This window comes from Psychrobacillus sp. FSL K6-1464 (genome assembly GCF_038003145.1).
Taxonomy (GTDB): Bacteria; Bacillota; Bacilli; order Bacillales_A; family Planococcaceae; genus Psychrobacillus; species Psychrobacillus psychrotolerans.
Map to the genome: position 1 here is coordinate 403,701 of NZ_JBBOOP010000001.1, position 230,686 is coordinate 634,386.

At 37.3% G+C, this 230,686-nt stretch carries 222 protein-coding genes, 1 other RNA gene, 2 pseudogenes, 2 riboswitches and 1 other annotated feature (2 of these 228 only partly in view); of the genes and pseudogenes, 140 read left to right on the top strand and 85 right to left on the bottom strand.

Translation table 11 applies throughout. The features are described 5' to 3' along the window. Positions 1-1,692: the 3' portion of a two-component system response regulator gene (locus MKX39_RS02020; protein ID WP_340768079.1), read on the top strand. The gene continues 447 nt to the left of window position 1, outside the view; the window shows 1,692 of its 2,139 coding nt (coding positions 448-2,139); its start codon lies off the left edge, out of view; the stop codon is at positions 1,690-1,692. An 81-nt stretch (positions 1,693-1,773) separates the two neighbouring features. On the opposite strand, the gene MKX39_RS02025 is transcribed toward MKX39_RS02020, so the two are convergent. Then, positions 1,774-2,571 (bottom strand): S1C family serine protease, encoded by a 798-nt coding sequence (locus MKX39_RS02025; protein WP_340768081.1) that lies wholly within the window; start codon positions 2,569-2,571, stop codon positions 1,774-1,776. 83 nt (positions 2,572-2,654) lie between these two features. On the opposite strand from MKX39_RS02025, the gene ssrS reads away from it, so the two are divergent. The 5 genes from ssrS to MKX39_RS02050 all read left to right on the top strand — a co-directional run bounded on the left by ssrS (position 2,655) and on the right by MKX39_RS02050 (position 6,625). Further along, a non-coding RNA gene (gene ssrS / locus MKX39_RS02030) (6S RNA) lies at positions 2,655-2,849 on the top strand. A 621-nt stretch (positions 2,850-3,470) separates the two neighbouring features. Next, the gene (locus MKX39_RS02035; protein WP_340768083.1) at positions 3,471-4,076 is read left to right on the top strand and encodes an NADPH-dependent FMN reductase; all 606 of its coding nucleotides are present in this window, start codon (positions 3,471-3,473) and stop codon (positions 4,074-4,076) included. 161 nt (positions 4,077-4,237) lie between these two features. Continuing rightward, positions 4,238-4,843, top strand: coding sequence for a flavin reductase family protein (locus tag MKX39_RS02040; protein WP_340768084.1), 606 nt, complete (start codon positions 4,238-4,240; stop codon positions 4,841-4,843). 180 nt (positions 4,844-5,023) lie between these two features. Continuing rightward, entirely contained in the window at positions 5,024-5,425 is a 402-nt protein-coding gene (locus tag MKX39_RS02045) for a MarR family transcriptional regulator (protein WP_340768085.1), read from the top strand. 9 nt (positions 5,426-5,434) lie between these two features. Next, positions 5,435-6,625 carry an MFS transporter gene (locus MKX39_RS02050; protein ID WP_340768087.1) on the top strand — a complete coding sequence of 397 codons (1,191 nt, stop codon included), beginning with the start codon at positions 5,435-5,437 and terminating at the stop codon, positions 6,623-6,625. A 77-nt stretch (positions 6,626-6,702) separates the two neighbouring features. Here the strand turns inward: MKX39_RS02050 and MKX39_RS02055 are convergent, their stop codons facing one another. Further along, on the bottom strand, positions 6,703-7,089 hold the full coding sequence (locus MKX39_RS02055) for an SLAP domain-containing protein (RefSeq protein ID WP_340768089.1): 387 nt from the start codon (positions 7,087-7,089) through the stop codon (positions 6,703-6,705). A 699-nt stretch (positions 7,090-7,788) separates the two neighbouring features. Here MKX39_RS02055 and MKX39_RS02060 point away from each other — a divergent pair. After that, on the top strand, positions 7,789-12,234 hold the full coding sequence (locus MKX39_RS02060; protein WP_340768090.1) for a S8 family serine peptidase: 4,446 nt from the start codon (positions 7,789-7,791) through the stop codon (positions 12,232-12,234). 128 nt (positions 12,235-12,362) lie between these two features. Beyond that, a complete protein-coding gene (locus MKX39_RS02065) occupies positions 12,363-13,826 on the top strand; it encodes a hypothetical protein (protein ID WP_340768092.1) in 1,464 nt (487 codons plus the stop codon). 87 nt (positions 13,827-13,913) lie between these two features. On the opposite strand, the gene MKX39_RS02070 is transcribed toward MKX39_RS02065, so the two are convergent. The 5 genes from MKX39_RS02070 to exaC all read right to left on the bottom strand — a co-directional run bounded on the left by MKX39_RS02070 (position 13,914) and on the right by exaC (position 18,272). Next, positions 13,914-14,648: a glucose 1-dehydrogenase gene (locus MKX39_RS02070; RefSeq protein ID WP_093536144.1), complete on the bottom strand. Its 735-nt coding sequence runs from the start codon at positions 14,646-14,648 to the stop codon at positions 13,914-13,916. A gap of 111 nt (positions 14,649-14,759) precedes the next feature. Next, positions 14,760-15,389 carry a TetR/AcrR family transcriptional regulator gene (locus tag MKX39_RS02075; protein WP_340768093.1) on the bottom strand — a complete coding sequence of 210 codons (630 nt, stop codon included), beginning with the start codon at positions 15,387-15,389 and terminating at the stop codon, positions 14,760-14,762. A 296-nt stretch (positions 15,390-15,685) separates the two neighbouring features. Next, complete coding sequence (locus MKX39_RS02080) at positions 15,686-16,132, bottom strand: staygreen family protein (protein ID WP_340768094.1); 447 nt, start codon at positions 16,130-16,132, stop codon at positions 15,686-15,688. Positions 16,133-16,417: 285 nt separating this feature from the next. Beyond that, a complete protein-coding gene (locus MKX39_RS02085; RefSeq protein WP_340768095.1) occupies positions 16,418-16,750 on the bottom strand; it encodes a DUF779 domain-containing protein in 333 nt (110 codons plus the stop codon). Between the two features lies 1 nt (position 16,751). Then, a complete protein-coding gene (gene exaC / locus MKX39_RS02090; RefSeq protein WP_093536136.1) occupies positions 16,752-18,272 on the bottom strand; it encodes an acetaldehyde dehydrogenase ExaC in 1,521 nt (506 codons plus the stop codon). A 421-nt stretch (positions 18,273-18,693) separates the two neighbouring features. Here exaC and MKX39_RS02095 point away from each other — a divergent pair, with 421 nt between their 5' ends. Beyond that, on the top strand, positions 18,694-18,927 hold the full coding sequence (locus MKX39_RS02095) for a hypothetical protein (protein ID WP_340768097.1): 234 nt from the start codon (positions 18,694-18,696) through the stop codon (positions 18,925-18,927). A 91-nt stretch (positions 18,928-19,018) separates the two neighbouring features. Here MKX39_RS02095 and qoxD read toward each other — a convergent pair whose 3' ends face one another. The 6 genes from qoxD to MKX39_RS02125 all read right to left on the bottom strand — a co-directional run bounded on the left by qoxD (position 19,019) and on the right by MKX39_RS02125 (position 23,971). Further along, positions 19,019-19,300 (bottom strand): cytochrome aa3 quinol oxidase subunit IV, encoded by a 282-nt coding sequence (gene qoxD, locus MKX39_RS02100; RefSeq protein ID WP_093536132.1) that lies wholly within the window; start codon positions 19,298-19,300, stop codon positions 19,019-19,021. 1 nt (position 19,301) lies between these two features. Further along, the gene (qoxC, locus tag MKX39_RS02105) at positions 19,302-19,898 is read right to left on the bottom strand and encodes a cytochrome aa3 quinol oxidase subunit III (protein ID WP_093536130.1); all 597 of its coding nucleotides are present in this window, start codon (positions 19,896-19,898) and stop codon (positions 19,302-19,304) included. Next, the gene (gene qoxB, locus MKX39_RS02110; protein ID WP_093536128.1) at positions 19,895-21,844 is read right to left on the bottom strand and encodes a cytochrome aa3 quinol oxidase subunit I; all 1,950 of its coding nucleotides are present in this window, start codon (positions 21,842-21,844) and stop codon (positions 19,895-19,897) included. The genes qoxC and qoxB overlap by 4 nt, the downstream gene beginning before the upstream one ends. A 46-nt stretch (positions 21,845-21,890) precedes the next feature. Next, positions 21,891-22,811: a cytochrome aa3 quinol oxidase subunit II gene (qoxA, locus tag MKX39_RS02115; RefSeq protein WP_340768099.1), complete on the bottom strand. Its 921-nt coding sequence runs from the start codon at positions 22,809-22,811 to the stop codon at positions 21,891-21,893. Between the two features lie 257 nt (positions 22,812-23,068). Further along, positions 23,069-23,374: a YunC family protein gene (locus MKX39_RS02120; RefSeq protein ID WP_340768100.1), complete on the bottom strand. Its 306-nt coding sequence runs from the start codon at positions 23,372-23,374 to the stop codon at positions 23,069-23,071. A 375-nt stretch (positions 23,375-23,749) separates the two neighbouring features. Further along, positions 23,750-23,971, bottom strand: coding sequence for a small, acid-soluble spore protein tlp (locus MKX39_RS02125; protein WP_340768101.1), 222 nt, complete (start codon positions 23,969-23,971; stop codon positions 23,750-23,752). Positions 23,972-24,117: 146 nt separating this feature from the next. On the opposite strand from MKX39_RS02125, the gene MKX39_RS02130 reads away from it, so the two are divergent. The 5 genes from MKX39_RS02130 (at position 24,118) to MKX39_RS02150 (ending at position 28,861) form a co-directional block, all read left to right on the top strand. Next, the gene (locus MKX39_RS02130) at positions 24,118-24,375 is read left to right on the top strand and encodes a hypothetical protein (RefSeq protein ID WP_093536120.1); all 258 of its coding nucleotides are present in this window, start codon (positions 24,118-24,120) and stop codon (positions 24,373-24,375) included. A 176-nt stretch (positions 24,376-24,551) separates the two neighbouring features. Further along, positions 24,552-25,514: an MBL fold metallo-hydrolase gene (locus tag MKX39_RS02135; RefSeq protein ID WP_340768103.1), complete on the top strand. Its 963-nt coding sequence runs from the start codon at positions 24,552-24,554 to the stop codon at positions 25,512-25,514. A gap of 61 nt (positions 25,515-25,575) precedes the next feature. Beyond that, complete coding sequence (locus MKX39_RS02140; RefSeq protein WP_340768104.1) at positions 25,576-27,615, top strand: Na+/H+ antiporter; 2,040 nt, start codon at positions 25,576-25,578, stop codon at positions 27,613-27,615. A 145-nt stretch (positions 27,616-27,760) separates the two neighbouring features. Further along, entirely contained in the window at positions 27,761-28,555 is a 795-nt protein-coding gene (locus tag MKX39_RS02145) for a VLRF1 family aeRF1-type release factor (protein ID WP_093536114.1), read from the top strand. A 99-nt stretch (positions 28,556-28,654) separates the two neighbouring features. Continuing rightward, positions 28,655-28,861 carry an alpha/beta-type small acid-soluble spore protein gene (locus MKX39_RS02150; RefSeq protein ID WP_093536112.1) on the top strand — a complete coding sequence of 69 codons (207 nt, stop codon included), beginning with the start codon at positions 28,655-28,657 and terminating at the stop codon, positions 28,859-28,861. 93 nt (positions 28,862-28,954) lie between these two features. Here the strand turns inward: MKX39_RS02150 and MKX39_RS02155 are convergent, their stop codons facing one another. From MKX39_RS02155 to hutU, 5 genes are all read right to left on the bottom strand, one after another. Beyond that, positions 28,955-29,089, bottom strand: a complete 135-nt coding sequence (locus MKX39_RS02155) for a sporulation histidine kinase inhibitor Sda (protein ID WP_093536110.1) — start codon at positions 29,087-29,089, stop codon at positions 28,955-28,957. A gap of 736 nt (positions 29,090-29,825) precedes the next feature. Then, positions 29,826-29,999: a hypothetical protein gene (locus MKX39_RS02160; protein ID WP_175496213.1), complete on the bottom strand. Its 174-nt coding sequence runs from the start codon at positions 29,997-29,999 to the stop codon at positions 29,826-29,828. Positions 30,000-30,120: 121 nt separating this feature from the next. Then, positions 30,121-31,629: a histidine ammonia-lyase gene (gene hutH / locus MKX39_RS02165; protein WP_340768105.1), complete on the bottom strand. Its 1,509-nt coding sequence runs from the start codon at positions 31,627-31,629 to the stop codon at positions 30,121-30,123. 39 nt (positions 31,630-31,668) lie between these two features. Continuing rightward, positions 31,669-32,928, bottom strand: coding sequence for an imidazolonepropionase (gene hutI / locus MKX39_RS02170; protein ID WP_340768106.1), 1,260 nt, complete (start codon positions 32,926-32,928; stop codon positions 31,669-31,671). Positions 32,929-32,933: 5 nt separating this feature from the next. After that, positions 32,934-34,601 (bottom strand): urocanate hydratase, encoded by a 1,668-nt coding sequence (hutU, locus tag MKX39_RS02175; RefSeq protein ID WP_093536104.1) that lies wholly within the window; start codon positions 34,599-34,601, stop codon positions 32,934-32,936. A 196-nt stretch (positions 34,602-34,797) separates the two neighbouring features. Between hutU and MKX39_RS02180 the strand changes: the two genes are divergently transcribed. The 4 genes from MKX39_RS02180 (at position 34,798) to MKX39_RS02195 (ending at position 41,164) form a co-directional block, all read left to right on the top strand. Further along, complete coding sequence (locus tag MKX39_RS02180) at positions 34,798-35,682, top strand: DUF4349 domain-containing protein (protein ID WP_340768109.1); 885 nt, start codon at positions 34,798-34,800, stop codon at positions 35,680-35,682. Positions 35,683-35,840: 158 nt separating this feature from the next. Beyond that, entirely contained in the window at positions 35,841-37,736 is a 1,896-nt protein-coding gene (locus MKX39_RS02185) for a PrkA family serine protein kinase (protein ID WP_093536100.1), read from the top strand. An 876-nt stretch (positions 37,737-38,612) separates the two neighbouring features. Further along, positions 38,613-39,770, top strand: a complete 1,158-nt coding sequence (gene yhbH, locus MKX39_RS02190) for a sporulation protein YhbH (protein WP_340761337.1) — start codon at positions 38,613-38,615, stop codon at positions 39,768-39,770. After that, positions 39,770-41,164, top strand: a complete 1,395-nt coding sequence (locus MKX39_RS02195; protein ID WP_340761338.1) for a SpoVR family protein — start codon at positions 39,770-39,772, stop codon at positions 41,162-41,164. Before yhbH ends, MKX39_RS02195 begins: the two co-directional genes overlap by 1 nt. A gap of 304 nt (positions 41,165-41,468) precedes the next feature. On the opposite strand, the gene MKX39_RS02200 is transcribed toward MKX39_RS02195, so the two are convergent. Further along, positions 41,469-41,840, bottom strand: coding sequence for a winged helix-turn-helix transcriptional regulator (locus tag MKX39_RS02200; RefSeq protein ID WP_340761339.1), 372 nt, complete (start codon positions 41,838-41,840; stop codon positions 41,469-41,471). A gap of 183 nt (positions 41,841-42,023) precedes the next feature. Here MKX39_RS02200 and MKX39_RS02205 point away from each other — a divergent pair, with 183 nt between their 5' ends. Next, positions 42,024-43,208, top strand: coding sequence for an MFS transporter (locus MKX39_RS02205; protein ID WP_340761340.1), 1,185 nt, complete (start codon positions 42,024-42,026; stop codon positions 43,206-43,208). A 25-nt stretch (positions 43,209-43,233) separates the two neighbouring features. Continuing rightward, positions 43,234-44,073, top strand: a complete 840-nt coding sequence (locus MKX39_RS02210; RefSeq protein ID WP_340761341.1) for an aldo/keto reductase — start codon at positions 43,234-43,236, stop codon at positions 44,071-44,073. Between the two features lie 149 nt (positions 44,074-44,222). Here the strand turns inward: MKX39_RS02210 and MKX39_RS02215 are convergent, their stop codons facing one another. Then, on the bottom strand, positions 44,223-44,339 hold the full coding sequence (locus MKX39_RS02215) for a YjcZ family sporulation protein (RefSeq protein ID WP_093536088.1): 117 nt from the start codon (positions 44,337-44,339) through the stop codon (positions 44,223-44,225). Positions 44,340-44,508: 169 nt separating this feature from the next. Further along, entirely contained in the window at positions 44,509-45,387 is an 879-nt protein-coding gene (locus MKX39_RS02220) for an SDR family oxidoreductase (RefSeq protein WP_093536086.1), read from the bottom strand. 159 nt (positions 45,388-45,546) lie between these two features. Here MKX39_RS02220 and MKX39_RS02225 point away from each other — a divergent pair, with 159 nt between their 5' ends. The 5 genes from MKX39_RS02225 to MKX39_RS02245 all read left to right on the top strand — a co-directional run bounded on the left by MKX39_RS02225 (position 45,547) and on the right by MKX39_RS02245 (position 49,170). Continuing rightward, entirely contained in the window at positions 45,547-46,296 is a 750-nt protein-coding gene (locus MKX39_RS02225) for a gamma-glutamyl-gamma-aminobutyrate hydrolase family protein (protein WP_340761342.1), read from the top strand. Between the two features lie 29 nt (positions 46,297-46,325). Continuing rightward, positions 46,326-47,414: a threonine aldolase family protein gene (locus tag MKX39_RS02230; RefSeq protein WP_340761343.1), complete on the top strand. Its 1,089-nt coding sequence runs from the start codon at positions 46,326-46,328 to the stop codon at positions 47,412-47,414. 52 nt (positions 47,415-47,466) lie between these two features. Then, positions 47,467-47,637, top strand: coding sequence for a hypothetical protein (locus tag MKX39_RS02235; RefSeq protein ID WP_340761344.1), 171 nt, complete (start codon positions 47,467-47,469; stop codon positions 47,635-47,637). 162 nt (positions 47,638-47,799) lie between these two features. Further along, positions 47,800-48,672, top strand: coding sequence for a patatin-like phospholipase family protein (locus MKX39_RS02240; RefSeq protein WP_340761345.1), 873 nt, complete (start codon positions 47,800-47,802; stop codon positions 48,670-48,672). Positions 48,673-48,750: 78 nt separating this feature from the next. Next, on the top strand, positions 48,751-49,170 hold the full coding sequence (locus tag MKX39_RS02245) for a pyridoxamine 5'-phosphate oxidase family protein (RefSeq protein WP_340761346.1): 420 nt from the start codon (positions 48,751-48,753) through the stop codon (positions 49,168-49,170). Between the two features lie 95 nt (positions 49,171-49,265). On the opposite strand, the gene MKX39_RS02250 is transcribed toward MKX39_RS02245, so the two are convergent. Beyond that, positions 49,266-50,081: an EcsC family protein gene (locus tag MKX39_RS02250; RefSeq protein ID WP_340761347.1), complete on the bottom strand. Its 816-nt coding sequence runs from the start codon at positions 50,079-50,081 to the stop codon at positions 49,266-49,268. A gap of 257 nt (positions 50,082-50,338) precedes the next feature. On the opposite strand from MKX39_RS02250, the gene MKX39_RS02255 reads away from it, so the two are divergent. From MKX39_RS02255 to ptsP, 6 genes are all read left to right on the top strand, one after another. Next, on the top strand, positions 50,339-51,763 hold the full coding sequence (locus MKX39_RS02255) for a PTS mannitol transporter subunit IICB (RefSeq protein ID WP_340761348.1): 1,425 nt from the start codon (positions 50,339-50,341) through the stop codon (positions 51,761-51,763). 137 nt (positions 51,764-51,900) lie between these two features. Next, complete coding sequence (locus MKX39_RS02260; RefSeq protein ID WP_340768111.1) at positions 51,901-54,003, top strand: BglG family transcription antiterminator; 2,103 nt, start codon at positions 51,901-51,903, stop codon at positions 54,001-54,003. A 15-nt stretch (positions 54,004-54,018) separates the two neighbouring features. Continuing rightward, positions 54,019-54,456, top strand: a complete 438-nt coding sequence (locus MKX39_RS02265; protein WP_340761350.1) for a PTS sugar transporter subunit IIA — start codon at positions 54,019-54,021, stop codon at positions 54,454-54,456. Position 54,457: 1 nt separating this feature from the next. Next, positions 54,458-55,624: a mannitol-1-phosphate 5-dehydrogenase gene (locus MKX39_RS02270; protein WP_340768114.1), complete on the top strand. Its 1,167-nt coding sequence runs from the start codon at positions 54,458-54,460 to the stop codon at positions 55,622-55,624. A gap of 24 nt (positions 55,625-55,648) precedes the next feature. Beyond that, positions 55,649-55,912: a phosphocarrier protein HPr gene (locus MKX39_RS02275; protein ID WP_093536068.1), complete on the top strand. Its 264-nt coding sequence runs from the start codon at positions 55,649-55,651 to the stop codon at positions 55,910-55,912. 2 nt (positions 55,913-55,914) lie between these two features. Continuing rightward, the gene (gene ptsP, locus MKX39_RS02280; RefSeq protein ID WP_340761353.1) at positions 55,915-57,633 is read left to right on the top strand and encodes a phosphoenolpyruvate--protein phosphotransferase; all 1,719 of its coding nucleotides are present in this window, start codon (positions 55,915-55,917) and stop codon (positions 57,631-57,633) included. Between the two features lie 55 nt (positions 57,634-57,688). Here the strand turns inward: ptsP and MKX39_RS02285 are convergent, their stop codons facing one another. Next, positions 57,689-57,844 (bottom strand): YfhD family protein, encoded by a 156-nt coding sequence (locus tag MKX39_RS02285; protein ID WP_139219902.1) that lies wholly within the window; start codon positions 57,842-57,844, stop codon positions 57,689-57,691. Between the two features lie 207 nt (positions 57,845-58,051). After that, the gene (locus MKX39_RS02290) at positions 58,052-58,483 is read right to left on the bottom strand and encodes a hypothetical protein (RefSeq protein ID WP_093536064.1); all 432 of its coding nucleotides are present in this window, start codon (positions 58,481-58,483) and stop codon (positions 58,052-58,054) included. Between the two features lie 210 nt (positions 58,484-58,693). Here MKX39_RS02290 and MKX39_RS02295 point away from each other — a divergent pair, with 210 nt between their 5' ends. Together MKX39_RS02295 and MKX39_RS02300 are read left to right on the top strand one after the other, a co-directional pair. Then, positions 58,694-59,680, top strand: coding sequence for an SEC-C domain-containing protein (locus MKX39_RS02295; protein ID WP_340761355.1), 987 nt, complete (start codon positions 58,694-58,696; stop codon positions 59,678-59,680). A 185-nt stretch (positions 59,681-59,865) separates the two neighbouring features. After that, positions 59,866-61,950, top strand: coding sequence for a methyl-accepting chemotaxis protein (locus tag MKX39_RS02300; RefSeq protein WP_340768117.1), 2,085 nt, complete (start codon positions 59,866-59,868; stop codon positions 61,948-61,950). Between the two features lie 180 nt (positions 61,951-62,130). On the opposite strand, the gene MKX39_RS02305 is transcribed toward MKX39_RS02300, so the two are convergent. Then, positions 62,131-62,325, bottom strand: a complete 195-nt coding sequence (locus MKX39_RS02305; RefSeq protein WP_340768119.1) for a hypothetical protein — start codon at positions 62,323-62,325, stop codon at positions 62,131-62,133. Between the two features lie 137 nt (positions 62,326-62,462). Between MKX39_RS02305 and MKX39_RS02310 the strand changes: the two genes are divergently transcribed. From MKX39_RS02310 to MKX39_RS02335, 6 genes are all read left to right on the top strand, one after another. Beyond that, positions 62,463-62,690 (top strand): hypothetical protein, encoded by a 228-nt coding sequence (locus tag MKX39_RS02310; RefSeq protein WP_340768120.1) that lies wholly within the window; start codon positions 62,463-62,465, stop codon positions 62,688-62,690. 86 nt (positions 62,691-62,776) lie between these two features. Further along, complete coding sequence (locus tag MKX39_RS02315; RefSeq protein ID WP_340761357.1) at positions 62,777-63,214, top strand: YusW family protein; 438 nt, start codon at positions 62,777-62,779, stop codon at positions 63,212-63,214. A gap of 817 nt (positions 63,215-64,031) precedes the next feature. Then, on the top strand, positions 64,032-64,877 hold the full coding sequence (locus tag MKX39_RS02320; protein ID WP_340768121.1) for a general stress protein: 846 nt from the start codon (positions 64,032-64,034) through the stop codon (positions 64,875-64,877). 99 nt (positions 64,878-64,976) lie between these two features. Continuing rightward, a complete protein-coding gene (locus tag MKX39_RS02325; RefSeq protein ID WP_340768122.1) occupies positions 64,977-65,894 on the top strand; it encodes an exonuclease domain-containing protein in 918 nt (305 codons plus the stop codon). A 71-nt stretch (positions 65,895-65,965) separates the two neighbouring features. Further along, on the top strand, positions 65,966-66,814 hold the full coding sequence (locus MKX39_RS02330) for an MBL fold metallo-hydrolase (protein WP_340768123.1): 849 nt from the start codon (positions 65,966-65,968) through the stop codon (positions 66,812-66,814). 102 nt (positions 66,815-66,916) lie between these two features. After that, complete coding sequence (locus MKX39_RS02335; RefSeq protein WP_340768124.1) at positions 66,917-67,762, top strand: DUF1028 domain-containing protein; 846 nt, start codon at positions 66,917-66,919, stop codon at positions 67,760-67,762. 100 nt (positions 67,763-67,862) lie between these two features. On the opposite strand, the gene MKX39_RS02340 is transcribed toward MKX39_RS02335, so the two are convergent. From MKX39_RS02340 to MKX39_RS02370, 7 genes are all read right to left on the bottom strand, one after another. After that, the gene (locus MKX39_RS02340; protein WP_340768125.1) at positions 67,863-71,582 is read right to left on the bottom strand and encodes a DUF6359 domain-containing protein; all 3,720 of its coding nucleotides are present in this window, start codon (positions 71,580-71,582) and stop codon (positions 67,863-67,865) included. A gap of 365 nt (positions 71,583-71,947) precedes the next feature. Next, the gene (locus MKX39_RS02345) at positions 71,948-72,862 is read right to left on the bottom strand and encodes a hydroxymethylglutaryl-CoA lyase (RefSeq protein WP_340768126.1); all 915 of its coding nucleotides are present in this window, start codon (positions 72,860-72,862) and stop codon (positions 71,948-71,950) included. A gap of 18 nt (positions 72,863-72,880) precedes the next feature. Beyond that, positions 72,881-74,236 (bottom strand): tripartite tricarboxylate transporter permease, encoded by a 1,356-nt coding sequence (locus tag MKX39_RS02350; protein ID WP_340761365.1) that lies wholly within the window; start codon positions 74,234-74,236, stop codon positions 72,881-72,883. After that, entirely contained in the window at positions 74,233-74,679 is a 447-nt protein-coding gene (locus MKX39_RS02355; protein WP_340768127.1) for a hypothetical protein, read from the bottom strand. The genes MKX39_RS02350 and MKX39_RS02355 overlap by 4 nt, the downstream gene beginning before the upstream one ends. Position 74,680: 1 nt before the next feature. After that, positions 74,681-75,949 carry a hydroxymethylglutaryl-CoA reductase, degradative gene (locus MKX39_RS02360; protein WP_340768128.1) on the bottom strand — a complete coding sequence of 423 codons (1,269 nt, stop codon included), beginning with the start codon at positions 75,947-75,949 and terminating at the stop codon, positions 74,681-74,683. 199 nt (positions 75,950-76,148) lie between these two features. Then, on the bottom strand, positions 76,149-76,712 hold the full coding sequence (locus MKX39_RS02365; protein ID WP_093536035.1) for a helix-turn-helix domain-containing protein: 564 nt from the start codon (positions 76,710-76,712) through the stop codon (positions 76,149-76,151). A 251-nt stretch (positions 76,713-76,963) separates the two neighbouring features. After that, complete coding sequence (locus tag MKX39_RS02370) at positions 76,964-77,464, bottom strand: TspO/MBR family protein (RefSeq protein WP_340761368.1); 501 nt, start codon at positions 77,462-77,464, stop codon at positions 76,964-76,966. A gap of 134 nt (positions 77,465-77,598) precedes the next feature. Here MKX39_RS02370 and MKX39_RS02375 point away from each other — a divergent pair, with 134 nt between their 5' ends. Then, the gene (locus MKX39_RS02375) at positions 77,599-78,987 is read left to right on the top strand and encodes a bifunctional metallophosphatase/5'-nucleotidase (protein ID WP_340768129.1); all 1,389 of its coding nucleotides are present in this window, start codon (positions 77,599-77,601) and stop codon (positions 78,985-78,987) included. Positions 78,988-79,016: 29 nt separating this feature from the next. Continuing rightward, positions 79,017-80,042: a DmpA family aminopeptidase gene (locus MKX39_RS02380; RefSeq protein ID WP_340771310.1), complete on the top strand. Its 1,026-nt coding sequence runs from the start codon at positions 79,017-79,019 to the stop codon at positions 80,040-80,042. Positions 80,043-80,219: 177 nt separating this feature from the next. On the opposite strand, the gene MKX39_RS02385 is transcribed toward MKX39_RS02380, so the two are convergent. Then, positions 80,220-82,358: a type IA DNA topoisomerase gene (locus MKX39_RS02385; RefSeq protein ID WP_340768130.1), complete on the bottom strand. Its 2,139-nt coding sequence runs from the start codon at positions 82,356-82,358 to the stop codon at positions 80,220-80,222. A 233-nt stretch (positions 82,359-82,591) separates the two neighbouring features. Here MKX39_RS02385 and MKX39_RS02390 point away from each other — a divergent pair, with 233 nt between their 5' ends. Genes MKX39_RS02390 through MKX39_RS02405 form a run of 4 tightly spaced genes read left to right on the top strand, consistent with a single transcriptional unit; the run spans position 82,592 to position 85,333 of the window. Then, positions 82,592-83,362, top strand: a complete 771-nt coding sequence (locus tag MKX39_RS02390; protein ID WP_340768131.1) for an isocitrate lyase/PEP mutase family protein — start codon at positions 82,592-82,594, stop codon at positions 83,360-83,362. A gap of 21 nt (positions 83,363-83,383) precedes the next feature. Then, positions 83,384-83,956 (top strand): bifunctional transcriptional activator/DNA repair enzyme AdaA, encoded by a 573-nt coding sequence (locus MKX39_RS02395; protein WP_340768132.1) that lies wholly within the window; start codon positions 83,384-83,386, stop codon positions 83,954-83,956. Further along, a complete protein-coding gene (locus MKX39_RS02400) occupies positions 83,956-84,864 on the top strand; it encodes a DNA-3-methyladenine glycosylase family protein (protein ID WP_340768134.1) in 909 nt (302 codons plus the stop codon). The genes MKX39_RS02395 and MKX39_RS02400 overlap by 1 nt, the downstream gene beginning before the upstream one ends. After that, entirely contained in the window at positions 84,857-85,333 is a 477-nt protein-coding gene (locus tag MKX39_RS02405) for a methylated-DNA--[protein]-cysteine S-methyltransferase (RefSeq protein ID WP_340768135.1), read from the top strand. Before MKX39_RS02400 ends, MKX39_RS02405 begins: the two co-directional genes overlap by 8 nt. Positions 85,334-85,582: 249 nt before the next feature. Here MKX39_RS02405 and MKX39_RS02410 read toward each other — a convergent pair whose 3' ends face one another. Next, on the bottom strand, positions 85,583-85,903 hold the full coding sequence (locus tag MKX39_RS02410) for a general stress protein (RefSeq protein WP_093536009.1): 321 nt from the start codon (positions 85,901-85,903) through the stop codon (positions 85,583-85,585). A gap of 154 nt (positions 85,904-86,057) precedes the next feature. Here MKX39_RS02410 and MKX39_RS02415 point away from each other — a divergent pair, with 154 nt between their 5' ends. Together MKX39_RS02415 and MKX39_RS02420 are read left to right on the top strand one after the other, a co-directional pair. After that, complete coding sequence (locus MKX39_RS02415) at positions 86,058-86,555, top strand: flavin reductase family protein (RefSeq protein ID WP_340761375.1); 498 nt, start codon at positions 86,058-86,060, stop codon at positions 86,553-86,555. A gap of 452 nt (positions 86,556-87,007) precedes the next feature. Then, positions 87,008-87,256: a hypothetical protein gene (locus tag MKX39_RS02420; protein ID WP_093536005.1), complete on the top strand. Its 249-nt coding sequence runs from the start codon at positions 87,008-87,010 to the stop codon at positions 87,254-87,256. 208 nt (positions 87,257-87,464) lie between these two features. On the opposite strand, the gene MKX39_RS02425 is transcribed toward MKX39_RS02420, so the two are convergent. The 3 genes from MKX39_RS02425 to MKX39_RS02435 all read right to left on the bottom strand — a co-directional run bounded on the left by MKX39_RS02425 (position 87,465) and on the right by MKX39_RS02435 (position 90,241). Next, on the bottom strand, positions 87,465-88,196 hold the full coding sequence (locus MKX39_RS02425) for a metallophosphoesterase family protein (protein WP_340768136.1): 732 nt from the start codon (positions 88,194-88,196) through the stop codon (positions 87,465-87,467). Positions 88,197-88,213: 17 nt separating this feature from the next. After that, positions 88,214-88,903 (bottom strand): TVP38/TMEM64 family protein, encoded by a 690-nt coding sequence (locus MKX39_RS02430; protein ID WP_340768138.1) that lies wholly within the window; start codon positions 88,901-88,903, stop codon positions 88,214-88,216. A 135-nt stretch (positions 88,904-89,038) separates the two neighbouring features. After that, the gene (locus MKX39_RS02435) at positions 89,039-90,241 is read right to left on the bottom strand and encodes an MFS transporter (protein ID WP_340768139.1); all 1,203 of its coding nucleotides are present in this window, start codon (positions 90,239-90,241) and stop codon (positions 89,039-89,041) included. Positions 90,242-90,303: 62 nt separating this feature from the next. Further along, positions 90,304-90,564 (bottom strand) — a binding site (T-box leader). 122 nt (positions 90,565-90,686) lie between these two features. Here MKX39_RS02435 and MKX39_RS02440 point away from each other — a divergent pair. Beyond that, positions 90,687-91,934: an erythromycin esterase family protein gene (locus tag MKX39_RS02440; protein WP_340771312.1), complete on the top strand. Its 1,248-nt coding sequence runs from the start codon at positions 90,687-90,689 to the stop codon at positions 91,932-91,934. Positions 91,935-91,984: 50 nt separating this feature from the next. Here MKX39_RS02440 and MKX39_RS02445 read toward each other — a convergent pair whose 3' ends face one another. After that, positions 91,985-92,650, bottom strand: a complete 666-nt coding sequence (locus MKX39_RS02445) for a DUF1129 family protein (RefSeq protein ID WP_175496211.1) — start codon at positions 92,648-92,650, stop codon at positions 91,985-91,987. Continuing rightward, positions 92,637-92,981, bottom strand: a complete 345-nt coding sequence (locus MKX39_RS02450) for a PadR family transcriptional regulator (protein WP_340768141.1) — start codon at positions 92,979-92,981, stop codon at positions 92,637-92,639. Before MKX39_RS02450 ends, MKX39_RS02445 begins: the two co-directional genes overlap by 14 nt. Positions 92,982-93,196: 215 nt before the next feature. On the opposite strand from MKX39_RS02450, the gene dacB reads away from it, so the two are divergent. After that, positions 93,197-94,678 (top strand): D-alanyl-D-alanine carboxypeptidase/D-alanyl-D-alanine endopeptidase, encoded by a 1,482-nt coding sequence (gene dacB / locus MKX39_RS02455; RefSeq protein ID WP_340768142.1) that lies wholly within the window; start codon positions 93,197-93,199, stop codon positions 94,676-94,678. A gap of 145 nt (positions 94,679-94,823) precedes the next feature. Here dacB and MKX39_RS02460 read toward each other — a convergent pair whose 3' ends face one another. Next, positions 94,824-95,597 carry an SDR family NAD(P)-dependent oxidoreductase gene (locus MKX39_RS02460; RefSeq protein WP_340768143.1) on the bottom strand — a complete coding sequence of 258 codons (774 nt, stop codon included), beginning with the start codon at positions 95,595-95,597 and terminating at the stop codon, positions 94,824-94,826. Positions 95,598-95,800: 203 nt separating this feature from the next. Here MKX39_RS02460 and MKX39_RS02465 point away from each other — a divergent pair, with 203 nt between their 5' ends. Beyond that, positions 95,801-96,379, top strand: coding sequence for a TetR/AcrR family transcriptional regulator (locus MKX39_RS02465; RefSeq protein ID WP_340768145.1), 579 nt, complete (start codon positions 95,801-95,803; stop codon positions 96,377-96,379). A gap of 104 nt (positions 96,380-96,483) precedes the next feature. Beyond that, entirely contained in the window at positions 96,484-98,574 is a 2,091-nt protein-coding gene (locus MKX39_RS02470) for an MMPL family transporter (protein ID WP_445678015.1), read from the top strand. Positions 98,575-98,626: 52 nt separating this feature from the next. On the opposite strand, the gene MKX39_RS02475 is transcribed toward MKX39_RS02470, so the two are convergent. From MKX39_RS02475 to MKX39_RS02490, 3 genes are all read right to left on the bottom strand, one after another. Next, entirely contained in the window at positions 98,627-99,196 is a 570-nt protein-coding gene (locus MKX39_RS02475; protein ID WP_093535987.1) for a manganese catalase family protein, read from the bottom strand. 15 nt (positions 99,197-99,211) lie between these two features. Then, entirely contained in the window at positions 99,212-99,478 is a 267-nt protein-coding gene (locus MKX39_RS02480; RefSeq protein ID WP_340768146.1) for a spore coat protein CotJB, read from the bottom strand. Between the two features lie 338 nt (positions 99,479-99,816). Then, positions 99,817-100,725 (bottom strand): AEC family transporter, encoded by a 909-nt coding sequence (locus MKX39_RS02490; protein ID WP_340768147.1) that lies wholly within the window; start codon positions 100,723-100,725, stop codon positions 99,817-99,819. A gap of 172 nt (positions 100,726-100,897) precedes the next feature. Here MKX39_RS02490 and MKX39_RS02495 point away from each other — a divergent pair, with 172 nt between their 5' ends. From MKX39_RS02495 to MKX39_RS02510, 4 genes are all read left to right on the top strand, one after another. Beyond that, positions 100,898-101,464: an NADPH-dependent FMN reductase gene (locus tag MKX39_RS02495; protein ID WP_340768148.1), complete on the top strand. Its 567-nt coding sequence runs from the start codon at positions 100,898-100,900 to the stop codon at positions 101,462-101,464. 108 nt (positions 101,465-101,572) lie between these two features. Continuing rightward, a complete protein-coding gene (locus MKX39_RS02500; protein ID WP_340768149.1) occupies positions 101,573-102,343 on the top strand; it encodes a 3-hydroxyacyl-CoA dehydrogenase in 771 nt (256 codons plus the stop codon). Between the two features lie 515 nt (positions 102,344-102,858). Then, a complete protein-coding gene (locus MKX39_RS02505; protein ID WP_340768150.1) occupies positions 102,859-104,010 on the top strand; it encodes a thiolase family protein in 1,152 nt (383 codons plus the stop codon). An 11-nt stretch (positions 104,011-104,021) separates the two neighbouring features. Beyond that, positions 104,022-105,170 (top strand): acyl-CoA dehydrogenase family protein, encoded by a 1,149-nt coding sequence (locus MKX39_RS02510; protein WP_340768151.1) that lies wholly within the window; start codon positions 104,022-104,024, stop codon positions 105,168-105,170. A gap of 87 nt (positions 105,171-105,257) precedes the next feature. Here the strand turns inward: MKX39_RS02510 and MKX39_RS02515 are convergent, their stop codons facing one another. The 5 genes from MKX39_RS02515 to MKX39_RS02535 form a co-directional block, all read right to left on the bottom strand. Then, positions 105,258-105,563, bottom strand: coding sequence for a hypothetical protein (locus MKX39_RS02515; RefSeq protein ID WP_340768152.1), 306 nt, complete (start codon positions 105,561-105,563; stop codon positions 105,258-105,260). Positions 105,564-105,825: 262 nt separating this feature from the next. Then, positions 105,826-106,932 (bottom strand): 5-methyltetrahydropteroyltriglutamate--homocysteine S-methyltransferase, encoded by a 1,107-nt coding sequence (locus MKX39_RS02520; RefSeq protein WP_340768154.1) that lies wholly within the window; start codon positions 106,930-106,932, stop codon positions 105,826-105,828. A 1-nt stretch (position 106,933) separates the two neighbouring features. Further along, entirely contained in the window at positions 106,934-108,121 is a 1,188-nt protein-coding gene (gene metC / locus MKX39_RS02525; protein WP_093535961.1) for a cystathionine beta-lyase, read from the bottom strand. After that, positions 108,118-109,236: a methionine biosynthesis PLP-dependent protein gene (locus MKX39_RS02530; protein WP_340768157.1), complete on the bottom strand. Its 1,119-nt coding sequence runs from the start codon at positions 109,234-109,236 to the stop codon at positions 108,118-108,120. The genes metC and MKX39_RS02530 overlap by 4 nt, the downstream gene beginning before the upstream one ends. Before the next feature lie 84 nt (positions 109,237-109,320). Beyond that, a riboswitch (SAM riboswitch) is annotated at positions 109,321-109,428 on the bottom strand. Positions 109,429-109,511: 83 nt separating this feature from the next. Continuing rightward, a complete protein-coding gene (locus tag MKX39_RS02535; protein ID WP_093535957.1) occupies positions 109,512-109,712 on the bottom strand; it encodes a hypothetical protein in 201 nt (66 codons plus the stop codon). 206 nt (positions 109,713-109,918) lie between these two features. Between MKX39_RS02535 and MKX39_RS02540 the strand changes: the two genes are divergently transcribed. Then, complete coding sequence (locus tag MKX39_RS02540) at positions 109,919-110,479, top strand: TetR/AcrR family transcriptional regulator (RefSeq protein WP_093535955.1); 561 nt, start codon at positions 109,919-109,921, stop codon at positions 110,477-110,479. Between the two features lie 292 nt (positions 110,480-110,771). Next, positions 110,772-111,287: a DUF2798 domain-containing protein gene (locus MKX39_RS02545; RefSeq protein WP_340768158.1), complete on the top strand. Its 516-nt coding sequence runs from the start codon at positions 110,772-110,774 to the stop codon at positions 111,285-111,287. A 203-nt stretch (positions 111,288-111,490) separates the two neighbouring features. On the opposite strand, the pseudogene MKX39_RS02550 reads toward MKX39_RS02545, so the two are convergent. Both MKX39_RS02550 and MKX39_RS02555 read right to left on the bottom strand, forming a co-directional pair. Then, positions 111,491-111,601: pseudogene (locus MKX39_RS02550) on the bottom strand (universal stress protein); the annotation flags it as partial. A 31-nt stretch (positions 111,602-111,632) separates the two neighbouring features. Continuing rightward, positions 111,633-112,439 carry a TIGR00266 family protein gene (locus MKX39_RS02555; RefSeq protein WP_093535949.1) on the bottom strand — a complete coding sequence of 269 codons (807 nt, stop codon included), beginning with the start codon at positions 112,437-112,439 and terminating at the stop codon, positions 111,633-111,635. A 160-nt stretch (positions 112,440-112,599) separates the two neighbouring features. Here MKX39_RS02555 and MKX39_RS02560 point away from each other — a divergent pair, with 160 nt between their 5' ends. From MKX39_RS02560 to MKX39_RS02580, 5 genes are all read left to right on the top strand, one after another. Continuing rightward, positions 112,600-114,078, top strand: a complete 1,479-nt coding sequence (locus MKX39_RS02560; protein WP_340761398.1) for an aldehyde dehydrogenase family protein — start codon at positions 112,600-112,602, stop codon at positions 114,076-114,078. Positions 114,079-114,093: 15 nt separating this feature from the next. Then, a complete protein-coding gene (locus MKX39_RS02565; protein ID WP_340768159.1) occupies positions 114,094-115,251 on the top strand; it encodes a saccharopine dehydrogenase family protein in 1,158 nt (385 codons plus the stop codon). 2 nt (positions 115,252-115,253) lie between these two features. Further along, positions 115,254-116,447 (top strand): acyl-CoA dehydrogenase family protein, encoded by a 1,194-nt coding sequence (locus MKX39_RS02570; protein WP_340768160.1) that lies wholly within the window; start codon positions 115,254-115,256, stop codon positions 116,445-116,447. Positions 116,448-116,796: 349 nt separating this feature from the next. Next, a complete protein-coding gene (locus tag MKX39_RS02575) occupies positions 116,797-117,564 on the top strand; it encodes a threonine/serine exporter family protein (RefSeq protein ID WP_093535941.1) in 768 nt (255 codons plus the stop codon). Positions 117,565-117,576: 12 nt separating this feature from the next. Then, positions 117,577-118,026, top strand: coding sequence for a threonine/serine exporter family protein (locus tag MKX39_RS02580; RefSeq protein WP_340768161.1), 450 nt, complete (start codon positions 117,577-117,579; stop codon positions 118,024-118,026). 202 nt (positions 118,027-118,228) lie between these two features. Here MKX39_RS02580 and MKX39_RS02585 read toward each other — a convergent pair whose 3' ends face one another. Next, positions 118,229-120,241 (bottom strand): EAL domain-containing protein, encoded by a 2,013-nt coding sequence (locus MKX39_RS02585; protein WP_340768162.1) that lies wholly within the window; start codon positions 120,239-120,241, stop codon positions 118,229-118,231. Positions 120,242-120,372: 131 nt separating this feature from the next. On the opposite strand from MKX39_RS02585, the gene MKX39_RS02590 reads away from it, so the two are divergent. The 4 genes from MKX39_RS02590 (at position 120,373) to MKX39_RS02605 (ending at position 125,837) form a co-directional block, all read left to right on the top strand. Beyond that, positions 120,373-121,299 carry a DMT family transporter gene (locus tag MKX39_RS02590; protein WP_340768164.1) on the top strand — a complete coding sequence of 309 codons (927 nt, stop codon included), beginning with the start codon at positions 120,373-120,375 and terminating at the stop codon, positions 121,297-121,299. Between the two features lie 108 nt (positions 121,300-121,407). Next, the gene (locus MKX39_RS02595) at positions 121,408-123,144 is read left to right on the top strand and encodes an ABC transporter ATP-binding protein (RefSeq protein WP_340768166.1); all 1,737 of its coding nucleotides are present in this window, start codon (positions 121,408-121,410) and stop codon (positions 123,142-123,144) included. Beyond that, a complete protein-coding gene (locus MKX39_RS02600; RefSeq protein WP_340771316.1) occupies positions 123,128-124,948 on the top strand; it encodes an ABC transporter ATP-binding protein in 1,821 nt (606 codons plus the stop codon). Before MKX39_RS02595 ends, MKX39_RS02600 begins: the two co-directional genes overlap by 17 nt. A gap of 10 nt (positions 124,949-124,958) precedes the next feature. Then, positions 124,959-125,837 (top strand): GNAT family N-acetyltransferase, encoded by an 879-nt coding sequence (locus MKX39_RS02605; protein WP_340768167.1) that lies wholly within the window; start codon positions 124,959-124,961, stop codon positions 125,835-125,837. Between the two features lie 142 nt (positions 125,838-125,979). On the opposite strand, the gene MKX39_RS02610 is transcribed toward MKX39_RS02605, so the two are convergent. Next, positions 125,980-126,378: a VOC family protein gene (locus tag MKX39_RS02610; protein WP_340768168.1), complete on the bottom strand. Its 399-nt coding sequence runs from the start codon at positions 126,376-126,378 to the stop codon at positions 125,980-125,982. A gap of 203 nt (positions 126,379-126,581) precedes the next feature. Here MKX39_RS02610 and MKX39_RS02615 point away from each other — a divergent pair, with 203 nt between their 5' ends. The 3 genes from MKX39_RS02615 (at position 126,582) to MKX39_RS02625 (ending at position 128,648) form a co-directional block, all read left to right on the top strand. Next, a complete protein-coding gene (locus tag MKX39_RS02615; RefSeq protein WP_340768170.1) occupies positions 126,582-127,004 on the top strand; it encodes an NUDIX hydrolase in 423 nt (140 codons plus the stop codon). Positions 127,005-127,136: 132 nt separating this feature from the next. Next, positions 127,137-127,850 carry an AAA family ATPase gene (locus MKX39_RS02620; protein ID WP_093535925.1) on the top strand — a complete coding sequence of 238 codons (714 nt, stop codon included), beginning with the start codon at positions 127,137-127,139 and terminating at the stop codon, positions 127,848-127,850. Positions 127,851-127,928: 78 nt separating this feature from the next. Then, complete coding sequence (locus tag MKX39_RS02625) at positions 127,929-128,648, top strand: glycerophosphodiester phosphodiesterase (protein WP_340768171.1); 720 nt, start codon at positions 127,929-127,931, stop codon at positions 128,646-128,648. A gap of 198 nt (positions 128,649-128,846) precedes the next feature. Here the strand turns inward: MKX39_RS02625 and MKX39_RS02630 are convergent, their stop codons facing one another. Genes MKX39_RS02630 through MKX39_RS02645 form a run of 4 tightly spaced genes read right to left on the bottom strand, consistent with a single transcriptional unit; the run spans position 128,847 to position 132,624 of the window. Then, entirely contained in the window at positions 128,847-129,854 is a 1,008-nt protein-coding gene (locus tag MKX39_RS02630) for a FecCD family ABC transporter permease (RefSeq protein ID WP_340768172.1), read from the bottom strand. After that, a complete protein-coding gene (locus MKX39_RS02635; RefSeq protein WP_340768173.1) occupies positions 129,851-130,852 on the bottom strand; it encodes a FecCD family ABC transporter permease in 1,002 nt (333 codons plus the stop codon). Before MKX39_RS02635 ends, MKX39_RS02630 begins: the two co-directional genes overlap by 4 nt. Before the next feature lie 55 nt (positions 130,853-130,907). Further along, complete coding sequence (locus MKX39_RS02640) at positions 130,908-131,828, bottom strand: iron-hydroxamate ABC transporter substrate-binding protein (RefSeq protein ID WP_340768174.1); 921 nt, start codon at positions 131,826-131,828, stop codon at positions 130,908-130,910. Positions 131,829-131,832: 4 nt separating this feature from the next. Then, complete coding sequence (locus MKX39_RS02645) at positions 131,833-132,624, bottom strand: ABC transporter ATP-binding protein (protein WP_340768175.1); 792 nt, start codon at positions 132,622-132,624, stop codon at positions 131,833-131,835. A 126-nt stretch (positions 132,625-132,750) separates the two neighbouring features. Between MKX39_RS02645 and MKX39_RS02650 the strand changes: the two genes are divergently transcribed. Continuing rightward, positions 132,751-133,791: an NAD(P)/FAD-dependent oxidoreductase gene (locus MKX39_RS02650; protein WP_093535915.1), complete on the top strand. Its 1,041-nt coding sequence runs from the start codon at positions 132,751-132,753 to the stop codon at positions 133,789-133,791. Between the two features lie 201 nt (positions 133,792-133,992). On the opposite strand, the gene MKX39_RS02655 is transcribed toward MKX39_RS02650, so the two are convergent. After that, on the bottom strand, positions 133,993-135,015 hold the full coding sequence (locus tag MKX39_RS02655) for a DUF2804 domain-containing protein (protein WP_340768177.1): 1,023 nt from the start codon (positions 135,013-135,015) through the stop codon (positions 133,993-133,995). A 114-nt stretch (positions 135,016-135,129) separates the two neighbouring features. Between MKX39_RS02655 and MKX39_RS02660 the strand changes: the two genes are divergently transcribed. Continuing rightward, positions 135,130-135,618: an amidase domain-containing protein gene (locus tag MKX39_RS02660; RefSeq protein WP_340761412.1), complete on the top strand. Its 489-nt coding sequence runs from the start codon at positions 135,130-135,132 to the stop codon at positions 135,616-135,618. Positions 135,619-135,718: 100 nt separating this feature from the next. Here the strand turns inward: MKX39_RS02660 and MKX39_RS02665 are convergent, their stop codons facing one another. Beyond that, on the bottom strand, positions 135,719-136,567 hold the full coding sequence (locus tag MKX39_RS02665) for a DegV family protein (RefSeq protein WP_175496209.1): 849 nt from the start codon (positions 136,565-136,567) through the stop codon (positions 135,719-135,721). Between the two features lie 105 nt (positions 136,568-136,672). Continuing rightward, positions 136,673-137,245: a glycerol-3-phosphate acyltransferase gene (locus tag MKX39_RS02670; protein ID WP_340768178.1), complete on the bottom strand. Its 573-nt coding sequence runs from the start codon at positions 137,243-137,245 to the stop codon at positions 136,673-136,675. A gap of 50 nt (positions 137,246-137,295) precedes the next feature. Here MKX39_RS02670 and MKX39_RS02675 point away from each other — a divergent pair, with 50 nt between their 5' ends. Together MKX39_RS02675 and MKX39_RS02680 are read left to right on the top strand one after the other, a co-directional pair. After that, the gene (locus MKX39_RS02675; RefSeq protein ID WP_340768179.1) at positions 137,296-139,113 is read left to right on the top strand and encodes a sensor domain-containing diguanylate cyclase; all 1,818 of its coding nucleotides are present in this window, start codon (positions 137,296-137,298) and stop codon (positions 139,111-139,113) included. 61 nt (positions 139,114-139,174) lie between these two features. Next, positions 139,175-139,750, top strand: a complete 576-nt coding sequence (locus MKX39_RS02680; RefSeq protein ID WP_340761415.1) for a nitroreductase family protein — start codon at positions 139,175-139,177, stop codon at positions 139,748-139,750. Positions 139,751-139,851: 101 nt separating this feature from the next. Here MKX39_RS02680 and MKX39_RS02685 read toward each other — a convergent pair whose 3' ends face one another. Continuing rightward, on the bottom strand, positions 139,852-141,249 hold the full coding sequence (locus MKX39_RS02685) for a dipeptidase (RefSeq protein WP_340768180.1): 1,398 nt from the start codon (positions 141,247-141,249) through the stop codon (positions 139,852-139,854). 173 nt (positions 141,250-141,422) lie between these two features. Between MKX39_RS02685 and MKX39_RS02690 the strand changes: the two genes are divergently transcribed. From MKX39_RS02690 to MKX39_RS02700, 3 genes are all read left to right on the top strand, one after another. Further along, positions 141,423-142,694 carry a hemolysin family protein gene (locus MKX39_RS02690; RefSeq protein WP_340768181.1) on the top strand — a complete coding sequence of 424 codons (1,272 nt, stop codon included), beginning with the start codon at positions 141,423-141,425 and terminating at the stop codon, positions 142,692-142,694. A gap of 110 nt (positions 142,695-142,804) precedes the next feature. Continuing rightward, positions 142,805-143,263 carry a DIP1984 family protein gene (locus MKX39_RS02695; RefSeq protein WP_340768182.1) on the top strand — a complete coding sequence of 153 codons (459 nt, stop codon included), beginning with the start codon at positions 142,805-142,807 and terminating at the stop codon, positions 143,261-143,263. A gap of 484 nt (positions 143,264-143,747) precedes the next feature. Further along, a complete protein-coding gene (locus tag MKX39_RS02700) occupies positions 143,748-144,296 on the top strand; it encodes an RNA polymerase sigma factor (RefSeq protein WP_093535899.1) in 549 nt (182 codons plus the stop codon). Positions 144,297-144,475: 179 nt separating this feature from the next. Here MKX39_RS02700 and MKX39_RS22305 read toward each other — a convergent pair whose 3' ends face one another. From MKX39_RS22305 to MKX39_RS02725, 6 genes are all read right to left on the bottom strand, one after another. Then, complete coding sequence (locus tag MKX39_RS22305; protein ID WP_445678042.1) at positions 144,476-144,640, bottom strand: IS3 family transposase; 165 nt, start codon at positions 144,638-144,640, stop codon at positions 144,476-144,478. Then, positions 144,627-145,412, bottom strand: coding sequence for an IS3 family transposase (locus MKX39_RS02705; protein WP_340771318.1), 786 nt, complete (start codon positions 145,410-145,412; stop codon positions 144,627-144,629). The genes MKX39_RS22305 and MKX39_RS02705 overlap by 14 nt, the downstream gene beginning before the upstream one ends. Continuing rightward, positions 145,328-145,816, bottom strand: coding sequence for a hypothetical protein (locus tag MKX39_RS02710; RefSeq protein WP_340768183.1), 489 nt, complete (start codon positions 145,814-145,816; stop codon positions 145,328-145,330). Before MKX39_RS02710 ends, MKX39_RS02705 begins: the two co-directional genes overlap by 85 nt. A 516-nt stretch (positions 145,817-146,332) precedes the next feature. Beyond that, positions 146,333-147,898, bottom strand: a complete 1,566-nt coding sequence (locus MKX39_RS02715; RefSeq protein ID WP_093535897.1) for an ABC-F family ATP-binding cassette domain-containing protein — start codon at positions 147,896-147,898, stop codon at positions 146,333-146,335. 34 nt (positions 147,899-147,932) lie between these two features. After that, positions 147,933-148,121: an SE1832 family protein gene (locus MKX39_RS02720; protein WP_175496208.1), complete on the bottom strand. Its 189-nt coding sequence runs from the start codon at positions 148,119-148,121 to the stop codon at positions 147,933-147,935. A gap of 45 nt (positions 148,122-148,166) precedes the next feature. After that, positions 148,167-149,171: a hypothetical protein gene (locus MKX39_RS02725; RefSeq protein ID WP_340768185.1), complete on the bottom strand. Its 1,005-nt coding sequence runs from the start codon at positions 149,169-149,171 to the stop codon at positions 148,167-148,169. 79 nt (positions 149,172-149,250) lie between these two features. Between MKX39_RS02725 and MKX39_RS02730 the strand changes: the two genes are divergently transcribed. The 4 genes from MKX39_RS02730 (at position 149,251) to MKX39_RS02745 (ending at position 152,664) form a co-directional block, all read left to right on the top strand. Then, positions 149,251-150,009: an NAD(P)H-binding protein gene (locus tag MKX39_RS02730; RefSeq protein ID WP_340768186.1), complete on the top strand. Its 759-nt coding sequence runs from the start codon at positions 149,251-149,253 to the stop codon at positions 150,007-150,009. A gap of 141 nt (positions 150,010-150,150) precedes the next feature. Continuing rightward, positions 150,151-150,714: an NADPH-dependent FMN reductase gene (locus tag MKX39_RS02735; RefSeq protein ID WP_340768188.1), complete on the top strand. Its 564-nt coding sequence runs from the start codon at positions 150,151-150,153 to the stop codon at positions 150,712-150,714. Between the two features lie 134 nt (positions 150,715-150,848). Next, entirely contained in the window at positions 150,849-151,367 is a 519-nt protein-coding gene (locus MKX39_RS02740) for a sigma-70 family RNA polymerase sigma factor (protein ID WP_340768189.1), read from the top strand. Beyond that, a complete protein-coding gene (locus MKX39_RS02745) occupies positions 151,360-152,664 on the top strand; it encodes a DUF4179 domain-containing protein (RefSeq protein ID WP_340768190.1) in 1,305 nt (434 codons plus the stop codon). Before MKX39_RS02740 ends, MKX39_RS02745 begins: the two co-directional genes overlap by 8 nt. A 71-nt stretch (positions 152,665-152,735) precedes the next feature. On the opposite strand, the gene MKX39_RS02750 is transcribed toward MKX39_RS02745, so the two are convergent. Beyond that, on the bottom strand, positions 152,736-154,724 hold the full coding sequence (locus tag MKX39_RS02750; protein ID WP_340768191.1) for a bifunctional diguanylate cyclase/phosphodiesterase: 1,989 nt from the start codon (positions 154,722-154,724) through the stop codon (positions 152,736-152,738). Positions 154,725-154,925: 201 nt separating this feature from the next. Continuing rightward, entirely contained in the window at positions 154,926-157,115 is a 2,190-nt protein-coding gene (locus tag MKX39_RS02755; protein ID WP_340768192.1) for a DNA topoisomerase III, read from the bottom strand. A gap of 326 nt (positions 157,116-157,441) precedes the next feature. Between MKX39_RS02755 and MKX39_RS02760 the strand changes: the two genes are divergently transcribed. The 6 genes from MKX39_RS02760 to MKX39_RS02785 all read left to right on the top strand — a co-directional run bounded on the left by MKX39_RS02760 (position 157,442) and on the right by MKX39_RS02785 (position 163,228). Then, positions 157,442-158,113, top strand: a complete 672-nt coding sequence (locus MKX39_RS02760) for a hypothetical protein (protein ID WP_340768193.1) — start codon at positions 157,442-157,444, stop codon at positions 158,111-158,113. Positions 158,114-158,129: 16 nt separating this feature from the next. Next, positions 158,130-158,612, top strand: a complete 483-nt coding sequence (gene ybaK / locus MKX39_RS02765) for a Cys-tRNA(Pro) deacylase (protein ID WP_340761426.1) — start codon at positions 158,130-158,132, stop codon at positions 158,610-158,612. Positions 158,613-158,698: 86 nt separating this feature from the next. Then, positions 158,699-159,346 carry a YczE/YyaS/YitT family protein gene (locus MKX39_RS02770; RefSeq protein ID WP_340761427.1) on the top strand — a complete coding sequence of 216 codons (648 nt, stop codon included), beginning with the start codon at positions 158,699-158,701 and terminating at the stop codon, positions 159,344-159,346. Between the two features lie 78 nt (positions 159,347-159,424). Then, on the top strand, positions 159,425-160,486 hold the full coding sequence (locus MKX39_RS02775) for a hypothetical protein (RefSeq protein ID WP_340768195.1): 1,062 nt from the start codon (positions 159,425-159,427) through the stop codon (positions 160,484-160,486). A 143-nt stretch (positions 160,487-160,629) separates the two neighbouring features. Further along, on the top strand, positions 160,630-161,820 hold the full coding sequence (locus MKX39_RS02780) for a glycine C-acetyltransferase (protein WP_340768196.1): 1,191 nt from the start codon (positions 160,630-160,632) through the stop codon (positions 161,818-161,820). 448 nt (positions 161,821-162,268) lie between these two features. Further along, positions 162,269-163,228 (top strand): L-threonine 3-dehydrogenase, encoded by a 960-nt coding sequence (locus MKX39_RS02785; RefSeq protein ID WP_340768197.1) that lies wholly within the window; start codon positions 162,269-162,271, stop codon positions 163,226-163,228. Positions 163,229-163,498: 270 nt separating this feature from the next. Here the strand turns inward: MKX39_RS02785 and MKX39_RS02790 are convergent, their stop codons facing one another. The 5 genes from MKX39_RS02790 to MKX39_RS02810 form a co-directional block, all read right to left on the bottom strand. Beyond that, complete coding sequence (locus MKX39_RS02790; RefSeq protein ID WP_093535871.1) at positions 163,499-164,839, bottom strand: YjiH family protein; 1,341 nt, start codon at positions 164,837-164,839, stop codon at positions 163,499-163,501. A 107-nt stretch (positions 164,840-164,946) separates the two neighbouring features. Further along, a complete protein-coding gene (gene bshB2, locus MKX39_RS02795; RefSeq protein ID WP_093535869.1) occupies positions 164,947-165,633 on the bottom strand; it encodes a bacillithiol biosynthesis deacetylase BshB2 in 687 nt (228 codons plus the stop codon). Between the two features lie 13 nt (positions 165,634-165,646). Then, positions 165,647-165,997, bottom strand: a complete 351-nt coding sequence (locus MKX39_RS02800) for a YojF family protein (RefSeq protein WP_093535867.1) — start codon at positions 165,995-165,997, stop codon at positions 165,647-165,649. 126 nt (positions 165,998-166,123) lie between these two features. Then, entirely contained in the window at positions 166,124-166,957 is an 834-nt protein-coding gene (gene thiD / locus MKX39_RS02805) for a bifunctional hydroxymethylpyrimidine kinase/phosphomethylpyrimidine kinase (protein WP_340768199.1), read from the bottom strand. A gap of 69 nt (positions 166,958-167,026) precedes the next feature. Next, positions 167,027-167,284, bottom strand: coding sequence for a hypothetical protein (locus MKX39_RS02810; RefSeq protein WP_093535863.1), 258 nt, complete (start codon positions 167,282-167,284; stop codon positions 167,027-167,029). Positions 167,285-167,387: 103 nt separating this feature from the next. Here MKX39_RS02810 and MKX39_RS02815 point away from each other — a divergent pair, with 103 nt between their 5' ends. The 4 genes from MKX39_RS02815 to MKX39_RS02835 all read left to right on the top strand — a co-directional run bounded on the left by MKX39_RS02815 (position 167,388) and on the right by MKX39_RS02835 (position 169,663). Continuing rightward, entirely contained in the window at positions 167,388-168,137 is a 750-nt protein-coding gene (locus MKX39_RS02815; protein WP_340768200.1) for a DUF4230 domain-containing protein, read from the top strand. Between the two features lie 7 nt (positions 168,138-168,144). After that, on the top strand, positions 168,145-168,798 hold the full coding sequence (locus tag MKX39_RS02820; RefSeq protein ID WP_340761431.1) for a uracil-DNA glycosylase: 654 nt from the start codon (positions 168,145-168,147) through the stop codon (positions 168,796-168,798). A gap of 213 nt (positions 168,799-169,011) precedes the next feature. Next, entirely contained in the window at positions 169,012-169,263 is a 252-nt protein-coding gene (locus MKX39_RS02830; protein ID WP_093535855.1) for a YwdI family protein, read from the top strand. 19 nt (positions 169,264-169,282) lie between these two features. After that, positions 169,283-169,663: a DUF423 domain-containing protein gene (locus MKX39_RS02835; RefSeq protein ID WP_093535853.1), complete on the top strand. Its 381-nt coding sequence runs from the start codon at positions 169,283-169,285 to the stop codon at positions 169,661-169,663. A gap of 527 nt (positions 169,664-170,190) precedes the next feature. On the opposite strand, the gene MKX39_RS02840 is transcribed toward MKX39_RS02835, so the two are convergent. The 7 genes and pseudogenes from MKX39_RS02840 to hemQ form a co-directional block, all read right to left on the bottom strand. After that, complete coding sequence (locus MKX39_RS02840; RefSeq protein ID WP_340768202.1) at positions 170,191-171,588, bottom strand: amino acid permease; 1,398 nt, start codon at positions 171,586-171,588, stop codon at positions 170,191-170,193. Positions 171,589-171,899: 311 nt separating this feature from the next. Then, positions 171,900-172,037 carry a formate--tetrahydrofolate ligase gene (locus MKX39_RS02845; RefSeq protein WP_340768203.1) on the bottom strand — a complete coding sequence of 46 codons (138 nt, stop codon included), beginning with the start codon at positions 172,035-172,037 and terminating at the stop codon, positions 171,900-171,902. Continuing rightward, positions 172,030-172,320: pseudogene (locus tag MKX39_RS02850) on the bottom strand (formate--tetrahydrofolate ligase); the annotation flags it as partial. The gene MKX39_RS02845 and the pseudogene MKX39_RS02850, both read right to left, overlap by 8 nt. A gap of 108 nt (positions 172,321-172,428) precedes the next feature. Continuing rightward, entirely contained in the window at positions 172,429-172,578 is a 150-nt protein-coding gene (locus tag MKX39_RS02855; protein ID WP_340761436.1) for a hypothetical protein, read from the bottom strand. A 234-nt stretch (positions 172,579-172,812) separates the two neighbouring features. Then, positions 172,813-173,142, bottom strand: coding sequence for a spore coat protein GerQ (gene gerQ / locus MKX39_RS02860; RefSeq protein WP_093535851.1), 330 nt, complete (start codon positions 173,140-173,142; stop codon positions 172,813-172,815). 18 nt (positions 173,143-173,160) lie between these two features. After that, positions 173,161-173,580, bottom strand: coding sequence for a cell wall hydrolase (locus tag MKX39_RS02865; RefSeq protein WP_340768206.1), 420 nt, complete (start codon positions 173,578-173,580; stop codon positions 173,161-173,163). 110 nt (positions 173,581-173,690) lie between these two features. Continuing rightward, complete coding sequence (gene hemQ, locus MKX39_RS02870; RefSeq protein ID WP_093535847.1) at positions 173,691-174,440, bottom strand: hydrogen peroxide-dependent heme synthase; 750 nt, start codon at positions 174,438-174,440, stop codon at positions 173,691-173,693. A gap of 152 nt (positions 174,441-174,592) precedes the next feature. On the opposite strand from hemQ, the gene pta reads away from it, so the two are divergent. Together pta and MKX39_RS02880 are read left to right on the top strand one after the other, a co-directional pair. Beyond that, positions 174,593-175,537 (top strand): phosphate acetyltransferase, encoded by a 945-nt coding sequence (gene pta, locus MKX39_RS02875; RefSeq protein WP_340768208.1) that lies wholly within the window; start codon positions 174,593-174,595, stop codon positions 175,535-175,537. A gap of 20 nt (positions 175,538-175,557) precedes the next feature. Beyond that, positions 175,558-176,388 carry a lipoate--protein ligase family protein gene (locus tag MKX39_RS02880; RefSeq protein WP_340764365.1) on the top strand — a complete coding sequence of 277 codons (831 nt, stop codon included), beginning with the start codon at positions 175,558-175,560 and terminating at the stop codon, positions 176,386-176,388. A gap of 19 nt (positions 176,389-176,407) precedes the next feature. On the opposite strand, the gene MKX39_RS02885 is transcribed toward MKX39_RS02880, so the two are convergent. Further along, positions 176,408-177,031, bottom strand: coding sequence for an RsfA family transcriptional regulator (locus tag MKX39_RS02885; RefSeq protein ID WP_093535843.1), 624 nt, complete (start codon positions 177,029-177,031; stop codon positions 176,408-176,410). A gap of 255 nt (positions 177,032-177,286) precedes the next feature. Between MKX39_RS02885 and MKX39_RS02890 the strand changes: the two genes are divergently transcribed. The 3 genes from MKX39_RS02890 to MKX39_RS02900 all read left to right on the top strand — a co-directional run bounded on the left by MKX39_RS02890 (position 177,287) and on the right by MKX39_RS02900 (position 179,428). Next, on the top strand, positions 177,287-177,514 hold the full coding sequence (locus MKX39_RS02890; protein WP_093061364.1) for a DUF1450 domain-containing protein: 228 nt from the start codon (positions 177,287-177,289) through the stop codon (positions 177,512-177,514). A 76-nt stretch (positions 177,515-177,590) separates the two neighbouring features. Next, entirely contained in the window at positions 177,591-178,886 is a 1,296-nt protein-coding gene (locus MKX39_RS02895) for an HD domain-containing protein (RefSeq protein WP_093535841.1), read from the top strand. A 26-nt stretch (positions 178,887-178,912) separates the two neighbouring features. After that, positions 178,913-179,428, top strand: coding sequence for a YwgA family protein (locus MKX39_RS02900; protein ID WP_093535839.1), 516 nt, complete (start codon positions 178,913-178,915; stop codon positions 179,426-179,428). Positions 179,429-180,167: 739 nt separating this feature from the next. On the opposite strand, the gene MKX39_RS02905 is transcribed toward MKX39_RS02900, so the two are convergent. Next, positions 180,168-180,353 (bottom strand): 2-hydroxymuconate tautomerase, encoded by a 186-nt coding sequence (locus tag MKX39_RS02905; protein WP_093535837.1) that lies wholly within the window; start codon positions 180,351-180,353, stop codon positions 180,168-180,170. A gap of 66 nt (positions 180,354-180,419) precedes the next feature. Between MKX39_RS02905 and MKX39_RS02910 the strand changes: the two genes are divergently transcribed. Next, positions 180,420-180,941 (top strand): YwhD family protein, encoded by a 522-nt coding sequence (locus MKX39_RS02910; protein ID WP_340761441.1) that lies wholly within the window; start codon positions 180,420-180,422, stop codon positions 180,939-180,941. Between the two features lie 344 nt (positions 180,942-181,285). On the opposite strand, the gene MKX39_RS02915 is transcribed toward MKX39_RS02910, so the two are convergent. Continuing rightward, on the bottom strand, positions 181,286-183,352 hold the full coding sequence (locus tag MKX39_RS02915) for a transglycosylase domain-containing protein (protein WP_340768210.1): 2,067 nt from the start codon (positions 183,350-183,352) through the stop codon (positions 181,286-181,288). 167 nt (positions 183,353-183,519) lie between these two features. Here MKX39_RS02915 and speE point away from each other — a divergent pair, with 167 nt between their 5' ends. Further along, the gene (speE, locus tag MKX39_RS02920; RefSeq protein ID WP_340768211.1) at positions 183,520-184,353 is read left to right on the top strand and encodes a spermidine synthase; all 834 of its coding nucleotides are present in this window, start codon (positions 183,520-183,522) and stop codon (positions 184,351-184,353) included. Between the two features lie 4 nt (positions 184,354-184,357). Further along, positions 184,358-185,230, top strand: a complete 873-nt coding sequence (speB, locus tag MKX39_RS02925) for an agmatinase (RefSeq protein WP_340761443.1) — start codon at positions 184,358-184,360, stop codon at positions 185,228-185,230. Positions 185,231-185,375: 145 nt separating this feature from the next. Here the strand turns inward: speB and MKX39_RS02930 are convergent, their stop codons facing one another. Beyond that, entirely contained in the window at positions 185,376-186,464 is a 1,089-nt protein-coding gene (locus MKX39_RS02930) for a diguanylate cyclase (protein WP_340768212.1), read from the bottom strand. Between the two features lie 213 nt (positions 186,465-186,677). On the opposite strand from MKX39_RS02930, the gene MKX39_RS02935 reads away from it, so the two are divergent. The 24 genes from MKX39_RS02935 to MKX39_RS03050 all read left to right on the top strand — a co-directional run bounded on the left by MKX39_RS02935 (position 186,678) and on the right by MKX39_RS03050 (position 213,635). Further along, the gene (locus tag MKX39_RS02935; RefSeq protein WP_175496207.1) at positions 186,678-187,097 is read left to right on the top strand and encodes a DUF1934 domain-containing protein; all 420 of its coding nucleotides are present in this window, start codon (positions 186,678-186,680) and stop codon (positions 187,095-187,097) included. Further along, the gene (gene argS / locus MKX39_RS02940) at positions 187,098-188,765 is read left to right on the top strand and encodes an arginine--tRNA ligase (protein WP_093535823.1); all 1,668 of its coding nucleotides are present in this window, start codon (positions 187,098-187,100) and stop codon (positions 188,763-188,765) included. It abuts the gene before it with no gap. Between the two features lie 448 nt (positions 188,766-189,213). Further along, a riboswitch (cobalamin riboswitch) is annotated at positions 189,214-189,354 on the top strand. A 122-nt stretch (positions 189,355-189,476) separates the two neighbouring features. Then, a complete protein-coding gene (locus MKX39_RS02945; protein ID WP_340768213.1) occupies positions 189,477-190,430 on the top strand; it encodes an ABC transporter substrate-binding protein in 954 nt (317 codons plus the stop codon). A gap of 4 nt (positions 190,431-190,434) precedes the next feature. Then, positions 190,435-191,418 carry a FecCD family ABC transporter permease gene (locus MKX39_RS02950; RefSeq protein WP_419958817.1) on the top strand — a complete coding sequence of 328 codons (984 nt, stop codon included), beginning with the start codon at positions 190,435-190,437 and terminating at the stop codon, positions 191,416-191,418. 4 nt (positions 191,419-191,422) lie between these two features. Next, positions 191,423-192,895 (top strand): adenosylcobinamide amidohydrolase, encoded by a 1,473-nt coding sequence (locus MKX39_RS02955; protein ID WP_340761449.1) that lies wholly within the window; start codon positions 191,423-191,425, stop codon positions 192,893-192,895. Beyond that, a complete protein-coding gene (cbiB, locus tag MKX39_RS02960; RefSeq protein ID WP_340768215.1) occupies positions 192,895-193,854 on the top strand; it encodes an adenosylcobinamide-phosphate synthase CbiB in 960 nt (319 codons plus the stop codon). Before MKX39_RS02955 ends, cbiB begins: the two co-directional genes overlap by 1 nt. Then, positions 193,841-194,917, top strand: a complete 1,077-nt coding sequence (locus tag MKX39_RS02965; protein WP_340768216.1) for a pyridoxal phosphate-dependent aminotransferase — start codon at positions 193,841-193,843, stop codon at positions 194,915-194,917. The genes cbiB and MKX39_RS02965 overlap by 14 nt, the downstream gene beginning before the upstream one ends. After that, positions 194,890-195,420 (top strand): bifunctional adenosylcobinamide kinase/adenosylcobinamide-phosphate guanylyltransferase, encoded by a 531-nt coding sequence (locus tag MKX39_RS02970; protein ID WP_340768217.1) that lies wholly within the window; start codon positions 194,890-194,892, stop codon positions 195,418-195,420. Before MKX39_RS02965 ends, MKX39_RS02970 begins: the two co-directional genes overlap by 28 nt. 9 nt (positions 195,421-195,429) lie before the next feature. Further along, complete coding sequence (locus MKX39_RS02975) at positions 195,430-196,260, top strand: cobyric acid synthase (protein ID WP_340768219.1); 831 nt, start codon at positions 195,430-195,432, stop codon at positions 196,258-196,260. After that, positions 196,257-197,006, top strand: coding sequence for an adenosylcobinamide-GDP ribazoletransferase (gene cobS / locus MKX39_RS02980; RefSeq protein WP_340768220.1), 750 nt, complete (start codon positions 196,257-196,259; stop codon positions 197,004-197,006). Before MKX39_RS02975 ends, cobS begins: the two co-directional genes overlap by 4 nt. Next, entirely contained in the window at positions 196,976-197,575 is a 600-nt protein-coding gene (locus tag MKX39_RS02985) for a histidine phosphatase family protein (protein WP_340768221.1), read from the top strand. The genes cobS and MKX39_RS02985 overlap by 31 nt, the downstream gene beginning before the upstream one ends. Beyond that, entirely contained in the window at positions 197,527-197,928 is a 402-nt protein-coding gene (locus tag MKX39_RS02990) for a bifunctional adenosylcobinamide kinase/adenosylcobinamide-phosphate guanylyltransferase (protein WP_340768222.1), read from the top strand. Before MKX39_RS02985 ends, MKX39_RS02990 begins: the two co-directional genes overlap by 49 nt. Then, positions 197,912-198,502 (top strand): cob(I)yrinic acid a,c-diamide adenosyltransferase, encoded by a 591-nt coding sequence (locus MKX39_RS02995; RefSeq protein WP_340768223.1) that lies wholly within the window; start codon positions 197,912-197,914, stop codon positions 198,500-198,502. Before MKX39_RS02990 ends, MKX39_RS02995 begins: the two co-directional genes overlap by 17 nt. A 6-nt stretch (positions 198,503-198,508) precedes the next feature. Continuing rightward, positions 198,509-198,991: an ECF transporter S component gene (locus MKX39_RS03000; RefSeq protein WP_340768224.1), complete on the top strand. Its 483-nt coding sequence runs from the start codon at positions 198,509-198,511 to the stop codon at positions 198,989-198,991. Next, positions 198,984-199,646 carry a hypothetical protein gene (locus MKX39_RS03005; protein ID WP_340768225.1) on the top strand — a complete coding sequence of 221 codons (663 nt, stop codon included), beginning with the start codon at positions 198,984-198,986 and terminating at the stop codon, positions 199,644-199,646. The genes MKX39_RS03000 and MKX39_RS03005 overlap by 8 nt, the downstream gene beginning before the upstream one ends. 258 nt (positions 199,647-199,904) lie before the next feature. After that, positions 199,905-202,061 carry a (Fe-S)-binding protein gene (locus MKX39_RS03010; protein ID WP_340768226.1) on the top strand — a complete coding sequence of 719 codons (2,157 nt, stop codon included), beginning with the start codon at positions 199,905-199,907 and terminating at the stop codon, positions 202,059-202,061. Positions 202,062-202,441: 380 nt separating this feature from the next. Continuing rightward, positions 202,442-203,650, top strand: coding sequence for an acetyl-CoA C-acetyltransferase (locus tag MKX39_RS03015; RefSeq protein ID WP_093535791.1), 1,209 nt, complete (start codon positions 202,442-202,444; stop codon positions 203,648-203,650). Further along, positions 203,647-204,498 carry a 3-hydroxybutyryl-CoA dehydrogenase gene (locus tag MKX39_RS03020; RefSeq protein WP_340768227.1) on the top strand — a complete coding sequence of 284 codons (852 nt, stop codon included), beginning with the start codon at positions 203,647-203,649 and terminating at the stop codon, positions 204,496-204,498. The genes MKX39_RS03015 and MKX39_RS03020 overlap by 4 nt, the downstream gene beginning before the upstream one ends. A gap of 14 nt (positions 204,499-204,512) precedes the next feature. Continuing rightward, positions 204,513-205,649, top strand: coding sequence for an acyl-CoA dehydrogenase (locus MKX39_RS03025; protein WP_340768228.1), 1,137 nt, complete (start codon positions 204,513-204,515; stop codon positions 205,647-205,649). Between the two features lie 228 nt (positions 205,650-205,877). Next, positions 205,878-207,017: an acyl-CoA dehydrogenase gene (locus MKX39_RS03030; protein ID WP_340768229.1), complete on the top strand. Its 1,140-nt coding sequence runs from the start codon at positions 205,878-205,880 to the stop codon at positions 207,015-207,017. Between the two features lie 9 nt (positions 207,018-207,026). Further along, entirely contained in the window at positions 207,027-207,644 is a 618-nt protein-coding gene (locus tag MKX39_RS03035; RefSeq protein ID WP_340761464.1) for a TetR/AcrR family transcriptional regulator, read from the top strand. Between the two features lie 36 nt (positions 207,645-207,680). Then, on the top strand, positions 207,681-210,938 hold the full coding sequence (icmF, locus tag MKX39_RS03040) for a fused isobutyryl-CoA mutase/GTPase IcmF (RefSeq protein WP_340768230.1): 3,258 nt from the start codon (positions 207,681-207,683) through the stop codon (positions 210,936-210,938). A 338-nt stretch (positions 210,939-211,276) separates the two neighbouring features. Then, positions 211,277-211,819 (top strand): DNA-directed RNA polymerase subunit delta, encoded by a 543-nt coding sequence (rpoE, locus tag MKX39_RS03045; RefSeq protein ID WP_175496206.1) that lies wholly within the window; start codon positions 211,277-211,279, stop codon positions 211,817-211,819. 220 nt (positions 211,820-212,039) lie between these two features. Then, the gene (locus tag MKX39_RS03050) at positions 212,040-213,635 is read left to right on the top strand and encodes a CTP synthase (protein WP_340768231.1); all 1,596 of its coding nucleotides are present in this window, start codon (positions 212,040-212,042) and stop codon (positions 213,633-213,635) included. 508 nt (positions 213,636-214,143) lie between these two features. Here MKX39_RS03050 and MKX39_RS03055 read toward each other — a convergent pair. Next, the gene (locus tag MKX39_RS03055; RefSeq protein WP_340768232.1) at positions 214,144-214,659 is read right to left on the bottom strand and encodes a DUF2529 family protein; all 516 of its coding nucleotides are present in this window, start codon (positions 214,657-214,659) and stop codon (positions 214,144-214,146) included. Positions 214,660-214,826: 167 nt separating this feature from the next. Between MKX39_RS03055 and MKX39_RS03060 the strand changes: the two genes are divergently transcribed. The 18 genes from MKX39_RS03060 to glyA form a co-directional block, all read left to right on the top strand. After that, positions 214,827-215,183 carry a response regulator gene (locus tag MKX39_RS03060; RefSeq protein ID WP_340768233.1) on the top strand — a complete coding sequence of 119 codons (357 nt, stop codon included), beginning with the start codon at positions 214,827-214,829 and terminating at the stop codon, positions 215,181-215,183. 204 nt (positions 215,184-215,387) lie between these two features. Then, positions 215,388-216,245 carry a class II fructose-bisphosphate aldolase gene (locus MKX39_RS03065; RefSeq protein WP_093535773.1) on the top strand — a complete coding sequence of 286 codons (858 nt, stop codon included), beginning with the start codon at positions 215,388-215,390 and terminating at the stop codon, positions 216,243-216,245. Between the two features lie 83 nt (positions 216,246-216,328). After that, the gene (fsa, locus tag MKX39_RS03070; RefSeq protein ID WP_090565661.1) at positions 216,329-216,976 is read left to right on the top strand and encodes a fructose-6-phosphate aldolase; all 648 of its coding nucleotides are present in this window, start codon (positions 216,329-216,331) and stop codon (positions 216,974-216,976) included. 19 nt (positions 216,977-216,995) lie between these two features. Then, positions 216,996-218,273: a UDP-N-acetylglucosamine 1-carboxyvinyltransferase gene (locus tag MKX39_RS03075; protein WP_340761472.1), complete on the top strand. Its 1,278-nt coding sequence runs from the start codon at positions 216,996-216,998 to the stop codon at positions 218,271-218,273. Between the two features lie 249 nt (positions 218,274-218,522). Beyond that, positions 218,523-219,485 carry a class II fructose-bisphosphatase gene (gene glpX, locus MKX39_RS03080; protein ID WP_093535769.1) on the top strand — a complete coding sequence of 321 codons (963 nt, stop codon included), beginning with the start codon at positions 218,523-218,525 and terminating at the stop codon, positions 219,483-219,485. 471 nt (positions 219,486-219,956) lie between these two features. Further along, positions 219,957-221,240, top strand: a complete 1,284-nt coding sequence (rho, locus tag MKX39_RS03085; protein WP_093535767.1) for a transcription termination factor Rho — start codon at positions 219,957-219,959, stop codon at positions 221,238-221,240. 184 nt (positions 221,241-221,424) lie between these two features. Next, a complete protein-coding gene (gene rpmE / locus MKX39_RS03090) occupies positions 221,425-221,652 on the top strand; it encodes a 50S ribosomal protein L31 (RefSeq protein WP_093535765.1) in 228 nt (75 codons plus the stop codon). A gap of 127 nt (positions 221,653-221,779) precedes the next feature. Then, complete coding sequence (locus MKX39_RS03095) at positions 221,780-222,352, top strand: thymidine kinase (RefSeq protein WP_093535763.1); 573 nt, start codon at positions 221,780-221,782, stop codon at positions 222,350-222,352. 831 nt (positions 222,353-223,183) lie between these two features. Then, positions 223,184-224,263, top strand: coding sequence for a peptide chain release factor 1 (gene prfA, locus MKX39_RS03100; protein ID WP_093538727.1), 1,080 nt, complete (start codon positions 223,184-223,186; stop codon positions 224,261-224,263). After that, positions 224,256-225,113 (top strand): peptide chain release factor N(5)-glutamine methyltransferase, encoded by an 858-nt coding sequence (prmC, locus tag MKX39_RS03105; protein WP_340768235.1) that lies wholly within the window; start codon positions 224,256-224,258, stop codon positions 225,111-225,113. Before prfA ends, prmC begins: the two co-directional genes overlap by 8 nt. A 193-nt stretch (positions 225,114-225,306) precedes the next feature. Further along, positions 225,307-225,837 carry a stage II sporulation protein R gene (locus MKX39_RS03110; protein ID WP_340768236.1) on the top strand — a complete coding sequence of 177 codons (531 nt, stop codon included), beginning with the start codon at positions 225,307-225,309 and terminating at the stop codon, positions 225,835-225,837. Between the two features lie 68 nt (positions 225,838-225,905). Further along, on the top strand, positions 225,906-226,934 hold the full coding sequence (locus tag MKX39_RS03115) for an L-threonylcarbamoyladenylate synthase (RefSeq protein ID WP_340768237.1): 1,029 nt from the start codon (positions 225,906-225,908) through the stop codon (positions 226,932-226,934). A gap of 63 nt (positions 226,935-226,997) precedes the next feature. Further along, positions 226,998-227,501, top strand: coding sequence for a manganese efflux pump (locus MKX39_RS03120; protein ID WP_093538723.1), 504 nt, complete (start codon positions 226,998-227,000; stop codon positions 227,499-227,501). A gap of 59 nt (positions 227,502-227,560) precedes the next feature. Then, positions 227,561-228,007 (top strand): low molecular weight protein arginine phosphatase, encoded by a 447-nt coding sequence (locus MKX39_RS03125; RefSeq protein WP_093538722.1) that lies wholly within the window; start codon positions 227,561-227,563, stop codon positions 228,005-228,007. Beyond that, on the top strand, positions 228,004-229,308 hold the full coding sequence (locus MKX39_RS03130; RefSeq protein WP_093538721.1) for a methyl-accepting chemotaxis protein: 1,305 nt from the start codon (positions 228,004-228,006) through the stop codon (positions 229,306-229,308). The genes MKX39_RS03125 and MKX39_RS03130 overlap by 4 nt, the downstream gene beginning before the upstream one ends. Positions 229,309-229,532: 224 nt before the next feature. Beyond that, complete coding sequence (gene rpiB / locus MKX39_RS03135) at positions 229,533-229,973, top strand: ribose 5-phosphate isomerase B (RefSeq protein WP_093538720.1); 441 nt, start codon at positions 229,533-229,535, stop codon at positions 229,971-229,973. Between the two features lie 15 nt (positions 229,974-229,988). Next, positions 229,989-230,534 carry a TIGR01440 family protein gene (locus MKX39_RS03140; RefSeq protein WP_340768239.1) on the top strand — a complete coding sequence of 182 codons (546 nt, stop codon included), beginning with the start codon at positions 229,989-229,991 and terminating at the stop codon, positions 230,532-230,534. After that, positions 230,531-230,686, top strand: the 5' portion of a protein-coding gene (glyA, locus tag MKX39_RS03145; RefSeq protein ID WP_281249768.1) for a serine hydroxymethyltransferase. It continues 1,104 nt past the right edge of the window; only the first 156 of its 1,260 coding nucleotides appear in the window; it begins with the start codon at positions 230,531-230,533; its stop codon lies beyond the right edge, outside the window. Before MKX39_RS03140 ends, glyA begins: the two co-directional genes overlap by 4 nt.

Here is a 230,686-nt window from a genome sequence, read left to right on the forward strand (position 1 = left end):
GAAAAAGCCAATCAAGAGCTAACAGAAATTACGCTTAAGTTAAAGAGAGCGGAGGCTTTGACTGGGATTATCCGGAATACATCAATAGATGCGATGATTACATACAATGAATCATTCGAAATTATAACAGTCAATCCTGCTACCAAGCAAATGTTTGGTTACGATGAGGAATATCTGATTGGGAAAAAGATTATGCAAATTGTACCTGCAACAGTTTTGGCGATAGAATTGGGTCATGAGTTAGGAAAGAGATATGAAGTTACTGGCGTTCGGAATGACTCTAGTACTTTCCCAGCGGAGGTTCAACTAGGAAGCGCAGCTATTGATAATCATAATATATACGCATGTACTATACGCGATATTAGTGAACTCAAAAGTCAAATGACCGCTTTAGCTCATCAAGCTTTACATGACTCACTAACTTCTCTCCCTAACAGAAGTTTGTTATACGACCGATTGGAGCAGGGGATAATAGCAGCAAAAAATGAGCATAATAGTTTTGCTCTAATATTAATAGATTTAAATCACTTTAAAGTAATAAATGATACACTCGGTCACCACTTCGGGGATCTATTACTTCAGCAGGTTGGAAATAGACTTTCAGAAATTGTGAAGGTAACAGATACCGTAGCCCGGTTAGGTGGAGATGAGTTTGCACTATACTTACCGACCACAACAAAAGAGCAAACATTGGAAATAGCAAAACAAGTCTTGAATGTTATGGAACAACCTTTTGTACAAGATGATCATGTTTTGTCTATTAGCCTGAGTCAAGGAATAGTCTTTTATCCTGACCATGGGGATAATGTACAAACCCTAATGAAAAAAGCAGATATCTCCATGTATACAGCTAAGAGAAAGGAAAGTGGCTATTGTATCTTTTCATCGGAGTTAGATACACATACAATTGAAGAGCTCAGTTTAGTGGGAGATCTCAGAGAAGCAATAGATAATGATGGTTTAAAGCTTTACTATCAGCCACAAGTGGAAATGAAGTCCAAAAAAGTGACCGGTGTCGAAGTTTTGTTGAGATGGATACATCCTTCTTATGGTTTTATAGCTCCAGATCGGTTTATACCTATAGCCGAACAAAATGGACTGATGAAAAAGCTAACTGTTATGGTGCTTGAAAAGGCCTTGCAACAAAGCAAAAAATGGTTAGAAAAAGGAGTAGAATTACAGATTTCAGTAAATTTATCCGCATCCAATTTACAGGATATGCAACTTTCCGAAGATGTACAAATGTTACTGAATAAATACAATATGAATCCACAGACACTAACTTTAGAAATAACAGAAAGTTTTATTATGAGTAATCCAACTAGAGCAAGGGAAATATTACAAAGTTTGTCTTCAATGGGGATAAAGCTTTCCATAGATGATTTTGGGACAGGTTACTCTTCATTAGCTTACTTGAAAAACCTACCGGTCAATGAAATAAAGGTAGATAAGTCCTTCGTGATAGACATGCTTCAAAGCAACAGTGACGAAATAATTGTCCGCACAGTTATCAATCTGGCACATAATTTAGGACTTAAAGTAGTGGCGGAAGGTATCGAAAGTAAGGAAGTTTGGGATAACTTGCAAGCCATAAATTGTAATACCGCACAAGGCTACTACTTAAGCAAACCTGTTCCAGCCGAATCTTTTTATTCCTGGTATGTGAATCATAATGGAGTATTTGCTACATAAGACAGTATTATCGTATAAGATTGATATCCTATAAAAAGGTATAACAAAGTCGAATTCGTCTAACAGCTGAAGTCGACTTTGTTATTTTTGTACTTTATAATACTCCTCAATTGGTACAAATAGGCCTACTTTTCCATACTCATCATGATCTAGTGTAGCAAATACAACGCCGATTACTTTACCTTTGTCATCCAATACAGGACTACCACTATTTCCTCTATACACTGGGGCTTCCATCATCATTACAGGGACTTCCCAATCACTTAACTGATAAAAATCGATTAATGTTCCTTCATTCGCAATACCTGTAAATTTAAGTGGATTGCCGATAAAGGTAATAGGATCACCAAATGAGTAAGATGGTTTTTCTGCAAGCTCTAAATAAGGTAGGTCTTTTTCATCTACTTGTAGAATTGCGAGATCTATAGACGGATAGGTTTGTATAACATCTGCTTTAAAGCGTCCCGCTTCTGGAAATCCAACTATTACGCTTTTATTGTCATCGACTACATGATAATTGGTGAGAATCTGTCCTTCCTTTGAGATAGAGAATCCAGTTCCTTTGCTATCATCCGTTAAAACAACAACAACGGCTTCCTTATATCGTGCAATATCTTCCTGTGCTGATAATTTTGCGGAAGTTTTGATAAATTCAATGGCCGGAATGGAATAGATCTGAAAAATGATTGCAAATGTATTGACGAATAAGACGACAGCCATTGTCCAGAATATCCATTTTGGAAAAGGTCTGTTAGGTTTTGGTCTTGTTTTTTGTAACGCTTCTTTTTCTAATGCTTCTTTTTGTGCTTCTAGAACTAGAATCTGTAATTCTTCATCACTAATGTCTTCGAATTCTTTCTCTATTGATTCCTTGTCCACCTCATCACATCCTCTGTAGCTCTTTTTACATTATACCAAATCATTTCCATTGAAATTTAATCGAGAAGAGTATATTATATAAACATAAGCTGCATTGTACGTATGGATATTAAGTTTTAACCTTTAAGCTGTAATAGGGAGTTTTATATAGAGCTGGAATGACACGCCTTGTTCTCTTTTAGACAATAAGGACATGCAGGATAGTATCTGCGAACACCCACTTTGAGGAGTGGTGGTTTAAAACTTTCTAATGAATGTACGGCAAAGGCGGCTTACTTAAAAAGACTAATATAGCAATATTTATAGAGCATCCTTGCCAGGAATGGTAAGGGTGTTTTTTTGTGGATTTTAAAATGGGGTTGTTCTGGGGTTGAAAATTCAAATAAACCATCAAGTTAAGGGAAGAAGAAAAGCGGTTTTACGCAGGATTGGTAGATATGTGTCCAGTCGATATATGGACTTACTAAAATAACGCTAAAACACTCATTCGACAATCACGGAGGAGTGTTTTTTATAGAAGGATAGCAACTATAAGCATCTAAACCCACGCAAGTGTGCTTGAAAGCTCCTATCATAGCCAAAAGAAACCTTGCACAGAGCGGTACGTTTAGGTAGGTTGGGAAAATTTTAACAAACCTTAATGAGCAGTTCAAAACACTTCATTTGACAATAATTTTCGATTTATGATATTATTATCTCGAATTAAAGATTTATTAATTAGAGGTATAAAAGTCGAAATCAAATAGATTATCTTTTTCTTAATTATCTCTTCTTTTGATTATTTTAAGAAACTATAGGGAAAAGTAAAGCTATTACTTAGAAAAATATTCACTAAATATCTGGTGAATAAAAATGGTGGTAGTTTAGTAATACTTGCTACTAAGGTGGTGAAAAAATAATTGAGTTTTTTTAGTAAACTATTTGGAACGCAGGAACCACAACAAGAGGAGGAAAAAACAATGACAAAATTAAATATAGGTATCATTTTAGGGTCAACACGTGAGGGACGCGTTAGTCCACAAGTAGGGGCATGGGTAAAAGAATTAGCTGATAAACGTGGAGATGCAAACTATACAATTATTGATATTGCAGAATATAAACTACCACTTTTAGGTGAAGCAGGCGGCGATGCATCAGGTGCAGCAGCATGGTCAGAAATTATTGCAAAACAAGACGGATTCGTATTTATCGTTCAAGAATACAATCACTCAATCACAGGAGCACTTAAAAATGCTTTAGATTATTTACGTGAAGAGTGGAATAACAAAGCAGCAGGGATCGTATCTTATGGTTCAGTTGGGGGAGCTCGTGCAACTGAACATTTACGTGGCATTTTAAGTGAATTATTAGTAGCGCATGTACGTGTACATCCAGCATTATCATTATTTACAGATTTTGAAAATGGTACAGACTTCAAACCAGCTGCGGTACAAGCAGATTCAGTAAACCAAATGCTAGATCAAGTTATCCCTTGGACAACAGCATTAAATACAATTCGTAAATAATTATTGTAAAACGATAAATCATAAAATGTACATGTTCGCATGTACATTTTATAATTTACCAAATAAATTTTGTGCAAAACGATATCAAATAGATTGAAAGTTTTGCTCAGAACTTATTCCCATTAAGTGCTTGCAACCAGCTAATAGAGGAGTTGAAACTATTGATTTCGATTGATCCCAAACAAAATAGTGAGCGAGAGAATTATAAACTTTTAATAGGTTCTATTATTCCTAGGCCCATTGCTTTCGTTACTACACAATCTGGTGGTGGAATTGTTAATGGAGCACCATTTAGTTATTTCAATATTGTTTCGTCCAACCCGCCGATGGTGTCATTAGCTATCCAAAGACCAAGTGGTCGAGTAAAAGATACTGCTCGCAATATTTATGATAACCAACAATTTGTTGTCCATATTGTCGATGATGAGAATGTAGCGAAAATCAATGAAACAGCAGCTTCATTGCCTGCTTCAGAAAGTGAAATTGAATTAGCGAATCTAACTTTGGTAGCAAGCGATAATGTAACGGTACCGGGCATAATAGAAGCAAAGGTTCGAATGGAGTGCAGGCTAATACAAGCAATTCCTCTAGGTGGAGAAGAACCTAGTAGTGATTTATTCATAGGGGAAGTAGTTCAGTTTCATATTGATGAAGCAATATATGAAGATGGAAAGGTAGATCCCAAAAGTTTAAATGCTGTCAGTCGTCTAGCAGGAACTAACTATGCGACAATTGGTAAAATATTTTCTCTTGAAAGACCTAAATAGTGAATTTCATTATGTACTGTAATAACACTCTTGCCAATAATGGTGAGAGTGTTTTTTATATGAAACGATCAGCTGTTGAATGAATTATTAAATACTTTACAAATGCAGTAAAATGATATTTAATTAATTAGGCTAACTAACTAGTTTTATAATATGAAGGAGGATACTCATCTGAACTCGATGTTTGCTAAATTTAAAATACTGCAAAGACCCTATGCGAATGGTTTACAGCAAGTGTTAGGCCCATATCAAATGTCGGAAGCCCAATGGGGATTAATAAGATATATTTCTGAGGTTGGACCTGCGACAAATTCAGAAATCGCCCTCTACTGGAGTGTCGAGAAGCCATCTGTAACAGCGCTTGCTCAGAAACTTATTGACCAACATCTAATATATGTTGTTTACGGTACCGATAAACGAAAAAAAGTAATGCATTTAACAGAGGAAGGCATAATTAAATATCAGCAATTAAAGAAAGTAGTACATACTTTTCAAGCTTCCCTTTTAGTAGATATCACGGAGGAAGAGTGTGAGGTAGTGGAAAAGGTATTAGAAAAATTGCAGCAAAATTTTAGGAAGTAGTGGTAGTTTATGAACAAGGAAAAACTTTGGACAAAGGATTTTATAATCGTTTCAACTATAAATTTTTTAGCGACATTAGTATATTTTTTACTACTTGTAACAATTGCATCTTATGCAAAATCGGAATTTGAGGCATCCACCAGTACGGCAGGCTTAGTATCTAGTATTTTTATTATAGGTTCATTAATAGGGAGACTTGGTGCTGGACGTTTCATCGGAATAAAAGGACCGACTACTATATTGTGGGTAGGTCTATCTTTCTTTACTATTACTTCCTTATTTTACTTTTTAGCAAACAGTATCCCGCTACTATTAGTTAACCGTTTAGCACAAGGGGTTGCCGTTGGAATTATAGGTACAGCTACCGGTACCATTGTGGCTCATATATTGCCGAGAGCCCGTAAAGGAGAAGGAATTGGCTATTTTAGTCTAAGCGCTGTACTAGCTACTGCGATTGGTCCTTTTATAGGGATTCTACTATTGAAGATGGAAAATGGATTCACAATCATGTTCACGATGAACCTTGCTTTGTCTATCCTCTGTATATTATTTTTGGCAGCTGTGAAACTAAAATTAGCACCAATTAAACAACCAGAGAAAACAGAAGTTAAAAGCTCCATTTTATCTCAATTTATCGAACCGAAAGCAGTGCCTATTTCATTTGTGGCATTAATTATTGGGTTTAGTTATTCGGGCGTTATGACATTTTTGTCATTCTATGCAGAGTCCATAAATCTAGTTAGTGCCGCTAGTTATTTCTTTTTAGTGTATGCAATTGTTATTATTATTTCTCGTCCCTTTACAGGTAAACTAATGGATACTAAAGGTGCGAACATAATCGTATACCCATGTATTGTTCTATTTGCTATTGGCATGCTGTTGTTTAGCCAGGCTTCAGCAGGGTGGATGTTACTCCTTGCAGGCGCATTTATAGGTATTGGTTATGGTAACTTTAATTCTGTGGCGCAAACAATAGCGGTTAAAGTAACAGAGCCCCATCGTTTTGGTTTGGCTACTGCAACTTATTTTATTTTATTTGATATTGGTTTAGGGGTAGGACCATATATTTTAGGTTTTATCGTACCTAACACTGGATACCGTACAATCTTTGTAGCAATGGTTGCGGTGATTGTGATTTGTATTCCCGTTTACTATTTATTACACGGAAGAAAAGAAAGAGAATTGATGAAGATAGTATAAGTTTTTGTTACAAAAAGCATTAACTAGAAAACGCCTAACGTACAATTCGGTAGGCGTTTCGCTATTTTTTAATATACTCAATCGTTTAGTTTACATTCTAACTTTCCATTTCCATGGATTTTTTTCAGTAGTAAACTTTCAATAGGAAAGATAAATGTCCAAGGCATGCTGTTTCTTGGTTTAATAACTACCTGAGGAATAGTGAAAATATGTTCTGCAACAACTGTTTCGTTTTCCTGGTAGGTAAATTTTTGATGTCGAAAAGTATGTGGTGTATCTGTAAAGTTGTGAATAAGAACAGTGATCAATACCTCACCTTTATAATTCATGGCTTCCCAAATGGGTACCAATTGTATACTCTCTTCACCTTTTTTACTGCTAACTTGAAAAATGTCGGTTATCAGTTTTCTGTCATTGATAGCAATGGCCTTCTCCCATGATGCCTCAAATTGTAAACTTTGCAAATCAAAACTCCTCCATTTAATATCATCTTCCTTAACCATACCAATAAATTTAATAGAATAATATCTTTCATTTTGAGCTGAAATAACCTCATAGTAATTCGACAATTTGGCAACTTTAATTAGTGTTAAAACTTAAGGACTACTAGTTTATAGTGGTTTATGGGTAAATTGTACTTTCAAATTAAATATATTTAATAAAAAACGAAAAACACTGTAGATGTTGGTTTAAATGACGGTTATATAAAATAAATATGGTATTAAAGACCTGTTATTAAACAATGTTAGAAATGAGGGGACTTGCCCATTTTTTGCGACCGGGTACAATTGTTTATTTATTTAAAATGAAAAAAAAGTGGCGTAAAAAAACAAAAAGTTACCAAATCAATAGCCATATGGTTAAAAGTGGATTATAAAAGTGTTTTTTAGAATATTAAACTTGCAAAGTAATTACTATTAGCCTAGTGAAAAAATACTAAAAATAGTTTATTTTTATCATTTTGCAATATTCAGATTATTTATGTCAGAATTCGACATTATTTAAGTTTGTATTACTTTATTGTTGTATATACACCAAGAGAAATTTAGATTGTCACCATTGATTCTATTTACCAAAATTTATTGGGGAGGAGGAGAGGGTGTTTTTTTGTGGGCTTTTGTTAGTTCAGTTGGTAAAAAAATCTTAATAAAATTCAGGGAGGAATGAAGTTGAGGAAGAAAAAGAGTCAAACTAAAGTTCTTAGTGTTGTTGCTAGTGTACTAATGACGTTTTCGCTTGTTGCACCAAATGTAGTTAGTGCTGAAACGGCAAGCAAACTTCATCAATCGTTCAGGGATTCAAATTCCAATTCTATTTCTGCGAAGGACAAGCTAAACAGTCGATTACTTGAAAGTTTCAAAAGCGATGACAAAGTTACATTTCTAATAAAATTCAAGGAAAAATCAGATTCTTTACAAGTTGCTAGGGAAGCTAAGGAAAGAGCGGAAAAAGCAAATTTATCATCACATAATACCAAGCTTATTCAACGATCGGCAGTTGTATCAGAATTGAAGTCTACTTCCTTAGAATCTCAGCAAACTGTTACAGAATTTCTGGAGCAAGAAGTTGCTAAGGGAAATGCAAAGGATGTTGAGTCATACTATATAGTAAACGGAATGTCTGTTACAGCAACTCAGGAAATTGCTGAAAAATTGGCTACATTCCCAGAGGTAGAAAAAATCTTACCAAATGAAACTCGTCAGTTATTTACTACAAAAACAGAGAACGCAGTCGTTCCAAAGGCAGAAACGGCTAATATAGAGTGGAATGTAGAGCGTGTTAAAGCTCCAGAAGTTTGGGAGATGGGCATAGACGGAGCAGGAACTGTTGTAGCTAGTATTGATACAGGTGTGCAATGGGACCATCCTGCGTTGAAAGAAAAATATCGTGGCTTCAACAAGGCAAGTGGAGCAGTTTCTCATGACTTCAACTGGTTTGATGCAACAGCAGGTCGCGCTACTCCATATGATGACCAAGGGCATGGGACTCATGTTACAGGAACTATGGTTGGTAGTGAACCTAATGGTGCGAACCAAATTGGGGTAGCTCCAGGAGCAAAATATATCGCTGTTAAAGCATTTACTGCAAGTGGTGGATCAGATACTGATTTACTCGAAGCAGCGGAGTGGATTCTAGCTCCAACAGATGCAGCAGGCAATACACGAGTGGATATGGCTCCAGATGTAGTGAATAACTCATGGGGTGGCGGAGCAGGACTTGATGAATGGTACCGTGATGTCGTGATCAATTGGCGTGCAGCAGAAATTTTCCCGGAATTTTCTGCGGGTAATACTACTCTAACAAATCCTGGTGGAGCAGGTTCTGTAGCAGCACCTGCAAACTATCCAGAATCATTTGCAACAGGAGCGACTGATATTAATAATGCAGTAGCAAATTTCTCGTTACGTGGACCTTCTCCGTATGCAGAGATTAAACCAGATGTCTCTGCACCTGGTGTGAATATTCGTTCATCTGTACCAGGTGGGGTTTATGAAGGTGGATGGAATGGTACATCGATGGCAGGACCAGCAGTAGCCGGTGTAGCAGCTTTGCTTAGACAAGTGGATGCTGACATAACTGTGAATGAGATGGAAGAGATTCTGCTTAATACAGCAAACCCATTAACAGATTCTGTATATACAGCAGTTCCGAATCATGGATACGGATATGGATTAGTAGATGCATATGAAGCAGTAGGATCTATTATTACAGGTCTTGGAACATTAAAAGGACAGGTTTCAAAAGAAGGCGATGATACAGAGGGTCCAGTATTTGAACATACTGCTCCGGCTGAGACGTATGAGGGAATGGCTTTACCTCTAACAATATCAGTTACTGATAATATCAGTGTTTCATCAGTTAACTTAAACTATAAAGATGGAAGCGGCGCATGGCAATCAATTGAAGCGGGGCGCACATCTGGAGACTATACGGATGGTGAATACACTGTAGTAGTACCTGGAGAAGTTATAACAGGGGAAACATTTACGTACAAATGGACGATAAATGATTTCGGTAACAATGAGGTAGTTAGTGAAGAATATGGAATCCAAGTTAACCCTGGTATAACAGTTGGTTATTCCCAAGATTTTGAAGCTACACCTGTTGGTTGGACTTCTTTTGGGGAGAAGAATAGCTGGGAATGGGGTATTCCAACGGTAGGTCCTGATGGAGCTTCATCGGGAGAAAAAGTGTACGCTACTAACTTAGACGGAGCATACGAGAGTTCTATGAATGCTACACTTGTTATGCCTCCAGTAGATTTACCAGAAGGTAACTCATACCTACAATTCAAACAATGGCACGAGTTTGAACAATCTTCAGCAGGAAGAGCTTGGGATTATGGTCATGTGTTTATCTCTACAGATCAAGTTGAATGGACACAACTTTTAATGATCCAAGGTACATCTAATGGTTGGATCGACGCAGAGGTTGACTTGACAGACTATGCAGGTCAGCGAGTATACATTGGTTTTAACGCTTTCTCAGACGGAAGTGTTGTAAAAAATGGTTGGTATTTAGATGATGTTGTTTTACAGGATACTTCTCAAACAGGAAAAGTATCAAAAGGTGCAAATAAAGGTAATAACGGCAATAAAGCAGGTAATAGTGGAAATAAAGCAAACAAAGATAATAATAAAGAAACGGATAAAAAATCTTTGAAAGAAGCAATTGACCCTAAAACGATTAAACCTATAGTGCCTACTAAAATAGCACCACCAGTAGTAGAGACAATTGTTAATCCGACACTTCTACCATTAGGTGCTCAAGTAAGCGTCTTAGAATCTGGTCGCTCGGTTTATTCGAACCCGGCAGATGGTACGTATTCGCTTATGCATGGCGCAGGGACATTTACAGCTAAAGCAGAGTCTTACGGATTTGAATCTGAAGAAAAATCTGTAACGATCGAAGCAGATGGCACTTCAACTGCTAACTTTACTTTATCGGAAATTGAAGAAAATACGATAAGTGGCGTAATCACTGATCAATCGACGGGAGAGGGAATTGAAGGAGCAACGATTATCCTTGTAGAAGATGCAAACGTAACTCCAGTAGTAACAGATGCATCTGGTAATTACTCTCTAACTGCCTACGAAGGAGACTACACATTAAAGATAATTGCTCGTGGGTACCATAGCCAAGAAGTTTCAATTACAATTGGTCCTGATGCAACTACACAAAATGTGGCTCTAGAACCCTTCTACACATATCCTGGTGGAGAAATTGGATATGATGACGGAACAGCAGAAAATGCCCGCGCTTTCAATGCAGCAGGAAATGCTTGGGCTGTGAAGATGTCAATGCCTGAAGGGAAAGAGAACGGGATTGTGACAGATGGTGTTTTCCGATTCTGGGATACAGCATGGCCAAACCCAGGTGGAACGGCATTTGCAGTAGAAGTTTGGGATGCTACTGGGGTAGATGGTACACCAGGGAAAAAACTAGCAGGTCCTATAGATGCAACAGCACTTCGTAATGGTGAGTGGACTGTAGTAGATCTTACAGAACATAATATTACGGTAAATGGTGACTTCTTCATGGTGTACGTTCAAACTTTTGCAAATCCAAATACACCTGGTCTTGCAACAGACGAAAATGGAGTAAATGCAGGAAGAAGTTATCAAGGAGTATCTGGAGCATGGTCCCCTTCTCCAGCAGAAGAAGGGAATTATATGATTCGTGCCCGTGTTAGTTATGAAGTTGTTGGTCCAATTATTACATCACCAGAGACTGGTTTAGTAACAAATGAAACGCAGTTTACTGTACAAGGAACTGCTTCACCAACAACTACAATTGAGTTAACACAAAACGGAGAAGATGCAGGCTCAGTAATTGTTGACGAGGCTGGTAAATTCTCTATAGAAACGGAACTGACGGAAGGATCAAATGAATTTGTAGCAGTTTCAGTACTAGATGGTCGAGTAACTGGTCAATCTGAGCCTGCCACTGTTGTTCTTGATACACTAAAACCTGTATTGACTATCGATAGCCCGATTGACGGAGAAAAAACGAATCGTGAAACTGTAACAGTACAAGGTACTATTGCGGATGAGAACCTAGATTTCGTTCATGTTAACGGTCAAGCTGCGGCGGTTTCGAATGGAAAATACTCTAAACGGATTCTTCTAGATGAAGGTGTCAATGAAATTCTAGTAGAGGCTAGTGACAAAGCGGGGAATAGTGAAACGAAAAAAGTCACTGTTACAGCAGACTATAATGCCCCAGAAATTACAAATCTGAAGCCAGAAAATGATCTTTATTTGGCAACAGGTAGAAGCGTTAAAATTGAATTTGACAGCAGCCCAGGATTAAAACCTTCGTTTGTGATCCATATGCCATTAACTAATGTAGGACAAGTGACTAATGCAACTGAGCTACCTATGATGGAGCAAGGCAATGGACATTACGTTGGATATTGGACAGTGCCTGCGGATACTGTTGCGAATGGAGCAGTTGTCGAAGTGAAAGTGGTAGATGAATTCGCAAATGAAACAAGACAAAAAGCGACAGGTAAACTATTTGTCAATGTTCCTGCACCTGCGGGACAGTCCCAAGAAACTGAGACAGAAGTAAAGAAAGATGAACCGGTTCAAGATTCAAAAGAATAAATTTAGCAAAGGTGCCAAAGGGGAAAGTTCCTCTTTGGCATCTTTTTGCTTAGTAAAAGATACTTGTCTTTTCACTGATGGAAGGTTTTACTTTTCTTTTGCATATGATGGCTTAAAGGGGTGTAAAAGTGAAGGATTTTGTTAATGTGTTGTTAAATTTTCTACCACCCACCGCATCTATCCTTGAGTTGTCCGGACTGCCTAATAGTCCCGCGGTGTTGTTGGCTGATATCGATAATGACCAAATCAATGAATTAATTGGTGCCTATAAGTATAAAGATCAAAATTACTTAGTGATTTTAAAAAATGTGGATAACCAGTGGCTACCTTTAATACATATAAAAGGAAGTGGATATGGTATTTCAAGTTTAATGGCGGCACCGATTACAACTAATTGGGTGAATACACTTATTGTTGGCTGGCAAATAGGTAGCGAATGGTCCAAGTTAGATTTACTACAATGGATGGATGGAGGCATTATTCAATTGCCCACTTCGAATATAGCTTATAGTAAGTTAGAAGTAGAAGACATGCCTGGTCTATACGGTCCTGATGGTCAATATGAACTTGCGATATGGATACATGATACAGGCGAAGCCTACAAAGTAGATGTATATCGTTTTGAAGAAAACCAACTAGTTTTAGCTAAGGATGTATATCCATATTATTTTAAAAGGGTAGAAAGTTATTATGAAAGACTACTAAAATCTAATGATTTCTCCTACTATTGGTATTATTTAGCGGATGCTCAAAAGAAGTCAGGGGATTTCGAGCAGTTTATGATTTCTATTGATAAGGCTCTATCTTTCAGTGAGCCGTACCCTTCACTCGAGTCTTTGTTAAATATGAGGAAGCAAGTGTTAGAGCATATGCAAAATAGTAGGAATAATAATGATGAAATTATTGTGTATTTTAGAGGGGACTTAACTGGGAATGGATTTTTGGACACTGTTTACTTAACTGGAGAAAAAACGGAAGGAAGCCCCTTTTGGCAGAACATCACTTTGAACGTTTTGTATCAACATGAAAATACATTAGAAAGAATTTATTTAAATCAAAATGTTGGGTATAATCCCACCATTTTTCTTGGAGATTTTACTGGTGATCAAGTGGATGACATTTTAGTTGTTATTGATACTGGAGGAAGTGGAGGGACAATTTATGCATTTGTCTTTTCTTTTACGGATGGGAGTATGCAACAAGTATTTGACGTAGAAGATTTTAACGAAACCTCCAAGTTTCAAGTGCTTTATGAAAATTACTACAAAGTTAAAGTAATTAGCTCTAATCCCAAAAAGCAATACGTATTAGATTTAGCATATAAAGGAGAAGAATATTTATCGGAAATCTATGATGGAAATGGAATTTTAAAGGAACCAATTGAGGGGTGGGTTGACCCTGTTGGTGGATTGTACCCGATCGACTTTGCCAGGGACGGTACGTATGAACTGATGGCTTTTCAAGAAATTGCAGGAAGATACCATGCTGATGCAATTGGATATGTTCAAACAGTATTAAAATGGGATGGACAAAAATTTATAGTGGAGAGGCAGAATGTTGCCATCTTTGGAGAGAACTTGTCTATCAAATAGTGAAAGTTAATATAATAAAGGTCGATTTTCTAAGTTAATAGAAAATCGACCTTTACAAAATTTATATGAATTTTTCAGATGCTAATATTATTGTGCAGTTAATCCGCCGTCAATAATGAATTCTGACCCTGTTGAGTAGCTAGACTCATCAGAAGCTAAGAATAGTACCATGTTTGAAACTTCTTCTGGTTGCGCCACGCGTTTTAAAGGAATGTGTTTAGCAAATTCTTCTACAGCTGCTTTTGTATCTTCTTGAACAACCATAGGTGTAGCGATAACTCCTGGATGTACAGAGTTTACGCGGATTCCCATTGGGGCTAAGTTTATCGCAGCTGCTTTCGTCATACCACGAACTGCAAATTTTGTATCAGTGTAACCTACAGCACCGGCAACTAAACCATTCATTGAAGAAATGTTGATGATTGAACCTCCACCAGTTTTCATCATTGAAGTTGCTGCAGTTTTCATACCCAAGAATACTGAGACTTGGTTAATGTCTACGATACGACGATATTCCTCAACTGTAATATCAAGCATATTTTTTGCCATTGTAATACCAGCGTTGTTTACTAATACGTTTACTGGACCGAAAGCTTCTTCCGTTTTTGCAATAACTGTTGTCCAATCTTCTTCTGATGTTACATTATGTTTAATGAAAAGGGCATTTTCACCTAATTCGGTAGCAAGTGCATTTCCTTTTTCCTCATTTAAATCTGTTAAAACAACCTTTGCACCATGCTCAATGAATAATTTTGCATGTGCTGCACCCATGCCTTGTGCTGCTCCTGTAATAACTGCTACTTTACCTGATAAACGACTCATATAAAATGCCTCCTAAGATAGATTGATATAATGTGATAGTTGACTATCATGTTTTACACTTTCTAGTAAACAGTTTTTTTATGATAATGTCAATCAATCCGTCTGTTTTAGTTATGCCTCAATATAGCGTAAAAATACATCCTTCATCATTGCAAGCTGCTTGTCCGAAGAAAGCAATGACGAAAGACTGGTACCATGCTTCGTTAAGCTAGATTTAAACGAAAATAAGCTGAAATTTTGCACCATTGTCAAGATAAATACATCCAAATCCACGTCTGATCTTAATGAGCCATCTCGCTGCCCCTGTTCACCTAATGTGAATAAAATGCCGGCTAATCTGCCTCTTGCTGATAAGTACTCCGCGTATTGCTCTGGCGATTCCTCTGCAATTTTCTCATATAAATCATAGGACTCGAAAAATTTTGCTAAGCGCAATTGTGGATCGTTTGTCATTTCCATATAATAATCCAAAATTTGATCGATCTTTTCATATGCCGTCACAGTCTGCTCGATAATCTTTCCAATATCCGAGGCCATTTCATCTGTAATCGCATTCGTTGCCGCAATCATTAAATACTCTTTTTTGGGAAAATAGCGAAATAACGTCGCAATCCCTATATTAGCGGCTGTAGCCACATCTTGCATTTGTATTGTTTTTACACCGTGTTCCAAAAATAATTCCTTTGCAATCTGAATAATGTTTTGACGGCGTTGTTGTTTCTGTTGTTCTCGTTTACTCATATTCGTCACTCCACCTGTTCTTCATCCATTGATTGTAACATGTTTGATAGCTATCAACTTATATTCGTATCGTAGTATAGCATCAAGAAATTGCTGAAATGCAGTCGTTAATATTGGATTTTTTATAGCCTAAAACTTTGGATAATACTATATGAAGGAAGTTTGCTACATGGATCGGAATATATCATTTATGTATTCAATGGCAAACAGTATTACAAATAGGGGAAGTTTATATAAATGAATAAGAGAGGAGGTGCCAATAAAATTTGGTTATCTCCTCTTTTTATTTCAATTATTCATTTTGCAAAAGTACGCCAATTTTCTACCTTGTTTAAGGGAGGGTATATGGATTGGAAGTGAACTATTATGGAGGAATTATTTAACGTAGGATATGAATCGAAAAGCCACCTATCTCCATATCTGATTGCTTGAATGGCCAATGGTAATTCACGTCTGTATATGTCATTTCGTTTTGCTGCAACAGTCTGAGTAAATTGTCCATCTATATCCAAATCCACATATACATTATATACATAGGAACCTCCATGTTTAGTCCATTTACCAAGTACTTCATCTCTCATAAAGGTAATTTTATCGCGGGCAAATTTTAATCCAATTGTTAAAAAAAGGTCCGCAGTAATATCAGAATGTGTCAGTGTGTGCCTCCTAAGATTTATAGGTCCTGTAGAGGTAACTCCATCTCTGAACTCAACATAAAGTTTATCGGGGTTAAAAATACTCAAGCAACCACTTCCTAATACTTTTTTCTTGATATTATGATATTTCATCATCGTTTATACGTGGATATTTTTTTGTGTCATTGAACGTGGGGCATAATGAAGTTACTTGGCGGTAACAAAAGTAGCAGGAGTTACGAACTAAAGCATCATTAAGTGATGAACTTGTAGTAAAGACATGGACCTTTTAGAAACATTTAAAATACACTTATGCAATTTAGGTGAAATATATCCTTTCATAAGAAAAACACACCGCATGGCGGTGTGTTTTTTCTTAGAGATAGTACTCTCTTATTTATTTTCCATTATTTTAGAGCGAATAATGAAGGACATATCATTTGAGCTTTCTAGTGAAAACGAATTTCCCATACCATTTTGCACGTCAATGACAATTTGGAGATGTTGCCAGTAAGAAGAGTTTGAAGTATGCATAAAATATGGTACGTTCATAACTTCACCTATTTTTTCATCTCGGCTACCAAGATAAAAGTCACCCTCTGTCATACAGATTGGTGAAGTCCCATCACAGCAACCTTCTGAATGAACAAATATAAGTTTGCCATGTTGTTTCTGTAGTTGCGTAATTAAGTCTTGAGCTGCAGTTGTCGCAATGACTTTTTCCATTTTAGAAGAAGCCCATTGATCCTTTATTGTAGCCAACTAAAATACATTTTGTTTGTTGGTAATGAGATAGCATCATTAAGTGGTTTTCACGGCCGATACCGGATTGTTTGTAACCACCGAATGCAGCATGTGCAGGGTATTGGTGGTATGTGTTAGTCCAAACACGACCAGCTTGTACAGCGCGACCTGCACGATAAGCAGTTTCGCCACTACGTGACCATACACCAGCACCTAGGCCGTATACTGTATCATTTGCAATTTCCATTGCATCGTCAAAGTCTTTGAATGTTGTCACAGCTAGAACTGGACCAAATATTTCTTCTTGGAAGATACGCATTTTGTTATTACCTTTGAATACAGTCGGTGCTACATAGTAACCTTCTGCTTGATCGCCGTCTAATTTGTTTTGGTAACCGCCGATTAGTAATTCTGCGCCTTCTTGTTGACCAATTTCAATATAAGAAAGGATTTTATCCATTTGTTGTTTAGAAGCTTGTGCACCCATCATTGTTTCAGTGTCTAGTGGGTTACCAATTTTGATTGCTTTTACGCGTTCTAATACTTTTTCCATGAATTTTTCGTAGATGGATTCATGTATTAATGCACGTGAAGGAGCTGTACAAATTTCACCTGAGTTAAGAGCGAATAATACGAAGCCTTCAATTGCTTTGTCTAAGTACTCATCATCTGCATCCATTACGTCTTGGAAGAAGATATTTGGTGATTTACCACCAAGCTCTAACGTTACAGGAATGATATTTTCTGTTGCATATTGCATAATAGAGCGTCCTACAGCAGTTGAGCCAGTGAATGCAATTTTAGCAATACGTGGATTTGATGCAAGTGGTTTCCCAACTTCTAAACCTGTTCCTTGAACGATGTTGAATACACCTTTTGGTAAAAGATCTTGGATTAACTCGATTAATACACACATAGAAGCTGGTGTTTGTTCAGCAGGCTTCATTACGATACAGTTACCTGCAGCTAAAGCCGGTGCGATTTTCCATGCAGCCATAAGTAATGGGAAGTTCCAAGGAATAATTTGACCAACTACTCCTAGTGGTTCGCTGTAATGATATGCTACAGTATCGCCGTCGATTTCACTAATACCGCCTTCTTGTGCACGAATAACTCCTGCGAAATAACGGAAGTGATCAACTATTAAAGGAACGTCAGCATTTAATGTTTCACGTACAGCTTTACCATTGTCCCAAGTTTCAGCAACAGCAATTGTTTCAAGGTTTGCTTCAATACGATCTGCAATTTTATTTAAAATTTGTGAACGGTAAGAAACAGTAGTTTTACCCCAAGCATCTTTTGCAGCGTGTGCAGCATCTAGTGCTAGCTCAACATCTTCTGCAGTAGAGCGTGGTACTGATGTAAATACTTTGCCCGTTACTGGAGATATAACTTCAAGGTATTGTCCTTTAACTGGAGCAACCCATTCTCCACCAATGAAATTTTGATATTGTTCTTTAAAGTTTACTAAAGAACCTTCAGTATTTGGATTTGCATATATCATAATATAGTGCCTCCTAAGATGTGTTTTTGTCATGTAATTAACACGTAGTTAGCTAAAAGAAATTCACTACTATATTAGTATACTACTATATTTTTTTAAGAGCCTCTTTTTCAATTTTCGATAAATAGACACATTTAAATAATCTGAGTTAGCCATTTATATTAAAAGTGAATAACCGGTGAGCGTTCTTCTCGCCACACTGGTGAACGCCAGAAGTTTAGCTTTATGAGCCCGAGCGAGAGGTCTATCCGCTCGCAAGCAAGGTACATACGCCCATCCCTGGGTCCTATCCGTCCATAGCTTTTAATAAGAAGATTTAAAGTGAATTCTTTATACTTATTTTCCGTTCACAAAAATGACAAAAATAATTGACAACTTTGTGAACGTGTTGGATAATATAAGTATAAAGGGGTGTTACAATATGGAATCTTACGTAAAAATGTTGCACGCTACTAAATTGGTCGGAGCTACTTTACTTACAATCGGAATTGCTATTTTTATATATGGATCATTAATAAGTGAGTTTAGTACAGTTATGGGCATTGGAATTGGCGTTGTCATGGGAGCGGTTTTTATCTTTTTAATCGGAATGATATTAGTGGCTTCTGAAGAAATGATTTTGAATTCGAGTAAATTTAAAAAAGAGAGCGTTTAGTATAACGCTCTCTTTTGTTTTAATTAGTAAGCTATAAAAAAGGGGGATCCAGACTCTAGAGTCTAGATCCTCCTTTTTACTTTTCATATACTTACATATCCCAAACCAATACAAGTAGCGTACCGAAGATAGTGAATAAAGCGATGATCAAAGCATAGTAAATATTAATGTAAATTGATCCTTTATCCTTGGTTTCTCCAGCATGCATGAAGACAACGACCTGTAATCCTGCCTGAACGAAAGCAGTTATTAGTAGCACAGTCATGCCCATAGTGTAGGACATGTCAGTAAAGTAAACCAAAAGTGCAACTGCAGTCAGTACGATTGAAAATGCAAAGCCCATTACTTGTTTAACAGGGAATAATTCTTTCATATTACATCATTCCTTTCAAGTAGATGAAGCTGAAGATGAAGATCCAAATGATATCAAGGAAATGCCAGTATAGAGAGAAAATAAATGATTTGTTGGCTGTTTCGGGAGTTAAGCCACGTTTTTTAATCTGGATTAGTATAAATAATCCCCAGAATAATCCCAAAGTTACATGTAAACCATGTGTTCCCAGAGTTGTTAGTAGAGCTGCAGTGAATGCACTAGTTTGAAGCCCAGCGCCAACATGTACATAATGGGTGAACTCATAAATCTCTACTCCTAGGAAAGCAGCTCCTAATATCAATGTAATGATAAAGAATCCCATTGTTGCTTTTTTCTTATTTAACCGCATAGCGTGAATACCAAGACCAATAGTAAAACTACTAGTCAAAAGTAAAATAGTTTCGATTAATACTGGTGTAATTTCAAAAATTTCAGCGCCGGATGGTCCATTACCAATACGATTTTCTAATGTGAAATATGCAGTGAAGAGTGTTGCGAATAGCATAATTTCAGCCCCGATGAAGATCCAAAATCCTAGTATTTTCAGGTTATTTTCTTCCGTACTATATTCAAGTGGAAGCGAGTTATCTACCTTCATTTTTTAGCACCTCGCAATCTTGTTTCCGTTTCTTTAATTTCTTCTACAGATATATATCTTCCGTGGTCTTGCTCGAATGAACGGTAAACTAAACAAGCTAATATACCGATTAAGGAGACAATTACCACTGGCCATATACTAAATACCATAGCGAAACCAAATACAAAGAACATACAACTCATGATAAATGGTAAACCACTATTATTTGGCATATGAATCTTTTCTATCTCGCCTTTAAATAACTCATGTCCGTTTTTCTTAGAATCCCAGAATGCTTGTGTAGAAGCAACCTGTGGTGTAATTGCAAAGTTATACTCTGGTATTGGGGTATGCGTCGACCATTCAAGTGAACGTGCATCCCAAGGATCATTACCGATATCTCTAGGTGAATAACGAATACTATAGTAAATATTATAAACAAGTAGAACAAAGGCAATTGCCATAATTGCAGCACCGCCAAATGAAACCATGTTCAGTAGACTAAAACCAGTCGATTCAGAGTACGTATACATACGACGTGCCTGACCATCTAAGCCAGTAATATACATTGGTATAAAGGCTAATACAAAGCCGATTGTAAGTAACCAAGCAGTCCATTTACCAAGTCTCTCATTCAACATAAAGCCAAAGATTTTTGGCCAATAGAATGTCATACCAGCCAGCATAGCGTAAACTACTCCAGGAATAATTACGTTATGGAAGTGGGCCACTAAGAACATCGTATTGTGATATTGATAGTCAGCTGCTGACATCGCAAGCATTACACCGGTAACTCCCCCTAATGTGAAGAGTGGAATAAAGAGCACCGAATAGAGCATTGGTGTTGTAAATTCGATTTTCCCTTTCCATAAGGTGAATAACCAGTTAAATATTTTAACACCGGTTGGAATAGCAATCGCCATCGTTGTAATAGAGAATATACTGTTTGCAAATGGTCCTTGACCCATTGTAAAGAAATGGTGAGCCCAAACGACGAAAGAAAGGACTGAAATAACGACCATTGATGCAACCATCGATTTATATCCGTACAGGTTACGTCGTGCAAATGTTGGAATAATTTCACTGTAAAGTCCAAATGCAGGCAATATTAAAATGTATACCTCCGGATGACCCCAAACCCAGAATAGGTTAGCCCAAAGCATATCCATACCACCATTATCGGTAGTGAAGAAATTTGTGCCAAACAATCTATCCATCGTCCCCATTGCTAATAATACTGTTAAGACAGGGAAAGCAAAAACGATAATAACGTTTGCTATGAAAGCTGACCATGTGAACATTGGCATCTTCATAAGAGTCATGCCGGGTGCTCTCATTTTTAATATCGTTGTTATAAAGTTAATACCAGTCATTAGTGTACCGATACCAGCTATTTGAATAGCAATCATGTAATAGTTCGTCCCAACAGACGTACTAAACTCATTACCTGCTAGTGGGAAGTAGGATGTCCATCCTGCATCAGGTGAACCACCTATTATAAATGACAGATTGAATAATCCCATACCCATAAAGAATAACCAAAAACTTAACGCATTTAAGCGTGGAAATGCAACATCTCGTGCTCCAATTTGTAGTGGAACGAGAAAGTTAAAGAAAAATATAATGAACGGCATAGCCATAAATAGGATCATTACGATACCGTGCGTTGTGAAGACCTCATTATAATGTTGTGAATCTAAAAATGTATTTTCAGGCATAGAAAGTTGATAACGCATCATAATTCCATCTACGCCACCGCGGAATAGCATAAGTAATGCGGTTAATAAATACATGATACCGATTCGTTTATGGTCAACAGTAGTTATCCATTCGCGCCATAGGTATCCCCATTTCTTGAAGTAGGTTATTCCTACAACAATCGCAAGCATAGTTAGTCCGATACCAACCATGGAAGCGTATATTAAAAAGCTTGGATGTGGTACTGCAAAACGATCAAAGAAATCCATACTTTTTGTAACTCCTTTCAAAAAAATAGTGTGTATTCATTGAGCATTAATGATTTGAATGATCTGAATGATCTTGTGTTTCGTGTTCCTCAGGGTGTTCGGAATCTACATCTTCATCCGTATCAGTAGAACCGTGATTATGTTCTGGAGGCGGAGCAAATTCTAAATGTGTCCCCGTATAAGTAGAACGTCCAAGATGCCCGGGTTCTAATAACTCTTCAAATTTTTCTTCTGTAAGAGGTGAAGCTGTTGCGTGTACTTCCTCTACCCATTCCATATACTCTTTAGGGGACATTGCAGTAACTTCAAATGTATTTTCTGCAAATCCAGCTCCACTAAAGTTTGCATTTCTACCCATAAATTCACCTGGTTGATCTGCAGCTAAGTGTAAAGTTGTAACCATGTCAGACATAGCGTATTTTTGACCGCCTAGCTGTGGAATCCAAAAGCTTGTGATTGGGCCATATGAATATAGTTTAAATTCAATAGCACGATCTTCAGGAATATATAGATAGTTAACTGTTTCAATATTTTCTTCTGGATAACTAAAATGCCATTTCCAGTTAGATGAAGAAGCATAAATAACTAAAGGCTCTTGATCTTCGTATCCCGCTGGAGTTGCTTCGACTTCATAGTTACTTTTCACAGAAACAATAGAAAGGAAGATAACTATAATAATAGGAATACCAATACAAATTGCTTCGACTATTGGGCTTCCTTCGATATGTGGTGGCTCGTAATCTTTTGGTTGTTTAGAAGCGCGGTATTTCAGTAAGACAAAAACTAGAATAGCTAAGACGACAATGACGATGCCTAACATAAGCCAAATTGATAGCATAATATCGTCAGCCTGTGTTTTTGCTTGAGGACCTTTTGGATCTAAGACTAATAATGGTTCACAACCTGTTAGCACGGTGGTAATAGTGATAACCATGGTTAAAAGGAGCCATTTCATTTTTAATTTCATTCTTCTACCCCTTCCAAAAATATTTATATAAACGAATAGAAAACAGATGTGGTCTCTGTATGCCTCTATCTTATTACCAGTACTGCTAAAAACAAAATGATAAAATCCAACTTCACAAAACGTTCATTAAGATGTGAACAAATTAAAGTAAATTGGTAACGTAATTGTGAAGTGTGCGGAGATATAAGGAAATAGAGGAAAAGTGAGCATACTAAAAGGCGACAGAACAACTATATGTTGTTCTGTCGCCTTTACTTTTACTCTACCATTTTTAAAAGGGCTTCTCTTCCAATCATGCCCGGAGTAATGCCGAGTTCTTCTGCTTCATAGGTAATGGATTCGAGTGGTGCATCTAGAAGCTGGGTAATTGTTTTTACTCCAACAGCTCTTCCAGCAATAACTTTTCTATCCTTTAACTTTTCATTTAGCAGTGCAACGTCTAAGGCGCCACACATTATATATCCTTTGTCATTCGTGACAACGAGTAAGTTGGTTTTCGGCAGTTCCACAGAAATCGATAGAAACGTGTGTCCCTCGATATTAATTGGTTCTAGGTTAATCATGAACTAAGCAGTCCTCCTTTTACTATCTCTACAATTTATGTAAACGATAGAAAAAGCGTGTTTATTTTCGGTTTTAAAGAAAGCATATTGGGTTAATGTTACTGAAAAGAATGAGTAATACTATTGCCATTCGACCGCACTTTCCTATTTTGAAGTGAGTACCGTAACGTCAGTAGGAGGAAGAGTGTGACTCCAGTCCTAAATGAGATACTTTAAGGGACAGGCTAAAGTAGACGTTCAAAGAAAAAGGGGAGAGGGCTATGACATTCACCGTCTCCCTTTCACTCTGTTCTGTCCAAAGCCATCGAAAACAATGGATACATGTAAACGTTACTGCCAACTATATATATTCCATATCTAGTTGGTTACACTGTGTCATAGGTAACCTTTTAAGCCTGTTTTTTCTGCTGATTTTATTTCTTTTTCCAATTCTTCTACGCTTTCAGCACGTTGTTCATTTTTCTTTTTAATGGCAGCGACATCTTCCTTCGGTGCATATTCCATTGCTATTTCGGCTGCTTCCATATGTCTGATTGTTTTCTTAAGCCTTTCTTCACTATTCGCCCGATCATTAGGACCACGTTTGGTTTTAGGCATATCTTTTCCTCCTTTAAATTGATGCTATCAAAAGATAGTGTTCCCGAACCTAACAAGACTATGAACTACCAAGTTAATCCACGGGTGAATAAATACAGGTTGAAGTTGCCATAGTAATCCTTAAGGCAAATGAAGGAGGACTTTAAATGGATCACACGCAAATGAGTTGGAAAGAAGATAATGTTATTGCGCGTTTACACAATTCTGTGGATAATGTGACGCTTGCTGTTGGTCAAGCTTTGACTAATCCTACAGATCGGTCTATCCAAAATGCGGAGGACATGATTGAACGTGCCAATAAGTCGATTGCAATGGCATTAGAAAGTAGAGGGAACTTAGAGCCAATCAGTACGCTTCAGGAACAGCTACATCAAAATGTAGAAAAACTTCATACGTTACACTAATAAGTTGGATTTTTTAAATGCTAACCTACCGTCTTTCCAGGCAGTAGGTTTTTTTCTTAAGACCATGTTGATGATATATTGTCGAAGTATTAAAGTCATTAATCTGACAGATAAATGTTAATATAATAGAAGGGAGTTATATTCTAAATATTCATGTAATTAAAGGGGAGAATACAATGACAAATAAATATCCGAAAAAGTTAAATGAGAGAATCTATATAATAGATGGATTTGATATGGGAGAGTCAGAACGTACCGGTACATATGTCATCGATGAACTAGAACTAACTATTGTAGAAACTGGACCAAGCCCATCGGTAAAGTATGTGAAAAGCGGCTTAGAGTTATTAGGATTTTCATTAGACCAGGTGAAATACATAATCGTTACACATATCCATCTGGATCATGCTGGAGGAGCGGGCCTTTTAATGGAGGAATGTCCAAATGCTCAACTAGTGGTTCACCCAAAAGGAGTAAGACATCTGGCTGAACCAACGAGGCTAATAGCTGGAGCAAAGGCTGTATATGGGACTAAATTTGAGGAATTATTCAATCCAATTATTCCAATTCCCCAAGAGCGTATGGTTATAAAAAATGATGGGGATATATTGAAAATAGGAGATACGTGTATATTGAAATTTTTTGATACTCCTGGACATGCAAATCATCATTTCTCTATCTATGATCCTGTTAGCAATGGAATGTTTACGGGGGACACAGTTGGCGTTCGCTATGAGCAATTGGTATCTGATGGAGTTGACTTCTTCTTGCCATCGACTTCACCAAACCAATTTAATCCAGTCGCTATGCAAAGAGCAATAGAGCTTTTTGCACAAATGAATCTCCAATCTATTTATTATGGGCATTATGGAATGACTAATTCTCCTGAAGAAGCACTTTCTCAAGTATCGATGTGGTTAAATATATTTATGGCAGAAGCAGAAACTGTCTATGAGGAAGATAAAGGATATGAAGAACTAGCTAGTAGATTAGAAAAGTTAGTAAAAAAGCATCTGGGCAATGAAGGAATTTCTGAAAATCATGAAGTATTTAGATTAATTCAATTAGATCTGGAAGTAAGTTCCATGGGAATAATTGATTATTTGACGAAACAAGATAAGGCTAAAGCCGATTATTGAATTTGTATTTACGGAATAATCCCTATAGAATTGATATATATAAAGAAAAAGGGGACATTTGGTGGAATTTTTTTTAATTATCTTATTGTTGTTAGGCATTATTGGACTATCCAATTTTATTAATCACTTTTTTCCATTTATACCGGTACCACTAATTCAAATTGCACTTGGAGTTTCGCTTGCTGCGGTTCCTTTAGGTATACATATTGAGTTAGAACCGGAGCTATTTTTTATTCTATTTATTGCTCCGTTACTGTTCTATGATGGAAAAAATGTATCGAGACATGAGTTATGGAAGTTACGCAAACCAATTTTCATGTTGGCGCTTGGACTTGTATTCTTAACTGTGTTAGTCGTAGGGTATTTAATACACTGGCTTATACCATCGATTCCATTATCTGCGGCATTTGCATTAGCGGCTATTTTATCGCCAACAGATGTTGTGGCAGTAGGTGCCATATCTAGTCGTGTGAAAATACCAAAAACAATTACGCATATCCTTGAAGGCGAGGGCCTTATGAATGACGCATCTGGACTAGTAGCATTTAAATTTGCGGTCGCAGCTACTGTAACAGGCGTTTTCTCGCTAGCAGAAGCAAGTGTGAGTTTTGTGGTAATAGCATTAGGTGGATTTCTCGGAGGTGCACTACTAGCCTATATAATCATTCGATTGAAAGTGTTTATACGACGTTTGGGTATGGAAGATGTAACGCTGCATATGCTTATTCAACTGTTAACGCCTTTCGTTATTTTTTATATAATAGAGCATGTTAATCTTTCAGGAATTCTTTCAGTTGTAGCAGCTGGTATTGTACATGCCATATTCAAAGATCGTGAACAGTCACCAGCTATACAATTACAATTAGTCTCGAAAAGTACTTGGACGATTCTTATATTTATATTAAATGGACTTGTATTCGTGCTACTTGGATTACAAATTCCAAGTGTTTCTCAAGAAATATTTGATAGCCCGTTATTTAATAATTATCAGGTAATTATGTATATCTTCATTATAACTGCGGCTCTTCTAATACTTCGTTGGCTTTGGATTTATATAGCTTGGTGGATTGGTTGGTTTATGAAGGAGCAAAATTTAACTATACCTTCTCTTCGTTATGTTGCTATTATAACTATTGCAGGAGTACGAGGTGCAGTTACTTTGGCTGGAGCCTTTACAATTCCATATTTCCTAGCCAATGGTGATGATTTTCCACAGCGTGCATTGATCATTTTCATAGCAGCAGGAGTCATTTTAGTAACACTTGTACTGGCAAGTATTGTCCTTCCTTTACTAGTAAAATCAGAAAAAGCTGGTACGGAGGAAGCAAAAGAAGAGATGGAAAGATTGGCTATACTTCAAACAGCTGAGAGTGCGATTGAAACATTGCGTGACCTGACAACTGAAGAAAATCATGGAGCAGCAGTCTCGATTATTGCTCAATACAATGAAATAAGAAATCAGCTTTTGTTTGTAAGTGAAGATGAAGCAGACCGTATAAAAGAACTAGAAACATACACTCGAATGAAAGTGTTAGAAGTCGAAAGTGATTTTATAGAAAAGTTAAAAACAAATAATAAAATTGGTCGTGAATCACTAAACTTAATAGAAGAACATATTCATCGAATGCGGGTGGCTGTAACTAATCGCTTATTGTATCGTGTGTTACTTGTTTGGACCGTGATTAAAAGAGGATATTATAACATTTTAAAGATATTCACTAATAAAAAACGTGATTCCATCAAAATTCGTTTAGAAAAAGGACATGAAGTAGTAAGTTTTAAAGTGAAAATGGCAAAGGCTGCTATTAAGTACTTGAGAGAAACGATGACCCCAGAAAACGAGGTAGTTCATGTACAACTTATTGGAGAGTACAATGAAATGATAGTTAAATTTAAGCTAGCCAATAAACTGACTGATTCTGGTCATTATATAAGTGTACAAAGAGAGCTCCGTGATAAAGCTTTTCAGGCAGAACGAGATGAAATTCAACGCTTATATCAAAGTAATGAAATAACTTTAGAAATAACTAGGAAAATGCGAAGACATATCAATATACGTGAAGCCTATTGGATGGAAGAAAATAGTATTCATACGCATTAATGAATAACGTACTGACTAAACATAGTCGGTGCGTTTTTTTGTTACAGAAGTAAATTTATTTAACAAAATTTAATCATTATTTTTCCCGTGTAATCCTTTGTTGAAAGGTGATACTACGAAGAGTAAGACGAAGGAGGAAGGTAGAATGACGATAAACAAAGAAATTGAAGCGTTGAAAGCATACACCAGTATGGATCGAAGTGTTTTAAGTATTTATTTGAATACCAATCCTGCTGATCCTGAACAACTAAATGGTGCTTGGGCAATTCATCTGAAAAGTGGCTTAAAGCGTATCGGAGAGTATATAGAAGCTTCAGGTGATGAAAAAGAACTAAAAGCATTTAATAAAGTAAAGGAAAAAGTAAAAAATGAAATGGAAAAAAACTCACTAGAGTTACGTAAAGGCGCCGTCATTTTTGCCAGTGCAAATGAGGATTTATGGTCTGTTCATTATGTCCAGGTACCTGTAAAAACAAATTTCTATTGGGAAGACCATCCTGTTACAGAGCAATTGGAGTATATGTACAAAGCATATCCAGAAGCGGGTATAATCATGCCAAGCTTTGGGGAAGTTCGTATTTTAGACACGGCATTAGGATTTGTTCGTGATGATGTAACGTTCAAATATGACCCAGTTTCCGAAACATGGAATGAAAAGGTCAAAATAGATAGTAGAGGAAGACGAGCCGTTGCTGATAGCAAAACTGCTGTTTTAGATACACATTACAGAGTTAATGCAAGTACATTTTATAAAGGGATGAGGACAACCGTTGAACAGTTAAGGAAAAAAAGAGGTTGGCGAGAATATCATGTAGCGGGAGAAGCAGAAATGGCGAATGCATTTACAGATACACTAAGGGATTCCCCAGCAAGTTGCGTTTATAAAAATTTAAACAATAGTAAAGCAAACGAAGTGATCAATCAAATCCTTGAAAAGTAGCCAACAACACTTGAAAGATATTACCAAAATATCTTGTTGAATTCTCTAGTATAAATGATGAAAAAAAACACAATATAAGCTTACAAGGAGGTGAACAACATGCCAAACAGTAATTCAAATCAACTTCTAGTACCCGGCGTAAAACAAGCCCTTGATCAAATGAAATATGAGATCGCACAAGAATTCGGTGTTCAACTTGGAGGAGAAGCTTCAGCGCGTGCTAACGGTTCCGTTGGCGGAGAAATAACTAAGCGTTTAGTAGCTCAAGCCCAATCACAAATGAGTGGAAATCAATTCAGCAAATAATAACAATTAGGTCGGTGGAGAAATCCACCGACTTTTTTTTATTAAAGCTATATGGGATTCCACAGCTTTTAACGATGAATACTTTACCTGTAATTAACTAGCATTTTGTATGGACAAACAACGGCGAGCTATTTCGGATTCTAACAGTTCCAGAAAATCTGGATTTAGTTTTAGTTTTTTTGCTGTTAAATAAGACTCGATTAGAAGATCATCAGACATTTTACTCATAACCCCTCGCACCTCCGTTTTATATTTATTATGTAATTTGCTTAACAACAATTAGAGATTAACACCATCATTTATTAATCCGTCATAGCGATTAAGCGTTATCTTTCACAAGACTAATTTAACAAACATTTCACTTGAGAACAACTGTTCTGTTATCCACAACGAAAAGTGGGTAATATGTTAGTAAGTTGTTAGTAATGTTAAAAAACCTATATATACCAGTGTGAATTTTGTGTATAAAGTTATGCACAATTTTGAAAAAATCGAATTTTGTCGAAACATTTTCCTTAAAAATCATTAGAAACGAGGTTCTAAAACATTTTTCTATGAAAAAAATCGAATTTTTTTATGTTTTGTCAAAATAAATCCAAGTGCGGGTACCGTTAGTATATAAAAGAGGCAAAAATATTGATTACTGAAACTTTATCCACATCTTACAGTGGATAAGTTGTGAGTTACTAACAAATTAATGTCAAAATTGTTGTTATAACAACCTATTGGTTGTGCATAACTTTATCCACAGTCACTTTTTCTAACTGATGTCGAATAATAGGTGTAATAGGACAATCCAACAGATACATATTTTGGTGTAAATCAATAAAAGGAAGTGAATAGGATATCCAATAAAAAGTGTAAAAAATGTAACAAACTAAATGGGAAAGGAACTTGTCCGTGTAAATAAAAAGGTCATGGCCCCCACAATAATTGTGGGGGTCATGATTTTTCCTAATAATATTTACTCTCCGTCTTTATCTTCCTCTTCTAATTCTTGTTCTACATCTTCTTCCATATTGTCATCTACATCGGATTCATTATCTCCATCACCACATCCAGCTAATAAACCAACAGATAGGAATGCTGCTGCACCTATCTTCCACCATTTTTGTCCTGCTATAGATTGTTCAGTCATGTTAAATTCCTCCATTTTCTGATTATTTGTTTATTAATAAGTACTTACCCCAAAAGTATTCTGTTATAAACATTTTATAAGAGATGTTTTTGCATTTTATAAAAAAAACTACCTCTTCGTGTTAAGAAGAGGTAGTAAACGCACGAGAAGTTTCCTTTTTTAAATACATATGCATTGTTTCTATGTCCACACTAAAAATACGATCTTCTATAATGGAGGGAACAATACTACGTATTGATTGCCATTTGTTTTGTAAAGCAGGGGACATGAGCATATTTCCTCTATATTCCACTCCTTGTGCCGCACAAATTGCCTCAATTGCTATGACCCTACGGCAATTCTGGATAATTTGATGAGCGTGTCTTGCCCCAATAGTTCCCATACTTACATGATCTTCCTGATTTGCGGAAGAGGGAATAGAATCGACGGAGGCAGGATGAGCCAGGGTTTTGTTTTCAGAAACGAGACTTGCTGCTGCATATTGCAAAATCATGGCCCCAGATTGTAATCCAGGTTCTGGACTTAAAAAAGGTGGTAGTCCTTCGTTTAAATAGGGATTTACTAAGCGTTCGATTCTACGTTCAGATACATTTGCAAGTTCAGCCATTGCTACTTTTAAGAAATCCATGGCAAATGCAATAGGTTGGCCGTGGAAGTTCCCTCCGGAAATAATTACTTCTCCATCCTCTAGGATTAACGGGTTATCAGTAGCTGCGTTCATTTCTATTTCAAGTTTTTCTTTTACATAAGCAAGGACCTGCCAGCTAGCTCCATGAATTTGAGGTATACATCTTATGGAGTAAGCATCTTGCACACGTTTTTCTCCTTGTTTAGTTACAAGTTGGCTGCCTTTGAGCCACTGGAGCATTCTTTTAGCAACTTCCACCTGTTCTGGATAACCTCGCGCTTCATGGATATCTGGGTGAAAAGCATCTGTAATGCCGTATAAAGCTTCCATTGTCATAGCAGCAATCCATTCGCTCTGATAGGCAAGTGTTTCCGATTCTAACCAATTGATAACGCCCTGGGCAGTCATTGCTTGCGTTCCATTGATCAACGCAAGACCTTCTTTAGCTTCTAGTACAATGGGTGATAAACCATGCTTTTCCCAAACTAGATGAGAGGGGATATGATTGTTACCATCCCAGACAAAGCCTTCTCCTATTAAAACAAGTGCTAGGTGCGAAAGGGGAGCTAAATCACCAGATGCCCCAAGTGAACCTTGTTGAGGAATTACAGGATGTATTTGATAGTTAACCATGTATGCTAGTCGTTCTAATACTTCTAAACGAATACCTGAAAAGCCTTTTAGTAATGCATTTAAGCGAAGTACTACCATTGCGCGTGAAACTATTTCTTCAAATGGTTCTCCCATTCCACACGCATGAGAACGAATAAGATGAAGTTGCAGGGCATGAACATCAGAATCGTTTATACTTACATCACTAAATTTACCAAAACCGGTGTTTATGCCATATACAGTTTGGCCAGTTTCTACAATCCGTTCAACAACTTTTCGGCTTTTCACAACATTTTCTTTTGCACTATTATCTATTATAATTTGTTCATTTTGATATAAAATTGCTCTCATATGTTCTAGAGTAAGACCATTTCCTTTTAAGTTAATCAAGACTCATCACGTTCTTTCCAAGTTGAATTTGTGTCATCCTTAACCGACCACTTTCACTCCTTTTTTCCAAACACTATTTACATGATTTACCCCAAATAAATACTGTAATTGCTGATAATTTGACACGTTCCAGAGCACAATGTCGGCTTGTTTTCCTACTTCTAACGAGCCAACTTTATCTTCTATTGCTATAGCGCAGGCCGCATTATAGGTGGCTGCACACAAGCTCTCTGCAGGAGTAAGCCGCATCGAAATGCAAGCTAAGTTCATTACAAGGGGCATGGACGTGGTAGGAGATGATCCTGGATTGCAGTCTGTTGAAATCGCTACAGGTACGCCAGCATCAATCATTTCTCGGCCCCTTGCAGCAGTCTCTCGTAAATATAATGCTGTTGCAGGCAATAGACAGGCGATAACTCCTTTTTTAGCCATTGCAGCAATTCCCATATCCGATACTTTCAATAAGTGCTCTGCTGAAATAGCACCCACCTCAGCTGCAAGTTCGGCTCCACCATATGATTCAATCTCATCTGCATGAATCTTAGGGGTTAACCCAAGAGTTTTCCCCGCCTCTAAAATTCGTTTTGATTGCTCCGGGGTAAAGACGCCTACTTCACAGAAGACATCATTAAATTTAGCGAGTTTGTCATGGGCTACTCTAGGGAGCATTTCATTGACAACTAAGTCGACATATTGGTCTTCCTTTCCTTTAAAGTCAGAAGGGACAGCATGCGCTCCCATAAAAGTGGGAACAATATCTATTGGGTGTTCTTGTTGTAATCTGCGCATAACACGAAGTTGTTTTATCTCTGTCTCTAGATTCAATCCATAACCACTTTTTCCTTCTATAGAAGTAACGCCATGAGCTAAAAAGGAGTCTAATCTTTTCACTGTTTGTACAAAAATCTCTTCTTCCGTTGCTTCACTAGTCATGCGGCTAGTCGCATGAATACCTCCACCAGCATTCATAATGTCCATATACGTTGCGCCTTCTAAACGCAACTCAAACTCCCGCTCACGACTTCCTCCATAAACGACATGTGTATGTGGATCAACGAGCCCAGGTGTGACAAGCTTTCCGGATGCATCAATAATTTCTGCTGAATCTATTCGATCTGTGTATTTTATTTGAAGCTCATCTGTTGTGCCAATAGCTTGAATTATTTCATTTTCCAACCATATACTTCCATCCTCAATGATGGAGAGCTCACTCATAGCCTCTTTGGTTCTTGGACCTCTATGTTCACTAGCCAGAGTAACTAACTGAGAGGCGTGTTTTATCCAAACTGCTTTACTCATTTGTTTTAGTCCTCCTTTTTCATCATTGGAATATGGATGTCTTTAGCACGAGCTGTTTTTTCTGCAAGCTCATAGCCAGCGTCAAAATGACGAACTATACCCATACCTGGATCTGAAGTGAGTACACGTTCTAATCTTGCTTCCGCTTCCTTTGTTCCGTCGGCAACTATGACCATACCAGCATGAATGGAATACCCCATTCCAACACCACCTCCATGATGCACGGAAACCCATGTTGCTCCACCGACTGCATTGATCATCGCATTTAGTATTGGCCAGTCGGCAACTGCATCTGATCCATCTTTCATCGCTTCAGTTTCACGATTTGGGGAGGCAACAGATCCTGAATCTAGATGATCTCTTCCTATTACAATTGGTGCACTTAATTCACCAGAAGCGACCATATCATTGATGATTTTACCGAAGCGAGCGCGTTCGCCGTAGCCTAACCAACATATACGAGAAGGTAAGCCTTGGAATTGAATTTTTTCACGCGCCATTTTAATCCAATTGCATAAGTGAGTATTATAGCTAAACTCACGTAAGATTACTTCGTCTGTTTTATATATGTCTTCAGGATCCCCAGATAATGCGACCCATCTAAATGGGCCTTTGCCTTCACAAAACTGTGGTCGGATGTATGCAGGAACAAATCCTGGGAAGCAAAAAGCCCGATCAAAGCCTTCATCCTTCGCTACTTGTCGTATGTTATTTCCATAATCGAATGTAACTGCACCTTTATCCATTAACTCGACCATTGCACGTACATGCGTAGTCATAGAAGTTTTGGAGAGGCTTATATATTCGTTAGGATTATTCTGGCGTAAATCCCTTGCTTCCTCTAGAGAAGTTTGAGAAGGGATGTAGCCATTTAAAGGATCATGAGCTGAAGTTTGATCAGTCAAAATATCTGGTGTAAAACCACGAGCTATCAGTTCAGGTAAAATATCGGCTGCATTTCCAACCAACCCTATAGAAAGAGGTTTCCCAGCCATTTTTGCTTCTTCCGCTAACTGAATAGCCTCGTCTAATGTATGCGCTTTCAAATCTGTGTAATGAGTTTCAATACGTCTATCTATTCTTGTTTCATCTACTTCTATTGCAATGCATACGCCACCATTCATCGTAACTGCTAATGGCTGTGCAGCACCCATACCGCCTAACCCAGCTGTAAGTGTAATCGTATTTTTTAACGTTCCATTAAAATGTTGTTTAGCAAGTTCAGCAAACGTTTCGTAAGTCCCTTGTACGATTCCTTGAGAACCAATATAAATCCAACTGCCGGCAGTCATCTGTCCATACATCATTAACCCTTTTTTATCGAGCTCATGGAAATGCTCCCATGTAGCGTATGCTGGCACTAAGTTGGAGTTGGCTATTAATACACGTGGTGCATCCATGTGAGATTTAAAAACCGCTACTGGTTTCCCAGACTGGACAAGCAAAGTTTCATCATTTTCTAATTCCTTTAACGAGTGAACTATTGCGTCAAAAGCTTCCCAATTCCGAGCTGCCTTTCCGATCCCACCATAAACAACTAAGTCATCGGGATGCTCTGCTACCTCTGCATCTAAATTGTTCATAAGCATGCGAAGAGCTGCTTCTTGCAGCCAACCTTTCGTATTCAACTTGGTTCCTCTATAACGAATTACCTTATCGTTTGCTGTACCCATTTAAATACCTCCTCAATTCTTACTCCTATTCTATCTAAATATTTAAACTATTTAAGGGGTTTCGTGAAAAAAATGAAAATTTCTCCTCTGCTAACGGGGTACTTTACTAGTGTGCTAGTGTATCGAGAAGTTGGTATGAAACTCTTTTATACATAATTCGTCTGATTATTCAGACATATATAAGGGGGTAATTATATTGAAAAAAGCTTGGTTATTGTTGGTTACCATAAGTCTTTTCGTTATATTAACAGCCTGTAGTAGTAGCGATGAAGAGTTAGCTAAAATGAGTACAGAAGATAGAGCATCGGATTCGGCAGAATTTGAAACTAAAGAAGAGCAAAGTGTTGATGCGGAGAGGGAACAGGAAAGTGTAGCTGAAGAAACTGCGGCACCTAGCACTAGAATGATTATTCATCAGGCTAGAATTAGCACGAATGTAAAGGATTTAAAGAAGGCTCAGCATAATATGGAGCAAAGGGTGAAGGATTATGGAGGTTATATTGTAGAGTCCAACGTGTATTTGGAATCTGATGAAACAAGTTCAGGGAAAATGATAGTGCGAATTCCAGAGAAGCATTTTGAAACGTTTTTGTCTGAAGCGGAATTAGAGGCATCTAAAGTTTTAGAAAAAAACGTCACTGGTCAGGATGTAACTGAGCAATATGTAGATCTAAGTTCTCGCGTGAAATCGAAACGTGCAGTGGAAGAACGTTTACTAGCATTTATGAAAGATGCAGAAAAAACAGAGGATTTACTAAAAATTTCTAGCGACCTTGCAAAGGTCCAAGAAGAAATAGAGGTATTAGTAGGGAAAATAAAATATTTGGAGAACCAAACATCTTTTTCCACTATCGAACTAACTATGTTTGAAAATCGAGTCATCATTCCAGAAATAGAAAACAAAGATCTGAACACATGGGAAAAAACGAAAAAACAATTTATAACAAGTACCAATGCACTGTTATCAATAGGCTCAGGAATAATCGTATTTATAGTAGGTAACTTACCAGTGTTAATACTTGTAACAATTATTGCAGTTGCAGTTTTTTGGATTATTAAGAAAAGGAAAATAAAAGAATAATAATTTTAATCGCTATTCTAACGGTGAGCATATCGTAAAACAATGAACAAAGCATCTCTTGATTTTCAAAGAGATGCTTTATTCGTGTAAAGAAAAAGGTATCATAATTTCTAAAACTTCATACTATGTATAAATAACTCCCATGAATGGAGGGAAACATGGACATTTTAAACAAGGTAAGAAATTATCGAGAAGAAGAGAACCAGCTCAAGTGGGAAGGTACGTTTAAAGAATTTTTAGCGATTGTGAAGGAACGTCCAGAGGTTGCCCAAACGGCGCATGCACGAGTTTATAGCATGATTAAAAATGCAGGTGTAACGGAACTAGATAACAAAAAAGAATTCAATTTTTTTGGAAATGAAATATTTGGAGTAGAAGATTCACTAGAGCGATTAGTAGAAGAATACTTTCATCCCGCTGCCAAAAGACTAGATGTTAGAAAACGAATTTTATTATTAATGGGTCCAGTAAGTGGTGGGAAATCTACTATTGTAACGCTTCTAAAAAGAGGATTTGAACAATACTCTCGTACTGATGAAGGTGCGGTTTACGCTATAAAAGGCTGTCCAATGCATGAGGATCCATTGCATTTAATCCCGCAGCATTTACGAAAAGACTTTTTTGATGAATATGGAATACGTATTGAAGGTAGTTTGTCACCATTAAACTCCATGAGGCTCGAAAGTGAGTACGGCGGGCGTGTAGAAGATGTCCTGGTGGAGCGCATTTTCTTCTCTGAGGATAAACGAGTAGGAATTGGTACGTTCACTCCTTCCGATCCTAAATCTCAAGATATAGCGGATTTAACGGGATCGATTGATTTTTCAACAATAGCAGAATATGGCTCAGAATCAGATCCTCGTGCATACCGCTTTGACGGAGAGTTGAATAAGGCGAACCGTGGAATGATGGAATTTCAAGAAATGCTCAAATTGGACGAAAAATTTCTATGGCACTTATTATCATTAACACAAGAAGGAAATTTTAAGGCAGGACGTTTTGCGTTAATCAGTGCAGATGAATTGATCGTAGCCCATACGAATGAAACGGAGTACCGTTCATTTATAGCCAATAAAAAGAATGAAGCATTGCATTCAAGAATTATTGTCATGCCGATTCCTTATAACCTAAAGGTCAGCCAGGAAGAGCGCATATATGAAAAGATGATTAGAGAAAGCGATATGACACATGTTCATATTGCTCCACATGCATTAAGAGCAGCAGCAATTTTTTCTATACTGACGAGACTGGAGATTCCGAAAAAGACAGGAATAGATATAGTCAAAAAAATGCGTCTATATGATGGGGAAAATGTGGAAGGATTTAACGACATTGATGTGGAAGAATTGAAGAAAGAATCGCAAAATGAAGGGATGAACGGTATTGATCCACGGTACGTGATCAACCGTATTTCATCTGCCATAATACGAAAAGAAATTCCATCGATTAATGCGCTAGATGTGTTGCGTTCTTTAAAAGAGGGGCTTGATCAACATGCATCGATCTCTGATGAAGACAAAGAAAAATATATGAATTATATAGCGATTGCTCGAAAAGAATACGATGAAATTGCTAAGAAAGAAGTACAGAAAGCATTTGTGTACTCGTATGAAGAGTCTGCCATTACACTGATGAATAATTATTTAGATAACGTAGAAGCATTTTGCAATAAAAACAAAATGAGAGATCCATTGACAGGAGAAGAGATGAACCCGGATGAGAAGCTGATGCGCTCCATTGAGGAACAAATCGGCATTTCCGAAAATGCGAAAAAAGCATTCCGTGAAGAAATCCTTATCCGATTATCGGCATACGCAAGAAAAGGGAAGCGTTTTGAATATAATTCGCACGAGCGACTACGTGAAGCTATCCAAAAGAAATTATTTGCGGATTTAAAGGATGTCGTAAAAATTACTACTTCATCAAAAACACCAGATGAAGCCCATCTAAAGAAAGTAAATGAAGTAGTGGCAAGATTAATAGATGAACATGGATACAATTCCAATTCAGCTAATGAGCTATTGAAATATGTTGGTAGTTTGCTTAATCGATAGGCATAGGTGAAGGACCAATAGTATAGCTAAATGATTGGTCAAAACCTGTTTCTATCGTTTTCGAAGGACTTTGGATAGACGATTTGCTATACGATTACCGAGTGAATTTTTAGGGATGCTGGCTGGTTGTGATGTCCGTCACAACCAGCCAGCATCCCAATTTTTCGGTAACCTTGTGGCGTTTGTCTATCCGTCGCCCTGCTACAACTCTTAGAAACAGGACAGTGCATTTTTGGATAACTAGAGAAAAAGTTCCCTTTCTATTTAAAGAAGAAGCGCACGAATATGCAATTTCGTGAGCTAGCTCACTTCTTTATTTAGTTAACACTTAATATTTCTCTTTTTTTCCACTAGATAAAATAGAATTTATTTTCTTCATTCTTCATTACATAATAGCCTTCCAAATTTAACAGATGGTTTTATCACATTATTAACCTTGACTACTCTTATCATCTAAGCGATACGCTCTGCTAAATCATATAATTTAAAACTACACGTTAAATTGATTGAAGTGAAAGGTAGCGACTCCGGTGGGATGAGTGAGACAGATGAGATATCACAACGACGCGTTAGAGACGGTGCTAGCCCATCGCTCACCCCGCGGAGGCCAACAGGATGTTGGTCACGAAGGCGTTGCCACACGAGGTGGCGCACTTAGTCTTTGTTCTCAACCTGAAACGGAAATCAGCAGTTTTAATGGATAGCTTCTATTCTTCAAAATTTTCTTTTGAAAAAGTCTATTCCATCACCGGTCTTTCGGTATGTGAATGTCTTTTTTCTTATCTTTTATACTATCAACCCCTACATTTTTCAAATTCATCTGCAATAAGAATGACAAACGGGCATATGATAAAAAATAGGTAGGTGTTGAGAAAAATGGAGAACAAAGAAACTAAACAATTTGTCGTCTCTCAGGAAAACTGGTCTTTACATCGAAAAGGACACCAAGACCAACAACGCCATATGGAGAAAGTGAAGGAAGCAATTCAAAACAATTTGCCTGATCTGATCAGTGAAGAAAATATCATCATGTCTAATGGACGAGAAGTCATCAAAATTCCGATTCGCTCACTAGATGAATATAAAATCCGCTATAACTATGATTCATCGAAGCATGTGGGGCAAGGAGATGGGAAAAGCCAAGTAGGAGACGTAGTTGCTAAAGGTTCAGGTGATGAAGAGGGAAAAGCAGGTCAAGGGAAACAGGCTGGTGACCAGGCAGGTCAAGACTATTATGAAGCAGAGATATCCATTGCAGAAATAGAGCAGGAACTTTTCAGCCAAATGGAGCTACCTAATTTAGAACAAAAGGAACAGACAGAAATAACAACAGAACATATTACATTTAACGATATACGAAAAAAAGGCCTAATGGGCAATATAGACAAAAAGCGAACTATTATATCTGCTATTAAGCGAAATGCAATGAAAGGGAAGGCAGAAATAATGCCTATTCATCAAGATGACTTGCGTTTTAAAACTTGGGATGAGGTAGTAAAACCTGAGTCGAAAGCAGTTGTATTAGCAATGATGGATACAAGTGGATCGATGGGTAACTTTGAAAAGTATTGTGCTAGAAGCTTTTTTTTCTGGATGACAAGGTTTTTACGCTCCCAATATGAAACAGTGGAAATTGAATTTATTGCCCATCATACAGAAGCAAAGGTTGTAACAGAGGAAGCATTTTTTTCTAAAGGAGAAAGCGGAGGGACAATTTGCTCTTCTGCTTATATGAAGGCACTAGAGCTTATAAAAGAGAAGTATAGTCCATCTAAATATAATATTTACCCTGTCCATTTTTCTGATGGAGAGAATATGACAAGTGATAATATGAGATGCATTGAACTAGTGAATGAACTGATGGAGGTTTCTAGTATCTTTGGCTATGGGGAAGTAAATGCGCATAGCAGATATTCTACGTTAATGAACACCTATAAAAAGATTGAAAGTCCTAAGTTTAGATACTATGTGTTGAAGGAAAATCAAGATGTTTACGAAGCGCTGAAGCATATTTTTCAAAAGGGAGTCAAGTAATGGAGAAAAAACTACAACATGCTATTGCGGAAATTACCGAAATTGCCACTGCATTTGGCCTTGATACGTATCCAATGAGATATGAGATTTGCCCAGCAGATATTATTTATACATTCGGCGCGTACGGCATGCCCACACGTTTTGCCCATTGGAGTTTTGGTAAACAATTTCATAAGATGAAAATGCAATATGATTTTGGGCTTAGCCAAATTTATGAGTTAGTCATTAATTCAGATCCTTGCTATGCGTTCTTATTGGACACAAATAGCCTCATACAAAATAAGCTCATCATTGCACATGTACTTGCTCACTGTGACTTTTTTAAACATAATGTACGTTTTTCTAATACACGAAGAGACATGGTAGAGAGCATGACGGCAACTGCAGAACGTATTGCAGAGTATGAGAGACTGTATGGAAAAGATGAAGTAGAAAGTTTTTTAGATGCGGTATTAGCAATTCAGGAACATATTGACCCTTCTATTATGAGACCTAAATTGCCAGTTTATGAGGATGAAGAAGAAGTCGATGTCATACGAAAAACAGAATATGATGATTTGTGGAAGTTGGATCATAGAGAAGATAAATCAAAATTGGTACTTCCGTATCGTAAAAAGTTCCCTCCGAAACCTGAAAAAGACTTGCTATTGTTTATTGAGGAATATAGCAGTGAGTTAGAAGATTGGCAACGAGATATATTAACGATGATGCGGGAGGAAATGCTCTACTTCTGGCCGCAACTAGAAACAAAGATTATGAACGAAGGTTGGGCTTCCTATTGGCATCAACGGATATTAAGAGAAATGGATTTAACGAGCGATGAAACAATAGAGTTCGCAAAGTTAAATGCAAATGTAGTGCAACCTTCCAAAACCGGCATTAACCCATATTATTTAGGTGTGAAAATTTTTGAAGATATAGAAAATAGATATAATAATCCAACAGCAGAAATGAAAGATTTAGGAATTAAAGTTAATTCGGGTAGGGAGAAAATGTTTGAAGTAAGAGAAATAGAATCGGACATATCTTTTATCCGAAATTACTTAACGAAGGATTTAGTGAAGCAGGAAGATTTATATTTATTTGAAAAAAAGAATGGGAACTATGAAATAACGGATAAGGATTATGAAAATGTACGTGATCAGCTTGTCTCCATGCGAGTGAATGGAAGCTTTCCATATATCGTAGTAGAAAATGGGGACTATATGAGGCTAGGAGAGTTGTATTTACGTCATGGATTTGAAGGGACGGAACTCGATCCACATTATTTAGAAAACGTTCTGCCATATATTCATCAATTATGGGGGCGAACAATTCATATGGAAACAGTAGTAGATGAAAAACAGGTATTGTATACTTTTGATGGGAAAAAAGTTTCGAAAATGAACATGTGATAAAACGAGGTCCTATTGACATAGGATCTCGTTTTTTATTTATGGCACGAGAAAATATAAAATGTAAGTACTCAAATAGACTGCGTAAAAGTACCAAGGCAGTATCTCTTCCAAGGTGCGTGTGCAGTTGATCCTAGGTCTGGGAGATTCCTGTCGCTGGAGAGAAACTCAATTCAGCTTAGTCTAGAGATTCCGTTCTGCTCGACTAGTAAAAAATAGACATCAAAAAATGACCCTGGAGAAACACTCCGGCTCATTTTTTTCTTTGAATTTTAAATTGGTCTTTCTACTTTTACATAGTCTTTTATTTTAAGCTATCATTCAAGATACTATCTTCTAAAACGGAAAATTTATCTCCGTATACTTTTGTAATATGTTCTTCTCCCCATGAACAAAGGGCACTGAGTATACTTTCAAGACTTGTACCATACTCGCTCAACTCATATTCTACTTTTGGAGGGACTTGGTTATAGACGATTCTATTAATAACGCCATCACTCTCTAACTCTCTAAGTTGCTGCGTTAACATTTTTTGAGTTATATCAGGCATAAGCCGCTTTAATTCACTTGTCCGCTTTTTTCCGTGGGTTAAGTGACACAATATGACGCATTTCCACTTGCCGCCAATGACCTCCAATGTAGCTTCCACTGATATATTATATTTTTTTTGTTTCATACTATTTCTCCTTTAGATAGGAACAAAAAAGTTCCTATAGTACTTTATAGTGCCTATATTACTTTAAAGTGCGTACTTTCCTTTTAAAACTCTATGAATCATAATAACATTTGCCGGTAGATTTACAATATAGTTTGGTCTCGCGGAATTTATTTATTCCGCATGAAGAAAGGTTGAGAAATAATGACTTTAGATAAAAATAGAAGTATGTTTGCATTATTGGCATTAGCAGTAAGTGCATTTGCAATAGGAACGACTGAATTTATCAGTGTCGGGCTATTGCCATTAATATCTAAAGACTTGGATATATCTTTGACAACAGCGGGGCTGACAGTTTCCTTATATGCCCTCGGAGTAACAGTGGGTGCACCAGTTTTAACAGCACTTACTTCAAGGATGCCTCGCAAATCCTTACTTCTTTGGATAATGATTGTGTTCATTATAGGTAATGGAATAGCCGCTAGTGCTACAAGTGTAACAGTGCTATTAATTGCACGTGTCATATCTGCATTTTCACATGGTGTTTTTATGTCCATCGGATCAACGATAGCTGCCGATCTAGTACCAGAGGATAAGAGAGCTAGTGCAATTTCTATTATGTTTACAGGATTAACAGTCGCAACCATTACAGGAGTGCCTTTTGGTACATTTCTTGGACAGCAGTTAGGTTGGCGCTTTGCCTTTATAGCAATTGTCGTAATAGGAATCATTGGGTTTATAGCAAATAGTATACTTATTCCTTCTGATTTACGAAAAGGTACAAGAACATCAATACAAGATCATGTAAAGCTAATAACAAATAGTAGATTATTATTAATCTTTCTAATTACAGCACTTGGTTACGGGGGGACATTTGTCGTATTCACGTATTTATCCCCATTGCTTCAGTCTGTAACAGGATTTAAACAAGGGACAATCGCTTTAATATTACTTGTTTATGGGGTTGCAATCGCAGTAGGGAATATGATTGGCGGAAAACTAGCCAATAAAAACCCAATCGGCTCACTTTTTTATATGTTTATTATTCAAGCGATTATACTACTTCTATTAACATTTACAGCCCCTTTTAAGGTTTTAGGGTTAATAACGATTATTTTAATGGGAGTTTTTGCATTTATGAATGTTCCAGGCCTGCAGGTGTATGTTGTCATGTTAGCTGAGCGCTATGTTCCTAGTGCAGTTGATGTTGCTTCAGCTATGAATATTGCTGCTTTTAATGCCGGCATTGCAATTGGGTCTTATTTAGGGGGAATTGTCGCAGATTCTATTGGCCTTATCCATACTGCTTGGATTGGATCGATAATGGTTATGATTGCAGCAATATTAACTGGTATTAGTAGAATGTTGGAGAGAAAAGAGCAAATATAATAATTAACAGACGGAGGAATTCAAAATGGAAAATTTACAATCTATAAAAACATTACACAATGGGGTAGAAATGCCACTATTAGGGCTTGGCGTATTTAGAGTAGAGGATGGACAAGAGTTAATAGATGCAGTGAAAATCGCTATAAAAAATGGGTACCGTAGCATCGATACAGCAGCCATCTATGGAAATGAAGTAGGAGTAGGAAAAGGAATCCGAAAAGGGATAGAAGATGGAAATATTGCTAGAGAGGATCTTTTTATTACTTCAAAAGTATGGAATTCTGAGCTGGGCTATGAGGAAACAATTGCAGCCTATGAAGAAAGTTTAACTAAACTTGGACTAGAATATTTAGATTTATACTTAATTCATTGGCCAGTGGAAGGGAAGTATAAAGCGGCTTGGAAAGCTCTAGAAACACTCTACAAAGAGGGACGTGTGAAAGCGATTGGTGTAAGTAATTTTCAAATCCATCACCTAGAAGAGTTAATGAAGGATGCGGAAATTAATCCAATGATCAACCAAGTAGAATATCATCCGCGTTTAACACAAAAAGAATTGCACAATTTCTGTAGGGAGCATCAGATTCAATTAGAGGCATGGTCACCACTAATGGCAGGGCAGTTACTCGACAATGAAGAACTTCAAGAAATAGCATCTAAATATGGGAAATCAGTAGCACAAATTATCGTGCGCTGGGACCTTCAAAATAATGTAATTACAATTCCAAAGTCTACGAAAGAACAACGCATAATAGAAAATGCAAATGTATTTGACTTTAAATTAACAAAAGAGGACATGAAGCAGATTGATCTATTGAATAAAAATCACCGTGTTGGACCAGATCCAGATAACTTTGATTTTTAATTACTATAAAAACTAAACTCACAAAAAATAACCGAGATTCTTGAAGAATCTCGGTTATTTATAAATGCAATATTTAGACTGCACAGATTGTTTAAGAATCTGATTTACAATTTACTAAGATTGCCGGGTATGATTACCGGTATTTTAAATTAGTAACCGCCATCAACAAAAGCAGCGCCAACAATAATAAGTAAAATAAATAAAACAACAATCAGTGTAAAACCAGAACCGTATCCATATCCTCCAGCACTATCATTTCCAGACATATATTCATTCCTCTTTTCCTAGTAATACTATTAGAGTATTAATAAGTCTTAAGATGAACAGGGCAACAAGGTAAAAATAATTGGTACAAATAAAATAAATCACAAATAATTGTTTAGGATATGAAAAATGCTCAGAGAAAACTCTGAGCATTTTTTAATGATTTTGCAATTAAGAACCTACAAAGTCCCCACCATCTACGTGAATCGTTTGACCAGTCATATAACTGGAATCAGTGGAAGCTAAAAATACATACGCTGGTGCGTTTTCAGAAGGTTGTCCACGACGACCGATTGGCGTACTAGCTCCATGCTGTTTCACTTTTTCTTTATCAAATGTTGCGGGAATAAGTGGTGTCCAAATTGGACCAGGTGCCACGGCGTTTACCCTAATTCCTTTTTCGATTAAGTTCAATGCCAACGAACGAGTAAAGGATGTAATAGCCCCCTTAGTAGAAGAATAATCGATTAACTCAGGGGAACCGTTGTAGGCTGTGATAGAGGAGGTATTAATAATCGTATCGCCTTTCTTCATATGCGGTAGCGCAGCCTGAGATAAATAAAACATCGAGTATATATTAGTAGAAAAAGTTTCTTGTAATTGGTCTGGTGTAATAGCTAGAAAATCCTTTGTTGGGAATTGCTTACCTGCATTATTAACTAGTACATTCAGTTGTCCGAATTCCTGAATCACTTGCTCCACTGCCTGTTGACAGTTTTCATCATCACTTAAGTCCGTTTTGATCGCTAATGCTTTTCCGCCGTACTTTTCTATAAGTTTTATTGTTTTTTCAGCATCTGGTTGCTCATCTGCATCTAAATAGACGATAGCGACATTCGCGCCTTCTTTGGCAAATGCAATAGAAGCTGCACGTCCTATTCCACTATCCCCACCTGTAACTAAGGCAACCTTCCCGGTCAATTTCCCGGATCCTTTATAATTTTGGTCATCATAAATAGGTTCAGGAGTCATTTCTTCTTCAATACCTGGTTGCTGTTGTTGTGTTTGTCCTTTAACTTCTTTGTCTATTTTTTCGTATTTATCTGCCATGAAAATTTCCTCCTTAAACTTGGTTGATATATTTATTCCCTAGATAAATAAAAACAAACGTATAAACTAAATATTTGTCGGAATAGTCGGTTACGTTTTTCCAGATTAATATACGGGTATGTAAAAAGAAAACACTTAAAAAGAGATGAGAGAATATATATGAAACCAATAATAGGAATTACAACAGAAGTGCTAGAAGATGGCTGTTATTATATGCCTCCAGTCTATGCAAATGCAATTATACAAGCTGGTGGGATACCTATACTTATTCCTTTAGTACCGGAGGATGATATAGAAGAACTTAGTAAAAGATTAGATGGCCTTTTTGTTACAGGAGGCGAGGATATTGATCCAAGTTATTATAATGAAAATCCTCATGTACATTTAAAACAAATTACACCTGAATTGGATGAAATGGAGTATAAACTTATTAAAAAAATGTTGGATTTAGACAAACCTTATATTGGGGTATGTCGCGGTTTGCATATGTTGAATATTGTCCAAGGTGGTTCACTGTATCAGTCCATTCATTCACAGCGAGAAGAGCCGGTCATGCAGCATTTACAAAAGGCAGTTCGGACGCATAGATCACATCCTGTAACACTGAAAAAAGATAGTCGAATATATGACTTATTACAGGAAGAAGAATTTAGAGTGAATTCGTTCCATCATCAAGCAGTCAACAAAGTGGGTCAAGGATTGGAAGTTATTGCGAGAGCAACGGACGGGATTGTTGAATGTGTAGAAAGTAAGAATCATAGTTTCGTATTTGGCTTCCAATGGCATCCAGAAGAGTTTGCGGTTGACGGGGACGAGCCATCAAAACGCATTTTTAAAGCGTATATAAATGCAGCGATTGAACACAGAATAAGTAATGCTAATAATATTCCTGCTGTAGTGCTAAAATAAATAGACAATTGAGTTTCAGGAGGGAAAATATGACTGAAAGCATGTCGTTAGTGGAAGTATTTAAGCAAACGCAGTATCAAATAGCCGGAAATGGAAGAAGAAATATACAAATTCTAAAAGAAGCCTTTGAACACATAGATGACCAACAAGACAGTGATATGTACGGAAATGGTGAAATTATTGAGATGTTTCAAAAGAAAATGGCTACATATTTAGGGAAAGAGTCAGCCGTATTCTTCCCAAGTGGCACAATGGCTCAACAAATAGCTCTACGAATTTGGTGCGATGAAAAGGGTATTAAGAGAGTAGCATACCATCCACTAAGTCATTTAGAAATTCATGAAGCAGATGGACTAAAGGAAATGCATCATATTGATACATTATTATTAGGTGATGAATCTGGCTTAATGGAATTAGAAGATGTTCTAAATTTAGATCAAGAAATAGCTTGTCTATTATTAGAACTTCCCCAACGAGAGATTGGTGGTCAGCTTCCTGACTACCAAACCATTGTTGAAATCTCCGAGTATTGCCAAGCAAAGGGAATTCGATTGCATTTAGATGGAGCACGACTTTTTGAAATCCTCCCGTACTATCAGAAATCTGCGTCAGAGGTTTGTGGACTTTTTGATAGTGTATATATTTCATTTTATAAAGGAATTGGAGGAATAGCTGGAGCTATCCTTGCTGGAAATCAGGAGTTTACCCAACAATCGAAAGTCTGGAAACGACGACATGGTGGAGACTTAATAAGTTTGTATCCGTACATCATAAGTGCAAATCACTATTTTGATCAGAGAATATCAAAAATGGAGCAGTATTATGAAAATGCAAAAGAGTTAGCAAGACTATTCAACTCGTGCCCTTTCATACAAACTAAACCAGCTGTTCCCCAATCTAATATGTTTCATGTTCACATTACTAGATCAAAAGAACAATTAGAGACAATATTTAAAGAGGTTTACTATGAAACAGGTATAGGGTTGACTAGCTATCTCAGAGAAGAAAACCAATCAAGCGTTAGTTTCGAGGTTAGTGTCGGAGATCAATACAACTCCATCCCAAAAGGTAAAGTACAGAAGGCATTTCAATCCCTACAAGTTAAGCTGACGGAATAAATGAATAAAACCTCCTAACTTACACAAGTTATTTTCATGGAGGTGAAATTTCATGACGAAGAAAAATAATAAAAACAACAAGAGTAATTCATTAGACCGAGAAGAATATGGTTTCGGTTATGACGTCAGTCCAGATGATTTAGAGGTCTACGTACAAAATAATAATAGACAGAAAAAGAAAAACAATGAAATCAAAGATCAAGCTACTAACGAGAATAAATAACATAATACTAATCAACATACCCATTTACAAGACAGTTATTGTTTTGGAATGGGCTTTTTTTTGAAGTTTCAACACCTACTTTCGCCATAAAATGCTCGGAGGTTCTAATTCTCTCCTTTTTTTCTTACATTGTAACAATGGGTAGAAAAAGGAGGACGTTCATTGTTAATAGATGGTGTTTTTTCAGGAGGTGGATTAAAGGGATATGCACTAGTTGGTGCTTATCAAGTAATAGAAGAAAAAGGGTATAAATTTAAGCGAGTAGCCGGTACGAGTGCAGGTGCTATCCTTGCATGTTTTATTGCTGCTGGTTTTACAAGCAAAGAAATAGAAGAGTTATTAAGTGAACTAGACACATTAACCCTTTTAGATCCTCGAAAAACTATTCTACCAATTCCCTTCATGAAGTGGATAAATCTCTACTGGAGACTAGGATTATATCAAGGGAAAGCGCTGGAAAACTGGTTTTTAGAAAAGCTGGCTTTAAAGGGAGTATATACTTTTTCTGATATTGAGGCAGGTTCGCTGAAGTTAGTTGCCTCTGATCTTACGAATGGCAAAATAATGGTACTTCCTGATGATTTAGAGCGTTACGGGATATCAGCAGCTAGTTTTCCAATAGCACGGGCCCTACGCATGAGCTGTGGAATTCCATTTTTCTTTGAACCCGTCAAATTAAAAGTGACGTCGACTGATACGATAATTGTGGACGGTGGTGTATTAAGTAATTTTCCTATGTGGATTTTTGATAATGGAAACAAAGAGAGACCGATTTTGGGCTTAAAACTTAGTAGTAATTCAGAAGAGATGGAACCTCATAAAATAACAAACGGCTTAAACTTATTTGAAGCATTATTTTCTACTATGAAAAATGCCCATGATGAAAGATATATCTCCAGAAAAATTGAGAAAAACATAATATTTATTCCGGTAGAGGATTATAAAGCAACACAGTTTGATCTGAGCGAAGATATGAAAAACGAGTTACTGGAAAAGGGCAGAAGCCGTGCCAATCAATTTTTGAAAATGTGGTAGGTAATTCCTGGGTGAATGTTTAATTCCATCAGTCAAAGGAATAATAGAACAGAGAATACACTGAAGGAGAGGATATTCATGGCAAAGAACGCAAAAGAGGAAGCACTAAAAATCTTAGATAAAAATATGATTGGTACAATGGCAACAGTTCAACACAACAAACCACATTCTCGTTACATGACATTTTTTAACGAGGAATTCACTCTCTATACAGCAACAAGTAAAAAAACACATAAAGCAGAGGAACTACAGCAAAACCCGAATACGCATATCTTGTTAGGTTATGATGGGCATGGATTAGGAGATAGCTTTTTAGAAATTGAAGGAACAGTTATCGAATCAGATGATGAAGCGATGAAAGAAAAAGTGTGGAACAAAGCTCTTAAAGGCTGGTTCGAAGGCCCAGAGGATCCGGACCTTTTAATCTTGAAAGTTACACCTACCCAAATGCGATTAATGAATACAAAAGGAGAAGAACCTCAAGTTATCGAACTTTGATGTTCCTCTTTATTTTCCCGGAGACCTTTTTGATGTTAAAAAAGGTCTCTTTTTATGCGATTTAAACTGATGGGTAAAATAGTAGTAACAAAAGTTTAGCTTAATAAGTTGCTAGTATTATCTTTGTTTAATCTTTCCACAATTCTTCGTTTTCGATAAAGCATCATTCCAGCTTCACCTATATCATTTATCGCGGAACGATTAATAAATGCTCCAAAAACTAAGCCGGCAATTGGAATCATCTGAAACATTTTTTTCCATCCGAATTGATCTCTATAGGATAATACAACCTCACGCCAGCCTTGCAGCTCCGATAAAACCTCCCGTTTTGTTTCTTCGTCTTGACTATCAAACTTGGAAAGCTGAGCCAAGATAACTTGTTTGCCAACAATGTCGGAAGAAATAAATTGAAGTGATTTAATAATGAACAACCGTTCCTTCTTATCATTCGGGTCATAGCCATAACAAATGGCAATATCCTGCAATGTTTTTAGTTGTAAACCTAACAGGAAAGGAATATCAAGTGACAATGTAAAAATACCTCCAATACCTGTTCCAGCACCTTGAATGGTAGCAATATTTTTTCTGTTTTTTGTTATACCTTTTACAGCCTTGTCCATTGTTGAAACAGGCAATCTGTTTACGTCCTCAACGCTATCAATACCCATATTTGGATAATAGGACTTGATCTTGGAAGTTGAACTCAAATAACTGCCGCCCGTTTGGATATATTGGCCAAGCTCATCAAGTAAAGTACCCATTTTTGTTTGTATAAATTTTGGAGTCCACTTGTCCATTATTTTAAAAGGTAATCGTCCAATTTTTTCCCAAAACCATAAATCGCCTTGATCCTTTTCCCAGGCCTCTATTCTTAAAAGCTCAGATTGTAACCAATCCTTTGAATCTATCATTACTATCACCTCGTTTATAATACGTCCGGTCAACAAAATAGTTTCAATTCAAGGTAGTTTAGGTTTTAATGTAGGAAAAACAAAACAGTCTTTAGAGAAATCAGTGGTTTTAGAAAATATGACAACCAATCAACTTCGATTTTGGCATCATTAAAGACGACATGATAGCGTTTTCATTTTATTGAATATTAAATGTAAACGCTTTAATATGAGAGACAACAAGAAACTTTAATAAAATCAAGGGGAGGATTGCTAAAATGAACACAGAACAGACAGGATTCAAGGTTAAAGTCCAGCGTTTTGGTAGTTTTTTAAGTGGGATGATTATGCCGAATATCGGCGCATTCATCGCATGGGGTCTTATAACAGCATTATTTATACCAACAGGATGGTGGCCTCGTGAAGATTTTGCAGAGCTAGTCGGTCCTATGATCAATTACTTATTGCCAATCTTAATTGGGTTTACGGGTGGTCGTCTCGTTCACGGTATTCGAGGTGGTGTAGTTGGTGCAACTGTAACGATGGGAGTAATCGTTGGAGCAGAAATCCCAATGTTCCTTGGTGCGATGATAGTTGGTCCACTAGGTGGTTGGGTTATCAAGCAGTTTGATAAACTAGTAGAGGGTAAAATAAAAGCTGGTTTTGAAATGCTCGTAAATAACTTTTCAGCAGGTATTATTGGTGGATTCCTAACATTAGTCGCATACAAATTGATAGGGCCAGCAGTTAATGCGTTAACAGATTTTCTTGCAGCTGGAGTTCAATTCATATTTGATGCAGGTCTCTTACCACTTGCAAGTATTTTCATAGAACCAGCCAAAGTATTATTCTTAAATAATGCGATTAATCATGGGATATTAGGTCCTTTAGGTATTGAGCAGGCTGCAGATGCAGGTAAGTCAATTCTATTCTTATTGGAGTCAAATCCAGGACCTGGTCTTGGAATTTTACTTGCTTTCATGGTCTTTGGAAAAGGAGCAGCGAAACAAACTGCACCTGGAGCAGTAATTATTCACTTCCTAGGTGGAATTCATGAAATTTACTTCCCTTATATTTTGATGAAGCCATTCCTACTTGTAGCAGCTATTGCCGGTGGAGCTTCTGGTATCTTTACACTGCAATTATTCAATGCAGGTCTAGTGGCAGCACCTTCACCAGGAAGTATATTCTCTATATTAGCGTTAACTCCAAAAGGAAGTCATATAGGAGTTATATTAGCCGTAGTAGTTGCAACTGCCGTATCCTTCCTGATCGCATCTCTTATTCTTAAAACGTCTAAAGATATAGCGGAGGAAGATTTAGTTAAAGCAACAGAAAAAACTTCTTCACTAAAAGGGTCAGAAAGTAGAGCAGCAGAATTTATAAAACCAACAACAACAGTTGACTCTATGCAAGAAACTTCCCTTGCAAATGTGAAACATATTATATTTGCATGTGATGCGGGAATGGGCTCAAGTGCAATGGGAGCATCTATCTTAAGAAATAAAATGAAAAAAGAGGGACTTGATGTATCTGTAACAAATACTGCTATTAGCAACCTTCCAGCAGATGCAAAAGTAGTTATTACGCATAAGGATTTGACGAGTCGAGCAAAAGATCAAGTGCCAAATGCATACCATATTTCTGTAGAAAATTTCTTAAATAGTCCAAAATACGATGAACTAATTGAACAACTAAAATAAGAAAAGCGAAAGCGCTAGAGTCTAAACAGATTCTAAGTAATGCATATACTTTCTTGTTAAAATAGAGACACATCCGAGACTCGGCCTATTTCATAGGCTGAGTTTTGCCAATGATTTGGATCGTTAGGAATGAGGTGTTGACAATATTTATTTCGAGCAGAGAAAAGATGATTATGGAAGCTTTAATAATAGAAAAGGAAGAAATAACGATTAAAGAATTATCCAAAAGAATAGATGTGAGTTCTCGAACTATTCAACGAGATTTAAATAATATCCAAACTATTTTAGACTCCTATCAACTTGAACTAGTTAGAAAATCAGGAGTCGGTGTACAGATTATAGGGGATGAACAAAGAAAGCAAGAATTGGTTCAACAGCTTAAAAAGTTTACTCAAAGAGAATATACACTGGAGGAAAGACTGACATTAATCCTATGTATTTTGTATGAATCAACTGAGCCTGTAAAGCTCTATTCACTCTCAAAAGATTTGGGCGTTTCCATTTCAACAGTCAGTGCCGATCTGATGAAACTAGAGGAACAATTACAGCCTATTCAACTTTCAATCTTGAAGAAAAGAGGATATGGAGTTGAACTATCAGGAACGGAAAAGGCAAAACGTAGAGCAATTAGTTATGCACTTTCGAAAACCTTGAAGGAAGAGGGATTATTTTCATTAATAAAAGAAAAGATTCATCAAAAATCAAGCAAGTGCGAAGATCCAATTTCTGAAAGACTAATGCACCTTGTCGACCGAGAAAAGTTAGGGATGATTGAAGAGGCGATGAAGGACCTTTATCCAGACTTCTCTTTGTCGATGACAGATAGTGCTTATGTTGCATTAATCGTTCACCTTGCACTCGCTATTGAACGTATTTTGCAAGGAGAAAACATTACGATCGATGAAGCGTATTTAAAACAGATTTCGCTTGAGCCAGAATATCCTATAGCCCAAAAAATTATCAGTATGTTAATGGACCGTTTCCAGGTGGATATCCCAGAAGCAGAAGTAGGCTATATAACAATGCATCTTCAAGGCTCCAAACTTCGTCAACAAGAAGGGGTTTTAGTGGAGTCTTCCAATTTAGAGTTATATAGACAGGCTAAAAGTTTGGTCAGGGAGATGGAAAAGCAAACTAGCTTTTCTTTATCTGACAATGCTTCCCTTCTGGAAGGTCTCGTTACTCATTTAAAGCCTGCAATCTATCGTATAGAGCAAAATATGGGCATAGCTAATCCCTTACTAGATGAAATACAAACGAATTATAAGGATCTGTTTGAGCAAGTAAAAACGGCTACTCGTAAAGTTTTTCCAAAGCTCCAAGTTCCAAACGAAGAAATTGGATACTTAGTAATGCATTTTGGATCTGCCTTAATTGGGGTATTAGGTAAGGGAGACCTAAAGGCATATATTATTTGTTCTAGTGGAATTGGAACCTCTAAATTACTAGCTTCACGATTACTTCGAGAAATTCAAGAAATTTCAGAGGTAGCTAATATTTCTGTATTTGACCTAAACAAGCTTGCCACTACTATAACGGATAGGGATCTTATCGTTTCGACCATCTACTTGCAGGATTTTCAAAGGGAGTATATTATGGTTAACCCTTTTTTAACAACAGAAGAGATTAACCAAGTCCAGCTATATGCAAGAAGGAAAATGCTCATACAAAAACCTTCTCCACTCGCAAAAGAAAGTAATCCAAATGCAGATGTACTAACAGAAAAAATAGCAAAGGTACACGAATACTCAGGTGTAATGTTAAATGTATTAACTAATTTTCAACTTACGTTGCTAAAAGGCCAACTTACCGTAAAGCAATATATGCAGCGGATATGTGAGAACTTGGAGTCTAGACAAGTCATTACAGAAAAAGAAATAGTAGTAGAAGCCTTACTCGAGAGAGAAAAAAATGGTGGTATTGGGATTCCAGGAACTAAACTTGCACTCTATCATACGCGCCATGAGAGCGTACAAAAGCCATCGTTCACTATTCACAAACTTGACCATGTTATTTGTATAAAAGGCATGGATGGTAGTGATGTAAAAGTGGACACACTACTTGTATTATTAGCACCTAAATCATTTCTCACAGCAGGGTTAGAGGTTCTAAGTTTGATCAGTACTTTAATCATTCAGAATGAACAAAATATCCACTTGTTTGAGACAGGGGAAGAAGCTCAAATTCATTCATTTTTAGCAGAAGAATTTGAAGTATTTATTAAAGAAAATATAAACTAATGGAGGCGTAATACAATGACATTACCAATTTTATCAGCAGAAAATATTTTACTTAATCAACAAATAGCTACTAAGGAAGAAGCAATCCGACTAGCGGGTCAAATGTTAGTAGACAAAGGTTATGTGGAGACTGGTTATATAGAAAAAATGTTAGAAAGAGAAGAAATGACCTCCACTTTTATGGGCAATTTCGTAGCAATTCCACATGGTACTGATGATGCAAAAAAAGAAGTGAAGGAAACCGGCATTACTATTATTCAAGTTCCAAATGGAGTAGATTTTGGAGATGGTAATATTGTGAAATTGATTTTTGGTATTGCTGGTAAAGGCAATGATCACTTGGATATATTATCTAATATTGCAATTACTGTATCAGAAGAAGAGAATGTAGAGAAGATAGTTAAAGCAACTTCACCTAACGATATTTTGTCCTTTTTTGAAGGAGTGAACTAATATGAATGCTGTTCATTTTGGAGCAGGTAATATTGGTAGAGGATTTATCGGTTTATTATTGCACCAATCGGGATATAAAACATGTTTTGTAGATGTAAATGCAGAAATCGTTAATTTATTGAATGAGAAGAAACAGTATACTGTAAAGCTTGCGGAGGCATCTGGGAAAGAGTTAACCGTTGAAAATGTATATGCGATTAACAGTTTAAAGGATCCAGAACTTGTCGTAGACGAGGTAGCAAATGCAGATGTTATTACCGCTGCAGTAGGACCAAATATACTTCCCCTAATAGCGGGATTATTAGCTACTGGATTGAAAAAACGTCTAGAACAATCGAAAAACCCACTAACGATTATTGCGTGCGAAAATATGATTGGTGGAAGTGCCTTTTTAAAAGAAAAGATATACGAAGAGCTGACGAATGAGGAGAAAACTCAATTTGACATGTATTATAGCTTTCCAAATGCAGCGGTAGATCGAATTGTCCCCAACCAGACTAATATTGATAAATTAGCAGTAACAGTGGAACCGTTTTACGAGTGGGTTGTAGATGAGTCTGAGATTAAAGGTGCTACTCCCCCAATACATGGAGTAACATTTGTTCAAGATTTAGAACCTTTTATAGAACGTAAATTGTTTACTGTTAATACAGGTCACGCAGTTGTTGCCTATTTTGGTTATTTGGCAGGGATTCGTAACATGCATGAAGCTCTTGAAAATAGTGAAATTAGAGAAATGGTTGAGCAAGTACTAAAGGAGACTGGTCGATATCTGACTGCAACTTACTCGTTTGATGAAAAAATACATGCTGACTACGTACAAAAAATCATAAATCGTTTTGCTAATCCATATATTTCAGATGATACTACAAGAGTAGGACGTTCACCGATGCGTAAACTTAAAAAAAATGATCGACTTGTCCGTCCTGCGACCAAATATGTAGAAATGTTTAGTGAGAATCCTTTATACTTAACTAGAGGAATAGCAGCAGCTTTACACTATGACTTTAAAGAAGATCCAGAAGCAAACGAAATACAATTGATGATTGAACAAAAAGGATTACAGTTTACGATTGAAAGAACGACAGGTATTGAACCAGGTACAGGTTTATTTGAAAGGATTCAAAAGCAATATGAAGAAATTGCAATAAAGAAAAGCAAAAAATAAAACAATTAAAGGGAGAAGATTATTATGACAAATCATACGTATACAGTAGTGGCAGAATCAGGAATTCATGCAAGACCAGCAACAGGACTTGTTCAAACAGCTTCAAAATTTGTTTCAGATGTATTTATGGAGTATAAAGGGAAAAAGGTTAACCTTAAATCGATTCTTGGTGTTATGTCACTTGGTGTTGGTCAAGGCGGAAGTATTTCTATATTTGCAGAAGGTACTGATCAACAAGAAGCACTAGAAGCAATTGAAAGCTTTCTAAAAACTGAAGGGATTATTTAATCATGACAGAAATATTAAAAGGAATTGCTGCATCCAGTGGTATAGCCATTGGAAAAGCATTCCTGATGACAGAACCAGATTTAACGGTGACAAAAAGTACAGTAACGAATAAAAAAGAAGAAATTACTCGATTTCATGAGGCTGTAAATGCTGCCAAATTAGAGCTTCAAAAGATACGTGACCGTGCTGAGGTTGACTTAGGGACAGAAAACGCCGCAATTTTTGATGCGCATTTACTTGTACTAAGTGACCCAGAGTTACTAGGTGCAGTAGAAAGTAAAGTAAATGACGAAGCAGTAAATGCAGAAACTGCTTTACAAGAAACGGCAGATACATTAATTGTCATGTTTGAACAGCTGGATAACGAATATATGCGTGAGCGAGCAGCGGATATACGGGATGTAACGAAACGAGTAATTGCAAGGTTATTAGAGGTTGAGGTCCCGAATATTGGATTAATAGATGAAGAAGTTATTATCATTTCCAAAGATTTGGCACCTTCAGATACTGCTCAACTGAATAGAGCATTTGCTAAAGGATTTACAACTGACATGGGAGGTCGCACTTCTCACTCAGCCATTATGGCTCGCTCATTAGAGATTCCTGCCGTTGTTGGTACAAAAAACGCTACATCTGCAATTAAACAAGGTGATTTAATCGTTGTGGACGGAGATAATGGGGAAGTCCTTATAAATCCTCCTACCGATGTTGTAGAGAGCTATGTAGAAAAAAGAAATGAACAAGAAGCAGAGAAGAAGCAACTCTCCTTGCTAAAGAATAAGAAAACTATCACATTAGATGGTATACAAGTGGAAGTTGCTGCAAACATCGGAACTCCCAAAGACGTCGAAAGCGTCCTTGAAAACGGTGGTGAAGGAGTAGGGCTATATCGTACCGAGTTTTTGTATATGGAACGAGATACTTTACCAACAGAGGAAGAACAATTCCAAGCATATAAGCAAGTGCTTGAAAAAATGGGTGATAAGCCCGTTGTTGTTCGAACATTAGATATTGGAGGAGACAAGCAACTTCCGTATTTAAATCTTCCAGAAGAAATGAATCCATTCCTTGGCTTCCGAGCAATTCGACTGTGCTTAGAGGAACAAACAATTTTTAGAACTCAACTACGTGCATTATTACGAGCAAGTACCTTTGGTAATCTTAAAATAATGTTTCCAATGATTGCGACTCTAGAAGAGTTTAGAGAAGCGAAAAAATTATTACTAGAAGAGAAAGAACAGCTTCAACAGGAAGGTACACTTGTATCAGAGCAAATAGAAATTGGTATTATGGTAGAAATACCTTCGACTGCCATATTAGCTGATCAATTTGCTAAAGAAGTGGACTTTTTCAGTATTGGAACCAATGATTTAATCCAATATACAATGGCTGCAGACCGAATGAACGAGTCTGTTGCTTATTTATACCAACCTTATCATCCAGCTATTTTACGTTTAGTTAAAATGGTAATCGATGCTTCGCATGCTCAAGGAAAGTGGACAGGTATGTGTGGTGAAATGGCAGGAGATACAATTGCCATTCCATTATTGGTTGGTTTAGGGTTAGATGAGTTCTCCATGAGCGCTCCTTCCATGCTAAAAGCAAGAAATCAGATCAATCAGCTTACACAGCTAGAGATGAAACAGATTACGGAAAAGGCACTATCTATGCAAACTTCCGAGCAAGTGAAGCAATATGTAAAAGAAACCTTGAAGTTTTAGTATTTTCAAATAAAAGCACTAGGAAACCCACCTATAGAAGTGGGTTTCCTGGTGCTTATTTTCTTTTGACCTTCGGAGCAGTTTTATTTAGTTCTTCAAATTCCTTGGCAAATTCTTCTTGAATTTCGTTTGGTTTGATTTTAAGGTTTTTAGGCGTTTGAGGTAATGAATCTTTGTTGTTACTTCTACCTTTTTTATCGTCTCTTCCCATGTAAAAACTCCTCTCCATTTGTTCGATCTAACTTAATATGGCTAATTTCAAACGATTTACACGGGAGTTGGAAAAATATTAGTTTAGTATACAGAAAGAACTTCATTAAAAAACGTTGTTAGTTATACACGAAAAAGTATCGTAAGCTCGATAGCTAAACAAAAAACTCAAGTACATGGACTGAATTCTCCAAGTACTTGAGTTTTTTTACTTTTTATTGAAAAAGGTAGTTAGTTGTTGCTTCGTTGGGGCTTGAATTTTATAAGTTAACTCACGATCACCGCTATTTTCTATACGCGGAATGATGGACTCTATTACATTAAATTTCCAAAAAGACGGTTTACTTTTTGTACTCTTTTCCGTATCCTTTGTCATCATTTTACGTTGAAACGGGTGCAACTTAGCCATCAAAAACTTTTCTTTTATACGGATTAATAAGTATCCCTCGTCTGTTTCAGGATTGAACTTTTTCATTAGGGATTCACCTAACTCAAACGTATTCGATTTGTTTTGAACAGATGGTGATAGAACTAAAATATTCCCTTTACGGAACAATGCTGTATTCGACACTTGCTTGAGACCTAAATCGTTAATAAGAAAATCTAAGTTCACTTGAGACGCTTCACTAGCAACTGACATATTCCATACCTCCTCGACATTTACAGACTCCTATGTTAAGTATACCCTATTTTGCGGAGGAAATCTTAGTTACACACAGATTTGCTAGATATTTTTTGAAATATTTATAAAAATGTTATTTGTTTTCCTATCTATTTTAGACTAAACCTTAAATTTTGCTTGATTTCATGTTAAAATAAGCACTTACCAAAAGAGAAGGAAGTGTTATATATGGTAGGTCGAAATGATCCTTGTCCATGTGGTAGTGGAAAAAAATATAAAAAGTGCTGCGAGTCGAAGCAGAATGATTCTATAGAAGAGGTACAAACAGAGGAATTGGAAAGAATATTACAATCCTTTTATGATCACTATCCAGAACGTAAGGATATGGAAGATTATGCGGATCTTGTGAGTGCTTGGAGCAAAGTAATAGGTGATTATTTAGACTTAGAAATGATTGAAGCTATTGTAATGGACGAGTTCTTTTTCCATTACAAACAGGAAATATGGTTAGGTTATCTTAAAAAGCAGAAGAAAATAATGGTACGACCTTCTACACTAAGTGTATTAAACCAGTGGAACGAGCCGCAGGTTTTTGTAGGGAAAGTGATTGAAGTAAATGAGCACTATATGACGGTTTCACACATACTCACAAAAGAAAGCATTCAACTTAGACGAGAAAGTGATAAGCCGGTGCCTGTTGGAGTTCATGTGTACTGCTTCATCTTACCGGATAGCTCTGCCGAAGAAAATCATTATTTAGCTATTTCTAGCTTAGTTTTCTTCCCTGTCGATCACCAGAACGTTTTTGATAGTGTAGAAAAACAATTTGAAAAACAAGAAAAACTTTCTGCATCGGCCTTTTTAAAGGAACTGGGAGCAACTCTGTGGAAACTACTTGGACAAAATGGCTATGAAGGCGGAGAGTATACAAACTTTGAAGTGGGAGTTTTACAGGTTGCAATCGATTTCTTAGAGAAAAATAATCGTGAGTATGGTAACTTTATTGAAATAGTTGAGGACTATTTAGTGGAGCAACAGCCAAATGCACGTAAAGAAGTAGCGATTGCTGCTGGAGCCATTCGATTTGGTCAGGAAAATGGGTTATTTGAACCGTTTGATATGACGATTAAAGAAATTGCAGAGGCTTTTGATGTTTCCACCTCTTCTTTAAACAAATACTATAATGATTTAACAGCGTATTATCAAGCAAAATAGTTTAAAAATAAAAGGTCACCGTCTATTGAATTTTAATAAGCGGTGATCTTTTAACATTCTCAGGAAATTCTGATTATTAATTTTTATAGGTCTCTTGTGCTATATTTGATATTGGGTCTTTTGGTTCGTTTTAAAGGTATGCGATTTACGACTTAATATATAAATTAACAAGGAGAGATGAAGAAGTGAAAAGTATTTCGAAAAAATTGTCCGTTATAATAGTTGGACTTTTTTTAGTGTTATTCCTAATTTATTCAACAGTTACAAGTACGATTCTATATAACCAAAGTATAAAAGATGCGGAAAGTTCGACTTTAGTAGATGCTAAACTTGCGGCCTCTTTAATAGGTGATCGTTTTCAAGAAATAAATGAAATGTTATATAATACGAAAAATTTAATAGAACTATCAGAAAGAAACAACCGACTTGAGGGAGAAGAATTAGTACAAATTCTACAAACAAATTTAGAAAGTAATGATAATGTTTTTGGTGTTTCATTACTATTAGAGAGCGGAGTTGCCAAAGGCGAGACATACCAAGCTGATCTCATGGATAGTTCAAATCGATTTATTCCCTATTTGTTTAGAAGTGGAACATCTATTGAGACGGAGAAACTTATGAATTATGAAGACAAAGATGCAGCATGGTATACTGTTCCTAAAAATGAAAAACGCGCTATCTTAACAGAGCCATATATGTACGAAACAGCAGGAAAATCGGTCCCGATGACTACTATAGCCATGCCTTTACTAACAAAGGAGGGTACTTTCTTTGGTGTGATAACAGCAGACATGACAATCGAATTCTTAGAAGAGGTAGTGGCAACGATTGCTCCACCAGGTGGGTATGCAGGTATTATTACAGATGAAGGTACATTAATAGTAAATAGTATTAATGACAAGATGAATTGGTCTAATATGCAAGATGCAATAGATTGGTCAGGAGTAAAGAAGAATATAGTTAGTGAACATGAAGGAAGTTTGTATGTAGACTCAAAATCATTAAAGGAAGAAGCTTTTAACGCTTTTGCTCCAATGCTCTTAGAAGGTGCAGATGAAATTTGGTCTGTTCAATTGGTTTTACCAAAGTCTAAAATACTAGAAACCTTCACTGAAATATTGCTTGTTAATATAATAGGTGCCATTATTATGGTCGTATTGATGGCGGCAGTGTCCGTTTGGTTTATCTTTAGACAGTTAAGACCATTGAAATTTCTACGAGAGTCTATCGAACTGGCTGCAGTAGGGGATTTAACAAAAAAAGTAGACAGTGTATATATTAAACTAGATGAAATAGGAGCTGTGGCATCGGCTTATAATAATATGTTAGTTAAAACGAACGATGCGATACACACGGTTTTAGATTCCTCTACACTTTTATATAAAACTTCTAATAATGTACATGAGGTGTTTGATGAAGTAGTAGCTTCTAGTGATGAAATTACTTTAGCTACTAATGAAATTGCAGAAGGAGCTGCTATGCAATCAGAAGATACAGAAGAAACAAATGATCTGATGATACAGCTTTCAGATAAAATAGAATCATTAAAAATGATATCCTCTCAAATGGATGAATTATCTTTGAAAAATAAAGTATCAACCGAAAATGGTATAAAAGAAGTGGTCAGACTAGGAGAACAGAATGCACAGACAAATGAAATTAATAGTAAGGTGCAATCTCAAATCGAAACATTGGTCTCGAATATTAGCAATATCAACCAAGTGATTGGATCTATTCAAGGTTTAACGGAGCAAACGAATCTACTTGCTTTAAATGCAAGTATTGAAGCGGCTCGTGCCGGTGAACATGGAAAGGGGTTTGCAGTAGTTGCAGAGGAAGTTAGAAAACTCGCAGAGCAATCTAAGCGAGAAACAGAAGTGATTAATCAGATTGTGCAAGGAATTATGCTAGAATCTAAGCAAACCGTTTCAATTATTTCTGAAAATGCGAAGATGATGCAAGCACAAAATCAATCAGTGCGTAGTACCGAAAAAGCATTTAATGATAATAAAGTATTAACTGGAGAGATTGAGTTAGGGATCAAACAATTAGTAGAAGAAATCAGTAGTATGTTAGAAAACAAAAATAATGTGATTATGGCAATACAAAATATATCGGCTGTATCTGAGGAAACTGCAGCCTCAGCGGAACAAGTAAGTGCATCTGCAAATGATCAACAAACGGAGTTAGAGAGAGTAGGAAACTCTATTACTCATATGAATACGATCGTTGAGGAATTACAAGAAGTAGTAAATCGATTTAAATTATAGAACACAATATAGGGGGTAGAGAGAAATTGTCTACTCTTTTTATTGTTTATGGAGTTTAGTGCAAAACAGCTATGTGTGGAATTTGCAAAAGAAGGACAAATTGAAAGCCGACTTTCTATTGGAAGGTCGGCTTTCAGCATCAAATTTAATAGTAGCGATCATAAGATTTCTATTAAAGGTCTAACTAAATAGTCCACCTAAAATACCTTTGTCTTTGGAAGAGTTACTAGTTGGTTGATTTGTTTTGGTTCCTCGAATAGGAGTATTCGTAAAACTTTCGAATTGTTTTGCTATTTTGTCCCGTGATCCTTTATTTCTCATCAAAAATGCAGCTCCAAGACCTAAAGCGGTGATTGCCATTTTGTTTTTATTCATAAGTTCGTTTCCTCCTCAAATTATTTTGTTATAAATTGTTTTCCCATATTTTTTGAAGTTAAACAAACAAGGTAAGATGTTTAGTAATTGAAAATAAGGATAAACAATTTAAAACACATTAAAGAGGAGTGGAAGAAATGACGAAAAAGCATCCAACAGATAAAGAGAAACAAGATATTTCCGGACGTATTATGGATAATCCGGATCTATTAAATACCGAAAAGGAAAGTATATTCGATACAGATGAAGATATGAAAACAGTGGATCCTATACCGGTAGAAGAGTTGAATGAAAAGGTAAAAGATGAAAAAAATAAACGAAATACTAAATCAACATCGGCGAGTGAAGACCGTTTTCCTGGATAATTACTCGTGAGTAGTTTATTTCTTAGGAAAATGGAGATAACTCTAGATAGAAACCAATTTCATACGAATATGAAGGAGTGCTTAAAATGAAAGTAAAAAAATATTCATTACTTGGTAGTGTAATTATGTCATCTGTTTTAATATTAGGGGCTTGTGGAGACAAGGAAGAAGTAAGTGAAGCACCTGACAAAGAGACCGCTCAAAGTGAATTTGGTTTTCAGTCATTTGATTTAGATATAGACACGGTAGATCAGAAGGATGCCGTTGATGCTTCTTTTGATATTGATGTCTCCGAAACAGAAGCGGAGTATACAAATCAAACAGAGTCAAAAAAACTTTCTGGTGACGAGGCTTATGCAGAGTTAGAGCCAATCTTTAAAGAACTTGCACTAACAAAAGATATGAGCAAAGAAGAAGTGATTGAAAAGGTTACTAAAGCATTTGGAGTAGAGGATTATAAAGAGTTTGAGCTAGAAATTGAATTCTCTGATGGAGATACACAAGAGTTTAGCGATATAAAATAGAATTTAAAAGCCTTGAGAGACGATGAATATCGTTCCTTAAGGCTTTTTTTGACAAGATAAGAAAGTATATAAAAATACAGCATGAACACTGCATTTGCAAAACATTTAAGAATGAATAATACTACTGATTTCCGCTACATGTGGAGAACAAAGGCACGGCTTCAATCTCCTCGTCACTACAGAAATATATGCTCCTGCGGTGCTTTCAGCTCGCGTTGTTCCCATTGGTGTCGCCTATTTCACTACAATCAATTAAGTGAGTACTATGGCACGATAAGATTGTCTTTTTAAATAGCGATACTATTCTGCAAAGAGGGAGGAAGAAAAAGGACTCCCTATAATCCAGTGGAGTTAAAGAGAAATAGTAAGTGATCCCTAAATAAAGAAGCGAACGAGCGAACGAAATTGCATCTTCGTGAGCTTCTACATAAATAGGAGATTTTCTTTTTTCTAGTTATCCAAAAACGAACTAACCTGTTTTTAAGTTACAGAAGGAGGATGGACAGTTAAAAGCCATAAAAATACCGAGAAAAAGAGGCTAGTCATGACTAGCCTCTTTAAAAATCAAACGGGTAATCTTATAGCAATACGGCTGTCCAACGCTCTTTGCAAACGATATAAACAGGTTTTGACGTACAAGGGCCTCATATTTTGCTCGGTTTTTCCTATAATATTTATCACTTCTATCAATAACTTTATGTACTTGAATAATTACTGTTACATTACAAATCGATTAACATTAGCTGCATTGTGTTTAAGTTATAACTTAAGAAGGGTAAGGAAAGAATAACACAATAAATTTTGAGGAGGCAACACCATGAACATTGAATCGAATAGACGAATTGAAATTGCTTGTACCGAAGAAGAAATGTATGATAAATTGGAAGCCCTACAAAATCAAGGTTATGCAGAAAGCGATATACATGTAATTTCAACTGAAAATGCTCATTTAAATACACTTAGTCGTCACTCAGAAGTTTCTACACATGAGGCTGGAACATTTATGGATAAGTTCAAATCTTGGTTTACTGGAGAAGATGCAGTAGCGGAAGGTTTACGTAAATTAGATCTAAGTGAAGAAGAAAGAACAAAATATGCTGAAGAAGTGGCAAGAGGAAGTATTGTTCTCTACACAGATGTTTTAACACATAATGATGAACCAATGGTATACGGTACTCATGAGAATGAATTTGAGCAAGAGTATACAGATACAGTAGGTACAGATGTTGTACAAAATCGTTTCATGGAAAACGAAGAGCCGATTAGTGAATATGCTAAAGAGCAAGGTTTTACACCTTCTAACAATGAGTTTGTAAGCGAAACTGATGGGCGTTTTGATGAACCACAGGACCGCTTTGCACGTGGAGAAACTTTTGCCACTGACCCATACTTAGCAAGAGAAGAAAATCATATTGGTCACTCTATGCAGGAAGATAAAGAAGTAAGAGAGTCTCGTCCGACTATTGATGAGAGCATTACAATCGAAGAAAAATCATACGGTGATCACTCACCAGGAGCAGATCCGAATCTAGGTCCAGCAGCTTATGGGAGTGAATTAGTGGAAGAGGAAGAAGAGGAAAGACTTTCTCATGATCAACACGAAGAAAAGTTGGAATTTCAAAAGAAACTAGATGATATCCCTCCAACTAATAGACTATATTAATTTTAAGATAACGGATAGAGCCTCTCTAATTGGAGAGGTTCTTCTTTGTATTCTATTATGAGATAATGAGAGACGATCTAACTAAATGAGGTGAAGTAAATGGACTTTATAGCTATCGATTTTGAAACAGCCAATAATCTTCGTTCTAGTGTATGTTCAGTAGGAATCGTACAAGTAAAGAACGGGAAAATATATAGAGAAATACAATCCTTAATAAATCCGTTAAGTGAATTCCATTATTATAATATAAAAATTCATGGAATTACTGAACATATGGTGCATGGAGCACCAACCTTTGAGGAATTTTGGCCGAACATGAAAGATCTTATTGAAGGTCAAGTTATTATTGCACACAATGCAAGTTTTGATATGGGTGTTTTACAAGAATGTTTGCGTCAATTCCATGAACCATCTCCACATTTTGAATATGGATGTTCTTTTCGAATTGCCAAAAAAGTGTGGCCGCAATTATACAATCATAAGCTATCGACTGTATCGAATTATTTGGGTATTAGTTTGAGACATCACGATGCTTTAGAGGATGCTCGCGCTGCTGCTATTATTACATTAGAAGCCCTGCAGAGAACTCAGACAAGTACAGTGAAACAACTGGCCAAACTACATAATGTGACGATAAAGTCATCCATTCAAGCTAAAAAGCAACCAGCCCAACGCAAAAATAAAGCAGACATGACAATCGAGTTTTTAGAACCGGAAGATGCAGAACTAAATTCTAAGCATCCATTTTACGAAGCGCAAATTGTTTTCACCGGAAGAATGCACTCTATGACCAGAACGAAAGCAGCACAACTTGCAGTGAATTGTGGAGCAGTTTGTAAAGGGGCGGTGGATCATCAAACAAATTACTTAGTAGTGGGAGATAATGACTTAGCCAAATATTTACAGGGTATAAAAAGCACCAAAATGCAAAAGGTAGAAGGGATGATTCAACAAGGACTTCCAATTGAAATAGTTGGAGAACAAGATTTTTTGAGATTAGTTAGGTATTCAGTTTAAAGAGTTGGCTAAAAGTATAAATAAGCTATTCCGGTGAAATGCTAATGGCAGTTAAGGAAAGGGTGAATTACTTGGACAATTCAATATCATACGGCGACGATTACAAATATATACCAGCAACTTCTGTAGGAAGTGGTATAGGAATCGAGATATTACCGGACATTTATTGCCATACCATTCAAATCGTTAATATTTGTTTAGTAGGCGAACCTAACTCTGAGGACTTTGTATTAGTAGATGCAGGTATGCCTTACTCATCGGATGAAATTATTTCTGCAGTAGAAGAACGATATGGTGTAAACAAAAAGCCAAAAGCAATTATCTTAACCCATGGACATTTTGATCATGTTGGGGCAATAGTTGAATTAGTAAATAAGTGGAATGTCCCTGTCTATGCTCATGAATTAGAATTACCTTTTTTAACAGGTAAAGAAAGCTATCCAAAACCCGATCCAACAGTTGAAGGAGGATCTGTAGCCAAAATGTCTTTCCTATTCCCTGTGGATGCTATAAATCTAGGAGACCATGTTGAAGCGCTTCCGGCAGATGGAACAGTTCCTTTTATGGATGATTTTCAATGGATTCATACGCCAGGTCATACCCCGGGTCACATCTCCTTATTTAGAGAGAAAGACGGGGTATTAATAGTGGGAGATGCATTTGTTACAGTGAAACAAGAGTATTTGTATAAGGTGTTCACGCAGGAACAGGAAATAAGTGGTCCTCCAAGATATCTCACGCCTGACTGGGAAAAAGCTAGGGAATCGGTAAACAAGCTTTCAAACTTAAAACCTAAAGTTGCAATAACTGGACATGGTTTACCTATGAAGGGAGATTTACTTACTAGCAATTTACACTTGCTAGTCACGGATTTTGACTCGATAGCATTGCCGCGCCATGGAAAATATGTAAAAGAATAATGACAGTGAAAATAGAAGATCTCATACATATAATGGGATCTCTTTTAATTGTCAGAATAAAAAGTTAAAATATAAATAGATTGAGTGAAAAGGGGTATGCAAATGACATTTTCCATTGTTGGCTTCGATCCGCAAACAAAAGAATTAGGAGTTGCCGTTGCTTCCAAGTTTTTGTGTGTGGGAGCAGTTGTCCCATTTGCAAAAGCAGGTGTAGGAGCAATTGCGACTCAGTCTTGGGCTAATTTAGATTATGGCATCGATGGCTTGGACATGCTACAAGATGGCATGTCACCGGAAGAAGTTCTAAAAGAGTTGGTAGCGAATGATGAAAAGTCAGGCGCTAGACAAGTTGGTATAGTGGATGCAAGTGGTCGTAGTGCCATATATACTGGAGAAGATTGTATTGAATGGGCAGGAGGATTTGCAGGAACAAACTTTGCAATTCAAGGGAACATATTAGTCAATGAAGATACAGTTCAGGCGATGAAGACAGTTTTCCTCCAACATGAGGGAGCTTTTGCGGAACGCCTATTAGCTGCATTACAAGCTGGAGAAAGTGCAGGAGGAGATAAAAGAGGTAAACAGTCTGCTTCTTTGTTAATAGTAAAAGAAAATGGTAGTTATGGAGGTTACACGGACCGGTATATCGATCTTCGAGTGGATGATCATGCTGATCCCGTGAAAGAATTAGCAAGGCTCTTAAAGCTACATCAACTATATTTTACAGAAACAGTTCCAGAGGATATTGTGGCTATTGAAGGAATGTTAGCAAATGAGATTCAAAATATGTTATATGAAAATGGTTTTTTAGACAGGGATCTTACGGAAATGGATGACTTATTGGATGCTATTCATTCTTATCACCTAATTGAAAATTTTGATGAACGAGTGCAAGAAAGAGGTTATATCGATACTAAAGTTATAGAATTCATGCGTATTAATAAGTAGTAATACAAAAATGGTGGTGTAAAAAGACTATCAAACCTTATATAATTTGAAAAAGAAAACGAGGGTCATAACGTTTGTTATGACCCTCGTTATTTAATATCTACTTAATCTTTTTGAACTTCCACTTTTTAGACTTTTGGTCGTAGTAAGCGGCTTCCTTAGTTCCTTTTTTCCCTTCAGTAGTGATGATAAAATAATCAGTAAATCCTTTTGTGATTTTTTGGTTGCTGCTATCAAGGAAATTCATATCTTTAAGTTTCAAGTCGTCCTTAACTTTATGATTATTTTTTTCCTTTAGTAACCCTGGTGGTACATGGTAATCCAAGTGCAAAGTAAATTGCCCACTTGCTGCAAGTACATCAAAGTTCTTTGCAGTTATCGAGAATGTCCCATTCATAAGATTAATCACAACGTCTTTATTTGTAGCGTTAATCTTGCTTGAAGCTGCTTCTGTAAAACGGATTTTAACATCTCCAGCATTATGCATCACAGAGCCATCCACCGTAATAATACTTTTTGAAGTATCTACTTTATCTTCCGTAATAATAGTTTCTCCATTATTTGCCGTATGGACAGTCACTTTAATCGTTACTGAATTGTCACCATACGTTGCTGTAATAATTGTTGTCCCACTTGACTTAGCGGTAATTTCACCTTTGTTTACGGAAATAATTTTGCTATTAAAACCGCTATAGTTAGCTTTTTGTGTAACATCCTCAGTTGTATTTGAGCCCTCAGTTGTTTCAGTTAGCTTAATAATAGCTTTTTTGCCTTTTTCTAATTCAAATGCTGTTTTATTTGCTGTAAGAGTCTTAGTAACCGGCTCGTTCAAATCCACTTGAATAAGAACTGGGTCATGGTCGGAAGCACGTCCATGAATGTCCATATAGTTAGCATTAATGTGAATCATATCTACTTCAGTTTTATTGGCTAGATTATTTGTAACTAGAACATGGTCAAGTACTTGGTTATTCCCTTGGTAGAAATAGGAGAAACGCTCACCCACGGGTACTTTTTCTACCATATTTGTTAAGATGTCACCTTTTAGTGCAGCAAGTGTTGGGGTGAATTCGAAATCATTCATATCTCCAGCAACGATTACATTTAAATCTGGATTCTTTTCTATACCAGATTGGATAAATTGGTTAATCATCGTAGCTAACTCAATTCTTTCTGCCTCAGAGCCAAGGAATGGAGGTTGGTTTTTACCGTATAATGGCTGGTCTCCACCTTTAGAATTTAAATGAGCACCAATTACTACTACTTTCTCTCCTTGGAACTCAAATTGCGCAGCTAATGGCTTACGTGTATTTTTTTGTGGTAAGTCAAGAATTCTGCCAGGATTCAAAGTGAGGTTTCCAGCTTCGTCCCATGCTACTTTATCAGTGGAACCTCCTTTTACTCCTTCGGAAAGGGATACGCGATTAGGGTTGTACAAGTAACCAACACGAATATTCCCACCAGGTTGTCCACCATCTTGGTCGTACTCCGGTGCTATATCGGTCCAAGCGTAAGCTGGTCCACCAGCAGCTACAATTGCTGTGATTAACCTTTGATAGCTTGCCGAGGCATCTGTATTTCCAGAAGCGGTAGGGCCATCGTTATCTTGAACTTCTACAAGAGTGATAATATCAGGTGATTTCATGTTCTCCACAAAAGACTTGGCAATTTTCGCTACTTTTTCATCAGGGGTGTTTTCAGTGTTTGTTGAAAAGTTTTCAACATTGTATGCTGCAACAGTTAATTTATCTTCGTTAGGTTCGATATTTGTCACTACATTTGGTTTTTCAACTCGAGTAATTGGAGGTAGAGTAGACTCCTCAGCCCAAAGCTTGAAATTACCAAAGCCGAAGCCCATCACTCCCACAATGTCCCCAGTATAATAATCACCTGATTTTGCATCATATTTTTCATTTCCTGTTAATACTAATATTCTCTCAGGATTATAGTCATTTGCAGAAATGTTTACTCCGCCTAATACATTGAACTGTGTGTTCGTAGAATTTCCTGCAATTACAGGTATTTCTCCATATTCTTGCGGTCCAATAACTTTTGCATCTGGTACAGCTATACGCATTAATTCAATGGATTCCCAAAAGTCTATTCCATCTTCTAATGGATCGAACGTAGTTAAACTATCATTATCAATTATTTCTGTAGGAGGAAAAATATCTTCACCAATTACTAAAGGTTCGGGTAATTCTGCTGTTCCAGATTTGGTAGCCGAAGTTGCACGAATTCTAGTAATAGGAAGATCATTTGCTTTCATATCTGAATAGCCCTCGTAGTACCATTCCTCCACGGATCCTGCTACTGTAACTAAGTCTCCAACTGCGAAACCATTAGAAGCCTTATTGACGATTAATGCTTCTGATGTAGTATTGTCATCATCGGCATTAACATCTTGAATGACAAAGTTTGCTGAATTGTAGAGATGAGTTACAACACCAGTAATCTCTTGAACTGTTGCACCTTCATAATTTGAGAAGTGGGATAGTCCCTGAATATCACGAATTGATAGGTTATTTGTTTTTAACACATCAAATGTAAAAGAAAATACTTCTGATGTTGTATCGGTAACAGCTATGGCCTTAATCGTCGTATTCGTTAATAAAGTAATTGGTCCAGTATATAGCATGCTTTCAGTAGAAGGTGTTGACCCATCTAGTGTGTAATAGATGGCTGCACCATCGATTGGAGTAAATAAAGAAATTTCAGTTCCTTCTGATATTGTCCCAGGGAATATATCCGTGTAGACTGCAGGTTTATTCACTAAGTTAAAGCTGTCTAAACCAAGTGTTTTTACTTGATAAGTTGTATTGAATTTAGACGCGATACCAGAAACATTAACTAAATCGCCTGCTTTATAGCGTTGAACAAACGTATTGTAGTCAAGACCATTTCTATTGTCATTTCGAATAACAACAGACTCTCCATTTTCGTGTGTTGCAGTAAATTCGAATGTTCCATAGTCATTGATTTTAGTCAAATTACTAATTATTACATTATTCAAATTTACTCGTTCACCTTGAGTCTCTTCATTGACTCCCGCTGGTGTAATGATTTGTTCTAGTGGTAATTCATTGCTTGAGGAAACTTTTGATATTTTAGTAGGTTGAATTTGTAATTCTCCACTGTATGGACTAACTTTACCTTCCAGCTCAATGACATCACCAGGATTTACATCTGCCGAAGAGGTAAATACATAAATACCTGCCGACGTGTCTTGAAGATAGAAGGCATTGCCGCCCCAATACCCCATCCCAGTAGTGACAGTTCCGGTGATTTTAACTAATTTGTCCGGGTTAGTAATCACTCGAGCTGCAGCAATATTTTCCAACACCTCTACTTCTGGAGATTCAGGTGGAGTTTCTCCATCAGAGATTATCGTGTAAGCAGTTGGACTTTTTAGACCTGGAACAGAAAAGTAAGCTTCTAATGATCCAGTTACGGTTACTTCTGCTTTTAAGTTTTCAGGATGATCTTTTAGATTCAGTGCTGTTCGAAGTGCTCCAGTCGGTAATTGAACCGGTAAAATATTAGATGGATTTGTTTCATTTGGTGAATCTGCTAATCCAATATTTGTAGCTACTGTAAAAGGAGCTTCCTGATCATAGGAAGTTCCAGAATTAGCAGTTCCCACGATATATCCTTGAACTGTCGCGGTCCCTGTGTTATTTGAAATTGCTTCTGAGACGCTGATAGGTTCTGCAGCTTGAACACTAGGTGCAATTATAAATGGGACAAACATGGAAACTACTAATATGAGGGAAACGGCAACCTTATTACAAGCATGATTCCAAAGACTCTTTTTTATCATTTTATCCACTCCTAAACAAATTTATATTTCGGATAGATTATAGCAAAAGAAAATGACAGGTTTGAGGGAAAATTGTAAAAATTAGAATATCTCCTTAAAAACAGGTAAGAAGTAGTTGGAGTAATTTATTCTCTGATAAAAAATAACTAATAACTATTGAATATAAAGAACTGGAAAAATAAAATTTATGTCGTTGCAAAGTTGCGTGTAAATTTAAGGTGTTTGGTAATTATATAATTGCTATAAACTAGAAAAATGATGAAAGTTAAGGGGAGTGTAGCAGGTATTAGTAAGGAAGAAAAAAGTACCAAGTATCAGCCATTTGATACTTGGTACTAGAAATTAGTCAATTTATTCTCTTTTCATTATTTATGTTGAGATTCATAGTATTTCACACTATAACTATCTAAAGGTTTTTGAAGTTTACTTTGTATATACAGTGCGGCTGCGTTGAGTTTTTTTGGATCTATATTTGTTTCAATACCCATATTTGTGAGCATATAATTTAAGTCATCAGTTGCCAAGTTGCCTGATGCTCCTGGAGCATAAGGACATCCACCTAAACCACCCAGAGAGCTATCGAATTTAGAAATACCCATTTCCAATGAAGCTAGTGCATTTGCTAAAGCAGTTCCTCGGGTATTATGAAAATGCATTGCGATACTATCTGCGGGGTATCGTTTAAGAAGTTGCTCTAAAACTTGCTTCACTTGAACGGGATTAGCAATCCCAATTGTGTCACCTAATGATAATTCATTTATACCCATTTCAAATAGGGAATCTGCTAATCGTATTACCTGATCAGTTTCTATATTTCCTTCATAAGGGCAACCGAAAACTGTGGAAATATATCCTCGAATTGTTTTCTTATTGGAAATACTTTCTTTAACAACTTCCGATAAGACAATCTCTGTTTCTGAAATAGTTTTATTAATATTTTTCTTATTATGAGTCTCACTTGCAGAGATGAAAACAGCGACTTCATCAATACCACTCTCTAAGGCGCGGAATAACCCTTTTGTATTTGGAACAAGGGCAGCATAAGAGACGTCTGGATTTTTCTTAATATGTTTTGCAACATACTCTGCATCCGAAAGTGCAGGAATCCAAGTAGGATTTACAAAAGAAGTAACTTCTATATAATTTAAACCTGAATTAGATAAGTGATCTATCCATTGTATTTTCTCATCTGTTGGAATAAATTTGCTTTCATTTTGTAATCCATCACGTGGTCCTACTTCTCTAATGCTTACACTTTTAGGAAACCTGGTTGTTGTCATATTAAAAACTCCTTTTACTTATATTCCGAAGAGCGTCATCATAATCCAAGTTGACGCATAGAAAATCATAAATTGTACACCAGCGCCAATTCCAAGAATGCGATTTAGAAGACCACCAACTGCTGCCACTGTGAACGTAAGTACAATACCAACAAGTTGTGCTTCGTGGAATGCAAGTAAACAAGCAAGTCCAATGAACATAGCAACAATAGCTTCTTGACTAACAAGCTTCATCACTAGTACAGAAGCTTTTCTTGCATAGTTCATAGAAAAAGGATAGGCGATTAACGAAGCGATAATGAGTCCAATTGCACCGTAAAGGAAAAATTCCCATGAAGTTAGGTAGGTATGCAAATTATTTATAGGGTCGACAGTGAATACTGGTGGTGCATTAAATAATGGTGACCCTGGACCAAGAGCAACAGGACTTAATGGAATCCCAAAAGCTATTAATGGGATGATTACTTCTGCGATATACGTAGACTCTGTTACCCCATTCATTACTGCTAAACTAGTAGTAGACTTCTTATAGGCACCTTTTGTACGGGAACCGACAATTTCACCCATTAGGGAAGTCATTCCTACAGGACTAAAAACAAAAGTAAGAGAAGAAATAAAAGTTGTAATGGAAGTGAATACTTGTTGTCTTCCAGTTAAAATTTTTAAAGGGTTCGGAAAGTATCCTTTCCACGTTTTTGTTTCAGGAGCCAGATGATATTCTTTAGCTTTATCTCTTTCAATAGTCTTTCTAGCGCTAGAGGAGGTCGCGAATAAAAGATCACAAAAAATTGGACCTATAGCAATTCCTAAAAAGAAACTGATAGATAAATGCTTATCGAGTATGCTAAAACTCACTAAATCTAAACTTTTAATAAAGAAAGCGAATGGAATAATCATTAAAACACTTACCCATTTACCTTTTGAGAAAAAGGCGATTAGAATAGCAGCTAGTGTAAAAATTATTCCTGTTGATGACTTGAAGAAGTCAGCGAATTGACCCAAAAACTGGCCTAATAGAACAGCAGTTGGTAAAGCAATGAATGCACCAATAATTCCACCTGAAATCATTTTCCTAAGTGCTATATGTGGCATACCCATTCTTCTTAAAGTGTTCGCATGATCTATTAATGGAACAGCTGTAGTATCACCGGGTATACCCATTAATGCAGTTGGTACGGCATGTGTAAGATGCTTTGCTAGAACTGCTGCCATAAAAAATGAAAAAACGGCAGCTGGAGGTGCACCAAGAAGGATTACTAACAAAGTAAGTGGGACCATAATCGCTGTCTCATCAGTACCAGATATCAATCCTATTAAAGAGAAGACAATTGCACCAAGTAATGCAAATAAAATAGCTGTAATTAGTAAACTCATTTCTTCTGCTCCTCTCTAAGTGCAAGAAAACTATTTAAAACTCCGAATTCTTCCAATTCTTTCTTAGTGATTGGATCATTTTCGATTAGTTCTAATTCTTCTAGAGGATCTAATTGTAAATCTTCAAAAACTTGTCTCATACTTTCAGAAGAAGTCTCTTCTTCAACTAATATTCTTTTTGGTTTAAAAAGAATGGAACAAAGTACTAAAGAGAAAACACTACCTAAAATCCCAATAAGCAATGAGTAAGAAGCTACCATACTTTCACTAGCGATAGAAGGGAGTAACCAAAGGCCGATATTGTAACCTCCTAAACTAATGCCTACGCTTATTAAAACCGCAAAAAGTAATTGATTTGGTAGAATTGTATCTCCAAGTATTTCTAAATATGTTTTTGTTTTTTTATTCAAATCAGTAGTTGGTGATTTATGGTTATCTGCCATCCTATTCACCTCTTTGAGTTGCTTTCGTTATTTCTAAGATACGGTCATATCTAAGGTCTTTCTCTTTGACAGCTTGTGCGACGATTCTATCTATATCTGATTTTTTTGCGCCAGCCATTACTGCTAAGTTTCTAGCATGTAAAGACATGTGACCTCTTTGAATACCTTCAGCAGATAAGGCCCGTAATGCTGCAGCATTCTGTGCTAGTCCTGCAGCTGCTATACAACCTGCAAGTTCTTCAGCAGAGCTAGCTCCCATTACTTTAAGGGCAGCTTGTGCCACCGGATGTGTTTTCGTTGCACCACCAACAATCCCAACAGCCATTGGTAACTCAATAGAACCGGATAAGTTGCCATCCGCATTTATTTCCCATTTTGTTAAAGATTTATATTGTCCAGATATAGAAGCATAGGCATGTGCTCCGGCTTCTACTGCACGAGTATCGTTTCCAGTTGCCAAGACTACAGCAGAAATTCCATTCATTATTCCTTTGTTGTGTGTAGTTGCTCGATAAGGATCATAATCTGCAAATTCGAAAGCGCTTACAATGTTATCCACAACCTCTTTGCCACCAAGTGCCTCTGTTGAAAAAATTGCTCTTGCGCGAACAAGTCTAAGGTCTGCTAAATTAGATATTATTTTTAATACAACCTTACCACCAGTAATTGTCTCAATAGTTGGAGAGACTGCTTCTGCCATTGTGTTAACAGCATTTGCACCCATTGCATCTTTTGTATCTACAATTAGATGAATTACTAACATTATTTGAGAGTTGGTTGGAATAATATGAACTTCTATATCCTTAGCCCCTCCACCCAATGAAACCAATGTTGGATCTTGCACATTACAATAAGCTAAAATTTCACCTTTATGTTCAAAGATTTTGGCTTTTGCAGCATAAGGATCTGCTACATTTAATACCTGAATTTGACCACGCATGATTGTTCCACTCATTGACGTGAAAAAACCACCATGGTCATAACTTGCTTTTGCTGCATTACTAGCAGCAGCTACAACAGAAGGTTCTTCCGTAGCCATTGGGATAAACATATCTTTTCCATTAATTTTAAAGTTGGTTGCAATTCCAAGTGGAATGCCTATTTGTCCAATTACGTTTTCTATCATTGAGTCTGCTAAATCCATCGAAAGTGGATTCTCTCCAGATAAATGCTTTAACTGATCATCTGTTAAATTGCGCCCTTCCGTAACAATATCAAATCTTTCTTTAGGTGATAAACGATAAAATCCTGGAACTCTTGTGTTTGACATGACATACACCCCTTATTTTTGTGTAATAGCATTCAACCTAGTTGAATGCTATTACACAAAAATACATTAATAATTATTACTTGTAAATACCAAATCTAAAATTTATTCAGAAATCGAAGTAAATTCAAAAAATAGAGAAATAATTATTAATGAAGACTAGTAAATATGAGAAAGGTAAAAATACGGGCAGTTCCATAAATTAAAGGGGGGTATTTTGTATAAAAAATGTCAGTACTTTTGCTTCCTTGTTCTTATCTGCAGAAATAAAAATATGAGGAGTGTTTCCTTCGAAATAAGCACTATCACCCTGTTCCAAGTAATGTAACTCACCATCATAGTAAAGGTTGATCGACCCGTTTAGAATATAAATAAACTCGTCTTCACTATGGGTAAATGGCGTTACATATTCAGCTTCAGGTAGGACGGTGACTATTACTGGTTCTACTTTACTAAAGCGAGGACGATTTGCGAGCGCTTCATAAGTATAGCCAATGTCTTTATTTCCAATTTTTAATTTTTTATCCTTGCTTTTCACTATGGATAATTTATTGTGAAGATTGGACTCTAAAAACCAAGACAAGGGAGTATCTAGCTCTTGTGCTATTTTTGATAGAGTTGCCACAGCAGGGGCGGCTTGTCCATTTTCTATTTTTGAAATATGACTTTTCGTAAGACTGCATCTTTCGGCTAGTTCTTGTTGAGTTAAAGTATTATTTAACCTAGCTTCCTTAACCTTTTTTCCAATAGTATGTTGAAGATAAATGGGACTCTCCTCCTAAATAATTTAAAACCTATAATAATCATATAATACATTAATTACTCTCATTTGTAATTCTTTCACCGGTAAATTTACAGCTAGATTATTGTGTGAATTTGTTCATTTACTGTAAAGAATTAAAATTTATCATATTAGTTCTTAGACTATTTAAGTAGTACAGAAATATTGAGGGGAAGAAGATAAGGGTCCTGATTTTAGCCGGGACCCATACATAGAATTCATGCATACTAAAGAATTTATTTATTCAATTTCCATACGGAATAATTCAGACCAAGTGCAAAGGTAACCCATCCTACATAAGGCATCATTAAAACTCCTGCAGTATTGTCCAATTTCTGAAACTCATACGCTGTTAACGCAATGGATGCTAACATAAGGCTGATTTCTACAAGTGCAGTTCCTCGTAAGCCCCAACGGAAAAATAGGAATGACCATAAAAAATTTAAACCTAATTGTAAGTCGTATAAGGGGATAGCTGGTGTTGAGTCCGTTCTCATATCTTTCACCTTTTGGTCTACACGATATTTAGCAATTCCCATTGTTGCGTAAAGAGTGGTCCATACAATCGGAAAGACTGCCCCAGGGGGTGAAAATGATGGCTGTTTTAGTTTTTTATATTTTTCTTGGGCATTTTTATTGGCAATCCAACCTGTGATAGAGCCGCCAACTACCGGTATAAGAATACTTAGTGCTAATTTCTTTTTGTTTATCCGACCATTCACTTGTAGTAATTCCATTTTACAACCTCCTAGTTCTATTTATTATTTCATTCCCTAAACACTCCGGAATAATCTATATTGGTAAAAATAAATAATTAGAAAAATTAGAATATGGTATAATTATCAAGGGAAATCTGACTAGGGGTGTATAAATGAGACTTAAAATTATTCATACTAATGATGTACATAGTAATTTCGAGAACTATAAAAAAGTAGTTACGTTAATAAATCAACATAAAGATGAGAATACAATTGTTTTAGATGGCGGAGATTTTGCTGATTTTAAAAGCATTGAGCTCCAAGGAACTAAAGGTATGGCAGCTATAGAGTTATTAGAAGCTGGTAGCTACGATGCGATTACAATAGGTAACAATGAGATGTTCAATGGAATAGATACTCTAGAGAATATGGCGAGTAATAGTCCTATCCCTTTTATAAGTAATAACTTGTATAAAAAAGATCGTTCTCATATAAGTGGTGTTAAATCTAGTGTTATTTTAGAAAAAAACGGGCTTCGAATTCTCCTTACGGGATCTTCTCCCGATATGGGAGTATTTAATGAAGGATTAGGTATTTATATGACTGATTACACGAATGCTATAAAAGAAGAAATAGCCAATAATGAAGGTAATTATGACATATGTATATTACTTAGCCATGTAGGTACTTTTGCAGATGAACTGCTTGCTAAAGAGGTTAAAGAGATTGATATTATTGTTTCTGCACATGATCATAAATTATTTGAACAGGCACAGGTTATTAATAAGACATTTATGAATAGTGCAGGAAATTATGGAGAACATATAGGTATTATGGAAATAGAAATAGCCGGTGGAACAGTACATTTTCTCCATTCAGAGACTATCTCTACAAAGGATATACAAGAGAGTGAACAGATAGACTCTATTTTAAGGTTAAATAAAGAAAGAGCTGTAAAAGTTTTAAGTGAACCTTTGTATTCACTAGAACATTCTTTATGGCATGACGTAGTGGAAGAGAACCCTATTTCTAACCTAATAGCTGACGGATTGAAGGATATGTTAGGTACAGAAATTGGTCTTATTAATAGTGGTATTTGTAATGCGGGAATATTTCATGAAATGACAGAAAAAAAACTTATAGAGATATGTCCTTCTCCGTTAAATCCAACTTCCTTTGAAATTCAAGGTAAGTATCTAAAAGAAGCTTTAGAGCAATCGTTAGATTCTCAAGTATGTCTGGCAGATGGAGGAGGTCCAGGATTTAGAGGACGATTTGTCGGGAGGCTGCATGCATCAGGACTTCAAATAGAACATGATGGGAAGCAAATTCATTCAATCTATGTAAATGACGAAATATTAGAAGATGATAAATGGTATTTAGTAGGTAGCTCTGATTATTTACAAAGAGGTTCTGGATATCCCTGTCTTGCGAACAATCGAAATGAAAAATACTTAGCAGAAGAAATAAAAGATGTTCTTCGTTTATATGGTGAAAAATTAGACTTTTGCGAGGAGTCTTTTAGTCATAAATGGAAAGAAGTCTCTAAAATAAGGGGATAGAAAACGTGGAGCCTAAAAAAATTAGACAAATGGGAGTGACAATAGGAAGACTCCCTGTTGGGAAAAAGAACTGCATAACAGATGTACAAGATGTTAAAGTCGGACATATTACATTAGATAGCTCACTTGGAGGAGGAGAATATGCCTGTACAGGAGTCACAGCAATCTTGCCTCATGGGGGTAATTTATTTCAACAGAAAGTAGTTGGGGCGAGTTACATTCTAAATGGTTTTGGAAAAACCACAGGACTTATACAAGTGAATGAACTTGGCTTAATTGAATCACCTATCATGCTGACGAATACATTTGGTATTCCAGCGGTTGCGCAGGGAACTTTAGAATATATGCTAGAAAGAAATCCTACAATAGGGGATTCTACTGGGACTATTAATATAGTGGTAGGAGAGTGCAATGACAGTAGGTTAAATTCAATTCGAAAGCTACCTATTGAACCGAAGCATGCGATTGAGTGTATTCAAAATGCTTCGTCAGAAACTTCACCTGAAGGAGCTGTTGGTGCAGGTAAAGGGATGATTTGCTTTGGTTATAAAGGGGGCATTGGTTCCTCTTCACGTATTGTTCAAGTTAGTGATGCAGTCTATACTATCGGTTGTATGGTCCTTAGTAACTTCGGAAGAAAAGAGGAATTCCAAGCTTCACGGTATTTGGTGAATGAAAATGTGAATGTCCCAAACTTTCCTGAGCCTGCTGATGGTTCAATCATGATTGTATTGGCAACAGACGCACCTTTAAGCAATAGACAACTTACTCGACTTGCTAAGCGATGTGGGGTAGGGCTTGGTAGAACTGGTAGTCATTTTAGTAATGGTAGTGGTGATATTGTCATAGCTTTTTCGACTGCTCATAAAATTCAACACAGTTTGGAAGAAAGTGTGGAGACAAGGCAGCAATTAAGAGATGATCATCCCATTATGAATGACTTATTCCAAGGAGTGGCAGAGGTTACGGAAGAGGCGATTTTAAATTCTTTGTCACAGGCCGAAACCACAACAGGGAGAAATGGAACTGTCGTATATCCGTACCCGTTTGAATGAATAAAGGCTGATCTTCGTTATGAAGATCAGCCTTTTCAATAGTAGTGACTTCTCAAACCAGGTATTTGATAATAATCGATCGACCACAGCTCAAAATCGATTGATGTCCCTAAATAATCGATCGATCAACGCCGATAATCGATTGATGCCTCCGAAAAATCGATCGACCACTAAAAATTAGTCTTTTTTAAACTCTAGTTTTATCTTACCTTCAACAAAAGTTAAGCTCGCATCAAACTTTTGACCGTTTTCAGCTTCAAATCCCTTGATCACGTTTGTTTTTCCTTTAGTGCAAAGCAGTTTTATTTGGCTAGCGGTTATTTTTTTCTTTAAAAAGTAGCCATTAAAGGTCTGGGTGCAACCATTTTTGTATTCTGTACATCCATAAAAGCTCTTATGTGCAATGATGGACCCTTTTTGACATTTAGGACATGTTACTATTGGATCTCTCTTAAATTTAGAGTCATACTTTGAAGCCCGAGGCGCTAGCTTTATATTAATCTGCTTTGTTTTTAATTGGGTTGGAACCTCGTCCATCAAGCTTTGGATAAACTTAGCGATACTACCTAGAAAACGATCCATCGAGCCTTCTCCGTTTCCAATTTTACGTAAATAGGTTTCCCATTTAGCGGTCATAGATGGACTAGCGAGAAGATTACCTTCAATAGCCTGACAGAGGACGCGTCCTTTATCGGTTATAGAAACTATATTTTTCGTTACACTAATATAGCCATGGCGTTTTATCGTTTCAATAATTCCGCTTCGTGTTGCTTCTGTACCGAGACCTTCCACTTCTTTTAAGATTTCAGTTTCCATTTTATCCTCTACAAGCTTCCCACAGGTTTTCATCATGGCAATAAGCTGGCCTTCCGTATATGGCTTCGGAGGCAGCGTTTTTCCTTCTTTTATACCAATATTACTTTCTACCTTTTCCTGTACCTGTAGAGGTGGGAGAGGTTGTTCTTCTTTATCCTTAGTTGAGCGAGAGAATAATGCTTTCCATCCTTGATCTCGTTCCGTTTTTCCAGTTGTGAAAAAGGCTAAACCATTCACCTCTGTTGTAACCTTTGTTTCTGTATATAAGTAATCGGTATGAAACATACCCAATGTAGTACGGACAATCTCTTCATAGAGATTTCGCTCAATATTTGAAAGTCCTGCTAATTTTGCAGGTGTTGGGAGCTTCTTCGTTGGAATAATTGCATAATGCTCCTGAACTTTCGAGCTATCGACATATCGTTTTTTAGGAGCTAGTGAAGCTACTTCAAAAGGATGTCCAATGATTTGTTGATAAGCAGAAACCTGAGCCGCTATATAGGAAAATTCGTTTGGCGTAATATGTCTTGCATCAGTTCTCGGATAAGAAACTAACTTTTTCTCATAAAGACCCTGCATTGTCTTCAGTACATCTGCAGGACTCGTTTTCCATAATCGATTGGCGGTAGCCTGTAGTGTCGACAATGAATGAAGCTGAGGTGGTGGTATCCGCTTATCGACTTTTTCTATTGAACTAATTACTCCAGGAGAGTTAGGTTGAATATTATGTTGGGAAAGGAGTGCTCGAATCTTTTCTCTGTTGGAATCTTTCGCTTTTGCTTTCCCTTTATATTCTCCCTTTTCTGCCTGGAAAGTTGCCTCTATCTCATAAAAAGGCTCCGATACAAATTGTTCGATTTCACTTTGACGTTGATATATCAAAAATATAGTCGGTGATTGAACTCGTCCTATAGGAAATACCTCTTTAATACCTTGTTGCTGCAACAGAAGTGAATATAATCTGGATCCATTCATGCCTACTAACCAGTCACTAATTTGACGAGCCTTGGCCTCATCGTATAATAAAAGATCTTTACGATTATCTTGTAAATTACTAAAACCCTTCAGTACTTCATCTACTTCCAATGAATTAATCCATAAGCGTTTAATCAATTGTCCACGGGCACCACTTTGATTGTATATACTATAGAAAATATTGGACCCTTCACGGTCTACGTCACAAGCGTTAATAACAGTATCAGTAGATTTAAGTAATTTTTTTACTACGGAAAATTGCTTGAATTTCCCTTTGGTAACTTGAAATTCATAGCTATCTGGCAAAATAGGCAAACTAGCTAATGACCATTTATTCCATTTTGGATCATATGCTTTTGGTTCTTTAAGTTCAACGAGATGACCAATTCCCCATGTAATATAGGCTCCCTCTGGAAAAATAGGGCATGGATTGATTTCTATGTATCCTTCGTGACGTTTTACTTTAAAAGCATCTGCATATGCCTTTGCCTGACTAGGCTTTTCAGCAAGAATTACTGGCTTCATGACAAGACCTCTTTCACTGGTAAAAATGATAGTTCTACTATTATCGCATAGATTCAGAAGCATTTCTAATCCATGGTTAGGATGAAAGGTAAATGTAAACTATGTGGATTTTCTTTGTTTTCCTAATGTGTCCTGGCATTTTTTACTTTGTCGACCATAAGCGCAAGAATGAGGACGAAGTAGGCGCAAACTCCTTGTAAAATGAATGTAAACAACCATTAGGAGGAGTTAGAATGAATCTCATTGAGGAATTCAATAAATTACATTCATCAGAAGAAATATTATTTTTAGGTAATGCATGGGATCTGTTATCCGCTTTAACTTTAGAAAAGGTAGGTTTTAAAGCAATTGGTACAACAAGTTGGGGAATTGCGAACTCATTTGGATATGCTGACGGAGAATTAATTGATTTTGAAAGACATCTTGGAGTTATTAAAACGATTACAGCAAATGTAAAAATACCTGTTACTGCAGATATTGAGGCAGGCTATGGAGAAGATAAGGAAACAATTATTGAAAATGTTTTAAGGACGGCAGATGTTGGGGTGGCTGGCATTAATATTGAGGACTCACTCAAGAAACAAATGGGGCTCAGAGCAATTAATGAACATTGTACGCTTTTATCAGCAATCAGAATGGCATTAGATAATCATGGCTATCAAGATTTTTATATTAATGCTAGAACTGATACATACTTTCATACAGAAAACCCTTTCTATGAAACAGTAAATCGTGAAAAGGCCTATGTTGAGAGTGGAGCTAGTGGAATATTTGTCCCTGGAATGATCGACTATGACGAGATTAAAGAAATCACAATGACCATACATGCTCCAATTAATGTATTGTCTTTACCGGAACTTACAAATTGTCATGTACTGCAGGAATTGGGAGTGCAACGTTTTAGCTTTGGTAATGCCCTATCTGATAAAATCATTTCCTTTTTAGACAGCAATGCTGCACAATTAATGGAGCTACAAGATACTTCATTGTTATACGATTACTGACCTAGAAAGGTGTGGAATTCAATGGAGGATATACTTAATCTTTCTTTTGATGAAATGTGGGATAAGGTCATGGCTTGCGATCAAAAGTATGATGGATTATTTTTTACGGCAGTAAAAACCACTAAAATATACTGTCGGCCATCGTGCAAATCTAGAAAACCGAAAAAAATAAATGTAGATTTCTATTATGACATCAATAAAGTTGAACATGCTGGTTTTCGTGCTTGTAAAAGATGTCAGCCAGAAGTTGACCATTCCCCGCGTACTGAACTAGTCAGAAATGTAACCACCTTTTTAATTAATCATTATAAAGAAAAGTTGGTATTACAGGACATTGCCAATAGCGTAGGTGTTAGTCCTTTTTATCTGGAGCGTTTGTTTAAGCAGGAAACGTTAGAAACTCCGCGTACTTACTTGGAGAAAATAAGAATTGATAAAGCAGCCCATCTTCTTTGCAGTGCAAATCTATCAAATCTTGAGATTTGCTATAAAGTTGGATTTCAAAGTCCTTCAAGTTTTTATAAGGCGTTTCGTCGTTTGAAGAATTGTTCACCAAGTGAATATCGAATTCTTGCGAAAAAGGAGCTACTGTAATGCAATGGAGCAATCACGGAACGTTTATTGAGATATATCCACCGAAGGAATTCAATTTTGATGAATGCCTAGTGTTCTTGGGTAGGTCCCAAGAAGAAGTGTTACATCAAATTAGAGATGAGTTACTATATAAGCTGATTAAAGTAAATGGAGAATTAATCTTGTGTAGAATCGGGTTCGCTCAACTTGTAATTCATGTAGATTTTCCCTCACAACCATTGTCTATCACCAGTCATGAAGAAATAGCATCGTATATTTGGGAATGGTTTGATTTGGATCAAGACTTGAGCCTTTTTTATGAGGTAGCTAAACAAGACAAGATATTACAACAAATTCACAAGAGATATTACGGGTTACGGATGATGTGTATACCAGACTTATTTGAGGCGTTGACTTGGGCAATAATGGGGCAGCAAATAAATTTGACCTTTGCGTACAAATTAAAGCAACGTTTTGTTGAACACTTTGGGGAGTGCCTTACCTTTGAAGGGAATACTTTTTGGCTATATCCAACATATGAAAGAATTGCGACTCTAAGCGTAGAGGAGTTAATAACACTACAATTTACTGTTCGGAAGGCTGAATATGTAATTGGAGTTGCAAAAGCTATGACAAATGGCGAATTAACAAAAGAAATGTTGCTGCAAGAACCAACGTATGAGCAAGCAAAAAAGTCGTTACTGGGGATAAGGGGAGTAGGACCATGGACAGCGGATTATGCGCTGATGAAATGCTTACATCAATCATCTGCCTTTCCGATAGCAGATGTCGGACTTCATAATGCTTTAAAGGTTCCACTAGGGCTTAATCGTAAACCGACAATAGAGGAAATTAAAGACGTAGCAACAAATTGGCAAGGTTGGCAAGCGTATGCCACCTTTTATCTATGGAGGTCTTTATATGAATAAATTAGATTACAAATCTCCAATTGGCATAGTAGAAATAGTGGGAACAGAGGAAGTAGTTAGTTCTATTATGTTTATTGAGGGCGATGAAGTGAGTAATACAGTAAACTCTGAAACCCCACAGGTTTTAGTGGATTGTTCTATTCAACTGGACGAATACTTTAAGGGTGAGCGTCATGTATTTTCATTTCCTTATAACTTTGAGGGTACAGAATTTCAAAAAAAGGTATGGAACGCTTTGACAACTATTCCATACGCTGAAACCGGGTCCTATAAAGATATTGCCACTGCCATTAATAATGAAAAAGCTGTTAGAGCAGTAGGAACCGCCAATGGTAAAAATAGATTAAGTATTATCATTCCATGCCATCGAATTATCGGATCAAATGGAAGACTAACAGGCTATGCAGGTGGTTTGTGGAGAAAAGAGTGGTTACTTCAGCATGAGAGGTCCTTTAAAAGGGAAGAGTAAATCGAAGGATATTACAGTGAAGCTTTATGAATTTCATTGAAAATGCACGACATGTTTTGGGTAAGAAAAAATATTTGCTCTATTAGTCAATTGGAAAGTCTGAAGCTTAAGTCATGAATTCCGTACATAATACATTAACGGCATATATCGCTTGATCCATTTACAAGTGTTCATCACCAGAACGCCAATTAGTGAATAAAATAATTAAAAAACCCATTCCTATGAAGGAATGGGATATACTTCGATTATTTAATTATGAGCAATGATTACTAATTTACCTTCATCTAATTCTTTTTCAGCTGCTTCTGCTTCTTGCTTAGAAATACCAGCAGCTTCCATTTTGTTACGAAGCTCATCTCCACGAGAAGTGAACATGTTTTTAAATGATTGTAAAAAGCCTTGTTCTTTCATCCCAACATCTGAAGTGTCTAACGCATCATTGATATCGTCGGCTCTTTCTTTAAAATGGGCGAAAATATGAATATTGTCTCGAACGTATCCTTGTGTTTCAAGTTTTTCAATTTCTTGTTTTGCTTGAACTGCATTTTCAACTGTTAGTTTGACTGTCATGTATAATTCCTCCATTTTTGTTAGTAATGTGTTCTAGTATATATTTACCCGATAATAGGGAGTTTAAACAAAATAGCTTGGAATGAATCCAAATGTGTGAAAGAAATGTATGGTTTTGATATGCTTAAAAGAAAAAGAGAATGGATGTTATAAGATGGACAATAAAATAGATCAAGTAGCTAGCTTTAAAGCAGCAATGGGAAATTATCCTACAGGAGTTACAGTAGTGACAGCTTTTAATAGTGATGGGAAGCCAATGGGATTGACTGTAAATTCTTTTGCCTCAGTTTCGTTAGATCCATTATTAATATTATGGTCTATTGATAAGCGAGTATACTCATATGAAGAGTTTTTAAAAGTAGATAAGTTTACGGTAAATATTCTAGCTGCTGACCAAGGAGATATATGTAATTTATTTGCTAGTAAAGTGGAGGATAGATTTGCAGAGTGTGAATGGAACAAATCAGAATTGAATTTGCCCGTGCTTTCTAACTCGTTAGCAACACTAGAATGTAAAGTATTTAACAAAGTAGAAGCTGGTGACCATACAATTATGATAGGCGAGGTTCTTCATATTCAAAATGCAGCAAAAGAGCCTTTACTGTACCACCGCAGAAATATTGGTGCGATACCGACAGAATTTTATAAATGATTATAGACAAAAAGGATATCCAGATGGATGTCCTTTTTGTGTTATAGCTTGAAAATCCAAAAATATTATTGCTCAAGAAGGGGTTATTTAGCCTTTGACCAAATTAAATGTTCCTAGGAATCTTCTTTAGCCTGCAAAACCCAAAGCTGTCGGTAAAAGTAAAGGTTGTACAACATAGTGATGGAAATCTCTATATTCACGTAGTTAGAGGTTTAGTTTTGGGAGCAGATGGAGAGTATTTACTTAAAGGGATATTCTCCAAAAATGTTGTTGGTGGCTATATAGTGTAACGTTATTTGACTAAGTTTATATTCTCGAAGAACTAGTTGATGTAGGATTAACTGCTGCTTTTTTAAAGTAAAAATAGTGCAGTGAGTGATTTTAGATGAAAGAAGGACAGAGAGTTCCATTTTCTGTCCTTTTTCATTTAATTTAATGGAAGGGGATTTTATATGGGTAAGGAATCAATGGTGTCTTTAACAATACACCATTATATTTGGATCATTCTCTTTTGCATTTTCGGTATATTATTTGCTATTTATATATTAATCGCAACAGGGAATAACCCACCACTCGTTGTGTTTATTTTATCTGCTATTGGTACAGGAGGGACTGGTGCTATTATAGGTGGAATTATAGGGAATAGTCTTGTCAATTTTCACAAAGCATTATTCAAGGTGCAAGGACAAAAGAAACGTTAAAATATATTGGGATCTTAATAAGGGTAAAAATAATTCCTTATGGAAAATCAATTGATCGTATTTAGCTAACATGTCCTTTTATTTTTAGATTGTAATTAAATTTCGTTACGCAAGTGAATACAAGTAAAGAAATCATAGCGTAAGTAAATGACATCGAGTATATAAAAAATCTCTCCAAAGTGTAATACTTGGGAGAGATTTGGATACATCAAATATAAAAAAGCTTAAACAGTATTTCTCTTTGTGGTACTTGAAGTGTTTCAAACTTTTGTAGAAAAGCTTCTTTGTCATAAGCGACGTGATGGATGGTTACATTTGGTTTGCTTAAAGTAAAATCTAATACTGCATATGGTGCGGTATTTCCTTTAGACACTCCAAGAGCTCCTGGATTCAGCATTATCTTGTTGTCCGTTTGGAATAAATGCTCGGGATGATTATGTCCAAAGCAAATGATATCCGCCGGATATTCACTGAACATACTCCACGTATTTTCTAATGTAGGTTTTAAAATAGGATGAAAAGGCTCTTCTCTTATATGAGCTTCTAAGAGATGTGGCTCGATATGATAGTGAATTCCCAAAAGGCGTGTACCATTAACTTCTTTAGTTATAACTCGAGGGAGTTGCTCTAGTCGTTGGACATTTTGATGGGATAGTTGATTTGCAATCCACTCATGATGTTCACGTGTATGCTTGTAGCTCTCGGGATGTCCCTTCCCTGAAATAAGGGATAGTATTGCTTCATCATGATTTCCGGTAATCATTCGAACATCGGAGCGGTCAAATAGTATATTTAGAACTTCGTTCGTATCTGGTCCCATGGCAATCATATCACCCAGACACCATATTTCCTGCACATCTGTTTTAGTATCTATTTCGTTTAATACTGCTCGTAATGCAAGTTCATTTCCATGTATATCCGTTAAAATAGCTACTTTCAAAAAATCACTCCTACAACTTATTCTGCCGGTTTCGTTTTTTCTTTCTCTTTCTTTTTATGGTGTTTCAAATATTTCACTAAATAATAAATAAGGATAGTCGCAAAAATAACACCGAAAATGACATACTCATCTACATCCGATGAAAGTATTCCAGCGGGAATCAATGCAAGAACAAAGAAATATAAGAAGTTCCCAATTGCAGTAGCTATTGTGAAAGGTATTATACGAATTGTACTTAGTCCAGACAAAATATTTATAAGACTAGTTGGGATAAATGGAAAGAGTCTACCTTGAAGTACGTAGGCAAAACCATTTGCATCTACCTTATCTATTAAACCTTTGTTGAACTTCTCGATAATAATTTCTTGGAAAACATAGCGAACTCCATATAACACAATAACGGATGCAATAATACTCGTAAACCAACTCCACAAAAAGCCATTTATAAATCCGAACAATGTGATATTGATCGTAATCACGAGAATAAGTGGAAATATAGTAAATGAATTTTGTATGATCATGACTAGTGCCATAAAAAATAGTGCATAGCCGATATTTCTTTCTAGAAAGAGTTGGACCTCATCTATATCTCCTTGTAATAAGGACGTCACAATATCTTTGTTTAATAAGACGAAAACTGAAACTAATAGCAAGGCGCCCCAAATAATCCATTGTCTTTTTGTAAGATGTTGAATTTTATTCTTCATTTGTTAACGTCACCTGGTCCTTCACACATTTATTGTCCAATCGTACCACGGTTTAAGGTTACTAAAAAACTTTTAAGGTCTATTCTTATAAAGATATTCAAATGAATTTTGTAAAGACCAAAAAGTTGAATACTATTAGGCTAATTTACTCCTAACTTTACTAGCTGAAAGTAAGGTTAAGTAAAGAGCTGTAGTAAACATTAGAGTAGAACATCCTATCACAACCTCTTTTACAGAAAACCAGTGAGAGGCTAATCCTACTAAAAGAATAGTGATGACTTGTATAAAACTCGCAAGCATCTCATAAATACTTGAGATTCTTCCCATCATATCGATAGGGATATTCGATTGAATGTATGTCATAAATCCCGTATTAGAAATAGATAGAAAAAATGAAAGTACAAAAAATCCGATGCTAGCTAACAAATAGGTTGTAGAAAAACTGTAGATTATATAACCAATGGAGACAAATAGTGTTCCTATACTCATTAACAGTTTAGCGGGAAAGAATCTTACTAGCACATTAGTGCAGATTGCACCTATTAAAAATCCGATACCAGCGATAGTGACAAGGGAACCATAGGCAGTATTGGAGAGATTGAGAATCATCTTGGCAAATGTTACTTCCATGGAATCTAATGCTGCAGTAAGTAGCATTACCATTTGAAACATCATATATAAGACGAAAAATGGGATAGCCTTTTTACTAAAACGTACAACTAAACTCCAGTCATTTCGGATATTTAACCAAGTAATTCTTGAATTTTCATGAGAAGCTGAAGACATTTGCTTAGGCAAAAGAAGTGCAAGAGCGGCACATAATAGAAAAATAAAGACATTTACAAATAATGCCTCCTTGAGGGAACCAATCATAAATAAAATCCCCGCAATTAATGGACCAGTTACAAATGCACCCGAATGGACAAAGCTAAGGATTGCATTAAATCGATGTCTTATACTTTCAGGTAGTAAAAGCGTCATATAAGTGAAGGAAGCTGGCTCAAAAATTGCACCAGCCATTTGTATGAAAAACACTAGTGTAAAAATAATGAAGACGGAATTAGAAAAAGGGATGAAGAAGATTAATATTGCTCTAAATAGGTCCAAGTAGACCATAATATGTTTAGTAGAAACACGGTCAATTATACTTCCAGCCCAAGGTCCTACTAACAACTGTGTGATAGGTTTGATAATATATAAAGTGGCAACTGCTAAAGCAGATCCTGTTATTTCTAATACCATTAAGTTAATTGCTAATAGGTATATCCATCCTCCAATATTGGCAACTCCAACGGAACTCAAATATAAAATTGGGAACTTCCATTTAAATGAGTACATTTTAAAACCTCCGACATATTTAAATTTGGTCAATAAAAAAACCCCACCCCCAAGACTGTTGTCTTAGGGACGAGATTAATATGTCGTGGTGCCACCCTAGTTTGCCCTAATGTCGCCATTAGTGACCTTTTCAAGTACGGCATGTATACATGCTTATACTCTAGCTCGATAACAGGAGCAACTGTCACATAATACCTTGTTCTGTACAAGTCCTATGTGAAGCTCAGAGGCTTGTTTCGGTAACTTCATTCTTACCCATTCACAGCTACTAGGGCTCTCTTTAAAGATATTCGATTACCTACTCTTCTCTTCATAGCTTTTTAATTTTTCCTATCATACCATATCCACTTCTAAATACTAGTTGTTTTTTATCTTTTGCAATAACTTTTTATCAGTATAAAGGATACTGGCGTAACGCAAACTTCTATGAAAAGGAGTGTTTACGATAACATCACTTACAGAAGCTATTAAAAAGTTTGCATTGCCATTTAATACTCCAGGGGATTTCACTCCTCTTTTAACAGCTATAGGAGAGTCTAGAGTTGTATTACTCGGAGAGGCTAGTCATGGAACTTCAGAATTTTATAAAGTTCGAGCAGAGTTAACAAAGCGACTGATTGAAGAAAAGGGATTTACTCTAATTGCGGTAGAAGGAGATTGGCCATCTACTCAGCGAGTAAATAGATTTATAAAAGGTTACGATACAGACGTCAACAAACAAAATGTACTAAATGTATTCGAACGCTGGCCTACTTGGATGTGGGCAAATGAAGAGATTTCGGAATTAGTTATGTGGTTAGAAAAACATAATAAGCAACTAAAAGATAACAGGAAAATAGGATTCTACGGAATTGATGTGTATAGTTTATGGGAATCTTTAGATGAAGTGATAAACTATTTGCGGAAAACAAATCCGGAGGGAACTGATATGGCTTTTGCCAAAAAAGCAATATCCTGTTTTGAGCCTTTTAACCGTCATCCCGAAACGTATGCATTTTCCTCTATTCACATCTCGGATGCTTGTGTGGAGGAAGTAACGAAGTTAGTTTCATCTATTCGCACAAACGAAAAGCAGTATGAAGATAAGGAAGAAGCACATTTAAATTTAAAGATAAATGCATTAGTAGCGCAAAATGCAGAAGAATATTACAGAGCGATGGTTCGCAGTGATGAACTTTCATGGAATGTTCGTGATGAGCATATGGTCGAAGCTATTAACGAAATAATGGATTATCATGGGAAAGATTCGAAAATAATAATTTGGGCACATAATACTCATATTGGAGATGCATCGGCAACAGATATGAAAAAAGAAGGTCTGACAAACGTAGGAGAAATTCTTCGTATGCAGAACAAGCGTGAAAATGTGTTTTCGGTTGGATTTGGTACTCATAGTGGCGAGGTTATTGCGGCAGATGAGTGGGGAACTACTCCTAAGAGAATGATTGTGCCTCCAGCAAGAAAAGATTCATGGGAAGATATGCTGCATGGTGTAGAAGCTTCTGATAAGCTTCTGATTTTTGACGAGGAGAATCGAACATTCTTTAATGATTGGGTGGGGCATCGGGCTATTGGTGTCGTCTATAATCCAGACTTCGAAGCCTATGGAAATTACGTTCCTTCTAAAATTGGGAGCAGATACGATGCTTTTATTTATATAGATAAAACGAATGCTATATCACCCATTGACTAAATATTGAATGCAGATGGAGAGGGAGTAATTTCTCCATCTGTCTATGTTACTTAAATTCTAGATTTCTTCATGATCCATGAAGTCAGTAACAATATAGCGCCAATACCAAGTGAAGACTGCCACGGTAATATAAAGGATGGACCTATCTCTTTTACAAAAAAACTGATGATCAAAATAACTAAGAATCCTCCTGCCCCATATAAACCAGCCCTAATCATCATCTTTTTATCAGTAGCATTTTCATCAAAAGATCTTTGACTTATTAAACCGAATATCATTTTTACTCCTAAAGCTGTCATAACCATTATCAATAGGATGAGAAGTAGGGAAGAAATGATATATACTTCTTCAGAAGCTTTAGTACCAATTATAGGAATAATTATACTTCTCATTATTAAAAACCATCCAACCAAGTTTATAGCTATTTCACTTACGAATATGAAGCTCTTGCGTTTATTTTCACGCGGTAAATGACTAATAATCTCATCTGCATAACCCTTAGGATCATTGCCAAAGATTTCTTGCGCTGTTTTACCATCTTGTTGACCTTCCGTAAGATGATCTAACATCTCCATCAAAACTTCCTCTGATTGTTGCTCTGATAAGGTTAGCTTCGTTCGAATATAAAGTAATAAGTTCGTGTAATATTTCTCGTTTTCCTCCGTCAATAGTGCTCTTTTTTTGTTATTTTGTTCGATTAACTCACGTGCTTTCAAATGGTTCATCCCCTTTCGATAATAGAGCATTAATAGGTACTGATAATTGGTTCCATTCTATAGAAATTGTTTCAAGAGCTTCTTGTCCAGCTGAAGTCAATGAATAATATTTGCGATTGGGTCCAGATTCAGAAGGTCTCATTTCACCAACAATAAGCTTGTTTTTTTGAAGTCTTAATAAAACAGGGTAAATCGTGCCTTCGCTTACATCCTCTAAACCGACTTTTTGGAGTTTTTTAGAAAGTTCATAACCGTAGACTGGTTCTTTTTCGATAACGGCAAGTACACAGCCATCAAGTATTCCTTTGAGTAGTTGACTTCTAATGGACATTTTTTTCTCCCTTCCACTAACTTGCATAACAAAGTAGTTGTATAAAGAAATGCTACCTTGCTTTGCAAAGTAGCTAAGGTAAGTATAAATTTAATTTGTAGTAATGTCTACTAGGTAAATGGTCCACTTTCTTGTAAGGATTAAAAAAGTTCATTATTATCTGACAATTACGTGTTAAACTAACAGTAACTAAATGACGAATTAGGAGGAATAGAGTGAGGATTTGGAGAAAGCTATTAGTTTCTGTTGTATCAATTGTGATGATTAGTGGATCTGTTTTTATTTCTACAAGTGAAAATAATACCGTTGAGGCAGCTACTTCGTATAGTAGTTTAAAAACTAAACTCAATACTATTATGGCTGATAATCGCATGAAAAGTGCTTCTACAAGTGTCACGGTAAGGAATGCTGCTACTGGAGAAATTGTGTATGAACATTACGGAGACAAAAGGATTACTCCCGCTTCCACAATGAAATTATTAACAGGGGCAGCTGCACTGGAAACACTTGGTGAGAAGTATCGTTTCTCTACGACCGTTTTGACGGAAGGTAAAGTAGAAAAGGGTATATTAAAAGGAAACCTCTATTTAAAAGGTCAAGGGGATCCGACATTATTAAAAACGCATTTAGATAATTTTGCAGCAACGTTGGCAAAACAAGGTATCAAAAAGGTTAATGGAAACTTAGTCGGAGATGATACCTGGTATGACAAAGTTCGACTTTCTGCAGGTATTTTAGCTGAGGACGAGCCATATTACTATGCTGCACCTATCTCGGCGTTAACGCTTTCGCCAAACGGGGATTATGATGCAGGATCGGTTATTGTTACAGCAAAACCAAGTAAGAATGGTAGAGCAACAAGTATTACATTAACACCTGCAACAGGTGTTTTACAAGTAGTCAATAACTCCAAAACGGTACCTAAAGGATATAAAAACACATTAAAGGTAACTCGTAAAGTGGGAACTAATAAAGTAATTATTACTGGAAATTCTCCATTAGGAACTTCCGGTATAAAAGAATGGATTTCTGTTACGGATCCAACAGCCTACTCATTAGATGTATTTAAAAAGTCATTAGCAGAAAAAGGTATTACGTTCACTGCTGCTTCAAAAGTTGTGCAGGGTAAAGCTCCAGTAAATGCAAAAGCTCTTGCTTCAAGGAAGTCCATGGAACTAAAGGATTTAATGATTCCATTTATGAAACTAAGTAATAACACGCATGCAGAAGTATTGGCAAAGGAAATGGGAAAAGTAATACATGATGAAGGAAGCTGGAAGGCAGGCCTTCTTGTTATGAATGAATACGCATTATCGATTGGGCTGGATGCTTCCAAATGGACTTTTGAAGATGCCTCCGGAATGTCCTATTCCAATAAAGTTACTTCTAGCCAACTTTCGAAACTTTTGTACTTAGTACGCTCGGAGCCTTGGTATCCTATCTATAGTAAAAGTCTACCAGTGGCGGGATCTTCCGATAGATTAATTGGTGGTACGCTTAAAAACAGATTAAAAGCAAGCCCTGCTAGAGGTAATGTAACGGCCAAAACAGGTAGTCTAAAAAACATAAAATCTCTCGCTGGCTATGCAAAAACTAAAAGTGGTGAAACACTTATATTCACGGTGTTAACAGAAAAAAATAAGTCAAGTACAATTCCAGTAATCGATCAAATCGCCACAACAATTGCTAATTATTAATGCTAAAAGCGCCACCCTTTCAAAAGAAAGGGTGGCGCTTTTAATATGAGGTTAATAATATTTTATAGATGTAGGGTTGGTACCGATTATATTATTAATACGAAAAAACCAAATAGGTGTTAGATCCCCATCTAAGGGATGTGTCTTATTGATTTAATTGTCCACCGTCGACTGTGTAGATGGATTGAGTAACATAGGAAGCCTCATCAGATAATAAGAAAGATACCACATTTGCGACTTCTTCAGCTTCGCCGTAGCGTCCCATTGGAACGGCTGAAGCGAATGCTTTTGTAGCTGCTTCACCTTGGCCAGGTAGAGTATTCTCTTCAATTTGACGCATCATGCGTGTATTGATGATTCCCGGAGCAACGGCATTTACACGTACACCGAAGGGTGCTGCTTCAAGAGCTGCTACACGGGTGATACCAATCAATGCATGTTTCGACATGATATAACCAACCATACCTGGAGAAGCCATTAGTCCTGCTCCGCTTGCTGTGTTAACGACCGCACCAAATCCTTGTTTTTTCAACACTGGTAACACATATTTCAAGCCTAGGAAGGCTCCTTTTATATTGACATTGTAAACCAAATCAAATGTTTCAATTGGATAGTCTTCGATTTGTTTAGTTGTACCTTCAATACCTGCGTTATTAAAGAAACAATCAATTTGACCGAATTTAAGAACTGTGGCATCTACATAAGCCTTGACTTCCTCTTCTTTTGCCACATTGGCTTGAAGAGCAATTGCACGAGTTTCATCTAAGCCTAAATCAACGATTACTTGTTGAACAGCTTCTAAATTTAAATCGACAAGAGCAAGTTTTGCTCCCTCATCAGCTAATTTTTTAGCCGTTACTTTTCCAATTCCACCTGCTGCACCTGTTACGATTATTACCTTATTTTCAAATTTACCCATTAAAAAAACTCCCTTTTTAAATAAATTACTTTGCATGCGAGATAGTATAGTGGTCAAAAATTGTCAATTAACTCGATTTCACACTGTTCTTTAAATATTTTTAACTCTGAGTTAATAAAAAGATAAATTTAGTTCACTAAGGTAAGTATGGTTTAAATTTGTACATCTATGTACTATACTATTTGTGTAGTGAGGTGAGTTATGTGGCGCGTGAACGTAAGTTTACTGATGAAGAGTTATTTAAAGCAACGAAGTTATTGCTAATTGAGGATGGTTACGATGCTTTCACATTTAGTAAGCTAGCTTCGATGATGGAAGTTTCTCGTGGAAGTATATATAAATATTATGAAAACAAAGATGAATTAATCTTAGAGTTTCTCATGTATGAAATGAATCGATTTCTTCAAGAATTTAATGAACTTGATAAAAATGGGGATTTCCAAACACAGTTTTCTATAGTTATTGATTTTATTTTTAAGCATAGTGAAATTCATCAAATACTGGAGATTATTAGCCAAATTCCTAAAAAATCTCCCAATCAAGTCATTTCATCCAATCAGGCACAGTTAACTGGATACTACAGGGATATGTATAAACAGTTTCAAGGTTTAATTGAGCAGGGGAAGAATGAGCAGGTGATTAAGAGGCATCTATCGGATGCTATAATTCTGGGAATGATATTTCAAACTATTGCTATTCCCAATCATTTTGGTATACCACGTGACGAATGGGTAGCTTCTATTAAAGAGATTTTAAGTGAAGGTATGTTTCAGCGCGATTGATTGACATACAAGTCACTTTTACACATAATGTAAATGACAGGTATGTTTTTTTATCCAAAGTGACACTGATGTCACTTAAATTTAAAAAGAAAGAAGTGGACTTATTGAAAAAGGTACTAGGTAGAGTAACTGATTTTATTGCAACTCGAAAAGGTATGTGGATTACTTTAGGTATTTGGATAGCAATTACTGTAATATTTACAATAGTTGCACCAGGTGCAGGCGATCATAAAGTTTCTAGTGTAGCCTCATTACCTGAGGATGCCAAGTCGGTTATTGCACAGGAAAATATTGATGAGCATTTTAAAGATGCAGAAAGTTTACCGGGAATTTTAGTTCTACAGTCTAAAGAGGAAATAGACATGGAAGTTCTTGTAGCAGCTTTAGATAAAGTTGCGGCTGCAAATATAAACGGTTTGAAGGAAATGATTCCTTTAAGTAGTTTGCCACCTCAAGCACTCGAAGGATTTTTCTCAGCAGATAAGAAAACATCTGTTATTCCACTAAGTTTTATCACTTCTTTGGAAACCTCTGAATTAGAGGAAAGCCTGGATCAGGTGAGTGAAATTGTGACCGAGGAAACCGGTTCGACAGTATATATGACTGGACCAGCAGGAATTGCTGTAGATACCACGAATCTATTTGAACGTGCTGATCTTGTTTTAATATTATCGACAGTAGGCATTATTTTAATTCTGTTAATTGTCATTTATCGTTCTCCATTATTAGCACTAATTCCACTTTTAGCAGCAGGTATTGTGTATCAAGTAGTAAACCAGTTGCTTGGGATTCTCGGAGCTAATGGATTAGATTTAGCAAGTCAGTCATTATCAATCATGTCCATCTTATTGTTTGCGGCAACAATTGATTATTCATTGTTTGTATTTTCTCGTTACAGAGAAGAGTTAAAGAATTATGAAACTAAATTTGACGCTATGAAGTACGCAATGCGTGAGACAGGAATTCCTGTATTTTTTGCAGGTGGTACAGTTTTAGCTGCAATGCTAGTATTATTCTTTGCATCATTCGGAGATTATCGTAATTTCGCACCAATTTTTGGAACAACAATGCTTGTTATTATGCTTGCCGCTGTCACATTAATCCCAGCATTATTTACACTTTTCGGCCGAAAATCATTTTGGCCACGTATTCCAAAGTACGGGGAGACAGAAGTAAAAGCAAACTCTCTATGGAGCAAAATTGCATCATTTGTTGTCCATAAACCTATAGTTGCTGCCGTTTCTATATTAGTTATTTTAATCGTTTCGGCATTAAATCTGTTCAATTTAAATTATGAATTTGATACGATGAAGTCTTTCCCTGCTGATATGCCATCCCGGGAAGGGTATGAAATTATAGAGAATGAATTTGCAAAAGGGGATTTAGCTCCTACAACGGTATTATTTGAATCTGAAAGTGAAATTACGGAAGAAACACAAGCTAGTCTAATCGAGCAGTTATTACAGCAAGATTTAGTTAGTACTGTTAGAGGTACGGGGATTTCAGAAGATGGACTTGCAGCACAATTCCAATTAACATTTGAGGAAAGTCCATATTCAACAGAGTCGATGGATGCTCTTGAAAAAATGATAGAGGATGAGGAAAGTATTGTTAAAGATAGCAATGCTGAGGGTGATTTATACTTTGCAGGTGAAACAGCTTCACAAGTAGATGATCGTTCAGTAAATAGTCGCGATCTAATCCTTATCGTTGTACTGGAAACAATATTAATCTTTATTTTATTAATCGTGTTAACGAAATCTGTCAAAATGCCAATATACATGATGGGAACTATTCTATTGTCGTTCCTGGCAGCACTTGGTCTAGGTATGTTCTTATCGAATTTATTCTTCGATATCGATACGATTAGTAATCGTGTTCCGTTGTATTCGTTCGTGTTCTTAGTAGCACTAGGAATCGATTATAATATTATTCTTATTTCTAGATATTTGGAAGAACGAGAAAAACATCCTGTGAAAAAGGCTGTAGAAATTGCAGTATCTCACACAGGTGGAGTTATTTCATCTGCAGGGATACTACTTGCAGCCACGTTTGCTGTATTGATGACGCAGCCAATCCAACTGTTATTCGTTTTTGGATTTATCGTAGCTGTAGGAATTATTTTGGACACATTCTTAATACGCGGTATTCTATTACCTGCATTGATTGTCCTATTTGAAAAAGATAAAAAATAATATAACCGCATGGTCTTTTAGAATAATTCTAAGAGGACCATGCGGTTTTTTTTTAGAAGACTTTCTTTCTATCCCTTTCATCTTTTAGTAATTCAACTGCCTCACGAAAACGAAGTGAATGAATATTTTCTCGTTCTCTTAAGAAACGTAAAGCATCATTGATACCGGGATCATCTGATATATCGATTAACCATTGATAGGTGGCACGTGCTTTTTCTTCTGCAGCAATATCCTCATATAAATCTGCAATAGGGTCTCCTTTAGATTGAATATACGTAGCTGTAAAAGGAACACCCCCAGCATTCTCATAAAATAGGGAGTGTCCGTGATTAACGAAATGTGCACCTAAACCAGCTTTTTCTAATTGTTCAGGGGTAGCATCCTTTGTCAATTTATAAATCATCGTAGCAAGCATTTCAAGATGTGAGAATTCTTCGGTGGAAATATCTGTAAGGAGTCCGATTACTTTATCCGGAACGGTATAACGCTGATTCATATATCTAAGAGCAGCCGCTAGTTCTCCATCAGCACCTCCATATTGTTCCATCAGATATCTAGCGAGCATCGGATTGCAAGTGGTTACCTCAACTGGATAAAGTAACTTTTTTTCATAAACCCACATCTAATTTCTCCTCTCTCATAATTGCCATGGCCAAGGATCTTGGTTCCAACGCCAACCTAATTCAAGCGCTTGCCTTGAGGGGATGGATTTAAGTGATAATGGACCAAACTTATTTTCGTATTGTTTGCGTGCGACTGCAGCATTTTTAATAGCTTCTCTCCATTGTTCTAAAGCATCTTCATCATTAGGATGTGTATCCGTGTATAATGTCCATTCAACCACAACGAAATCCATTTGTTGTACTGTTTTTAACAGTCTCATTCTTTCATCAAAAACATTCATGAAATTCCTTCCTCTCGGGAAAAGCCATCCACAAATTTGGGCCAAAGAGAACCTTGCATTAGTGCTTCCTCTGGAGAATTTTGAGGTAGACCTGGTTGTTGGAAGTTAGTGAAAATTTGTGGTGGTAACACAAAATACTTTATGGTAATAGGGGGACATGGATCTCGTGGTGAAACGAAAGGCTTATAACTTCCTCGGTAACTTGGATTTTGCAAATGCAATCACTCCTTCTATTCATCCTATGGAGCAAGAGCTTGTCTAATTCTTAAATATAAAAAATCCTTAAAAGTTTAGAAAAACTAATAAGGATTCGTTAATGAAAAATTCTCTATTATACTCTAAGATATCCCTAAGAAAAATAGAACTAGCGGAATAGAAATAATGCTGATAAGTGTGGTAACAAGAGTTGTAAATGAAACGAGATCGGGTTCCGTATTAAATTGCAATGCGAGCATCGTGGTATTAGCAGCGGTTGGCATAGCTGCTAGTATAATAGCAACTTGCTTAACCGTATCATTAACTGGCAGGAAGTATAAAATTCCAACAGCAAGTAAGGGAGAAATAATTATCCGAATAACAGAAACTGCGGCTACATACCGATAGGCAACCTTTTTACGAGAAATGACGGCTAATTGCATCCCGAGGACGAGCATTACGGTTGGTATCGAGGCATCTGCTACAAGTCCGACTCCTTCCATTACTGCCTGTGGCACAGTCAATTGTGTTTCTTGTAAAAGAATTCCAAGTGCAGCTGCATAAACGACTGGCATTCTAATAACTCGGTGCAGTGATTGTTGCCATGTTGCTTTCTCCCCTCCACCAAGAGACGCAAAAAATATACCAAATGTATTGATAAACAAACCATGTAAAACCATAATCATTACGGCATAGTCAAAACCGGTAGCCCCTAAAGCAAATAACACTACTGGAGCTCCATAATTTCCACTATTCATAAACATGCCACCTAAAATCATCGCAGAAAGCTGCGACCGCGATGATTTCATAAGAGTTCCAGTAACCCAAGTAATTATTAGTAATATAAAAGCTAAAACTAGGCAAAATATTACGATATAAAAATATTCCAGCGTTAAGGCATTTGTATAAAATGTTCGGAAAGCTAAAAACGGAGACATTAGGTATAGTGCGGCAGTTGAGATAGACTTAATATCAAAACCAATAAATTTTTGTCCAACAAATCCGATAAAGAAAATAATAAAAACCGGCAAAATAATCAATACCAGCTCCAATTCAACACCTTCAATCTAAATGGTCAATTTATAATTATTAAAACCACTATAGCATATTTTTAAAATATAGAATGATAGGTGTAGAAATCACTCAAATGGAAATGATATATATTATGTCAGTAGTGCAGAAGACTATCAATAATTGATAAAGAGTCTGAAGGAGGAAAAAATTATGGCAATAGAAAAACTTAAAATTGGCATTGTAGTAGGAAGCGTTAGAAAAGGGAGAAACGCGGAGGCTGTATCGAAATGGATGTATAATTTTGCTTGCAAACGACAGGATGCTGACTATGAATTAGTAGATTTGATAAATTATAGATTACCACTTCTTGGCCAAGAGATACATGCAGAACAGCAGGAAGAAGCAAACTCTGCCATAAGAAATTGGTCTCAGAAAATGGCTACATATGATGGCTATATTTTTATAACTCCGGAGTATAACCATTCAGTAGGCGGGGCATTAAAAAATGCATTAGATTACTTAAAACCTGAATTAAACAATAAGGCGGCTGGTTTTGTAGGATACGGAAGTTTAGGAGGGGCACGTGCACATGAAAACATGCGTCTAATCTTAGGAGAACTACAGGTGGCAGATGTTCAAACCGCAGTGACCTTCTCGCTAATGACTGACTTTCAAAATATGACCTTATTCAAGCCTGCTGATTATCATGAAGGTAACGCAAATAAAATGCTAGATCAATTACTAGCGTGGAGTGGTGCTTTAAAAACACTACGTTAAGCATAAGGTAATGGAGTCCAAGGGAATAATACTTTTCCCTTGGACTTTTTACGTTATAATTAAAATGTATTATTGAAAATATTCGGATAATATAAAAGGGGTGTGGCAATGGATATTCAGAACAGAGTAGCAATTGTAACAGGTGGAGCATCCGGATTGGGGCTTGCTACTGTTACACGTTTACTCGAAAAAGGGGCTAGGGTAGTAATTTTTGATTTAAATGAAGAATTAGCAAAAAAGGCTACTCAAGAATTCGGAGATAACGTCACATACCAAATAGTTAATGTGACCAACGAAGAATCTGTCATTAAGGCAATACAGCATACGGTAGAAAAGTTAGGATCCATACATATTTGTGTGAATTGTGCAGGTATAGCTCCTCCACAAAAAGTAGTTGGAAAATCTGGAGTAATGCCTTTAGAAAATTTCAAAAAAGTTATAGATATTAATTTAATTGGAACGTTTAATACCTTAAGGTTAGCGGCTGCGGAAATGACGAAAAATGATATAAAAGAGGAATCCACTGAACGAGGCGTTATTATCAATACAGCATCAGTTGCGGCATTTGAGGGTCAAATGGGGCAAGCAGCTTATAGTGCTAGCAAAGCCGGAATAGTAGGGATGACACTTCCAATTGCAAGAGATTTATCTTCATTTGGCATACGTATAAATGCAATTGCCCCAGGATTATTCCATACACCGATGGCAGAAAGTTTAGGAGAAAAGGTAATAGAAAAATTAGAGTCTCTAGTAGAATTTCCCAAAAGGTTAGGGAGACCAGAGGAGTTTGCTAATTTAGTAGTATTTATGATTGAAAACGAATATATCAATGGAGAAGTAATTCGATTAGACGGAGCAATCCGAATGCAACCGAGGTAAAAAGAAAAGCGAAAGCGCCTATGGGGAGGGCAGTCTAAGTTCGCGACATCGTGTCGCAACGACTGCATGACCCGCATCGTGCGGGCCTATAAGCGCTGGAAGGATTTCGAGTTAAGGTGTCCTTTGCCTTTATTGAAATACTGAAGTGACTCGAGAGGCTGGTGCCCAGAGCTGGACAGGAAGAAAAGCGAAAGCGCCTATGGGGAGGGCAGTCTAAGTTCGCGACATCGTGTCGCAACGACTGCATGACCCGCATCGTGCGGGCCTACAAGCACTGGAAGTATTTTGGAAAAGGCGTCCTTTGCCTTTATAGAAATACTGAAGCGGACTCGAGAGGCTGGTGCCCAGAGCTGGACAGGAAGAAAAGCGAAAGCGCCTATGGGGAAGGAAGTCTAAGTTCGCGACATCGTGTAGCAACTACTGCATGACCCGCATCGTGCGGGCCTAAAAGCGCTGGAAGGATTTCGAGTAAAGGTGCTGTAGCTGGAAGTAGAAAAACGAAGGGTGGAAATGAGATGACAGAGGTTGTAATAGTAGATGGGGTAAGAACAGCAATAGGTAGAAGAAAAGGGGCATTTTCAGAATATCGTCCTGATGAACTTGCAGCTATTGTTTTAGATGAGTTAGTAAAGCGTGCAGGTGTGGATAAAGCAGATGTAGATGATGTCATTTTAGGGTGTGTGACACAAATAGGGGAACAAAGTGGGAATATCGCTCGAACATCAGCGTTAATTGCAGGTTTCCCAATACATGTACCAGGCGTTACTATTGATCGTCAATGTGGTTCGAGTCAGCAAGCAGTCCATTTTGGGGCGCAAGCAATTGCTTCGGGAGATATGGACATAGTCATAGCTGGAGGCGTGGAAAGCATGACACGGGAGCCTATGTTTTCAAATGTAGGAAATACAAAAGTAAGTCCTAAGCTTAGCGAGAAATATGAAATTATCAATCAAGGGTTATCTTCAGAGCGAATGGTAGAGAAATGGAATTTAACGCGTGAAGAGTTGGATAAGTATTCATCAGAAAGTCATATTAAGGCCTTCGAAGCAATTGAAAAAGGTCATTTTAAAAAAGAAATTATTCCAGTAGACGTTTTACAAGCAGATGGAACAATAACAAGCTTCAAAATTGACGAGGGTCCCCGTGCAGGCTCAACTGTTGAGGTATTAAGTGGATTGAAACCAGTATTTGATGAAAATGGTGTAATTACAGCGGGGAATGCCAGTCAAATGAGTGATGGAGCTTCTGCAGTTCTTCTGATGTCTCGTAAAAAGGCAGATGAGCTTGGCCTAAAACCTAAAGCTCGTATTATCGCTCGCAGTGTAACGGGGTCTGACCCGACGCTCATGTTAACTGGTCCTATTGAAGCGACCAAAAAAGTCCTTTTAAAAGCTGGTCTTTCAATTGAAGACATGGACACCTATGAAGTGAACGAAGCTTTTGCGCAAGTTCCACTAGTTTGGCTTCATGAAACGGGTGCCAACCCTGAAAAGTTAAATCCAGATGGAGGAGCTATAGCACTCGGTCATCCGTTAGGAGCTACCGGGACAAAGCTATTAGTTACGATGCTGCATAGGCTAGAACGCACTGGTGGACGCTATGGTCTACTAGCTATTTGCGAAGGTATGGGTATGGCGAATGCAACGATTATTGAAAGAATTGAATAGGGGGTCTAATAATGGGCAGATATAGATTTGAGACGGAAGAGCATGTGATATTCCGTAAATCTTTACAAAATTTCCTACAGAAAGAAGCTGTCCCCCATTATGATTCATGGGAAAAGGACAGATTAATTCCAAAGCAATTTTGGAGAAAATTAGGCGAGATGGGATATTTATGCCCACAAGTAGAGGAAGAGTATGGTGGGCTAGGTTTAGACTTTAGTTTTGGAGTAATTATTTCGGAGGAATTAGAAAGGGTTGGTTCAAGTCTAGTAGGGGTCGGATTGCATAATGATATTGTTGTGCCTTATATAGAGTCCTTTGGTTCACAGGAGCAAAAAGAACGCTGGCTTCCAGGCTGTATAAATGCCGACTTTATCACTGCAATTGCGATGACCGAGCCAGGAGCTGGTTCAGACTTGGCTAATATTCAAACTACAGCAATCCGCGATGGAGACCATTATGTTTTAAATGGACAAAAGACATTCATCACTAATGGTATTAATGGCAACCTATTTTTAGTAGTAGTGAAGACGAATCCAAAAGCAGAACCGAAGCATCAGGGTATAAGTTTAGTGGTTGTAGAAGAGGGGGCTCCTGGGTTTTCCAAAGGGCGCAAGTTAGACAAGGTTGGTTTACATGCACAGGATACATCCGAATTGTACTTTGAGGACTGTCGTATTCCAGTTTGTAATTTAATCGGATTAGAAGGAAAAGGCTTTGGTTACTTGATGGAGAAACTACAGCAGGAAAGATTAGTGGTAGCTATCTCTGCTCAAATTGCATCAGAGGACATGTTAGAAATGACAATGGACTATGTGAAGTCTCGTAAAGCTTTTGGAAAACCAATTGCGTCCTTCCAAAACACACAGTTCAAAATAGTAGAAATGGCTACCAAAATAGAACTTGGCAAATCGTTTTTGGAATCACTAATAGAGGATCATATTGCAGGGGAAGATGTAGTTACTAAAGTATCGATGGCGAAGTATTGGCTAACCGAAACTGCCAGAGAAATTTCAATTGAATGTATGCAACTACATGGTGGGTACGGCTATATGGAAGAATACAAAATTGCACGAAGATATCGAGACATTCCAGTTGCATCTATTTACGCTGGAACAAATGAAATAATGAAGGTAATTATCTCAAAAAACTTAGGTTTATAGTTTAAAATAGTTAAAGCTCAGCACATGAATTAATTTTCATTGTGCCGAGCTTTATTAAGTTTTTTCTTCAATTAATTTAGTTATTAATTAGTTTCCAGCATGTCTCCATTGTGTAGGAGTATCTGCCTTAGGGCAATTTGGAAAAGTAGAACCCTCTGCTAGGTCTAACTCATCACCATCTTCATCTATATATCGGCCTGCTTCTGTTACTGGTTCACCTGAATTATGGTGATGACCTTCAGCATGCTTCCAATAAGTAACTACTTCTGATTCCGGACAAGAAGGGAATTTATCACCCTTATTTAATCTTATAGTAGTTCCGGCTTCGCATGTATAGGCACCGGTTTCTTCTACTACTTCATCTGTTGCATGCTCATACTGTTGACTACCCATGTTAAATTCCTCCTTCATGTTTATAACCTCTGCTCTATATTTACCCATTGCAACCTACCTAAAACATGGCAGGTAAAACTAAATAAGTTTAATACTATCAATTCGGGGAGGTAACATCTAAGTAAAGCTACTTCTCTCCAACAAAATCTAATAAATATCGTTTAGTAGTACAAGCAAAGCAGATAGAAGTATGAGAAAGCGAGAAATTTATAAAGGTGTGCATCCATACTATCTGGATGCACACCTTTAATTTAAAAACTCATTACTTCCATACATCCTGAGAAATTTGAATCACATGATGAATTTTAGACCATTGCTCTTTCTCCGTTAAAAGGTTTCCTTCTTCGGTTGAAGAAAACCCGCATTGAGGACTCAAGCAAAGTTGTTCTAGAGGAACATATTTAGTGGCTTCAGTAATTCTATTTTTGACAAGTTCTGTATCCTCTAAAGCTCCATGTTTGGATGTGATTAATCCTAATACAATTGATAAGTCTGAACGAGTAACGTGACGAAGTGGTTCAAATCCACCTGAGCGTTCATCGTCAAACTCTAGAAATAGACCGTCTACATCTAGTTTTGCAAAAATAGTTTCCGAAACTAACTCATAACTACCGCTTGTAATATATGTGGACTTGAAGTTTCCTCGACAAATATGCATAGTAATTAACAGATCATGGGGACGTTTTGCAATAGATTCATTGATGGCACGTGCCGATAAAGCTAACGCCTCATCTAATTCCATCCCTTTTTCTTTTAAAGAAGCAATGCCTTCCTCAGAAAAAGTAGTTGCCCAAGAAGTATCATCAATTTGAAGGTAACGACAGCCCTCGTCGTATAACGCTTGAATCAAATCTTGATAAGCAACAACTAAATCTGCAAACAATTCTTCTTGGCTCGCATAAACTCCCTCTTCAATAGTAGCACGGTACAATAACATATTAGGGCTAGGTATAGTAAATTTAGCTACAGCTTCACCAACTATTCCTTGAAGAAACTTAAAGTGTTCAATCATATAGTGCGTGCTAAACCGGATCTTTTCGGTTACTTTAATACCATGTGCTCTTGTTTGTACACCTTTAAACGTTAATCCTTTGTCTGTTTCATAAAACTCTACCCCGTCAAATCCACTAAGAAAATCGAAATGCCACCATTTACGTCTAAATTCTCCGTCCGAAATAGACTGGAGTCCTATATCTTTTTGTTTGGTGACTAGTTTTGTAATTTCTTCATCTTCTATTTGTTTTAAGTGATCTGCAGTTATTTCATTATTTTCGAATTGTAGACGAGCTTCTTTTAAGCGAGCTGGTCGTAAAAAACTTCCTACGTGATCTGCTTTGAATGGTGTATTTACAACTAGTGATTTTGACATTTTATATTCCTACTTTCTCCTGTTGTTTGGATGCTATTTCTAACGATTGTTCAAAGTCAGCTATTAAATCATCAACATTCTCTAATCCAACGGAAAAACGTAGAAGGCCATCTGTTATGCCCCGCTTTTCTCTTTCTGCTTTAGGCATTGCTGCATGAGACATTTGAGCAGGGTGGGAGAGGATGGATTCTACTCCGCCAAGACTAACTGCGAATACAGGAATCCTAATATTTTCTACGAATGACTTAGCAATGGATCTATTTGGTAAACGGAAGGAAAGAACTGCACCGGCACTACTCGACTGTCTGTTATGTGTATCAAATCCTGGATGAGTGGACAGTCCAGGAAAATATACTTTTTCCACTAAATCATGCCCACTTAAATAGTTGGCAATTTTTCTCGCAGACTCAGCAGATTTTTCAAATCGTACACTTAGTGTTTTTATCCCTTGTATGAGAGAAAATGAATCTTGTGCACCTAAAATAGCACCGAATGAGTTCTGGATAAATGCTAAACGATTACCTAAATCATCATCTTTTGTAACTGCAAGTCCTGCAATAACATCGCTATGTCCGGATAAAAATTTTGTGGCACTATGTAAAACGACATCTACTCCCAAGTCCAGTGGACGTTGGTATAATGGTGTCATAAATGTATTGTCTAAAAAGGTTAAACAGTCATGGGACTTTGCAAGCTCTACTACTGCATGAATATCAGTGATACCCAAGCAAGGGTTCGAGGGTGTCTCAATGTATATTAGTTTTGTATTGGGTTGTATTGCTCTTGTAATTGCATCGATGTCAGTAAAATCTGCAAAGCTGTGCTCAATCCCAAAACGAGGCAATACTTCGGTAACAAAGCGAAAGGTACCGCCGTATACATCTTCTGTAATAACGATATGATCGCCAGAAGACAAAAGCATAAAAGCAGAAGAAATAGCTGCAATTCCCGAAGCAAATGCAAGTCCTCTAGTTCCTCCCTCTAGTTCCGCAATGGTTTTTTCAAGTGCTTCTCTTGTAGGGTTTCCCGATCGACTATAGTCATAAGGGCCGAAATTATCAAAGTTTTCTTGATGAAAAGTGGAGGATAAATAAATAGGAACATTGACAGCTCCCGTTTTTATTTCTGAATTTCCACGAGTAGAGGCGACGACTAGACTAGTTTCCAATGACTCTTTGAAATCACTCATTTTAAAACCTCACTTTCTAAAGTATTAAATACTTGTTGTAAATCTGTTATTAAATCTTCGACCTCTTCAATTCCCACCGAAAAACGAAGGAGACTATTATCAACCCCTCGTGCAATTCGCTCCATCTCCGGTATATCCGCATGTGTTTGTGTAGCAGGATAAGTGATAAAGCTTTCCACACCGCCAAGACTCTCTGCAAATACAATTAATTTCAAATTCTCTAGGAAAGGGGCAACCCACTCGCTTTTATGTAAACGGAAGGACAACATCCCACCAACCCCGGGATATAATACATCTTTAACTGCAGGCTCTTGCTTTAAAAACTCTGTAATCCTTTTAGCGTTTAAATCATGTTGCTTCATACGTAGATGAAGCGTCTTTAATCCTCTTATGAGTAACCAAGAATCGAAAGGAGAAAGGACGGCTCCTGCTGCATTATGATTAGTTTGCAGCTGTTCACTAAGTTCCGCACCCTTCGAGACGACAAGTCCCGCAAGAACGTCATTATGTCCACCAATATATTTGGTACCACTATGAATGACAATATCAGCACCCATTTCAATAGGTCGCTGTAAGTAAGGAGTAAGGAATGTATTGTCTACGATTAAAAGTAGATTATGCTCTTTTGCAACCTCAGCAAATAGTTGGATATCAATTTCCAACATCAAGGGGTTTGTTGGGGTTTCAATAAATAAAGCTTTTGTATTTTTGGTTATCAATGCTGTTACTTCTTCAGCTGATTCAAACTTTGCATAAGTGGTACGAATATTATAAGAATCTGCATACTGGTTAAATAACCGGTAGGTTCCACCATATAAATCATCAGGCGCAATTAATTCATCCCCTGAGCGAAAAAGGGACAAAACCAATTGTATAGCGGCCATGCCAGAACTACAGGCAAAGCCAGCATCTCCATCTTCTAACTTTGCAATTCCATCTTCTAAAATAGCGCGAGTTGGGTTTTTAGTTCTTGTGTAGTCATATCCTGTTGACTGCCCGATCCCATTATGTTTGTAAGCTGTTGAAAGATAAATAGGGGGATTTACCGCACCAGTTTTCTCATCACTATGGTTGCCCAATTGAACTAACTGTGTATCGATACTGTTCTTTGACATTAGATGCTCATCCTTTACAATTAAAATAAAAAAAAGAGGATTCTCTAATAAGAAGAGAACCCTCAAGTAATATTGAAGTTTGTCTTCTTATCTTCAAGACGTCAAACGTCTATTTGGAATTAGCACCATACCTAAACGTGGCTGGTTGCTGAGACATCTACGGGCCAATCCCTCCGTCTCTCTGGATAAGAAAAATATATTAAATTATCACAATTTTGAATTTAAATAAGCTTAACACGTAGATGTGTTTTTAACAAGATGCATTTTGTTCAACATCATAACAAAAATGTCCATATTAAAACAATTACTCCGAGTATTAATGATATCCAACCTACTATTAACTTGTGAGAATAAGCTAAAGCTACTAGCCCCAAAAGAACTGCTCCAGCACCTAGCCAAAGCGGAGCATAAAAGAAACCTAGCACCCCTAAAACGATACCTAACAAACCAACCCATAATCCTGTAGAAGACTCCATCGTATCCACCTCCCATCTTGTATTGTAGGAACATAAGGCATAATGCTCCTCGTAATATTATATGAAGGTTTAGGAAAGGGAGATAAACAATCGAGGGTGTATTGGGTGCTTTGCTATTTATTTAAATAAACAAAATACTAGAATGTTGTTAAAAATTTGTTATACTAACAAACAGACCCGTCGGTATGTTAGGAGGAAATTCAGATATGGATACTAAATCACTCATAATTGAAACTGCTACAACACTGTTTCAACAAAAAGGCTATAAAACTGTAGGACTAACAGAAATACTAAAAGCATGTAACGTTACAAAAGGGGCCCTTTACCACCACTTTCCAAATGGCAAAGACGAACTCTTAATAACTTGTTTACATGCTTTAAAAGAAGATATTACAACAGATATTAAAGTGATTTTCAGTAAGCATCCTTCGACTGAAGATGCCATAGTTTCCATGATTGATAAATTAATTCGTAGTTTTGAAAAGGATGGGACCATCACTGGCTATACATTTAGCAGTATCGTTAGTGAGATGGCGACAATGAGTGAGCCTGTCCGAACCGCTTGTAGTGATTTGTATGAAAATATAGAGCAAATTTATTACATTAAACTATTAGCCGATGGTTTTTCGGTTGAAAAGGCTACTGCCATTTCATTATTATTGACTGCTTCAATTGAAGGAGCAATGATGCTGTGTTTAACTCAGCAATCAACTAATCCCTTAATAAAAATTTCAAAACTATTACCAACTTTATTAAAGAATTTCTGAAAAGGAAATCCAATATATAAAAAGGATCAGTAACTCTATAATATTGTAGGAATTGTCGGCTGTTTAATGAAACAGCTTTTAATAATGCACTTAGGAATCTATGGACTAGCTTTAATCCAAGCGAAAAACCCCATTAACATGGTTTGCATATAGGATTTAAATGAAAAAATTATGGACACTTCAAAGAGTTTTTCTCTCTATAACGTTATCCTCTATTATAAAAATCGACTGTTTTGCTTCATATTAATTGCCAAGGTCTAAATAAGCTTTTTGAAAGGAAGATAAGTAAGATATGCATCAAGATAAAAGACTACCAAAGAATGGTAAAGAAGGCGCAATATTTGGCGCAATCATTTGTACATTATCAGTACTATTTATAGGATCAATCAACATAATTCTTGCAGCTGGAGGATTTAACAGTGAGGTTGCAATGGATATGTTAATCCTGTTGCCTATTATTTGGGTTATTGTGATGATTATTGAACCGTTAGCTATCGGTCGTTTTGCTGAATTTTTAGCATCTAAATTTATTTCACCAACAGACGGTTTTGCTGCTCGTATTATGTTCCGTACACTGTTCACAGTTTTAGGTATGTCATTTACAATGACTATTGTTGGAGATATCATGGGGAATGGATTTACAACTAATATATTTACTAACTTTATCCAAATTTGGCCACGTAACTTTTTAATAGCTCTATTCTTAGAAAGCTTGGTTATTCAACCTATTGCACGTTTTGTAATGGTTAAAATACATGAAGCTCAAGATAGAAAAGTATTAGTTCAAACAAATACACAAAGTATCTAGGTAAAGTAAGGTACATGGACATTGCACTTACACATCAGATGAAGCTTTCTGTAATAGGGTAAATGAATCAGGAGAAGCTACGAGATACAGTCACGTAGCTTCTCTACTTTTTTAAGTAATCCTCCAATGTCGGTTCCCTAAAAGGTGAATAAGTTAATCCTATAAAAAAAACGTCCAGACTTTTGAAAGTCTGGACGCTTTTTTTATATTGTTGAACCAGGTGTACGAATGACTAATACATCACATTTAGCTGAACGCACGATTGCTTCAGATACCGAACCAATCAAATAGCGTTCTACTGGCGTATGACCAGTTAAAAAGCAAGCCATTCTCAAGGATTCTGATTTATTTCCCACCTAGCAGGTCAAATAATCCACCAGTTATACTACCTTCACCTTTTGAACCACCACCAGGTGTTTGGGGAGCTGCTGCAAATACTTTACTAGCCAATCTACTAAACGGAAGTGATTGGATCCATACGGTACCTGGACCACGAAGAGTAGCGAAGAATAATCCCTCTCCACCAAATAAGGCTGTTTTAACTCCTTTGACCATTTCAATATTGTAGTCAACGTCCGCAGTCATTGCTACGAGACACCCAGTATCTACGCGTAAAACTTCTCCTTGTTGAAGAGACTTTCTATGAATTGCCCCACCAGCATGAACGAAAGCGAGGCCATCACCTTCTAGTTTTTGCATGATGAAACCTTCACCACCAAAAAAGCCTGCTCCTAACTTACGCTGAAATTCGATGCCAATCGTAACCCCTTTTGCTGCTGCTAAGAAAGCATCCTTTTGACAAATAATTTTGCCACGGTATTGGCTTAAATCCAATGGAATAATTTTACCTGGGTAAGGTGATGCAAAGTAGACATGTCTTTTTCCACTACCTGTATTAGTGAAAGTTGTCATGAATAAACTCTCTCCTGTAAGCATACGCTTACCTGCACCCATTAATTTGCCCATAAGACCACCGCCGCTACCAGCAGAACCCGATGAGCCATCGCCGAAAATAGTTTCCATTGAAATACCGTCTTCCATCATCATTAAACTTCCTGCTTCGGCAACAACTGTTTCCTTGGGATCTAATTCGATTTCAACAAATTGCATATCATCACCGTATAATTTGTAGTCAATTTCATGATTATTCATGAACAAATTCCTCCTTAAATTTTTCTCTACCATTTATACGAAAGCAGGGTGAAAAAGTTTCATTCTAAATATCCAAAGATTTTTAAAGGGATTTATGAAATTTTATAGAATATATGAATAATGGAAGCGTTTACATTTAAAAGTGAAAAGAGGGAATAAAATGAAATTAACTAACTTTATTAATGGCAATTGGCAAGACTCCGAGGGTGCAGATTATACACCAGTGGTAAATCCTGCAAATGGTGAACAGCTATCAGAGGTGAGGCTATCTACGGAAGAAGATGTAAATCTTGCGGTAGAAGCAGCAGTAAAAGCACAAAAAAAATGGGCACTTGTTCCTGCACCTAAACGTGCAGATTATTTATATGAAATTGGTAGGATAATGAAAGAAAAGAAAGAGCACCTTGCTCAAGTGTTAACAAAAGAAATGGGAAAAGTAATTGAAGAGGGACGCGGAGAAGTTCAGGAAGGCATTGATATGGCGTTTTACATGGCAGGAGAAGGGCGCCGATTATTTGGAGAAACAACCCCATCGGAATTGGCAGACAAGTTTGCGATGAGTGTCCGTTCACCTATTGGAGTAGTGGGGCTCATTACACCATGGAATTTTCCGGTGGCAATTGCTACGTGGAAATCCTTTCCCGCTATAGTGGCAGGAAATGCATTTATTTGGAAACCGGCAACGGAAACTCCGATGATGGCATATGAAATGGCTAAAATCTTTGAGGAAGCCGGACTTCCACCTGGAGTGGCTAATGTCGTTTTTGGGTCAGGTTCTCAAGTTGGGACAGCTATGATCGAACATCCAGATGTAAAGGTTATCTCGTTTACTGGTTCTACAGAAACAGGGAGTAAGGTAGCCGAGCTTGGTGGTCGTCACTTAAAGAAAGTTTCTCTTGAAATGGGTGGAAAGAATGCAGTAATCGTCATGGAGGATGCAGACCTACCATTAGCAGTGGAAGGTATTTTATGGAGTGCCTTTGGAACAGCGGGACAAAGATGTACAGCATGTAGCCGAGTTATTGTGCATAAAGATGTAAAAGAAGACTTAGAAAAAATGCTCCTAGAACAAATGGAAAAACTAACGATTGGCGATGGACTAGATGAAACGGTGAAAATTGGTCCAGTTATTAATAAAAATGCTCTGGAAAAAATCCATTCCTATATAAAAATTGGACAAGATGAAGGGGCAACTCTCCTAACTGGAGGGGAAATATTAAGTGAGGGTATGTTGGCAAAAGGAAATTATTATGCCCCTACGTTATTTACAAACGTGAAGCCAAATATGCGAATAGCGCAGGAGGAGATTTTTGGTCCGGTTGTTTCCTTGATAGAAGTAGGTTCTCTAGAAGAAGCGATTGAAGTAAATAATGGAGTGAAATTTGGATTATCCAGCTCAATTTATTCGAATGATGTCAACAAAGTATTCCGTGCACAGCGTGATTTAGATACTGGAATTGTATATATTAACGCAGGTACAACGGGCGCAGAAATTCACCTGCCTTTTGGAGGAACAAAAGGGACTGGAAACGGACATCGCGATTCAGGAGTAGCAGCATTAGATGTGTATACAGAATGGAAGAGTATATATATAGACTACAGTGGGAAATTACAACGCGCACAAATAGACACAGAATAATAGGGGGGAAATTATATGATAGTTGCTGTATTAGGTGCAGGGTTAATGGGGAAAGAAGCAGCTCGTGATTTAGTGTTAAGCCCAAACGTGGATAAGGTTCTTTTATGTGATCTAGATGTAGGTCAAGCGAAGATGTTTAAGGAAAGATTGCAAAACTCCAAGATTGAAGTTTTGAGACTAGATGCTAACGAGGATGATAGCATACGCAAGATCATGAGAGAAGCGGATGTAATTATTAATGCATTATTTTATACATTTAACGAAAAAATAGCGCGGCTTGCTGTAGAAGAGGGAATCCATTCTATTGATCTGGGAGGACATATTGGAGGAGCAACGGATCACGTATTAATGCTTCATGAAAAAGCTAAAGCTAAGGGGATTACTCTAATTCCGGATTTAGGTGTTGCTCCTGGAATGATTAATATATTGGCTGGATACGGAGCTTCCAAACTTGATGAAGTGAATGCTATTCGTTTATATGTCGGTGGAATACCAGTTGAACCAGAGGGGATTTTTGGTTACAATATTGTTTTTTCATTGGAAGGGGTCTTCGATCATTACACAGATGCTTCACATGTCGTGAGAGAAGGGAAACTTCAGGAAATTCCTTCACTTTCAGAAGTAGAACCGATTACTTTTGAAGGATATCGTGAACTGGAGGCATTTCATACAGCAGGTGGGACTTCAACTCTACCTAAATCTTTTCCGAATGTGGATACACTTGAATACAAAACGATTCGATATAAAGGACATGCAGAAAAATTCAAACTGCTCGTAGACTTAGGGCTAACAAACAAAAATACAGTTGTTAATGTGAATGGCAATATGGTAAAGGCTCGAGATGTATTAAAGGAAGTCCTAACACCTCAGTTATTACTCGGGGATAAAGAGGATGCAGTATTGCTGCGGGTAATTGTAGAAGGTTTAAAAGATGGGATGCCTACAAGCTTCACTTACGAACTGGCGACCAAAAAAGACTCCCTATCAGGTGAAACAGCAATGGCTAGAGCTACAGCAAATACGATTTCCATTGTTGCGCAAATGATTGGTAACAACGTCATCAAAAATCGGGGAGTATATCCACCTGAATTAATCGTTCCTGGCGAATTATATATAAGAGAGATGGCAGCAAGAGGCGTAGAAATAAAAGAATCTAGTACTAGAGGTGAGTAAAGATGAACTTTGACTTCTCAGAGGAACAACTACTGTTGCGCAAAACAGTTCGGCAGTTTGTAGATCATGAAATAATTCCTCATATGGCAAAATGGGAATTAGACGGTGCATTTGATCCTGCCATTTGGAAAAGACTCGCAGACCTTGGATTGATGGGTGTTTGTATACCTGAAAAATATGGTGGCAGTGGAATGGATTATAATTCTCTTGCTATTGTTTGTGAGGAATTGGAGCGCGGAGATACGGCTTTTCGGACGGCAGTTTCAGTTCATACCGGTTTAAATTCCATGACCTTAATGCAATGGGCAACAGAAGAGCAGAAGATAAAATATTTGTTGCCACAAGCAAATGGTGAAAAAATTGGAGCGTTTGGTTTAACAGAACCAGGTGCAGGTTCAGATGTAGCTTCGATGTCTACAGTAGCAGTACTTGATGGTGACGACTATATATTAAATGGCCAAAAGACATGGATCTCCCTTTGTGATGTGGCTGATCATTTTATTGTTTTTGCTTATACCGATAAATCTAAAAAGCATCATGGTATTAGTGCGTTTATCGTGGAGCGTACACTGGACGGATTTTCATCTAAAGCGATTAAAGGTAAATATGGCATTAAGTCAGGAAATACAGGAGAGCTATTTTTTGATAATATGCGGGTGCCAAAAGAAAATCTTCTTGGGAAAGAGGGAGAAGGATTTAAGATTGCCATGTCAGCCCTAGATAATGGTCGATTCACAGTAGCAGCAGGAGCTGTTGGACTTTCAATAGCTTGTTTGGAAGCAAGTGTGAAGTATAGCAAAGAACGTCAAACGTTCGGAAAAGAGATTGGCAGACATCAGCTTGTTCAACAGATGATTGCTAAGATGGAGGCCGGACTTCAAATGAGTCGCCTTCTCGTATACCGTGTAGGCGAACTAAAAAACAAAGGTGTGCGCAACACAAGAGAAACATCCCTAGCAAAATGGCAGGCATGCGATTTTGCTAATAAGGCAGCAGATGATGCGGTGCAAATACATGGTGCATATGGATACTCCGATGAATATCCAGTAGCTCGATATTTGAGAAATTCTAAGGCTCCAGTTATTTATGAAGGAACGCGAGAGATTCATACAATTATGCAAGCAGAGTACGTCCTCGGTTACCGAGAAGACAAAACGCTAAGCAATATGCTGCCGAAGTGGCCATTTGACGAATAAAGCTTTAGTAGCAGCATGACCATAAACAAAAGCTCCCGAAGAATCTATTCGGCAGGAGTTTAACTTTAATATAACCCAGTACTTCTAACTAGCCCGCTAAGTGATAGGAGTTAATTTATTATATAATTTATAACACTAAGCGTGATTTTCGGGAGGAACAAGAATAATAATTGCCTCTATTTGCTACGGATGAATTTAAAAGTTATAATATGAATATATATTGATAAACTATATTAGAAAAATATTAAGTCTGAAAGTGGCTATTTTAGTCACTTTCTTTGTTTTTTTATAAAGTAAAGGTTTCATCAGTATTTGTTTTTTTATAGTTGGTTCTATAAGATTAGCTTAAATGGAAGAAAGAAGGTGTTCCTTATTGGATACAGATTATGAATTGGTAGTGGAGAGCTGTTTACTTGCAGGACGGTTAATGATGGAAAGTGGTGCTGAAACGTATCGAGCAGAAGATACGATGGACCGCATGGCAATTTCACAGGAACTAACGCAATCTCAAAGCTTTGTCACTCCAACAGGGATCATTTTTAGTGGGAATAAAAACCTTCCAACAAGATTAGTACGAATAAATGCTAGAACGACGGATTTAGGTAAAATCGCCTCCGTTAATAATGTATCTAGAAAATTAGCTTTTAGAGACATTACAATTGAAGAGGCATATAGCGAGCTTAAACAGATTGAAGATGAACATAAAACCTATCCATTTTGGATTCAAATAGTTGCAGCGGCAATTGCTTCAGGTGCATTTCTTTTATTATTTTCCGGAAAACTAATAGATGTACCTACTGCTTTACTTGCAGGAGGAATTGGTTATGCAATAGCAGATCGGTTAGAGATAAGGACGAGGGTTAAATTTTTTGCGGAATTTTTTGCGGCGTTTGTGGTTACTGTCATTGCAACCATTTCAGTTGCCACTGGTTTGGGAAGTGAAATAGATACCATCATTATTGGTTCTGTTATGCCACTTGTTCCAGGTCTACTCATCACCAATGCAGTCCGCGATTTAATGGCTGGTAGTTTTGTGTCCGGTCTATCCAAGGGAGCAGAAGCTTTCCTCACAGCGTTTGCAATTGGAGCCGGAGTCGCGCTAGTACTATCACTGTAGGGAGGATTCAAATTGATATATGTAGTTCAAGGTATTTTAAGTTTTATCGCAGCTGCAGCGTTTGGAGTAGTATTTAACGCACCTAAGAAATCGCTGTTTTACTGTGGAGTAGTGGGCATGACCGGTTGGATTGTTTATATGTATGTGAACTCGTTAAATCAGGATCAGGTGAGTGCATCGTTTGCAGGGGCCTTCACCGTTGCATTCGTATCCCATATAATGTCCAAAAAGTTTAAAATGCCGATGATTATTTTTAGTGTTGCAGGAATCATTCCATTAGTCCCTGGAGGCACGGCTTATAATGCCATGAGAAGTGTTGTGGAAAAAGATTATGCATTAGCTCTTGAATTTGCTTCTCTAGCTTTACTGATTTCAGGCTCGATTGCAATGGGGTTAGTATTTGCTGAAATTATTACACAGCTTTGGACGAAAGCAATTCTAAGAATAAAAACAAAACCGTGAGCAAAGAGACTTTGTCTTTGCCCGCGGTTTTTAAATTTTCAAGTCCGCGAGTATATCACCAATGAGCGCTGGTAATCGAAGAACGAAAGCGAGTAACCGAATGAATACAGCGAGTAAATGCTCAGCGACCGCAAGTAATTACCTGAAAAATAATGTAAAAAAAAGTCTGCCCTGGGGACAGACTCTTTAAATGTTTCGTATTTTATAGCATTTTTTCTACTTCTTCTGCGGAAATTGGCGGGCTAATGTAATAGCCTTGGACTGCGTCACAGCCGACTCGTTTAAGTAGAGCAAACTGTTCGGCACTTTCTACACCTTCCGCGACCACTTGAAGGTCTAATGATTGGCCAAATTGCACCAAACCTTGAACAAGCTTCTCGAGTTTTTCTTGTTTAGTTACAGAATTTATGAAAGATTTGTCTATCTTCAACTTCCCAATTGGTAACATTTGCAAGTATCGTAAAGAAGCATAGCCTGTTCCGAAGTCATCTAACACAAAGACGATTCCATCTTGCTGCAGCTTCTGTATTTGCTGAACAATTGCTTTTTCTGCTTCTGCTTCGAGTGCAAATTTTTCCGTAAATTCGATTTGGATAAGTTCTGGAGAACATTTGTACTTTTCAAGTACTTTTCGAATGGTCTTTACCATATTTTTATCTCTAAATTCGCGAATAGAAGAGTTAAAGCTCACTTTGATAGGCATTCCTTTTTGAGCCCAAATAGCAGCTTGCTCACAAGACTTTTCTAACATAAACTGACCAATCTCATTGATCAATCCTGTTTCCTCAGCGATAGGAATTAGTTCCTCTGGTGAGACCGTGCCCAATACACTATCTTCCCATCTAACTAATGCCTCTACAGAAGTTATTGCTCCAGTTTTGACATCTTGTTGAGGCAAGAACATGACATGTAAATCACGATGATTCAATGCTTCTAATAATCGTTTTTCAATTTGAACCTTACGAGAAAGTTTTGAATGGTCAGATTTGGAAAGAGTCGCAATCATACTGCCCCCCTCTAATTTAACCTTTTGAATTGTATTAGTAGTTGCTTTTAATAAATGGAGGTAAGATTGCTGATCTTCCGGATACCTTGTAATTGCTCCACTAACAGTAATCGGGATTATTTTGCTGTCTAAATAGATTGGATTTTGCTTTAAATAATTGGCAAATCCTTGTATATACCAGTCACTTAAAGGAGTGACTATTGCAAAATCATCTCTACCAGATCTTGCTATAATAGAATCTTCAAAGTAGATTTTTAATCGTTTAGTGAACTCATTTAACATTTTTGTTTCTGTTTGATCATTAAAAATTTCTTTTAACGTATAAAATTGATCAATGCCAATGAACACAAAAGAAAATGATTTTTTTTCATTAATATATTCATTTACTACTTCTTCTAGACGATGTCTGCTTAGCAAACCTGTTTCTGTATCTACATAAGCTATTTGTTCAAGTTTAGTCTGCATTAATTTTTTTTCTGTTATTTCATCTTCCAATAATAAAAAGTAAGGAGTATTATTTTGAGTATTGTGGATTGGAATAGCGAGTAAATTCACCCAAAAAGTAGTTCCGTCTTTTGTGATTTTCTCCACGGATCCTTGAAATACTTTTCCATCTCGAAGACGCGTAATTATTTGGTTCCCAATTGCCATATGTTCAGGGGTGTCCGGGAGTAACTGCCAAAATGATTTTCCGACAATTCGTTTAGGAGTCCAGGCACTCTTTTTCAAAAACTTATCATTCGCATGCATGATTAGTCCCTCGGGATCTATATAGACGATCATGTAGGAATTAGACAATCCTTTTTTTATGAGTTGAAGCTCATGAAAAGAAGATGCTTCCATGAGATCCTTTGTATCTGTTTTAATCTGAAATAATACATAGCGCGTGTCTTGCCATGAAAAAGACTTTGCTACGATGGAAGTTTTTATAGCTATTCTATCTTTTGAATATAGAACTACAGGACTAATCTCAAAGGGATCCTCTGTTTGTAAAATAGTTTCCCAATTTGCAGTTATGTGACCTTGTGTATAGTCTGTAAAGAATGGTACATCCATGTCTTGTAAATCATTAATAGAGTAACCTAATTGTTTTACTGCTTCTTGGCTACACCAGACGATCTTGCCTTTGTTGTCCGTCATAAAACTCGGTGTCGGCAAATGTTTAAAAAAGGTGTTGCCTAGGTCTAAAGATTCTTCCTTGAGAAACATATACAGGGCCTCCTTAAATAGTCTAATATTTTTTTTATTTCGTTTCTAAAAGTCATTAGTATAATACCATATATTCATTTATTTATAAACAGGTGGGTAAAAAGTACTTTCGAAAGTGGTGTGTTTAATTGATGAAAAATGATTTTACAAGGTCCAAAGGTATACTGCTTATAATTCTTGGGTCTATACTATGGGGGGCAACCGGACCCATGATGGAATGGATATTAAATAATACAAATTTGTCCGTTTCCTTTTTTTTGACGGTCCGCTTAATAACGGCCGGTTTATGCATACTATTTTTTCTCTCCATAACTGGTAAGCAAATATTTCTGATATGGAAAGATATTAGTTGGCTTAAACAATTAGTTGTTTTCAGCGTGCTAGGAATGTTAGGTGTTCAATATACATTTGTTGCTGCAATTGAAGCAAGTAATGCATCAATCGCTACACTGCTTCAGTTTCTAGGACCTGTCTATATCATTTTATTTTTATCTTGGAAGAACAAAATATTTCCACCTAAATATCAGATTATAGGTATTATCGGCACGCTAATCGGTTTGTTTTTGTTGTTAACGAATGCAAATGTGAAGGTATTATTAATAAGTAAAGAAGCTTTACTTTGGGGCTTAGCGGTAGGTGTAGCTTTTTCCATTTATACCGTCTATCCCGCTCGATTAATGAAAGAGTGGGGAGTTCTTCTTATTGTAGGTTGGGGAATGTTAGTAGGAGGGGTAGTGCTAGCAGGAGTTACCCAAGTATGGAAATCAGATGAATGGACACATCTTACTGTATTTCCTATAAACTTGATCGTTGTAATTATTATACTAATAGGAACCATTGCGTTTATCTTGTTTTTGTCGAGTATGAAATACATAACAGCAGTGGAAACAAGTATACTTTCTAGCATTGAGCCATTAACCGCGATGATTATATCGGTATTCTGGTTTGGACAAATACTTGGATCATGGCAATATATTGGAGTAATTATTATGCTTCTATTTGTCACCTGGCTCTCTATTGCAGGAGAAATTAAATGGATGCGTAAAAGTAAAAGATGACTTTCAAAATATTAAGTCATCTTTTTCTATGTCTTCAGAAGAGTTTATGGCATAATAGGTTTTACAAGAATTAATTCGAGTATCGAAGAATCTAGGGGTGTTTTAATTTTGAAGACAATTCTTTCTTATTTATCTCCATATAAAATATTGGTTATTGTCGCTTTAGTGTTGATGTTAGTAGAGCTTTCCGTAGAGCTTGTTCAACCATTGCTAATTGCTATTATTATTGATGATGGTATTTTGGCTGAGGACCAGCAAGCTATTATTCTTTGGGGAAGTATCATGCTCGGGATATCTTTTTTGGCATTCTTAGCAGGAATTATTAATACATATATCGCTTCTCATATTGTGCAAAGTTATGGGTTTGATATACGTCAGGCATTATTTAAAAAAGTGCAAGCCTTTACAATGGCTACTTTTTTAAAGTTTCCAACAGCTAGTTTAATCACACGTTTAACTACTGATGTGACAATTACACAAAATTTAATTTTTATGGGATTACGTATTATGCTTCGAGCGCCTTTACTAGTCGTAGGAAGTATTATTATGTCCTTTATAGTGAATCCATACTTGGCTATGTTCTTAGTAATAGGTGCTCCATTTTTAGTTGTATTCTTATACATAATGAGTAGGAATGGCTTAAAATTATTTAGTAAAGTTCAAAAAAGGGTAGACCAGGTCACAAGGAAAATACAAGAAAATTTACAGGCGGTACGTTTAATAAAAGCATATTTGCGTGGTAATTTTGAGTCAAGTCGTTTTGCATCTGTTGCAGATAACTTAAAAGTGGATAATGTTAAAGCATTCCGTATCATGGAGTTAATACTGCCTGTATTGCTCTTTGTAATGAATGTCAGCTTATTGGCAGTATTATGGTTTGGAGCAAAAGAAATTCAAACGGGTGACGTGGAATTAGGGGAGCTAGTAGCTATTATTAACTATGCGATGCGTATGACAGGTGCCTTTTCTATGTTTGCTTTCATTATTATTTTCTTCTCTAGAGCAAAAGCATCATCGGAACGGATGGAGGAAGTGCTCAAGGTCGAGGAGGGCATTGAAATTATTAATGAAGACTCAGAAGGGACGACCCCGGGAATAGGAGAAATTGAGTTTCAGCATGTGTCATTTCATTACCCAACGACAGATTTACCTGTATTAAAAGACGTCTCATTTAAAGTGCAACCAGGATCCAAGCTTGCGATTATGGGAGCTACTGGTTCTGGAAAATCAACGCTTCTCAATTTAATCCCGAGGTTTTTCGATACAACAGAAGGAACTATATTAATAGACGGAATCGATGTTAAAGAATGGCCACTTAAAGAGTTAAGAAAGATAATTGGACTTGTTCCTCAACAATCTATCCTTTTTACGGGAAGTATAGAAGAAAATCTTGGGTGGGGAGATCAGGCGGCGACGGAAGAGTTGCTGAGAGAAGCAGCTAATCAAGCGCAAATTCATGAATCTATCGAACAATTCCCAGACCAATACAATACGAGAGTAGGGCAAAAGGGAGTCAATCTCTCTGGAGGTCAGAAACAGAGATTATCCATTGCACGTGCACTCGTAAGGAAACCAGAAATATTATTATTAGATGATAGTACAAGTGCATTAGATGTTTCAACAGAAAATGCGTTGTGGGAAGCTCTTGAAGAAGAAAATGCAACGATGCTTGTTATTACCCAGAAAATCCGAACTGCAAAGGGCGCAGATCATATTTTACTATTAGAAGAGGGCCAGGTATCTGCTTATGGAACTCATGATGAGTTGATGAAGGACTCCACTCTTTACAAAGCAATAGCGGAATCGCAACAAGAGGGGGGCGAACATGATGAACTTCATTCGTAAACCTTTCGGCTATGAGCCTATTATTACTAAAGAAGATTTACAGAAAGACCATAAAAAGAAGGTGGATAAAGCTACCGATTGGAAGGGTGTTTTAAAGGGGATTTGGAATTTAGTAGACGAACAACGTTTTCTATTAGTCATCGTTCTTCTGATGGTAGTTGTCAGCTCGGCATTAGCTTTAGTTGGACCATATCTAATCGGAGTAATTGTGGATGACCATATCTCCAAAAGTATATTTGTCGGTCTTTCCAAAATAATTGGAGTATTACTTTTCGTTTACTTGTTTTTCTCTATTGCTACTTATTTGCAAAGTTATTGGATGATTGGCATTTCTCAGCAAACAATATTTAGACTTCGTACAGGATTATTTGAACATTTACAGAAGCTCCCCGTGTCCTTTTTTGATAAACGCCAGCACGGCGAGTTAATGAGTCGTATGACAAATGATATTGAAAACGTTAGTCAAACTTTAAATTCGTCCTTTATCCAAGTATTTTCAAGTATTCTAACTTTGGTTGGGACAACAGTTGTCATGCTTTTATTGAGTCCGCTTATGACCTTAGTGACGCTTATCATTGTGCCTTTTATGTATTTTGCAATGAGATGGATAACGAAGCGCACCTCAAAATTATTTAAGGAACAGCAAAAAGCAGTCGGTGAACTAAATGGAATGATTGAAGAAACAATTTCTGGTCAACGAATTGTAAAAGCCTTCTCACAAGAAGGAAGAATGCTAGAAGAGTTTGCTATTAAAAGTGAACGCTTAAAGAGAACTGGATTTTGGGCTTTAACTTACTCCGGTTTTATACCAAAAGTGATGAACTTATTGAATAATACAAGTTTTACACTAGTTGCTGCTGTAGGTGGGTTATTAGCCTATTATGGGCATGTGACAATAGGAGAGATTGTTATTTTTACGGAGTATTCAAGGCAGTTTACTCGTCCATTAAATGATTTAGCTAACCAATTCAATACGGTATTGTCTGCAATTGCAGGTGCGGAACGTGTTTTTGCTATTATGGATGAGCCAATTGAAGACGACGCTGCTCTAGACAATGCAGATTATGTATTGAAAGGAAATGTAACATTTGAAGATGTAACGTTTTATTACAACAAAGATGATGAGTCTCCGACTATTTCCAATGTATCTTTTCATGTGGATTCAGGGAAAACTGCCGCATTAGTTGGCGCAACAGGAGCTGGAAAAACGACCATTATGCAGCTGCTAGCGCGTTTTTATGAAGTAAATGGTGGACGCATATTAGTAGACGGGATTTCTATCGATGAGTTGCCTAGACATACTCTACGAAGTCAAACGGCATTTGTTTTACAGGATCCGTTTTTGTTCGAAATGACGGTAAGAGAAAATATTAGATATGGCAAATTAAATGCTACGGATGAAGAAGTGTTACACGCTGCTAAAGAAGCGAATGCACATGATTTCATCATGAAATTACCACATGGCTATGACACCATTTTATCAGCTGATGGTGGCGAAATTAGTCAAGGTCAAAAGCAGTTATTATCCATTGCACGAGCGCTAATTGCAGATCCAGCAATACTATTATTAGATGAAGCAACATCGAGTATAGATACTGTGACCGAGATGAAAATCCAAGAGGCACTTGAACGACTAATGGAGGGAAGAACGAGTTTTGTAATAGCCCATCGACTAAATACGATACGCCAAGCCGATTTAATATTCGTGATGGAAGCTGGAAAACTAATCGAGTCGGGTACACAAGATGAGTTGTTGCAAAAGAAAGGCAAATATTATAGTATGTTAACGAATTCAAAGACTTAAGGAGAAATAAATGAATATATCTATAATGACTGTGTCCTTTCCTTTAGACGAGGAGACAATGGAAGAAATAACGGAAATGATAGTTGAGGCAGAAAACATGGATAAAGTGGATTATACTTCTCTACTAAATGTAGGGGAGCTATCCGACTTCTATACAAAGGGTTTTTGCATACTAGCCTATGAGGACGATAGCGATCGTTTGGTTGGCGTGTTAACGTCCATTGATCGAATAGCGACACTCGATTTTGAATGGAGTAGTGTTGTGCTACCTGGTGTTCGGAGATTAGGGATAGGCGAACGACTGGTAAGAGAATTGGGAAAAAACCTAGAAGTAAGAGCAGCTGTTTCAGATATCGCTTTAAATCCAGAAAGCTCGGAAGCAGGTAAGCAGCTACTGCATAAACTTGGATATGCTTTTGATTTTCAAGAGCGAACAATGGTAGCAGCTACGATGAGAAAAGTGGAAATAGAAAGTGAAGTCGAAGTATTAGAATACACCAAAGAAGAGTCAGAGGTCGTTGACGTATTAGTAAGTGCATTTGGCGACACGGAAGAAGAATCTAAAGTGTTAATTGATTTTAATACTCAAACGCCAAATCGTCATTTGATGGTTGCTTACTTACAAGGTGAAGTAGTCGGAACAGTTACTGTAGTTGAGGAAGGCGAAAAGCTATGGGTGACAGGGCTTGCTGTTCATGAAAATGCACGTAATAATGGTGTGGCAACATCCTTATTAAACTGGAGTAAAAACGAAGCTAATCGTATGGGGAAAACATCGGTCTATTTGGATGTAGAAACTGATAATACTCAGGCATTGTCTATTTATGAAAGAGCTGGATTTACGACAGTGAGTAATACTCATTTTTATACAAGAAGTTTGCTAAATTAGGCAATGTTAAAATAGGTTGCTGATATTGAAATAGAGAGGGCTTGGAGAACTTCCAAGCCCTTTTCTTGTGTTTACTAAGGCATGTCGTTAGAAATTATATTATTATTTTTGATACTAGGAGGAGAAAAACAAAGTTTTTCTATTATTTTGGGAGATTTAGTTGCCATGAAACTCCGAAACGGTCATTTAGCCAACCAAACTTTTTACTAAAACCATAGTCACCTAAAGGCATGAGTGTTTGTCCACCTTCGTTGAGTGATTGATAAAGATCGTTCAGTTCCTCTTCCGTATCACATGTAACAAATATTGAGACTGAAGGAGTAAAAGAAAATTGATGTTTCACATGACTGTCAATACACATAAATTCTTGCTGTTTTAAAGTAAAGGTAGCCTGCATTACCGTTCCTTCTTTTCCAGATTCATTAGGTCCGTAACGAACAATACTTGTAATTTGAGAATCCTCGATAAGGCTTGTGTAATAATTCATCGCTTCTTCTGCATTGTCATCTTGAAACATTAAGAATGTCGCTAACTTTTCCATTTAATCTACTCCTTTTCATATCAATCCTCTAAAGTATAAATCAATTCTTATAAAAATATCCATAATCGATTAATTGACCTTTTTCTTAAACAGCGTCTTCAATTAAATGGAACAGAGAGGATAATCATTTCTTCAAGATAAGAGGTACAAATAGAGGAAAAGACTTTTGCTATATAGAATATACAAAATGAGGAGGGAAGATAATGTTCATCGTTAATGTTGAAGGGGCAATCTACCAAAATGATAAGTGGCTGTTAATAAGAAGGAGTGAAAAAGAAGAGCACGCAGGAGGGTTATTATCTCTTGTTGGAGGTAAGGTAGAGAAAGATGGGATATCTTCCAATATATTAGAAGAAACGCTAAAAAGAGAAATTTCAGAAGAAGTGGGTGTACAGGTTTCCAATCTTAGGTATGTTAATAGTACTTTATTTGTAACTGAAACGGGTTTAACTGTCGTAGACATTGTTTTTCTTTGCGAGCATGAATCTGGCATACCTTATGCTAAATGCCTGGATGAGGTGAGTGAAGTTTATTGGGTATCGACACAGGAAATTATAGATAATCCAGACTTGCCAGTTTATCTGAAAGCAAATATTAAATTGGCATATAAACTTCTCCATTCTTAGTGTATTAGCCAGGGAAGTACGTGGAGAGACTTAGACCTGGGTATGGAACCGTTCGAAGATAGAGGATATGAATTTATAAAAGAGTTAGCTAATACATATAGTAAAAAACTAATAATGGATTGAGGTGAAAGGATGTTTTTAAGAAGAATTGAACTCCAAAGAGATAATATTTCATCTTATAATCAGTATCCATTTTCTATACCATCTATCAAAAACTTAGATCAACTAGATTTACACAACAAAGTTACTTTTTTCGTAGGAGAAAATGGATCGGGAAAATCTACTTTGTTAGAAGCTATAGCAGATAAATGTGAATTCAATACGGCTGGAGGAGGAAGAAATAACTTTTACGAGGTAGATGCATCAGAATCATCACTTGGAGATTATATAAGGCTCTCCTGGCTTCCGAAAGTTACCAATGGCTTCTTTCTTCGTGCGGAGTCATTTTATAATTTTGCCACTCATATAGATACACTGGGAACTGGTCCTTACGGCGGAAAATCCTTACACCATCAATCTCATGGAGAGGCATTTTTCTCGCTTTTCTCTAATAGATTTAGAGGTAGAGGTATTTATTTGCTAGATGAGCCGGAAGCGGCTTTATCACCAGCACGTCAGCTAGCGTTTCTAAGAATTCTACATGACTTAGTACAAGAAGATGATAGCCAATTTATCATCGCCACACACTCACCTATTTTATTAGGTTACCCGGAAGCTGTTATTCTAAGTTTTGACAACGGGGAAATTACAGAAATAGAATATGAAGAAACGGACCATTTTCAACTGACGAAATACTTTTTACAAAATAGAGAAAAGTTTTTGAAAGACATTTTAGAAGAGGAATAAAAGCTGGTGATTTGTGCTTTCTTATACAAAAAACAAAGAGGTATAATAAAGTGAATATAGTACAAGGAGGTAGGCTCCATGAAAATTTATGCCCATCGAGGTTCTTCAGGTACGCATCCAGAAAACACAATCGCAGCTTTTAAAGCAGCTGCAAAACTACCAATACATGGTGTGGAATTCGATGTTCATATGACGAAAGACCATGAATTGGTTGTAATACATGATGAAACCATAAATCGTACATCCAATGGAACAGGGTTTATCAAAGATATGACATTAGCTGAATTAAAGAAATTTGACTTTGGTTCTTGGTACTCCCACGAATTTAAAAAAGAAACAATCCCCACGCTAAGAGAAGTGCTATATGTATTTAAAGATACACATCATCATCTAAATATAGAGCTGAAATCTGACGTTTTTCCATATGAAGGTATGGAGCAGGCAGTGCTACAAATGTTAAAGGATTATCGATTAGAGGCTCGTGTCGTAATCTCCTCGTTCAACCATGAGATGGTTCGGAATGTTAAACAATTGGCTCCACCTATAGAAACGGCTGTACTCTTTATGGAAGTTATGATTGAACCGCACAAATATGCTGAAGTGGTAGGAGCAGATGCCTTACATGCATTTTTCCCGACAGTTCTTAGGAAAATGGGAGCAGAAGCCATTGCAAGTGGTAAAAAAGTTCGTGTTTTTACAGTCAATGATGAAAAATATGCAGATTTGTTAAAACAAATTGGGATAGATGCTATTTTCACGGACTACCCAGAGAAAATGTGGAAATACCTTCAATCATAAGAAAATGGACTACGAAAAATTGTAGTCCATTTTTTTGTATAATTATTTACTTGCGCGACAGTATTGTATACTAGTGCAGATCAATAAATAGATGCATTTCCCAGTCCACAAGTAATCTTCAGAAGAACGCTCTGCACTGCTACGTTCTAAAAACTTCTGAGCAAATGAGTTCCAATTGTAAAAGAGTAAACTAAATAATTACTTTCTCATCAATAAATACATAAAGTAAGGAGCCCCTATTAAAGCAACGACTACTCCGGCTGGTATACCATTTGGTTCGATAACATTGCGACCGATAGTATCAGCAAATAGCAAGAGCCAACCGCCAATGAGGATAGAAATAGGGATGAATAATTGATGACGTGGTCCAACTAATGATTTGGCAATATGAGGGGCCATTAAGCCTACAAAAGCAATTCCTCCAGTTACAGACACTGCAGATGCTGCAAGAGCCACAGCGGCTAATAAAAGGGTAATACGCTCCTTCTCAATTGCAACACCTACGCCAATTGCTACAGGTTCATTTAAGTTGAGTAAGTTTAGTTTATTTGCCTTATATAACGTAAACGGAATAAGTACGATTAGCCAAGGTAAAAGTGCCAAAATAAATGGCCAATCCGCACCCCAAATATTCCCTGCCATCCAATTAGCAATGAAGTCTACTTTTTGACGATCAGCTGAAGAGATAAAGACAATCATTAAGCCTGAAAGAGCCATAGAGAATCCAACACCAACTAAAATTAATCGAACTGGCTGTAGCCCTGTTCCTCGGTTATACGAAAGGATATATATAAAAATTGCAGTAATCAAAGCGCCAATAAATGCCACTAAAGGTAGTAAGTATACAAAAGAACCAGATTGAATCGGTATGAATAAGAAGAAAATTGAAACTGCCACTCCGGCTCCGGAGTTAATCCCAATAATACCGGGATCTGCTAAATCATTACGTGTAATGCTTTGTAAAATAGCACCAGATAGCGCTAATGCCATACCAGCAAGAATTGTAATGATAATTCTTGGTAAGCGAACTGAGAACAAAACAAATTCCTCTTTAAATGTGCCTTGCCCTAAAAAAGTTGGTAATAGACGATTAAAGGTTAGGGTAGAATAACCAATACCTGCACTTATAAAAGCAGTAATAACGATCAACGATAGTAAAACAATAAAAAGTATACGTTGTTTTTTAACTTGCTGACGATGAATCATTGAAAAATACGCCCTCCTTTACGAACGATCACTAAAAAGAAAGGTAATCCCATAATAGCTATAATGGCAGCGACTGGTGTCTCATACGGAATATTTATAGTTCGTCCAATTGTATCAGCAATAAGCATTAGGAATGCTCCTACTATAACGGACATAGGAATAATTAGACGGTAGTCTGTTCCAACTATTGATCGAACAATATGAGGGACCATTAAACCGACAAAAGCCATATTTCCTACAAGTGCTACAGAGGCTCCGGCAAGTAGAATAACAACTATAAATAAAATTGTTTTCGTTTGAGTAGTTTTTTGCCCAAGTCCGACTGCTACTTCTTCATTTAAACTTAAAATAGTTAACTGTCTAGATAGTAAAAGTGCTACAACGATTCCCATAGCGATAAAGGGAGTAATCATCTGGAGCTGACTCCAGGAAGTTCCTATTAATCCACCCGCTGTCCACATAGAGACATCTTTCGAAATCTTAAAATAGATTCCCACTCCGTCGGCAACAGCATACAAAAACGCGGATACTGCTGCACCAGCTAGAACTATTCGGAGAGGGGAAAAGCCACCTTTTTTCGTTGCCCCAATACCAAATACCATCACTGCACCAACTGCAGCTCCTATAAAACATGCAATAGTGATACCAAAGTAATTTATCCCAGGAATTAGTGCAAGGCTAATAGCGAGGGCTGCGTTCGCACCCGATGTCAATCCTAATAATCCAGGATCGGCGAGGGGATTGCGCGTTATACCTTGCATAATAGCACCTGACACCGCTAAAGCAGCACCAACCAACATTGCTGCAACTTCTCTAGGTAGTCTTAGCTCTCTTAATATATTGATAGAATCGCTTTTGACACCAGTAAAAATTGATTGCCATACATCTTGTAAGGATGTCGAAGCTGCGCCAAAAACCATCGAAACACAGAACATACCTACCAATAAAATAAGCCCAATAACAAACTTTAAACTAAAATGAATAGAGGTTTTCATCATGTTATCCTTTCTACAAAAATAGTGGAGGAATCCCAATAGAATTCCTCCACTATTATTACTTGTTGTTTAAGAAACTTTCTTTAAAGAACTCCAATTGATAGTCTAATGATATAGGATCATTAAAGTAAAATTCTTCTGCATTTGCTTCAAATAGTTGGCCGTTTTTAACAGCAGGGATATTTTTAAAAACATCTGTTTCTTGGAACGAGTTATCTTGATCTGCGACTTTACTTAAAATCACATAGTCTCCCGCATATTCAGGGAGAACTTCTAAAGATAATGCATAATATCCAGCTTCTAAAGCCATTTCTTTTACTTTGTCAGGCATTTTTAGACCCATTGCTTGATAAATAACTTCCGTTCCGCGACCCCAATTATCGCCGAAGACATATAATTGTTTGTCAAAGTTTTCGAAAACTGAAACAGTAGAATTTTCTCCAATTACTTCTTTAATCTCTTCTCCAGCTACTGCCGAACGTTCTTTGAAATCATCAATCCATGTTTGTGCTTCTTGTTCTTTATTCAGTAGTTTTCCAATTTCTAAATGCTGTGTTAAATAATCTACTTTTCCATAAGTGAATGTTACCGTCGGTGCAATTTCTTTTATTTTGTCTAGATTTTGAGCGGTAGAAAGACCAATTATTAAATCTGGATTTAATTCAATAATCTTTTCTAGATTTTCTTCCGATACTTCTTCCACATCTGCTAGGAACGAATCGTATCCTGGATTAGACTTTGACCAGGAATCTACTCCTACTAAATCTACATCTAGTGCAGCAACATTACCTGCAAAGGTAGAAAGAACAACAACTCGTTGTGGGTCTGCAGGTACTTCAACTGGACCTGTTTCCGATTCATATGTAATAGTAGTGGCTTCTTCTTTCTTCTCACTACCTTTAGTATCTGTCGTTTCACTGTTGCAAGCACCGAGGATAAGTACTAATAAGATAGTAAATGGCAATAATAATTTATTCATTTGTCTATTCTCCTTTTAGTAAATCATATGTAATACACATTGGTTTGCCCGTACGTGGATCTATTCCGATTTCGGCATCTATATTAAAGACACCACGTAACACTTCTTTTGTGATAACTTCTTCACAAGGACCAGCTTTCACAATTTGTCCGTCCTTTAAAGCCACGATATAGTCTGCAAAACGTGCAGCTTGGTTTAAATCATGTAATACCATTACAATGGTGCGTTTTTCCTCTTGATTTAGACGCTGCAGAAGCTCAAGAACTTCCAATTGATGCGCCATATCTAGGTAAGTGGTAGGCTCATCAAGAAAAATAATCTCCGTCTCTTGTGCAAGAGCCATCGCTATCCATACGCGTTGACGTTGACCGCCAGAAAGAGAATCGACTGGTAAATACTTAAAAGTACTTGTGTTTGTAACTTTCATTGCCCAATCTATTACTTCATAATCCTTTTGAGAAAGCCGACCAAAACCTGTTTGATATGGGAAGCGTCCGTAAGAAACTAATTCACCTACTGTTAGACCGCTAGCGCTTTCTGGAGTCTGAGGTAAAATTGCCATCTTTTTGGCAAGAACTTTCGTGTTTTCTTTGGATACATTTTTACCATCTAATACGACCGTACCAGACTGATGAGAAATGATACGTGTAATAGCTTTAAGCAGGGTGGACTTCCCGCATCCGTTAGGTCCAATTATTGTAGTTATTTTCTGATTTGGAATTTGTACAGATAAATCTTTTACGATCAGTTGCTCACCGTAGCCAATGGATAAATCGTCCGTATATAAACGAACCATTTTAAATACCTCCAAACTAATTCTTGCTAAATTTACTGATAACGATTATCATTATCATATTAGCAACTATATTTAATTATTCAACTTATGTCAACAAATAATTTTTAGGGGTAGGAGACTAAAAAAATGCATAATGTATTTGATGTGACGGTTATTGGTGGAGGTCCAGCGGGGTTGTATTCTGCTTTTTATAGTGGTTTAAGAGAAATGAAAGTGAAAATTATAGAGTTCCAACCTCAATTAGGTGGAAAGTTGCATGTGTATCCGGAGAAAATGATTTGGGACGTAGGTGGCCAGACTCCAATTTCCGGTGAACGATTAATCGAACAATTAGTTCAACAAGGACTAACGTTCGACCCAGAAGTTGTAGTGAATGAGAAAGTAGAGTCCATTACTCGCCGAGAAGACGGTATTTTTGTTTTGCACGCCGCTTCAGGAGTGGAACATTTTTCGAAAACTATTATCATTGCAGTAGGAAGTGGGATTTTGAAGCCTACCAAACTAGAAATTGAAGGGGCGGAGCGGTTCGAGGTCAGCAACTTAAACTACACAGTCAAATCAATTCAACGTTTTAAAGATAAGACAGTCATTATCTCAGGTGGAGGAAACGCAGCAATTGATTGGGCAAATGAATTGGAGCCTATTGCCAAAAAAGTATATGTGACTTATCGTAAAGATTCGTTAAATGGTCATGAAGCACAGGTAACTCAGTTGCTAGAAAGCTCTGTAACCTGCTTTTTCAATACGAAGATTACTAAGCTATTCGCTAATGCAAATCATGACATGATAGAACGAGTTGCAGTTCTTAACAATGAGACAGGCGAGGTTATTCAAGTAGAAGTCGATGAGGTTATTATTAATCATGGCTATGATCAGGATGCAGAACTTCTGAAAAAGAGTAAAATATCCATTGATATTGCAGATGATTTCTATGTGAAAGGTACTAGTAGAGGGGAATCATCTGTTGCTGGGATTTATGCAGCAGGGGATATCATCCAATATCCAGGCAAAGTAAATCTAATAGCCGGGACATTCCAAGATGCAGCTAATGCAGTGAATCAGGCAAAGCAATATATCCAACCAGATGCTAACAAATTTGCAATGGTCTCCTCACACAATGAAGTATTTAAAGAACGAAATAAAAAGTTAGTGAAGCAACTCGTATAACATGAGTGCATAAGGTTCTCCTACCTAAAAAAGTTGTCTCTAAGTAACCAATACTTACTGGAGACAACTTTTTTTTTGCAGAAAACGTACCAGGGAAAACCTTACAATTCCAACTGAAATGCAAAAAACTCCAACTAGCAAAAGTGTACTAAAGGAAAAAGAGGATCGTGACATTAGTCGCGATCCTCTTTTTCTTGCCACTCACCATTTAGCTTGATGTTCTTCGATGCATCCGAGTAATTGTTTTACTTCAAGAGTTGGTCCATTTTCTAATTGAATTCTACCATTGAAATAACCCATCATTTGATTTACCTCGGAGTATATAAATTTCATATCCGTTTTAGCAATCCGGTGGAAAAAGGGAGTGAATGTAATATTCACATCTTCAGAGAATTTTGTATGGACTTTCCATGGTTTCATAAAGTCTTTTGTATCGTATGTAAAAAGTAAGTCTTCATGAATTTTGGTCATTTTCCCATCTATGAAAATCGCGTTTTCCGTCATACCTGTACCATCTGTCCATTTGCCTCCAAAATTTAAACCAATTCTTTTGGAGCCAACTCGTTGAGAAGCAAATCCCCAGTTCCAAATAGCAGCTCTTGGCCAAACTCCTCTACCATAGTCAAGAACAGCAAAATTGTCCTCTGGCTGGAATGTGAAGCGGGAATCTCCAATCTTTACAAAACCGGTCGTCGGTAGAGTATGGTGCTTCCCAGTAAATTGAAATTGTTGCCGATTCCAAGGAATAACAACATTTAACGAATCATCTTCAATTGGATGAGATATATGTAAATCTGCATGTAATAAGTCTCCATCAAAATCAGGAATTGTTACGGTCATATGCGTTTCGTTTTGTATATACATTAGTTGGATAGACATTTCTTTGGAATGAAGTTGAATACTTTCTAATATATTTGTTGGCATTTTTAGTTTATTTCCCAGGGGAATCGTAACTGTCTTTTCAACATAACGTTGTGTTTCATAATTAAGGAAATAGACAAAGCAAACTGCTGCGTAATCTAGGTGACTAATCGTCGCAGAAAAAAGAATATCGTCCCCAAAAACACACCAATAATTCCATTTCTTCTTGCGCATATAATGACCTTTTAAGTTACTTTCAATTAGAGGCTTCTTTGCATATCCAATTGCCTTGGGGTTCAAATTACCTTTTTTATCGCAAAGTAGAGTGGGCTCTGAAATTTCTTTTTCTGCATGCTGTTTCACGGACCATCTTCCTTTCTAAAAGTAATTTGTCGAAAAAATTAATTAGTTCATTTATTCCATACTAGCATATATTTCCTGTTTAATCATATAAACAAAATAGAGGGAGGATGAAAATTGGCGACATACAATCGTGAGGCTGCAGTAGCCTATGCACAGAAATGGTGGAACAGTAATAATCCAAGGTTTCCAATGTTCGATGTGGACTGCACTAATTATATTTCACAATGCCTGTTTGCAGGAGGGGCTCCAATGAGAGGGCAACCCAACAGGGAGAGAGGGTGGTGGTTGAGCAGTGAAACATGGAGTTTGAGTTGGAGCACTCCGCATTCATTGCGTTGGTACTTAGCAGGCTCTACAAAGGGTTTGCAAGCAACACAAGTAAATTCGCCTGATCAGTTACTCCCAGGGGATCTTATTTTTTATGATTTCCAAGGCGATGGCAGATATGATCACTCGACCATAGTAACAAGTGTTCAAAATGGTGTTCCTTACGTTAATGCCCATACAAATAATAGCCGCAATAGATACTGGAGCTACGAGGATTCTTATGCCCATACACCGAGGACGAAGTATATATTTTTCCATATAAAAGATAAGTTTTAATGGGAAAACTTTCGGTAAAAATAATATAATAATTGTCAAAAGACTTCCGAAAAATATATATTCGGAAGTCTTTTAATATGAGCTATATCTTGTTTAGTTCCTACAAATACCATAGTAACGCAACTGTATCCTCTCCAGCATGTACTGCTAGGGATGTACTAATCTCGCCAATTGTAAACTGTAAATGTGGTGCTTGTTGTAAGATGGCTTCTTTTAAATCATTTGCTTGCTGCTCGGCATTCGCGTGCATTATATATACATGTTGTAAACCATCATTTACCGAGGCTTCAACTGCCTTATTGATGAGATACTGGATTGCTTTTTTATGAGAACGTACCTTATCTAATTCCTTAAGCTCTCCTTGTGGAGTAATTTGAATAACAGGTTTTATTTTAAGGAGGCTTCCTAAATAGAATTGTACACTACTTAGCCTTCCACCTTTATATAGTTGAGTTAAATTTCCTATTAGAATATAGTTGCGAAACTTCGATACCATTCCTCTTAATGCTGCTGCAATTTCCTGGTATGATTGACCTGCTTCTTGTAATTGCAGACCTCTTTCAACTAATCCTGTAATCCCAGCAGATAAGGAAAGGGAGTCAATAAATTCAACTTGAACTTGTGCGATACCCGCTCCACTAATAGAGGAAGAAAGTGTTCCGCTAAGACTTTTAGAGACATGAATTGCTATGATAGAATTATATTCTTTCCCTAATTTTTCATACAACAGAGCAAATTCACCTGCGGAAGGTTGAGAAGTTTTAATAGACGCTGTTCCATTTCGTATACGATCGTATAGTTGTTCGTGTGTAAGATCTACACCATCTACAAACTGCTCTAATCCAAAATGAATGTTGATAGGGATTACGTATACATCGGGGTGGTCTTTTAGTGTGTTGCTCAAGTACGCACTACTATCGATTAACCACGCGATTTTATTCATAGTCATTTTGAACATCCTATCTTGTTTAGTATTTAAATAATAGTAATTATATCATACGAATACATATTTTATAATTGTATAATCAAGGAAAATACTATGATAGTAATAGTATTATGCTTTCTTATTCCACCATCTTTCCTCCCAAGATTCTACAATGTCGAAGCGGTGACGAATGAGAATAATGATAATGGCAATAGAAACCGGCCAAAGAAAATAAAATGCAGGAATTATCCATATTAAAATAGCATATGCACTAAATGCAACAGTCATACTAAGGGTTGCACTTCTGAATAGCATTATTAAAGCGAGAAAACAAAGGACTAACATCCCAAACAATTGTGGTTGTATAATCATGGAGACACCGATGAACGTGGCAATCCCTTTACCCCCACGCCCTTTTAACCAAAAAGGGAATAGATGTCCTAAAATTACTGCTAGGCCGCCAGCGGCTATATATTCCAGTGGATACTGAAGATAAAAACCGATATAAATAACAAGGACACCTTTTAAAAAGTCACCCAAGAAGGTAAGAAGAAATGCAGATTTACCAAGCACAGAACCCGCATTTCTTGCGCCAAGATTTCCACTTCTTTGTTTACTTAAATCGACTTTTTTCCATTTGCCAATCCACCATGCTGAAAGAAAATTACCGACTATATAACTTAATAACCAATATAAGAGCATATTGTCACCTCAATATATATTCTATTTGTTAGTAAAGGGGGGAATACTTTTTGAAGCTTAAATTATATTTGTTATGTATTCCGTTATTATTTTTACTTGCATCTTGTACGAACTCCGAAAATAATTTACCTAAAGCAAAAGATGGAGTTCTAGTTTTATCTAACGATAATTTCTCAGCTAACAACAAAATACCTCTCAATGGAGAATGGGAGTTTTTTTGGGAAGAGTTACTGAATGAAAGTGAAATAAAAGAACGTACGAAAAAAATGAATCCACCTAACATAAATGTACCATCTTACTGGGAGGATTCGGTTTATACAGCACATGGTTATGGCACATATTATTTGAAAGTGATTTTACCAATAGACAAAGTAGGGAATACTTTAGCGATTACTACCGTCAATCAGGGAACCTCTTATACGCTCACTGTAGATGGAGAGCGAATAGCATCTAATGGGTATGTTGGAAATAGTAAAGAAACAAGTATTCCGGAATATTCCGATCGTTTAGTTTATTTTACACCAAGGGATAGGGAAATAAATATCGTATTACATGTTTCTAATTTTACACACAAATTTGGTGGAGCATTTAACCCAGTTTATATAGGGACACCTGAGAAAGTAATGTATACTCACAATATTCAACTTGCAACCTCCATGTTTATAATTGGAGGTATTCTAATAATGGGCGTTTATGAAATATTTATTTACTTGTTCAGAAGAAAGGAGAAGGTCTTCCTTTATTTCGGGTTGATTAATATTGTGATCGCCATATACTCGCTCTTTAAAATGCCATACTATTACAACAAGATATTTACAGAGGTTCCATGGATCTGGGGACATCGTATAGAGATAATTTCAATTTATTTATTGTTTTTACTTTACTTACTGTTAGGAAAGTCCATGTATCCAAAAGAAATGAAGAAGACGCCAGTACTAATTGGCGTAATTATTTCGTTAGTATGCATAGTTCTCACTTTAGTGTCGCAGCCAAGTTTTTATAGTTCTTTATTAGAATATGTTTTTATCATTTTGGGAATATATATGATTTATAATCTATATGTTGTTCTACTAGCCTATAGGAGGAAGCGACCAACTGCACTCGTTAATTTAATAGCAATCATGGTATTCTTTGCAGCAGTTGTAAATGATGTATTCGCATCATTGAACTTTATCGAATCTCTTCCGTTTGTGACTATTGGATTCTTTTTTTATGTATTAATACAGTCGATCAATTTAAGTCGTGAATTTGCGCTAAAATTAAATGAAGCGGAGGACCTTTCTTTTGATTTGAAAAAATTGAACTTATCATTAGATGAAAAGATAAAAGACAGAACGGAAGAGCTCTATCAAAAAAATGAAGAACTAGAGCGATTGACTTTACTAGATGGTTTGACTGGTATATATAATCGGAGGTACTTTGAAGAACATTTGACTATCTATTTCGAGGAAGCACGATTGTCTACCAAGCTATTAGCTGTTTTAATGATTGATGTGGATAACTTTAAATTGTATAACGATCAAAAAGGACATGTTGCAGGGGACCATTTGTTGATTAATCTTGCTCAACTTTTGAACGATCTCTGTATACCAAATAGTTTTGTTGCTAGATACGGAGGGGAGGAGTTTTCTATTGTTCTAATGGATTACTCTGTTCAAGAGATCATCCAGTTTGCAGAAAATGTTCGTCTGGCAGTGGAGGAACAAAAGTATGAGCAAAGTTCTAACTCGACTTATATCACAATTAGTATTGGGGTATCCTCTACAGAAAATCATTCGTTTGTTCATAAAGAAGAGCTTATAAAAAGAGCAGATCAGGCTTTATACGCTTCTAAGTCAAACGGAAAAAATCAAGTCACTTTCTTATAAATGATTAAATTGGTATGATGGAGAAAATAACTATTAGTGAAAAGGGAGAATGGAATAGTAAATGGTGCAATCACTGACAGTACGAGATGCGATAATTCAAAGAAGATCTATAAAATTATTTAATGGACAGCCTGTAGATAGAGAAATGTTGTTATCTATTTTAGATGATGCTGTTTGGGCGCCCAACCATCAATTGAGACAGCCATGGAGATTTATCGTGGCATGTGGGAAAGAATTAGAAGATTTATATACTGTACTTAAGGAATTTGCAATTCCAAAATGGAATGAGCTTTCTGAAGAAGACTTAGAAAAGCAAATGAAGAAATTTACTACTCCTGGAGGTTACGTCTTTGTTGTAGTTCCTGAGGATGCTCGTCAAAAAGAACGTTTAGAGGATTATGCAGCAGCAAGCATGCTTGTACAAAACATCCAATTACTAGCTTGGGATCAAGGTATTGGATCTTGTTGGAAAACGCCCGGATATTTAGATAATCCATTGTTCCGAAAAACACTTGGAATTCAACCTGGGGAACGTATTATTAGTATGCTACAAGTCGGATACTTTGATGAAATGCCAAAACCAAGAGATCGCAAGGGCGTGGAAGACCTAGTAACGATATTTGAAAAAAAAGAATAACTAAAAGTAAAGCGGGTGAGAGGCATAGGTCTCTCACTCGCTTTTTTTAGATATTTAGTGCATAAAAAAACACATGGATTAGAAAACCCATGTGTTCATAGTTATTTTTTTAAATCTTCTTTTGAAAGCTCAGCTAACTCGAAATAATAATCACCAATTACACGAAGCCCTTGGTCGAAATTTTCTAAATGGAAATGCTCGTTAGGTGCATGGAAGTTTTCTGAAGATAATCCGAAGCCCATTAATACGACTGGAAGTCCAAGAATTTCATCAAATGCAGCTACAATTGGAATAGATCCTCCGCCACGAGTATATGCTGTAGGAACGTTATACACTTTTTCATAACTACGCCCAGCTGCTTGAATAGCAGGGTGGTCGAAAGGAGTGATGAACGGCTTACCTTTATCGAATTCTGTAAGGGTAACAGCAACTCCAACTGGCTTGTTTTTTTCAATATGTGCTCTTAATTTAGCAATAATTTCATCTGGATCTTGATCAGGCACTAGGCGGCAAGTTATTTTTGCCCCAGCTTCACTTGGAAGAACTGTTTTAATACCTTCACCCGAGAAACCTCCGAAGACACCGTTAATCTCTAAAGTAGGTCGTGCCCACACTCGTTCTAAATGAGTGAAGCCTTTTTCACCGAATAATTCATCGACACCAACTTCGGCCTTCAAATCATCTTCATTGAAGCCAAGGGAAGCATAAGCTTCTCTTTCTTCATCAGCTAAAGGACGAACATTGTCATAGAAACCTTCTACTTCAATCGTTCCTTCTGCATCACGGAAAGATTCCAAGATAGAAACTAGTGCGTGGATGGAGTTTTGAACACCGCCACCATAGAGACCAGAGTGAAGATCGCCTTTTGCACCTTTGACATCAATTTGAACGCCACATAACCCACGTAACCCGTAGCACACTGCTGGTTGACCAGGGCCTTGCATACCCGTATCAGATATGACAATAACGTCTGCTGAAAGTTTTGCTTTATTATTTTCAATATATTCTTCAAGATTAGGGCTACCAACCTCTTCTTCACCTTCTATTAAAAACTTAACATTTACTGGTAAGGATTTATTTGTTTGAAGAAGTGCTTCAATAGCTTTTACATGCATAAATACTTGTCCTTTATCATCACTTGACCCACGAGCATATAATTTATTGTCTCTCACTTGTGGTTCAAATGGTTCGCTATCCCATAAGTGAAGTGGATCTACTGGTTGAACATCATAATGTCCGTATATAAGCATAGTAGGTTTACCTTCTGCATGTAACCAATCAGCATAGACGACGGGATGGCCACTAGTTTTATCGACTACCACATTGTCTAAACCTGCTTTAGTTAGAGAATCCGCAAGCCACTCAGCACCTTTTTGCATATCAGCTTTATGTTCAGATAAAGAAGAAATACTTGGAATACTTAAAAATTGTTTCAGTTCTTCTAAATGTTCTTCTCTTTTCTCTGTGAAATAATGGTCTAATGTAGTTAGTTGACTCATTACAATCCCTCTTTTCAAAAAGTTTCGTGAATAGAAATAGTATAGCATAATTTATCATTATACTCGGTATAATTAGTCATGATCGATATTAGTTTTGTGACAACTAAAATCACAATATGATATAGTAGTAAGAAACATATGAACGTATTTAATACTCACAGGAGGCAACAATTTTGTACATAGAATTTGTACTTTTTGCTATTTCAATACTTGTATCGCTTTTTCTATCAGGTAGTGAAACGGCGTTAATGACAGTTAATAGGACGAAGGTCCAGCTAAGAGCAGAACAAGGAGACAAAGAATCGGAGAAACTACTTGCACTGCTATCAAAGCCGGACCGTATGATCATTACTATCTTAGTAGGGAATACAATAGCCAATATAAGTATGGCTGTCATTTTAATATTAATCGCAGAACACTTTGCATGGCATATTGGCTGGTCAATCGCGATATTAACCGTCTTTATTATTTTATTTTGTGAAGTACTTCCTAAAACAATTGCCGCAACATTTTCGGATCGGGTTGTATATGTGGTGTCACCACTGATACGTTTCCTTGTTATCCTTTTGCGTCCAATTACCGCGTTTATAGCTGAAATAACGAATCTATTTATTCGCATTGGTTCAAAAGGAGCAATAACAGAGACGACAATTACGAAAGAAGAGTTACTGTCGATGGTTGATCTTGCTTCAACCGACGGAACTTTTGAAGACGACGAATCAGAACGTATTAAAGGAATGCTGGATTTTCCAAATAAGGACGTTTCTGATGTTTTATCTACTCATAGAACAGAAGTAGTTGGTATTCCTATGGAAGCTACATATGAAGATGTTCGAGATACCATCTTGGAGCATCATTATACTAGGTATCCTGTGTATGACGATAGCTTAGATACTATTGTTGGTATGTTTTACTCGAAAAAGTTTATCGAATGGTCTATGGATACTTCTGTAGGGATTGATACATTTATCGATAAAGATCCATTATTTGTCGTACAAACTTTAAGTGTGGAGAAAGTATTTAAATTGATGCTGACTCGCAAAAAACATATGGCTGTTGTTTTAGATGAATATGGCGGAACACTTGGTATCGTCACGCATGAAGATTTAATAGAAGAAATGATAGGGCAAGAAATTGAAGATGAAACAGATAATGACGAAGAAATTCTTGTGCATGAGATGACAGAAAGCCGTTTAGTCTGTGCAGGTAGAATGGAAATTGAAGAAGTCAATTCGCTATTCAACATTTCAATTGTGAATGAAAACGAAACGATAGGTGGCTTTGTCTTAGATCAGTTAGGCCATGTGCCAGAAGAGAATGAACAATTCGCCTATGAAAATCTAATGGTCGAGATCAATGAAATGGATCGTAGTCGCATAGTTAAATTGACTATTACAAAAAGAGAAGAAGTAACTGAACTGGAGACCGAAAAACAAGAGGATTAATCGCCTCTTGTTTTTTTTGGCGTTAAATAGAAAAGGTCTTTTTTTTTCATGAAAAAGAGGACTTACCCTATTGAAAAGCGAATAGCTTTATTATATAGGGGGCGATAAGCATGAAATTAGGAGAAGCTCTAATAGTCCGATCAGATTACCAAAAGCGGATTGAACAGTTGAGAAATAGATTACTTCAAAATGCTAAAATACAAGAAGGGGAAACCCCGAACGAGGATCCTTATGAATTAACAAAAGAACTGAATCAAATATTTAGTAACTTAAAACAGCTTATAAAAAATATAAATCGGACCAATTTACTGACTACTTTTGGTGAGCAACAATCTCTTGCCGATGCCTTAACGGAACGAGACTTACTTGGTCAAGAAGGGAAGATATACAGTGCTTTACTGGATGTTGCTGCCATGCAACACGAAAGATACTCTAGAACCGAGATTAAATCTATCACAACAATCAATGTAAAAGATACGCAGAAATATGTGGATGAACTATCCCGAAAACATCGAATGTTGGATACTAAAATACAAGAAATTAATTGGCTTACTAATGTAATCGAATAGTCGAAAGTTGGTAGCGAAATGTTAAGGCGAGTACAAACCTTCCGACAGGTCAAGTCGGACTTACCGGCAGAGGTTTCGGGGTAACCTCGAGGTTCAACTCCTCATAATACAAGTTACACCCAGTACTGTCACACAAGTACAAGTAATCTGGAACAATTAACTACCGCGTACTGATTTTCATTTCGTGAGGGTGGATAAGGGGAACTTTTATAAGTTATGACTTTCATATGGCTCTTTGACTGCAGTTGAACTAGAGGAACTCTAGTTTTTCTACAGTCTTTTTCTGAGTTAACTAGTATTGGTTGAAGACGATTATGTAAAAAAGAGTGGAACAAAAGTAGAGTAGGGCCATGGATAGTTATTATCCTCCTAAATTTTGGCTTACACCTTTGTAATTCTTCTGAAAGAGAATACGATGGAGGGTAAGGTTAAAGTTTGGCATTATAGAGTTAACAAGAAAGAAAAGCCGAGCGGAGGAAATAACATGCAGGTTCAATTAGAAGAAATTTACGAGCAATATAACCGTTACATATATTATTTATCATTGAAATTAACAAAAAATCAAACAGAAGCAGAAGACTTAATGCAAGAAGTTTGGGTAAAAGTCGTAAGATACGAATCTTATATGAAAGAAGTAGATCATGTCAAAGCATGGTTAACTACCATTTGTATGAATACATTTCGTGATCGCTATCGCAAACAAGTTAGACGTAGTAAATATGTAGCCAATCAGCCAGAACAATTGGATATTTCATTGCTGGACTTAATAGCAGCGGATGTTCTATCCGTTGAAGAGCAATTAGAAAAAGAAGATGTTGGTGAAATGATTCGATCTAAAGTAAGCGAATTGGATAGCATCTACCAAAAAACAGTTATGTATTTCTATGTACATCAATTTTCATTAATCGAAATTGCTGAAGTAATGAAAGTGTCCATTGGCACAGTAAAATCTAGACTATTCCGTGCTAAACAGCGTTTAAAGGAACTAATCATGAATGATGAATTTGCAAAAGATTCATTAGTACTTGCATAGAAAGTAAGAGCCTTCCACTTTGGAAGGCTCAGACTGTAGACAAACTTAATTTTAGATGTATAGAGTTGAATATTAAACTTGGCAATGCCCACCACTTCGCTTTCCGTGGGCTTGGCTTCAGCCTCCTTGCGGGGTCTTCAGCTCAAGCTATGATATGAACCCCAAAAGTTGTACTCTTATTATGCCGCTTTTTCATAGTTTAAGCGATACTCAATGGGGCTCATCCCATTGAGTTTTTGTTTGATGCGTAGTGTATTGTAATATTCAATATAGGTTTCTATTTCTTGCGTCGCTTCTTCTAAAGAGCGAAATGAATTTCGATAGATACATTCATTTTTTAAAATAACAAATGAAACCTTCCATTAAGGCATTATCTAAACAGTTTCCTTTGCGTGACATACTTTGTGACATGTTATAAGGTTTTATCAACTGTTGAAAACGCGGGATTTGATACAGCCAGCCTTGATCCGAATGGATCAATACTTGATCTTGAAGAGATAAATTTGCCCGTTTGATCGCATTTCCAAAAGAATCTTGTATTAGTCCAAAGTTCGGGTTTTGTGTAATAGAATAACCGACAATCTCCCGGTTAAACACATCTAAAAAGGCGGATAAATAAAGTTTATTGCCGGCTACTTTAAATTCTGTTACATCTGTTAGCCATACTTGATTTGGTTTTTCTGTCTCGAAATGACGATTGATTTTATTATTCGCAATCTGACCAACCTCGCCACGGTACGAACGATATTTCTTTGCCTTTTGAACACCATGTAAACCAAGGTCATTCATTAAGCGGCGTACCGTTTTATGATTAATAAAAAATCCTTCTTTGCGTAAGGCTAAAACAATTCGGCGATACCCGTACAACTCTTTGTGTTGGTAGAATATACGTTCAATCGCTTCTTTTATCGTTGCGTATTTATCTGCCTTCTCTAAGTTCTTCTTATGATAATAGTAAGTTGCTTTTTTTACTTCAGAAACATGTAATAAAATTTGTAGAGGAAATTCATGCCTTAATTCATCAATCACTCTTACTTTCTCTTTGGTTGGGACTTCTTTTTTTCTTGAACTAAGGCATCTAACTTTTTTAAATAAGCATTCTCTGCTCTTAAGTATTCAAGCTCTTCTTGTAATTTTTCGATGTCTGTCATACCTTGTTTCGGCTGCTTTTTCTTCATATCACGACGCTCCCTTTTCAAATAATAGAGCGTCCATTCCTCTTCTGACATGTATTGATGCATCCACTTCCAGATGGTTGCACGACTGGGAATGTTAAAACGACCAGCTACTTTTGAATAAGGTTCAGCTGTCTCTATCATATGTTGTATTACGTGTATTTTAAAAGATTCCTCATAACCTTTACAAGCAGGAGCCATTAATCCTTCCATTCCATGAAATCGATAGATTTCTATCCAACTACTAATAACCATCTTATCGACACCCAGGTCGCGTGCGATTTTTCTTAATGACATTCCTTTCTCAAAAAAGGCATCAATTACTTCTGCTTTTTTTATGTTCATAACGTGCACCCCCAAGTTAGTTTTAAGTCCAACATTTTGGGTGCACATCACTATTCCCACAGGAGTCTTCGTGGTGGACCTTGCCTTATAAACAGTTCCAATAGAGTATTCAATATCTTACTTTTAATAGGATGAATAAAACCCTTAAACCCTTATGAATATTTATTACTATTCATATCCATTTATAAAAATACCTTTGTCGTCAAACTGAGCCTTCCACTTTGGAAGGCTTTTTTTAAACAATGTGCATAGGCTAAACATATTTTTTAGAATGAATAATACTACTGGTTTTCGTTTCAACGCCTTTCATGTTTCGAAGCTAGAGTAGCGATGCGGAATCAGGTGGAAGCCAGTATACTTTCTCTAGTTATCCAAAATTGTACTTACCTAGGGTTGAAGAAGGCGTAGGAGAGACAAACGCCACAAAAATACTGAAAAAAGGATGCTGTTGGTTGTGATCGATGTCACAACCAACAGCATCCTAAAAAATGTACTCGGTAATAATATAGCAAAACGCTACTCTTTAATAACTTCTTTACCAGTAGAGAACCATTCTTCCACGTTCCATACTTTTGTAACAAGCCCCTCATAAAATTCAGGTTCATGGCTTACTAGCACAATTGTCCCTTTGAATTCTTTCATAGCTCGTTTTAATTCTTCTTTCGCATGAATATCCAGATGGTTGGTCGGCTCATCAAAGATTAACCAGTTTGTTTCTTCCATCATTAATTTACATAGACGAACTTTAGCTTGCTCGCCTCCGCTTAAACTTGAAAGGGGACGAGAGATATGATCGCTTTTTAGTCCAGTACGAGCTAAAGCACCACGTACCTGTGCTTGTCCCATGCTTGGGTATGTTTCCCAAATAGCTTCAATCGGTGTGATATCTCCAGCTTTTACTTCCTGTTCGAAATAACAAGGGGTTAAAAAGTCGCCACGTGTTACTTTTCCGTTTAAAGGAGGTATTTTTCCAAGAATTGTTTTAAGCAAAGTCGATTTACCGACTCCGTTCATTCCGACTAAGGCAATTTTTTCGCCACGCTCAATGGAAAAAGTCAATGGAGGTAGTAAAGCCTTGTCGTAACCGATTTCCAAATGCTCTGCTTCTACAACATAGCGACTAGGGCTACGAGATTCCTTGAAACTAAACTCTGGTTTGGCTGCCGTTTCCGGGCGGTCGATTCGTTCTATTCGATCCAGTTGTTTCTGACGAGATTTTGCTCGTCCAGTCGTAGAGTATCGTGCTTTGTTTTTGGCGATAAAATCTTCTTGTTTTTTAATGAAATCCTGCTGCTTTTCATAAGCATCAATATGCTGTCTTTTGTTTAGTTCAGCAAGCTCTAAGAATTTCTCATAAGATGCGGTGTATCTTGTCAGTTTCGAAAATTCTAGCTGGAAGATAACGCCTACGATACCATTCATAAATTCAGTATCATGGGATATCAATAAAAATGCGTGTGGATAGTTTTTTAAATAATTGGAAAGCCAGTTTACATGCTCTTCATCTAAATAGTTGGTAGGCTCATCCAATAGCAAAACTTTAGGTTTTTCTAATAATAGCTTAGCAAGTAAAACCTTTGTACGCTGACCACCAGAAAGTGCTTCGACTGGTCGATCTAAACCAACAGCATCTAACCCAAGACCTCTAGCAACCTCTTCTATCTTCATATCTAACGAATAAAAGTCACCAGCATCTAAAGCATCTTGAATGTCCGCCATTTGCTCTAATAACACTTCAAGCTCCTCGGGAGTAGCTTCTGCCATTTTTCCAATAATTTCGTTTAACTCTGCTTCTTTTTTATAAAGCGGTAAATAAGCATCGCGTAGTGTATCAAACATTGTACGTCCTGGTTGTAGACGAGTATGCTGATCTAAGTATCCGTAATGGGTACCTGGCAGCCATTCTACACGTCCTTCGTCATGAATGATTTCACCTGTTAATATATTCATTAATGTTGACTTTCCAACACCATTGGCACCTACAAGTCCAACATGCTCACCCTCGACTAAGCGAAATGAAACATCCTTAAATAGGGTACGATCTCCGAATGTATGTCCTAAATTTTCTACTAATAAGCTCATGTATCTATTTCCTCCAAAAAGAAAGCTCTGCGGATTATAATAATTCCGCGAGCTGTTTGTTTAGTTCTGCAAGTTTTTCTTCCATTGTTGCTAGTCTACGTTCAGCATTTTCAACTTGAGTAGGATGGCCATTTGACTCTAATTTTTCCATATCACCTTGCAAGTTAATATAGTCCAATTTTAGCTCAGCAATTTCTGATTGTAGCTGTGATTTTGTCATCATCGATCACCTTCAGTATTTTGCATTCATTGTAGCATAAAAAAGGACCTAGCGTACGATTTCTTGTTCCTCTTTCGAACTTGCAATGGTTTGTTCAATCAGTTTGACTAATTCTACTAAGTTATTACTAAAATCAAACCGTTTCTGCTTTTGTATAAAGGCGTTTCTTCTATTATCATGAAGGATAATTTCCATCACCGCATTTTGAAGGTAAGATTGTTTTATCTTTCTACCAAGTCCTAGGTTTGCGAAGCCATGTCCTTCCTGAGGGAATGCGTAGTTAACTTCATCTTCGTGTGCACAAAGAACGATGCAAGGAATTTGAAATTGGGCTACTAGGAATGGCATATATGTTCCGGAAGTTATTACTATATCACCGTTTGGGAGGAATGTTTCAGGTTCTGACGTAGAGACAATTTTTATCGATTTGCGTGTAAGTGCAAATCGTTTCAGTTCGAGTATATCATGCTTGTAATGTTCGTCCACTAATACGCTAATCTGAAGTGGAATATGAAGTTGTACAAGATGTCTTAAAGTTCGGTAAGTTAAATTTTCGGGATCTTCATGCGGAAAACTTACGATAATATGCGGGGGATCCTGTATCGTGTTATTATTTTTATAGACCGTTTTTTTGGTTGGAATATAGCCAAGCGGACCAAATACATATTGCTCTTTCGTTAAGTCCTTCGGATTTTCATACAATGATTGAATGACAAGATCAGCCAATGTCCCACCATCTCCATGGTCGTCCAAATGAATAAGCGTACTATTGAACATTTTTAAACGACGGATAAGATCCTTTTCCGAATTTCCACCATCATGCATAATACAAGTAGGATCAAAAACTTTCATTTCCTCGATTAGGTGTGAATTATTTCTATACAAAAGAGGTTGCATTTGCTGTTTTTTTAAATATTGAATGAGGCTTGTATTAGAGTTATGCACAAAAATTTCGAAGTTAGTTGGTTTTAATGAAGAAAGTAATGCTACTGCACGATCAGCAGGATAAAGTCCTCGATGTGGCAGTGTATTTAATATATAAGCTAGTTTCATATTACATCTTCCTTTCCAATAGTTATCTTTTAAGTGTATGGAAATGGACAGGTGCTTATGACAAAAGGGGGGAAGTAAAATGGCTAAAAGAGTGGCTATAGTAGTAGGTGCTACTGGTTTTACTGGAAAATTCTTAGTAAAACAACTATGTGAAAGTGAAGAATATGCTGCAGTATCAGTAATAGTAAGAAGAGATTTTGCTTATAAGCATGCCAAACTTGATGTTCAGGTTAAGGATTTTGATAAATTAGAAGAAAACGATTTAGATATTGCAGACGATCTATTTTGCTGTCTAGGTACCACGATGAAAAAAGCTAAGTCAAAAGAAAATTTTGAACGAGTAGATTTAGAATATCCATTAAGAATTGCTTCGTTAGCCAAAAAACGTGGGATTCCAAATTTTCACGTTATCTCGGCGATAGGCTCCAGTAAAAAGTCGCCTTTTTTCTATAGTCAAGTGAAGGGCAGAATGGAGGAGGGGTTATTAGCAATAGACCTACCGTATCTGTTCATTTATAGACCTTCTTTGCTTACTGGAAATCGAGGAGAATTTCGTTTAGGGGAGCGCCTATCAGAAGGTGTTTTCAAACTTTTAAATCCTATTTTAATAGGGCCGTTTAAAAGACTTCGCTCTATTCAAGGGGAACAGCTGGCTTTTGCTATGTACCATTATGCATTACATAATACCAAGAATAGTGTAAACGTCTATAAACCACTGGACATTTTAAATGCCAAGCCATTTGAGACAGTGGAAGTAGAGCCCATTTCACGGGAAGAGTTGTTTAATTGGGATAATCGAGAGGATATTTTTGTTGATAAAGATACTTCGAAAGATTAAGCTTTCTGAAAAAAATTAAAATGTCCGAAAGCGTCATAACCTCTCCGTCAAAAGGATGAACTTTGATAAATTGGATCTCATTTTACAATTTTAGCGCCTTTTTTTGATACAATAAAGGACGAATAAGGAGGTTTTTGTAAGATGAAAATTCTACTCGTAGACGGAACGGTAATTGGTACGAAAACTGGTGTCATCTTAGAACAAGTGAAGGACTATATAGAAGAAGTCAATTCAGATTACACTTTAGAAATTATTCACCTTTCAAATTATGAGCATCAGTTTGTAGATGGACGTCCCTTTGAAAACTACAATGATGATATGAAACTATTGGTGAGTAAATTTGACCAAGCAGATGGTTTCATTATCGCATCACCTATTTTCCAAGGTTCTATACCAGGAGTGCTGAAAAATACCTTTGATTTTCTTCACCCCAAATCCATGCGCTATAAACCAGTATCAATCGTTGCCAATGGTGGAACATACCAACATCATCTTGTCATAGAAAATCAGCTCAAACCAATTTTAGATTATTTTAGATGCCTAGTAACACCTAATTATGTTTACACACATAAAAGTCATTTTGATGAAAACAATGTCATTATCGATAATGATGTACATGATCGTTTAAGAGAGCTTGCTCGTGTATTTGTTCAATACGCAGAAATGAGCAAAAACCTTTCTAAGGAACCGATGGATGTCCACTAAAAATGTAAGATGTCTCTGTAAATAGAGATGTCTTTTTTTATGGCCATTATTTATCCTTCAACAAAAATTATATTCAAATGAACTTTATTGGCTTTGTGATGTCTAATATATATAGCAGACAAGGGGGTGACTGAGTGGAGACAATTGAAATTGCTAGGAAAGCCATTAAAGGGGATGACGAGGCTTTCTTACAGATAATGCAATTATATAAAGATACATTATATCGAACAGCTTATGCATTTTTAAAGAATGAACATGATGCACTGGAAGCAATGCAGGAAGTAACCTTTCGAGCATATCAAAAAATACATACATTGAAAGAACCCACCTTTATGAAAACATGGTTAGTAAGAATTATGATGAACTATTGCCAGGATCAGTTGAAGAAAAAGAAAAGGGATAGTCCAAGTGAAATCCTACAGACGATAGGATATAAGGAAGATACTACCTACCTAGAAATGAACGAAGCAATTGCATCCCTATCAACTGCTGACCAACAGTTAATATTCCTGAAATATTTTCAAAATACTAAAATTAAAGAAATTGCAAAACTAGAAAGAATCCCAGAGGGAACTGTTAAGTCGAGGCTTCATAAAGCACTTAAGTCACTTAGAAATTTCCTATCAGAGAAGGGAGATGCTGGCCATGTATGAAAAAGAAGAAGACATGTTAGACATAACAAAAAAGAAGCTAGAGCAAGTGGTTGTACCTGAGCAACTCGTAAATACTGCAATTCAACTGGGAATAATACAAGCGAAAGCTAAAAGAAGAAAACGCAATAAAACACTATGGGCTTTTTCTGTTGCAGCAATTCTGATACTAACCTTAGTGACATCCATTCGTGTATCACCAGCATTTGCTAGTGCAATTTCAACAATACCGGGAATGGAGAGTTTCGTGCATCTCCTTCATTTGGACAAAGGAATGAAAGCAATCGTCGAGAATGATTATTATGAGGCCATTGGTATTGCTCAAGTTAAAGATAATATAACTTTTACAGTAGATGGAATTATTATTGATGAAACAGGAGCGGAAGTTTTTTATACATTAGAAGCTCCGCACTCACTAGAGAATATAGATTATGAGAATATCAAGTTTTTAAATAATAGTCAGGAGCTATTAGCAGCGATCAGTTATGATCCACCAGACCAAGAAACTGGAAATAGAAAAGAAGGTACATTTAGTTTTGTTTTTAGTGATATAAAACAATTATCAAGTATGAATTTTGAACTTCAATTGGAAGCAGAACAAGCTAATAAGACAACGGTTTTTAAGGTGCCATTTACACTAAAAAAAGAAATTAAGTCAGGGAAAATATATACATTAAATAAAACTGTTGAGATGGATGGTCAACGAATTGAAGTTAAGAAGATAAAGGTATACCCATTAAGAGTAGCCCTTGTTTTAAAATTTGATGAAGAAAATGATATGAAAATATTGCAGTTTGAGGATATGCGATTAGAGGATGAAAACGGAGAAGTATGGAGTTCCATTCAAAATGGTATAACTAGCTTCGGTGAAAATGAAAATAAAGAAAATACGTATTTTTTAGAAAGTAACTATTTTAAGGAGCCAAAAGAGCTGTATTTAAAATTTGAAACGGTGCAAGCACTCCTTAAAGAGGAAAGCTATTTACTCGTAGACTTTGCAAAAAAGGAAATCATTGAACAGCCATCCGATAGAAAAATGGAAATATTAAATGTTGGTAGTAATACAATTGAACTGAAATATAGACCTATAATAGAGAATCATATGTATTCTCTATTTTCTCAAGGGGAAAATGCTAAAGGTGAGATAATTGATATACCACGCGAAAGCAATTGGGGAGACCAAGATGAACAATTTACAGAAGTAACTATAGATGCAAAAGGCATTATTAACCCAGTTAAAATAGAGTTCGTTGCATATCCCAATTACTTAAATGGGTCTGTTTCGCTCCAAGTAAAATAGGTGGTTGGATATAGAGATTAGATAGGTAATAATAACAGGTGAAGAAAACATGCTTTTTCTTCACCTGTTTATTAGTTATTTATTAAGAAAGTTTGTTCAAATTCTTCGAGAGAAACAGGCTTAGAGAAATAGTAACCTTGAAAATATGTAAGACCAAGGCTATTCAAGTAATCGACCTGCTCTTTTGTTTCTACACCCTCTGCAAGAACATCGCATTTTAATCCTTTGGCAAGATTCATAAATGTATGCAATATGAGCTCCGCATTAGTTTCTTTACCGATTTTATCGACAAAATACTTATCGATTTTCAATTTATCGATTGGAAAATCGACAAGATCTGCTAACTTAGAATACCCAGTTCCAAAATCGTCTAAGGATAAGCGGATTCCATATTTTCGACAAAAGGCAATATTACTTAATATATTTTGGTCGGTGTCTAAATTAGCATTCTCAGTAATTTCGATATCTACCATCTGTGGTGGAATATTATAAAACTGAATAAAGTGAATTAAATCATTAAAAAATTGCCTGTTTCCAAGTAGCTTCGGAGTAATATTAATAGCTACTGGCTTATTAAAACCATAGTCCTGGATCCATTTAGAAACTTTGGAAAACACCTCGCAGATCAAATACTTTGTGAGTTCCTCTATTCTTCCACTATTATCAGCAATTCCAATAAACTCTGGAGGAGTAATATAGCCGTACTTCGGATGAATCCAACGAGTGAGCACCTCTACGCCGATTACTTCATTATTTGTAGAATCGAATTGAGGTTGCACAACAAAGTGAATCGCAGTATCTTTTAGATTCCCGTGTAACTCATTTTCAATATGGACCTTACGTTCTATCTCCTCAATCATCGAGTATTCAAAGAAACTGAAGTTATTAATATTTCGTTTTTTGGAAGTATACATAGCAACATTAGCGTAACGAAATAGTAAGTCGGTATTGGACGCATCCTGAGGAAATCTAGAAATTCCAATGCTTAGACTTAACGGAATAGACGGTACTGATTTGGATTCAGAAATTTCTTGGAAGTCTTGAACCAATTTATTTGCAATAATACTTAACTTTTCTTTATCTACTTCATCTGTGAAAATAACAAACTCATCGCCACCCACTCGGGAGACTACCTTATCTACTTTGATGGTTTGGTTAAAAAAATTAGCCATTTCCACAAGAATTGAATCCCCGCGTGTATGTCCATACATATCATTTATCAATTTAAAGCCATCTAAATCTATATAAAAAAATGAAAAAGGCTCACCATTTTTTATTTTACGCTGTAGCAGGTCATAGGTCATTCTACGATTAGGTAAATGTGTTAAAAAGTCAAAATAAGCTAAGTTCCTTAAATCTTTTTCAATATTTTTTCTTTCGGCTATATGATGGAAAAAAACAGACAAACCACCTTCTGCTATCGGATAAGCTTTAACCTCGAACCAAGTAGGTATTGATGGGATGAAAATTTCTTGTTGTCGAGTTTCCTGTTCTAACATTACTTGTTGAAGAAAAGGGAAAAATTCTGTCTCTAACAAAGAAGGGCTTTCGGAACTTTTATAGTTAAAGCTTGGAAGTACTTGGCTAAGTAGGGTTTTTCCATACTCATTTATGTATGTAATATTCCAACTTTTATCGACTGAAAAGAAAGCATCTGTCATACTTTCTAAAATATTCTTCATCTCTGAGACTACTTCTTGCTTATATGCTGAGTAAATAATAATTGCACCCACTCGATTGGAAGAGAGGGTCAATTTGTACGTACGAAATAAATAGTAATACTGCTTTTGTTCTATAGAAACTGTAAACTTCTTTTGAAATTCATCTGTATCTCCACGCAGTATTTGTTGAATAGAATCCAATTGCTCGTAATTCTGTGTTGACTCTAATAAGTCCGTGAAGTTTGAGTTCTTAACAATTAGAGGAACAAATTCATTCACTGTTTCAATCTTTTTCCACGCACTATTCATGTTTATTATGTTGCCAGTATCGTCCAGTACAATGATTAAATCTTCTGAGGCATTTAATATTGTATTTTTTAAGGGGACAGCTATATCCAACTATTTCACCTCATAAGTTCAGTGTTATTATGTCAATAATACCACCTATCGGATAAAAAAGGGTGAGAAAATAGTAATGTAAATGTAAAAAAATGATGTAATTATGATTATATTGGAGTAATAGTTGAAAAGTATGTGGAAATAATAGATAGAAAAAACTATACATCAGATCCTAGTTAGGAAATGATGTATAGTTTTATATTATTTTAAATTTAATTTTTTTAATGCTTCTGCTAGTGCTGTATTTACAGGTTCTTCTTCTTGGTTTTGTTTCTTTAAATACTTTTGTACATCGCGTTTATCCACTTTACCACCTGAATTTTTTTTCCGGCGTTCGAAAGCAGATAATTTTTCTCGGAATCCACATTTACATGTGAAGATCTGACCATCACCCTCACCGCGCAATTCCAGTTTTTTCTTACATTGTGGACAACGGGCATTAGTAACTCTTGCGACGTTTTTGCGATGGCCGCATTCACGATCTTGACATACAAGCATTTTCCCTTTTTTTCCGTTCACTTCAAGCATAGGTTTGCCACAATCAGGACAGCTTTTTGTGGATATATTATCATGCTTGAATTTTTTATCACTATTTTTGATATTGCTAACAATTGTTTTCGTATAAGTTTTCATTTCATTAATAAATACGTTTTTACTCAATTTCCCTTTTGCAATTGCATCCAATTTTTGCTCCCATTCAGCTGTAAGGGCAGGTGTTTTTAGATCTTCTGGAACTAATTCAAGTAATTGTTTCCCTTTAGAAGTTAAGTAAATATCCTTTCCTTTTTTCTCCATAAGGAATGAATTGAACAGTTTTTCAATAATATCTGCCCTTGTAGCAACTGTTCCTAATCCACCTGTTTTATCCAGTGTTTTAGCTAGTTCCTTATCCTGTGTACCCATATACTTTGCCGGATTTTCCATAGCTGTAAGTAAAGAACCTTCATTGAACCTTGCCGGCGCTTTCGTTTGTCCTGATGTTTCAGTAACTAATTTCACGGAAAGTTTATCGCCTTTGTTTATGCTAGGAAGTAGTTGTTCTTTCATGTCTTCAGTATTTTCTTCCTCATCAAAACGATTTTCATATACTTCCTTCCAACCTGACGAAAGAATCGTTTTTCCTTTTGCTACAAATAATTCATCGCCAATAGACGCTTTGACCGTAATTTGCTCATATTCAAAAGGAGGATAAAGTACTGCTATAAAACGTTTAATCACTAAGTCATAAATTTTGCGTTCTTTATCTGTAAAGTTAGACTGCATTACTGTTTCTTCTGTTGGAATAATAGCGTGGTGATCTGAAACCTTACTATCATCTACAAATGCTTTGGTTGCTTTTATAGGCTTTTGTAATACTTTGTTAGCAAATGGTCTATATTGCCCAATGCCAGATGACTTTAGACGTTCTGGTAATGTCTCTACAATATCAGTAGAAATATATCTTGAATCCGTACGAGGATACGTTAGCACTTTATGTCGCTCATACAAAGTTTGCATAATACCAAGTGTTTCTTTCGCTGAATATCCAAATATTTTGTTGGCATCTCGTTGGAGCTCAGTTAAGTCATATAGTTGAGGCGCAAAGCTTTTCTTATGTTTTTTATCGACCTCTACGATGGTTCCCTGTTTGTTGTCCACTTTAGAAACAATTTGTTCTACTTTTTCTTTAGTGAAAGTACGAGAGTCATTTGTTTGTTTGTCCACCCAAGTAAGCTTTAACTTTTGATCTGTATGTGCTTCCACACCGTAATATGTTTTCGGTTTAAAGTTTCTTATTTCGTTTTCTCTTTGAGCAATAATCGCGACAGTTGGAGTCTGCACACGTCCACATGAAAGTTGTGCATTGAATTTACTTGTAAGTGCGCGAGTTGCATTTAACCCGATATACCAATCTGCCTCAGACCTTGCAACAGCTGCGTGATATAAATTTTCATAAGCTTTACCTGGTTTTAAATTTTGAAAACCATCTTTAATAGCTTTATCCGTTACAGATGAAATCCAAAGTCGTTGAACAGGTTTTTTAACCTTAGCTTTTTCAATAATCCATCTCGCTACTAATTCACCTTCACGACCAGCATCGGTTGCAATGATAATATCACTGACATCCGTACGAACTAACTGACTTTTGACCGCATTATATTGTTTGCTTGTTTGTTTAATAACGACTAGCTTCAAATCATTTGGGAGCATTGGTAAATCATCCAAATTCCACGTTTTATATTTAACATCATAAGTTTCAGGATCTGCTAATGTTACTAAATGTCCCAATGCCCAAGTAACGATATACTTGTCACCTTCTAAATAACCGTTTCCTTTTTTGTGACACTTAAGGACATTTGCAATGTCTCTAGCTACAGAGGGCTTCTCTGCTATTACTACACTTTTCTTCATTTTATAACTTCCCTTCGAACTACCATTAAAATTTAATATATCATATAGTAAGGGCTTTTGCAGTGGCGGACGCCCTTAGTCAACCTGGTAGTTAGCGACTTAAATTAGATGTTCAGATTGCGTAAAAAGCAGTTTTGGCTCTTTTATGAATTTTATAAGACATTTTAAAAATTACGGATAAGTATAAAAGACCTAAAAAATTAAAAATTTTATAAAAAACTATTTGAGTCTTTATGCATGTGAAATTCATGACAATAGTAAGTTTGAATATTTTGTGAAAGTGGTAAAATGTTAAGAAGGAGAACTATATGGAAAGAGGTGGAAGAATGATGTTGGTGAGGGCGACAGGAAACGGTACTTTGAAATTAATAGCAGAAGCAGAACAACGTAAACAAGCCTTTCAGCGTAAAGATGTAGGACAAGCCTATCGTAAAAATGCTGAATATTATCAGCCTAAAAAGAATCCTACATTAGCAGACTTAGAGGATTTGTTACTTGGGAAGAAGGAAAAAGAAAGTGATTCCCCCGAAATAAGTGCGGCAGTTAAAGAGTTTCAGCAACTAGAAAAAAGCAAAAGTATGCTAGAAATAAAAGGACCAGCAGTTCCAGTGCAAATAGTAGGCGGGCCTACCCCTGAAAAGACGATAGAGCTATTAGAGAAAGTTAGAAGTTCTGCACTTGCTCCTGATCACCTGAGTTCCGAAGACTTACGACTAGCGGCCAATGCTACTGCAAAAATACAAACCGTTCAAACACAAATTACATTAAACGAAGAAGCAACTAGACAAATCGAGGTTGAAGCAAAAAGACAAAGAGAAGATGAGGCTGCGGTATCTAATCGCTCTGTTCAATATGACCTACAATCCCCTGGGGTGCAACGGGAGGATTTACAGAAAAAAAGATATATAGAACAAGCAATTGCAAAATACTCATTTCAAGTGCAAATGAAAAAATATGGCTTTACTGACCAACAGCCAAGTTTCTTCCGCATAGCATAAGAAGGGGCTTCCAAATATGAGCAAAAAACAAAAGACGAATGCGGTGCGTAAACTTGAACAGCAGAACATTGCGTTCGATATAATAGAATATGAGCTAACTGGCGATCAAGTAGACGGGGTAACTGTAGCAGATAAAATAGGCTATCCCGTTTTTGTTGTTTATAAAACACTGCTTGTTACCGCTGGAGCAAATAAGCATTTTGTTTGTATTATTCCAGTACATAAAGAATTAGATTTAAAAGCAGTAGCAAAAGTGGTAGGAGAGAAGAAAGTTGAGTTGTTGCCGTTAAAGGAATTGCAGCCAACTACTGGTTATATTAGAGGGGGATGCTCCCCAATTGGGATGAAGAAATTATTCCCAACATGGATAGATGCAAGTGCAGAGAGTCTTGATTTTATCCTCGTAAGTGGTGGGAGAATAGGTCTTCAACTAAAACTAAGTCTACAGGATTTACTTCAGCTAACGAATGGGCGAATTGCAACAATTATTAAAATGTAATCATTTGATAAAAACACCGTTATAATTGACCTACTATATACTGGAGACTTCTAGGCGGTTTTCAGAAACAGGAAGTAGGATTTCAAATGAAGCAATTAGTTTGGCGTTGGATTTTTTTTGTTACGGGAGTCACTACTATGGCGTTGGGAATTTCGATGACCATTAAAGGACAGCAATTTGGAATTGGACCATGGGATGTATTTCATGTTGGTTTATATAATCATCTTGGTTTAACTATCGGGACTTGGGCAATTTTGACGGGTATCACGATTGTATTGGTCACGATGATTGGAACGAAGAAATTTCCGCAGCTTGGTACATGGCTAAATATTCTTTTTATAGGATCGTTTATTGATGTGTTTAACTGGCTTTTACCTGATATCACAAGCTATATAGGGCAAATAATTATATTTGTTATTGGGGTTGTTATAACTGCAGTCGGTGTAGGGGTTTATGTTTCTCCAAATGTTGGAGCAGGTCCACGTGATTCTCTTATGCTGTTACTCATGGCTAAAACAGGTTGGAGTATTAAAAAAGTAAGAACCGGAATTGAAATAATTGTGGCACTTGCTGGCTGGGCACTTGGTGGACCGGTTGGACTAGGTACTATTATTATCGCGTTATTGCTTGGACAGATAGTTCATTATTCATTGCCTTTGTCTCAAAAACTACTATATACCATTTCCGGTTATACATTGCCGTATGTGAAAAAGAGTGTGGAAAATCAAACTTGATTTTCCACACTCTTTTTCATATTTTACTAGGACAGTGCATATAGTATTTCTTGAAGGAATGATAGGGAGGATGACGCTATGAACGGGGTAATTACTCATTATATGGGAAGGTCATATACGGGACAAGGTGTGAAAAACTTTTACAAGGAAATTATTCAAGAGGCGAACAAAGTATATTTCTTTAAGGGGCCGACCACCTATCGATTGACCGAGATATTCAAGGAAATAGGCTATAATGCAGTGCGTAGAGGTAAAAATATGGAGTGGTTTTATGACCCAATGCATGAGGATTTGCTGGAAGGCTTGTATATTAATGAAACAAAAACACTTTACTTACAAGCTGACACTGTAGACCCTATCTATTACGGGGCAGGACACGAATGGGTACCCTATTATGAAGCATATAATGACCGCAAACTTCATGATATTGGACCAATAGTAAAAGAAAAGCAGATTACTAATGATGTATGGCTATCAAAAGGGCTTCAAGCATTATCTCGAGCAAAAAAAATTCATGACGAATGGGAACTGCTTATACAAGGAGCCATAAATTGGGAAGGTATAAACACTTTGCTTGAAGAACGTACTAAGAAAAGTATTGGTAATATTCAACTTCAAAAGAATCCAAAGGTTACACATCGGTTAATGGGTTCTCTTACTCCACTTGGTGCAAAGGATACTTTGGAGTCTATTTCTAAAAACTTGAAAAATAGATTGTATATAAAAGGATTACCGGGTAGTGGAAAGTCTTCTTTTATGAAGAATTTTGGGGAAGAGGCAAAGCTACATGGATTAGATGTAAGGTATATTTGGTGTGGCTTGGATGCAAATAGTGTAGACGGGATAGTGATTCCAGAACTCCAATTATGTGTGGTCGATGCGACGAGTCCTCATGTTTATGAGCCAGAACGTAATGGAGATGAAATTATAGACTTCTTTCCACATATCAATCAAACCATGTTAAATGAAGATAAAATAGTAGAGGTAAGAAATGACTATGCAAGTGAGATGGAACTTGCTCAAGATTATTTATGCACATATTCGGGAGAATCGAAAATGATTAAGATGCTTTACGACTCAGCAATTGAAGAGGAAAAGTGGAGAGAATTACAGGAGAAAATGCTTGAAACGATAAGATGAAAGCATGGAATTAATCGGAGAATAGCAATAACAAGGCCCTACGGACAAATGTCTGTAGGGCTTTAAAATAGCAGCTTTATTTTCCTCAAACCTTTTCACATGGTAAGATAGAGTAGAATATGACCCGTGAAAGGATGAGTAACATGTCTCACATATTAAATAATTTTTTAACTGAAAACTTAAATGAATTGAAGAACCAAGGTTTATATAATGAAATCGACCCAGTAGAAGGTCCTAATGGCGCGAAAATAAGTGTGAAGGGCTCTGAGCTCATTAATCTCTCATCGAATAACTATTTAGGACTTGCAACAAATCCAGAGCTAAAACAAATTGCAAAAGATGCGGTGGACAAGTATGGAGTTGGAGCTGGAGCTGTCCGTACGATTAATGGAACACTAGATCTACATGTGAAGTTAGAACAAAAGCTAGCGGAATTCAAAGGAACGGAATCGGCTATATCTTACCAATCAGGTTTCAACTGTAACATGGCAGCTATTTCTGCAGTGATGGACAAAAACGATGCCATTTTGTCAGACCAACTAAATCATGCGTCTATTATTGATGGATGCCGACTGTCTCGTGCGAAAATCATAGCATTTAACCACTCCGATATGGATGATTTACGTGCTAAAGCAAAAGCTGCAACAGAATCAGGTCAATATAACAAGGTGATGGTTATTACAGATGGCGTTTTCTCGATGGATGGAGATATTGCGAAGCTTCCAGAAATCGTGGAGATTGCGAAGGAGTTTGATCTAATAACTTATGTAGATGATGCACATGGTTCAGGTGTAACTGGTAAAGGGAAGGGAACTGTGAAGCATTTCGGTTTAGAAAAAGAAATCGATTTCCAAATTGGTACTCTTTCTAAAGCAATCGGTGTTGTAGGTGGATACGTTGCAGGTAAAAAGGATTTAATCGACTGGTTAAAGGTTCGTTCACGTCCATTTTTATTCTCCACAGCATTACCACCAGGTGATGTAGCAGCAATTACTGCAGCAGTTCAAATGATTATTGATTCCACTGAATTACACGACAAACTTTGGGATAATGGTGACTACTTAAAAGCAGGTTTATCGAAACTTGGATTTAACATCGGAGCATCCGAAACACCGATTACACCATGTATTATTGGCGATGAAAAATTAACGCAAGTCTTCTCCAAACGACTATTCGAGGAAGGCGTTTATGCCAAATCTATTGTCTTCCCAACCGTACCAAAAGGGACAGGACGCGTTCGTAATATGCCTACCGCAGCCCATACGAAAGAAATGCTAGATGAAGCCATCGCTGTTTATGAGAAAGTTGGTAAAGAGCTTGGTGTAATTAAATAGTTTAAAACAGCTACCAAGTTTAAAACTTGGTAGCCTTTTTTATGGAAACAAAGTTAAGTTTAATTTTTCATATTTGTTTCTATCCATTTAAATGAATAAAAAAATTATAATTTTGAACATCCTTTGACTAAACAAAATGCTATCCTCAGCTACTAATCGAAAAGTGCTCAAATCATCTTTTTCTTACTATAATTAAATCTATTGCATAAGGCATAACTGCAAATAGACAAGCACCGTTAATGCAACTCCTAAAACAAATATAGAGATGTATGGAAGTAGTCTCATATAGGCCTCCTGTACTTCATTATAAGAAACTCTTTTAAAGTTGTATTGTGTTTATTGAGGGAACAATGTATAATTAATTTCACGAAAGACTAGTAATATCAATGGTTTTGGCATCAATTTTGTACTCCTCAAAAATACAAATGTTTTTGGAAGGAAGAATAATATGAAAAAAATTATGGTTACCGGAGCTCTAGGGCAAATCGGTTCAGAGTTAATAACCAAATTGCGAAAAGAGTATGGTTCAGACAATATATTAGCAACGGATATTAGAAATGTTGTTTCACCTGTATCAGAAAGTGGTCCTTTTGAAATTTTAGATGTGACCGATGGGGAAAAAATGCATCAACTTGCGAAGGATTTTAAAGCAGATACGATGATCCATATGGCAGCTCTTTTATCAGCAACTGCAGAGGCTAAACCATTACTTGCATGGAATTTAAATATGGGTGGGTTAGTAAATGCACTAGAAGCTTCTAGAGAACTAGGTTTGCAGTTCTTTACTCCAAGTTCTATTGGAGCATTTGGGCCTTCTACGCCTAAAAAGAATACTCCTCAGGATACATTACAGCGTCCAACAACGATGTATGGAGTGAACAAAGTCTCAGGTGAATTATTATGTGATTACTACTTTAATAAATTTGGGTTAGACACACGTGGATTGCGTTTCCCAGGGCTGATTTCCAATGAAACTTTACCTGGTGGTGGAACGACTGATTATGCAGTGGATATTTATTATAAAGCGATTAAAGAGGCTTCGTATACATCATATATTGCAGCTGGAACATATATGGATATGATGTATATGCCAGATGCTTTGCAGGCAATTGTGGACTTAATGGAGGCAGATGCTTCAAAATTGATCCATCGCAATGCGTTCAATGTAACGGCAATGAGCTTTGAACCAGAGCAAATCGCAGCATCTATCCGTAAGGAAATACCGACTTTCACTATGGACTTTGAAGTGGATCCGATTCGTCAAGCAATAGCAAATAGCTGGCCAGATTCTATAGATGCAGCTGCTGCAAAGGAAGAATGGGGCTTTTCATATAAATATAATCTAGATGCAATGACAAAAGATATGTTAACTAAACTAGCAGCAAAACAAACAGCGGACCTTCTATAAGGTCCGCTGTTTTTCTGTTGTATCATTAATTAAAAGGAATTTGGTGCTATAAAAATTGGATAGCATTTTTTCTCTAATTATCTAAAAACGACGATGGACAGTAAAAATCCATAAGATTACCGAGAAAAAAGAGACTATTTGTGACATTAGTCACGAACAGCCTCTTTGAAAATCAAATGGTAATCATATAGCATAAAATCTGTCCAAAGTACTTTAACAATAGATTTAATCTACAAAGACCGGGTGTTTTTTATACCTGGTCTTTCTTATTTAAAACAATATATGTGCGACTACTGCAATGATTGGGAATGAAATAAGCGTACGTAATAAGAAAATAACGACTAAGTCTTTAATATTAACCGGAATTTTTGAACCTAATAACAAGCCACCAACTTCAGACATATAAATCAGCTGCGTTACAGACATTGTAGCGATAAAGAAGCGAGTCATTTCTGATTCAATAGATGCTCCAAGAATAGACGGAAGGAACATATCCGCAAAACCAACAACCATTGTTTGTGCTGCTGCCGCTGCTTCTGGAATACCAAATAACATTAATAGGGGCTCAAAAGGTTTACCTAAAATAGTAAATACCGAAGTATACTCTGCAAGCATTAATGCAATTGTACCGAATGCAAGTACTACAGGTGCAACTCCAATATACATATCAATCACATTTTTTATACCATCCGTAAAAAACTTGCCAATTGAACGGTTTTTACTAGCCGTGTTCAATGCATTTTCTAAACCATGCGTAACGGCATTATAATTTTCAGGGTATTTCTCTGCTTCTAAATCAAGAGGACGTCCATCAATATGTGTATCCTCTTTTCCAGCAAGTGGGTAAATTCTTGGCATGATAAACGCAAGTACAACACCACAAAGTAGAACGGTTAAATAATACGGTATAAAGTAATTGCCTAAACCAACTTGATCTAATACAACGATACAAAATGTTATAGAAACAACGGAGAAAGTAGAACCAATAATAGCTGCTTCTTTCTTCGTGTAATAACCTTCTTCATACTGTCTACTAGTAAGCAAAACTCCGATTGTCCCATCTCCAACCCATGAAGTAAGTGCGTCAACGGCAGAGCGACCGGGTAACTTGAATAGAGGACGCATGATTTTCACCATCATCGTACCAAAGAACTCCAATAGTCCGAAGTTTAGTAGTAGAGGTAACAACAATCCTGCGAATAGAAAAATGGTAAATAGGAAGGACACCAGTCCAGTAGGACTTAATAACATTCCACCTGTATTTTCACTCCAAATTGCCTCAGGACCAATCTGCCAGATGATCAAAATAGAAAAGACTGCACCGACAATACGTGTAACTGTCCAAAAAGGAGTTACTTTGAATAAGTTATTGATAAAAGTCTCTTCTTTTGGTCTGAACAGAAAAATAATCGAGCCAATGGCAGCGATTAAAAGTGTTACTAATGCAACCCATTGGACGACTGGTTCAAGTAAGGTAGAAAGAATACTAGCAAACCATGCAATAGGTATTTGAATTCCTTCGTCAATAGGTAGAGGAATCATAAAAAGAATAACACCTGCTATAGATGGTAGCAGGAATAATAGCCAAGTGGATAAAGAAAACTTTTTCATGCAAAAGACCAACTTTCTATATATATGAATATTTATACATCAAATAATACTGTTTATACATAATAATTCAATTGCATGAAGAAGTCTATAGCTTAAAGAAAGTTCCTTTATTCGAAATCTTTGGAGAAGTCATATGTGTAAAAACGTTCGAAGTTTAGCCAATTTTCTGCTTCAGTTTCTCCATCAGCTAGACGTTTATCCATTTCTTCTAACATCCATGCAGTCTGTGAAATATGCGCACGCATAGATCCCATTTTTTGTTCTGCAGCTTCTTTAATGTTATGAACAATATCTGGCTCTCCTAAGACTTCCTTAGAATCATTTGAAAACGCTAAAGCATAAATTGTTGGGCGTTGTTCCTCAGGCATACGTCTCACTGCGCGAATCATTGCACGTCCAGTCGCATCATGATCAGGATGAACTGCATAATTTGGATAAAACGTAATTACTAGGGAAGGGTTCGTATCAGAGATTAGGTTTTGCATCATCTCTACCATTTTTTCATCGTCCTCAAATTCTACCGTTTTATCACGTAAACCCATCATACGAAGGTCTGTCACTCCCATTGCTTTAGCAGATGCAAGTAGTTCATCTTTGCGAACTTGCGGCAATGTCTCACGAGTGGCGAAAGGAGGGTTTCCTAAGTTTCTTCCCATTTCCCCTAGTGTTAAGCAAGCGTATGTAACCGGAATTCCTTGCTTAATATAAGTTGCTATTGTACCTGATACCCCAAATGCTTCATCGTCAGGGTGAGGGAATACAACTAATACATGTCGTTCCATTGGTAATGTCATTTATGTGTCCTCCTTAGTAAGTAAATGGTGTTTTGCTAATTTGTAATGCAACGGCCAATTTCCCAGTTTGGTCATGTCCAGCCATCAATAATCTTCCGTGCTCATCTAACTCGAAATGGGTAATCCCTTGTGCATATACCCAACCATGCGGGAGTTTTAACCCTATACGATGTGGAGATTCTCCTGCTATTTTCCCAAGTTCGTAACGTATGATAACGTTACGAATGAATGCACCCGCATTAAACACACTCTCATTAAAATGTGCCGCATAGGCTCCATTTGTTGTTTCTAAATGTATATATACATCTTCGTTTGCAAAATTATTCAAAAGCTCCTGCAAGCGTTCTACTTGAACAAGTTCCATTCATATTGCCTCCTAGTATACTGTCTGCTATTAGTATAATGAAAAAAACTTAATGATGCGAATGATTGAATTAGACACAAAAAAACTCGTAAGTCATCGATGACTCTACGAGTTTTTAAATACTTATTAAACAGTTGTAGTAGTTACTTCTGGAGCGCCGAATTTACCTTTAGCACCGTGAAGAACTGGTCCAACGTATTGATTTAATTTCCAACCGTGTGCGATAGCGGCTGAAACGAATTCTTTCGCCTCAAAAACTGAATCGGCAACAGAAAAGCCATTAGCTAAATTTGCCGTTATTGCTGCAGCAAACGTACATCCAGCACCATGATTAAACGTAGTTTCTGTTTTTTCTGTTTCTAAAAGTGTATGTGTTTGTCCATCGTAAAATAAGTCTACAGCTTTTTCATGCTTTAACTGCTTACCACCTTTGATGACTACATTTTTCGCACCAAGAGCATGAATTTTTTCTGCGGCTGCTTTCATATCCTTAATTGTGTGCAATGCACCAAGGCCGGAAAGTTGTCCAGCTTCAAACAGGTTAGGGGTAACGACTAATGCGCGTGGAAGTAAAAACTCGATCATTGCATCCACTGTCCCCGGATTAAGGACTTCATCCTCGCCTTTACATACCATAACAGGGTCAATTACTACACTTTTAACTCCAGCTTCTTCTATAATATTACCGGCTGTCTCTATAATTTCTTCCGTACTTAACATACCAGTTTTGATAGCATCCACATTTGTAGATAATGCCGTTTTTGCTTGGCGTTTAATCTCTTCTACTGGCAATGAGAATACACCGTGGCTCCAACCGTTATCAGGATCCATAGTAGCAATAACTGTTAAAATATTCATGCCATATGTACCGTGTTCTTGGAAAGTCTTTAAATCTGCTTGAATTCCAGCTCCACCAGAAGTATCGGAACCAGCTATTGTAAGTGTTTTTTTGATAGACATTGGACTTATCTCCTTTTTCTATGCTGCGTATAATTATTTTATTGTAGCAGATTTTTTCGGATATTTACATTAAGGAATCTTAGGAGCTGTCCAGAACTTATATAAAACAAATAAACAAACAACAACAAGTATACCTGTTACAAGAGAGCCAACTATAATTTCGTTTACCCATAATGAAACAGATAAGAAAATAAGGAATGCAATAAGTAAAACAAATACAAAAATAAAGCACCCCAATCCAATGTTTTTAGCTCCTTCTGGAACCATATTGGTACTAGCTGCTTTTTCAATCTGTTTTAATTTTTCTCGATAGTGAAAATCTGCCATTTGAAAAAACTCCTTTTTTTTATCGTACCATGGTAGATTAGTTGTTAATAGCGAAACTTTTAGCTAATGTAAACGTAATAGATTTAGAGGAAAGAGGGATGATATGCGAAAAGAGGACAAGATTCGTGAAATGGAAAAGCTCTTGGAAGAATTAAAAGCTCAAGATGAGTCGGCAGCTACTATTGCAGAAAGCCCTTCACGTAAAGGATTTAATGCTTGGAAGATGCCACGAACTTTATACAGGTTTGGTACAAAGTCCTTCCTACTTATTGGACTACTCATTCTCTTATTAATAGCAGCCCTTCCATTTGCAGCTTTTTGGGCTATTAAAGGAAGTACGTTCACTGAAAGTAAAGGCTCATTTGTGGAACAAGTACAAGCGTTAAATGAGTTGTCAACTGCCCAGGCTTATACGAAAGTAATTATTGAAAGACAAGATAATGCAGTATTTGGAAAAGAGATTGGCATTGATTTACCTGGCACTAAGCGACAACTTCTAGTGGTTATACCTGGTTCCGTCAAAGCAGGTGTCGATTTTTCGCAGGTGGTCGAGTCAGATATAGATGTAGATGAAGAAAATAGGACGGCTAAGTTAATATTGCCAAAGCCTGAATTTCTAGGTGGACCAGAGATTTTATTTGAACAGGTAGAAGTATTTTCATATGAAGGACTATTCCGTGAGAAAGCAGATATTAAAGAGGGATATGAACTTGCAGAGACTGCAAAAGAAATGATGATTGAAGAAACAACTGGACAAGGTATTTTAGAGCTAGCAGAAGAAAATGCGACTAAGTCAGTGAAAGAAATGTTCCAGTTAGTGAATTATGATGTAGAAGTGGAGTTTAAGGAGTGACAAGTACATGCCTAGTTGGAAAGATGTGTTAAGAGAGGAACAGGAGAAGCCTTATTTTAAAAAGTTACAATTATTTTTAGATGAGGAATATGCATCTCAAACAATTTTTCCCAAACGTACCGAAATCGACAGTGCGTTTAAGATGACCACCTATGATAATGTCAGGGTAGTAATTTTGGGACAAGACCCTTATCACGGAGAAGGGCAAGCCCATGGGATGAGCTTCTCTGTGAAGCCAGGTGTTCGTATACCTCCAAGCTTAAGGAATATGTTGAAGGAATTAGAAGATGATTTAGGTTGTCCTCTTCCAACGAGTGGATATTTAGAAAAGTGGGCGAAACAAGGGGTCCTTTTACTAAATACAGTTTTAACTGTACGAGCAGGAGAAGCTAACTCTCATAAAGGAATGGGTTGGGAAACTTTTACGGATACAGTAATCCAAAAGCTCTCCAACCGAGACAAACCTATTATATTTGTTTTATGGGGTAAGCCAGCGCAGTCTAAAATAACACTAATTGACACAGAAAAACATACGATTCTTCAAGCACCTCATCCAAGCCCATTAAGTGCACATCGAGGATTTTTAGGAAGTAAGCCGTATTCTAAAATCAATGCGAGTTTAGCTGCATGGGGGGAGGAACCAATCGATTTTTGCCTATAATTATGCTACGATAGGCAATGGAAAGTAGGGGAGGACATTGGCTGTAAATTGTTTCAAATGTCGACATTTCTTTACAACATGGGAAGCGAGAAATCCTCGTGGTTGTAAAGCTTACGGATTTAAAACAAAGGAACTTCCCTCCGTAGTAGTACTGCGTTCCTCAGGAATGGAATGCATGAAATTTGAACCAAAGCAAGTGGAGGGACTAAGACGATGATTTCTAATGAGCAACTATTAATGCAAATAGATAAACATCTAAAATATGCAAAAACTAGTGGCAATGAGCAATCTTTCAGAGAATCATTAGTTGCGATTAAAGCATTGTGTGATGTTGGTTTAGAAGTGCAAATTCCATTACAAGTTCCAACTACTAGAAGTGTGCAAACGACTTCAACAATTTTACCTACACAACCAGTTGCTATAAAAGAAGAAGATGCAAATGGTGATTCCCTATTCGATTTTTAAGAGAAAGAAGGAGAGTTTCGTGAAGTTTTTTATTATAGCAGGTGCTATTAACGGTTTTTTATCCGTAGCACTTGGAGCCTTTGGAGCGCATCTTTTGGAAGGTAAAGTGGCTGACAAATACTTGGCAACATGGGAAACAGCGGTACAATACCAGATGTTCCATGCATTAGCTTTAGTTGCTATTGGTATATTGATGAGTAGCAAGGTACTCGGTCCAATTTCTACCTTGAATACTGCAGGATACTTTATACTTGCAGGAATTATTATCTTCTCAGGTAGTTTATATGTATTGAGCTTAACAGGTATTAGCATTTTAGGTGCAGTAACACCAATCGGTGGAGTAGCATTTTTAGTTGGATGGATTATGCTTATAGTAGCCGCGGTAAAATACGCAAACTAATCGGAAAGTCGAACCTATCAAGGGTTCGGCTTTTTTGTTTCTAAATTTTTTATCCGTACACCAGAAAGTATATATAAATACAGGATGAACATTGGATTTAATGAATTTTTAAGAATGAATAATACTACTGATTGAACAAAGGCTAAGAGCGCACCTCGTGTGGCAACGCAGATAATAAGAGTAGCCTAAGGTTATATAGGGATAAAACCGTCTGTTGAATTAGACTACTATTCTGTAACGAAGAATGTAGAAAGTTGATTTCTTTTAACTAAGGTCCTTTTATCCTTACTCATCAAAAGGTCGCCAATTGCTTGATCTTGTTCCAGAAGAGTTAAAATCGCCTACCCTTACCGGTGAGTGGGAGTAAAAACTAGAAGCAATCGCGAATGGCAAATTGAAAAAGTATACAAAAGAAATTGTTGCAGAAATAAAATGCAGTGATAAGAAGTACAAAAGTTTGACGATTAACTTTCGCTATTCAAAAAACACCTGCCTCATCTCATTGGATGAAGCAGGTGTTTTTCATGTTATAGGTTATTTGCTTTTTTAACACTATTGTAGAACAGAATTCCGCTAGCTAGTAAAAGTACACCAAATATAAAAGTTATCAAGTCTGCAGTACCAGCATAGATGACCCAGATGGAGTAAAGGGTAGCAAAAAAACCAATGATTCCGTCCAATATTCGAGTTCTTTTCGCGGTGTACGTTTCCCCTGTATAGACTAGCTTCAACTGGAAAGTGGAAGCGATAAAGTAAGGAACCAAGTACGACAGTGTGGCCACAATAATCATGAAATCGAATGCTGCGGCAATTGTATTAGAAATAGTGGAGAAGATAAACAATTGTCCTATCCCGTTTGTAATGATCATCGAGAAAACAGGTATCCCTTTTTCATTTACTTTTAAGAACGAGGGAATAAATAATCCCTGTTTTGCTGCTTGATACGGAATTTCAGCGCTTAGCATAACCCAACCAACTGTTGAGCCGAATAAACTGACTAGCCCAATTGCAGCTAGAACTTTACCTCCAACTGGCCCAAGTACAGTAGAAATAGCATCAATCAGTGGTTTATCGGACGCTACGAGTGCGTCATGGTTTAACATTCCTAAAACGAGAGTGCTAATTCCAATATAGATGGCAAGGGCAATAAGCAGTCCGAGAATGGTAGCACGTTTCACATCAATTGATTTTTTGGCACGTGATGCAAAAACAATAGCGGATTCAACGCCTACAAATGCCCACAGTGTTGCGACTGCAGCGTTATTAAGCTGTCCAAATAACCCGATTTGATGTCCAAGCTCATCGTATCTTGGTGCAGCAAATGGAAGGATATTTGCTTTCTGGAAAGCAAACAGGCCAATCACAATGAATAACAGAAAAGCGATTACTTTTGTAGCTGTTGCCACTAGATTGATTTTCCCGGCACCCTCCATCCCATTAAGAATAATAAAATGAACTCCCCATAATAGAAGAGAACAGACAATAAAAGTTAACGCATTTCCTACTTTTAATGTAAAGGAGCCGATTGTAATAAGCTCTGCCTGACTTATTAAGATTGGGAAAAAGGTGGATAGATAACCTGCAAACGTCGTAATGATAGCGATGTTCCCGACCAAATTTCCAATCCAATATCCCCAAGAAGACATAAAACCCGATAGAATTGAAGAATTGCTTCCAGTTTTGAACAACTCCTTGGCATAGATTTGTGGTCCACCGTTTAAATCAGGTTTTCTGATTGCCAAGTTTCCGAATACAAGGGCAATCATCAAAACCCCGCCACCTGTAATAAGCCAAGCGGACAGAGCACCAGCTGGGCTGGCAACCTCACTTAATGTGCGTGGTAGCATAAAGATACCTGAGCCCACCATATTACCAACTACTAATGCAGTCAGTATCCATAAACCAAGTTTTTTATTTGAATCCATTCCTAATTATTCCTCTCTAATGACCTCTAAAAAGAGTATGTTATTTAAAAACAAGCATAGTTAAAACCTCTACTCTAGCATGAGTAGAAGTGGGTGATATTTATTCACTCGTAACAATATAGAATCATGTTAGCTAAAAGTCAAATGTCACCCAATTCCGATTATAATTAAGTGCATACCATTAAATCTGATTATCTAAACTTCGGTTTATAGTAGGTAGAGAAAAAAAGTGCCTGGTACCGAAACTTATTGCGTGACATAATTGTCTCGCTTGAGTCTCGGTGCCAGGCACCATTTTCTTATAGAGTGATTTAGAATAGACCAACTGCTTCACCGTCAGGACCAACATCCACTTTTAGAGCAGCAGGCTGTTTTGGTAAACTAGGCATCGTCATGATGTAGCTAGTCAGGCAAACTAAGAAACCTGCACCTAGCTTAGGTAAGTGCACGGATAGTTGCTACAATAACGACAGCATCCGGATGGAAATTACCTTTTCTTGATTTGATGTGCATAAATTTTTCAGCACCTAGATCAGCTCCGAAGCCTACTTCAGTCACGACCACACCCGCAAGTCTGCGTGCAGTGTTGGTGGCGATTAAAGAGTTACACCCGTGCGCAATGTTCGCAAATGGGCCGCCGTGGATAATTGCTGGTGTCCCTTCAATTGTTTGTACCAAGTTAGGTTTGAACGCATTCTTTAGTAGTAGTGTAAGAGCTCCTTCGACCCCAACAAATGAATATTGTCTACTGGTAAATTCAATGGAGCATAAAAAAAAGAAATTAGTTCCCAATATCCCACATATATCCTGCATTACCGTATCGTTTATCATTTTCCTCTTTTAAAACAAGCAACTGCTTTTTTGTGCATTTATTTCATCTGAAAAGACCTGGTGAAACTTGTAACGTTTTAAAGCATAGGCAATGATGTCCTCAAAATTTATAGAGAACTCTTCATTCGGTTCTTCAGGGTCATTACTGTAAAAATACATATTAAAATCTCCTTTACCATGCCCACTGGACCATAAGCAAAGTAACGATTTGAAGTTTTCAATCCCTCAACATTAAGTGTTAACTCCCACGAATCGAAACTTTCTCGAATTGGCCCAACAGATACATCAGCAGAGAAAAAATTTCATATCTACGTTTTTATTATAAGAGGACCGGGTCTGAGTTTCACTCAAACAACAAAAAAGCTTATTCGCATAACGAATAAGCTTTAAGTATTAAGCGTAATAATTAATTTCTTCATCAAATGTTACATAATCTAAGTAAATCATAAGCATTAAGTATCTTTTGCCATTTGGATCACTAATAATAACGTGATCGCGACCAGCAGCTTCTATATAGCCGGTAACTACAAAATTATTCCTTTCTCGGTTGTTCTCGAACGTAAAATAGAATGTACCTAACTTGCCTTTGTTGGCTCTTAAAATATTTTCAATATAAGATTCTTCCTGACCTCTAATAGCTGCCGGTATTTGAGGGGGGGTCATAGGTTGTTGCATTTGCTGCTGTTGAGGGAAACCTCCAGGGTGCCAATAATATTGAACCATTCAAACATCCTTTCAAATTTATATTTGGGGACAATCTGCAGTAGAAGGTGCGAAGAAGCAATGTGATTTAAAACGGCCTGTATTCGGTTGGTTATACCATTGTGCAGGACATTCTCCTGCTGGTTCAAAAAACCATAATGAACGAGTTGCAGGGTGAAACCGCTCCCCATTAATCACTCTTTGGGCAAGTTTTTTATCTTGCTCACGTGCACTTTGATAGAAGTACGACTTCTGTGTTGCTTCAAATCCTCCAGGGCTTTGAAAAACCATTTCCTCCAGCGTACGTATATCTTTGAAATCTAGGCAGGCAGCACGAACTCTATTTACTCCTACGTTCCCTACCATGAGCATGCCAAGCTCACCCTCACCTTCAGCTTCTGATCGCATCAGCCTCGCAAGTAATTCCAGTTGCTTCGTGTTGGATTTGACGACTGCCATTGCATCACCTCCTACCCATACACTATGCAAACAGATTGCAAATGATGAACAAAGTTTGTATAGACATATAGAAGCAAAAAAAAAGACTGCACAATAGCAGTCCTTTCATTTTAGATATTAAAGAATGTAGAGCGTTTCTCTCCTGCAAGAATAGTACCAGTGAAGAATGATCCAAATTCTGCATAACGAGCGCTTACTTCGTCAAAACGCATTTCATATATTAGCTTTTTAAATTGAAGAACATCGTCTGAGAATAGTGTTACGCCCCATTCAAAATCGTCAAAGCCGATAGATCCAGAGATAATTTGCTTAACTTTTCCAGCATAGCTGCGACCGATCATACCATGGCTACGCATTAAATCTTTACGCTCTTGCATTGGAAGCATATACCAGTTGTCATTACCGTCACGACGCTTGTCCATTGGATAGAAGCAAATATATTGAGAACGTTGAAGCTCTGGATATAAACGTGCACGTACATGTGGGTTTTGATATGGATCTTCGTTAGATTCACCAGCAAGGTAGTTAGACAATTCTACTACTGAAACATATGAGTAACCTGGAATTGTGAAATCGGCAATTGTTAATTTATTAAATCTTGCTTCTAGTTCTTGAAGTTCATCCATTGTTGGACGTAATGTCATTAACATAAAATCAGCTTTTTGCCCAACGATTGTGTAAAAAGCATGTGCTCCTGTTTTAGCATCATCCGCAAGTTGCATTTCATCTAAAAATGCTACGAACTCATCTGTAGCTTGTTTGCGTAGTTCTGGATCTACTTGTTTCCACGATGCCCAGTCCATTTGGCGGAAATCATGTAATACGTACCAACCATCTAATGTAATTGCTGCTTCATTCATAAATTATGACACTCCTTTAGATTAAAAATATCTCCCATTTAGTGTATCATATAGTCCCGAACATTTCTTCTAATGGTACGGCTCGCACATGACAATCTGTGACAATCTCGTGTATGCTTGAAGTAACAAAAAAGAGCGTAGGAGGAGACAATATGGCAGATTTATTTCAAGAGATAAAAGAGAAATTAAGGGACGCCAAACTATCCATTATATTGCCAGAGGGAAATGATGAACGAATCATTTCAGCGGCATTGAAACTCCAGGAAGAAGGAATTATTCATCCTATTATTATTGGAAACAAAGAAGAAGTCCCTTCTGCTTTAACTGTTATTAACCCTCAAAATTATGAAAAAATGGACGAGCTTGTCGCTGCTTTTGTAGAACGTCGAAAAGGCAAAGTGACAGAAGAACAAGCTCAAGAGATCCTACAAGATGTTAATTATTTCGGAACGATGCTAGTTTATATGAAAAAGGCAAATGGCTTGGTAAGCGGAGCAGCGCATACGACTGCTGAAACGGTACGTCCTGCATTACAAATTATTAAAACAAAGCCAGGAATCTCGAAAACAAGTGGAGCATTCATTATGGTGAAAGGGGAGACTCGGTATGTATTTGCGGATTGTGCGATTACCATTTCCCCAACGAGCGAGGATTTAGCAGAAATAGCGGTTGAAAGTGCTAAAACAGCTGCAGCCTTTGGTATAAAACCGAAAGTGGCGATGCTATCCTTCTCTACAAAAGGCTCGGCGCAATCAGAGGAAACTGAAAAGGTAGTGAGAGCAACTGAATTAGCCAAAGAGTTGGACTCCACTATTCTAATAGAAGGAGAGCTACAATTTGATGCAAGTATAGTCCCTGAGATAGCGGCGAAAAAGGCGCCTGATGCTGTACTACAAGGGGATGCGACTGTATTTGTATTTCCTTCATTAGAGGCAGGGAATATTGGTTATAAAATTGCGCAACGTTTAGGTGAGTTCGAAGCAATTGGCCCTATTTTACAAGGATTGAATGCACCAGTTAATGATTTATCACGAGGTTGTTCTGCAGAGGATGTTTATAAGTTAGCTTATATTACTGCTGCACAAGCACTTATTTGAGGAGTAGTCACATGTCAGAAATAGAAGTTTTATTGCAGCAAGAAAAATGGCGATTTTGGGATCAATCGCTTAGTGGGAAAAGTAGATCTGCACTTGAATCATTCGCATCAGATGATTTACTATGTCACCTAGTAGGACAACAACAGTCACCGGCTACTGTACGTACGTGGGTCCACTCTCAAACTGTTGTTTTAGGTATACAAGATCACAGACTCCCGTTTGTGGAGGATGGGCAGAACTTTCTTCGTACCCAGGGATATTCCCCCATTGTACGAAATTCGGGAGGACTAGCAGTTGTTTTAGATGAGGGTGTACTAAATGTATCTATTATTTTACCGGAAGCGAAGCAGGCGATAGATATTCCTACTGGTTATGAAGTGATGCTTGCATTCGTCGAGCTTTTATTCCCCGAAGCAGATGGGAAAATAGAAGCTTATGAAATTATTGGATCGTATTGTCCAGGTTCATATGATTTAAGTATAGATGGTAAAAAGTTTGCGGGAATTTCTCAGCGAAGATTGCGTCAGGGAATAGCAGTGCAGGTGTATCTATGTATTGAAGGTAGTGGAAGTGAACGAGCAGAACTGATACGTAGATTTTACGAAATTGGCATTCAAGGTGAAAATACTAAGTTTACATATCCAGATATTAAACCAGAAGTGATGGCATCTATGAATGAACTGCTAGATACCTCGTTTAGAGTAGAGGATATCGTTATTCGTATCCAACAATTGCTCCAACAGTTGTCAGACACAGTCATCCATCAATCTGTCACACCTGATGAAATGGACTTGTATATGTTTTACATGCAACGAGTAGTAGATCGCAATAAAAAAATGCTAGAAAAATAAAATAAAAACCACCAATCTTCTAAACGATTGGTGGTTCTTTAGATACGAGATTACCATTCTTCTCCATTTGGAAAACGGGTACTGCTGGTATTTCCTCGTCGTTTAAAGTTACAAGACGTCTTGCACGGTTCATGATCTGAACGAATTGCTCGTAATCTTGTTTAATAGCTGCGTTTTCTTTTTCTAGTTTTGCAAGCTCACTCTCTAATTTACGAATCTTTTCATTTGATATAGTTGAAAGGTGACGGTATCTAGAAACATCTGAATCACTATGTTGCAAACGTACGAGATATGCAATGATAATATCGATGGATAATGCAGATACCGGAATGGATTGGGTGCGTTCACCATCATCTTGAGATTTAGCTAGATAAATTCCATTTCCTCTTCGTCTATAATCTTTTCCTAATATACGAAGCTTTTCTTTTCTTTCTTTTTTCGCTTCCTTTAACTCATTTTCATATTGATGACGAACGACTGCGTTCCAGCGAAATCCACAAGCTGCTGCAGTTCTATTTAATTCGTCTCCTGCTTCTTCAAATGCGTTTAGTTGCGTGCTGCCTTCTCGAACGTGACGTAATACCATCTCTGCTAGCATTTCATCATTCTCTGTCATCCAGGCGTCTTGTCTAATTTTTACCATGTTCTTCCTCCTGCCATGTTCATAGTTTCGTTGTTCTATTAACATAATGGTCAACTTAGTGCTCTTTTATTCACGTAATATACACTTGATAGCAATATAAACTTTAAGATACAATGACCTGTAGACTATTACTATTAAACATTCAGCTATTTGTACTAAAACTAATGAAAAAATGATAATGTTTCCGGCGAATATCGCAGATATTAAGAGGAAGCAATTACGCCAAGACGTAATGAATGAAAGGGGTTGAAGACTATGGCAAACCATTTTCGTGTTTGCGATGAGTGTCAAGCCGTCAATTTAAAAACATTAATACCTAAACTAAAAGCGATTGATCCGGAAGCTGAGATTGAAGTGAAAGAATGTCAGTCGTACTGCGGTCCCGGACGAAAAAAAACATTCGCCTTTATCAATAATCGTCCCGTTGCTGCGTTAACGGAAGACGAATTAATGGAAAAAGTACGAGCGAAGATAGCAGATTAACAGAACTTTTGCCGTGTATTCAATATGCGGTTTTTTCTTTATAATGAATACTAAACTACATTTCGGAGGTGGAAGAATGAGCTATGCGACACAAAAGCTAGCAGAAGAAAAAGTGTTTAAAGATCCAGTTCACCGCTATATCCACGTTCGTGATCAGGTCATCTGGGATGTTATCGGAGCAAAAGAGTTTCAACGACTTCGCCGGATTAAACAGCTCGGAACTACATATCTAGTTTTTCATGGTGCCGAACATAGCCGTTTTAATCACTCACTAGGTGTGTACGAAATTGTGAGAAGAATCGTAGATGATAGCTTTAGTGGACGTCCAGAATGGGATGATTCAGAAAGGCTAGTAGTATTATGTGCTGCTCTTCTCCATGATTTAGGGCACGGCCCATTTTCTCATGCATTTGAGAATGTATTTGGGTTAGACCATGAATATTTCACCCAACAAATAATACTTGGCGATACGGATGTCAATAAGATACTAAAAAGAGTTAGCGAAGATTTTCCGCAACGAGTTGCCGATGTTATCGGTAAAACATATCCAAACAAGCAGGTAGTAAGTTTAATATCCAGTCAAATAGATGCTGACCGTATGGATTACTTGCAAAGAGATGCTTATTTTACTGGGGTAAGTTATGGACATTTCGATATGGAAAGAATTTTGCGTGTCATGCGACCAAGAGAAGACCAAGTAGTCATCAAATCGAGTGGAATGCATGCAGTGGAAGATTATATAATGAGTAGATATCAAATGTATTGGCAAGTATATTTCCATCCAGTTTCCCGTAGTGCCGAAGTAATTTTGACGAAAGTTCTACATCGAGCAAAAGCATTGAGTAAAATGGGTTATGATTTTAAACAGCAACCGACTCATTTTAGAGGATTCTTTGATGGTACATATACTTTAAATGAGTACCTTGCTTTAGATGAAGGGGTATTATTAACTTATTTTCAGTTATGGATGTCAGAAGATGATCCCATTCTATCGGATTTGAGCGATCGTTTTGTGAACCGGAAGCTATTTCAATATATAGAGTTCGATTTAGCGAAAGATTATATGAAGATGAAAGAATTAGAATTACTATTCAAAAAAGCGGGTATAGATCCAGAGTATTACTTAGTGTTCGATTCCTCTTCAGATCTACCATATGATTTTTACCGTCCAGGAGAAGAAGGCGAACGAATTCCAATACATTTGCTAAAGCCTAACGGAGAAATTCGTGAGCTATCACGTGAATCGGATATTGTAGAGGCAATCTCTGGGAAAAGAAGAACAGACCATAAATTGTACTTTCCAGAAGATATCTTGACGAAGGACGGAAAGAAAAAAGCATTGAAAAAACAAATACTCGATTTATTAACTTAATGATTTGAAGTAAAGGAGGGGTCTAAGTGATAGAAGAACATGCAAAAGTTGTGCAATTTATCGGAGCAGCGGATGGCATTACGGGTCGGAAAAAACTGCAAAAAATGATTTACATCGCAAAAAAACTTCAATATCCATACAAGGAAAAATACGAATTCCATTTTTATGGCCCTTATTCAGAAGAGCTTACCTTACGGATCGAAGAATTATGTAATATGGGATTCCTACAAGAAGAACGCCAAGACAAAGGCTCCTATGTACAATATAAATACCAAATGACTGACGCAGGTGAGCATTTTACTAAAATGGCTCAAGTTCCTGAAGCACCAAGAGATTTGGTAGCATGCATTAACCAAATGAAAGATAAAAGTTCCCGTTTCCTTGAACTAGTATCGACGTTATTATATTTCGATTATCTCCCAAAAGAAGAGCAAATCGAAAAACTTCATGTCGTAAAAGGAAAACTCAATTTTTCAAAAGAAGAAATCGACGAGGCCTTCACATTTGTCATGAACCTCATGAACGAAAGAGCTATCCAATAGGATGGCTTTTTCTTTTGGAGAATTCATCCGTTCCGGAAATACAAGTTAGCGCAGCTGAACGCAAGTATGATACGGGCACAAGTAATTTCCGCTCCAGGCGGACGCTTCCCGTGGGCACGGCTTCAATCTGCTCGTCACTACGAAAACATATGCTCCTGCGGTTACTCGTCGCAAAGACATTGGTCTGACAAAGTTTGACCAATGCCTTTCCTGCGGGGCTTTCAGCTCGCGCTGTTCCCACTGGAGTCGTCACCTTGCGCTCCAATCAACCAGTTTCGCTTTATATAATCGGATAATTGGATAAAATACCACATAAATATACATATTTTATTTTAAAAATTAGTAACGATGAAATGAACTCTTATAAAAGAAAATTCTTTCTTCAAATTTCTTGAAAAATAGTATACCTAATAGAACTGACGGTTTTTTCCCTAAATTAACTTTGACTACTCTTATTATCTAAGCGATAAACTATGCTCTATCTTATAGTTGAGTACCACTTGCTCAATTGGTTGTAGTGAAAGGTGGCGACTCCGGCGGGATGAGTGAGACAGGTGAGACATCACAGCGACGCGTTAGCGACGGTGATGGCTCCACCGCTCACCCCGCGGAACGCGTCCACCTGTAATGGAAATCAGTAGTATATTTTATTCTTTCAATTCCCATGACCTGTTGTTCACACACATATACTTTCTGCATAAAAAAAGAACCCTTAAAAAAAGGGTCCGTCTCTGTTTAATTATCGATCACTAAATAACTTGCCTGCAGTTCCATAATGATTCTTCGGCATTTCTTCGATGAATACAGTAACATTCTCGATTGGTGCATTAACTGTTTCGGAAACAGCAGCAGTTACCTTCTCCACTAATGCTCTTTTTTGCTCGTCGGTACGTCCTTCAAGCATTTTTACTGTGACATATGGCATTTCATTTCCTCCTTTAGTGAACTTTTCTGTATACTAGTATCATAACAGAATGGAGGGAACTGTCGAATGACGAACGAAGAAAAACCAAAACAAAAGGTAGGCTTCACGATTATTAAAAATGATCCGACTGACGGACATAAGGGATTCGGTATAGGTTCTCTATCATTAGAGAATGTATCTCCAGTCATTATTGATATAGAAGAAGACCTTGCTAGGGTAGAAGTTGGAGCAATGCATGCAAGAAGTGATACAGAGCGAGGCATTAAGTTTACAACGAACCGAGAAGACTCCCTGGGAGGGAAATCGTATTGGCTTGTTTGGGTGACGATCGATTATAATCCACAAGGACCATATTATGCTGGGGTCAGTGCTTGTGAAATGGTTATTAACCGAGAAAAACGTCGCGGCTATAAGAATTTAGCTGATCACGTTAATCGCATGGACAAATCAATGAAACGTCATATTTTAGTCGATTTTATGGATGACCGCTCAAAAAATATTTTACGTGAATTTTTACAGTCTCATAACAGAGAAATGTGGGATAGAAGTGAAGAAAAACTACATCAAGACCTATCTGTCGAAGCCTAGTATACAAATAGTCCGTTAGGTAGTTGAATTAAAGACGAAAAGACAGTACAATTTAGATAAAGCTTACTTCCAAGTAATGCTAGGACACTTAGTGGACGCAAGTAGGTAAAATGTATGCGTGAATTGACCACCCATTCCAATGACCGCATTCTTTTACAGAAAGTTAAGCTAAGAAAAAGCTTACTACTACCTAATTATAGGTGGCAGTAAGCTTTTTATTATGCTTATAAAACGAACAACGCATTAGTGGAAGGAATTCATACGATTATAACGATAACGAAATACGACCAATTTCTGATTTTTTTCCATTGGTTTTCATCATTATTCAATCAATTCTCCAAGTTCTACTCAAACAAATTAAATGGGAAAATGGACCACGGTTCAGATTCTTCCACACTCTCCTCGAATGTTTGCTGCTTCAATTTAGGGTCGGTGCAAAGCTTAGTTGGAACATCTTTTTGTTTCATGTAAACTAGTCGCTGTTTTTCACAAGCAGATGTAGCGATTCCACCTGTTTCTATATCGACAATGACGCCCTGTACACCGTCCGGGGCTATGAAAGGCTCAACGGGAAGTCCTTGGTGAACAGCTTCCATAAATTCAATCCAAACTTGTTTCGTTACTTGTCTTGCCTCCGCATCACTTACTTGTTTACCTTGATCATAGCCATTCCATACACCTGCTGTTAATTGAGGTGAGAAGCCTATCAAATATTGGTCTGTATTTGTAGTTCCAGACTTTGCTGCATATGGTCTGGTTTGTTTTGCTCGAATACTTATCCCTGTAGCAGGTGAATAGTCGTTGAAAACGGGGTCGAACATTCCTGTTAGTAAATGGGATAGTATAAACGAGTCCTGTTCGCTTAAAACTTTTTTCCCTTTTTCCTCATTGTTCTCTATATCATAAATGACGTTCCCGCTTTTATCAGTTATTTTTGTTATATACTTAGGTTTTTTCTGAATTCCACCAGCAGATATAGTGTTATAAACTTTTGTCATTTCTAATAGCGAAACTTCTGTTGTACCGAGAGCAGTAGAGGGAGCATCCTTTACCTTCATATCTAGATTAAATCTTTCTGTTAACCGTTGAAAAGGTTTATATCCAATTTGTTCTAACGTTTTAACGGCATAAATATTATCGGAAATAGCGAGGGCCTGTGCCAATGAAATAGGATGACCAGCGAACTCCCCGTTCACATTTTTAGGTTCATATTCTTGGCGGCCATTATCGTATGTGAAAATAGTACGCTCACTTTTCATATAAGTGAGCGGAGAGAATCCGTTTTCTAAGGCTGCTGCAAATAATAACGCTTTGATGGTAGAACCTGGCTGCCTTTTTGCTTGTGTAACTCGGTTGAAGGGACTATCCGTGAAATTTCTTCCACCGAGCATTGCAGTTACATAACCAGTATCTGGTTCCATACTTACAAATCCTATTTGTAGTTCTCCTTTTGGCATCCATTTTTCAACTATTTCTTCCGCTACTTGTTGATGTTTTTTGTTTAAAGTGGTTTCAATTGTCCATCCACCTTCTTCAATACGGCGACCATTTTCCAAAGTGATTTCTGTTGCTTCTTTCCACACTTCTTCTAAAAAGTAAGGGGCCGTTTTTTGCTTTATTAGAGAGTCCTCTGCTTTTAATACATAATTTTCATTGAATGCTCGTTCCTTTTGGTCAGCAGTTATCTTTTGTTGGTTTTCCATCAATGTTAGGATTAGTTGCTGACGAGTAACTGCTTTTTCTTCATTTACTAACGGTGAATAATAGGTAGGGCCTTTCGGTATTCCAACTAATAGGGCGGATTCTGCTAGAGTCAAAGATTTAGCGCTTTTCGCAAAATAGAATCTACTCGCTGCCTCGACGCCATACATACCATGACCAAAGTACACTGTATTCAAATAACCTTCTAACAGTTCGTCCTTATCGTAGAAAAGCTCTAATCGGTAGGCATATAGTGCTTCATTTATCTTTCGAGTCCAAGACTTTTCATGGGTAAGAAACAAATTACGAGCATATTGCTGCGTAATTGTACTGGCTCCTTCTACTTTTTTTCCAGCTTTTATATCCTTTAAAATGGCTCCAGCAATCCGTGAATAATCAAATCCATGATGCTCATAAAACTCCTGGTCTTCTACCGCCACAGTGGCTTGAGGTAAAAAAGGAGACATTTCCTCCAATGAAATCCAATATCTCCTTTGGTCCTCAAAGCGATCGCCGATAACATTTCCTTGACTGTCTAAAAATACAGAAGAAATTGGGACTTGAATTATGGGAGCACCAACGATTTGAGCATATATTCGGAGCGTGATGAATGCGCTCAAAAGTGCACAGCCAGCAGCAACACATAAAAGGAATAGCCTTTTCCATCGTTTGCTTCGTATGACTTTTTTTCTATGTTGAATACGCCCCATTAAATCAACTCCGTTCTAAATGATGTTTTCATTAGTATGAGAACAATAGATTCAAATTAAACGGGCAAACAAAAAAGTATTGCACTTTTGTCAAAAAGCACTATACTTTCAATGTATTTATTTTTTTTATAAATACCAAAAACTATTGTAGAAACGGAGATAGATAAATGGCTGGATTTTGGTTTACAGAGAAGCAAACCGAGAATTTTGGCATCACAATGAAGGTGAATCGCACTCTTCATACCGAGCAAACAGATTTTCAATTGTTAGAAATGGCAGAAACAGAAGAATGGGGAAATATGCTCTTCTTAGATGGCATGGTAATGACCTCTCAAAAAGATGAGTTTGTATACCATGAAATGGTTGCGCATGTTCCTTTATTCACACATCCTAACCCTGAAAATGTGTTAGTAGTTGGTGGTGGAGACGGTGGAGTAATTCGTGAAATTATGAAGCATCCAAAAGTGAAGAAAGCTACACTTGTTGATATAGATGGAAAAGTAATTGAGTATTCAAAAATATATTTACCAGAAATCGCATGTGAATTAGAAAATCCTCGCGTAGACGTGCAAGTAGGCGATGGTTTCATGCATATTGCAGAATCTGAAAATGAATATGATGTGATTATGGTAGATTCTACAGAACCAGTAGGACCAGCAGTAAACCTATTTACAAAAGGTTTCTATGCTGGAATTTCTAGAGCTTTAAAAGAAGATGGTCTATTCGTTGCACAATCGGACAACCCATGGTTTAAGGCAGATTTAATCCGCCAAGTTCAAAAAGACGTAAAGGAAATCTTCCCAATAACTAATATGTATTTGGCAAACATTCCTACATATCCAAGCGGACTTTGGTGCTTTACAATTGGATCTAAAAAGTATGATCCACTCCAAGTTCCGGACGAGCAATTCTTTGATATTGAAACAAAGTATTACACAAAAGAGCTTCATAAAGCGGCATTTGTACTACCAAAATTTGTGAAAGATCTTGCAGGAGAGTAAGGCTATGCGATTTAGTGAAGAATACTCAGGAAATGTTTTTATAAAAAGCAAACAAAATTATGATGAAGCACAAGCAGTCATTTATGGAATGCCAATGGACTGGACTGTAAGCTATCGTCCTGGATCACGCTTTGGTCCTGGTCGTATCCGTGAAGCTTCAATAGGTTTAGAGGAGTATAGCCCGTATCTTGACCGCGAGCTAGATGATGTGAACTATTTTGATGCAGGGGATATTCCTTTACCATTTGGTAATGCAGAGAAAAGCTTAGAGTTAATTGCAGGCTTTATCCGCCAATTACTGATAAATGGGAAGATTCCAGTAGGCATGGGTGGAGAACATCTAGTGTCCTGGCCTGTCATGAGGACAGTGGCAGATAACTATGATAATCTAGCCATTATCCATATGGATGCACATACAGATTTACGCGAGGAGTATGAAGGAGAACCGCTTTCTCATTCGACACCTATTCGTAAAATTGCTGAATATATCGGCCCTAAAAACGTCTATTCATTTGGAATTCGTTCAGGCATGAAAGAAGAGTTTGACTGGGCAAAAGAAAATGGTATGCAAATTCACAAGTTCGAAGTTTTAGAGCCTTTGAAAAAAGTGCTACCAACACTTGAAGGGCGTCCAGTCTATGTCACAATTGACATCGACGTTCTTGACCCAGCGCACGCACCTGGAACTGGAACTGTAGATTGTGGCGGAATCACAAGTCGTGAGCTTTTAGCTTCTATCCACGCAATTGCAAACTCCGGCGTAAATGTGGTAGGTTTCGATTTAGTAGAAGTAGCACCAAATTACGATCCATCAGAGCAAACAGTAAACACTGCTAGTAAATTACTACGTGAAATGATATTGGGTTGGGTTAAGTAGACCGGAGTATCTGGTGTTACTGCGACGAGCTTGCGCAGGAGCAAACAGTAAACACTGCTTCGAAGCTTCTAAGAGAAATGATATTAGGCTGGGTAAAATAGAACGCAGAAAAAGTGATGTCCTAACTAAGGGCATCACTTTTTTATCAAACCAATATATTTTGATTGATATGAACTACTTTATTTCTTCCAGAAGTTTTAGCAAGGTAAAGGGCTTCATCAGCAAGTTTGTATAATTCATGTGTGGTTACAGCATCTTGTGGGAAAGTACTAATACCGCCTGAAGTAGTTATATCTAACTGTTCTCCAGTTGAGATTTGAAATAATTTCTTTTCTATTGATTGTCGAACTAGATCAGCAACTTCCAACGCTTTTTCATCTGTAGTATTTGGGAGCAGTATGGAAAACTCTTCTCCTCCATTTCGAGAAACAATGCCCCCAAAAGGTTTACTAATATCTTTCATTCGGAGTGCTAATTCTTTCAATACTTCATCTCCAACGGGGTGCCCATATGTATCGTTGACCTTTTTGAAATAGTCTATGTCTAGTAATAGGAGTGAAAAAATTTCATTTTTTGCTATAAGATTTTGAGTATGTTCTTGGAATTTACGGTTATTATATAGACCCGTAAGATAGTCTGTTACAGATATCTCTTCAATATGCTTTATTTTTTCAAATAGAGAGCTTAGCTGTTTAAGGGTAATGAAAATAATGGAAAAAGACACGATTGAAAATATGATAAAACTGATAATAGCTAACGACGTTTCAAATTTCCAACTGCCTAAGAAACCTAAAACAATAGAAGTTTGTATGATGGAATAACCAAAAAAGTAAGGGACGTTTTGAAAGGTCATTGTTTTCTTCCAACTGCAAACTCCAATAACCAATCCCACTATAATAGTGCTACTTCCTGCTATTAGAGCACTTGTAGAATATCCGTACATAAACAAACGGAACACTCCGATAATAATGCCGCTTATAATAGGTGCGAATGGTCCTCCTAAGACACCGGATAATGCAATAACAGCCATTCTTCCGTCCATAATAACGACATCAGTAATGTTTATAGCAGTTAACATTAACAAACAACCAGTAAGTCCACTTAACAATCCAAGTATAAAAGGGGTGTATTTAGAAGATGGAATATAAACATTTAATTTGTTTTGAAATGGTATGTAGGTAAGAATTGCAAAAGTAAAAAGAATACAAAAGTTAATAATAAAGTCAATTAGCAATAGAGTCACCTTCTTAATAATCTGAATCTATTATAGCCTTTTAGACTAAATATGGTATACATTTTTATGCAATTGGTTGTCATAAACGTTAAATTTAAGCTATAATATGAAGGTTATAGTAAAATGCAACGTTAGTGTGAATAAGCTTCCTATCGCTAGTTATTGCCAACTGAGAAGCTGACATAAATAAAATATCTACAAAGGATGTTAAGCATGTCTACACCAGTACAAAAGACAGTAAAAGTACAATTAGTTTCTACAATTCGTCATCCAAATGTCCAAGAAGAAACAATCAATATAAAAACAAAAGGCATTTTAACACTAAAAGGCGAACAAAATTATTTAGTTTATGAAGAATCTCAAAATGAAAAGACTATTCGAACGACTGTGAAACTAAGTGGGCAGAATGCCTTGATATTACGAAGTGGTGGAGTCAAAATGCGTTTGCCTCTTGAACGTGGAGAGTTCCAAACTGGGAGCTATGAAACTCAATATGGGACAATGATTATTACAACAAATACGAAACACTTACACTTTGAGGTTGGACGCTTTCAAGTGGAATATGAGCTAATTATAAATGAAGAAGTGGCCGGTACATATACATTAGAACTAACTTATACGGAGGCGGAATAAATGAACGCAGTAGAAAAGCTACAACAAACCATTAAAGATGCATTGCAACAGGCAATAGTGAAAGCAGAACTTGTAACGGAAGAGCAAATTCCAACTATCCAACTTGAAACTCCAAGAGACAAAGCAAATGGGGACTATGCAACAAATATTGCGATGCAATTAACAAAACTTGCGAAAAAGAATCCTCGTCAAGTGGCGGAGGCAATCATAGAAAACCTAGAGTTATCTGGAACAATGATGGAAAAAGTGGATATTGCAGGTCCAGGATTTATGAATATTACTGTTCGTAAAGATTACTTACAAGATGTAGTGAAGGCTGCTTTAACAGAAAAAGAAAACTACGGCCGCTCAACTTCAGGTGCTGGAGAGAAAATTCAAGTAGAATTTGTTTCTGCAAATCCAACTGGTGATTTACATTTAGGACATGCACGTGGGGCATCTGTAGGTGATTCTTTAAGTAACGTTCTTGATTTTGCTGGATTTGATGTTGCTCGTGAATATTATATTAATGACGCAGGAAACCAAATTCATAACTTAGCGATCTCCATTGAAGCTCGTTACTTCCAAGCTCAAGGATTAGACAAAGAAATGCCTGAAGGTGGCTATCACGGGCAAGATATTATCGATATTGCTGCAGCTCTTGTTGCAGAACATGGCGATAAATTTGTCTCCATGTCAGATGAAGAACGCTACAAAGCATTCCGTGCACATGGGCTAAAAGTAGAGCTTGCAAAACTACAAAAAGACTTAGCTGATTTCCGTGTTGGTTTTGATAACTGGTTCTCGGAAACTTCTTTATATGAGAACGGCAAAATTGAAGTGGCTTTAGATAAGTTACGTGCGAATGGTCATATTTTTGAAGAAGAAGGAGCTACATGGTTCCGTTCGACGACATTTGGAGATGATAAGGATCGCGTGCTTATTAAAGGTGATGGTTCTTTCACTTATTTATTACCAGATATTGCGTACCATGAAGATAAGTTAGTTCGTGGATTCGATCAACTGATTAATATTTGGGGAGCAGACCACCATGGCTACATTCCACGTATGAAAGCAGCCATTGAAGCACTTGGATATGAGCGTGAAAAACTAGAAGTATCGATTATTCAAATGGTCCAATTATATAAAGACGGCGAAAAAATGAAAATGAGTAAACGTACAGGTAAAGCTGTTACCATGCGTGAACTTGTAGAAGAAGTAGGACTGGATGCAGTACGTTATTTCTTCGGTATGCGTTCAGGTGACTCACATATGGATTTCGATTTAGACTTAGCTGTTTCTCAATCCAATGAAAACCCAGTATTCTACGCGCAATATGCACACGCACGTATTTGTTCGATTTTACGTTCAGCAGAAACGCAAGGAATGAAAGTGTCGACTGATTCACTTGAATTATTGCAAAGTGAAAAAGAATTAGACTTACTTAAAAAAATTGGTGACTTCCCACAGATAGTTGCAGATGCTGCAAAACTTCGTGCTCCTCACCGTATTGCAATCTATATCCAAGAACTAGCAACGACTTTCCATAGCTTCTATAACGCAGACAAAGTATTAAATGCGGATAATCTTCCTCAAACAGAAGCTCGTCTGGCACTAGTAACTGCTGCGCGAGAAACAATTGCAAATGCCTTACGTTTACTAGGTGTATCTGCTCCGGAACAAATGTAAATAGCAAACCCTCGACTTCGGTCGAGGGTTTTTGTAATTCTGCTTCGAATAAAGAGAGTAAATTTGGAGAAAATATCCTCATAGCCTCCAACAGCAAATAAACAGGGCACGTCGGCAAGTAGTATTTCCAACTTAAGCGCCAGTAAAAGTCGGCTGAGAGTGAGTAAACAACAATCGAACGCAAGTAACCACTTATAAGAGAGAGATGAGCATCTATACGAGAGTAATCGAAGCCTACACGAGAGTGTATCTGTCCTATACGAGATTGACCCATCTATATGAGAGAGCTAATGATCTATACGAGAGAGATTTCAATCTATACGAGAGCAACATCGTCATGTAAGAGAGAGTCTCCCACTATCCACCAGTAAAAAGGTCAGACAACGCTTTCCTCAAAACGAAGTCGACAGGTATACAAAATAAGGTATAATGAAGGCAAAGCAATATGAATAATTTAATGCATAGAGGTGCTCTCGCAATGGATTGCTGGAGTTAAAAGGGAAGCTGGTTAAAGTCCAGCACGGTCCCGCCACTGTAAGTGATAGAACATATCACGAGTCAGAAAACCTGCCTATATGCTTTGCACCCGTTACCTACGAGGATAGGTTTGGTGTAAATCTGGCTCGTTGTGACTTCGCGCAGGTTTATACCTATCTATCTCTCATCATAGGATGGGAGATTTTTTATTGTCTAAATTAGGAGGAATGTAAAATGAAAAAACGATGGTTAATCGCTGTAATGGCGGTACTTTTATTAGTTGGATGCGCACAGGAAGAAACGAAAAAGGTAGAAAGTACTGAGACGGAGCAGTCGGCCAGTGAAAATATAGAATTCCCAATGACATTGACGGATGCCGTTGGAGAAGAAGTTACGTTAGAGGCAGCTCCGGAGAAAATCATCTCCATGATTCCTAGTAATACAGAGATCTTATTTGCACTTGGGTTGAATGAGGAAATTATAGGGGTAAACGATTTTGAAAGCTATCCAGAAGAGGCATTAGAGAAAGAAAAAATCGGTGGCATGGAGTTCAATGTGGAAAAAATCCTTTCGTTAGATCCGGACATTGTGTTTGCGCATGAATCGATTGTAGGAATGGCGGAAGCTGGACTGCAACAACTACGTGATTCGAATATTTTGGTGTATGTGGTGAGTGACGCTAAGGATTTTGCTGAAACATATACAACTATTGAAGAAATGGGTCGAGCTACTGGGAAACTTAAAGAAGCCCAAAAAATTGTAGAAGACATGAAAGTAAAAGTAGAAGATATCCAACAAAAAGTACAAAAAGTAGAATCGAAGAAAACTGTATTTGTTGAGACTTCGGATGTTCCAGAAATTTATACAACAGGGAATGGAACGTTCATGCAAGAGATATTAAATATGTTGAATGCTACAAATATTATGGAGGATCAAGAAGGTTGGGTAAAAATTGATCCCGAAGAAATTGTAAGTCGTAACCCAGATGTAATGCTTATCACATACGATTACGTAGAAGGTATTGTAGAACAAGTGAAACAACGTGATGGATTTGATACAGTTACTGCTATTCAAAATGATGCAGTGATACAAGTAAATGAAGACACGACGAGCAGACAAGGTCCACGTTTAGTGGAAGGATTAGAAGAAGTTGCGAAAGCAATCTATCCGGAGGCTTTTAGTGAGTAAATCAATGATCGGTTACATCATGTCCATTTTTGTGCTTTTGTTAGCAATTTGGCTTGGTGTATCGGTCGGTTCTGTGAAGGTGCCGATCCAAACGTTATGGGATACGGGGGCCGATGCGATAGCGACCAATATCGTTTGGAAGATTCGTATGCCGCGAGTGGTACTAGCTGGTTTAGTAGGTGCATCTTTGGCGATTGCTGGTGCTGCATTTCAAAGTTTGCTTAAAAACCCGCTTGCTGACCCCTATACATTAGGAGTGTCGTCCGGTGCCTCGGTCGGTGCTGTGGCTACGCTCTTTTTCGGGATTTCCATACCGTTTTTAGGGATATTTACATTACCTGTCTTTAGTATGGTTGGTGCGTTAGTGACAATGCTATTAGTTATTTCATTCGCCAAGCTAGTAGATCGTGGGATGAAAATGGAGACGATTATTTTAACAGGAATTATTTTTAGTTCCTTTTTGGGATCTGTAATTTCGTTAATGATTGCTTTAACTGGTGAAGAGTTGCGTCAAATTATTGGGTGGTTGCTCGGTAGTGTGTCGATGCGAGGCTGGAGCTTTGTGCAGATGGCCTTACCTTTTGTTATTATCGGAACGTTTTTATTGTGGATAAACAGAAGAGAGCTTAATGCCATGCTGTTTGGGGAAGAACGTGCCAAGCACTTAGGAGTAGATGTGAAAAAGCGCAAAATGATGATACTTATTGGTGGGTCTATGCTAACTGGTACGGCCGTTTCTGTGTCAGGGACGATTGGCTTTGTAGGACTAGTTGTGCCACATATGACTAGGCTTTTATTTGGCTCGGATAATCGCCATGTATTACCATTGAGCTTTATAAACGGGGCTTCGCTTTTAATCATCTGTGATCTGGTATCTCGTACGATTATTTCACCGACTGAGTTACCAATTGGTGTTATTACAGCATTTATCGGAGCACCTGTGTTTGCATTTATATTCTTTAAACAACGTAAAAAAGGAGGCGTTTAACACCATGCTAGAGATAAAAAATGTTTCAGGTGGTTACGACGAAAAGCTAGTTGTCCAAAACGTCTCCTTTCAAGTGAAAAAGGGAGAAATGCTAGGCATATTAGGACCGAACGGAAGTGGTAAATCTACCTTACTAAAATTGATAAGTGGCATTTTACCAATGAAATCAGGAGAAGTCCTTATTGAAGATAAAACACTTCAATCCTTTGCTTCTAAAGAGCTCGCAAAAAAAATGGCAGTACTTCCACAATTACATAGTCAGGCTTTTTCTCATACGGTTCGGGATACTGTTTCACTCGGACGTTACCCCCACCAAAGCGGCTGGTTTTCTAGTTGGTCTAACGAGGATGAAGCGGCGGTTCAAGCTGCGATGAAGCTAACGGCCATCCAAAGATATGAGCATCAGCTGTTGGAACTGCTGTCAGGAGGGGAACAACAACGAGTATTTGTAGCTCAGGCCCTTGCACAGCAAGCACCTATACTCCTGCTGGATGAACCTACCAATCATCTAGATATTGCCCATCAAAAACAGTTACTCGATACTATAAAAACACAAACGATAGAAAATGAAATTACGGTTATTAGTATTTTTCATGATATAAATCTTGCCTCTTTATACTGTGATCGCCTCTTACTGATGGATCAGGGGCAGATAAAAGTAATCGGGGAACCACAGGAAGTAGTAAAGAAAAGTCTAGTGGAAGCAGTTTATGAAGCACGAGTAAGTACTACTTCACATCCAGAGCGTCCAAAACCTCAAGTGACCATTTTGCCAGACGTAATGGAACGTTATAAGGAGCGGATTATCAACGCTGAAAACTTCAAAGTAACGGAAGATTATGTCCTTTTTCAAGCAGAAATACAATTGAAGACATGGTCTTCTGCGGTCATTAATGCAGGAAGTGGCTGGTATAAAAACTTCGTCAATAGAAGAGTAGATGCTAGTTATGCTTGTGATAATGTACAAGAAGAAATGCTCGTCTACTTGGCGAATAACGGATTTTCTGAAGCTGATACAGTAGGAATGATGACTGCGGTAAGGACAACGGATGCCGTCATCAAAGAGTATAAGACACCTTTTGGTAATATTATCATTATGGTGACTGCGGGAGTAGGGAATGCCGTGGACGTTTCTAGAGCATATGAAGTAGAGATGCTTCCAGCAATAGGAACGATTAATACATGGGTAATTGTAAATGGGGAACTTTCGGACGAAGCTTTTATACAATCTGTTATTACAGCCACCGAAGCGAAAACAAAAGCTCTCGCATTTGAGCAAGTGAAGGATCCGCGAACGGGAACGATTGCCACTGGAACATCAACGGATAGTGTGTTAATAGCAGCAACACAAAAAGGGACGCATATTCCTTATGCAGGACCAATTACTGAAATAGGTAAGAAAATTGGACTTGGTGTGTATGAATGCACTGTGGAAGCTATTCAAGTTTACAAAAAAGCAAAAGGTTGGGAATCATAATGGGTCCGCATATTATAGCTATAGCAATTGGTTTGATACTAGACCGAATAATTGGAGATCCACCAAGTTGGCCACATCCCGTAAAGTTCATTGGAAAGCTCATCACGAAACTGACAGGCTGGTTGAATAAAGGAAGAGCTCGCAAAGCAAAAGGAGTTTTACTCGTTATTATAGTCGTTGGCATTACCTTCTTCGCCACTTTAGCTATTCTAATAGGTGCCTATTCCGTTCATATATGGGTCGGAATTGCAGTGGAAAGTATTCTAATCGCATCAGGGCTTGCCCAGAAGAGTTTAAAGGTAGCCGCAATGGATGTGTATAAACCACTGGTAGCAAAAGATTTACCGTCAGCAAGACAAAAACTTTCCTGGATTGTTGGTCGAGATACAGAGAAGTTAAACGAACAAGAAATTACACGGGGCGTCGTGGAAACAGTTTCGGAAAATATTAGTGACGGTATAACCGCACCGCTTTTTTACGCCTTCGTATTTGCCGGTGCTCCAGGACTTTGGTTATATAAAGCGATCAATACGCTCGATTCAATGGTCGGTTATAAAAATGAAAAGTACTCCGAATTCGGATATGCTGCTGCAAAGTTAGATGATATTGCAAATTATATACCGAGTCGATTGACGGGCTATATCATTATGTTGTGGGGCAAAAAAGAAAGTAAGTTGCCTTTTGGTAAACGGATGAAAGGCTGGTGGCAGGATGCGAAAAAGCATCCAAGTCCAAATAGTGGCTATCTAGAAGCTGCAACTGCTTATCAGTTGGGTATTCAACTGGGGGGCATTAATACATACAAGGGAACTGTTTCTAATCGTGCACTTATGGGGATTGGTGAAGTTCCATTATCGCCAAACCATATATTAAGCAGCCTCTCTCATTTGAATTCGGCTGTCATTCTATTTTGGCTATGGATGATGGTGATCGGAGGGATATTATTTGGCATTACCTAATCACGGAGCAAATGCTCATCACGTTTATGAACAACTAGGAATGAGCATGCCTGAAACGGTTTTCGATTATAGTGAAAATGTGAACCCACTAGGACCGCCAACTTTTGTACATGAAAAATGGTCAACGTATGCAAAGCTAATTACTAAATATCCAGATCCACTGGGAGAACCGTTTTTATCAGCTGCTGCAAAATTTCACGGTGTACCAGTAGAAAATGTAATAGTTGGAAATGGAGCAGCAGAAATATTCGCAAGCCTTGCAAAAAGATATGAAAATAAACGCGTTGTATTGGTTCATCCAACTTTTTCTGAATATGAAGCAACTCTTACTCCTTACAATGTGTACATCAAGGAAATAATTGCAACTGGGAAACTTCCTTTGGATGAAGTGCTCGATGAAGTAGAGTTTGCGGAAGCAATTTACATTTGTAGACCAAATAATCCGACCGGGTATTTAATTCCATTAGAAGAAATTATTCAAATAGCAAATTATGCGAAGACGTATAAGTGTGAAGTTATTTTAGATGAAGCATTTCTCGATTTTATAGATGAAAAAGAATCATTTATCCCTTATTTAAAAGATTTTCCAAATGTTATTGTTGTACGCTCAATGACGAAAATGTACGCTATTCCGGGAATTCGTCTTGGGTACGCGCTGGCTAGTAAAACCATCGTTAGCGATATCCGTTCGAGAATATCACATTGGAATAGTAATGCGATTGCCACGACAGTCGGAGCTGACTGTTTGCTAGAAGAAGACTACCGAATAACAGCAATTGCATTTGCAAAAGAAATGCGAGAGCAAATGACAGCGTTTCTAGAGAGATGGAATTGTATCGTGCTACCATCTCAAACAAATTTTATTTGTTTTCAATTGCCAGATCCTGCTCTTTCAAAGGAGTTTTTCGAAAGTTTGTTACATAAAGGTTGTGTACTTCGCCATACAGAAAACTTCAAAGGACTTAACGGCAAATGGTTTCGTGTGGGGATGAAAGAGGAGCCTCAAATGAAGTTCTTGCAAAAGGAGATGAGCGCATGGTTCGAGGAAAACTTATCTTCATAACGGGAGGTGTGCGCAGTGGCAAAAGTAGTTTTGCTGAACATTATTTAATGGATAGGTTAGCAAAACGAAATGTGTACATCGCTTCTGGCGTTGCGGTAGATAATGAAATGGGCGAACGCATAAAAAGGCACCAAGACGATCGTGAAAACTACCTAGTCGAATGGATAACGATTGAGCAACCAAGCCATTTTGAGCAGGTCCTTCCTCACATCCAAAAGGGAGACGGTATCTTATGGGATTGTGTCACTACTTGGTTAGCGAACGAACTCTATGATGGACAAATGGAATCAGTAGAAGAGCAATTGTATGAAACAATTGACCAGTTATTAGAAAAAGCTAAACTAGTCGTCATTGTTTCAAATGAAGTGCTCGACGAACCTTTATCAAATTATGAAGATACAGCGCTTTATCAATCTTGGATTGGAAGAATTCATCAAAAGCTTGTAGCGATGGCAGATCATGCCTTTGAGATGGAGTATGGCTTAAGCCACCAGTGGAAGTGAGGGATATAGGTGAAGGGTTTAATGATACAAGGTACTGCTTCCAGCGTTGGGAAAAGTTTGATATGTACAGCTATTTGTCGACTTCTTGCAAATGAAGGAAAGCAAGTGGCCCCTTTTAAATCGCAAAACATGTCAGGCTTAAGTATTCATACAGAGGATGGTTTGGAAATAAGTGTTTCGCAATCCTTGCAAGCAAGGGCAGCGAAAATCCCTTATTCAGCTGAGATGAATCCGATATTATTGAAACCAATAGGGAATATGGAGTCAGACATAATTATTCTAGGAAAAAAGTTGGACACAATGAGTGGCATGCACTACCGGGAGCAATTTTTTGAAAAAGGACAAGAACTTATAAAAAATTGTTTAAGCCTGCTGTCTGCCTCTTATGAGTATTTGATATTAGAAGGTGCGGGGAGTCCCGTTGAAGTAAATTTGCGTGAACGTGAGTTGGTGAATATGCGAGTAGCTGACATGGCAGATATTCCAGTTATATTAGTGGCTAATATTGAGTTTGGCGGGGTTTTTGCATCCCTAGTTGGGACACTTGAACTACTGCCAGAATCACAAAGAGCACGTGTAAAAGGGATTATTATAAATAAGTTCCAGGGAGATATTTCTTTATTTCAGGACGGAATCGATTTCATCGAAACATATACAGGAATAGATGTGTTAGGAGTCATCCCTTATTTTGAAAATGAATTTGAGGAAGAAGACGGAGAAGAAAAAAATGGACAAATGGCATCAAATGAACAAATAAATGAATGGGCCAGCCATTTTAAAAAGCATGTAAAGTGGGGAAAAATTTTAACTATTTTATCTAACAATGCGGTGAAGAAATGAAGAGCATTTTGTTAGCACTTCAATTTTTTACGGTGCTGCCAGTAAATAAAAATTTACCGATGGACAAACGATCGATTACAGGAATGTATAATATCTTCCCTTGGATCGGGGGAGGCATAGGTGCCATTTCTTGTTTAGTGCTCTATTTCGATTGGAGTTCACTAATGACTGGATTTTGTATTGTCCTTCTCGGAGTTGTCCTTTCTGGTGGTCTCCATATGGATGGTTTTATAGATACTTCGGATGCGTTTTTTTCCTATAAAGATCGATTGAAGCGATTCGAAATATTGGAAGATCCTCGAGTTGGAGCTTTTGGTGTGATGGCAGTAGTTTTTTTAGTCTTCGGTAAGGTAATTATAGTATCCGAAGTGTTATCGACAGATTCCTTTCATTGGGTTTTTGTATGGCTAATTCCTTTTTTCTCACGAGCTATGCTTATACTGCTATTTTCATTGACGAATACTGCTAAGGCAAGTGGTCTTGCTTATTACTTCAAGGGAAAAATAAATGCAAATATCGTCCTAATCGCAGCCATATGTAATTTTGCTATTGGTCTAGCTGTGTTAGGATGGATGACAAATTGGATGGTCGCCGTCACGTTTGCGGTTGTGTTATTTGCTTTTATTTGTTTATTCCGTAATTGGATATTGAAAAATTTCGGTGGAGTGACTGGTGATTTACTTGGTGCAAGTGTGGAGATTTCGGAGGTGATGCTATGGATAACGCTATTGTTGTTACTCTCATAAGGCATTTGCCTACGCAAGCAAATCGAGACAAAAAGTATATTGGCTGGACCGATGAACCCATTCTTGCAGGATTGAAGACCCAAAAAATTGCGTGTGAAACCAATGAAATAATCGGTAGCGATTTAATTCGCTGCAAACAAACAGCCGCTCAACTATTTAGCGGAGTTCCTTATACTGACGATGCAAATTTTCGTGAATGCTCATTTGGTGACTGGGAAAACAAAACATATAATGATTTAAAAGAGGAAGCTTCCTACAGAAAATGGTTGGATAATCCGTTGCAGTTAGCACCTCCAAACGGGGAGTCAATGCAAACAATGGAAAATCGCGTGTTACAAGCTTTCTTAGAAGCATTTGAAAAGTTAGAGGAACCAGTAATCATTACGCATGGTGGACCCATTCGGTTTTTATTGACCAAGTTTGCAAGTGTAGAAAAGAACTTTTGGGATTGGGAAGTACCTCATGGCAGTATGTTTACAATGTATTGGGCCGATAAAAAAGCTGTATTGGAGGGGACACGATGCACGTCATTTTCGGTGGAGCATTTAATGGAAAACGAGCGTATGTAGAGCAGATGGTGCAAGGACGCAATGTCCAGTGGTTAAATGTTGAAGTAGATGCATATGTTTTATTGCCAAATGTAGAAGTGATTGTTGTTTCTGGTGTCGAGCATTTGTTACAGACCGAAAGTAATGAGTTATTACAGAGAATGGAAAAGTGGCGTACACAAGCAGAAGTGGTCGTTATTGCAACGGAAATAGGTCGAGGAATTGTACCGATGGATGCCAATATGCGCAAGCTGCGGGATGATGTCGGCCGATTTTATCAACAGCTGTTTACAAAGGCATCGCGTGTAACGCGAATATGGTACGGTATATCACAAACAATAAAGGGAGATGGGCAAATTGAAAATTTACACTAAAACAGGTGACAAAGGACAAACAGGTTTAATCGGGGGAAGAACGGACAAAGACGATATCCGCGTAGAAGCTTACGGAACAATTGATGAAGTGAATTCATTTATCGGAAAAGCAGTAACAGAGCTAGATTCATCGAAATTTGGGGATATTCTAGAGGATCTAGAAACAATCCAGCATGAGCTCTTTGACTGTGGTGGAGACCTTGCAAATGTTTCCAATCGTCGCGTTTATAAAATGACAGACGAAGCAATTGATGCAATGGAAAAAAGAATTGATGTACTAGTTGAAGAAGGGCCAGTTTTAGAGAGATTCATCCTACCTGGAGGAACTCCAGCTGCGGCAACGCTTCATATTGCTCGTACCATTACTAGACGTGCAGAACGTTTGACTGTTACGTTAACGAAGTCACAAGAGGATGTGCCGACTGTGGTACAGCGCTATTTAAACCGTTTATCAGATTATTTATTTGCGGCAGCACGTGTAGCGAATGTGAGAGAAAACGTTGCGGATGTTGAATATGTTCGCAGTGCAAAAGTTTTTAAAAATGTAGGAAGCGAGAAGGTAGAAGGGAAGTAAGGTTCTATGAAACTTCGAGTATTAACACTTGCGGCTATGTTTGCAGCACTATGCGCAGTCGGGGCATTTATTAAAGTTCCTGTCGGCATCGGAAGTGCTGCATTGGATACGGTGCCGGCGCTGATTTCAGCTTCCTTTCTGCCACCCGTTTATGCTGGTGCTGCATCGATAATAGGTCACTTATCATCCTCTTTATATGCAGGGTTTCCGTTAGGGCCATTGCATATAATTATAGCTGTGGAAATGTTTGTCATTTTATACGTATTCACAAAGCTGCACCAATCAGGGCATCACGTTTGGAAATGGATTTTCTTTATCTTTGCTAATAGTGTCCTTGCAACGCTACCATTTTACTGGATCATTTCACCGGCATTCTTTGCGGCAGCCCTCCCAGGTATCACACTTGCGACTATTTTAAATGCAGCAATCGCTATGATTGTCTCGCCAGTAGTGGAGCGAGTGATGAAACGTGTGAAAACTCATGCGTAATGCGAGCCGATTGCCCAATGGATTCGTATTAACGACAGATAACTCCGCAGGCATCGGAGAAAAAAAGAATGACGTAGTTTCAACGCCAGACGAAATAGTCTCTTATTTCGCAGCAAGAGTTGCATTACTAGAACAATGGGCAGCTGGTGCAAATCCACTGTCCATAGTAGTTCATAACTTTTCAGGTAGCCAAAGCTGGAATAAATATATTACTGGTATAGAAAAGCTATTTAACGAAATCGGTATAAATTGCCCCGAAATTACCGGCAGCAGTGAAACAAATATGGAAACACTGCAGTCAGCAATCGCTGTGACCATGCTAGGTGAAACCGTTACAGAAAAGAATAAAGATGTTCGCTGGTATGTATACGGCATGCCAAGTGTCGGGGAAGAAGTTATTAGGAATAGTGAAAAAATCGCAAACTTGAAAAAGATTAAGGAAGCAGTAAGTCTAGGATTAGTACATCAAGTATGGCCAGTTGGATCAACCGGAATTAAAAGCGAGTGCGAACGAATAGGCATAAATGCACATTTAGCAGAGTGGGATTTAGAGAAATCAGCAGGACCAGCTACCACAGTTTTACTTGGCATTGATAGGATGAAAGAAAACGAAGCAAAACTTCATTTTGGCCACTATTTTGAGACGATCTCTTGAGGAGATGGTCTTTTTCTTTTGGGTAGGTACTGCTACTTCGGCAAAATAGTTAGCAAATCATAGGTTACACGGATGATGAATACTGAAGTAACAAACCATTTGCGAAAAAAATTAAAAAATTCACATCTATCGGAATAAATAACTATTGACTGAATGCTCATTCAGTTTTAATATTGAATTACTTATATATTAGTTTACGAATCTAATGTATTATTCTATTCAAAGTATCATTTTACAACTCAGAGGGGGAGAAATAAGATGAATCCATTTTTAATTGCAAACTGGATACTGTTTATCGCAGTAGTTGTGTATGCTGTTGGATTGTTCGCATATTTGTTGAAAACAAGATATACGTATATCAAACTAGGAAAAAAAGTCGAATTTGAAGATAATGTGAAGGAAAGACTTCGCAAAATATGGGTGTATGTTTTTGGACAAAAGAAATTATTAAAAGATAAGAAGAGCGGAATTATGCACGTTATGTTCTTCTATGGCTTCTTATTAGTCCAAGCAGGAGCAATCGATTTTATTTGGAAAGGGTTAGCGCCAGGGTCTCATATTCCGCTTGGTCCATTATATCCAGCGTTTACTTTCTTCCAAGAAATTGTCACATTATTAATCTTAGTTGCCGTTGTATGGGCATTTTATCGCCGTTACGTAGAGAAATTAGTTCGCTTAAAACGAGGATGGAAAAATGGTTTAGTACTTATTTTCCTAAGTGGATTAATGCTTTCTGTTTTAATCGGGAATGGTATGGGGATGATTTGGCACGATCATAGTGCTACTTGGTCAGAACCAGTTGCATCAGCCATCGCTACTATTTTCGGTTTCTTACCACCGACAGCGGGAGCAGTAATTTTCTTTGCAATGTGGTGGGTGCATTTAATCATTCTATTAACATTCTTAGTGTATGTTCCACAATCTAAGCATTTCCACTTAATCACTGGACCTGCAAACGTTTACTTCCACCGTTTGGACAAAGTTGGTAGATTACGTCCGATTAATTTTGAAGAAGAAGAAAGCGAAGACCCAGAGGCAGAAGAAGAAATGCCTTCGTTCGGGGTAGGTCGCATTCAAGATTTTACGCAAGCACAGATGATCGACTTCTATGCATGTGTAGAATGTGGTCGTTGTACGAATATGTGTCCGGCAACTGGAACAGGGAAAATGCTGTCACCAATGGACTTGATCGTAAAGCTACGTGATCATTTAACATTTACGGGAGCAGTGGAAACGAAGAAAAAACCTTGGGTACCAGCACTAGCATTCCAAGGAACAAAAGGAAATCAGCTTGCGATGGCTGCTGGAGCAGAAGGCGCAATAATCGAAGACATTTATAGCCCATCTCTAATTGGAGATGTTATTACAGAAGAAGAAATTTGGGCTTGTACAACTTGCCGTAACTGTGAAGATCAATGTCCAGTTATGAACGAACATGTGGATAAAATTATTGACCTTCGCCGTTACTTAGTAATGACGGAAGGGAAAGTAAACCCTGATGCACAACGCGCAATGACTAACATTGAGCGTCAAGGAAATCCGTGGGGCCTTAACCGTAAAGAAAAAGAAAACTGGAGAGATGCTCGTCCGGAAATTCATATTCCAACAGTAAAAGAAGTATCGAAAGCTGGAGAAGAATTTGAATACCTATTCTGGGTAGGTTCGATGGGATCCTTCGATAGCCGATCGCAAAAAATTGCTCTGTCATTTGCACATTTGATGAACGAAGCGGGAGTTAAATTTGCGATACTTGGCAATAAAGAAAAGAACTCTGGGGATACACCACGTCGCTTAGGAAATGAGTTTTTATTCCAAGAGTTAGCTGGTTCAAATATCTCAGAATTTGAAAAAGCAGGGGTAACGAAGATTGTAACAATCGATCCTCATGCATATAATATCTTTAAAAATGAATACGGTGATTTTGGATGGAACGGAGAAGTTCTCCATCATACAGAGATGCTATATGACTTAGTGCAAGATGGTCGCTTGAAACCGCAATACGCAGTGGAAGAAACAATTACATTCCATGATTCTTGTTACTTAGGACGCTATAATGATGTATACGATGCACCACGTGAAGTATTAAAAGCTATTCCAGGTGTGAAGCTAGTTGAGATGGATCGTAATAGAGAAAATGGTATGTGTTGTGGAGCCGGTGGCGGACTAATGTGGATGGAAGAGCATGTTGGAAATCGTGTAAACGTAGCTCGTACAGAACAAGCACTAGAAGTAAATCCAACTATTATTTCTTCAGGATGTCCATATTGCTTAACAATGTTATCAGATGGAACGAAAGCTAAAGAAGTGGAAGAAACAGTAGGGACTTACGATATTGCTGAACTTCTAGAGAAATCGATATTTGGGGAATTTATTCCTCCGGTGGAAGAGGAAGAGTTAGAACAAATCGTTCAATAATGAGAAATGTGCAGACACCCCAGTACCACCCCTAAAAAGGGTTTGAGGAATGACGATAAATTTGTCCTATTCTTTATCTGTCATTCTGAAACGGCTCTTGGGGCTAGGCTAGATGCTGGAGTCTGAATAATACTATATTTATATTGCAAATAGTCTTATAGTTTCGTAAACTAATCTTAATCACGTTTTAAATGGTAGTAAAAGCCAGAATGGTTCACCTAATAGTCAGTGGGAGAAAAACAACACTGATGAATGTTTCACTTTATAGTAAGGGAGTAATTTGTTACTCCCTTTTTTCTTACAAATGAATCGAGCGAGCGTTCAGTCGTTTTTTTATTTTTGAGAAGTTGGAAGCGTATACAACAATAAGGGGTGTCTATATGACGAAAACAGTTATTTTGGATGGAGCACGTACAGCTTTTGGTAAATTTGGAGGAGCATTGAGTACTTTAACTGCTTCTGATCTTGGTGGAGTAGCTATTAAAGAAGCTCTAAATCGCTCTGGTATTGACCCTGAGCAAGTAGACGAAGTAATTATGGGGACTGTTTTACAAGCAGGCCAAGGACAGATTCCTTCTCGCCAAGCAGCAACTAAAGCTGGAATTCCTTGGTCTGTCAAAACGGAAACGATCAATAAAGTATGTGCCTCTGGAATGCGGAGTGTCACACTTGCCGATCAATTGATCCGCCTTGGTGACGAGGAAGTAATTGTCGCTGGTGGCATGGAATCGATGTCTAATGCACCATATTATTTACCAAAGGGCAGATTCGGCTTACGTATGGGAGATGCGACGATGGTTGATGGTATGGTTTACGACGGTTTATCTTGTTCGTTCCATCCTAAAAATGTTCATATGGGAACTTACGGTAACTCGACTGCAGATACGTTTGAGCTGTCTCGTGAAAAACAAGATGCTTGGTCGTTTAGAAGTCATGACCTGGCATTGAAGGCTATAGATAATGGGGTATTAGGAGAAGAAATTGTCTCCCTTGAGATTCCACAACGAAAAGGTGAGCCCGTCATCGTGAAAGAGGACGAATCGCCGCGCCGCAATACATCATTGGAATCATTAGCTACACTTAAGCCAGCTTTCGGTAAAGAAGGCACAATCACAGCAGGTAACGCACCTGGTATTAATGATGGGGCTTGTGCACTCGTATTAACAAGTGAGGAAAAAGCAATGTCACTTGGAAAAGAAGCACTTGCTTACGTTATCGGCCATGCAGAAGTAGCGATTGAACCGGAGAAATTCCCACAAACACCTGGATTAGTAATTAATAAAATCCTTGAGAAAACGGGTAAAACACTAGCGGAGATAGATCTATTCGAAATAAATGAAGCATTTGCAGCTGTTGCATTAGTAAGCAGTCAGCTAGCAGGATTAGACGAAGAAAAAGTAAATGTAAATGGTGGAGCAGTTGCACTTGGTCACCCAATAGGCGCATCAGGTGCGCGAATTATACTTACACTTGCGTATGAATTGAAGCGTCGTGGCGGTGGTATCGGAATCGCTGCAATTTGTTCCGGCGGCGGTCAAGGGGATGCAATCATGATCGAAGTTCCAAAAACAGGAGGCAGTGAAGCATGAATATCCAAAAAGTATTAGTAATCGGGGCAGGTCAGATGGGATCTGGAATTGCTCAAGTATGTGCACAAGCAGGATTTGACGTAAAACTAAATGATCGTGAACAACAATTTTACGATCGTGGTATCCAGACAATTACAAAAAACCTTTCTCGCAATGTAGAAAAAGGTCGGATGACGGAAGATGAAAAACAATCAGTACTAAATAAAATTACAATGTCCCTGTCTATTGAAGATGCTAACGATGTCGATTTAGTAATCGAAGCTGCAGTCGAAAACATGGAGATTAAGCAATCTATTTTCAAACAACTAGATGACATTACACCGGCGCATACAATTTTAGCAACAAATACTTCCTCGTTACCAATTACAGAAATAGCAGCTGCGACAAATCGCCCAGAGCAAGTTATTGGTATGCATTTCATGAATCCTGTTCCAGTGATGAAGCTAGTAGAAATCATCCGTGGACTCGCTACATCAGATGAAGTTTACACAGCGATTGAAGAAATGACGAAGAAACTAAGCAAAGTGCCAGTAGAAGTAAATGACTTTCCTGGATTCGTATCTAACCGTATTTTAATGCCAATGATTAACGAAGCAATCTACACACTTTACGAGGGTGTTGCAACGAAAGAAGCTATTGATGATGTGATGAAAATGGGCATGAATCACCCAATGGGACCCCTTCAACTGGCGGACTTTATCGGCTTGGACACTTGTCTTTATATTATGGAAATCTTACATGAAGGATTTGGAGACAGTAAGTACCGTCCCTGTCCGTTATTACGTAAATATGTGAAAGCCGGATGGCTAGGAAAGAAAACAGGCAGAGGATTCTACATCTACGAATAAAAGGGGCAACTAGAATGGAATTGAAATTTACAGAAGAACAACTGATGATGCGCAATATGGTGAGAGATTTTGCTAAAACAGAAATCGAACCTTTTATCGATAAGATGGAGCAAGGGGAGTTTCCTCGTGAAATTTTGAAGAAAATGGGAGAGCTCGGCTTAATGGGCATCACTGTTCCAGAACAATATGGTGGTTCGGAAATGGATTTTACAAGCTATGTAATTGCTATTAATGAGTTATCAAAAGTGAGTGCTGTAGTAGGGGTAATTCTATCCGTTCATACTTCAGTTGGCACGAATCCGATATTATATTTCGGTAACGAGCAACAAAAAAACAAATATATTCCGAAGCTTGCAACAGGTGAATATTTAGGTGCCTTTTGCTTAACGGAGCCATCTGCAGGATCGGATGCTGGAGCTTTGAAAACAAAAGCTGTCAAAAAAGATGATCACTATGTATTGAATGGCTCAAAAGTTTTTATTACAAATGGTGGAGAAGCAGACGTGAATATTGTTTTTGCTTCAACGGATCCTTCTCAAGGTTCGAGAGGTATTACGGCGTTTATTGTCGAAAAGGATACACCAGGATTTATCGTAGGGAAAGATGAACATAAAATGGGTCTCCATGGTTCTAGAACTGTTCAACTGACATTCGAAGATATGAAAATACCTGTAGAAAACAGACTTGGTGAAGAAGGAGAAGGCTTTAAAATCGCAATGGCCAATCTAAACACTGGGCGTATCGGTATTGCAACGCAGGCACTTGGGATTGCAGAAGCCGCTTTCGAAGCCGCTGTTGAGTACTCTAAAGAACGTGTACAATTCGGTAAACCAATTGTAGTAAACCAAGGAGTCGGATTTAAACTAGCTGACATGGGAACTGCTGTAGAAGCTGCTAGATTACTAGTCTATCGTGCAGCAAGTCTTCGTGAACAAGGACTTCCTTGTGGTAAAGAAGCATCGATGGCTAAACTATTTGCCTCAAAAACTGCAGTAGACGTGGCAATTGAAGCGGTGCAAGTATTCGGCGGATATGGTTATACAGAGGATTACCCGGTAGAACGCTACTTCCGTGATGCGAAAATCACGGAAATATACGAAGGTACAAGTGAAATTCAACGTATCGTAATTGCCAAACATCTAACGAATTAAAACTGTTATTTAAGAGCAATTCCGCTCTATACGAGAGCGAACTTCAGTCATACGCGAGTGGTTGGGAGCTATACGAGAGAATTCCCAAGCTAAACGATAGACTGTCAGCTGAACGAGAGAGATTTGGTTCTATACGAGTAAGAATTTCGGTCATACGAGAGAGGCCACAAGCTATACGAGAGACTCTCGCTGCTCCAACAAACTAAACTTAAAAAGGCGGGATTAACAATGAATTTCCAACTATCAGAAGAACATGAAATGATTCGTAAAATGGTAAGAGACTTTGCAGAAAAAGAAGTGGCACCAACTGCTGCTGAACGTGATGAAGAGGAACGCTTTGATCGTGGCATTTTCGATAAAATGGCTGAACTTGGCTTAACAGGAATTCCATGGCCGGAAGAATACGGTGGAATTGGTTCAGATTATCTTGCATACTGTATCGCAGTTGAAGAGCTATCACGTGTTTGTGCATCAACAGGTGTAACATTATCGGCCCATACTTCACTTGCGGGTTGGCCAATTTTCAAATATGGCAGTGAAGAGCAAAAACAAAAATATCTACGCCCAATGGCAGAAGGTACAAAAATCGGTGGATATGGTTTAACAGAAGCTGGTTCAGGTTCAGATGCGGGTGGTATGAAAACTACGGCAAAATTAGATGGCGACCATTATGTCTTAAACGGTTCTAAAATCTTTATTACAAACGGTGGAATTGCAGACATATATGTTGTCTTTGCAGTAACAGATCCAGAGTCGAAGCATAAAGGTACAAGTGCATTTATCGTAGAAGCAGACTTCCCAGGATTCTCTGTTGGGAAAAAAGAGAGAAAATTAGGGATCCGTTCTTCTCCAACGACAGAAATTATTTTTGATAATTGTCGTATTCCGAAAGAGAATCTTCTTGGGGAAGAGGGGCAAGGATTTATTATCGCTATGAAAACATTAGATGGAGGACGTAACGGAATTGCCGCTCAAGCTGTTGGTATTGCACAAGGGGCATTAGATGCATCAGTAACTTATGCAAAAGAACGTGTGCAATTTGGTAAACCAATCGTTGCAAACCAAGGGGTATCCTTCAAACTTGCAGATATGGCAACTTCTATCGTAGCATCTCGTTTGCTTACATATCAAGCTGCATGGTTAGAGTCAAATGGACTTTCATACGGTAAAGAATCGGCTATGGCGAAACTAATGGCTGGTGATACAGCGATGAAAGTAACAACAGAAGCTGTTCAAGTATTTGGTGGATATGGTTATACAAAAGATTATCCAGTAGAACGTTATATGCGTGATGCGAAAATTACACAAATTTATGAAGGTACGCAAGAAATTCAACGATTAGTTATTTCTCGTATGTTAACAAAGTAATCGATGTCTATGGAAAAGAAACATGAAGTAAAGACATCGGTGAAAGATGAGAATCTTATTGAAAAAAGAAGAGAGCAAATGATTCGTGCAGCTGTTACTTTATTCAAAGAAAAAGGATTTCACCGTGCAACTACGAGAGAAATAGCGAAAGAAGCTGGCTTCAGTATTGGGACTTTGTATGAATATATTCGTACAAAGGAGGACGTATTGTATCTGGTTTGTGACAGCATTTACAACGAAGTGCATAATCGCCTTTCACAAATTAACGCAGAGAATGGTACCATCGGCGATTTAAAAACTGCGATCCGTCACTACTATGGTGTGATTGACGATATGTCAGATGAATTCGTAGTTATGTATCAAGAATCCAAATCACTCCCAAAAGGGGCCTTGGAGTATGTACTAACAAAGGAATTAGAAATGGTCAAAATTTTTCACAAGATAATAACGGGCTGTATTCAGGCAGGGGAACTTGAATTAACCGACGCACAAGCACAACTGTATGCACATACTTTAGTCGTTCAAGGGCAAATGTGGGCATTTCGCAGATGGGCATTGCGCAAGGAATTTACAATCGAACAATTTACAGAACTACAAATGGAATTATTACTACATGGGATGAAATAAAAAAGCACGTTCAACATAACAAGGGGGAATATCAACATGTCTACGGTAGAAGTATATCGTCCAAAAAATCATGTACGTTTCGTTACAGCATCCAGTCTGTTTGATGGACATGATGCATCTATCAATATTATGCGCCGCATTCTACAAGCAAGCGGAGCAGAGGTTATCCATTTGGGACATAATCGCTCGGTAGAAGAGGTAGTAAATGCTGCCATTCAAGAGGATGTACAAGGAATCGCCATATCTTCCTATCAGGGAGGACATGTTGAGTATTTTAAATATATGAAAGACCTACTCGTCGAACGTGGAGCACCACATATTCGCATATACGGCGGGGGCGGCGGAGTAATTATTCCGAAAGAAATAAAAGAATTACAAGCGTACGGCATTTCCGGCATTTTCTCACCAGAGGATGGACGTAAATTAGGGCTTCAAGGAATGATCAATCAAATGCTTGTGGAATGTGATGTAGCAACAGAAGCAAAAGGTGTAAGTGAAGAAATTTCTAACGTTACGACAGAAAACCCAGAAGTTCTTGCACATCTAATCACTGTAGCGGAAGAAGCTCATCAAACACATAATGCGGAAGCAGTTCAAATGCTAGAGCAAGCAAAAGAATTATCTAAAAGCACTCCAGTACTAGGTATTACAGGTACGGGGGGAGCGGGTAAAAGTTCATTAACGGATGAATTAATTCGTCGTTTCCTACAAGAGCTTCCGGATAATAAAATTGCTGTCATATCTATTGACCCAACGAAGCAAAAAACAGGTGGAGCACTGCTAGGTGACCGTATTCGTATGAATGCAATATTCAACAAACGTGTATTTATGCGCAGCTTAGCTACTCGGGGTTCACGTACAGAATTATCAGGAGCGCTTGCAGATGTACTGGACGTTGTAAGAGTTGCTGGATACGACATGATTATTGTAGAGACAAGTGGAATCGGACAAGGGGATGCGGAAATTACAAATGTATCGGATGTCTCGATGTATGTAATGACTAGCGAGTTCGGAGCACCCTCTCAATTAGAGAAAATTGACATGATAGATTATGCAGATTTAATCGTGATTAATAAATTTGAACGTAAAGGCTCTGAAGACGCTCTTCGCCAAGTGCAAAAGCAGTATCAACGCAGCCGTGAACTTTGGCATGATGATTTAGATACGATGCCTGTATATGGAACTATTGCTAGTCAGTTCAATGACAAAGGAACGAATTCATTATTTGCGGCACTAGTTGCTACTATAAACGAAAAGACTGGTTCTACTTGGGAGACGTCGTACGATCAATTTGTGAAAACGCAAAAACAGAACGTCATTATACCAAATGAACGCCGTTACTACTTACGTGAAATTACAGATGCTGTTCGTGGATACCATCATAAGTCGGAAGAACAGGTTGGCTTTGCAAGAAGGCTGTTCCAGCTAGAAGGTGCAATCGAACAAGTGAAGGAAAAAGCGTCAGATGATGTCCTAGTTCAGTCTCTTGAATCATTAGCTGCAGGTGTTCGTGACGAACTGACGGCAGAATCTAAACGCATTTTAGAAAACTGGGCAGCTTTAAAAGAAGCTTATGCTGGAGACGAGTTTATCACAAAGGTTCGAGATAAAGAGATTCGCACGATTCTTCGTACGGAAAGCTTATCAGGAATTAAAATACCAAAAATAGTATTACCTAAATTCGTAGACTATGGGGAAATTTTACGTTGGGTGTATAAAGAAAACGTGCCGGGTTCATTCCCGTATACGGCAGGTGTTTTTCCGTTTAAACGAGAAGGGGAAGACCCGAAACGTCAATTTGCTGGAGAAGGAACACCGGAACGAACAAATCGTCGCTTCCACTATTTATCGAAAGATGATGATGCAAAACGTTTATCGACTGCGTTTGACTCAGTGACACTATACGGAGAAGACCCAGATCATCGTCCGGATATTTATGGGAAAGTTGGGGAGTCTGGTGTTAGTATTTGTACATTAGAGGATATGAAAAAGTTATATGATGGCTTTGACTTATGTGCACCTTCCACCTCGGTTTCGATGACGATAAATGGACCGGCTCCAATTATCCTTGCAATGTTCATGAATACCGCAATTGATCAACAAGTACGCCTGAAGGAAGAAGAACTAGGTCGCACCCTAACTGTTGAGGAGTTTACAGAAGTTAAAACTTCCACGTTACAGGTCGTTCGAGGAACTGTTCAAGCAGACATATTGAAAGAGGATCAGGGTCAAAATACATGTATCTTCTCTACGGAGTTTGCACTACGAATGATGGGAGATATTCAGCAATATTTTATTGACCAAAAGGTTCGTAACTATTATTCTGTCTCTATTTCGGGATATCATATTGCAGAAGCGGGAGCTAATCCGATTTCGCAACTAGCATTCACACTGTCAAATGGCTTTACCTATGTAGAATATTATTTAAGTCGTGGCATGAATATAGATGACTTTGCACCGAATTTATCGTTCTTCTTCTCGAACGGATTAGACCCAGAGTATACGGTTATTGGACGTGTTGCTCGTCGTATTTGGGCAGTTGTTATGCGTGACAAATATGGTGCAAATGAGCGTAGTCAAAAGTTGAAATACCACGTACAAACATCTGGTCGAAGCTTGCACGCTCAAGAAATCGACTTTAACGACATTCGTACAACATTACAAGCTCTGATGGCACTACAGGATAACTGTAATTCGCTACATACAAATGCTTATGATGAGGCCATTACAACTCCTACAGAAGAATCAGTTCGTCGTGCAATGGCGATTCAAATGATTATTACGAAGGAACATGGGCTTTCGAAAAATGAAAATCCTCTGCAAGGTGCTTTTATCGTAGAAGAAATGACAGACTTAGTAGAAGAAGCTGTTCTGTCTGAATTCGATCGTATTAATGATCGAGGTGGAGTGCTTGGAGCAATGGAAACACAATACCAACGTGGCAAAATTCAAGAAGAATCTATGCACTACGAGATGAAAAAGCATACCGGCGAGCTACCTATTATTGGGGTGAATACTTATTTAAATCCTAATCCTGCTTCTGACGAGGATATTAATAATATGGAAATCGCACGTGCAACGACAGAAGAAAAAGAGACGCAGATTACAAATTTACGAAATTTTCAACAAAAGAACGAAGCGGAGACAGAGGAAGCGCTTGCTCGGTTGAAGCAAGTTGCAGTTACTGGTGGCAATATTTTTGAAGAGTTAATGACCACTGTTCAAAAAGCAAGTCTTGGTCAAATTACACATGCCTTGTATGAAGTTGGGGGACAATATCGACGTAATATGTAAATGGATAGCACCCTGAAAAAATAATTTAGTGTTCCGATGATTATCGGAACACTTTTTTACTATTTTTTTGTATAATATACCTAGTAAGTAGTAAAGGAGAATTTGAATGAAAAAACCTGTTCACATTTTGATCATAATGATTCTTTTACTACTAACTTTTTTTCTATATAACAAACAACTAGCCTCTGTGCCACTTCTTTTAATATCATTTTACTTGTTTACAATTGTAGGATGTAAAATTTCTCTTTTCAAAAAGAATAAATGAATGTAGCATATAACATACTTGTGTGTATATAATGAAAAGTATGCAAACGAAACATAGAAAGGACGTGCACGATTTGAAATTTCGTGAAATGACAATAACACAACTACAAGAAGAATCGTTAATCGATCTAGCATTTGCGATTTTAGAAGATAAAAAGAACTCATTAACTTTAAAGGAATTATTTGATGAGATTCAACATTATAATGGATTAACAGATGAGGAAATGGCTTCTCGTAAACCTCAATTCTATACAGATATGAATATTGACGGGCGCTTTTTAGCAATTGCTGAAAACCAATGGGGCCTTAGAGAATGGTATCCAGTAGAACAAATTGAAGAAGAATCAGCTCCTACAGTAAAAGTTCGTAAGAAGAAAGATAAAGTAAAAGATAATGAATTAGACGATTTAGATGAGGATGAAATTATCTTCGAAGAAGAATTTGATGAGTTCGTAGAAGATGACGATGATGACGACGACGATGAGGATGATCCAGTGATCGAGTTTGTCGGAGCAGAGATCGATGAAGTAATTGAAGAAGACTTGATTGATGAAGACGATGATGAGTTTGAGATTGATGAGGACTTAGACGAAGAAGACGAAGAAGAGGAAGAATAATTCTTGACTTATTTTCTTATGCGCTATAAGATTTTATTGGGCTCTTTTTAAAAGAGACATTACTCATGTGCATATGCGCTCCCCTGCAACGAAGCAGGCGGAGCGCTTTTTGTTATTGCTTTACTCTTATTTATTTTGAGTGTTTTAGGCATACTGAAATAAGAAAATGTTCCCATCATATGTGGTGGCGAGCTAGATATTACATTAGGAGGAACACATAATGACTAAATTTATATTTGTTACTGGTGGGGTTGTATCCTCACTTGGAAAAGGGATTACGGCTGCTTCACTAGGTCGTTTATTAAAAAATAGAGGTCTAAACGTAACGATCCAAAAATTCGATCCTTACATCAACTTAGATCCTGGTACAATGAGTCCATATCAACACGGAGAGGTTTTCGTTACAGATGATGGGGCAGAAACAGATTTAGATTTAGGACACTACGAGCGTTTTATCGACATTAACTTGAACAAATACTCGAATATCACAACAGGTAAGGTCTACTCATCTGTCCTAAGAAAAGAACGTCGTGGCGATTATAATGGTGGGACAGTTCAAGTAATTCCACATATTACTAATGAAATCAAAGATCGTTTGTTTTTAGCTGCAAAAGAAACACATGCAGATATCGTTATTACAGAGATCGGTGGAACAGTAGGAGATATCGAATCTCTTCCATTCCTAGAAACAATTCGTCAAATGAAACGTGATGTGGGTAGCGATAACGTAATGTATATTCACTGTACTTTAGTACCATTCATTAAAGCTGCTGGAGAAATGAAAACAAAACCAACACAGCATAGTGTAAAAGAATTACGTAGCCTAGGTATTCAACCAAATGTAATAGTACTTCGTTCAGAAATGCCAGTTCCTCAAGATATGAAAGATAAAATTGGCCTTTTCTGTGACATCAGACCAGAGGAAGTAATCGAATGTATCGATGCAGATTCTCTATATGAAATTCCGTTAAATTTACAAGCACAACATTTAGACCAAATTGTAGTAGATCATTTCAAACTTCAAACTCCTGAAGCAGATATGACAGATTGGATTGGCTTAGTGGACCAAGTAAAATCATTGTCGAAAAAAGTTCGTATTGGTTTAGTAGGTAAATACGTAGAACTTCAAGATGCATACATTTCAGTAGTGGAAGCGATGAAACATGCTGGCTACAAATTTGATGCTGACGTAGAAGTGAAATGGGTAAATGCAGAAGAAGTAAATGAAGAAAATGTTGCTGAAATTCTTGCTGATGTAGATGGAATCCTTGTCCCTGGTGGATTTGGAGACCGTGGTGTAGAAGGTAAAATTTCCGCTACTAAATTTGCACGTGAGAACAATGTACCATTCTTAGGTATTTGTTTAGGTATGCAATTAGCAACAGTAGAATTTGCCCGTTCTATTTTAGAACTTGAAGGTGCTCATTCTACAGAGCTAGATCCAACAACACAGCATTCTATTATTGATTTATTGCCAGAGCAAAAAGACGTAGAAGACCTTGGTGGAACCCTTCGTTTAGGATTATATCCATGTAAGTTAACACCAGGTTCAAAAGCACATCAAGCATACGGAGAAGAACTAGTATACGAACGCCACCGTCACCGTTACGAGTTCAATAACGAGTACCGCGAGCAATTCGAAGCAGCAGGATTCGTCTTCTCTGGTACAAGCCCGGATGGTCGTCTAATCGAAATCATCGAGCTACCAGATCACCCATTCTTCGTAGCTTCTCAGTTCCACCCGGAATTTGTGTCACGTCCACAACGTCCACAACCATTGTTCCGCGACTTCATCAAAGCAGCCGTTGGTGAATAAGAAATGTGGAAGACGCCGTTTAGCTGCGAAAAGCGCTGGAAGACTTGAAAGAAAAGGCGTCATTTGCCTTTACTAAGAGTCTGAAGCGATCGAGCAGCTGGCGTCTGGAACTGGACAAGAAATAAGAAAAGCGAAAGCGCGTAAATAAGGAAGTCAGTCTTAATTCGCGACATCGTGTCGCAACGACTGACTAACCCACGTCATGTGGGCCTCCGAAAAGCGCTGAAGCGATCGAGCAGTTGGCGTCTGTAACTGGACCATCTAGAAAAGTGAAAGCACTAACCACAAAAAAGGATTACTCATGCGATATAGCATAAGTAATCCTTTTCTACTTAGTGGAATAACTATTTAATAATATCCTACATGGGTGTGCCTTCCTATAACAGCCGACTTGACAGAAATGACGATCTTGCATGATGGAAAACTTGGGTAGTCGTCAGCTGTAATAGATTAAATGGGAAATAATTCAAAACAACTAAAGGATAATCTCTTTAGGCATTTATATAAACTATTCACCGACTAGCATTTCATTTACCTGCATTTTCACTGCTTCATATACAAATAATCCAGCTAGTGCATGTGGGAGCACAGTGCGGCCTCCGTCTTCAGTAGGTAGTAGTCCTTTCGAGAGTTTAGTGGATATATATGTATAGGCAAGTTCAGCTAGCATATTAGCTTCACTTACTGGTTCTGCTGCTAATGCACTGAAAGGTATAAACTCGTCATTCAACTTTTTAGCTAACTTCAAAGCTTCTTCGTCTTCACAGGAACGAGTAAGAATCCAAACCCGGTCTGCACTTGTCAGCTTTATTTCAGGTGACCAAACTTGCATAGATGGAAAAGGTTCGGCTGCAAACTGTGCATTAATGGAAATACTTTTCATTTCTCCAAAAGTGGCGAAAAAAACTGTTCCTTCTCTAGCAGCTGCCTGGGCAAGCAAACGAGCAGTTTCCTCCATATTTTCTTCCTCTGAGCCGGCAATTCTTTGTAATAAACCAGAAAGTTGTGTAGTTAACATCTTCATTAATATTCACCTCTTCTTTATTATAATGCATATGGCGTTTTTTAAAATATATAGTTATGGGTAATAAATCAGGTTAATATGGAAAAATTTTAAATAAAAAGAGGGAATGACGCAACTAATATCGTATAATACAGATAGGGGATAAATAAAGAAGGGGTTTGCATGTTATGAAACATATCTTAATAGTAGATGATCAGTTAGGAATACGATTATTATTGAAAGAAGTGTTTGCCCAAGAAGGGTACAAAGTCAGTTTAGCTGCAAATGGATATGAGGCATTAGAAATTTTGAAGGAACACAAAATCGATGGTGTTTTACTCGATATGAAAATCCCAGGTATGGATGGAATTCAAATTTTGAAGTTAATCAAAGAACAATGGAGTGATATCCCGGTCATGATGATGACAGCATACGGCGAATTGAATTTCATAGAGGAATCAAAGAGGTTAGGTGCATCTCTCTACTTTACTAAGCCATTCGATGTATTTGAACTAAGAGATTCTGTGAATAATCTCCTGAAATAAGTTGGAACAGCAGGCAGTGGAAAACATCGCCTGTTTTTGTTATGATGTAAAAGAAAAGTGGTAGATACCATTTAAAACTATTATATAGTTCTGTTAATAGTATTGCGTAAGTATATATTTTTTCAGGCGATTGGTATCTCCGTTTAAAGAATAAGAAACAAAGATAATATGGAGAGTAAAAGCAAATAGAGGAGGTCCATTTCAATGGCTTTAGTTTCGATGAAAGAAATGCTGGAAAAAGGGAAAAAAGAAGGATATGCAGTAGGGCAATTTAACATTAATAATTTAGAGTTCACACAAGCAATCCTGTTAGCAGCTGAGGAAGAAAAATCTCCAGTAATTTTAGGAGTATCTGAGGGTGCAGCAAAATATATGGGTGGTTTCATTGCAGTCGTATATATGGTTAAAGGACTAATGGAATCTTATAAAATTTCCGTTCCAGTGGCAATTCATTTAGACCACGGTTCTAGCTTTGAAAAATGTAAAGAAGCAATTGATGCAGGATTTACTTCTGTAATGATTGATGCTTCTCATCATCCGTTTGAAGAAAATGTAGAAACTACAATTAAAGTTGTAGAATATGCACATGCTCGCAACGTATCTGTAGAAGCTGAACTGGGAACAGTTGGTGGACAAGAGGATGATATTATTGCTGAAGGAGTTATCTATGCAGACCCTGCTGAATGTGCAGAACTTGTGAAACGTACAGCAATCGATTGTTTAGCTCCAGCTCTAGGTTCTGTTCATGGACCATACAAAGGTGAACCAAACTTAGGCTTCAAAGAAATGGAAGAAATCTCGAAACTTGCAGACCTGCCACTTGTTTTACACGGTGGAACTGGTATACCAACACATGATATTACACGTTCTATTTCACTTGGAACTGCAAAAATCAATGTAAATACAGAAAATCAAATTGCTGCTACTAAAGCTATTCGTGATTTCTTTGCTGCTGACACAGAGCAATATGATCCACGTAAATATTTGACGCCTGCACGTGATGCGATTAAAGCAACAGTAATCGGTAAAATGCGCGAGTTTGGAAGCTCAAATAAAGCTTAATAATAATTAGAAAAATAGCTACAAGGGAGAAGTGTTCAATGAACCTTCTCCTGTTTTTCCATCATGAGGAGGATATTATTCATATGAAATTTTTTATCGATACTGCCAATTTTGACGAAATAAAAGAAGCACACGCTTGGGGGATTCTATCAGGAGTTACAACGAATCCATCTCTAGTTGCAAAAGAAAATATCTCATTCCACGATCGCCTTCGTGAAATTACTGCGTTAGTAGACGGATCAGTTAGTGCAGAAGTAATTGCACTAGATGCAGAAGGAATGATTAAAGAAGGTAGAGAACTTGCTGCCATAGCACCAAACATTACTGTAAAGTTACCAATGACTCCAGAAGGTCTGAAAGCATGTTCAGTATTCCGTTCAGAAGGCATTAAAACGAATGTTACGCTTATTTTCAGTGCAAACCAAGCATTATTAGCAGCACGTGCTGGGGCAACATATGTATCTCCATTTTTAGGTCGCCTAGACGATATCGGTCATGATGGTATGGAACTGATTGCGAAAATTGCTCAGATATTTGATATTCATAATATCGACACTGAAATTATTGCAGCTTCTATTAGACATCCTCAACATATTACAGATGCAGCTTTAAACGGTGCACATATTTCAACAACACCTATTAAAGTATTGAAACAATTATTCAATCATCCTTTAACTGACAAAGGAATTGAAGGATTTCTAGCGGATTGGAACAATCGTAAAAGCGAGTAACAAGACGAGGGAGAACTGTATGGAAGTTTATAAAATAAAAGGGGGACAACGCCTTCAAGGAACTATTAAAGTAAGTGGGGCAAAAAATAGTGCAGTTGCACTTATTCCTGCTTCTTTATTGGCGAATTCCCCTGTAACTATTGAAGGATTACCAGAGATTTCGGACGTTTTAACACTAAAAGAAATTTTAGAGGAAGTAGGAGCTAAAGTAACATTTGAAAATGGAACAATGACGATTGATCCGACAAATGTTGTGGATATGCCTCTACCAAATGGCAACATCAAAAAACTACGTGCATCTTATTACTTAATGGGTGCCTTACTTGGACGATTCAACAAAGCAGCAATTGGTTTACCTGGTGGGTGCCACTTAGGGCCACGACCTATTGATCAGCATATTAAGGGGTTTGAGGCTTTAGGTACATCAGTATCCAATGAACATGGTGCGATTTATTTGCGTGCACAAAACTTAGTTGGCGCGAAAATCTATTTAGATGTTGTAAGTGTAGGTGCTACTATTAATATTATGTTAGCAGCCGTTAAAGCAAAAGGCCGTACAATCATTGAAAACGCAGCAAAAGAACCGGAAATTATTGACGTTGCAACATTATTATCTAATATGGGTGCGAACATCAAGGGTGCAGGTACAAATGTCATCCGAATTGACGGTGTTGATGAATTACATGGTACAAAGCACACGATTATTCCAGATCGTATTGAAGCTGGCACATTTATGATTATGGCCGCAGTCGCTGGAGATGGTGTGACAATTGATAATGTAATTCCCTTTCACGTAGAGGCATTAACTGCAAAGCTTCGTGAAATGGGTGTGAAGGTGGAAGAATATGAGGAGAAGATTGTCATTCCGAAAGTGGAAACAATCTTACCTGTAGACGTAAAAACTTTGGTATATCCAGGTTTTCCAACCGACCTACAACAACCTTTTTCTGTATTGATGACCCAAGCTACTGGCACATCTGTTATTACAGATACTATTTACTCCGCTCGATTTAAGCAAATCGATGAGTTACGTAGGATGAATGCAAATGGACGTGTGGATGGAAGAACGGCAATTATTACAGGACCGGTAAAATTACAAGCAGCTACTGTTCGTGCAAGTGATCTTCGTGCTGGAGCAGCGCTTGTACTTGCAGGTTTAATTGCTGATGGTGAAACGGAAATTCAGGATATATTCCATATAGAACGTGGTTATAGCTCATTAGTAGATAAGCTTCAAGGACTTGGAGCGAATATTAGACGAGTAGAAATAAAAGAAATAGAAGTAAATAACGATTAATACTCTACTAGCAGTGTGGTTTATTTGATATTTGAAAATTATATTGTTATTTGTCTAGCCTCTCGAGTAGCTTAAGAACTGCAAATAAAGGCAAAGAACGCCTTCATTTCAGTTCTCCCAGCTCTCATCAGGACTGACATAGGCATTTATTATTTTCTTAATATCAAATTTGACAAATATGCTACAATGAGACAGGAAGAAAAGCAATTTGGAATTTCTGATATTGCAAAACTGGAGGCTTATATTATTATGGAACGTAGTTTATCAATGGAATTGGTTCGAGTAACAGAAGCAGCAGCAATCGCATCTGCACGTTGGATGGGGCGAGGGTTAAAAAATGAAGCGGATGATGCAGCAACAACTGCGATGCGTACAGTTTTTGACACGATTCCTATGGAAGGCGTAGTTGTAATCGGAGAAGGAGAGATGGACGAAGCACCGATGTTGTATATTGGTGAAAAACTTGGTCTTGGAAGCGACGGTCCTCACGTTGACATCGCAGTAGATCCTTTAGAAGGTACAAATATCGTAGCTTCAGGTGGTTGGAATGCACTTGCGGTACTTGCAGTTGCCGATCGTGGAAACTTACTTCATGCTCCAGATATGTACATGGATAAACTTGCCGTAGGACCTGAATCTGTAGGTCTAGTGGATATTAATGCATCAGTTTTAGATAATTTAAAAGCAGTTGCTCGTGCAAAAAATAAAAACATTGAAGATGTTGTGGCTACTATTTTAGGTCGTCCTCGTCATCAAAAAATTATTGATGAAATCAGAGCAGCTGGTGCACGTATAAAACTAATTACAGATGGTGACGTTGCAGGAGCTATTAATACTGCGTTTGATGATACAGGTGTAGATATTTTATTCGGTATGGGTGGTGCTCCAGAAGGAGTTATCGCTGCTGTTGGATTAAAATGTTTAGGTGGAGAAATCCAAGGGAAACTTATTCCTCAAGACGAAGCAGAGCTTGAGCGTTGCATCAAAATGGGATTAGACGTAAACAAAATTTTACGTATGGAAGACTTAGTTAAAGGCGATGACGCTATTTTCGCTGCTACAGGAGTGACAGATGGAGAACTACTTCGTGGAGTACAATTTAAAGGTGCCTTCAGTTCAACGCATTCCATCGTTATGCGTGCAAAATCAGGTACAGTTCGATTTGTCGAAGGTCGTCACAGTCTTAACAAAAAACCAAACCTAGTTCTATAAAGAAATTTGAAAGCACCTTTTTGGGGAAGTCAGTCTAAGTTCGCGACATCGTGTCGAAACGACTGACTGACCCACATCCTGTGGGCCTCCGAAAAGCGCTGGAAGACTTGCCATAAAGGCGTAGTTTGCCTTTTGTGCAAGTCTGAAGCGACCGCGAGGGGCTAGGTGCTGGAGCTAGACAGAAAAGAAATGCGAAAGCACCTACGTAAGCCCCGAAAAGCGCTGGAAGAATTGTCATAAAGGCGTAGTTTGCCTTTTGTGCAAGTCTGAAGCGACCTCGAGGGGCTAGGTGCTGGAGCTAGACAGATCTTGATTAGTAAGTTTATACTTTCTTAGTCTATAAAAAAGAACTTTCCTTTATGTTTTACCCGGCGACCAATCTCTGGCGTCGGGTAACCTCTTATAAAACTTCTTTCTCAATATCTCAAAATAGTAAAACAATAAAAAACAATAAAGAGTGGTGCATTCCATATGACACAAACAACAATTAATGAGTTAGAAAACATGACTCTGAAAGAACTATATACACTTGCGCGAAAATTTAAAGTAGCCGCATATAGCAAACTTTCAAAAAAAGAACTTATTTTTGCAATCTTAAAATCTCGTGCGGAACAAGAAGGATTTTTCTTCATGGAAGGCGTACTTGAAATTATTCAACAAGAGGGCTTCGGTTTCTTGCGCCCGATTAACTATTCGCCTAGTTCAGAGGATATTTACATCTCCGCTTCTCAAATAAGAAGGTTTGACCTTCGTAACGGAGACAAAGTAACAGGAAAAGTGCGACCACCAAAAGAAAGTGAACGTTATTATGGCCTGTTACATGTTGAATTGGTCAACGGGGAAGACCCTGAAGTAGCAAAGGAAAGAGTTCATTTTCCAGGACTAACCGCTTTATATCCTGATCGTCATATCAAATTAGAAACGGATCCTGAGAAACTATCGACTCGTATCATGGACTTGGTAGCACCAGTTGGTTATGGTCAACGTGGATTAATAGTAGCGCCACCAAAAGCTGGTAAAACATTACTTATTAAAGAAATTGCTAACGCAATAACTACGAATCATCCAAATGCGGAACTAATTGTTTTATTAATAGATGAGCGTCCAGAAGAAGTAACTGATATTGAGCGTTCGGTTAAAGCAGATGTAGTGAGTTCTACATTTGATGAAGTTCCAGAAAATCATGTAAAAGTGGCTGAACTTGTACTGGAAAGAGCAATGCGATTAGTTGAACATAAACGCGACGTTATTATTTTGATGGATTCAATTACTCGTTTAGCTCGTGCTTACAACTTAGTTATTCCACCAAGCGGTCGTACACTATCAGGTGGTATTGATCCTGCTGCTTTCCATCGTCCAAAACGATTTTTCGGAGCAGCTCGTAATATCGAAGAAGGTGGCAGTTTAACAATTCTTGCCACGGCATTAGTCGATACGGGATCCAGAATGGACGAAGTAATCTATGAGGAATTTAAGGGAACTGGTAACTTAGAACTTCACTTAGACAGAAGCCTTGCAGAGCGTCGTATCTTCCCAGCGATCGATATTCGTCGTTCAGGAACAAGAAAAGAAGAATTACTTATACCGAAAGAGCAGTTGGACAAACTTTGGGCGATACGTAAAACCTTCTCGGATTCATCTGATTTTGGAGAACGCTTCTTAAGAAAGCTTCGCCAAACCAAAACAAATGAAGGATTCTTCGAACAACTTGCTGTAGAAATGAAAGCGCATAAAAGTGGTAAAGTTTCACTATAAAAAGTAATTACTAAAAACAAATATAAACTAAACATTTGCATTAAACGCCTATAGATGGTATTATATTTAACGTAACATCACAATTTTCTGCTACATATGCGATTGACAACAATCGGATCGTGTAAGGTATCAGTATCATAACCAACTCTGTTCCAGATGGTTCAGGGCGAGAGGAGAGATAGAGATGAAAGCAGGAATTCATCCCGATTACAAAGAAGCTACAGTATCATGTTCATGTGGTAACACATTCACAACTGGTTCTGTAAAAAATGACATTAAAGTCGAGTTCTGTAACGAATGTCACCCATTTTACACTGGGCGTCAAAAATTCGCAGCAGCTGATGGCCGTGTGGATCGCTTCAACAAAAAATACGGCATTAAAGAAGAAATTTCAGAAGACCAAGAAAACTAATATTGAAGTACCTGTAGAGCATTTTGCTTTGCAGGTATTTTTATTTTAAGGCAAATATGGTTTCCGTTAACAGTTCACGTATGATATAAATAAGATAGAAAATACATAGCACACAAGGAGACAAATTATGGCGCAATTATTTTACAAACACGGAGCGATGAATAGTGGAAAATCAATAGAGATATTAAAAGTTGCTCATAATTATGAGGAACAGGACAAACCTGTTTTAATATTTACACCAGGAATAGATACACGTGACGAAGTCGGTCATGTTTCTAGTAGAATTGGCTTGAAAAGAAAGGCAACAGCTATTTATGATGAAACTAATCTATTTGAATTAGTTCAGGCAGAATCTATAAAGCCTTACTGTGTGTTAATCGATGAAGTTCAGTTTTTAACAAAGGAACATGTTCTGCAACTAACGAAAATAGTAGACGATTTAGATATTCCAGTAATGGGCTTCGGACTAAAAAATGATTTCCAAAATGAACTTTTTGAGGGAAGTCGTTATATGCTAATTTACGCAGACAAAATTGAAGAGATGAAAACTATCTGCTGGTTCTGTCATAAAAAAGCAATCATGAATCTACGAGTTGATGACCAAAGAAAACCTGTCTACACTGGCGAACAAATTCAAATAGGCGGTAATGACTCCTACTACCCAGTATGCAGAAAATGCCACGCCAATCCACCACTATAAGCTACTGAAAATCCACTTCATTAAATTCTATGAAGTGGAATTTTAAAGAATGAAAAGAAAATGATATGTCCTAAGCTAGTGTTACAGGTGAATTTAAGAATTAAATGTGCCGCCGATTTCTGTTACAGGTGGACGCTTTCCGTGGGGTGAGCGATGAGCTATCACCGTCGCTAGCGCGTCGTTGTGATATCTCATCTGTCTCACTCATCCCACTGGAGTCGCCACCTTCCACTACAATCAATATAATGTGTAGTACTCTACTATAAGATTTGGTGAAGCATATAGCTTAGATGAAATAGTAGTCAAAGTTAATGAAGTGATAAAATATTTTGTTAAATTAAGGATGCTATTTTGTAATATAGGATGAAGAGTGTGGATTGTCTATTACATAAGTGGAAGTAAGGAAAAATAGTAAGTGTTTACTAAAAAAAGAAGCGAATTAGCGAACGAAATTGCATCTTCGAGAGCTCCTATATAAATATGAAGGTATCTTATCTCTAGTTATCCAAAAACGTACTTACCCGTTTCTACGAGTTGTAGAAGGGAGATGGGCAGATCGGTGCCATAAAGTTACCGAAAAAAGGGATGCTGGTTAGTTGTGACGAACGTCACAACTAACCAGCATCCCTAAAAAATTATTCGGTAATTATGTAGCAAAACGTCTGTCTAAAGCCCTTCGAAAACGATAGAAACAGTTTTTATACCTTAAGCCATAGGATTTTTCTTACTATTTTTCTCATACGATCAAAACCTTTACAGAAAAAGTAGCGGGAATGTTAGTTTTTCTTTATAATAGGAAAGATATATACTTAAATGAACGAGGTGAGCTCGATGTTTGATCGATTACAATCGGTAGAAGATCGTTACAATAATTTAAATGAACTGCTTAGTGATCCAGAAGTGGTCAATGATCTAAATAAGCTAAGAGAATATTCAAAAGAACAATCGGATCTACAAGGAACTGTAGATGCCTACCGTGAATACAAAGAAGTTAAAAGTCAGTATAAAGACTCGAAGCAAATGCTAGAGGAAAAGTTGGACGCTGATATGCGTGAAATGGTGAAAGAAGAGGTCAGTGATTTAGAGGACCAAATCGAAGTGTTAGAAGAACGATTAAGACTATTGTTAATTCCGAAGGATCCAAATGATGATAAAAACGTTATTATGGAAATTCGCGGGGCTGCTGGCGGAGACGAAGCTGCGTTATTTGCAGGGAATTTGTTCCGTATGTATAGCAGATTTGCGGAAACCCAAGGCTGGAAAATAGATATTATGGAATCCAACCCAACTGGGCTTGGCGGCTTCAAAGAAATTATTTTCATGATTAACGGAAAAAGTGCTTATTCCAAAATGAAATATGAAAACGGGGCACACCGAGTACAACGTGTTCCAGAAACAGAATCAGGCGGACGTATTCATACTTCTACGGCCACTGTTGCTGTACTTCCGGAAGCGGAGGAAGTGGACGTGGAGATCCATGAGAAGGAAGTTCGTGTGGATACATTTGCTTCATCGGGTGCGGGAGGACAGTCTGTAAATACAACTATGTCCGCGGTTCGAATGACACATTTACCAACGGGAATTACTGTTTCTATGCAAGATGAAAAATCACAGATTAAAAACAGAGAAAAAGCGATGAAAATTCTTCGTGCACGCGTAGCGGATAAATTCCTTCAAGAAGCACAAGCAGAATATGATGCTGTGCGTAAATCGGCAGTAGGAACAGGAGACCGTTCGGAACGGATTCGTACGTATAACTATCCACAAAATCGTGTAACAGATCACCGAATCGGATTGACTTTGCAAAAACTTGATCAGGTCCTAGAAGGTAAAATGGATGAAGTGATTGATGCATTAATAATGGAAGATCAAGCAGAAAAATTAGAGAGAATGAATGATACGAATGTGTAAAACAAATTTTGAGGCCCTAAAACGGGCTTCTTCTTTTTTAGAGGAGAATAATCGTGAAAAAGAAGTTGCTCGCTACTTATTACAGCATGTCTTACGGAAAAACTACTCCGAGTTGATGATTGCTATATATGATGAAATAACTATAGAAGCATTTCAAACATTTTGGGCTTATATAGAAGAACATGCCACTGGTAGGCCTTTCCAATATATTATAGGACAAGAGAGTTTTTACGGTCGTGATTTTTTAGTGAATGAACATGTTTTAATTCCGAGACCAGAAACAGAAGAATTAATTGTAGAAGTTCAAAAAAGAGCTGCAAGTCTATTTGAGTTAAACAAACCTATAAAAATTGCTGATATCGGAACTGGAAGTGGCACAATAGCAATAACTATTAAAAAGGAAATACCACATGCAACTGTCACTGCAACAGACATATCGGTGGAGGCTTTAAGCGTAGCTAAAAAGAATGCCGAGCGCTTAGAAGCGCTGATAGATTTCAAACAAGGTGATTTACTAGCCCCAATCGCCGATCAAAAATGGGATATTATATTATCGAACCCTCCATATATAGGATCACATGAAGCGGCAAGTCTTTCTGATACAGTAATAGATTATGAACCACATCTTGCTCTATTTGCAGATGAGGATGGCTTACAGCTTTATAGAAAAATGGCAGAAAAGCTTCCTAGTGTGATGAATGCTCCGAGTTTCATAGGTTTTGAGATTGGCTACGAACAAGGCCCAGCTGTTCAAAAAATGCTTCAAAATGTTTTTCCAGAAGCACTGGTAGAAATCGTTCAAGATATTAACCAAAAAAATCGTTTTGTTTTTTGCACAATCAAGGATTAAAGCGAGTATTCATTTGCTTTCCTTTGATATTAAGATTAATACAAACGTGCATATGGAAAGCGTTGTTCTGTTGTTGCATCGACACCAAACAAGTTGATGCAGAATCTCATAATAATTAATTTTATGAAATTCACTTAAGCACTGAATAAAATATGAATCTACTGGTAACAATGTTCCTAAGGGGGAATGTTATATGTTACCAGATTACGAGATTAAAAAAGCACCAAGTATCGGGAAACAAGTAGATGCATTGATATTCTTTGTTTGGATGCTGTTACTAATTCAGTTTTGTTTATTTTTATTGTTTCAACAAAACGAAGAAGTAGAAGGTATGCGTTTTCGACTAATAGCAAATAGTAATACAATGGAAGACCAACAAATGAAAAATGACGTGAAACATCATATAGAACCAATGTTGCTAAACTACGTAAGTAATCCACAAACAACGTATAGCGAATTAGAAAAAGCAGTCGAGAAGTTATCGAACTCTTTAGATACAAATATTAACATTACGAAAGGCCAGGCGAGCTTTCCACCGAAAGTTTGGGAGGCAGGTATTTCTTCACAAGTGATGACAGAATCTATTGTTATTTCCATTGGTAACGCAAGAGGGGATAACTGGTGGTGCGCACTTTTCCCAAAGGTATGCTATAAAGAAGAAGTGAAAGAAGAAAAGCCTAAATTCTGGGTATGGGAGTGGCTGAAAAAGAAGTTTTCCACATAGTTACTAACAATAAAATGATAGTTATCAACAATTTGTGGATAAGTAAGCAAGAAAGGAGAAAATACAACATGAAAACCATAATTAAGAATGTGGATAACTTATTAACAAATAACGATAGTTATACACAGGCTGTGGATTTATTAACAAAAGGGGAAGTGGTAGCTTTTCCAACAGAAACAGTATACGGATTAGGTGCGATTGCCACGAACGAAGAAGCAGTAGCTAAAATATTCGAAGCAAAGGGAAGACCACAAGACAATCCGCTTATTGTCCATATTGGTTCTAAGGAAGAGATGATGGCATTTACTCAAGATATACCTAAACTTGCGGAAGTGTGTATGGATGCATTTTGGCCCGGCCCCCTAACGCTTATCTTGCCGCTAAGACCGAATACCTTGGCAAAAAATGTAACAGCTGGATTGCAAACGGTTGGAGTCAGAATGCCAGAGCATAAGGTAGCGCTAGAATTATTAAAACAATTAAAACAACCTGTTGCTGCTCCAAGTGCCAATAAAAGTGGGAAACCAAGTCCTACAAAAGCAGTGCATGTACATCATGATTTAGAAGGGAAAATACCCCTTATTTTAGATGGTGGAACTACTGGCATAGGTTTAGAATCTACTGTAATAGAATTTGTAAATGATTTACCTACTATTCTTCGTCCAGGTGGAGTAACGAAGGAAATGCTAGAAAAAGTGATTGGGCAAGTCGGGGAAGCTCAACCGACCGATGAAAAAGAAGCTCCACGAGCACCAGGCATGAAATATGCCCATTACGCTCCTGATTCTCCTGTATATTTAATAGAAGCATCTTTAGTAAAGCTTAAAGAAGCAGTAGAAAAAATACATAATGAACAGAAAAAGGTAGCAATAATAGCAAGTGAATCATTTAGGCACATAAACGTAGATTACTTTTTTTCATTAGGAAAAGAAGATCAGCTTAGTGATGCAGCGCATTTACTGTATCAGGCTTTAAGAGATTGTGATGAAACAGATGCGGATATTATCCTCGTTCCCGTTCTCTCAAAAGCAGGTGTGGGAACAGCGATTATGAATCGGTTAGAAAAAGCGGCTGATGGTAAATGGTTTTATAGCTAATATTGTATTCTCGCTCGTCTATTTGCATACATTTAAGTATGCAAATAGACGGGGGAGATTTTTTTGTGGCGTGAAATTTTAGCAGGCGCCTTGATGTCTGTGGACGTACTTATTTTATTTTCGTTGGTTGTATATCGTAAGCAAATTTTTACACTTGCTGCATGGGTAGCTTCTTTACATATGCTTTTTCCGTTAATCGGTTATTATGCAGGTGTCGTTGTACAAAATTATTTGGCTTATGCAAGTCCTTATTTATCGGGTATTCTTTTATCATTAGTAGGATTACAGATGATTTTAGCTCAATCTCCAAAACAAGTTCCACTGTTGTCCCCATATTTACTCGCGGTTTTTGCTAGCCTAGATACCTTTTCAGTTAGTGTTTCATTTGGTATGCTTAAATTAGAAAAGTTTGTATTTATATTAAGTGCTGGCCTCTTTTCGTATATTGCTGTATTTATAGCGCAAAAGGTTATATTCAAACATACTTTTATGAACCGAGCACTTATTTTAAGATTTGCCGGAGTACTAATTTTGTTAATGGGTATTCTCACGTTACGAAATATTTAACAATTTACAACACAATTATAGGACTAATTAATATATACTAGAGATGAGGAAATAGATCTATGAATATTCTGTTTGTTTGTACGGGTAACACTTGTCGGAGTCCAATTGCCGAGGCATTATTAAAATCACGAAACATTGATGGCTTGCAAGTTCGATCAGCCGGCATCTATGCTTCGGAGGGCGGACCTATATCTAGAAATAGTCAATTAGTATTAGAACAACAAATGATTCCATTTGCGCACTCGTCTACTTCTGTAGATGAGACTCTAATCGATTGGGCTGATTTAATCCTAACAATGACGGCCTCTCATAAACATGCAATTATTTTAGGTTTCCCTCATGCAATATCTAAAATATATATGTACAAAGAGTTTGTGACCCCTGATGATATCAAAGATGTATCAGATCCGTACGGGGGAGATTTGTTTACATATGAAAGTACTTTTCACGAATTACAAGTATTAACAGATGGACTAGTGAACAAACTACAGGGGGAAATGAGATGAAAGAAAAAAAGAAAAAGCACAGTTTTGGACTACAAAAAAAGATTGTGTTATTTGTTACAATTTTAGCGCTGATTACATATACAACAAGTGCTCTATTTATTCGCTTCGTACAACCAATATTGTTTGATGGAGCAACAAATTCTTGGGGGTTTGAGGTTGCCACCTATGCACTAGGAATATTCTGGTCCGGTGTTTTAGCCTATTTTTTCAGTGGGTTAATTATCAAGCCTTTATTCAACTTGGAAAAGGTAGCAATTTTAGCTTCAGAGGGAAAAATTGGGATAAATGTAGAAGTGCCGAAATCGAAAGATGAGATCCAGTCGGTAGCGATCGCATTTCAGTCCATGCTAGTAAATTTAAGAGAAATGGTGCAAAGTATTGAAGACAACTTTGATAAAACAAATAGAACGGTTCAACAGCTGTCGGTAGAATCATCTGCTGCTTCAGAACAAGCAGAAGCAATCGCTCATACAATAGCGCAAATCTCACAAGGTGCTGAGCACTCTGCCATAGCGGTACAAGAAACAGCAGAATCAGTAGAGGATGTTCGAGTGCTAGCATCAGAAGTTAATCTACGTGCAGAAAAATCTTCCGAACAGTCAAATGAAATGATTATAGGTTTATCTCAAACTAGAGAGGTAATTCAATCGTTAGTAAACGGGATCCAAAAAATTGCTACAGGTAGTGAAGCAGCGCTTGGAAATGTTCATCAATTAGAAGAGAATGCAGGGAAAGTGGAAAGCATCATTCAATTGGTAGGAGACATTGCGGCACAAACGAATTTACTTGCGTTAAATGCATCTATTGAAGCAGCACGTGCTGGGGAGCATGGTAAAGGATTTGCTGTTGTAGCAGAAGAAGTTCGGAAACTAGCGGATGAAAGTGCTAAAGCCGTCCAAGGTATTTCTAAACTAATTTTAGCAATACAAACAGATGTGCAAACAGTTGTCCACCAGATGACGAACCAAGTCAGCTTTGCGGTTGGAGAGGCTAAACGAGTTTCTGAAACAAATGAAGCAATTGAAGGAATGTCTACGAAAATTCATGAGATGGCCGAATCGGTAGTGGAAATTTCATCATTAGTGGAAAAACAGTTAACAAATATAGAAAGTACGGCTCGTCAGTCACAAGAAGTAGCTGCCATTGCTGAAGAAACATCTGCAGGAGCAGAAGAGGTGCGCAGTGCTACGGATGAACAAGCTCGTTCTATAGAACAAATAGAAGCAGTTTCATACGGGCTAAAAGAACAATCGGAAGAGCTATTTAAAGTGATCTCACAATTTGATCGAAAAACTATCTAATTCTGATATCGTCAAGATTATAAAACACGAACATTATGACGTTAAAATTAAAAATAGTTCGTTATTTTAGAAAAAATTAATAAAAAAAGATTGATTAATTAAATAAATTTCAGAAATTAATAAAATTAAGCATAAAAAACACAACTCATTATGCGTGAGTTGTGTTTTTTTATATAGAAAAATGGTATGATGATATGGAGTAAAAACAGAAAAGAGGGAACGAGTTGAAAATTGCAATTTCTTCCGATCATGGCGGAAATAATCTACGTCAGGAAATAATACAGCTACTTGAAGAATTAGGATTATCTTATGAAGATTTTGGACCGAAAAGTAACGATTCTGTTGACTTTCCGGACTTTGCTATGCCAGTAGCAGAGGGTGTGGCAAGTGGTAATTTCGATCGTGGTATTTTAATCTGTGGTACTGGTATAGGTATGTCAATTGCTGCAAACAAGGTAAAAGGTATTCGCTGTGCATTAGTTCATGATGTTTTTTCTGCGAAGGCTACTAGAAACCACAATGATTCCAACATTATCGCAATGGGGGAACGTGTTATTGGAGCCGGACTTGCAAGAGAAATAGTTTCGACTTGGCTTGCACAAGATTTTGAAGGCGGTCGTCATTTACGTCGTGTAGAAAAAATTACAGAAATAGAAAATGCATAGAGGAAGGGATTCCTGATGGAAGCAAAGAATTTGTGGGTAGAACAAATCGAACAACTACTTTTAGAAGTGGAGCAGCAAATTGAATTTCATGAAAATGATTTATTTGTCGTTGGATGTTCAACCTCAGAAATTATTGGTGAGAAAATTGGAACTGCAGGCGGATTAGAAGTAGCCGAGGTTTTATTCACCCCTTTACGAGCATTTGCAAATCGCAACAATATACATTTGGCTTTCCAAGGATGCGAACACATTAATCGTGCCATTACAATGGAAAGAGCAGCACAGTTACATTATAGATTGCCAGAAGTATCAGTAATTCCAGTAGTACGTGCAGGTGGTTCTATGTCTGCATATGCGTACACACATTTTAGTGACCCTGTTGTAGTCGAGCATGTTCAAGCACATGTAGGCATTGATATAGGACAAACCTTGATTGGTATGCAACTTCAACCTGTTGCAGTACCAATTCGCTTGTCCATTAAGAAAATTGGGGAAGCAATCGTTTTGATTGCGAAAACACGTCCTAAGCTAATAGGTGGAGAACGTGCATTTTACGGATGAATTTGGAGGAGGAACGAATAGTGGAGAAAATTTTATCACAAGATCCAGCAGTATATGAGGCAATGTTAGCAGAGAAAAAGCGTCAACAGTCGAATATTGAGTTAATCGCATCAGAGAACTTTGTATCAGAGGCGGTTATGGAAGCACAAGGC

Excerpts from the sequence above, each read along its gene's own strand:
- MKX39_RS02045 (WP_340768085.1), top strand. The coding sequence starts at position 5,024 with ATGTTTGCTAAATTTAAAATACTGCAAAGACCCTATGCGAATGGTTTA.
- MKX39_RS02050 (WP_340768087.1), top strand. The coding sequence starts at position 5,435 with ATGAACAAGGAAAAACTTTGGACAAAGGATTTTATAATCGTTTCAACT.
- MKX39_RS02060 (WP_340768090.1), top strand. The coding sequence starts at position 7,789 with ATGAAGTTGAGGAAGAAAAAGAGTCAAACTAAAGTTCTTAGTGTTGTT.
- MKX39_RS02070 (WP_093536144.1), bottom strand. The coding sequence starts at position 14,648 with ATGAGTCGTTTATCAGGTAAAGTAGCAGTTATTACAGGAGCAGCACAA.
- MKX39_RS02075 (WP_340768093.1), bottom strand. The coding sequence starts at position 15,389 with ATGAGTAAACGAGAACAACAGAAACAACAACGCCGTCAAAACATTATT.
- MKX39_RS02085 (WP_340768095.1), bottom strand. The coding sequence starts at position 16,750 with ATGGAAAAAGTCATTGCGACAACTGCAGCTCAAGACTTAATTACGCAA.
- exaC (WP_093536136.1), bottom strand. The coding sequence starts at position 18,272 with ATGATATATGCAAATCCAAATACTGAAGGTTCTTTAGTAAACTTTAAA.
- MKX39_RS02095 (WP_340768097.1), top strand. The coding sequence starts at position 18,694 with ATGGAATCTTACGTAAAAATGTTGCACGCTACTAAATTGGTCGGAGCT.
- qoxD (WP_093536132.1), bottom strand. The coding sequence starts at position 19,300 with ATGAAAGAATTATTCCCTGTTAAACAAGTAATGGGCTTTGCATTTTCA.
- qoxC (WP_093536130.1), bottom strand. The coding sequence starts at position 19,898 with ATGAAGGTAGATAACTCGCTTCCACTTGAATATAGTACGGAAGAAAAT.
- qoxB (WP_093536128.1), bottom strand. The coding sequence starts at position 21,844 with ATGGATTTCTTTGATCGTTTTGCAGTACCACATCCAAGCTTTTTAATA.
- qoxA (WP_340768099.1), bottom strand. The coding sequence starts at position 22,811 with ATGAAATTAAAAATGAAATGGCTCCTTTTAACCATGGTTATCACTATT.
- MKX39_RS02120 (WP_340768100.1), bottom strand. The coding sequence starts at position 23,374 with ATGATTAACCTAGAACCAATTAATATCGAGGGACACACGTTTCTATCG.
- MKX39_RS02125 (WP_340768101.1), bottom strand. The coding sequence starts at position 23,971 with ATGCCTAAAACCAAACGTGGTCCTAATGATCGGGCGAATAGTGAAGAA.
- MKX39_RS02130 (WP_093536120.1), top strand. The coding sequence starts at position 24,118 with ATGGATCACACGCAAATGAGTTGGAAAGAAGATAATGTTATTGCGCGT.
- MKX39_RS02135 (WP_340768103.1), top strand. The coding sequence starts at position 24,552 with ATGACAAATAAATATCCGAAAAAGTTAAATGAGAGAATCTATATAATA.
- MKX39_RS02145 (WP_093536114.1), top strand. The coding sequence starts at position 27,761 with ATGACGATAAACAAAGAAATTGAAGCGTTGAAAGCATACACCAGTATG.
- MKX39_RS02150 (WP_093536112.1), top strand. The coding sequence starts at position 28,655 with ATGCCAAACAGTAATTCAAATCAACTTCTAGTACCCGGCGTAAAACAA.
- MKX39_RS02155 (WP_093536110.1), bottom strand. The coding sequence starts at position 29,089 with ATGAGTAAAATGTCTGATGATCTTCTAATCGAGTCTTATTTAACAGCA.
- MKX39_RS02160 (WP_175496213.1), bottom strand. The coding sequence starts at position 29,999 with ATGACTGAACAATCTATAGCAGGACAAAAATGGTGGAAGATAGGTGCA.
- hutI (WP_340768106.1), bottom strand. The coding sequence starts at position 32,928 with ATGAGTAAAGCAGTTTGGATAAAACACGCCTCTCAGTTAGTTACTCTG.
- hutU (WP_093536104.1), bottom strand. The coding sequence starts at position 34,601 with ATGGGTACAGCAAACGATAAGGTAATTCGTTATAGAGGAACCAAGTTG.
- MKX39_RS02185 (WP_093536100.1), top strand. The coding sequence starts at position 35,841 with ATGGACATTTTAAACAAGGTAAGAAATTATCGAGAAGAAGAGAACCAG.
- yhbH (WP_340761337.1), top strand. The coding sequence starts at position 38,613 with ATGGAGAACAAAGAAACTAAACAATTTGTCGTCTCTCAGGAAAACTGG.
- MKX39_RS02195 (WP_340761338.1), top strand. The coding sequence starts at position 39,770 with ATGGAGAAAAAACTACAACATGCTATTGCGGAAATTACCGAAATTGCC.
- MKX39_RS02200 (WP_340761339.1), bottom strand. The coding sequence starts at position 41,840 with ATGAAACAAAAAAAATATAATATATCAGTGGAAGCTACATTGGAGGTC.
- MKX39_RS02205 (WP_340761340.1), top strand. The coding sequence starts at position 42,024 with ATGACTTTAGATAAAAATAGAAGTATGTTTGCATTATTGGCATTAGCA.
- MKX39_RS02210 (WP_340761341.1), top strand. The coding sequence starts at position 43,234 with ATGGAAAATTTACAATCTATAAAAACATTACACAATGGGGTAGAAATG.
- MKX39_RS02215 (WP_093536088.1), bottom strand. The coding sequence starts at position 44,339 with ATGTCTGGAAATGATAGTGCTGGAGGATATGGATACGGTTCTGGTTTT.
- MKX39_RS02220 (WP_093536086.1), bottom strand. The coding sequence starts at position 45,387 with ATGGCAGATAAATACGAAAAAATAGACAAAGAAGTTAAAGGACAAACA.
- MKX39_RS02225 (WP_340761342.1), top strand. The coding sequence starts at position 45,547 with ATGAAACCAATAATAGGAATTACAACAGAAGTGCTAGAAGATGGCTGT.
- MKX39_RS02230 (WP_340761343.1), top strand. The coding sequence starts at position 46,326 with ATGACTGAAAGCATGTCGTTAGTGGAAGTATTTAAGCAAACGCAGTAT.
- MKX39_RS02235 (WP_340761344.1), top strand. The coding sequence starts at position 47,467 with ATGACGAAGAAAAATAATAAAAACAACAAGAGTAATTCATTAGACCGA.
- MKX39_RS02245 (WP_340761346.1), top strand. The coding sequence starts at position 48,751 with ATGGCAAAGAACGCAAAAGAGGAAGCACTAAAAATCTTAGATAAAAAT.
- MKX39_RS02250 (WP_340761347.1), bottom strand. The coding sequence starts at position 50,081 with ATGATAGATTCAAAGGATTGGTTACAATCTGAGCTTTTAAGAATAGAG.
- MKX39_RS02255 (WP_340761348.1), top strand. The coding sequence starts at position 50,339 with ATGAACACAGAACAGACAGGATTCAAGGTTAAAGTCCAGCGTTTTGGT.
- MKX39_RS02265 (WP_340761350.1), top strand. The coding sequence starts at position 54,019 with ATGACATTACCAATTTTATCAGCAGAAAATATTTTACTTAATCAACAA.
- MKX39_RS02270 (WP_340768114.1), top strand. The coding sequence starts at position 54,458 with ATGAATGCTGTTCATTTTGGAGCAGGTAATATTGGTAGAGGATTTATC.
- MKX39_RS02275 (WP_093536068.1), top strand. The coding sequence starts at position 55,649 with ATGACAAATCATACGTATACAGTAGTGGCAGAATCAGGAATTCATGCA.
- ptsP (WP_340761353.1), top strand. The coding sequence starts at position 55,915 with ATGACAGAAATATTAAAAGGAATTGCTGCATCCAGTGGTATAGCCATT.
- MKX39_RS02285 (WP_139219902.1), bottom strand. The coding sequence starts at position 57,844 with ATGGGAAGAGACGATAAAAAAGGTAGAAGTAACAACAAAGATTCATTA.
- MKX39_RS02290 (WP_093536064.1), bottom strand. The coding sequence starts at position 58,483 with ATGTCAGTTGCTAGTGAAGCGTCTCAAGTGAACTTAGATTTTCTTATT.
- MKX39_RS02295 (WP_340761355.1), top strand. The coding sequence starts at position 58,694 with ATGGTAGGTCGAAATGATCCTTGTCCATGTGGTAGTGGAAAAAAATAT.
- MKX39_RS02305 (WP_340768119.1), bottom strand. The coding sequence starts at position 62,325 with ATGAATAAAAACAAAATGGCAATCACCGCTTTAGGTCTTGGAGCTGCA.
- MKX39_RS02310 (WP_340768120.1), top strand. The coding sequence starts at position 62,463 with ATGACGAAAAAGCATCCAACAGATAAAGAGAAACAAGATATTTCCGGA.
- MKX39_RS02315 (WP_340761357.1), top strand. The coding sequence starts at position 62,777 with ATGAAAGTAAAAAAATATTCATTACTTGGTAGTGTAATTATGTCATCT.
- MKX39_RS02320 (WP_340768121.1), top strand. The coding sequence starts at position 64,032 with ATGAACATTGAATCGAATAGACGAATTGAAATTGCTTGTACCGAAGAA.
- MKX39_RS02325 (WP_340768122.1), top strand. The coding sequence starts at position 64,977 with ATGGACTTTATAGCTATCGATTTTGAAACAGCCAATAATCTTCGTTCT.
- MKX39_RS02335 (WP_340768124.1), top strand. The coding sequence starts at position 66,917 with ATGACATTTTCCATTGTTGGCTTCGATCCGCAAACAAAAGAATTAGGA.
- MKX39_RS02340 (WP_340768125.1), bottom strand. The coding sequence starts at position 71,582 with ATGATAAAAAAGAGTCTTTGGAATCATGCTTGTAATAAGGTTGCCGTT.
- MKX39_RS02345 (WP_340768126.1), bottom strand. The coding sequence starts at position 72,862 with ATGACAACAACCAGGTTTCCTAAAAGTGTAAGCATTAGAGAAGTAGGA.
- MKX39_RS02350 (WP_340761365.1), bottom strand. The coding sequence starts at position 74,236 with ATGAGTTTACTAATTACAGCTATTTTATTTGCATTACTTGGTGCAATT.
- MKX39_RS02355 (WP_340768127.1), bottom strand. The coding sequence starts at position 74,679 with ATGGCAGATAACCATAAATCACCAACTACTGATTTGAATAAAAAAACA.
- MKX39_RS02360 (WP_340768128.1), bottom strand. The coding sequence starts at position 75,949 with ATGTCAAACACAAGAGTTCCAGGATTTTATCGTTTATCACCTAAAGAA.
- MKX39_RS02370 (WP_340761368.1), bottom strand. The coding sequence starts at position 77,464 with ATGGAATTACTACAAGTGAATGGTCGGATAAACAAAAAGAAATTAGCA.
- MKX39_RS02375 (WP_340768129.1), top strand. The coding sequence starts at position 77,599 with ATGAGACTTAAAATTATTCATACTAATGATGTACATAGTAATTTCGAG.
- MKX39_RS02380 (WP_340771310.1), top strand. The coding sequence starts at position 79,017 with ATGGGAGTGACAATAGGAAGACTCCCTGTTGGGAAAAAGAACTGCATA.
- MKX39_RS02385 (WP_340768130.1), bottom strand. The coding sequence starts at position 82,358 with ATGAAGCCAGTAATTCTTGCTGAAAAGCCTAGTCAGGCAAAGGCATAT.
- MKX39_RS02390 (WP_340768131.1), top strand. The coding sequence starts at position 82,592 with ATGAATCTCATTGAGGAATTCAATAAATTACATTCATCAGAAGAAATA.
- MKX39_RS02395 (WP_340768132.1), top strand. The coding sequence starts at position 83,384 with ATGGAGGATATACTTAATCTTTCTTTTGATGAAATGTGGGATAAGGTC.
- MKX39_RS02400 (WP_340768134.1), top strand. The coding sequence starts at position 83,956 with ATGCAATGGAGCAATCACGGAACGTTTATTGAGATATATCCACCGAAG.
- MKX39_RS02405 (WP_340768135.1), top strand. The coding sequence starts at position 84,857 with ATGAATAAATTAGATTACAAATCTCCAATTGGCATAGTAGAAATAGTG.
- MKX39_RS02410 (WP_093536009.1), bottom strand. The coding sequence starts at position 85,903 with ATGACAGTCAAACTAACAGTTGAAAATGCAGTTCAAGCAAAACAAGAA.
- MKX39_RS02415 (WP_340761375.1), top strand. The coding sequence starts at position 86,058 with ATGGACAATAAAATAGATCAAGTAGCTAGCTTTAAAGCAGCAATGGGA.
- MKX39_RS02420 (WP_093536005.1), top strand. The coding sequence starts at position 87,008 with ATGGGTAAGGAATCAATGGTGTCTTTAACAATACACCATTATATTTGG.
- MKX39_RS02430 (WP_340768138.1), bottom strand. The coding sequence starts at position 88,903 with ATGAAGAATAAAATTCAACATCTTACAAAAAGACAATGGATTATTTGG.
- MKX39_RS02435 (WP_340768139.1), bottom strand. The coding sequence starts at position 90,241 with ATGTACTCATTTAAATGGAAGTTCCCAATTTTATATTTGAGTTCCGTT.
- MKX39_RS02450 (WP_340768141.1), bottom strand. The coding sequence starts at position 92,981 with ATGTCCATTAGAAGTCAACTACTCAAAGGAATACTTGATGGCTGTGTA.
- MKX39_RS02460 (WP_340768143.1), bottom strand. The coding sequence starts at position 95,597 with ATGGGTAAATTTGAAAATAAGGTAATAATCGTAACAGGTGCAGCAGGT.
- MKX39_RS02475 (WP_093535987.1), bottom strand. The coding sequence starts at position 99,196 with ATGTGGGTTTATGAAAAAAAGTTACTTTATCCAGTTGAGGTAACCACT.
- MKX39_RS02480 (WP_340768146.1), bottom strand. The coding sequence starts at position 99,478 with ATGAATGTTTTTGATGAAAGAATGAGACTGTTAAAAACAGTACAACAA.
- MKX39_RS02495 (WP_340768148.1), top strand. The coding sequence starts at position 100,898 with ATGGCAATAGAAAAACTTAAAATTGGCATTGTAGTAGGAAGCGTTAGA.
- MKX39_RS02500 (WP_340768149.1), top strand. The coding sequence starts at position 101,573 with ATGGATATTCAGAACAGAGTAGCAATTGTAACAGGTGGAGCATCCGGA.
- MKX39_RS02505 (WP_340768150.1), top strand. The coding sequence starts at position 102,859 with ATGACAGAGGTTGTAATAGTAGATGGGGTAAGAACAGCAATAGGTAGA.
- MKX39_RS02510 (WP_340768151.1), top strand. The coding sequence starts at position 104,022 with ATGGGCAGATATAGATTTGAGACGGAAGAGCATGTGATATTCCGTAAA.
- MKX39_RS02515 (WP_340768152.1), bottom strand. The coding sequence starts at position 105,563 with ATGGGTAGTCAACAGTATGAGCATGCAACAGATGAAGTAGTAGAAGAA.
- MKX39_RS02520 (WP_340768154.1), bottom strand. The coding sequence starts at position 106,932 with ATGTCAAAATCACTAGTTGTAAATACACCATTCAAAGCAGATCACGTA.
- metC (WP_093535961.1), bottom strand. The coding sequence starts at position 108,121 with ATGAGTGATTTCAAAGAGTCATTGGAAACTAGTCTAGTCGTCGCCTCT.
- MKX39_RS02530 (WP_340768157.1), bottom strand. The coding sequence starts at position 109,236 with ATGTCAAAGAACAGTATCGATACACAGTTAGTTCAATTGGGCAACCAT.
- MKX39_RS02535 (WP_093535957.1), bottom strand. The coding sequence starts at position 109,712 with ATGGAGTCTTCTACAGGATTATGGGTTGGTTTGTTAGGTATCGTTTTA.
- MKX39_RS02540 (WP_093535955.1), top strand. The coding sequence starts at position 109,919 with ATGGATACTAAATCACTCATAATTGAAACTGCTACAACACTGTTTCAA.
- MKX39_RS02545 (WP_340768158.1), top strand. The coding sequence starts at position 110,772 with ATGCATCAAGATAAAAGACTACCAAAGAATGGTAAAGAAGGCGCAATA.
- MKX39_RS02555 (WP_093535949.1), bottom strand. The coding sequence starts at position 112,439 with ATGAATAATCATGAAATTGACTACAAATTATACGGTGATGATATGCAA.
- MKX39_RS02560 (WP_340761398.1), top strand. The coding sequence starts at position 112,600 with ATGAAATTAACTAACTTTATTAATGGCAATTGGCAAGACTCCGAGGGT.
- MKX39_RS02565 (WP_340768159.1), top strand. The coding sequence starts at position 114,094 with ATGATAGTTGCTGTATTAGGTGCAGGGTTAATGGGGAAAGAAGCAGCT.
- MKX39_RS02570 (WP_340768160.1), top strand. The coding sequence starts at position 115,254 with ATGAACTTTGACTTCTCAGAGGAACAACTACTGTTGCGCAAAACAGTT.
- MKX39_RS02575 (WP_093535941.1), top strand. The coding sequence starts at position 116,797 with ATGGAAGAAAGAAGGTGTTCCTTATTGGATACAGATTATGAATTGGTA.
- MKX39_RS02585 (WP_340768162.1), bottom strand. The coding sequence starts at position 120,241 with ATGTTTCTCAAGGAAGAATCTTTAGACCTAGGCAACACCTTTTTTAAA.
- MKX39_RS02590 (WP_340768164.1), top strand. The coding sequence starts at position 120,373 with ATGAAAAATGATTTTACAAGGTCCAAAGGTATACTGCTTATAATTCTT.
- MKX39_RS02600 (WP_340771316.1), top strand. The coding sequence starts at position 123,128 with ATGAACTTCATTCGTAAACCTTTCGGCTATGAGCCTATTATTACTAAA.
- MKX39_RS02605 (WP_340768167.1), top strand. The coding sequence starts at position 124,959 with ATGAATATATCTATAATGACTGTGTCCTTTCCTTTAGACGAGGAGACA.
- MKX39_RS02610 (WP_340768168.1), bottom strand. The coding sequence starts at position 126,378 with ATGGAAAAGTTAGCGACATTCTTAATGTTTCAAGATGACAATGCAGAA.
- MKX39_RS02615 (WP_340768170.1), top strand. The coding sequence starts at position 126,582 with ATGTTCATCGTTAATGTTGAAGGGGCAATCTACCAAAATGATAAGTGG.
- MKX39_RS02620 (WP_093535925.1), top strand. The coding sequence starts at position 127,137 with ATGTTTTTAAGAAGAATTGAACTCCAAAGAGATAATATTTCATCTTAT.
- MKX39_RS02625 (WP_340768171.1), top strand. The coding sequence starts at position 127,929 with ATGAAAATTTATGCCCATCGAGGTTCTTCAGGTACGCATCCAGAAAAC.
- MKX39_RS02630 (WP_340768172.1), bottom strand. The coding sequence starts at position 129,854 with ATGATTCATCGTCAGCAAGTTAAAAAACAACGTATACTTTTTATTGTT.
- MKX39_RS02635 (WP_340768173.1), bottom strand. The coding sequence starts at position 130,852 with ATGATGAAAACCTCTATTCATTTTAGTTTAAAGTTTGTTATTGGGCTT.
- MKX39_RS02640 (WP_340768174.1), bottom strand. The coding sequence starts at position 131,828 with ATGAATAAATTATTATTGCCATTTACTATCTTATTAGTACTTATCCTC.
- MKX39_RS02645 (WP_340768175.1), bottom strand. The coding sequence starts at position 132,624 with ATGGTTCGTTTATATACGGACGATTTATCCATTGGCTACGGTGAGCAA.
- MKX39_RS02650 (WP_093535915.1), top strand. The coding sequence starts at position 132,751 with ATGCATAATGTATTTGATGTGACGGTTATTGGTGGAGGTCCAGCGGGG.
- MKX39_RS02665 (WP_175496209.1), bottom strand. The coding sequence starts at position 136,567 with ATGACTATGAATAAAATCGCGTGGTTAATCGATAGTAGTGCGTACTTG.
- MKX39_RS02670 (WP_340768178.1), bottom strand. The coding sequence starts at position 137,245 with ATGCTCTTATATTGGTTATTAAGTTATATAGTCGGTAATTTTCTTTCA.
- MKX39_RS02680 (WP_340761415.1), top strand. The coding sequence starts at position 139,175 with ATGGTGCAATCACTGACAGTACGAGATGCGATAATTCAAAGAAGATCT.
- MKX39_RS02685 (WP_340768180.1), bottom strand. The coding sequence starts at position 141,249 with ATGAGTCAACTAACTACATTAGACCATTATTTCACAGAGAAAAGAGAA.
- MKX39_RS02695 (WP_340768182.1), top strand. The coding sequence starts at position 142,805 with ATGAAATTAGGAGAAGCTCTAATAGTCCGATCAGATTACCAAAAGCGG.
- MKX39_RS02700 (WP_093535899.1), top strand. The coding sequence starts at position 143,748 with ATGCAGGTTCAATTAGAAGAAATTTACGAGCAATATAACCGTTACATA.
- MKX39_RS02710 (WP_340768183.1), bottom strand. The coding sequence starts at position 145,816 with ATGAACATAAAAAAAGCAGAAGTAATTGATGCCTTTTTTGAGAAAGGA.
- MKX39_RS02715 (WP_093535897.1), bottom strand. The coding sequence starts at position 147,898 with ATGAGCTTATTAGTAGAAAATTTAGGACATACATTCGGAGATCGTACC.
- MKX39_RS02720 (WP_175496208.1), bottom strand. The coding sequence starts at position 148,121 with ATGATGACAAAATCACAGCTACAATCAGAAATTGCTGAGCTAAAATTG.
- MKX39_RS02725 (WP_340768185.1), bottom strand. The coding sequence starts at position 149,171 with ATGAAACTAGCTTATATATTAAATACACTGCCACATCGAGGACTTTAT.
- MKX39_RS02730 (WP_340768186.1), top strand. The coding sequence starts at position 149,251 with ATGGCTAAAAGAGTGGCTATAGTAGTAGGTGCTACTGGTTTTACTGGA.
- MKX39_RS02735 (WP_340768188.1), top strand. The coding sequence starts at position 150,151 with ATGAAAATTCTACTCGTAGACGGAACGGTAATTGGTACGAAAACTGGT.
- MKX39_RS02745 (WP_340768190.1), top strand. The coding sequence starts at position 151,360 with ATGTATGAAAAAGAAGAAGACATGTTAGACATAACAAAAAAGAAGCTA.
- MKX39_RS02755 (WP_340768192.1), bottom strand. The coding sequence starts at position 157,115 with ATGAAGAAAAGTGTAGTAATAGCAGAGAAGCCCTCTGTAGCTAGAGAC.
- MKX39_RS02760 (WP_340768193.1), top strand. The coding sequence starts at position 157,442 with ATGATGTTGGTGAGGGCGACAGGAAACGGTACTTTGAAATTAATAGCA.
- ybaK (WP_340761426.1), top strand. The coding sequence starts at position 158,130 with ATGAGCAAAAAACAAAAGACGAATGCGGTGCGTAAACTTGAACAGCAG.
- MKX39_RS02770 (WP_340761427.1), top strand. The coding sequence starts at position 158,699 with ATGAAGCAATTAGTTTGGCGTTGGATTTTTTTTGTTACGGGAGTCACT.
- MKX39_RS02775 (WP_340768195.1), top strand. The coding sequence starts at position 159,425 with ATGAACGGGGTAATTACTCATTATATGGGAAGGTCATATACGGGACAA.
- MKX39_RS02780 (WP_340768196.1), top strand. The coding sequence starts at position 160,630 with ATGTCTCACATATTAAATAATTTTTTAACTGAAAACTTAAATGAATTG.
- MKX39_RS02785 (WP_340768197.1), top strand. The coding sequence starts at position 162,269 with ATGAAAAAAATTATGGTTACCGGAGCTCTAGGGCAAATCGGTTCAGAG.
- MKX39_RS02790 (WP_093535871.1), bottom strand. The coding sequence starts at position 164,839 with ATGAAAAAGTTTTCTTTATCCACTTGGCTATTATTCCTGCTACCATCT.
- bshB2 (WP_093535869.1), bottom strand. The coding sequence starts at position 165,633 with ATGACATTACCAATGGAACGACATGTATTAGTTGTATTCCCTCACCCT.
- MKX39_RS02800 (WP_093535867.1), bottom strand. The coding sequence starts at position 165,997 with ATGGAACTTGTTCAAGTAGAACGCTTGCAGGAGCTTTTGAATAATTTT.
- thiD (WP_340768199.1), bottom strand. The coding sequence starts at position 166,957 with ATGTCTATCAAAAAAACACTTACAATAGCTGGTTCCGATACTTCTGGT.
- MKX39_RS02810 (WP_093535863.1), bottom strand. The coding sequence starts at position 167,284 with ATGGCAGATTTTCACTATCGAGAAAAATTAAAACAGATTGAAAAAGCA.
- MKX39_RS02815 (WP_340768200.1), top strand. The coding sequence starts at position 167,388 with ATGCGAAAAGAGGACAAGATTCGTGAAATGGAAAAGCTCTTGGAAGAA.
- MKX39_RS02820 (WP_340761431.1), top strand. The coding sequence starts at position 168,145 with ATGCCTAGTTGGAAAGATGTGTTAAGAGAGGAACAGGAGAAGCCTTAT.
- MKX39_RS02830 (WP_093535855.1), top strand. The coding sequence starts at position 169,012 with ATGATTTCTAATGAGCAACTATTAATGCAAATAGATAAACATCTAAAA.
- MKX39_RS02840 (WP_340768202.1), bottom strand. The coding sequence starts at position 171,588 with ATGGATTCAAATAAAAAACTTGGTTTATGGATACTGACTGCATTAGTA.
- MKX39_RS02855 (WP_340761436.1), bottom strand. The coding sequence starts at position 172,578 with ATGTATTTTTACAGTAATGACCCTGAAGAACCGAATGAAGAGTTCTCT.
- gerQ (WP_093535851.1), bottom strand. The coding sequence starts at position 173,142 with ATGGTTCAATATTATTGGCACCCTGGAGGTTTCCCTCAACAGCAGCAA.
- MKX39_RS02865 (WP_340768206.1), bottom strand. The coding sequence starts at position 173,580 with ATGGCAGTCGTCAAATCCAACACGAAGCAACTGGAATTACTTGCGAGG.
- hemQ (WP_093535847.1), bottom strand. The coding sequence starts at position 174,440 with ATGAATGAAGCAGCAATTACATTAGATGGTTGGTACGTATTACATGAT.
- pta (WP_340768208.1), top strand. The coding sequence starts at position 174,593 with ATGGCAGATTTATTTCAAGAGATAAAAGAGAAATTAAGGGACGCCAAA.
- MKX39_RS02885 (WP_093535843.1), bottom strand. The coding sequence starts at position 177,031 with ATGGTAAAAATTAGACAAGACGCCTGGATGACAGAGAATGATGAAATG.
- MKX39_RS02890 (WP_093061364.1), top strand. The coding sequence starts at position 177,287 with ATGGCAAACCATTTTCGTGTTTGCGATGAGTGTCAAGCCGTCAATTTA.
- MKX39_RS02895 (WP_093535841.1), top strand. The coding sequence starts at position 177,591 with ATGAGCTATGCGACACAAAAGCTAGCAGAAGAAAAAGTGTTTAAAGAT.
- MKX39_RS02905 (WP_093535837.1), bottom strand. The coding sequence starts at position 180,353 with ATGCCATATGTCACAGTAAAAATGCTTGAAGGACGTACCGACGAGCAA.
- MKX39_RS02910 (WP_340761441.1), top strand. The coding sequence starts at position 180,420 with ATGACGAACGAAGAAAAACCAAAACAAAAGGTAGGCTTCACGATTATT.
- MKX39_RS02915 (WP_340768210.1), bottom strand. The coding sequence starts at position 183,352 with ATGGGGCGTATTCAACATAGAAAAAAAGTCATACGAAGCAAACGATGG.
- speE (WP_340768211.1), top strand. The coding sequence starts at position 183,520 with ATGGCTGGATTTTGGTTTACAGAGAAGCAAACCGAGAATTTTGGCATC.
- speB (WP_340761443.1), top strand. The coding sequence starts at position 184,358 with ATGCGATTTAGTGAAGAATACTCAGGAAATGTTTTTATAAAAAGCAAA.
- MKX39_RS02935 (WP_175496207.1), top strand. The coding sequence starts at position 186,678 with ATGTCTACACCAGTACAAAAGACAGTAAAAGTACAATTAGTTTCTACA.
- argS (WP_093535823.1), top strand. The coding sequence starts at position 187,098 with ATGAACGCAGTAGAAAAGCTACAACAAACCATTAAAGATGCATTGCAA.
- MKX39_RS02945 (WP_340768213.1), top strand. The coding sequence starts at position 189,477 with ATGAAAAAACGATGGTTAATCGCTGTAATGGCGGTACTTTTATTAGTT.
- MKX39_RS02950 (WP_419958817.1), top strand. The coding sequence starts at position 190,435 with ATGATCGGTTACATCATGTCCATTTTTGTGCTTTTGTTAGCAATTTGG.
- MKX39_RS02955 (WP_340761449.1), top strand. The coding sequence starts at position 191,423 with ATGCTAGAGATAAAAAATGTTTCAGGTGGTTACGACGAAAAGCTAGTT.
- cbiB (WP_340768215.1), top strand. The coding sequence starts at position 192,895 with ATGGGTCCGCATATTATAGCTATAGCAATTGGTTTGATACTAGACCGA.
- MKX39_RS02970 (WP_340768217.1), top strand. The coding sequence starts at position 194,890 with ATGGTTCGAGGAAAACTTATCTTCATAACGGGAGGTGTGCGCAGTGGC.
- cobS (WP_340768220.1), top strand. The coding sequence starts at position 196,257 with ATGAAGAGCATTTTGTTAGCACTTCAATTTTTTACGGTGCTGCCAGTA.
- MKX39_RS02985 (WP_340768221.1), top strand. The coding sequence starts at position 196,976 with ATGGATAACGCTATTGTTGTTACTCTCATAAGGCATTTGCCTACGCAA.
- MKX39_RS02990 (WP_340768222.1), top strand. The coding sequence starts at position 197,527 with ATGCACGTCATTTTCGGTGGAGCATTTAATGGAAAACGAGCGTATGTA.
- MKX39_RS03000 (WP_340768224.1), top strand. The coding sequence starts at position 198,509 with ATGAAACTTCGAGTATTAACACTTGCGGCTATGTTTGCAGCACTATGC.
- MKX39_RS03005 (WP_340768225.1), top strand. The coding sequence starts at position 198,984 with ATGCGTAATGCGAGCCGATTGCCCAATGGATTCGTATTAACGACAGAT.
- MKX39_RS03010 (WP_340768226.1), top strand. The coding sequence starts at position 199,905 with ATGAATCCATTTTTAATTGCAAACTGGATACTGTTTATCGCAGTAGTT.
- MKX39_RS03015 (WP_093535791.1), top strand. The coding sequence starts at position 202,442 with ATGACGAAAACAGTTATTTTGGATGGAGCACGTACAGCTTTTGGTAAA.
- MKX39_RS03020 (WP_340768227.1), top strand. The coding sequence starts at position 203,647 with ATGAATATCCAAAAAGTATTAGTAATCGGGGCAGGTCAGATGGGATCT.
- MKX39_RS03025 (WP_340768228.1), top strand. The coding sequence starts at position 204,513 with ATGGAATTGAAATTTACAGAAGAACAACTGATGATGCGCAATATGGTG.
- MKX39_RS03030 (WP_340768229.1), top strand. The coding sequence starts at position 205,878 with ATGAATTTCCAACTATCAGAAGAACATGAAATGATTCGTAAAATGGTA.
- MKX39_RS03035 (WP_340761464.1), top strand. The coding sequence starts at position 207,027 with ATGGAAAAGAAACATGAAGTAAAGACATCGGTGAAAGATGAGAATCTT.
- icmF (WP_340768230.1), top strand. The coding sequence starts at position 207,681 with ATGTCTACGGTAGAAGTATATCGTCCAAAAAATCATGTACGTTTCGTT.
- MKX39_RS03050 (WP_340768231.1), top strand. The coding sequence starts at position 212,040 with ATGACTAAATTTATATTTGTTACTGGTGGGGTTGTATCCTCACTTGGA.
- MKX39_RS03055 (WP_340768232.1), bottom strand. The coding sequence starts at position 214,659 with ATGAAGATGTTAACTACACAACTTTCTGGTTTATTACAAAGAATTGCC.
- MKX39_RS03060 (WP_340768233.1), top strand. The coding sequence starts at position 214,827 with ATGAAACATATCTTAATAGTAGATGATCAGTTAGGAATACGATTATTA.
- MKX39_RS03065 (WP_093535773.1), top strand. The coding sequence starts at position 215,388 with ATGGCTTTAGTTTCGATGAAAGAAATGCTGGAAAAAGGGAAAAAAGAA.
- fsa (WP_090565661.1), top strand. The coding sequence starts at position 216,329 with ATGAAATTTTTTATCGATACTGCCAATTTTGACGAAATAAAAGAAGCA.
- MKX39_RS03075 (WP_340761472.1), top strand. The coding sequence starts at position 216,996 with ATGGAAGTTTATAAAATAAAAGGGGGACAACGCCTTCAAGGAACTATT.
- glpX (WP_093535769.1), top strand. The coding sequence starts at position 218,523 with ATGGAACGTAGTTTATCAATGGAATTGGTTCGAGTAACAGAAGCAGCA.
- rho (WP_093535767.1), top strand. The coding sequence starts at position 219,957 with ATGACACAAACAACAATTAATGAGTTAGAAAACATGACTCTGAAAGAA.
- rpmE (WP_093535765.1), top strand. The coding sequence starts at position 221,425 with ATGAAAGCAGGAATTCATCCCGATTACAAAGAAGCTACAGTATCATGT.
- MKX39_RS03095 (WP_093535763.1), top strand. The coding sequence starts at position 221,780 with ATGGCGCAATTATTTTACAAACACGGAGCGATGAATAGTGGAAAATCA.
- prfA (WP_093538727.1), top strand. The coding sequence starts at position 223,184 with ATGTTTGATCGATTACAATCGGTAGAAGATCGTTACAATAATTTAAAT.
- prmC (WP_340768235.1), top strand. The coding sequence starts at position 224,256 with ATGTGTAAAACAAATTTTGAGGCCCTAAAACGGGCTTCTTCTTTTTTA.
- MKX39_RS03110 (WP_340768236.1), top strand. The coding sequence starts at position 225,307 with ATGTTACCAGATTACGAGATTAAAAAAGCACCAAGTATCGGGAAACAA.
- MKX39_RS03115 (WP_340768237.1), top strand. The coding sequence starts at position 225,906 with ATGAAAACCATAATTAAGAATGTGGATAACTTATTAACAAATAACGAT.
- MKX39_RS03125 (WP_093538722.1), top strand. The coding sequence starts at position 227,561 with ATGAATATTCTGTTTGTTTGTACGGGTAACACTTGTCGGAGTCCAATT.
- MKX39_RS03130 (WP_093538721.1), top strand. The coding sequence starts at position 228,004 with ATGAAAGAAAAAAAGAAAAAGCACAGTTTTGGACTACAAAAAAAGATT.
- MKX39_RS03140 (WP_340768239.1), top strand. The coding sequence starts at position 229,989 with ATGGAAGCAAAGAATTTGTGGGTAGAACAAATCGAACAACTACTTTTA.